This is a genomic window from Cytobacillus sp. FSL K6-0129 (assembly GCF_038007625.1).
GTDB lineage: Bacteria > Bacillota > Bacilli > Bacillales > Cytobacillaceae > Cytobacillus > Cytobacillus kochii.
On record NZ_JBBOXM010000001.1, the window covers coordinates 3,285,814 to 3,516,499 of the forward strand.

244 protein-coding genes, 1 pseudogene, 8 riboswitches and 2 other annotated features (2 of these 255 running past the window's edge) are annotated in these 230,686 nt (G+C 37.5%); of the genes and pseudogenes, 189 read left to right on the forward strand and 56 right to left on the reverse strand.

All coding sequences use genetic code 11. The features are described from left to right. From MHI57_RS16500 to MHI57_RS16510, 3 genes are all read left to right on the forward strand, one after another. Nucleotides 1-1,378 carry the 3' portion of an aminotransferase-like domain-containing protein gene (locus MHI57_RS16500; protein ID WP_322910234.1) on the forward strand. Its footprint begins 50 nt before the window's first position, so 1,378 of the gene's 1,428 nt are visible here — the last part of the coding sequence; its start codon lies beyond the left edge, outside the window; its stop codon occupies nt 1,376-1,378. Between the two features lie 36 nt (nt 1,379-1,414). After that, nucleotides 1,415-1,780, forward strand: coding sequence for a hypothetical protein (locus tag MHI57_RS16505; protein WP_307315807.1), 366 nt, complete (start codon nt 1,415-1,417; stop codon nt 1,778-1,780). A gap of 508 nt (nt 1,781-2,288) precedes the next feature. Further along, on the forward strand, nt 2,289-2,741 hold the full coding sequence (locus MHI57_RS16510; protein WP_307315870.1) for a helix-turn-helix domain-containing protein: 453 nt from the start codon (nt 2,289-2,291) through the stop codon (nt 2,739-2,741). 122 nt (nt 2,742-2,863) lie between these two features. On the opposite strand, the gene MHI57_RS16515 is transcribed toward MHI57_RS16510, so the two are convergent. Next, a complete protein-coding gene (locus MHI57_RS16515; protein WP_095371054.1) occupies nt 2,864-3,226 on the reverse strand; it encodes a winged helix-turn-helix transcriptional regulator in 363 nt (120 codons plus the stop codon). Nucleotides 3,227-3,427: 201 nt separating this feature from the next. On the opposite strand from MHI57_RS16515, the gene MHI57_RS16520 reads away from it, so the two are divergent. The 7 genes from MHI57_RS16520 (at nt 3,428) to MHI57_RS16550 (ending at nt 9,948) form a co-directional block, all read left to right on the forward strand. Further along, a complete protein-coding gene (locus tag MHI57_RS16520; protein WP_322910235.1) occupies nt 3,428-4,639 on the forward strand; it encodes an MFS transporter in 1,212 nt (403 codons plus the stop codon). Continuing rightward, nucleotides 4,639-5,481 carry an aldo/keto reductase gene (locus MHI57_RS16525; RefSeq protein ID WP_322910327.1) on the forward strand — a complete coding sequence of 281 codons (843 nt, stop codon included), beginning with the start codon at nt 4,639-4,641 and terminating at the stop codon, nt 5,479-5,481. The genes MHI57_RS16520 and MHI57_RS16525 overlap by 1 nt, the downstream gene beginning before the upstream one ends. Before the next feature lie 235 nt (nt 5,482-5,716). After that, nucleotides 5,717-6,412: a response regulator transcription factor gene (locus tag MHI57_RS16530; protein WP_307315804.1), complete on the forward strand. Its 696-nt coding sequence runs from the start codon at nt 5,717-5,719 to the stop codon at nt 6,410-6,412. Nucleotides 6,413-6,415: 3 nt separating this feature from the next. Next, a complete protein-coding gene (locus MHI57_RS16535; RefSeq protein WP_322910236.1) occupies nt 6,416-7,351 on the forward strand; it encodes a sensor histidine kinase in 936 nt (311 codons plus the stop codon). 136 nt (nt 7,352-7,487) lie between these two features. Beyond that, nucleotides 7,488-8,411, forward strand: a complete 924-nt coding sequence (locus MHI57_RS16540) for an ABC transporter ATP-binding protein (protein ID WP_340977320.1) — start codon at nt 7,488-7,490, stop codon at nt 8,409-8,411. Next, nucleotides 8,404-9,087, forward strand: a complete 684-nt coding sequence (locus MHI57_RS16545; protein ID WP_095371048.1) for an ABC transporter permease — start codon at nt 8,404-8,406, stop codon at nt 9,085-9,087. Before MHI57_RS16540 ends, MHI57_RS16545 begins: the two co-directional genes overlap by 8 nt. A 372-nt stretch (nt 9,088-9,459) precedes the next feature. Further along, on the forward strand, nt 9,460-9,948 hold the full coding sequence (locus MHI57_RS16550; protein ID WP_095371040.1) for a GNAT family N-acetyltransferase: 489 nt from the start codon (nt 9,460-9,462) through the stop codon (nt 9,946-9,948). Between the two features lie 227 nt (nt 9,949-10,175). Here MHI57_RS16550 and MHI57_RS16555 read toward each other — a convergent pair whose 3' ends face one another. Beyond that, nucleotides 10,176-11,039, reverse strand: a complete 864-nt coding sequence (locus MHI57_RS16555; RefSeq protein WP_095371038.1) for a LysR family transcriptional regulator — start codon at nt 11,037-11,039, stop codon at nt 10,176-10,178. Nucleotides 11,040-11,238: 199 nt separating this feature from the next. Here MHI57_RS16555 and MHI57_RS16560 point away from each other — a divergent pair, with 199 nt between their 5' ends. The 6 genes from MHI57_RS16560 to MHI57_RS16585 all read left to right on the forward strand — a co-directional run bounded on the left by MHI57_RS16560 (nt 11,239) and on the right by MHI57_RS16585 (nt 16,507). Next, nucleotides 11,239-12,261 carry an AbrB family transcriptional regulator gene (locus tag MHI57_RS16560; protein WP_095371037.1) on the forward strand — a complete coding sequence of 341 codons (1,023 nt, stop codon included), beginning with the start codon at nt 11,239-11,241 and terminating at the stop codon, nt 12,259-12,261. A 98-nt stretch (nt 12,262-12,359) separates the two neighbouring features. Continuing rightward, nucleotides 12,360-13,841: an FAD-dependent tricarballylate dehydrogenase TcuA gene (gene tcuA / locus MHI57_RS16565; protein WP_340977324.1), complete on the forward strand. Its 1,482-nt coding sequence runs from the start codon at nt 12,360-12,362 to the stop codon at nt 13,839-13,841. 209 nt (nt 13,842-14,050) lie between these two features. Beyond that, nucleotides 14,051-14,362, forward strand: a complete 312-nt coding sequence (locus tag MHI57_RS16570; protein ID WP_233435324.1) for a hypothetical protein — start codon at nt 14,051-14,053, stop codon at nt 14,360-14,362. A gap of 237 nt (nt 14,363-14,599) precedes the next feature. Beyond that, nucleotides 14,600-15,106 (forward strand): RNA polymerase sigma factor, encoded by a 507-nt coding sequence (locus MHI57_RS16575; protein ID WP_095371035.1) that lies wholly within the window; start codon nt 14,600-14,602, stop codon nt 15,104-15,106. Further along, on the forward strand, nt 15,093-15,956 hold the full coding sequence (locus MHI57_RS16580) for an anti sigma factor C-terminal domain-containing protein (RefSeq protein ID WP_095371034.1): 864 nt from the start codon (nt 15,093-15,095) through the stop codon (nt 15,954-15,956). The genes MHI57_RS16575 and MHI57_RS16580 overlap by 14 nt, the downstream gene beginning before the upstream one ends. Before the next feature lie 260 nt (nt 15,957-16,216). Then, nucleotides 16,217-16,507 carry a hypothetical protein gene (locus MHI57_RS16585; RefSeq protein WP_095371033.1) on the forward strand — a complete coding sequence of 97 codons (291 nt, stop codon included), beginning with the start codon at nt 16,217-16,219 and terminating at the stop codon, nt 16,505-16,507. Between the two features lie 20 nt (nt 16,508-16,527). Here the strand turns inward: MHI57_RS16585 and metE are convergent, their stop codons facing one another. Together metE and MHI57_RS16595 are read right to left on the reverse strand one after the other, a co-directional pair. Continuing rightward, complete coding sequence (gene metE / locus MHI57_RS16590) at nt 16,528-18,828, reverse strand: 5-methyltetrahydropteroyltriglutamate--homocysteine S-methyltransferase (protein ID WP_340977326.1); 2,301 nt, start codon at nt 18,826-18,828, stop codon at nt 16,528-16,530. A gap of 148 nt (nt 18,829-18,976) precedes the next feature. Further along, a riboswitch (cobalamin riboswitch) is annotated at nt 18,977-19,156 on the reverse strand. Nucleotides 19,157-19,209: 53 nt separating this feature from the next. Then, nucleotides 19,210-19,322: riboswitch (SAM riboswitch) on the reverse strand. 74 nt (nt 19,323-19,396) lie between these two features. Further along, the gene (locus MHI57_RS16595; protein ID WP_340977328.1) at nt 19,397-19,684 is read right to left on the reverse strand and encodes a DNA-binding protein; all 288 of its coding nucleotides are present in this window, start codon (nt 19,682-19,684) and stop codon (nt 19,397-19,399) included. Between the two features lie 282 nt (nt 19,685-19,966). On the opposite strand from MHI57_RS16595, the pseudogene MHI57_RS16600 reads away from it, so the two are divergent. The 5 genes and pseudogenes from MHI57_RS16600 to MHI57_RS16620 form a co-directional block, all read left to right on the forward strand. Further along, nucleotides 19,967-21,478, forward strand: a pseudogene (locus MHI57_RS16600) (glycosyltransferase family 2 protein); the annotation flags it as partial. After that, nucleotides 21,470-22,711, forward strand: coding sequence for a nucleotide sugar dehydrogenase (locus tag MHI57_RS16605; RefSeq protein ID WP_322910328.1), 1,242 nt, complete (start codon nt 21,470-21,472; stop codon nt 22,709-22,711). The pseudogene MHI57_RS16600 and the gene MHI57_RS16605, both read left to right, overlap by 9 nt. A 65-nt stretch (nt 22,712-22,776) precedes the next feature. After that, nucleotides 22,777-24,264, forward strand: coding sequence for a glycosyltransferase family 2 protein (locus MHI57_RS16610; RefSeq protein WP_307315779.1), 1,488 nt, complete (start codon nt 22,777-22,779; stop codon nt 24,262-24,264). Then, nucleotides 24,254-24,493: a hypothetical protein gene (locus MHI57_RS16615; RefSeq protein WP_095371029.1), complete on the forward strand. Its 240-nt coding sequence runs from the start codon at nt 24,254-24,256 to the stop codon at nt 24,491-24,493. The genes MHI57_RS16610 and MHI57_RS16615 overlap by 11 nt, the downstream gene beginning before the upstream one ends. Nucleotides 24,494-24,512: 19 nt before the next feature. Beyond that, nucleotides 24,513-24,752: a hypothetical protein gene (locus MHI57_RS16620; RefSeq protein WP_095371028.1), complete on the forward strand. Its 240-nt coding sequence runs from the start codon at nt 24,513-24,515 to the stop codon at nt 24,750-24,752. 1,620 nt (nt 24,753-26,372) lie between these two features. Here the strand turns inward: MHI57_RS16620 and MHI57_RS16625 are convergent. Both MHI57_RS16625 and MHI57_RS16630 read right to left on the reverse strand, forming a co-directional pair. Further along, nucleotides 26,373-27,059: a DUF1796 family putative cysteine peptidase gene (locus MHI57_RS16625; RefSeq protein ID WP_340977330.1), complete on the reverse strand. Its 687-nt coding sequence runs from the start codon at nt 27,057-27,059 to the stop codon at nt 26,373-26,375. Between the two features lie 116 nt (nt 27,060-27,175). After that, complete coding sequence (locus tag MHI57_RS16630) at nt 27,176-28,309, reverse strand: CamS family sex pheromone protein (RefSeq protein ID WP_340977331.1); 1,134 nt, start codon at nt 28,307-28,309, stop codon at nt 27,176-27,178. A 164-nt stretch (nt 28,310-28,473) separates the two neighbouring features. Here MHI57_RS16630 and MHI57_RS16635 point away from each other — a divergent pair, with 164 nt between their 5' ends. The 3 genes from MHI57_RS16635 to MHI57_RS16645 all read left to right on the forward strand — a co-directional run bounded on the left by MHI57_RS16635 (nt 28,474) and on the right by MHI57_RS16645 (nt 31,080). Beyond that, nucleotides 28,474-29,238 (forward strand): hypothetical protein, encoded by a 765-nt coding sequence (locus tag MHI57_RS16635; RefSeq protein WP_340977333.1) that lies wholly within the window; start codon nt 28,474-28,476, stop codon nt 29,236-29,238. A gap of 748 nt (nt 29,239-29,986) precedes the next feature. Next, a complete protein-coding gene (locus MHI57_RS16640; protein ID WP_340977334.1) occupies nt 29,987-30,307 on the forward strand; it encodes a hypothetical protein in 321 nt (106 codons plus the stop codon). A gap of 17 nt (nt 30,308-30,324) precedes the next feature. Next, nucleotides 30,325-31,080 carry a class I SAM-dependent methyltransferase gene (locus tag MHI57_RS16645; RefSeq protein ID WP_340977336.1) on the forward strand — a complete coding sequence of 252 codons (756 nt, stop codon included), beginning with the start codon at nt 30,325-30,327 and terminating at the stop codon, nt 31,078-31,080. 50 nt (nt 31,081-31,130) lie between these two features. On the opposite strand, the gene MHI57_RS16650 is transcribed toward MHI57_RS16645, so the two are convergent. Further along, complete coding sequence (locus MHI57_RS16650; protein ID WP_340977338.1) at nt 31,131-31,844, reverse strand: class I SAM-dependent methyltransferase; 714 nt, start codon at nt 31,842-31,844, stop codon at nt 31,131-31,133. Nucleotides 31,845-31,975: 131 nt separating this feature from the next. Between MHI57_RS16650 and MHI57_RS16655 the strand changes: the two genes are divergently transcribed. The 3 genes from MHI57_RS16655 to MHI57_RS16665 are packed head-to-tail and all read left to right on the forward strand — an operon-like array spanning nt 31,976 to nt 33,563. Then, nucleotides 31,976-32,452: an NUDIX hydrolase gene (locus tag MHI57_RS16655; protein ID WP_095371022.1), complete on the forward strand. Its 477-nt coding sequence runs from the start codon at nt 31,976-31,978 to the stop codon at nt 32,450-32,452. After that, nucleotides 32,445-32,990, forward strand: a complete 546-nt coding sequence (locus tag MHI57_RS16660) for a hypothetical protein (RefSeq protein WP_340977340.1) — start codon at nt 32,445-32,447, stop codon at nt 32,988-32,990. Before MHI57_RS16655 ends, MHI57_RS16660 begins: the two co-directional genes overlap by 8 nt. Before the next feature lie 15 nt (nt 32,991-33,005). After that, complete coding sequence (locus tag MHI57_RS16665) at nt 33,006-33,563, forward strand: DUF4256 domain-containing protein (protein WP_095371020.1); 558 nt, start codon at nt 33,006-33,008, stop codon at nt 33,561-33,563. Between the two features lie 5 nt (nt 33,564-33,568). Here the strand turns inward: MHI57_RS16665 and MHI57_RS16670 are convergent, their stop codons facing one another. Next, on the reverse strand, nt 33,569-33,757 hold the full coding sequence (locus tag MHI57_RS16670; protein WP_224938304.1) for a hypothetical protein: 189 nt from the start codon (nt 33,755-33,757) through the stop codon (nt 33,569-33,571). A 60-nt stretch (nt 33,758-33,817) separates the two neighbouring features. On the opposite strand from MHI57_RS16670, the gene MHI57_RS16675 reads away from it, so the two are divergent. From MHI57_RS16675 to MHI57_RS16745, 15 genes are all read left to right on the forward strand, one after another. After that, nucleotides 33,818-34,255, forward strand: coding sequence for an HTH domain-containing protein (locus MHI57_RS16675; protein ID WP_328199829.1), 438 nt, complete (start codon nt 33,818-33,820; stop codon nt 34,253-34,255). Between the two features lie 24 nt (nt 34,256-34,279). Continuing rightward, nucleotides 34,280-34,594: an antibiotic biosynthesis monooxygenase family protein gene (locus tag MHI57_RS16680; protein WP_322910247.1), complete on the forward strand. Its 315-nt coding sequence runs from the start codon at nt 34,280-34,282 to the stop codon at nt 34,592-34,594. A gap of 82 nt (nt 34,595-34,676) precedes the next feature. Beyond that, nucleotides 34,677-35,375 carry a hypothetical protein gene (locus tag MHI57_RS16685; protein ID WP_340977343.1) on the forward strand — a complete coding sequence of 233 codons (699 nt, stop codon included), beginning with the start codon at nt 34,677-34,679 and terminating at the stop codon, nt 35,373-35,375. Between the two features lie 249 nt (nt 35,376-35,624). Beyond that, nucleotides 35,625-36,134 carry a phosphoribosylanthranilate isomerase gene (locus MHI57_RS16690; protein WP_340977345.1) on the forward strand — a complete coding sequence of 170 codons (510 nt, stop codon included), beginning with the start codon at nt 35,625-35,627 and terminating at the stop codon, nt 36,132-36,134. After that, complete coding sequence (locus MHI57_RS16695) at nt 36,121-36,318, forward strand: hypothetical protein (RefSeq protein WP_322910250.1); 198 nt, start codon at nt 36,121-36,123, stop codon at nt 36,316-36,318. The genes MHI57_RS16690 and MHI57_RS16695 overlap by 14 nt, the downstream gene beginning before the upstream one ends. Before the next feature lie 127 nt (nt 36,319-36,445). Next, nucleotides 36,446-36,829, forward strand: a complete 384-nt coding sequence (locus MHI57_RS16700) for a MerR family transcriptional regulator (RefSeq protein ID WP_340978640.1) — start codon at nt 36,446-36,448, stop codon at nt 36,827-36,829. Beyond that, nucleotides 36,822-38,327, forward strand: coding sequence for a class I adenylate-forming enzyme family protein (locus MHI57_RS16705; RefSeq protein WP_095371012.1), 1,506 nt, complete (start codon nt 36,822-36,824; stop codon nt 38,325-38,327). Before MHI57_RS16700 ends, MHI57_RS16705 begins: the two co-directional genes overlap by 8 nt. Continuing rightward, nucleotides 38,324-40,000: an acyl-CoA dehydrogenase family protein gene (locus MHI57_RS16710; RefSeq protein ID WP_340977346.1), complete on the forward strand. Its 1,677-nt coding sequence runs from the start codon at nt 38,324-38,326 to the stop codon at nt 39,998-40,000. The genes MHI57_RS16705 and MHI57_RS16710 overlap by 4 nt, the downstream gene beginning before the upstream one ends. 292 nt (nt 40,001-40,292) lie before the next feature. Next, nucleotides 40,293-40,484, forward strand: a complete 192-nt coding sequence (locus MHI57_RS16715; RefSeq protein WP_340977348.1) for a hypothetical protein — start codon at nt 40,293-40,295, stop codon at nt 40,482-40,484. A gap of 161 nt (nt 40,485-40,645) precedes the next feature. Next, nucleotides 40,646-40,828 (forward strand): hypothetical protein, encoded by a 183-nt coding sequence (locus tag MHI57_RS16720; RefSeq protein ID WP_095371010.1) that lies wholly within the window; start codon nt 40,646-40,648, stop codon nt 40,826-40,828. Between the two features lie 10 nt (nt 40,829-40,838). Beyond that, nucleotides 40,839-41,159 carry a cytochrome C biogenesis protein gene (locus tag MHI57_RS16725; protein WP_095371009.1) on the forward strand — a complete coding sequence of 107 codons (321 nt, stop codon included), beginning with the start codon at nt 40,839-40,841 and terminating at the stop codon, nt 41,157-41,159. Between the two features lie 218 nt (nt 41,160-41,377). Next, entirely contained in the window at nt 41,378-41,623 is a 246-nt protein-coding gene (locus tag MHI57_RS16730; protein ID WP_095371008.1) for a hypothetical protein, read from the forward strand. A gap of 133 nt (nt 41,624-41,756) precedes the next feature. Next, the gene (gene aspA, locus MHI57_RS16735) at nt 41,757-43,184 is read left to right on the forward strand and encodes an aspartate ammonia-lyase (protein ID WP_095371007.1); all 1,428 of its coding nucleotides are present in this window, start codon (nt 41,757-41,759) and stop codon (nt 43,182-43,184) included. A gap of 155 nt (nt 43,185-43,339) precedes the next feature. Beyond that, a complete protein-coding gene (locus MHI57_RS16740) occupies nt 43,340-43,642 on the forward strand; it encodes a hypothetical protein (RefSeq protein ID WP_340977352.1) in 303 nt (100 codons plus the stop codon). Between the two features lies 1 nt (nt 43,643). Beyond that, on the forward strand, nt 43,644-43,835 hold the full coding sequence (locus tag MHI57_RS16745) for a helix-turn-helix transcriptional regulator (protein WP_340977354.1): 192 nt from the start codon (nt 43,644-43,646) through the stop codon (nt 43,833-43,835). A 254-nt stretch (nt 43,836-44,089) separates the two neighbouring features. Here MHI57_RS16745 and MHI57_RS16750 read toward each other — a convergent pair whose 3' ends face one another. After that, nucleotides 44,090-45,346 carry a cytochrome P450 family protein gene (locus tag MHI57_RS16750; RefSeq protein ID WP_095371004.1) on the reverse strand — a complete coding sequence of 419 codons (1,257 nt, stop codon included), beginning with the start codon at nt 45,344-45,346 and terminating at the stop codon, nt 44,090-44,092. A 181-nt stretch (nt 45,347-45,527) separates the two neighbouring features. Between MHI57_RS16750 and MHI57_RS16755 the strand changes: the two genes are divergently transcribed. Continuing rightward, a complete protein-coding gene (locus MHI57_RS16755) occupies nt 45,528-46,061 on the forward strand; it encodes a PadR family transcriptional regulator (RefSeq protein WP_095371003.1) in 534 nt (177 codons plus the stop codon). 128 nt (nt 46,062-46,189) lie between these two features. On the opposite strand, the gene MHI57_RS16760 is transcribed toward MHI57_RS16755, so the two are convergent. The 4 genes from MHI57_RS16760 to sigY are packed head-to-tail and all read right to left on the reverse strand — an operon-like array spanning nt 46,190 to nt 47,560. Further along, nucleotides 46,190-46,504 carry a YbjQ family protein gene (locus MHI57_RS16760; RefSeq protein ID WP_340977359.1) on the reverse strand — a complete coding sequence of 105 codons (315 nt, stop codon included), beginning with the start codon at nt 46,502-46,504 and terminating at the stop codon, nt 46,190-46,192. After that, complete coding sequence (locus MHI57_RS16765) at nt 46,485-46,703, reverse strand: hypothetical protein (protein WP_095371001.1); 219 nt, start codon at nt 46,701-46,703, stop codon at nt 46,485-46,487. Before MHI57_RS16765 ends, MHI57_RS16760 begins: the two co-directional genes overlap by 20 nt. Beyond that, a complete protein-coding gene (locus MHI57_RS16770) occupies nt 46,690-47,049 on the reverse strand; it encodes a YxlC family protein (protein ID WP_307315724.1) in 360 nt (119 codons plus the stop codon). The genes MHI57_RS16765 and MHI57_RS16770 overlap by 14 nt, the downstream gene beginning before the upstream one ends. Then, on the reverse strand, nt 47,003-47,560 hold the full coding sequence (gene sigY, locus MHI57_RS16775; RefSeq protein ID WP_322910257.1) for an RNA polymerase sigma factor SigY: 558 nt from the start codon (nt 47,558-47,560) through the stop codon (nt 47,003-47,005). Before sigY ends, MHI57_RS16770 begins: the two co-directional genes overlap by 47 nt. A gap of 711 nt (nt 47,561-48,271) precedes the next feature. Here sigY and MHI57_RS16780 point away from each other — a divergent pair. Next, nucleotides 48,272-48,538: a hypothetical protein gene (locus MHI57_RS16780; protein ID WP_157733826.1), complete on the forward strand. Its 267-nt coding sequence runs from the start codon at nt 48,272-48,274 to the stop codon at nt 48,536-48,538. 332 nt (nt 48,539-48,870) lie between these two features. Here the strand turns inward: MHI57_RS16780 and thiT are convergent, their stop codons facing one another. Next, entirely contained in the window at nt 48,871-49,449 is a 579-nt protein-coding gene (gene thiT / locus MHI57_RS16785; RefSeq protein ID WP_095370997.1) for an energy-coupled thiamine transporter ThiT, read from the reverse strand. Between the two features lie 104 nt (nt 49,450-49,553). Next, nucleotides 49,554-49,658: riboswitch (TPP riboswitch) on the reverse strand. A gap of 133 nt (nt 49,659-49,791) precedes the next feature. On the opposite strand from thiT, the gene MHI57_RS16790 reads away from it, so the two are divergent. Both MHI57_RS16790 and MHI57_RS16795 read left to right on the forward strand, forming a co-directional pair. Next, a complete protein-coding gene (locus tag MHI57_RS16790; RefSeq protein ID WP_340977363.1) occupies nt 49,792-50,031 on the forward strand; it encodes a hypothetical protein in 240 nt (79 codons plus the stop codon). A 23-nt stretch (nt 50,032-50,054) separates the two neighbouring features. Further along, a complete protein-coding gene (locus tag MHI57_RS16795; RefSeq protein ID WP_340977364.1) occupies nt 50,055-51,029 on the forward strand; it encodes a M23 family metallopeptidase in 975 nt (324 codons plus the stop codon). A gap of 899 nt (nt 51,030-51,928) precedes the next feature. Here MHI57_RS16795 and MHI57_RS16800 read toward each other — a convergent pair. The 4 genes from MHI57_RS16800 to MHI57_RS16815 form a co-directional block, all read right to left on the reverse strand. After that, complete coding sequence (locus MHI57_RS16800) at nt 51,929-52,900, reverse strand: phosphotransferase (RefSeq protein ID WP_095370994.1); 972 nt, start codon at nt 52,898-52,900, stop codon at nt 51,929-51,931. Nucleotides 52,901-53,244: 344 nt separating this feature from the next. Beyond that, nucleotides 53,245-55,299: a HelD family protein gene (locus MHI57_RS16805; protein WP_322910260.1), complete on the reverse strand. Its 2,055-nt coding sequence runs from the start codon at nt 55,297-55,299 to the stop codon at nt 53,245-53,247. Nucleotides 55,300-55,350: 51 nt separating this feature from the next. Then, nucleotides 55,351-56,190 (reverse strand): helix-turn-helix domain-containing protein, encoded by an 840-nt coding sequence (locus MHI57_RS16810; protein ID WP_233435361.1) that lies wholly within the window; start codon nt 56,188-56,190, stop codon nt 55,351-55,353. A 379-nt stretch (nt 56,191-56,569) separates the two neighbouring features. Continuing rightward, nucleotides 56,570-57,448: a LysR family transcriptional regulator gene (locus MHI57_RS16815; protein ID WP_095370991.1), complete on the reverse strand. Its 879-nt coding sequence runs from the start codon at nt 57,446-57,448 to the stop codon at nt 56,570-56,572. A gap of 106 nt (nt 57,449-57,554) precedes the next feature. Here MHI57_RS16815 and MHI57_RS16820 point away from each other — a divergent pair, with 106 nt between their 5' ends. From MHI57_RS16820 to MHI57_RS16865, 10 genes are all read left to right on the forward strand, one after another. After that, nucleotides 57,555-58,556: a YeiH family protein gene (locus MHI57_RS16820; protein ID WP_095370990.1), complete on the forward strand. Its 1,002-nt coding sequence runs from the start codon at nt 57,555-57,557 to the stop codon at nt 58,554-58,556. An 87-nt stretch (nt 58,557-58,643) separates the two neighbouring features. Next, the gene (locus MHI57_RS16825) at nt 58,644-59,057 is read left to right on the forward strand and encodes a hypothetical protein (RefSeq protein ID WP_095370989.1); all 414 of its coding nucleotides are present in this window, start codon (nt 58,644-58,646) and stop codon (nt 59,055-59,057) included. Then, nucleotides 59,054-60,331, forward strand: a complete 1,278-nt coding sequence (locus MHI57_RS16830) for a hypothetical protein (RefSeq protein ID WP_340977365.1) — start codon at nt 59,054-59,056, stop codon at nt 60,329-60,331. The genes MHI57_RS16825 and MHI57_RS16830 overlap by 4 nt, the downstream gene beginning before the upstream one ends. Before the next feature lie 7 nt (nt 60,332-60,338). Beyond that, nucleotides 60,339-60,785: a DUF4275 family protein gene (locus MHI57_RS16835; protein ID WP_340977366.1), complete on the forward strand. Its 447-nt coding sequence runs from the start codon at nt 60,339-60,341 to the stop codon at nt 60,783-60,785. After that, nucleotides 60,782-61,555, forward strand: coding sequence for a Cof-type HAD-IIB family hydrolase (locus MHI57_RS16840; protein WP_328200342.1), 774 nt, complete (start codon nt 60,782-60,784; stop codon nt 61,553-61,555). Before MHI57_RS16835 ends, MHI57_RS16840 begins: the two co-directional genes overlap by 4 nt. Nucleotides 61,556-61,569: 14 nt before the next feature. Next, nucleotides 61,570-62,307, forward strand: a complete 738-nt coding sequence (locus tag MHI57_RS16845; protein ID WP_328200339.1) for a class I SAM-dependent methyltransferase — start codon at nt 61,570-61,572, stop codon at nt 62,305-62,307. A gap of 24 nt (nt 62,308-62,331) precedes the next feature. Then, nucleotides 62,332-62,454, forward strand: coding sequence for a hypothetical protein (locus MHI57_RS16850; RefSeq protein WP_328200337.1), 123 nt, complete (start codon nt 62,332-62,334; stop codon nt 62,452-62,454). Continuing rightward, nucleotides 62,451-63,020, forward strand: a complete 570-nt coding sequence (locus tag MHI57_RS16855) for a nucleotidyltransferase domain-containing protein (protein WP_340977370.1) — start codon at nt 62,451-62,453, stop codon at nt 63,018-63,020. Before MHI57_RS16850 ends, MHI57_RS16855 begins: the two co-directional genes overlap by 4 nt. A 46-nt stretch (nt 63,021-63,066) precedes the next feature. Then, nucleotides 63,067-63,798 (forward strand): cytochrome c biogenesis CcdA family protein, encoded by a 732-nt coding sequence (locus MHI57_RS16860; protein ID WP_340978642.1) that lies wholly within the window; start codon nt 63,067-63,069, stop codon nt 63,796-63,798. A gap of 19 nt (nt 63,799-63,817) precedes the next feature. After that, nucleotides 63,818-64,015 carry a hypothetical protein gene (locus tag MHI57_RS16865; RefSeq protein WP_340977372.1) on the forward strand — a complete coding sequence of 66 codons (198 nt, stop codon included), beginning with the start codon at nt 63,818-63,820 and terminating at the stop codon, nt 64,013-64,015. A gap of 90 nt (nt 64,016-64,105) precedes the next feature. Here MHI57_RS16865 and MHI57_RS16870 read toward each other — a convergent pair whose 3' ends face one another. Further along, nucleotides 64,106-64,816 (reverse strand): hypothetical protein, encoded by a 711-nt coding sequence (locus MHI57_RS16870; protein WP_340977373.1) that lies wholly within the window; start codon nt 64,814-64,816, stop codon nt 64,106-64,108. Nucleotides 64,817-65,125: 309 nt separating this feature from the next. Here MHI57_RS16870 and MHI57_RS16875 point away from each other — a divergent pair, with 309 nt between their 5' ends. The 8 genes from MHI57_RS16875 to MHI57_RS16910 all read left to right on the forward strand — a co-directional run bounded on the left by MHI57_RS16875 (nt 65,126) and on the right by MHI57_RS16910 (nt 73,643). After that, nucleotides 65,126-65,665, forward strand: a complete 540-nt coding sequence (locus MHI57_RS16875; RefSeq protein ID WP_322910267.1) for a hypothetical protein — start codon at nt 65,126-65,128, stop codon at nt 65,663-65,665. Nucleotides 65,666-66,090: 425 nt separating this feature from the next. Next, nucleotides 66,091-66,366: a binding site (T-box leader), on the forward strand. Between the two features lie 80 nt (nt 66,367-66,446). Next, nucleotides 66,447-68,087, forward strand: coding sequence for a methionine--tRNA ligase (gene metG / locus MHI57_RS16880; protein WP_340977375.1), 1,641 nt, complete (start codon nt 66,447-66,449; stop codon nt 68,085-68,087). Nucleotides 68,088-68,148: 61 nt separating this feature from the next. After that, a complete protein-coding gene (locus MHI57_RS16885; protein WP_095370980.1) occupies nt 68,149-69,012 on the forward strand; it encodes an aminoglycoside 6-adenylyltransferase in 864 nt (287 codons plus the stop codon). 112 nt (nt 69,013-69,124) lie between these two features. Further along, the gene (locus MHI57_RS16890) at nt 69,125-69,373 is read left to right on the forward strand and encodes a hypothetical protein (RefSeq protein WP_322910332.1); all 249 of its coding nucleotides are present in this window, start codon (nt 69,125-69,127) and stop codon (nt 69,371-69,373) included. Nucleotides 69,374-69,398: 25 nt separating this feature from the next. After that, the gene (locus tag MHI57_RS16895; protein WP_095370978.1) at nt 69,399-69,860 is read left to right on the forward strand and encodes a helix-hairpin-helix domain-containing protein; all 462 of its coding nucleotides are present in this window, start codon (nt 69,399-69,401) and stop codon (nt 69,858-69,860) included. Between the two features lie 148 nt (nt 69,861-70,008). Beyond that, a complete protein-coding gene (locus MHI57_RS16900; protein WP_095370977.1) occupies nt 70,009-70,491 on the forward strand; it encodes a VOC family protein in 483 nt (160 codons plus the stop codon). 204 nt (nt 70,492-70,695) lie between these two features. After that, nucleotides 70,696-73,176 (forward strand): peptidase G2 autoproteolytic cleavage domain-containing protein, encoded by a 2,481-nt coding sequence (locus MHI57_RS16905; RefSeq protein WP_340977381.1) that lies wholly within the window; start codon nt 70,696-70,698, stop codon nt 73,174-73,176. A 77-nt stretch (nt 73,177-73,253) separates the two neighbouring features. Then, nucleotides 73,254-73,643 carry a DUF2283 domain-containing protein gene (locus MHI57_RS16910; RefSeq protein WP_340977383.1) on the forward strand — a complete coding sequence of 130 codons (390 nt, stop codon included), beginning with the start codon at nt 73,254-73,256 and terminating at the stop codon, nt 73,641-73,643. Between the two features lie 20 nt (nt 73,644-73,663). Here the strand turns inward: MHI57_RS16910 and MHI57_RS16915 are convergent, their stop codons facing one another. Further along, nucleotides 73,664-74,302 (reverse strand): alpha/beta family hydrolase, encoded by a 639-nt coding sequence (locus tag MHI57_RS16915; protein ID WP_322910268.1) that lies wholly within the window; start codon nt 74,300-74,302, stop codon nt 73,664-73,666. 83 nt (nt 74,303-74,385) lie between these two features. Here MHI57_RS16915 and MHI57_RS16920 point away from each other — a divergent pair, with 83 nt between their 5' ends. After that, nucleotides 74,386-75,609, forward strand: coding sequence for an MFS transporter (locus tag MHI57_RS16920; RefSeq protein WP_322910333.1), 1,224 nt, complete (start codon nt 74,386-74,388; stop codon nt 75,607-75,609). A gap of 64 nt (nt 75,610-75,673) precedes the next feature. After that, nucleotides 75,674-76,069: a VOC family protein gene (locus MHI57_RS16925; RefSeq protein ID WP_328198920.1), complete on the forward strand. Its 396-nt coding sequence runs from the start codon at nt 75,674-75,676 to the stop codon at nt 76,067-76,069. Between the two features lie 18 nt (nt 76,070-76,087). On the opposite strand, the gene MHI57_RS16930 is transcribed toward MHI57_RS16925, so the two are convergent. After that, the gene (locus tag MHI57_RS16930; protein WP_095370972.1) at nt 76,088-76,543 is read right to left on the reverse strand and encodes an SRPBCC family protein; all 456 of its coding nucleotides are present in this window, start codon (nt 76,541-76,543) and stop codon (nt 76,088-76,090) included. Nucleotides 76,544-76,904: 361 nt separating this feature from the next. Beyond that, nucleotides 76,905-77,060: riboswitch (cyclic di-AMP (ydaO/yuaA leader) on the forward strand. Between the two features lie 130 nt (nt 77,061-77,190). Between MHI57_RS16930 and MHI57_RS16935 the strand changes: the two genes are divergently transcribed. From MHI57_RS16935 to MHI57_RS17085, 31 genes are all read left to right on the forward strand, one after another. Next, the gene (locus tag MHI57_RS16935) at nt 77,191-78,453 is read left to right on the forward strand and encodes a cation:dicarboxylate symporter family transporter (protein WP_340977387.1); all 1,263 of its coding nucleotides are present in this window, start codon (nt 77,191-77,193) and stop codon (nt 78,451-78,453) included. Between the two features lie 219 nt (nt 78,454-78,672). Next, a complete protein-coding gene (locus MHI57_RS16940) occupies nt 78,673-78,864 on the forward strand; it encodes a hypothetical protein (RefSeq protein ID WP_340977388.1) in 192 nt (63 codons plus the stop codon). A 726-nt stretch (nt 78,865-79,590) separates the two neighbouring features. Continuing rightward, entirely contained in the window at nt 79,591-80,043 is a 453-nt protein-coding gene (locus MHI57_RS16945) for a GNAT family N-acetyltransferase (RefSeq protein WP_340977389.1), read from the forward strand. Nucleotides 80,044-80,058: 15 nt separating this feature from the next. Beyond that, entirely contained in the window at nt 80,059-81,060 is a 1,002-nt protein-coding gene (locus tag MHI57_RS16950) for a DUF1835 domain-containing protein (protein ID WP_340977390.1), read from the forward strand. A gap of 112 nt (nt 81,061-81,172) precedes the next feature. After that, nucleotides 81,173-81,868, forward strand: a complete 696-nt coding sequence (locus MHI57_RS16955; protein ID WP_340977392.1) for a response regulator transcription factor — start codon at nt 81,173-81,175, stop codon at nt 81,866-81,868. Continuing rightward, nucleotides 81,865-83,217 (forward strand): sensor histidine kinase, encoded by a 1,353-nt coding sequence (locus tag MHI57_RS16960; RefSeq protein WP_340977394.1) that lies wholly within the window; start codon nt 81,865-81,867, stop codon nt 83,215-83,217. Before MHI57_RS16955 ends, MHI57_RS16960 begins: the two co-directional genes overlap by 4 nt. Nucleotides 83,218-83,224: 7 nt before the next feature. Then, nucleotides 83,225-83,905: a PepSY domain-containing protein gene (locus MHI57_RS16965; protein WP_340977396.1), complete on the forward strand. Its 681-nt coding sequence runs from the start codon at nt 83,225-83,227 to the stop codon at nt 83,903-83,905. 106 nt (nt 83,906-84,011) lie between these two features. After that, on the forward strand, nt 84,012-84,575 hold the full coding sequence (locus MHI57_RS16970) for a PepSY domain-containing protein (RefSeq protein ID WP_340977398.1): 564 nt from the start codon (nt 84,012-84,014) through the stop codon (nt 84,573-84,575). 219 nt (nt 84,576-84,794) lie between these two features. Next, the gene (locus MHI57_RS16975) at nt 84,795-85,691 is read left to right on the forward strand and encodes an NAD(P)/FAD-dependent oxidoreductase (RefSeq protein WP_340977399.1); all 897 of its coding nucleotides are present in this window, start codon (nt 84,795-84,797) and stop codon (nt 85,689-85,691) included. A gap of 19 nt (nt 85,692-85,710) precedes the next feature. Then, nucleotides 85,711-86,142, forward strand: coding sequence for an RrF2 family transcriptional regulator (locus MHI57_RS16980; RefSeq protein WP_328198927.1), 432 nt, complete (start codon nt 85,711-85,713; stop codon nt 86,140-86,142). Nucleotides 86,143-86,319: 177 nt separating this feature from the next. Then, nucleotides 86,320-86,865 (forward strand): glycerol-3-phosphate acyltransferase, encoded by a 546-nt coding sequence (locus MHI57_RS16985; protein WP_340977402.1) that lies wholly within the window; start codon nt 86,320-86,322, stop codon nt 86,863-86,865. After that, a complete protein-coding gene (locus MHI57_RS16990) occupies nt 86,865-88,463 on the forward strand; it encodes a GNAT family N-acetyltransferase (RefSeq protein ID WP_340977404.1) in 1,599 nt (532 codons plus the stop codon). Before MHI57_RS16985 ends, MHI57_RS16990 begins: the two co-directional genes overlap by 1 nt. Beyond that, nucleotides 88,460-90,301 (forward strand): LTA synthase family protein, encoded by a 1,842-nt coding sequence (locus tag MHI57_RS16995; protein WP_340977405.1) that lies wholly within the window; start codon nt 88,460-88,462, stop codon nt 90,299-90,301. The genes MHI57_RS16990 and MHI57_RS16995 overlap by 4 nt, the downstream gene beginning before the upstream one ends. A gap of 10 nt (nt 90,302-90,311) precedes the next feature. Continuing rightward, entirely contained in the window at nt 90,312-90,599 is a 288-nt protein-coding gene (locus MHI57_RS17000; RefSeq protein ID WP_095370958.1) for a DUF4190 domain-containing protein, read from the forward strand. A 140-nt stretch (nt 90,600-90,739) separates the two neighbouring features. Then, nucleotides 90,740-91,555: a lipid II flippase Amj family protein gene (locus tag MHI57_RS17005; protein ID WP_340977407.1), complete on the forward strand. Its 816-nt coding sequence runs from the start codon at nt 90,740-90,742 to the stop codon at nt 91,553-91,555. A gap of 17 nt (nt 91,556-91,572) precedes the next feature. After that, complete coding sequence (locus MHI57_RS17010) at nt 91,573-92,604, forward strand: S66 family peptidase (RefSeq protein WP_340977409.1); 1,032 nt, start codon at nt 91,573-91,575, stop codon at nt 92,602-92,604. A gap of 576 nt (nt 92,605-93,180) precedes the next feature. Then, a complete protein-coding gene (locus MHI57_RS17015) occupies nt 93,181-93,450 on the forward strand; it encodes a hypothetical protein (protein ID WP_340977411.1) in 270 nt (89 codons plus the stop codon). A 1,297-nt stretch (nt 93,451-94,747) separates the two neighbouring features. Further along, complete coding sequence (locus tag MHI57_RS17020; protein WP_095370952.1) at nt 94,748-95,926, forward strand: acyl-CoA dehydrogenase family protein; 1,179 nt, start codon at nt 94,748-94,750, stop codon at nt 95,924-95,926. Nucleotides 95,927-95,943: 17 nt separating this feature from the next. After that, nucleotides 95,944-96,423, forward strand: a complete 480-nt coding sequence (locus MHI57_RS17025) for a flavin reductase family protein (RefSeq protein ID WP_095370951.1) — start codon at nt 95,944-95,946, stop codon at nt 96,421-96,423. 20 nt (nt 96,424-96,443) lie between these two features. Further along, the gene (locus tag MHI57_RS17030) at nt 96,444-97,232 is read left to right on the forward strand and encodes an FAD synthetase family protein (RefSeq protein ID WP_340977412.1); all 789 of its coding nucleotides are present in this window, start codon (nt 96,444-96,446) and stop codon (nt 97,230-97,232) included. 34 nt (nt 97,233-97,266) lie between these two features. Continuing rightward, nucleotides 97,267-98,223, forward strand: coding sequence for a 3,4-dihydroxyphenylacetate 2,3-dioxygenase (hpaD, locus tag MHI57_RS17035; RefSeq protein WP_322910278.1), 957 nt, complete (start codon nt 97,267-97,269; stop codon nt 98,221-98,223). Between the two features lie 20 nt (nt 98,224-98,243). Continuing rightward, nucleotides 98,244-99,101 carry an alpha/beta fold hydrolase gene (locus tag MHI57_RS17040; RefSeq protein WP_095370948.1) on the forward strand — a complete coding sequence of 286 codons (858 nt, stop codon included), beginning with the start codon at nt 98,244-98,246 and terminating at the stop codon, nt 99,099-99,101. Between the two features lie 60 nt (nt 99,102-99,161). After that, complete coding sequence (locus MHI57_RS17045; protein WP_445293205.1) at nt 99,162-99,956, forward strand: 2-keto-4-pentenoate hydratase; 795 nt, start codon at nt 99,162-99,164, stop codon at nt 99,954-99,956. Between the two features lie 65 nt (nt 99,957-100,021). Further along, complete coding sequence (locus MHI57_RS17050) at nt 100,022-101,311, forward strand: MFS transporter (RefSeq protein ID WP_095370946.1); 1,290 nt, start codon at nt 100,022-100,024, stop codon at nt 101,309-101,311. A 142-nt stretch (nt 101,312-101,453) separates the two neighbouring features. Further along, nucleotides 101,454-102,203 carry an IclR family transcriptional regulator gene (locus MHI57_RS17055; RefSeq protein ID WP_340977414.1) on the forward strand — a complete coding sequence of 250 codons (750 nt, stop codon included), beginning with the start codon at nt 101,454-101,456 and terminating at the stop codon, nt 102,201-102,203. A gap of 26 nt (nt 102,204-102,229) precedes the next feature. Further along, nucleotides 102,230-103,105 (forward strand): acetaldehyde dehydrogenase (acetylating), encoded by an 876-nt coding sequence (locus tag MHI57_RS17060; RefSeq protein ID WP_322910281.1) that lies wholly within the window; start codon nt 102,230-102,232, stop codon nt 103,103-103,105. 16 nt (nt 103,106-103,121) lie between these two features. Beyond that, complete coding sequence (gene dmpG, locus MHI57_RS17065; protein WP_307315616.1) at nt 103,122-104,141, forward strand: 4-hydroxy-2-oxovalerate aldolase; 1,020 nt, start codon at nt 103,122-103,124, stop codon at nt 104,139-104,141. Nucleotides 104,142-104,283: 142 nt separating this feature from the next. Then, the gene (locus MHI57_RS17070) at nt 104,284-106,164 is read left to right on the forward strand and encodes a helix-turn-helix domain-containing protein (protein WP_340977418.1); all 1,881 of its coding nucleotides are present in this window, start codon (nt 104,284-104,286) and stop codon (nt 106,162-106,164) included. 272 nt (nt 106,165-106,436) lie between these two features. After that, nucleotides 106,437-107,849, forward strand: coding sequence for a catalase (locus MHI57_RS17075; protein ID WP_328198932.1), 1,413 nt, complete (start codon nt 106,437-106,439; stop codon nt 107,847-107,849). A gap of 75 nt (nt 107,850-107,924) precedes the next feature. Then, entirely contained in the window at nt 107,925-108,194 is a 270-nt protein-coding gene (locus MHI57_RS17080) for a hypothetical protein (RefSeq protein ID WP_095370940.1), read from the forward strand. Nucleotides 108,195-108,348: 154 nt separating this feature from the next. Then, on the forward strand, nt 108,349-109,317 hold the full coding sequence (locus tag MHI57_RS17085; protein WP_322910284.1) for an LLM class flavin-dependent oxidoreductase: 969 nt from the start codon (nt 108,349-108,351) through the stop codon (nt 109,315-109,317). Between the two features lie 120 nt (nt 109,318-109,437). Here MHI57_RS17085 and MHI57_RS17090 read toward each other — a convergent pair whose 3' ends face one another. After that, nucleotides 109,438-109,746: a hypothetical protein gene (locus MHI57_RS17090; RefSeq protein WP_322910285.1), complete on the reverse strand. Its 309-nt coding sequence runs from the start codon at nt 109,744-109,746 to the stop codon at nt 109,438-109,440. A 135-nt stretch (nt 109,747-109,881) separates the two neighbouring features. Then, the gene (locus MHI57_RS17095) at nt 109,882-110,781 is read right to left on the reverse strand and encodes a 3-hydroxyacyl-CoA dehydrogenase (RefSeq protein ID WP_095370937.1); all 900 of its coding nucleotides are present in this window, start codon (nt 110,779-110,781) and stop codon (nt 109,882-109,884) included. Between the two features lie 226 nt (nt 110,782-111,007). Beyond that, nucleotides 111,008-111,159, forward strand: a riboswitch (cyclic di-AMP (ydaO/yuaA leader). A gap of 422 nt (nt 111,160-111,581) precedes the next feature. Here MHI57_RS17095 and MHI57_RS17100 point away from each other — a divergent pair. The 3 genes from MHI57_RS17100 to MHI57_RS17105 are packed head-to-tail and all read left to right on the forward strand — an operon-like array spanning nt 111,582 to nt 113,224. Then, entirely contained in the window at nt 111,582-111,812 is a 231-nt protein-coding gene (locus MHI57_RS17100) for a hypothetical protein (protein ID WP_322910286.1), read from the forward strand. Beyond that, nucleotides 111,766-111,897 (forward strand): hypothetical protein, encoded by a 132-nt coding sequence (locus MHI57_RS25075; protein ID WP_416337107.1) that lies wholly within the window; start codon nt 111,766-111,768, stop codon nt 111,895-111,897. The genes MHI57_RS17100 and MHI57_RS25075 overlap by 47 nt, the downstream gene beginning before the upstream one ends. Continuing rightward, entirely contained in the window at nt 111,878-113,224 is a 1,347-nt protein-coding gene (locus MHI57_RS17105; RefSeq protein WP_416337105.1) for a TrkH family potassium uptake protein, read from the forward strand. The genes MHI57_RS25075 and MHI57_RS17105 overlap by 20 nt, the downstream gene beginning before the upstream one ends. A gap of 11 nt (nt 113,225-113,235) precedes the next feature. Here the strand turns inward: MHI57_RS17105 and MHI57_RS17110 are convergent, their stop codons facing one another. Continuing rightward, on the reverse strand, nt 113,236-113,949 hold the full coding sequence (locus tag MHI57_RS17110) for a MerR family transcriptional regulator (RefSeq protein ID WP_340977425.1): 714 nt from the start codon (nt 113,947-113,949) through the stop codon (nt 113,236-113,238). A gap of 80 nt (nt 113,950-114,029) precedes the next feature. Between MHI57_RS17110 and MHI57_RS17115 the strand changes: the two genes are divergently transcribed. The 9 genes from MHI57_RS17115 (at nt 114,030) to MHI57_RS17155 (ending at nt 122,168) form a co-directional block, all read left to right on the forward strand. Then, on the forward strand, nt 114,030-114,725 hold the full coding sequence (locus MHI57_RS17115; protein ID WP_307315603.1) for a CPBP family intramembrane glutamic endopeptidase: 696 nt from the start codon (nt 114,030-114,032) through the stop codon (nt 114,723-114,725). A 70-nt stretch (nt 114,726-114,795) separates the two neighbouring features. After that, nucleotides 114,796-115,368: a hypothetical protein gene (locus MHI57_RS17120; RefSeq protein WP_340977429.1), complete on the forward strand. Its 573-nt coding sequence runs from the start codon at nt 114,796-114,798 to the stop codon at nt 115,366-115,368. Nucleotides 115,369-115,386: 18 nt separating this feature from the next. Beyond that, complete coding sequence (locus MHI57_RS17125; RefSeq protein WP_307315599.1) at nt 115,387-115,857, forward strand: nucleoside deaminase; 471 nt, start codon at nt 115,387-115,389, stop codon at nt 115,855-115,857. Between the two features lie 77 nt (nt 115,858-115,934). After that, nucleotides 115,935-116,621, forward strand: coding sequence for a DsbA family protein (locus tag MHI57_RS17130; protein WP_307315597.1), 687 nt, complete (start codon nt 115,935-115,937; stop codon nt 116,619-116,621). Nucleotides 116,622-116,623: 2 nt separating this feature from the next. Continuing rightward, nucleotides 116,624-117,043 carry a disulfide oxidoreductase gene (locus MHI57_RS17135; protein WP_340977437.1) on the forward strand — a complete coding sequence of 140 codons (420 nt, stop codon included), beginning with the start codon at nt 116,624-116,626 and terminating at the stop codon, nt 117,041-117,043. A 440-nt stretch (nt 117,044-117,483) separates the two neighbouring features. Next, a complete protein-coding gene (locus MHI57_RS17140; RefSeq protein ID WP_095370929.1) occupies nt 117,484-117,786 on the forward strand; it encodes a phasin family protein in 303 nt (100 codons plus the stop codon). A 29-nt stretch (nt 117,787-117,815) separates the two neighbouring features. Beyond that, on the forward strand, nt 117,816-119,480 hold the full coding sequence (locus MHI57_RS17145; RefSeq protein WP_307315593.1) for an ABC1 kinase family protein: 1,665 nt from the start codon (nt 117,816-117,818) through the stop codon (nt 119,478-119,480). Between the two features lie 117 nt (nt 119,481-119,597). Further along, on the forward strand, nt 119,598-121,133 hold the full coding sequence (locus MHI57_RS17150) for a glycosyltransferase (protein WP_095370928.1): 1,536 nt from the start codon (nt 119,598-119,600) through the stop codon (nt 121,131-121,133). Nucleotides 121,134-121,218: 85 nt separating this feature from the next. Beyond that, nucleotides 121,219-121,320: riboswitch (TPP riboswitch) on the forward strand. A gap of 92 nt (nt 121,321-121,412) precedes the next feature. Then, nucleotides 121,413-122,168, forward strand: a complete 756-nt coding sequence (locus tag MHI57_RS17155; protein WP_340977440.1) for a 3-oxoacyl-ACP reductase — start codon at nt 121,413-121,415, stop codon at nt 122,166-122,168. 223 nt (nt 122,169-122,391) lie between these two features. Here the strand turns inward: MHI57_RS17155 and MHI57_RS17160 are convergent, their stop codons facing one another. From MHI57_RS17160 to MHI57_RS17170, 3 genes are all read right to left on the reverse strand, one after another. Next, nucleotides 122,392-123,153, reverse strand: coding sequence for an IclR family transcriptional regulator (locus MHI57_RS17160; RefSeq protein WP_095370926.1), 762 nt, complete (start codon nt 123,151-123,153; stop codon nt 122,392-122,394). Between the two features lie 197 nt (nt 123,154-123,350). After that, on the reverse strand, nt 123,351-124,346 hold the full coding sequence (locus MHI57_RS17165; protein ID WP_095370925.1) for a polysaccharide biosynthesis protein: 996 nt from the start codon (nt 124,344-124,346) through the stop codon (nt 123,351-123,353). Between the two features lie 40 nt (nt 124,347-124,386). Further along, a complete protein-coding gene (locus MHI57_RS17170; RefSeq protein ID WP_322910295.1) occupies nt 124,387-124,986 on the reverse strand; it encodes a glycosyltransferase family 2 protein in 600 nt (199 codons plus the stop codon). Between the two features lie 154 nt (nt 124,987-125,140). On the opposite strand from MHI57_RS17170, the gene MHI57_RS17175 reads away from it, so the two are divergent. Then, nucleotides 125,141-125,461, forward strand: a complete 321-nt coding sequence (locus MHI57_RS17175) for a hypothetical protein (RefSeq protein ID WP_340977446.1) — start codon at nt 125,141-125,143, stop codon at nt 125,459-125,461. 336 nt (nt 125,462-125,797) lie between these two features. On the opposite strand, the gene MHI57_RS17180 is transcribed toward MHI57_RS17175, so the two are convergent. Next, nucleotides 125,798-126,142, reverse strand: a complete 345-nt coding sequence (locus tag MHI57_RS17180) for a DUF6176 family protein (protein ID WP_322910296.1) — start codon at nt 126,140-126,142, stop codon at nt 125,798-125,800. 112 nt (nt 126,143-126,254) lie between these two features. Here MHI57_RS17180 and phaZ point away from each other — a divergent pair, with 112 nt between their 5' ends. After that, nucleotides 126,255-127,118: an intracellular short-chain-length polyhydroxyalkanoate depolymerase gene (gene phaZ, locus MHI57_RS17185; protein WP_340977450.1), complete on the forward strand. Its 864-nt coding sequence runs from the start codon at nt 126,255-126,257 to the stop codon at nt 127,116-127,118. A gap of 51 nt (nt 127,119-127,169) precedes the next feature. Here the strand turns inward: phaZ and MHI57_RS17190 are convergent, their stop codons facing one another. From MHI57_RS17190 to MHI57_RS17210, 5 genes are all read right to left on the reverse strand, one after another. Continuing rightward, a complete protein-coding gene (locus MHI57_RS17190) occupies nt 127,170-128,522 on the reverse strand; it encodes an MFS transporter (RefSeq protein WP_095370919.1) in 1,353 nt (450 codons plus the stop codon). Between the two features lie 118 nt (nt 128,523-128,640). Then, nucleotides 128,641-129,852, reverse strand: coding sequence for an FAD-dependent monooxygenase (locus MHI57_RS17195; protein WP_095370918.1), 1,212 nt, complete (start codon nt 129,850-129,852; stop codon nt 128,641-128,643). A 123-nt stretch (nt 129,853-129,975) separates the two neighbouring features. Next, complete coding sequence (locus MHI57_RS17200; protein WP_322910298.1) at nt 129,976-131,085, reverse strand: cupin domain-containing protein; 1,110 nt, start codon at nt 131,083-131,085, stop codon at nt 129,976-129,978. A gap of 20 nt (nt 131,086-131,105) precedes the next feature. Next, nucleotides 131,106-131,603 carry a DinB family protein gene (locus tag MHI57_RS17205; protein WP_095370916.1) on the reverse strand — a complete coding sequence of 166 codons (498 nt, stop codon included), beginning with the start codon at nt 131,601-131,603 and terminating at the stop codon, nt 131,106-131,108. A 2-nt stretch (nt 131,604-131,605) separates the two neighbouring features. Beyond that, nucleotides 131,606-132,547 (reverse strand): fumarylacetoacetate hydrolase family protein, encoded by a 942-nt coding sequence (locus MHI57_RS17210; RefSeq protein ID WP_095370915.1) that lies wholly within the window; start codon nt 132,545-132,547, stop codon nt 131,606-131,608. A gap of 340 nt (nt 132,548-132,887) precedes the next feature. On the opposite strand from MHI57_RS17210, the gene MHI57_RS17215 reads away from it, so the two are divergent. The 11 genes from MHI57_RS17215 (at nt 132,888) to MHI57_RS17265 (ending at nt 142,405) form a co-directional block, all read left to right on the forward strand. Further along, nucleotides 132,888-133,640, forward strand: a complete 753-nt coding sequence (locus tag MHI57_RS17215; RefSeq protein WP_095370914.1) for an IclR family transcriptional regulator — start codon at nt 132,888-132,890, stop codon at nt 133,638-133,640. A 4-nt stretch (nt 133,641-133,644) separates the two neighbouring features. Next, nucleotides 133,645-133,770, forward strand: coding sequence for a hypothetical protein (locus MHI57_RS17220; protein ID WP_267892260.1), 126 nt, complete (start codon nt 133,645-133,647; stop codon nt 133,768-133,770). A 366-nt stretch (nt 133,771-134,136) separates the two neighbouring features. After that, nucleotides 134,137-134,535 carry a hypothetical protein gene (locus MHI57_RS17225; RefSeq protein ID WP_095370913.1) on the forward strand — a complete coding sequence of 133 codons (399 nt, stop codon included), beginning with the start codon at nt 134,137-134,139 and terminating at the stop codon, nt 134,533-134,535. An 87-nt stretch (nt 134,536-134,622) separates the two neighbouring features. Further along, nucleotides 134,623-134,714: riboswitch (SAM riboswitch) on the forward strand. Between the two features lie 287 nt (nt 134,715-135,001). Further along, a complete protein-coding gene (locus MHI57_RS17230; protein WP_095370911.1) occupies nt 135,002-136,279 on the forward strand; it encodes an O-acetylhomoserine aminocarboxypropyltransferase/cysteine synthase family protein in 1,278 nt (425 codons plus the stop codon). 334 nt (nt 136,280-136,613) lie between these two features. Then, entirely contained in the window at nt 136,614-137,108 is a 495-nt protein-coding gene (locus MHI57_RS17235; RefSeq protein ID WP_322910299.1) for a DUF1648 domain-containing protein, read from the forward strand. Nucleotides 137,109-137,266: 158 nt separating this feature from the next. Continuing rightward, complete coding sequence (locus tag MHI57_RS17240) at nt 137,267-137,533, forward strand: Parvovirus coat protein VP1-like protein (RefSeq protein ID WP_095370909.1); 267 nt, start codon at nt 137,267-137,269, stop codon at nt 137,531-137,533. A gap of 129 nt (nt 137,534-137,662) precedes the next feature. Further along, entirely contained in the window at nt 137,663-138,661 is a 999-nt protein-coding gene (locus tag MHI57_RS17245) for a DUF3231 family protein (RefSeq protein WP_095370908.1), read from the forward strand. Nucleotides 138,662-138,791: 130 nt separating this feature from the next. Beyond that, nucleotides 138,792-140,021: an MFS transporter gene (locus tag MHI57_RS17250; protein ID WP_328198944.1), complete on the forward strand. Its 1,230-nt coding sequence runs from the start codon at nt 138,792-138,794 to the stop codon at nt 140,019-140,021. A gap of 29 nt (nt 140,022-140,050) precedes the next feature. After that, nucleotides 140,051-140,989 (forward strand): glucosaminidase domain-containing protein, encoded by a 939-nt coding sequence (locus MHI57_RS17255; protein ID WP_340977461.1) that lies wholly within the window; start codon nt 140,051-140,053, stop codon nt 140,987-140,989. A gap of 19 nt (nt 140,990-141,008) precedes the next feature. Next, the gene (locus tag MHI57_RS17260; RefSeq protein WP_340977464.1) at nt 141,009-141,692 is read left to right on the forward strand and encodes an HAD family hydrolase; all 684 of its coding nucleotides are present in this window, start codon (nt 141,009-141,011) and stop codon (nt 141,690-141,692) included. 152 nt (nt 141,693-141,844) lie between these two features. Then, nucleotides 141,845-142,405 (forward strand): GNAT family N-acetyltransferase, encoded by a 561-nt coding sequence (locus MHI57_RS17265; protein WP_411675011.1) that lies wholly within the window; start codon nt 141,845-141,847, stop codon nt 142,403-142,405. A 266-nt stretch (nt 142,406-142,671) separates the two neighbouring features. On the opposite strand, the gene ade is transcribed toward MHI57_RS17265, so the two are convergent. Then, nucleotides 142,672-144,441: an adenine deaminase gene (gene ade, locus MHI57_RS17270; protein ID WP_340978644.1), complete on the reverse strand. Its 1,770-nt coding sequence runs from the start codon at nt 144,439-144,441 to the stop codon at nt 142,672-142,674. Between the two features lie 258 nt (nt 144,442-144,699). Here ade and MHI57_RS17275 point away from each other — a divergent pair, with 258 nt between their 5' ends. Then, nucleotides 144,700-145,269 carry a nucleotidyltransferase family protein gene (locus MHI57_RS17275; protein WP_340977467.1) on the forward strand — a complete coding sequence of 190 codons (570 nt, stop codon included), beginning with the start codon at nt 144,700-144,702 and terminating at the stop codon, nt 145,267-145,269. A 35-nt stretch (nt 145,270-145,304) separates the two neighbouring features. Here the strand turns inward: MHI57_RS17275 and MHI57_RS17280 are convergent, their stop codons facing one another. From MHI57_RS17280 to MHI57_RS17295, 4 genes are all read right to left on the reverse strand, one after another. Then, nucleotides 145,305-146,012: an ABC transporter permease gene (locus MHI57_RS17280; protein WP_307315563.1), complete on the reverse strand. Its 708-nt coding sequence runs from the start codon at nt 146,010-146,012 to the stop codon at nt 145,305-145,307. Continuing rightward, a complete protein-coding gene (locus MHI57_RS17285) occupies nt 146,009-146,857 on the reverse strand; it encodes an ABC transporter ATP-binding protein (RefSeq protein WP_095370900.1) in 849 nt (282 codons plus the stop codon). The genes MHI57_RS17280 and MHI57_RS17285 overlap by 4 nt, the downstream gene beginning before the upstream one ends. A 188-nt stretch (nt 146,858-147,045) precedes the next feature. Beyond that, the gene (locus tag MHI57_RS17290; RefSeq protein ID WP_095370899.1) at nt 147,046-148,140 is read right to left on the reverse strand and encodes a LytTR family transcriptional regulator DNA-binding domain-containing protein; all 1,095 of its coding nucleotides are present in this window, start codon (nt 148,138-148,140) and stop codon (nt 147,046-147,048) included. A gap of 242 nt (nt 148,141-148,382) precedes the next feature. After that, a complete protein-coding gene (locus tag MHI57_RS17295; RefSeq protein WP_095370898.1) occupies nt 148,383-149,945 on the reverse strand; it encodes a Vga family ABC-F type ribosomal protection protein in 1,563 nt (520 codons plus the stop codon). Nucleotides 149,946-150,443: 498 nt separating this feature from the next. Here MHI57_RS17295 and MHI57_RS17300 point away from each other — a divergent pair, with 498 nt between their 5' ends. After that, on the forward strand, nt 150,444-150,902 hold the full coding sequence (locus MHI57_RS17300) for a chemotaxis protein CheX (protein WP_095370897.1): 459 nt from the start codon (nt 150,444-150,446) through the stop codon (nt 150,900-150,902). Here MHI57_RS17300 and MHI57_RS17305 read toward each other — a convergent pair whose 3' ends face one another. Further along, nucleotides 150,903-151,250 carry a hypothetical protein gene (locus MHI57_RS17305; RefSeq protein WP_340977471.1) on the reverse strand — a complete coding sequence of 116 codons (348 nt, stop codon included), beginning with the start codon at nt 151,248-151,250 and terminating at the stop codon, nt 150,903-150,905. Nucleotides 151,251-151,418: 168 nt separating this feature from the next. Further along, the gene (locus MHI57_RS17310) at nt 151,419-152,471 is read right to left on the reverse strand and encodes a lactonase family protein (protein WP_095370895.1); all 1,053 of its coding nucleotides are present in this window, start codon (nt 152,469-152,471) and stop codon (nt 151,419-151,421) included. Nucleotides 152,472-152,716: 245 nt separating this feature from the next. On the opposite strand from MHI57_RS17310, the gene MHI57_RS17315 reads away from it, so the two are divergent. From MHI57_RS17315 to MHI57_RS17340, 6 genes are all read left to right on the forward strand, one after another. Next, entirely contained in the window at nt 152,717-153,229 is a 513-nt protein-coding gene (locus tag MHI57_RS17315; protein WP_095370894.1) for a YbaK/EbsC family protein, read from the forward strand. Between the two features lie 307 nt (nt 153,230-153,536). Next, nucleotides 153,537-154,700 (forward strand): beta-ketoacyl-[acyl-carrier-protein] synthase family protein, encoded by a 1,164-nt coding sequence (locus tag MHI57_RS17320; protein ID WP_340977477.1) that lies wholly within the window; start codon nt 153,537-153,539, stop codon nt 154,698-154,700. 1 nt (nt 154,701) lies between these two features. Beyond that, on the forward strand, nt 154,702-156,426 hold the full coding sequence (locus MHI57_RS17325; RefSeq protein ID WP_095370892.1) for an ATP-binding protein: 1,725 nt from the start codon (nt 154,702-154,704) through the stop codon (nt 156,424-156,426). Nucleotides 156,427-156,554: 128 nt separating this feature from the next. Next, entirely contained in the window at nt 156,555-157,139 is a 585-nt protein-coding gene (locus MHI57_RS17330; RefSeq protein WP_095370891.1) for a TetR family transcriptional regulator, read from the forward strand. 88 nt (nt 157,140-157,227) lie between these two features. Further along, a complete protein-coding gene (locus tag MHI57_RS17335) occupies nt 157,228-157,578 on the forward strand; it encodes a DMT family transporter (RefSeq protein ID WP_095370890.1) in 351 nt (116 codons plus the stop codon). After that, nucleotides 157,578-157,892 carry a DMT family transporter gene (locus MHI57_RS17340; protein WP_095373550.1) on the forward strand — a complete coding sequence of 105 codons (315 nt, stop codon included), beginning with the start codon at nt 157,578-157,580 and terminating at the stop codon, nt 157,890-157,892. Before MHI57_RS17335 ends, MHI57_RS17340 begins: the two co-directional genes overlap by 1 nt. A 299-nt stretch (nt 157,893-158,191) precedes the next feature. Here the strand turns inward: MHI57_RS17340 and cydS are convergent, their stop codons facing one another. From cydS to MHI57_RS17350, 3 genes are read right to left on the reverse strand one after another with little or no spacing between them, the layout of a single operon-like run. Further along, nucleotides 158,192-158,302 carry a cytochrome bd oxidase small subunit CydS gene (cydS, locus tag MHI57_RS25080; protein ID WP_370873333.1) on the reverse strand — a complete coding sequence of 37 codons (111 nt, stop codon included), beginning with the start codon at nt 158,300-158,302 and terminating at the stop codon, nt 158,192-158,194. Nucleotides 158,303-158,319: 17 nt separating this feature from the next. Further along, nucleotides 158,320-159,345 carry a cytochrome d ubiquinol oxidase subunit II gene (locus tag MHI57_RS17345; RefSeq protein WP_095370889.1) on the reverse strand — a complete coding sequence of 342 codons (1,026 nt, stop codon included), beginning with the start codon at nt 159,343-159,345 and terminating at the stop codon, nt 158,320-158,322. Beyond that, on the reverse strand, nt 159,335-160,687 hold the full coding sequence (locus MHI57_RS17350; RefSeq protein WP_095370888.1) for a cytochrome ubiquinol oxidase subunit I: 1,353 nt from the start codon (nt 160,685-160,687) through the stop codon (nt 159,335-159,337). Before MHI57_RS17350 ends, MHI57_RS17345 begins: the two co-directional genes overlap by 11 nt. Nucleotides 160,688-161,017: 330 nt before the next feature. Between MHI57_RS17350 and MHI57_RS17355 the strand changes: the two genes are divergently transcribed. The 3 genes from MHI57_RS17355 (at nt 161,018) to MHI57_RS17365 (ending at nt 165,749) form a co-directional block, all read left to right on the forward strand. Next, nucleotides 161,018-161,896: a YitT family protein gene (locus MHI57_RS17355; RefSeq protein WP_095370887.1), complete on the forward strand. Its 879-nt coding sequence runs from the start codon at nt 161,018-161,020 to the stop codon at nt 161,894-161,896. A gap of 348 nt (nt 161,897-162,244) precedes the next feature. Continuing rightward, complete coding sequence (gene fdhF, locus MHI57_RS17360; RefSeq protein ID WP_445293221.1) at nt 162,245-165,157, forward strand: formate dehydrogenase subunit alpha; 2,913 nt, start codon at nt 162,245-162,247, stop codon at nt 165,155-165,157. After that, nucleotides 165,150-165,749 carry a DUF1641 domain-containing protein gene (locus tag MHI57_RS17365; RefSeq protein ID WP_095370885.1) on the forward strand — a complete coding sequence of 200 codons (600 nt, stop codon included), beginning with the start codon at nt 165,150-165,152 and terminating at the stop codon, nt 165,747-165,749. Before fdhF ends, MHI57_RS17365 begins: the two co-directional genes overlap by 8 nt. Before the next feature lie 176 nt (nt 165,750-165,925). On the opposite strand, the gene MHI57_RS17370 is transcribed toward MHI57_RS17365, so the two are convergent. Beyond that, a complete protein-coding gene (locus MHI57_RS17370; protein WP_095370884.1) occupies nt 165,926-166,240 on the reverse strand; it encodes a winged helix-turn-helix transcriptional regulator in 315 nt (104 codons plus the stop codon). A gap of 140 nt (nt 166,241-166,380) precedes the next feature. Between MHI57_RS17370 and MHI57_RS17375 the strand changes: the two genes are divergently transcribed. Genes MHI57_RS17375 through MHI57_RS17395 form a run of 5 tightly spaced genes read left to right on the forward strand, consistent with a single transcriptional unit; the run spans nt 166,381 to nt 170,775 of the window. Then, the gene (locus tag MHI57_RS17375) at nt 166,381-167,235 is read left to right on the forward strand and encodes a VOC family protein (protein WP_095370883.1); all 855 of its coding nucleotides are present in this window, start codon (nt 166,381-166,383) and stop codon (nt 167,233-167,235) included. A gap of 13 nt (nt 167,236-167,248) precedes the next feature. Next, nucleotides 167,249-168,340 (forward strand): FAD-dependent monooxygenase, encoded by a 1,092-nt coding sequence (locus tag MHI57_RS17380; RefSeq protein ID WP_322910305.1) that lies wholly within the window; start codon nt 167,249-167,251, stop codon nt 168,338-168,340. A 19-nt stretch (nt 168,341-168,359) separates the two neighbouring features. Beyond that, nucleotides 168,360-169,115, forward strand: coding sequence for a GTP cyclohydrolase II (locus tag MHI57_RS17385; protein ID WP_095370881.1), 756 nt, complete (start codon nt 168,360-168,362; stop codon nt 169,113-169,115). Then, complete coding sequence (gene ribD, locus MHI57_RS17390; protein WP_095370880.1) at nt 169,108-170,196, forward strand: bifunctional diaminohydroxyphosphoribosylaminopyrimidine deaminase/5-amino-6-(5-phosphoribosylamino)uracil reductase RibD; 1,089 nt, start codon at nt 169,108-169,110, stop codon at nt 170,194-170,196. Before MHI57_RS17385 ends, ribD begins: the two co-directional genes overlap by 8 nt. 12 nt (nt 170,197-170,208) lie before the next feature. Next, entirely contained in the window at nt 170,209-170,775 is a 567-nt protein-coding gene (locus MHI57_RS17395; protein WP_095373549.1) for a 5' nucleotidase, NT5C type, read from the forward strand. 413 nt (nt 170,776-171,188) lie between these two features. Here the strand turns inward: MHI57_RS17395 and MHI57_RS17400 are convergent, their stop codons facing one another. Continuing rightward, a complete protein-coding gene (locus tag MHI57_RS17400; RefSeq protein ID WP_095370879.1) occupies nt 171,189-171,632 on the reverse strand; it encodes a hypothetical protein in 444 nt (147 codons plus the stop codon). A gap of 100 nt (nt 171,633-171,732) precedes the next feature. On the opposite strand from MHI57_RS17400, the gene MHI57_RS17405 reads away from it, so the two are divergent. The 17 genes from MHI57_RS17405 to MHI57_RS17485 all read left to right on the forward strand — a co-directional run bounded on the left by MHI57_RS17405 (nt 171,733) and on the right by MHI57_RS17485 (nt 189,921). Next, entirely contained in the window at nt 171,733-173,031 is a 1,299-nt protein-coding gene (locus MHI57_RS17405; protein ID WP_340977493.1) for a D-serine ammonia-lyase, read from the forward strand. 4 nt (nt 173,032-173,035) lie between these two features. Next, nucleotides 173,036-174,235, forward strand: coding sequence for an alanyl-tRNA editing protein (locus MHI57_RS17410; RefSeq protein ID WP_340977494.1), 1,200 nt, complete (start codon nt 173,036-173,038; stop codon nt 174,233-174,235). 175 nt (nt 174,236-174,410) lie between these two features. Further along, the gene (locus MHI57_RS17415; RefSeq protein ID WP_095370876.1) at nt 174,411-174,728 is read left to right on the forward strand and encodes a DUF3870 domain-containing protein; all 318 of its coding nucleotides are present in this window, start codon (nt 174,411-174,413) and stop codon (nt 174,726-174,728) included. A 157-nt stretch (nt 174,729-174,885) separates the two neighbouring features. After that, complete coding sequence (locus tag MHI57_RS17420) at nt 174,886-175,710, forward strand: M55 family metallopeptidase (protein WP_340977495.1); 825 nt, start codon at nt 174,886-174,888, stop codon at nt 175,708-175,710. 12 nt (nt 175,711-175,722) lie between these two features. Continuing rightward, nucleotides 175,723-176,655, forward strand: coding sequence for an ABC transporter permease (locus MHI57_RS17425; protein WP_095370874.1), 933 nt, complete (start codon nt 175,723-175,725; stop codon nt 176,653-176,655). After that, on the forward strand, nt 176,655-177,605 hold the full coding sequence (locus MHI57_RS17430; protein ID WP_095370873.1) for an ABC transporter permease: 951 nt from the start codon (nt 176,655-176,657) through the stop codon (nt 177,603-177,605). The genes MHI57_RS17425 and MHI57_RS17430 overlap by 1 nt, the downstream gene beginning before the upstream one ends. Before the next feature lie 5 nt (nt 177,606-177,610). Next, a complete protein-coding gene (locus MHI57_RS17435; protein WP_340977499.1) occupies nt 177,611-178,609 on the forward strand; it encodes an ABC transporter ATP-binding protein in 999 nt (332 codons plus the stop codon). A 70-nt stretch (nt 178,610-178,679) separates the two neighbouring features. Next, a complete protein-coding gene (locus tag MHI57_RS17440) occupies nt 178,680-180,308 on the forward strand; it encodes a peptide ABC transporter substrate-binding protein (RefSeq protein ID WP_340977501.1) in 1,629 nt (542 codons plus the stop codon). A 246-nt stretch (nt 180,309-180,554) separates the two neighbouring features. Continuing rightward, nucleotides 180,555-181,481, forward strand: coding sequence for a S66 peptidase family protein (locus MHI57_RS17445; protein ID WP_328198959.1), 927 nt, complete (start codon nt 180,555-180,557; stop codon nt 181,479-181,481). A gap of 15 nt (nt 181,482-181,496) precedes the next feature. Further along, on the forward strand, nt 181,497-182,600 hold the full coding sequence (locus tag MHI57_RS17450; RefSeq protein WP_095370869.1) for a dipeptide epimerase: 1,104 nt from the start codon (nt 181,497-181,499) through the stop codon (nt 182,598-182,600). Further along, nucleotides 182,590-183,519, forward strand: coding sequence for a C40 family peptidase (locus tag MHI57_RS17455; RefSeq protein WP_340977505.1), 930 nt, complete (start codon nt 182,590-182,592; stop codon nt 183,517-183,519). Before MHI57_RS17450 ends, MHI57_RS17455 begins: the two co-directional genes overlap by 11 nt. Beyond that, on the forward strand, nt 183,509-184,525 hold the full coding sequence (locus MHI57_RS17460; protein WP_251162953.1) for an ABC transporter ATP-binding protein: 1,017 nt from the start codon (nt 183,509-183,511) through the stop codon (nt 184,523-184,525). The genes MHI57_RS17455 and MHI57_RS17460 overlap by 11 nt, the downstream gene beginning before the upstream one ends. Continuing rightward, on the forward strand, nt 184,522-185,304 hold the full coding sequence (locus tag MHI57_RS17465) for a serine hydrolase (RefSeq protein WP_340977510.1): 783 nt from the start codon (nt 184,522-184,524) through the stop codon (nt 185,302-185,304). The genes MHI57_RS17460 and MHI57_RS17465 overlap by 4 nt, the downstream gene beginning before the upstream one ends. Nucleotides 185,305-185,883: 579 nt before the next feature. Further along, on the forward strand, nt 185,884-186,840 hold the full coding sequence (locus MHI57_RS17470; protein WP_095370865.1) for an ABC transporter permease: 957 nt from the start codon (nt 185,884-185,886) through the stop codon (nt 186,838-186,840). Further along, entirely contained in the window at nt 186,827-187,783 is a 957-nt protein-coding gene (locus MHI57_RS17475; protein WP_224938162.1) for an iron chelate uptake ABC transporter family permease subunit, read from the forward strand. The genes MHI57_RS17470 and MHI57_RS17475 overlap by 14 nt, the downstream gene beginning before the upstream one ends. Continuing rightward, nucleotides 187,780-188,550: an iron ABC transporter ATP-binding protein gene (locus MHI57_RS17480; protein WP_095370863.1), complete on the forward strand. Its 771-nt coding sequence runs from the start codon at nt 187,780-187,782 to the stop codon at nt 188,548-188,550. Before MHI57_RS17475 ends, MHI57_RS17480 begins: the two co-directional genes overlap by 4 nt. 348 nt (nt 188,551-188,898) lie before the next feature. Further along, a complete protein-coding gene (locus MHI57_RS17485; protein WP_095370862.1) occupies nt 188,899-189,921 on the forward strand; it encodes a siderophore ABC transporter substrate-binding protein in 1,023 nt (340 codons plus the stop codon). Nucleotides 189,922-190,287: 366 nt separating this feature from the next. Here the strand turns inward: MHI57_RS17485 and MHI57_RS17490 are convergent, their stop codons facing one another. Beyond that, nucleotides 190,288-190,866 (reverse strand): TetR/AcrR family transcriptional regulator, encoded by a 579-nt coding sequence (locus MHI57_RS17490; protein WP_095370861.1) that lies wholly within the window; start codon nt 190,864-190,866, stop codon nt 190,288-190,290. Between the two features lie 199 nt (nt 190,867-191,065). Between MHI57_RS17490 and MHI57_RS17495 the strand changes: the two genes are divergently transcribed. Beyond that, nucleotides 191,066-191,800 (forward strand): glucose 1-dehydrogenase, encoded by a 735-nt coding sequence (locus MHI57_RS17495; RefSeq protein ID WP_095370860.1) that lies wholly within the window; start codon nt 191,066-191,068, stop codon nt 191,798-191,800. Nucleotides 191,801-191,847: 47 nt separating this feature from the next. On the opposite strand, the gene MHI57_RS17500 is transcribed toward MHI57_RS17495, so the two are convergent. The 3 genes from MHI57_RS17500 to MHI57_RS17510 all read right to left on the reverse strand — a co-directional run bounded on the left by MHI57_RS17500 (nt 191,848) and on the right by MHI57_RS17510 (nt 193,107). After that, nucleotides 191,848-192,279 (reverse strand): DUF4395 domain-containing protein, encoded by a 432-nt coding sequence (locus tag MHI57_RS17500; protein WP_095370859.1) that lies wholly within the window; start codon nt 192,277-192,279, stop codon nt 191,848-191,850. Between the two features lie 85 nt (nt 192,280-192,364). Then, complete coding sequence (locus tag MHI57_RS17505) at nt 192,365-192,688, reverse strand: ArsR/SmtB family transcription factor (RefSeq protein WP_095370858.1); 324 nt, start codon at nt 192,686-192,688, stop codon at nt 192,365-192,367. Next, nucleotides 192,685-193,107, reverse strand: a complete 423-nt coding sequence (locus MHI57_RS17510; RefSeq protein ID WP_095370857.1) for an SRPBCC family protein — start codon at nt 193,105-193,107, stop codon at nt 192,685-192,687. The genes MHI57_RS17505 and MHI57_RS17510 overlap by 4 nt, the downstream gene beginning before the upstream one ends. 166 nt (nt 193,108-193,273) lie before the next feature. Here MHI57_RS17510 and MHI57_RS17515 point away from each other — a divergent pair, with 166 nt between their 5' ends. Beyond that, nucleotides 193,274-193,726, forward strand: coding sequence for a GNAT family N-acetyltransferase (locus MHI57_RS17515; RefSeq protein WP_095370856.1), 453 nt, complete (start codon nt 193,274-193,276; stop codon nt 193,724-193,726). A gap of 101 nt (nt 193,727-193,827) precedes the next feature. Here MHI57_RS17515 and MHI57_RS17520 read toward each other — a convergent pair whose 3' ends face one another. The 3 genes from MHI57_RS17520 to MHI57_RS17530 form a co-directional block, all read right to left on the reverse strand. Then, nucleotides 193,828-194,406, reverse strand: a complete 579-nt coding sequence (locus MHI57_RS17520) for a pyridoxamine 5'-phosphate oxidase family protein (RefSeq protein ID WP_340977513.1) — start codon at nt 194,404-194,406, stop codon at nt 193,828-193,830. A 138-nt stretch (nt 194,407-194,544) separates the two neighbouring features. Further along, nucleotides 194,545-194,991, reverse strand: a complete 447-nt coding sequence (locus MHI57_RS17525) for a Dps family protein (RefSeq protein WP_095370854.1) — start codon at nt 194,989-194,991, stop codon at nt 194,545-194,547. Nucleotides 194,992-195,088: 97 nt separating this feature from the next. Continuing rightward, nucleotides 195,089-195,664 (reverse strand): YqaA family protein, encoded by a 576-nt coding sequence (locus MHI57_RS17530; RefSeq protein WP_095370853.1) that lies wholly within the window; start codon nt 195,662-195,664, stop codon nt 195,089-195,091. Between the two features lie 120 nt (nt 195,665-195,784). On the opposite strand from MHI57_RS17530, the gene MHI57_RS17535 reads away from it, so the two are divergent. Continuing rightward, nucleotides 195,785-196,651: a sulfite exporter TauE/SafE family protein gene (locus tag MHI57_RS17535; RefSeq protein ID WP_322910310.1), complete on the forward strand. Its 867-nt coding sequence runs from the start codon at nt 195,785-195,787 to the stop codon at nt 196,649-196,651. A gap of 212 nt (nt 196,652-196,863) precedes the next feature. Here MHI57_RS17535 and argS read toward each other — a convergent pair whose 3' ends face one another. The 3 genes from argS to mgtE all read right to left on the reverse strand — a co-directional run bounded on the left by argS (nt 196,864) and on the right by mgtE (nt 201,573). Then, entirely contained in the window at nt 196,864-198,549 is a 1,686-nt protein-coding gene (argS, locus tag MHI57_RS17540) for an arginine--tRNA ligase (RefSeq protein ID WP_340978647.1), read from the reverse strand. A 56-nt stretch (nt 198,550-198,605) separates the two neighbouring features. Then, nucleotides 198,606-198,823 (reverse strand) — a binding site (T-box leader). A gap of 45 nt (nt 198,824-198,868) precedes the next feature. After that, nucleotides 198,869-200,056: an FtsW/RodA/SpoVE family cell cycle protein gene (locus MHI57_RS17545; protein ID WP_095370851.1), complete on the reverse strand. Its 1,188-nt coding sequence runs from the start codon at nt 200,054-200,056 to the stop codon at nt 198,869-198,871. A 158-nt stretch (nt 200,057-200,214) separates the two neighbouring features. Further along, nucleotides 200,215-201,573, reverse strand: a complete 1,359-nt coding sequence (gene mgtE, locus MHI57_RS17550) for a magnesium transporter (protein ID WP_095370850.1) — start codon at nt 201,571-201,573, stop codon at nt 200,215-200,217. 456 nt (nt 201,574-202,029) lie between these two features. Here mgtE and MHI57_RS17555 point away from each other — a divergent pair, with 456 nt between their 5' ends. The 22 genes from MHI57_RS17555 (at nt 202,030) to MHI57_RS17660 (ending at nt 223,656) form a co-directional block, all read left to right on the forward strand. Continuing rightward, on the forward strand, nt 202,030-202,809 hold the full coding sequence (locus tag MHI57_RS17555; protein ID WP_224938147.1) for a hypothetical protein: 780 nt from the start codon (nt 202,030-202,032) through the stop codon (nt 202,807-202,809). 53 nt (nt 202,810-202,862) lie between these two features. After that, nucleotides 202,863-203,042: riboswitch (cobalamin riboswitch) on the forward strand. A 107-nt stretch (nt 203,043-203,149) separates the two neighbouring features. Then, nucleotides 203,150-204,112 (forward strand): ABC transporter substrate-binding protein, encoded by a 963-nt coding sequence (locus tag MHI57_RS17560; protein WP_340977518.1) that lies wholly within the window; start codon nt 203,150-203,152, stop codon nt 204,110-204,112. After that, complete coding sequence (locus MHI57_RS17565; protein ID WP_095370847.1) at nt 204,078-205,136, forward strand: FecCD family ABC transporter permease; 1,059 nt, start codon at nt 204,078-204,080, stop codon at nt 205,134-205,136. The genes MHI57_RS17560 and MHI57_RS17565 overlap by 35 nt, the downstream gene beginning before the upstream one ends. Nucleotides 205,137-205,143: 7 nt before the next feature. Continuing rightward, nucleotides 205,144-206,619: a heme ABC transporter ATP-binding protein gene (locus MHI57_RS17570; RefSeq protein WP_095370846.1), complete on the forward strand. Its 1,476-nt coding sequence runs from the start codon at nt 205,144-205,146 to the stop codon at nt 206,617-206,619. Then, complete coding sequence (cbiB, locus tag MHI57_RS17575; protein WP_340977520.1) at nt 206,609-207,562, forward strand: adenosylcobinamide-phosphate synthase CbiB; 954 nt, start codon at nt 206,609-206,611, stop codon at nt 207,560-207,562. The genes MHI57_RS17570 and cbiB overlap by 11 nt, the downstream gene beginning before the upstream one ends. Further along, entirely contained in the window at nt 207,549-208,625 is a 1,077-nt protein-coding gene (gene cobD / locus MHI57_RS17580; RefSeq protein WP_340977522.1) for a threonine-phosphate decarboxylase CobD, read from the forward strand. Before cbiB ends, cobD begins: the two co-directional genes overlap by 14 nt. Continuing rightward, on the forward strand, nt 208,604-209,203 hold the full coding sequence (locus MHI57_RS17585; RefSeq protein ID WP_095370843.1) for a bifunctional adenosylcobinamide kinase/adenosylcobinamide-phosphate guanylyltransferase: 600 nt from the start codon (nt 208,604-208,606) through the stop codon (nt 209,201-209,203). Before cobD ends, MHI57_RS17585 begins: the two co-directional genes overlap by 22 nt. Then, complete coding sequence (locus MHI57_RS17590) at nt 209,169-210,671, forward strand: cobyric acid synthase (RefSeq protein ID WP_095370842.1); 1,503 nt, start codon at nt 209,169-209,171, stop codon at nt 210,669-210,671. Before MHI57_RS17585 ends, MHI57_RS17590 begins: the two co-directional genes overlap by 35 nt. Further along, entirely contained in the window at nt 210,668-211,465 is a 798-nt protein-coding gene (cobS, locus tag MHI57_RS17595) for an adenosylcobinamide-GDP ribazoletransferase (RefSeq protein ID WP_340977527.1), read from the forward strand. Before MHI57_RS17590 ends, cobS begins: the two co-directional genes overlap by 4 nt. Then, nucleotides 211,423-212,028: a histidine phosphatase family protein gene (locus tag MHI57_RS17600; RefSeq protein ID WP_157733816.1), complete on the forward strand. Its 606-nt coding sequence runs from the start codon at nt 211,423-211,425 to the stop codon at nt 212,026-212,028. The genes cobS and MHI57_RS17600 overlap by 43 nt, the downstream gene beginning before the upstream one ends. Then, complete coding sequence (locus MHI57_RS17605; protein ID WP_095370839.1) at nt 211,980-212,420, forward strand: bifunctional adenosylcobinamide kinase/adenosylcobinamide-phosphate guanylyltransferase; 441 nt, start codon at nt 211,980-211,982, stop codon at nt 212,418-212,420. Before MHI57_RS17600 ends, MHI57_RS17605 begins: the two co-directional genes overlap by 49 nt. 16 nt (nt 212,421-212,436) lie before the next feature. Beyond that, nucleotides 212,437-213,018 (forward strand): cob(I)yrinic acid a,c-diamide adenosyltransferase, encoded by a 582-nt coding sequence (locus MHI57_RS17610; RefSeq protein ID WP_095370838.1) that lies wholly within the window; start codon nt 212,437-212,439, stop codon nt 213,016-213,018. 3 nt (nt 213,019-213,021) lie between these two features. After that, complete coding sequence (locus MHI57_RS17615; protein ID WP_322910317.1) at nt 213,022-213,528, forward strand: ECF transporter S component; 507 nt, start codon at nt 213,022-213,024, stop codon at nt 213,526-213,528. Next, the gene (locus MHI57_RS17620) at nt 213,525-214,244 is read left to right on the forward strand and encodes an ATP-binding protein (RefSeq protein WP_095370837.1); all 720 of its coding nucleotides are present in this window, start codon (nt 213,525-213,527) and stop codon (nt 214,242-214,244) included. The genes MHI57_RS17615 and MHI57_RS17620 overlap by 4 nt, the downstream gene beginning before the upstream one ends. Further along, on the forward strand, nt 214,241-214,843 hold the full coding sequence (locus MHI57_RS17625; RefSeq protein ID WP_095370836.1) for a histidine phosphatase family protein: 603 nt from the start codon (nt 214,241-214,243) through the stop codon (nt 214,841-214,843). The genes MHI57_RS17620 and MHI57_RS17625 overlap by 4 nt, the downstream gene beginning before the upstream one ends. Before the next feature lie 735 nt (nt 214,844-215,578). Continuing rightward, a complete protein-coding gene (locus MHI57_RS17630; protein WP_307315436.1) occupies nt 215,579-216,655 on the forward strand; it encodes a D-alanine--D-alanine ligase in 1,077 nt (358 codons plus the stop codon). 96 nt (nt 216,656-216,751) lie between these two features. Continuing rightward, nucleotides 216,752-218,125, forward strand: coding sequence for a UDP-N-acetylmuramoyl-tripeptide--D-alanyl-D-alanine ligase (locus MHI57_RS17635; protein ID WP_307315433.1), 1,374 nt, complete (start codon nt 216,752-216,754; stop codon nt 218,123-218,125). A 206-nt stretch (nt 218,126-218,331) separates the two neighbouring features. Beyond that, nucleotides 218,332-219,018, forward strand: a complete 687-nt coding sequence (locus MHI57_RS17640; RefSeq protein WP_095370833.1) for an alpha/beta hydrolase — start codon at nt 218,332-218,334, stop codon at nt 219,016-219,018. A 439-nt stretch (nt 219,019-219,457) separates the two neighbouring features. Further along, nucleotides 219,458-220,939: a DEAD/DEAH box helicase gene (locus MHI57_RS17645; protein WP_095370832.1), complete on the forward strand. Its 1,482-nt coding sequence runs from the start codon at nt 219,458-219,460 to the stop codon at nt 220,937-220,939. Between the two features lie 212 nt (nt 220,940-221,151). Beyond that, nucleotides 221,152-221,571, forward strand: coding sequence for a metallothiol transferase FosB (gene fosB, locus MHI57_RS17650; RefSeq protein WP_322910321.1), 420 nt, complete (start codon nt 221,152-221,154; stop codon nt 221,569-221,571). A 176-nt stretch (nt 221,572-221,747) separates the two neighbouring features. Next, on the forward strand, nt 221,748-222,227 hold the full coding sequence (locus tag MHI57_RS17655) for a PH domain-containing protein (RefSeq protein WP_095370830.1): 480 nt from the start codon (nt 221,748-221,750) through the stop codon (nt 222,225-222,227). Beyond that, nucleotides 222,220-223,656 (forward strand): PH domain-containing protein, encoded by a 1,437-nt coding sequence (locus MHI57_RS17660; RefSeq protein WP_340977533.1) that lies wholly within the window; start codon nt 222,220-222,222, stop codon nt 223,654-223,656. Before MHI57_RS17655 ends, MHI57_RS17660 begins: the two co-directional genes overlap by 8 nt. A 57-nt stretch (nt 223,657-223,713) precedes the next feature. Here MHI57_RS17660 and MHI57_RS17665 read toward each other — a convergent pair whose 3' ends face one another. Then, nucleotides 223,714-224,439, reverse strand: a complete 726-nt coding sequence (locus MHI57_RS17665; protein ID WP_340977534.1) for a rhomboid family intramembrane serine protease — start codon at nt 224,437-224,439, stop codon at nt 223,714-223,716. A 91-nt stretch (nt 224,440-224,530) separates the two neighbouring features. Between MHI57_RS17665 and acpS the strand changes: the two genes are divergently transcribed. From acpS to MHI57_RS17710, 9 genes are all read left to right on the forward strand, one after another. Beyond that, the gene (gene acpS / locus MHI57_RS17670; RefSeq protein ID WP_095370827.1) at nt 224,531-224,887 is read left to right on the forward strand and encodes a holo-ACP synthase; all 357 of its coding nucleotides are present in this window, start codon (nt 224,531-224,533) and stop codon (nt 224,885-224,887) included. Nucleotides 224,888-225,117: 230 nt separating this feature from the next. Then, complete coding sequence (locus MHI57_RS17675; protein ID WP_095370826.1) at nt 225,118-226,137, forward strand: LolA family protein; 1,020 nt, start codon at nt 225,118-225,120, stop codon at nt 226,135-226,137. A gap of 276 nt (nt 226,138-226,413) precedes the next feature. After that, nucleotides 226,414-227,562 carry an alanine racemase gene (gene alr, locus MHI57_RS17680; RefSeq protein ID WP_340977536.1) on the forward strand — a complete coding sequence of 383 codons (1,149 nt, stop codon included), beginning with the start codon at nt 226,414-226,416 and terminating at the stop codon, nt 227,560-227,562. Nucleotides 227,563-227,779: 217 nt separating this feature from the next. After that, nucleotides 227,780-228,061, forward strand: coding sequence for a CopG family ribbon-helix-helix protein (locus MHI57_RS17685; protein WP_095373546.1), 282 nt, complete (start codon nt 227,780-227,782; stop codon nt 228,059-228,061). Nucleotides 228,062-228,065: 4 nt separating this feature from the next. Then, the gene (locus MHI57_RS17690) at nt 228,066-228,416 is read left to right on the forward strand and encodes a type II toxin-antitoxin system PemK/MazF family toxin (protein ID WP_095370824.1); all 351 of its coding nucleotides are present in this window, start codon (nt 228,066-228,068) and stop codon (nt 228,414-228,416) included. 392 nt (nt 228,417-228,808) lie between these two features. Then, nucleotides 228,809-229,627, forward strand: coding sequence for an STAS domain-containing protein (locus MHI57_RS17695; protein ID WP_095370823.1), 819 nt, complete (start codon nt 228,809-228,811; stop codon nt 229,625-229,627). Nucleotides 229,628-229,631: 4 nt separating this feature from the next. Further along, complete coding sequence (locus MHI57_RS17700) at nt 229,632-229,988, forward strand: STAS domain-containing protein (protein ID WP_066192954.1); 357 nt, start codon at nt 229,632-229,634, stop codon at nt 229,986-229,988. Between the two features lie 4 nt (nt 229,989-229,992). Then, complete coding sequence (locus MHI57_RS17705) at nt 229,993-230,394, forward strand: anti-sigma regulatory factor (RefSeq protein ID WP_095370822.1); 402 nt, start codon at nt 229,993-229,995, stop codon at nt 230,392-230,394. Nucleotides 230,395-230,406: 12 nt separating this feature from the next. Further along, nucleotides 230,407-230,686, forward strand: the start of a protein-coding gene (locus MHI57_RS17710) for a PP2C family protein-serine/threonine phosphatase (RefSeq protein ID WP_095370821.1). The gene runs 734 nt beyond the window's last position; 280 of the gene's 1,014 nt are visible here — the first part of the coding sequence; its start codon is at nt 230,407-230,409; its stop codon lies beyond the right edge, outside the window.

The window sequence follows — 230,686 nt, forward strand, 5'->3', positions numbered from 1 at the left end:
TGTAGATTGGATGAAATTTCGTATAGAAAGTGGAGATTGGGCGGTTGGAACAAAAATCCCCACACAGCGTCAACTAGCGATACAATTTAATGTCAATAGAAGTACAGTTCAACTTGCTCTTGATGAACTGAAGGCAGATGGTTTACTTCAATCAAAATTAGGATCAGGTGTATTTGTAACTAATATTTCTTGGAATGTACTTTTAAATAAAACTCAACCGAATTGGAAAAAGCATATTGATTCAAGTATCCATAGAGCAAATGACCATACCATTCAACTTATCAATGAATACGAGCAATATAATCATATCATTCGCCTTGGAACAGGTGAATTATCACCGGAACTACTCCCAACAAAACAACTTGAACAGTCCTTAAAAGAAATCACCCTTGATGCAAAATCTATCGGTTATTCATCACCAAAAGGAAATGAAAGACTTAGAAGAGTATTATGTGACTATCTGAAAATAAGAGGTATTCAATCGGAACCAGAGAACATTCTAATTGTTTCTGGAGCACTTCAGGCGCTTCAACTAATTGCCATTGGATTATTAGAAGAAGGCTCTGTGATTTTCCATGAAGAACCATCTTATTTAAGTTCTATTCATCCTTTTCAATCTGCTGGAATGCGTATGCATACGGTAATGCGTAATCATCCGAAATTAGCTGAGAACTTAAAAGTTTTTAAGAGGAAAAAACAATCTATATTTTATTGTGTTCCGACATTAAATAATCCTACTGGAGTTAATTGGTTGTTGGAGGAAAAGAAAAATCTATACAATATATGCAAAGAGTTACAGATTCCTATTATTGAAGACGATGTTTATCATGAATTACTATTTGATCATACTTTACCTACCTTAAAGTCTTTAGACAAGTCAGGACAAGTACTTTATCTTGGTAGTGTATCGAAAACATTAAGTCCTGGGTTACGTATTGGATGGATTGTAGCACCTTCACCTGTGGTTGAACGGCTAGCGGATATAAAAATGCAAACGGATTATGGTTCAAGTGCTCTTTCTCAAGAGATCGTCGCACATTGGATTTCAACTGGTTTATATGAAAATCACTTAAAAAATCTTCGTGAACAACTAAAGAACAGAGCGGCATTTATTGAAAATATACTAGAAAACCAATTTAGAAAGATTGCTACGTGGAATAAGTCAGAAGGTGGCTTTTATATTTGGTTAAGGTTTAATAAACCTATCGTAAACAAAGCACTATTTCTAAACCTTCTCAATCAAAATATTTTAATCAACCCAGGTTATATCTATCATTCAGGTGATTTTCATCATATAAGACTGTCGTATGCGTATGCTTCACTAGCAGAAATAAAAGAAGGTCTGCATGCTTTATTATTACTCTGTAATCATGAATGAATACTACTAAATAATAGAAAGTGATGAGAAGTCTACATGAAGTCAATTAACCAAGAAATACAAGAGTTATCCGTAAAATCCTTAGAGTCTACATTTAGTAAACTTTCAAATGCTTATAAAAGCATGACTGAAAAGGGGTCTAATACTACTCTAGTAAGAAAGAGACGAGATGCTATAAAAGTCGGTTTAGATAGCTTAAGGAATATTTGGAACGGTGAAGACTTCTCATATGAAGAAGAAGTTATTCTAACATCTAAAGATATTTTGCAAAGTACTATTCCACCTATTGAAAAACAGATAGCAAAAGCAAAAGATGGTAGTCCTCAAAAAACAGTAAATGAGCGACGATTAATTGCGCTTCAACTGGCGATTGAATCATTGGAGAACCGTCTTAAAAAGTAGTGACTTTCAACTTTTCTTAAGTTATTTATAATACACTTCAGATTAACTAATACTTTAAAAATCTTACTTAAGTAAATTATCCGAATGAAATAAAGTGTTAATTGATATTAAAGTTAATCAAGTGGTTTTAGTCATTTTAATTATTGCTGTGATTATGGTGCTTTATCATCTGCTCTATTGGTAAATATCAGGTGTGAGATGTTTGTAAAGATAAACTTATATAAAGCTATGATAGAAACGGTCACTTCCTTTTTTACTTTAGTGGTATAGGGGAATGGCCGTTTTCTTATACTGGAAATTTCCCCACGGGTATCTTCAAATAGAAAACAGCATAATAAGTATAAATGACAATGGGAAATGTAGGTAAAGTGATAGCTGATATAATATAACATGGTAAAATAACTACTCATTTTATCCCGCAACTATTCGTTTACATCGTTGCAACGACACGGTTCTTTACGTTTAGTTAGAGATGCAAATATACTGGAGTTGTTAGGAGATGAAGAAAATGGATTTCCCCCAAAAATTAAAAGAACAACGTTTAAAACATGAAATGTCTCAACAACAGCTCGGTGAATTACTTAAAATTAGTAGACAATCAGTATCAAAATGGGAACGTGGAGAAGGATATCCCAGCATTGAATCTCTCATTCAACTAAGTGAAATTTTTGATATTACCATTGATGAATTATTAAAAGGAGATGATCATTTGAAGGAGAGCATTATTGAAGATGGAAAGCAATTAGCGTATCCAAAGTTAAAGTTGTTTTTTGATCTTCTTCTGCTTGTTGGCTTATTTTTAGTTGTTTTCAAAATTCTTATCGCTGTGGGTAATAAATTTTTTGACTTGAATATAACGTTTTTCCAAGGTTCGATTCTTTATGCGTTTCTTCCATTCACTGCTTCAATCATTGGAGCGATTGGGAGTGAAACGTTGGCAAAAAAATATAAAACGGAGTAAGCAAATTTATTAAGAGAGGGAGAAGCTTCAGAGGGTATGCCATTGAAGCTTCCCTGCTATGTTTGGAGTTTAGCTATTACCTCTATAAAAATGTCCTGTTTTCAGCCAATTTATTACTTATCCTATTCGTTCAATATACTTTCTTCTAATACCGAGAATTTATCCCCATATAGCTTGGTCAAATGGTTCTCTCCCCAGGCACATAATGAAGTTAAGATCCCTTCTAAGCTTTGTCCGTATTCGCTGAGTTCGTATTCTACTTTTGGTGGAACTTGATTGTACACGATACGATTGATGACACCATCCTCTTCAAGCTCGCGTAGCTGTTGGGTAAGCATCTTTTGTGTGATGTTAGGCATGAGACGCTTTAATTCGCTTGTTCGCTTTTTGCCATGTGTGAGATGACAAAGGATTACACATTTCCACTTTCCTCCGATGACTTCTAAAGTTGCTTCAACAGAAATATTGTATTTCTTCTTCTCCATTCTTGTTTCCCTCCTTAGGAACTAAAAAGTACCTATATTACTTTTTTGTATCTATATTACTTTAAAGTGCGTACTTCTCTTTGTATTCTATATGTATCATAATAACATTTGCCGGCGGATTGAAACTATACTTTCCTTTAAAATTATTATGTTCGAAAAGGAAATTTTCCATTTATATAAAAGAAAAAAGGTGAAGAATATATGAATCTAAGCAGAAAGCAAAGCACAATGGCCTTGCTTACTTTGGCAGTAAGTGCCTTTGCAATCGGGACGACTGAATTTATCAGTGTTGGTTTATTACCCCTTATTGCAAATGATTTAAGTATTCCGGTAACTACTGCAGGGTTAACGGTTTCTTTATATGCCTTAGGGGTAACATTTGGTGCCCCTGTTTTGACATCTTTGACATCGCGAATGTCCCGCAAGACTTTATTACTTTGGATTATGATTGTTTTTATAATCGGGAATACGCTTGCTGCCTTTTCAACGACTATAGGTTTATTACTCGTTGCACGTGTGATCTCAGCATTTTCCCATGGGGTCTTCATGTCAATCGGGTCGACAATCGCTGCTGATTTAGTTCCTGAAAATCGAAGAGCGAGTGCGATTTCCATTATGTTTACGGGTCTGACGGTCGCTACTGTTACAGGTGTTCCATTTGGCACCTTTATCGGTCAACAATTAGGGTGGAGAGCAGCGTTTATGACGATTGTCATTATTGGTGTTATTGCTTTAATTGCTAATAGTATTCTCGTTCCATCACATTTACGAAAAGGGGTCAAAACATCCTTTCGTGATCAACTGAAACTTGTGAAAAATGGCCGGTTATTGCTCTTATTTATCATTACAGCACTAGGTTATGGTGGAACATTCGTCGTGTTTACCTTCTTATCGCCATTGCTTCAAGATATCACTGGATTTGAAGAAGGAACTGTAGCAATCATTTTATTGGTTTATGGCATAGCGATTGCAATTGGGAATATGGTTGGCGGGAAGTTATCGAATCAAAATCCTATCCGCGCATTGTTCTATATGTTTATTGTACAGGCGGTTGTGTTATTTATTTTGATGTTTACAGCACCTTTTAAAGTGGCTGGATTGATAACGATTTTTCTAATGGGATTATTAGCATTTATGAATGTGCCGGGTTTACAAGTCTATGTGGTGATGTTGGCAGAGCGCTTTGTTCCGAGTGCAGTGGATGTCGCATCTGCCATCAATATTGCAGCATTTAATGCTGGTATCGCCATTGGCTCTTACTTAGGTGGTATGATTACGGACTCGATTGGACTGATTCATACATCTTGGATTGGAGCGCTTATGGTTTTAGTGGCAGCCGTTTTAACGGGGTTTAGCAGAGCTTTGGAACGAAAAGATCAAGAAAATAATATCACTTTGGAGGTTGAAAGATGATGGTCAAACATTTACAAGATACAACTACTTTGCATAACGGTGTAAAGATGCCTTGGTTTGGATTAGGTGTTTTTAAAGTGGAAGAAGGTTCTGAATTAGTAAACGCAGTAAAGTCAGCGATTAACCATGGATACCGCAGCGTGGATACCGCAGCAATTTATGAGAATGAAGTAGGTGTAGGTGAAGGTATCCGAAAAGGTATAAGAGATGCAGGGATTTCTAGAGAAGAGCTATTTGTCACTTCTAAAGTTTGGAATGCTGATTTAGGGTATGAATCAACAATCGCTGCTTATGAAGCAAGCTTAGAGAAGCTTGGTTTAGCGTATTTAGATTTATATTTGATCCATTGGCCGGTTGAAGGGAAATATAAGGATGCTTGGAGAGCTTTAGAAACGCTTTATAAAGAAGGTCGTGTAAAAGCCATTGGAGTGAGTAACTTTCAAACTCATCATCTGGAAGAACTAATGAAGGATGCTGAAATTAAACCGATGGTCAATCAAGTAGAATGCCATCCAAGGATATCGCAAAAAGAGTTACAAGTATTTTGTCAAGACAATGGGATTCAGCTGGAAGCATGGTCACCATTAATGCAAGGACAATTACTAGATAATAAAGTGTTACAGGAGATCGCAAACAAGCATCATAAGTCTGTTGCGCAAATTATTTTGCGTTGGGATTTACAGAACGGGATTGTCACCATTCCAAAATCAACAAAAGAGCATCGAATTGTAGAAAATGCAAATGTGTTTGATTTTGAATTAACGATAGAAGAGATGCAAATCATTGATGGATTAAATCAGAATCTTCGTGTAGGGCCAGACCCAGACAATTTTGATTTTTAATAAAGAACTTGTAGTGTAGGGATGCATACTTTCCCTACACTTTTTCATGTGTCCTGAATGAGAGAGGCAATCAGCTTTTATTTCAAATGAGACTAACGAATGAAAATCATCAGTCTTTTTTTATACCATCAGTTATATATTTTAGAAGGAATTATGCCCCCTTTATAGAAATAAAGGGAGAGTTAAAGGTGATTGATTCATTGCATGGTTAGTACAAAGGATTGGATGTGGAAGTATGCAAAAGCGTATTCTTCTTGTGGAAGACGACAGGGAGATTAGTGAATTAATAACAGATATTTTGAGACAGGAGAGTTTCGAGGTATTTACCGCATTTGATGGGGAGGAAGCTTTATCCCTTTTCCATAAGGAGGACTTTGACTTAATCTTGTTGGATTTAATGCTTCCGCAGTTAAGTGGTATGGATGTTTTAAAACGCATCAGAGAAGAGAGTTTAATGCCTGTGTTGATTATTTCAGCGAAGGATAGTGACTTAGACAAGGCGTTAGGATTAGGCTTTGGTGCCGATGATTATATAAGCAAACCGATTTCAATGATCGAACTAACGGCGAGGGTCCATGCGGCTATTCGTAGGGCAACGCAATATCGTCCTGCGGGGACTCCAGCTATATCTCATAACATTCATTTTAAGGAATTATCCCTCGATTTACATACCTTTTCTGTACAAATGAAAGATAAGGTTGTGCAGCTTACTTCTAAGGAATTCCATATTTTAAAGCTGTTTATGACCAATCAAAATCGAGTGTTTACAAAGGAACAAATATACCATTTTATTTGGGAAGATGATTATTACGGCAATGAAAATGTAATCAATGTTCATATAAGAAGGTTACGAGAAAAAATAGAAGAGAATCCGTCTCATCCAAAGTATATTCGAACCATTTGGGGAATCGGATATAAATTAGGTGAATAGTCTATGATGGTTACTTTAATTGTTATCATGGCCATTTTAATTGTAATGAATGGATGGCAATATTATTCTCTTAAAAAAACAAAGCAACATATAAATGAAATCAGTGATAAGTTAACAAATATTATCGAACAACAGACAGCTGAAAAAGTGTTACTCCAAACAGATCAAGAGGCCATTCAACTTTTACTTATTCAAATCAACCGAATGCTTGATAACAATCAAAAAGTATTTGCCGATTACGCCAAAACAAAAGATAGTTTAAGGAAAATGATAGCCAATATGTCACATGATTTGAAAACACCACTAACAGTTATTTTAGGTTATGTAGAAAAAATAAAGCTGGATAAAACGATGGCTAAGGACGAAAAAGAAATCGTCATTTTACGCTTGCACGAAAAAGTAATGAGTCTCGTTTCTTTACTTAATCAATCCTTTGATCTTGTTAAACTAGAATCCGATGATTACCTCATGCCGTTGAGTAAGGTTTCACTTAATGAGATTTGTAGAAAGAATGTATTAGAGTTTTATGATTTGCTTGTATCAAAAGGATTTCAGGTAGAGATAGACATTCCAGAGCGGAATTTTTATATTCTTGGTAATGAAGAGGCAATTAACCGGGTGCTAAGTAATCTTATCTCGAATGCGATTCGATATGGAAATGATGGGGGCGTATTAGGTCTCACCCTTCGAGGAGATGGGGAAACCATTGCCGTAGAGGTTTGGGATAAGGGGAAAGGGATTGCAGAGGTACACCAGGACCGGGTGTTTGAACGACTATATACATTAGATGATGCTAGAAACCCTCAATTTCAAGGCAGTGGATTGGGTTTAAGTATTTCGAAACGATTAACAGAAGCAATGAATGGTACGCTGCACGTGAGTAGCCAACCATTTGAGAAGACGACTTTTACTTGTAGGTTTAAACAAATGACATATTAAGACTTCGCGAAAAGGGGTGTTCTGTTGGAACGGCTCTTTTTTTATTCAAACTTAAGAAATATGTAAGAAATGAGAAAGAAAAAAGATACTTTCTTTGCTTAAGCTAGAAGTAACAATCATAAAGGAGGTTAAGACAATGAATTACGTCGTGCAAACCAATGGCTTAACGAAAAAGGTCAAAGGTAAGGTGCTTGTAACTAATGTAAATCTTCATATTAAAAAAGGAGAAATATACGGATTTCTCGGACAAAATGGGGCTGGGAAAACGACGATCATGAAAATGCTCACGGGATTAATTCATCCTTCTTCAGGAGAGATTGCGTTATTTGGTGAAAGGCTTACAGAAAATAAGAAGTCTGGGTTGAAGCGTGTGGGTAGTATTATTGAATATCCGCTCTTTTATGAGCATTTAACAGCGAGAGAGAATCTACAGCTTCACTGTGAATATTTAGGGTTTTATGATCAAAAAGCCATTACGCAAGCTTTAGATATGGTTCATTTAAAAGGAATTGAAGGGAAAAAAGTGAAGGATTTTTCCCTTGGGATGAAGCAGAGATTGGGGATTGGCAGAGCCATCATAACAAAGCCGGAACTGATTGTTCTCGATGAACCTACCAATGGTCTTGATCCCATTGGTATAAAAGATATGAGAGATTTAATTCGCATGTTAAATAAAGAATATGGCATGACTTTTCTCCTTTCTAGTCATATTTTAGGGGAAATGGAACAGGTTGTTGATAGAATAGGTGTGATTAGGGATGGTCAATTAGTGAATGAAGTCACTTTGGCTGATATTAGGAAGCAGCAAACGGAATATATTGAGATTGTGACATCGAATGTAGAAAAATCAGTGTATTTGCTAGAGTACGAACTTCGTATTACTAATATGAAGATTATAGAAGACAATAGAATTCGCATATATGATTTAACCTTGTCCCCAAGTGAGATCTCAAAGGCATTAATTCTTCATCAGATTGATATAGAAGAGATACAAAAACATACGAGTACACTGGAAGATTATTTCTATCAAATTATCCATGGAGGTGAACAGCATGTTTAAATTAATGGAGCTGGAGTGGAGGAAACTAAAGCAAAAAATGGTGATGGGTGAGATCATTATTTATGCGGGTATTCTTATGTTTATGCCGATTTTCTTTATTAAAATGGTAAGCGCTGACTTCGGGCGAAGTTATGCGACAATTATTCAATTGATTTTGGCCATACAGATGGGCTGGGTGCTATTTGGAGCTTCTCTTATTAATCAGGTGGTTATAGATGAGTATAAGAACAAAACGTTCTCTCTTTCATTCGGCTATCCAATTAGTCGGAAAAAGTTAATTATCGCAAAAGTGCTTTTTATCTCACTCGCAGTTTTTCTCTGTACACTCGTATCCTTTCTGTTGTCAGGTATCGTCACGTATCTTCTTGATCATCTGTTCCATATCATTAATGGGCAACCAACCGTTGTAGATATTACTTCATATGCTAGTAAGATGATCATTCATTCTTTTTTCATTACACTAATTAGTTTAATTCCCCTCTTTTTCTTTGGGATTTGGAAAAGAGCAACGATTCCAACTGTCATTTGTGCCATGTTCCTTATGCAATTTCAAAACTTTTCTTCTCTTCTTAATATAAATCTCAATTCTGATCTTGTGAACGCAGGTCTATGTCTTTTGGGAGCGGTTAGCATTTTTCTTTCAATTAAGATGGTTGATAGAGTGGGGGATGTTTAATTTTTTTGATGGTATGGGAGATAACTAAATGATTTCAGGAAACGAACAATAACAAATGGTAATCTTTAAAACATCAGTTGCAAAAATGAGTCCGTTCCATTGCGCTCTTGTACACTCGCTTTCCGCGGGGAGGAAACCTTGAGCCTCCTCAGCATTGCTTGCGGGATCTCAGCTTTCCCTCTACTTCCCGCAAGAGTCGAGTGTCTTCCGCTCCATTACACTAGTCTTTTAATATTTGTATATAATCGATAAAGTAATCCGAATGAATAAAAGATAGATGTTCCTATTCATTCGATACAGCTTTCGCTGAAGTATATATGTCCCAGCCCTTATGGGGGCTAATAGGTAGATTAAAAAGGAGGAGCTTATATAATGCCTGTGGCGCTTAGAGAAGTATTAAAATCAGAAAAGAATATCTTAATAAACCTTTACTCCCTGTACCTTCATGACCTTTCAAGATACACATCAACACTGGATATTGGGCCAGACGGTATCTTTGAATACGAGGGGTTTGATCAGTTTTGGGAAGTAGATGGGCTATCCCCATATTTCATCTTGATAGACGAGCGTATTATAGGGTTTATCCTTTTATTAGAGCGTCCGTTTCTAAGGAAAGAGTATGATTTTGCAGTGAATGATATTTTCTTGCTTAATAAATACAGAGGGAAAGGAAATAGTACGCGGGCTATTAAAGAGATATTTCATAAGAAACAAGGAAAGTATTACGTCATTGAACTGATTGAAAATAGAACTGCAGTATCTTTCTGGAGAAAAATATATAAAGAGTTCAATATTCCATACGAAGAAAAGCAAGATATGATTGACGATGAGCTATGCTTGATTCAAACATTTAAAGTATAAATGTTAAGGTACAGACAGTTTGAAAATGAAAGATCAAACGATACAGCAGACGATAGCATTTTTCTTTAGGAAGGCGACTACTACCCTGAATTTTTATCGGACGTTAAAAAATGTGAATTCAGGCCAAAATAAATCCGTTTTTAGTGGTCAAAAAAAGATTTTAATAGTATTTATCAGACGCTTTAAAGACGAGCCAAACGCTAACGATTGGCCCCCTCCTCAGCAATTTACACATTATAATGACTCTTTAAAAAATCTATAAATAATTTAACATGACGTAAGTTTTCGACGAATGGGTTATAGAAGAGACTGGTTTCTCGGTAATAAATGTCTTCTCCAAAGTCATTTAATGAGATGGTGTATAAGTCTTCTTCACCTTCGATACTGATACCGGGTAGTACGGCGATACCAACGTTATACTTTACCATCTCTTTGCATGTAGCGGCTTGATCAGTTTCGATACTTGGATGTACAGGCTTTTGAAAATTGGTACGCCACCATTTATCAATTATGAGACTTAAGGGTGGATCTGTTTTATAAGTTATAAATGGTAGGTGAGGGATATCTTCTTTTTGAAACGGATTTTTTGATACGATAAATAATTCTTCATTACATAGTGTACATTTCTTTGCATTTAGGGAGTAATTACCGCGGATAATGGCTAAATGGATTTCTTCCGCATTGAGTGCTTCTTTCATTTCGCTGCTCCATCCCGTTTTCAGTTGTATATTTATATTAGGGTAAAGCTCTTTAAAGGCATTCAATATTCTGGGGAGGTGGTGTAGCGCGAACAAACCAGAAGCGCCGATTGAGATCGTGCCCTTTATTTCTTCAGCTAGATTAGCTAGTTGATCTACGAGTAATCTTTCGTTATGTAAGGTTTGTTCTGCATGTTCATAAAGAATCCGCCCCTCTTCTGTAAAGTCAATTCCTTTTGACCCTCGTACAATCAACTCAATTTCATATTTTTTTTCGAGCTGTTTAATACGATAGGTGAGAGCAGGCTGCGATGTATACAAATTATTAGCAGTGTGTGTAATATTCTTCGTCTTGTACAAATCAATTAATAGGTGGCAATCATTAAGGTTCATAGCAATTTCCTTCCGCATTGATATAAAAATTTTTTATCGGTGTCGCTGAAATTTATTTATTTTATTCATTGGAATATATCATATATTCTGTAAAAGGAAAAATAAATTTGAATCTGGAGAGTTTTTTTACGGCTGTTGTTTTTGATTTAGTAGGCGTAATTACTGGAGGTAGTAGTGTTTAATCTTTGGAGGGGATTTAATGCGCGCAATTCTTCCTATTGCCACAGTGGTGATTGTAGCGATAGTTGGTGTAGGCATTTTTCAATTACTCTCCTTTCCTATGCCGTGGATGCTAGGCTCGTTATTTGGCGTATTGCTCACACAACTGATATGGAAAATACCTATGAAGTGGCCCGTTATGATGCGAAATATTGGGCTACTTATAGTAGGGACGGCAATTGGTCAGCTTTTTACTCTTAATATATTAGTCTCGATGAAAGACACTTTACTTTTTATGCTCATGCTCAATATTTCTTTAAGTGTATGTTGCTTTGGATTAGCCTATCTTTTGAAAATATGGGCAAAAATACCATTTGCGACAGCGATAACAGCTAGTATTCCCGGTGGGTTATCTCAATTAGTTATTTTTGCAGAGGAACAAGAGAATATTAACGTAGCTATAGTAACGTTTTTTCATGTCATTCGTGTTCTGTTTGTTGTTGGGCTTATTCCGATTATTGTTTCCCTAACTGGAGAGGCGCCGGAATCAGTCATACAAAGTTCAAACAATGTTCTGCATAATATCGGTCTAATCCTATTGGGACTTCTGTTTTTGCCAATTGGGAAAAAATTAAGATTGCCGGTGCCACATTTTTTAACGCCTGTCCTTATGGGTTTGCTATTAAGTCTATTTAAAGTAGATTTAGCCCCAATGGATAGTCACCTGTTGCATATAGCACAGCTTTGTATCGGTGCGTACATTGGATTACTGTTACATCCGAAATCTTTACGATTACCCGTTCGCGTATTAATAGGAGGGATTAGTAGTGCAATATTACTGTTAATCATCACCTTTATAATTGCAGAGGGAATGGTTTTATTATTTGATATGGATTTTGCCACCAGCTATTTAAGCACAGCTCCAGGTGGAATGGATCAAATGGGGCTCATCGCTACCGCATTACAAGCAGATGCTACACAGGTAACGATTTTTCAATTATTCCGCATGCTATTCATTTATATAGTTATTCTACCTGTATTAAAGTGGAAGATATTCAAGTGATAAAAAATTTTTATGGATGTGTTTAAAAATTATGTATTTTATTTATTTCTAATCATTTCTTATAGTTAATCTATCAACGAATAAAGGGGATATGTTTGATGGCTAAATATGACGTAGTAATTGTTGGGGCGGGAAATGCGGCATTATGTGCAGCGATATCTGCAAAAGAGCAAGGGAGTTCGGTACTCGTATTAGAGAAAGGACCAATTGAAAAGCGTGGTGGTAATTCATTTTTTACTGACGGCGCCATTCGTGTAGCTTATCAAAACTTAGATGCTATTACGAAAGTGATTGATTTAGATCAGGACACGATTAATAAAATTGATATGCCTGAATACAGCACAGAAGATTTCTATAATGATATTATGAGAGTTTCAAAAAATCAAAGTAAACCTGAGTTGATTCATCAATTAGTTGATCAATCCTTACCAACGATTGAGTGGATGAAAACACAAGGTGTCGTATTTGAGTTGAACTATGCGAACCAATCTTTTGAAAAAGAAGGAAAGGTTCATTTCTGGGGCGGTTTACCAGTTAAAACCGTTGATAAAGGAATCGGCTTAATGCGCAGCTTATTTCATCGCTGTGAAGAGTTGGGAATTGAAATTTGGTATGAAAGTGCAGCCACGAATATTGTCACGGAAAATGAGGCAGTGGTGGCGATTGAAGTGCAAACAAAAGAGCAACTGCAAACGATTCAATGTGAAAGTGTTGTTTTAGCATGTGGAAGTATAGAAGCGGACAAAAAGAAACGTGCGGAAGCATTAGGAATGGAGTGGAACGAAGCAATCGTTAGAGGGACTGAGTTTAACACGGGTGATGGGATTGATATGGCGGTATCAATCGGTGCGCAAACGTTTGGTCAACGGAATGGCTGTCATGCCATTGGAACAGATGCCAATGCCCCACGAGTAGGTGATTTCCAAAAACCAGGTGATATTTTCAAAAAGCATTCTTACCCTTATAGCGTGATGGTCAATGTGGAAGGTCACCGTTTTGTAGACGAGGGAGCCGATTTCCGTAACTACACCTATGCAAAATATGGTAAAGAAATATTAAAGCAACCGAAAAATATAGCCTACCAAATTTATGATGCTAAAGTTCGCCCAATCTTACGTGCGGAGTATGATTTAGAAGAAGCGACCGTCATTGAAGCAGCTACACTTGAAGTGCTTGCAGATCAATTAGATATAAATAAAGAACAATTCCTACAAACCATTTTTGACTATAATGCAGCGGTTCAAGAAGGTGAATTCAATCCTTCAGAAAAGGACGGTAAATCGACAAAAGGCATTACCCCAGCCAAATCTAACTGGGCACAAACCATAAGTGAAGGCCCATTCTATGCCTATCCTGTGACTTGCGGGATTACGTTCTCATTTTGGGGATTAGCGACAACAATCGAAGGAGAAGTAGTCAATCAAGTAAATGAAAAAATCGAAGGTTTATATGCTGCTGGAGAAATGATTGGCGGTATCTTCTACGAGAATTATCCCGGTGGTTCAGGCTTGATGTCTGGCGCCGTCTTTGGTAAATTAGCTGGTGCAGCGGCTTCGCGCCATGCTCAGAAAGTAAAATAACTCCTTTCACACAAGGTATTCTCGTTACCTTGTGTGTTTTTTTGTAGTGTAGTGTGCTGACAGTTCGCTTACGCTGGTTTTGATTTTTACTTTCCTGCTCTTTAATAAATTATGTTTTTTATATAAATGTAAATAATGGTAATATAATGAAGATATCTATTTCTAGAAGTTTTATGAGTAAATTTCCTGTGAGGTGTAAATCAGATAGTATGATAGGTTTTATCGCGGTCTTATTCAGCATGCTAGGATTCTTCTTAATTATTAATATGTTCCTAGCCATTTTGTATTTTTTTAGTAGTAGAGCTGGTGGAAAATTTTACAGCTGGATAACAGAGGATTTTGTGTTTCTGATGATTTTATCCATACCTTTCTTTGCTTTAACGGAACTAACTGCTAACGAATTGTATAATCGCTTTAACGGGTTTCTTGCAAGAATCCTACTGATTTTTTATATTATTACCTTATTCATCTTAGCGATCGTTTTCTTTATATTATTTGGCTATTTTGCAGAAATGGGGTAAGGGGAGACTAATGCTGTTGATTGATATCCTGTTTTAGTCTTACTTTAGTGAACACTATATAAAATATAATTTATCACCATATAAAAGAGTGCTAATTATCGAGACCACAGTTTAAGCTCATGCTGTGGTTATTTTATTATGGTTTGAAACATTATTATGCTAGATATTAATATTAATTTTAGAATTTTGTTAACATTACTACTATCTGTTTCGTCTTATAAGCATAGGAGGAGGGATATGAGAGAAGCGTTGAATATCGATGTCTTGAATAGAGAGTTAAATATTGTTTATAAATATTTATTAAAAAAAGGGGTACCCCACATAGATGCTCAAGATGCTGTGCAAGAAACAGCGCTTAAGTATATCAAATTATCTGACACGATTCGTTCATCAAAGGTACGAAGTTGGTTAATTCGTGTGGCATTGAATTACCATTATGACCAATGTCGCAAAAATAAGAAATACCACTTTAATTTAGATGAACATAGTGGTGAGCCGGAAAGTACGGAAACCCCCGAGGCGCTAGTTATCTCAAAAGAACGTGCGAGAGAATTGTCTAGTATACTCAATCAGTTAAAACCTTTTTATGCAGAGATTCTACTATTAAAATATCAATCAAATTTCACATATGAGGAGATAGCTATCATTTTGGGGATAAGCATTGGCGCTGTGAAGATTAATTTATACCGCGCTCGAAAGAAATTATTGAAGTGTTTGGAGGAGGCACGTGATGACGAATCATAAAAAGGATGAAATGGATTTTATTAGTGATTCACTATTCCGGCGTTCAGTAAGAAAGGCAAGATGGAAGCAATTTGGCTTATATTTTTTAATTTCTACGATATCCGTTCTTATTTTAATCTTCTTAGTTTTTAGTGGTGTTCAATATCTTATCAATAAAAAAATAGAAAGTGGTATGGATGAGGATTTAAACAGTTGGTCGAAAGGAGCAGGTATTATCAGCCATAATACTACCTTTCATTATAATCTCTTTAGCGCCATTGGTGAGACGGTCTATTTTAAGGAAATTGGAGGAAGACAATTTGTTTGGAATAAAGAGACAAATGAATATCCAGCGATAGGTAGAATAAAGCTTGTTAGTCGAGAGAGCGGTTTAACTGAAGGAAATAAGGTAGATGAAGAAACTAAAAGGGTTGTTCGGTACAACCAAATGAATAATGAGCGTATTGTTGATTTTTATTACCCTCGAATCAACTACAGTTATTTACCTCAGGAAATTGATATAGCTGTAGGACTCGACAAAAACACATTAGTAGAAGTAGCAATATCATTTGATGAACCGATGACTCTTAAAGAATTGGGTAATATCATGGGTGTGGAGAATATCGACTGGTTATGGGTTAATGAGCACACACCGAAACCAACAGAAGGAGATCCTGACCTGCATCATGTGTTGAATGGTGATAACGCTTATGGATATGGTGTTTCAGAAGACGATCCTTATTATAACGATGAATCAGAAACGCTAATTAGTGGAGCCATGATAAGCGGCACACCAGAGGAGTTGGAAAGGTTTAGAGATATAAGTATCATTAGGGCATCTGTTTTAGGGGTAACGATTGATAAATATTAGGATAAAAGGGGTACTCGTATGAATAACAATTACAAATGAAAGATACAAAGGTTATATCGGAAGAAAATTAATGAAAATAAGCAAGATGAGGCCGCAAATGGTCTAGAGCTTCTCCTCGTCGTTTTGATTTTAGTGGTGTTCGTTTTTTGAGTGCGGATGTGAACTGGTTTTGACGTAGTATCATCTCTGATTTGGTAAACGAAAAGGTACAAATACCCAACCAACAGTAATGTGAATAAATAAGAGAGGATGCACCCACTATGAAAAAGCTGTTCCTAAATATGATAAGTATTATTTCTTTCGCCCCTTTTATTACACAAGTCACGCAAGCAGATGTGACGAATAATCTGCGGAAGTTAAAGGATTATAGTTGGTTTAATGCTTATTTGCAGAATGAGATTTATCGCAACTTAATCATCCATAATGTCCGGGTACGGAATGTGATTGGTGAATTTAACGAAAAGAGATTTAACCATGGTTCTTATCAGAAGAAGATGGATAAGAAACTAAACACTGTACTATTAAACGAGGAAATCCGAACGAATGTATAATCGTTCGGATTTCTGTTTGTTTATTCGCCTTTTTTTACAAGTAATTTTTCCCGCGAGAGTTTGGCAGCTTGCACCATGACTGTTAGGGCTGCGACGGTTTCGTCCATGCCTCTTGTTTTGAGGCCGCAGTCAGGGTTAATCCAGAAAAGTTGTGGGTCTAGTACTTGTAAGGCACGGTCGATGTTTTTCGTTAGTTCGTCGAGTTGTGGCACCCGAGGGCTGTGAATGTCATATACACCTAAGCCGATACCTTGTTCGTAGGTGCTTTCTTCAAATGAGTGAATGAGTTCGCCGTGGCTTCTTGATGTTTCAATGGAGATGACATCAGCGTCGAGTGCTTTAATGCTTGAGATAATGTCTTCGAAATCGGAGTAGCACATATGCGTATGAATTTGTGTTTCATTTCTGACAGAAGTGGTGGCTAGTCTAAAAGCATAAACAGCAGCGTTCAGATAATCTTCCCACTTCTCTTGTTTGAGTGGTAATCCTTCACGAATGGCTGGTTCGTCTACTTGAATCATCCGGATACCATTTGCTTCTAGTGCTTCTACTTCTTCTCGAAGGGCAAGGGCAATTTGGTTTGCGACTTCGTAACGAGGGATATCGTCGCGGACAAATGACCAGTTTAAAATCGTAATCGGACCAGTGAGCATACCTTTTACCGGGTGATCTGTTAAGGACTGGGCATAGACTGTTTCTGCAACTGTCATTGGCTGTTCAAATGAGACATCTCCATAAATGAGTGGTGGTTTGACACAACGAGAGCCATAAGACTGCACCCAACCGAATTTTGTGAATTGGAATCCGGCTAATTTTTCACCGAAGTATTCGACCATATCTGTGCGCTCGAATTCGCCATGAACAAACACATCAAGGCCTAGCTCTTCTTGAATATCAATCCACTTTTTAATTTCCGTTTTGATATATGTTTGATAGTCAGTAGCAGTTAACTCTCCTTTACGCCATTTTAAACGATTTCTTCTCACTTCCTGTGTTTGTGGGAAGCTTCCAATCGTTGTTGTAGGTAGGAGTGGTAGTTGGAAGGCTGTTTTTTGTGTTGCTTGACGAACAGAATAAGGTGCTTCGCGCTCTGCTAGTGATGATGGTAAGTTTTGAATGGCTGTTTGTACTTGTTGATTGTTTCTAATAGAAGATTGATTTAGTGCCTCGATAGCAGTTCGTCTCTCGTTTATCTCATCTTGGATTTGCTCTTTTCCTTCTCTTATTCCTTTCGTTAGCACTACGATTTCTTGTAATTTTTCATCAGCAAAGGCGAGTGCGGTCTTTAATGTATGATCTAGTGTTTCTTCAATTTTGACTGTAACGGGTACATGCAATAAGCTGGATGAAGGCTGGATGATTAAGCGATCTTTCGGAACAATTGCTGTAATTTCTTCTAGAAGAGAGAGCTTATTATCAAGTTTAGCGCCCCAGATATTACGGCCATCGATGACACCTGCAGCTAATACTTTATCACTTGGGAAGCCGAATTTTTGTAAGGAAGCGAGGTTTTGACCTGCATCATGGACAAAATCAAGGCCGATCGCTTGCACAGGTAATGAGGTAACAGCTTCATAATAAGTGATGCTTTCAAAATACGTTTGTAAAATGATATTTATCTGTGGTGCTGCCTGGTGTAATGTTTGGTAAACTGCTTGATAGAGTGAGATGTCTTCTTCTGTGAGGGTAGTTGCTAAAATAGGTTCATCGATTTGTACCCACAAGGCACCTTCTTGCTGTAATTCTTTTAAAATTTGTACATAAAGAGGAACGAATTGATTGACGATTGATTTGAATTCACTTTCTTTATAGCCTTTTGATAATTTCACAAACGTAATCGGGCCCAAGATAACCGGTTTCCCGTCGATTTCAAGCTTCTCTTTTCCTTCTTTATAAAAGGCAAGTGGCCGGTTTTCAGCAAGTGTTGGCGTGAGGTTGTTGAGTTCTGGCACGATGTAGTGATAGTTTGTATTAAACCATTTGGTCATTTCAGCTGCCACGGCATCTTTGTTCCCTCTGGCAATATCAAAATACGTTTCGATATCAACTTTCCCACCTCTGTATGTAAAACGCTCAGGAACAAGTCCAAACATCACAGCTGTATCAAGGACATGATCATACAGTGTGAAATCGCCAACCGGGATGAGATCAACGCCAAGTTGTTTTTGCTTCTCGAGAGAGGATAAACGAATGACTTCCATTTGTTGCAGAAAAGTCTCTTTATTCAACTTACCACTCCAAAATTGTTCTAGAGCTTTCTTCCACTCCCGCTTCTCGCCAATTCTTGGATAACCTACATTTGAACTTTTTACTTCAGTCAATTTAAACACTCCTTTAGATTGTATTTTCTCAACAAAAAATCTCTCTATTTATTATTAAATGAGAGATTCATACGCAATATTAACTAGAGTTGAGACCATTTGATTTGCTCAACACGTATTCATCACTCCTCTCTATGCATCCGTAGAGTCTAAGTGCAAACAACAGACAGGTCTCCTGACTTCGGATTATCGCTCGTTATCCCTTCCCATTTCTATTATGAAATAGTGGTCAATGATAAGTCGCTCTCCTTCACAGTGGCGGGACCGTGCCGGCATTCCACCGGGCTTCCCTTTTAAGCAATCATGCATCTGTTGCCTTTGTTATTAAGTTTTGAAAATACAAAAGACCTCTCTAATTAAAAATAGAGAGGTCTTTATCCTCTCTTATTTGCCAAAGCTATTACACTTTGCAGGAATTAGCACCTTTTTAACAAATAATTGTTAAAGGTTGCTGGGTTTCATCGGGCCAGTCCCTCCACCTCTCTGAATAAGAGAATTACATATTTATAATATTTTGAATTTTACAGATAGATTAGCATAATAAATGGAAGCTGTCAAAATAAATTCTTCATGAGTGATATATATCATCAGATTCAAGCCACTTGCGAAATTTATGTAGATGGTAATAATGCTTGCCATTAAGAATGACTTTTGGTGCGTGAGAATGCTTCTGTAATAGATCCTTCATGTCTGCTTCACTTAAATAAAAGTAAAGATGAAGGTGGCTTTGCTCCACAAGTAAATGATTCATATTACCTTCATTTTTACTACTAAATTGCTTCAACCCATTGCCTATGAAATAGCCAAGTAATGCTAAACCGACGGCAATCCAAATAAAATTCAACTCGAATTCCAATTTGTACTCCCCCTTAAATACATATATATCTACTTTAACATCTCCTAACGAATAGTAATAATATATTTTTTAGTGCCGAATCGGATCAATGCCCCCATAATTAAACCAATCTACCCTGTCTATCGCACCATCTTTCATAGATTGTATACTTGTCCGAGAACAAAATTGGCCAAGCTGTATATATTGATATTACTTAGTGTTTTTCTCGGGTTTGTGATGGAAAAGGCTATAGTTAGCACAAAGGAGACTATTAATTTTGCTGAAGGAGAGAAGTGAAGTGTTATGAATCTATCTGTTATTATTCCCATTCAGAATGAAGAATCTACGTTGTCAGCCGTTTTAGAAGAGTTAGTGAAGATTGAGCCATATGAAATCATCGCTGTTTTGAATGGTTCAACAGATGGATCGGAGAAAATAGCGGAAGCATTTGAATGTAGAAAGCTTGTTTATAAAGAACCTCTAGGGGTGGATATTGGACGAGCAATTGGTGCAAGGGAGGCAAAAGGGGATACGCTTCTTTTTATTGATGGTGATATTGTCGTTAGAGCTCAGGAGCTACAAGCACTGCTTGATGGCATTCGGGATGGGGCTGATATTGCCCTAAATGATTTAAGCTGGACAATGAAGCGCCCCATTAGACCACATCCGACAGCAGTATCAAAGTTCTCTCTTAATCATTTTTTAGGTAAAGGTGAGTTATCCGTTAATTCCTTAGTCGCTGTTCCTCATGTGATGAAAAAATCAGCGCTTGATACAATTGGTTGGGAGAATTTAGCTTGTCCGCCATTAGCTCATAGTATAGCTGTGATGAAAGAATTAAAGATGAGTGCACCAGTAGCCATTGATGTGATTGCTACAAATAAGATTCGACCGAAACATCAACAGAAGATTACGGGCTCCTCTTTTTCATTTTCAACAAGTTTAATAATTGGTGACCATTTACGTGCAGTGGCCCAACTGATTGAAGAGAGAGGATATCGCGGTGGTTTAAACGATGGCAGGCGAAATCGGCAATCTTTTAAGGAATATGTACAAGCCTTTTCGGTAAAGGAAGAGAAACGAGCGAAGTATAGTGCGATTATTCCTGTAGGGAAGGAGCCGGATACGATTGCTGAAGTGATTGCTGAGGTAAAGAAGGCAGGCATTGATGAAATCATTGTTGTGTTAAATGGAGCAGATGAACGAACAAAGGAAAAGGTAGAAAAGTCAGGTGTGAAAGTGATTGCGTTTGACCAGGCACTCGGACATAACATTCCAAGAGCGATTGGTGCGCTTCACAGTACAGGAGATATCTGTTTGTTCTTAGATAGTGATTTTGTTATCAAAGCAGAAGATTTAACCCCTTTTATACATGCTGTAGAAGAAGGGGCAGATATTGCTTTAAATGATTTAGAAATATTGCTCGACCGTGCCCATCCGTTGCATTCTGTGAGTGCTGCTAAGTACCTTCTGAATATGGCACTGAAAAGAGAGGACCTCACCGTTAATTCTCTCACTGCTATTCCACATGCAATGAGCAGGAAAGTGATTGACGAGATTGGTATCCTCACATTAATGTCTCCACCGTTATTTCAAGCAAAGGCAATTCTAAAAGGATTTAAAGTCGAATCCATTCATTATGTCGATGTCGTCAAGCCAAATAAAATTAGAAAACAGCATCACAGGCAAGCCGATGGTCGGGTCGAATCAACTGACCGGATTCTAGGTGACCACATTGAAGCATTTTCATATTTACTATCGTTCAATCAGAGATGCGGTTATACAGATGGCAATCGAAAATGGGACATGCTCCAAGGTCAAATAGATAGAGTTGCTGTTATTGGTCTCGGCTATGTTGGTCTCCCACTGGCTCTCCACTTAGCAAAAAAGGGCTGTCATGTAACGGGCATCGATCAAGATACTCATAAGATTGAGTTATTACAGCAAGGGAGCAGTTATATTCCTGATGTAAAAGATGAAGAGTTGCAAGCGGTTCTAAATTTCATTCCAAAACATACGGATGCAGCTATAGCTTTGCTTAAAGCCGCTGAGTATATCATCGTCACAGTTCCAACCCCAATTGACGAACATCATGAACCGGATTTAAGAGCGATGATTGCCGTTACTAACTATCTTTGCCAATATTTACAGACGGGACAAACGATTATTTATGAAAGCTCTACTTATCCGGGAACAGTAGAAGAGGTGATTGAGCCTATATTCACACGCCATCACTTTAAAGCTGGTGAAGACTACTACTTATGTTATTCACCCGAGAGAATTGATCCTGCAAATAAGCAATATACGTTAGCCTCTATCCCAAAAGTAATTAGTGGTCAAACAGAGAGCTCTCTTGCGAAAATTGATCAGTTTTATGCAAAGTATTTTGCTGAAGTTGTGCCAGTAAGCTCGCCGAAAGTTGCAGAGTTAGCTAAGTTATTTGAAAATACACAGCGATTAGTCAATATTTCACTAGTGAATGAGTTGGACGAGCTATGTGAACGATTAGACATTGATTTTTATGAAGCCCTGCAGGCAGCTGCGACAAAGCCATTTGGATTTACTCCTTATTGGCCTGGTCCGGGAATAGGTGGACATTGTATCCCTGTTGATCCGATATATTTACAATGGAAGCTCAATCAATACGGCTTAAGCAGTCAGCTCGTAGCAGCAGCAAGAGAAATTAATGATACGATGCCTCAAAAAATCGTCAAAAAAGTAGAAGCTGAATTAGCAGGGGAGACCGGGGCAATCCTTGTTGTTGGCCTAGCGTATAAAAGGGATGTGAACGATGTCCGTGAATCCCCAGCTTTAACAATTTTTAACGAACTCTTGCAAAAAGGTTATCAGGTAGACTATCACGATCCTTATGTACCAACAGTTGTTCTTGAAAATAAAAGCTATCAATCTGTTCCGTTAACAAACGAGACATTATCAAAGTATCAATTAACCCTGCTTCTTACGGACCATAGTAATTTGGATTATAAACTTTTATCGAAAGTAGAAAATATCATTGATACGAGGCATGTATTAAAAACAGGGAAATGAACAAGCGATACTATATTCCTTGTAAGGGGGTGATGCCACTTAAAGATGTAAGGAGACGATGCTTTTTGGATGGTTCGTGTTTATCTTTGATTGTTCCTATTAGTCGGGATGCGAGTAATCAGTATGTGAGTAAGTTAATCCAGACCTATCAATCTATCACAAATGTTGAGCTAATCTTTGTTGCCCATAAATTACTAAATGTTGATCCGTTTCGTCTCGTAGTAAATGATGCTTGGCAACATGTCTACGAAGCACATGTCATCGGGGCAAAAAAGGCAACAAGATCATGTATGTTATTTTTAGATCTCAACCAACATATTACGGTACCAACGCTCCAGCAATTTTTACAACCTCTGATGGACAATAGCGCGGACGCTGTTCTCAATAATATGGACTATGAATTTCAAAAAAAACACCGCCACATTCCTTCTACTATTTTCCCGCAAATAACCAATGCTTTTATCCATCGTTCGGATTTAAAAATAGACCAAATCGTGTTCGTCCCTTATGGACTCTCTAGAAAAGCAGTAGATACTATTGGTATTGATACGCTTAGCAATCCTGTTGAAGCACATGTGAAATTAGTTCAACAAGGCTATGTATTGTCACATCAGCTTCCTATTCGTAATATCTTTCAGCTGCAAAATCAAGTGTGGGATAGGAAAGATGACAGGAGAAGAATAGACGATTATTTACAAGCTTACACACAAAGATTCCCGCCTAATAGCCGATCAAAGTTTTCTGATGGTGAAAGAAGATTAGATGTACTAGATTCTGTTATCCAGGGCCATCAGCCAACTATTAGAAAAAATGACCATGCCAACAACCCCTTATCCCAGTTATCAGTTATCATCCCAGCTCAAAATGAACAAGCACGAATTAAGGCAGTAATTGAGGAGTGTATGCGATTAGGTCCGTTAGAAATCATCGTTGTAGTGAATGGGTCAAATGATCAGACAGCGGTTCATGCATATGATGCAGGGGCAACGGTTATTCAGTTTGCTGAAAAACTAGGTTTAGATACTGGTAGAGCGATAGGTGCCCACTTTGCCACCGGAGAGATTTTGTTATTTGTTGATGGCGATTTTGTCATCGCGATGGAAGACTTACAGCCATTTGTACAGGCTGTAGAGAGGGGCGTTGATGTTGCAGTAAATGACCTCAATGCTAGCTTAAAACAGCACTGGCCACTTCACTTAGTTACTGCCTGTAAATACGCAATAAATGTAGCATGTAATCGAGCTGATTTAGGTGTGGGTTCCACTGTTGCTGTCCCCCATGCCTTGAGTAGGAAAAGTATTGAAAAAGTCGGTGTTGGGTCACTAGCTAATCCTGTATTAGCTTACGTAAAGTTACTTGTTAATCATTGTGTAGTCGAAAATGTACACCATGTTGAAGTGGATAAAATCAATCGCTTTCGCCCGCATACTCATTATGCTAATCGAAAAGGATGTCTAGCCCCCACTACTTCAGTCATCGTCGGTGATCATTTAGAGGCGATGATATATTTAGGGAATTTACAAAAAAAAGGAGAGAAAAAGAATGGCTTGTAAAGATGAAAGTTGTTTTGATGTGTGTCTAAAATTGGTGGTAAATACGAATAACAGAAGGGCAGAAACGTCCGTTGAGTGCGATGATGCTTGCGGTGGTATCGAGTTCGAATTTGAAAATGGTGTCATTCAAATCACTTTACCACTTGTAGCGTGTGTGGAGACGACATTAAAAGATGATTTAAGTGCAAGTGCAGAGCTAACAAGCTTATCTTTACCAGGCTATCAATAAACACAAGGAGTGAATGGAAATGGCATGTAGTCATAAAAGTTGTTTTGATATTTGTTTGAAGATCATAGTAAATACGAGAACAGGAAGAGCAGAAACGGAAGTGCAATGCGATGAGGTCTGCCCAGGTCTTGAGTTTGAATTCGAAAATGGCATCATTATCATCACGATTCCACTAGTTGCCTGTGTGGAAACAACCTTAAGAGACTCCCTGCGTGCAGATGCACAACTCGTCAGTTTATCTTTGCCAGGTTATTCTTGAACAAATAAGGAGTACGGAACCTGATACCATTTTGGTGTGAGGTTCTTTTTATACATAAAAAAGATGGATGTGGATGTGTTTAAGAGTGAGGAGGAATAGAGAGAAACTCTTGTCTAGTCGGTCAAAGTCGGTTTAAGAACTGCGGGAAAAAAGGAAAACAGTCGCTCTTGGGATGCTAATATATGTTGATAACGGGAAAAAAGAGACACCGTCGAATAGGAGGGGATATCTCACCTTTAAGCCCTTCTCAATTGGAGAGAGATAGAAAAGGGAAAAATCAATTTTGTGCACCATCCTCAGAGATGTTGAATTTTTGCTCTTCATTCAGGCTGAAATTGGCTAACGAGAGCCAAGTATGCATAAATTACGAGTCATACAAACGGAAATGAGTTAACCAGAGGTAAGCAAACTGTGATTGCAAGTCCCTCAAGAGGGAATCTGTAAAGGAGAGGTGAGCAAACTGTGATTGCAAGTCTCTCAAGAGGGAATCTGTAAAGGAGAGGTGAGCAAACTGTGATTGCAAGTCTCTTAAGAGGGAATCTGTAAAGGAGAGGTGATCAAACTGTAATTGCGAGTCCCTCAAGAGGGAATCTGTTAAGGAGAGGTGATCAAACTGTAATTGCGAGTCCCTCAAGTAGGAATCTGTTCACGAGAGGTAAGCAAACTGTAATTGCGAGTCCCTCAAGTAGGAATCTGTTCACGAGAAGTGAGCAAACTGTGATTGCAAGTCTCTCAAGAGGGAATCTGTAAAGGAGAGGTGAGCAAACTGTGATTGCAAGTCCCTCAAGTAGGAATCTGTTCACGAGAGGTGAGCAAACAGTAATTGCGAGTCCCTCAAGTAGGAATCTGTTCACGAGAGGTAAGCAAACAGTAATTGCGAGTCCCTCAAATGGGAATCTGTAAAGGAGAGGTGATCAAACTGTGATTGCAAGTCCCTCAAGAGGGAATCTGTAAAGGAGAGGTGAGCAAACTGTGATTGCAAGTCCCTCAAGAGGGAATCTGTAAAGGAGAGGTGATCAAACTGTGATTGCAAGTCCCTCAAGTAGGAATCTGTTCACGAGAGGTGAGCAAACTGTAATTGCGAGTCCCTCAAGTAGGAATCTGTTCACGAGAGGTGAGCAAACTGTGATTGCAAGTCTCTCAAGTGGAACCCCTGTTAATGAGAGGTGAGCAAACTGTGATTGCAAGTCTCTCAAGTGGAACCCCTGTTAATGAGAGGTGATCAAACTGTGATTGCGAGTCCCTCAAGTAGGAATCTGTTCACGAGAGGTAAGCAAACTGTAATTGCGAGTCTCTCAAATGGGAATCTGTAAAGGAGAGGTTAACAAACTGATTTGCGAGTAACTCAAACAGAAATTTCCCAACGAGAGGATAGCAAAATGAAATTGCGAATCACTCAAACCCAAACCCCTCAATGAAAGCTGAGCAAACTGGATTTGCACGTCACTTAAAGGAAAACCACTCACGAAAGCCGAACAAACGGAATTTACCATCATTTATAAGAAAATCAAACCAATTGGTCTAGGGATGAGAGACGCAGTGAGCAAAATATAGCTACACACTTAATTCCTTTCGATATCTAAGTACTAAATAAAAAAGACAGTGCATTATCGACTGTCTTTACTTCCTCAAACTCACATCAGTAAGGATTTCATTCCATATTTGTTTATCATAATGATGGTTAACGGGTATTTTAACGAAGCAGATTCGTTCATGTGGCCATTCCTCATCAATGAGTGGTCGTTCTAATGGTACATTTACTTGTTGGATGATAATGAGGTTGAAGGGGCCGCGGGTAATTTTGGAGAGAGTCGTTTGCAATTCAATAATGTCTTCGTATTTTGCAATTTCCCATTCATATCGGATGAATAAGGTTTTTTTGCTAGTTTGTATTTTTGTGAGAAAGTTTTGAATGCGTTTGTTGAGTTTTTGTTTGAATGCTGGGTACTGATCTGTCCACTGTTGGTTGGCAATCATAGGGAAATCGTGGACAGAATCAATTTGATATAGACGGTCATGAACAAAATGAGCCCTTGCAGGGGTGGTTCCTCCTTCTTCATAAATGACTTGTCCTTCATGGACGAAATGTGCGGTAATATTCTTTTCCTCCATGTGATCTTTTTCCATGTAATTTTTAAACCTGTTTTTAAGTAGCTGATTGACCATGTTAAGATATGGCGACTGTACCCAATCAAAAGGGAATGAATTTTTTCTTAAGTGATGCTCTTTTGTGAAGATGGCAGGACCACACCAACAGCCTAAACTTACAACGAGATCATATACGCCTTTTGTTTCTGATAGCTTCAAGTTATCACTCCTTTACTTATAATTATTTTATTAATAAAGAAGAGGAAGTGATTGGACAAACAGTTAAATGCAGTAGAAAAGGCTCCTCCTTTTTTAAAAAAGAAGAAGCCCTACTTTTATAATATTTCCGTTAAGATCTCTTTGTTCTCTGTATCCCAAATCATGAGCCCAAGTTCTTCATCTACATTGATGATGCGAATGGAGACGGGGACATGGTCGCCTGCTATAGAATTAATTTTCGTACCGCAAAAGTTAAGGATGCTCGTTAACTCTGCCTTTGAAATACCTGGTGCATAGATTTTTAATTCTATATTTGTTAAATTATCATGCTCATAATTAATATCGCCGTTTAATCTCAAATCTAAATTTGTGAAGTAGGTAAGAAGGTCATCTGATAGATAATTGAGACTATCATGGAGACTTTTATCCACTTCATTTAATTCATCTGAAGGATAGACATATTGGTCTTTTTCAATCTCTTCCCAGCTGCCAATACCTTGTTTGCCTTTATCAATATAAGTATGAGCAAGAAATTGGCCAGGTGTAATTTCATTTTGGCCTGCCTCTTCATAGATAGATAAGATAATTGGTACGTTAGGGACATTTTCAATCCCTCTAACGGCAGAAATAACATTTTTGGCGATGTTTTTCGCATATTTTTCGTTGTAACTCTTGTCTTTATAAACATCATTCACTCTTACTTCACCTGTGTGAACTAATCCGGCATCATCCATTACCCGAATATGGTAGTAATCATTGATAGAAATAGCTAATGAAATCCCAACAACTTTACCTTTTTCATTTAAGTAATTTTGTTCGTGAATATGAGAGATGATTTTAGGGGTTTTTTCCTCATCTTCCAGTCGATCTTTTGTTGCTTTCATTTTGGGGTTCAGCCCATTAGGCGTATCATTAGACTCTCTAGCAAGTAATTCATTGAGCAAGTCACTATCTATGTATTGCCCTGATTGATAAAGGTGGTCTTCTGGTGAAAAATATTCAGAAGTGATATCCATCAACCCCAGTTCAATCTCAGTGATATCGTAGTTATTAGACACATTTGCTGTAATTGCACCTCGTGCCTTAGCTGGCTCAAACGGTTGCTTGACTTTGAATATATTATTCTCAATTTGCGTTGGAATGACGATATCTTCGGGTTGATCCGTGGTTTCTTCCTCGTCCTTATTCATACATGCTGTTAGCGTAATAAGTAGTAATGGTGTAAGTGTAAGTAGTAGAAGCCTTCTCATGGTTAACTCCTTGTTTGTATGTTTTTGAACCAATCATCTTGCAAATAAAAGGTACCATATAATGACATTATGTACAAATGATATTTTCATAGCTTGCTTGAAAAAGGAGGATAATGAAAGGTGGAATAGAAAGGGTTAGAAAAGAAAGATGGATGTGAATAATAATGAGAGCAACCGAAAGTATTCAGCGTGTTTGGGAACAATTTAATACGTTCCCGATGGAAAATCTAACGAAAATATGGCATTACCAAAAGGGGAGTGAGAGAAAGCAAAGAGAGCTATCCTTAATGAAGGAACATAGAGAGCAATATGGCCTGGCGGGTAATTGTTTTGATTTAGCCATTTGGTTGTTGGATGCCTTTCGACAAGCAAAGATTCAAGCATTTCCAATCGGTCATCATCTAGGGACAGTAAATGCCCATGTAGCAGTGATTGCACTGGACGATGATGGTGGCCGCTACTTATGTGATTTGGGGGATCAGTGGTTAAATCCGGTGTTAATAGATAAGAAACGAGAAAATTTCACAAGTGAGAAACTTGGCGGTTTTTTCCCAGGTGCTAATATACAAATGATACCGAATGAATATATGGTTGAGGTGCGCTATCATAGACCAAATGGGAAAGAATCAAAACAAATATATGATACACGCCCGATTGATTGTGATGTTTTTCTCCATGCAGCTGAACATTCGCAAAATCTCATTAAGCCCACTCCCTTACTCGAATGTAGAGTTCCCTATCAAACAGAAGTAGCACACTGGGAATTTACAAATTGGATTAGCTTTTTGAGCACGAATCATGGACTAATAAAAGACAGTCCATTAGTTGGTATCGATGAGTGGGTAATGAAAATTCATGAAAAAACGGGTTATAATAAAGAAATTCTGTTGGAGATGTTAAAGCTATATCACGCTTTTCAAAATAAATAATACGACATGAGCCGTGGTTGTCGTGCTTTGGTTCAAATACACGCCTGTAAATAGGTTTTTTATCATCCCTCTCCTTTCGAGCTTTATAAATTAGGTTATTTTGGATTGTAGTAATTTTTATTAGTCCGTATTTTGAAATGGAAGGCGCGGTTTTTCCTCTTCATAGATGGAATAACTTAAACCTCCATTTTCCATACTCGAACATTGCTTATCGCTGCAATAAAATAGGTACGTTTGTTGCTCAGTTCTAACGCTGACTTCCATATAATACGGGAAGACGCCACCTTTAAACTTGTTAATATCTGATTCGATGGCAATGATTTTTTCTCTTTCCCTTAAAGCTAAGTAATCCTCACTTTCAACCGTTTTTAGTATCATTTCACTTAAAATAATAGCTTCTTCTCTTGTTGCTGCAGACCATTGTTCTAATAAGAACCATTTGCAGAAGTAATATATGTTCAGCAGTAGACTAATAGTTAATAAGAAAACTCACAGCTTGTTTTTCAATCAAAACACCTTCTTTTTTAGTGTAATTTTACATCTTTTATACTTTATTTACAATCGTGCAATTGAAATGTTAACGGCAAATAGGGTTACCTATCTTAATAAAGACTAAAAAGGCTGAACCTAACGCGAGGGGTTCAGCCTTCTTATAATCTTTCACGAAATCAGTACTCGTTGTTTAAATTTCTAAATATTTAGTAATATAGTATAATTTGTTAAATGACTAAATGAGAGGGGTATGCGGTTGATAATAACACTTTGTGGTTCAACCAAATTTAAACAACAATTTATACATACAGAAGCGACATTGACTTACCATGGTCATATCGTTTTAAGTCTTGGTTTCTTTGAACATAGTGATGACATTTATTTATCGAATGAGAAGTTACATATGCTACAAGAGTTACATTTAAGAAAGATTGATTTGAGTGACGCCATTTATGTAATTAATGAGGATGAATACATTGGAGAGAGTACACGAAAGGAAATACAATACGCAAAGAGTAAAGGTAAAGACATTTATTATTATTCATCTAGTAAAAATAAATTAGACATGCTCCTTTAGGAAGGATGTGAGAGTCATTGTTAAGTTATTATAGTAAACTTTCTGCTGAAGTATATGATTTAGATAAAAATATAGGTTCAACATTTGGAGACATTGCCTTTTACCGAGATAGATTAGCTACTTGTAAAGGCAGGATTCTTGAACCTGGAGTGGGTACGGGGAGGACGCTTATTCCCCTTTTAGAAGCGGGTTTTACGGTTGAAGGGTTTGATGTATCAGATGAGATGCTCCGTATATGTCGGCGTCATTGTGCAGAAAGGGGGCTTGAGACCAATGTATTTAGCGGGAAAATGGAGTCGTTTAGTTTACCAACAAAATATGAAGCGATAATTATTCCAACAGGTACTTTTCTGTTGCTGCATGAACGAGAGGACTCTATAAAGGCATTAAAGAATTTCCACCACCATCTCTCGCCAGGTGGAAAGTTGATCGTAGATATTTTTTTACAACCGGACGTTACTCTAAATCAAGCATCGACTAAGACATGGAGAACAGAAAATGGCGATGTAATTACGTTGGAGAAAAAGGTGATTGAAGTCGATTATATAAAACAGTACACAGTTTCTCACCATCGTTATGAAAAATGGAGAGATGGGCAGCTGATACAAACAGAATTGGAACATTTTCCTCTCCGTTGGTATGGAGTCGAAGAGTTTAAGACCATTCTTGAGGCAACGGGTTTCCACAGCATCATTATTTCAGCCGATTATGAACAAGGGCTATATCCTACTAATGCTCATCAATCGATTACATTTGAGGCAGTAGCGAAATAGAGCAAGCATGCTAAAAAAAGCCAGTGACCACACCACTGACTTTACTCACTTTATTTCATACAGTGAAAAACAAAACTAACGGAATCATCATTCGCTTGTTTATCTTGATAATCTCCGTAACATGATTTGATCGTAAACCCGGCTCTTGTTAAAGAGCCTTCAATATCTTTGAGCGTGCGAAACCTTATTTGATGCTTTCTCCTAGTGATGAGTTCACCGCTGTCACAATACTGAACAGTCTCATAGAAGGTGAAAATATCATCTTCCATTCCTTCATAGGAAGAAATAATGGTAAGTTTCTCTCCAGTATAGGGATGATTTGTATAGTCAGGTGTCTCATCCTCCATCCAGTTTTCCCATTCTTTTGCATGAAGGTTGCGGCAATCAAAAATAAGGGAGCCATTAGGTTGTAAAGCCTGATGGATATCAGAAAGCGTTTTTGCCCAGCTTTCATCTGTTAAAAATACTTGGGCAACATTTGCTGTCATGATGACAGCATCGTATGTGTTTGCCTGCAAGAGTCGACTATCGCCTACGAGCCATTGGACATTTGTTAACCCTTTACCTTTAGCGACGTCGATCGCCTCATTATCGGGATCAATTGCTGTAATTTCATATCCCTTCGTATCTAAGTAACTCGTTAATCTCCCTGTACCACATCCTAAATCTGCTAAATGATGAGTCTGTAAATTGTTAATGATAGATAATAAAAATTTATCTCCCGGTCCAATTTTGTACATTTGGTCATATATCAAAGGTATCATCTTAGTGTCCAGTCTCCTTTGGAAGTAAATAAAGGTTTACAATTGTATATTTCAATTTCGACACTAGTAAAAGCAAACCCTTTAAAGGAAATGGCTTTATCTAATCGAATAAATAAGTGAGGTGTTTTTCTATGACGAATCTCCCCATTTACTGTAATGGCATAGCCGTAGTTTTATTAAAAAAGTATGAGAATGATACGTTGGTCCTGCATATGAAAAGGAATACAGAGCCTTTTCATGGCGAATGGTGCTATGTCGGTGGTGCTATTGAAGAGGATGAGAAGGCGTGGGAAGCAGCATTAAGAGAAGTGAGAGAAGAAACGGGCCTAACGGATATTCGTTTATATGTCAGCAATACATTTGAGCAGTACTATCATCCAAAAAGTGATTTTATCTATATGGCGCCGGTTTTTGTGGGCTTTGTTGGCGAAGAAGAGCAGGTGAAATTGAACGAAGAGCATAGCGATTATGCCTGGTTCACATTCAAGGAGGCACTTCAGCAAATAACTGTGCCTGGCAATGACTGCGTGCTTTCTTTTATTGAGAAGCATTTTGTAAAAGTAAAACCGTATACACAATTGGAGGTCAGGTGGTGGCTAGATGAATAAGGGATTCTATATCATGACTGAAGCCTGCCCTGCGTTGAATTTTTTTATCTATATTCAAAACATATATGGTAATCAGACGAAAAAGAGTGAGCACAGATTTCCATATATGATTAGAGAGTATGCTTTTAGTCAAAACTTTGAAGATAGCTATAAAGAGAAGTGGGCAGAAACGGTTCAGCTTGTGGCGGAGAATCGATTTAATGGAGAAAAATTATTTTATAATCATAAAAACTTCTTTTTTGAAGGCTTGTTTATGGATCATACAAGCTTTAATGAAGTTTATCAATCTTTTAAAGTATGGTGGCAGAGTCTAACGGGGGAACTGGCCGTCACAAAGACAGTAGATGAAGAGATAAGAAATATCTATCGTGATTTACCTGAGTCTTCCCCGAGGCAAACCTTGTTTGTGCAGGTTATATATGATGATTGCTTCCTAGGGGACTTGATGAGTCAACCATATTTTTGTATTGTAACGATGGAGCAATGCTTACATGGAAAAGAAAAACTACTACAATTCGTACGAAAAAGTATGAGATAAGGAAGGTTAAAAAGAATGACTAAAAAGTTATCAGCAGAAAACCAAGAAGAGTTATTATCCATTTTAAAATTGCGGTTTGAGAAGAATTTGGAAAGACATGAAGGTATTGAATGGGAGAACGTGCAAGAAAAACTAGTTGCACAGCCGGACAAGCTGTGGTCCCTTCATGAAATGGAGAGAACAGAAGGTGAACCTGATGTGGTGGGCTATGTTGAATCCACAGGCGAGTACCTCTTTTTCGATTGTTCAAAAGAAAGTCCAAAGGGGCGCCGCAGTGTTTGTTATGACAGAGAGGCACTTGAGGCAAGAAAAAAACATAAGCCAGAAACGAGCGCGATGGATTTAGCAAATGAGATGGGCATTACAATTCTTACTGAAGAACAGTATGAATCATTGCAGCAGCTAGGAAATTTTGACCTTAAAACATCTAGCTGGATACAGACCCCAGAGAATATTAGAAACCTCGGAGGTGCATTATTTTGTGACCGCCGCTATGATCATGTATTTGTCTACCATAACGGCGCCGATTCATACTACGGGGCTAGAGGTTTCCGTGGTGAATTAAGGGTTTGATTTTGTTAATGATTAATCGTTCGAGAAAAGCTGATATGACTCCAAACCCACGTTTGAAAAATGGCATCTACTCTGTTCTCTAGTTCTTCGGTTGACATCTGTTTATGTAGAGATAGTTCTTTAAGCGTAAAGGTTTCGGTAAGTGGTGAAGACATTCCTTTAACTTGCATGGAGAATGTAACAGTCTGATTCATAGAAAAACCTCCTCAAAATGGATAATTATAACCATTATATACAAATAGGTGGTGCTGTACTTGAAAGATCCACAAAGGCTTTTTTCCATTAATGACCCGAGGGATTTTATCACCGTGTTGATGAATGAGTTGAGAATGGATGCGCAAACACTAGAGAAAATTTCTGGCATTAATCAGATGGCTATAGAGAAGTATAGAAAAAAAGATAGTACTTGTGATTGGGGAGAGCTTCATGATGTAGATAGACGTATGGACTTCGATCACCTTTTAGCTTTATTAACTTCTGGCATGTTTGCTTGTGATGTGGATAGTCGTTTGCACGCGGTCATTGATGTTTTGCAAACAAATTATGGTATTAGTGTCAAAACGATTTCTATTTATACAAGAGTGAGCGAAGAAGACATCAAGAATTTTCTTGCTGATGGCAACTCGGTGTCTGTTGAAACGAAATATAAACTAGCTGTGCCTGTACTATTTTTACATTATATTTGTAAATAATATCTCATTTATTGGAGGTCAATCATGCAGGAGCTACCATCAACATATTATGCTGTGATCTTTACTTCCAAAAGGACAATTGGCGATAACGGGTATGAAAAAATGGCATTGGCCATGGAGGAGTTAGCGCAAAAGGAAGAAGGTTTCCTCGGGATCGAAAGTGCCAGAGACTCACAATTAGGAATTACAGTTTCATATTGGGCAACATTTGAGGATATTAAAAGGTGGAAAGACCATACGGCTCATAAAGTCGCACAGGAAAAAGGAAAATCGGACTGGTATGAGAACTATCAGGTGCGTATTTGCAAGGTGGAAGAGAGTTATGGTTTTGAACGATGAAGTCTACTTTAGAAGTAGGCTTTTTTATTTAGAATTGAAACTATTTACCATTTTTTTCGTATGTAAACGAAGGGGTGTTTGTTTGATTAAGTTAAATTTACTATTTGTTTTGCTATCGTTCATTTTGATTGTACACTTCATACTGTTTAATGCCTTTAACCTATGGCATTGGGCTACGATATTTTTATTCCCAACAACCGCGCTTATTATTTATTTAGTAAGTAAACGTATGGCTGGAAAAGAAGATAACTATCAACCTCCTGATAAAGACGGGTGGTCGTTTTATCATCTGCAACGAACATTGTTGAATAAAAAGCCGCTTTTTAAGGGTGAGGAAAAACGCGGTTTCATTCAGCAATATTTCACGCAGAGATGGCAATATGTTGTGAGTGATATCTTTGATTTACGCTGGTATTTATCTTTGCGCATATATATAGAAGAGGATTCCTTTGATGTACGTTGGAAAAGAAGTCGGGGGTTTTCTCAACAGGAGCAATGGCTGATTTACAAAAATGGTATCGTAATTGGCAAAGCTAACACAGTAATGAATGTGAAAAATATGTCCAAGCTGAAGGAAGTGATTTTTTTTGAAATAGAAGAGGAAACCTGGGCCACAAATGCATTGACGGTTACTTCATCGATCTCGCTAATGAGAGATAACAAGAAAGAAGGCTTACTGCGGCGTAATCATTTGATAAGTAATGTACAATCGATAAATGTAACCGATGATCGATCAGAGTATATCATGTCTCTCATCCTTCACTCTTATTATTTTAAGTAAGATGCTATGACAAATGAGGCAAATTGAAACTAATCGAGAGCCTGAATAAGAAATGAGTCGGGCAAAAGAGGAAATCAGGACTAATTGAGAGTCTCCACAAAATATGAGCAAAACAAAAAGAAAATCAAAGCCAACAGGAAAGAGCAAAGCGAAAGGCATACATCGCAGAAAATCGCAGCAAGATATGAGAGTAAAATGTACATAATCTAGTAATCTTAAATCATTATCAAAGGAAAAGGAGGGCCACATGTGAACAATCCTAAATTCAAAGAGTTTTTAAGAATAACAGAAGCGCTGAATCAAGTGAATATCATTCCTTTGTTAATGGGTTCGGTGGGGCTTGAGCTTTTGACAGGAGTGGATTGGCAAGCAAGAGATTTAGATATTCATGTGCCAGGTGATGACAGAGGGTGGGCAGTATCTCCGGATCAGAATGTTTTTGAGTGGCCAAAGATTGTTGATGTGATGGTATCGCTGGGATATCAATTAGTCGATTTGCATGAACATGAATTTATGAAAGAGGGTTTGTCGGTTGAGTTTGGAATTATCGATACGTTACCTAGCTTTGCTGGAATTCCCTTAGCAGAATTAATGCTACAACAAGTTGAAAATAGTAAGTATTATTTATTAAATCACGAGCAATATTTAAAGGTTTATCAAGCTTCTTCTAAAGATAGTTATCGTGCTGATCAAAATAATGATAAAGATAGGGAGAAAATAACTTATTTACATAAGGGGGGATATCATGCTAAAGAATAGCCTTTCTTTTGCGGTGATATTCTTTTTAACGGGAACGATATGGCAATTAATAAGTAGTCAGCCCATTTCTTGGTTTGAGAATATAATGGTAAGTTTGTTGGTGTTTCTTGGGTATCTATTTTTTGAATGGACCAACATTCCTTTTGATTGGAATAAAAAAAAGCATAAGAACAGAGAAGAATGATATCTAAGACAGATATCATTCTTTTTTGTTTAAATATAAGAATTTTGATAATATACAAAAAACATTTGAAGTTAACGTTAACGTCAATTGTATACTAAGAAAAAGGAGGTGCTGATGACTGAAGACAATACGTGAAGTAGCTGCAAAATTTGATGTTTCTACAAGGACGATTCGCTATTATGAAGAGCTAGGGTTAATTAGCTCGACTCGTTCTGAAGGCAATCATCGTTTGTATACAAAAAAAGAGTGTGCCAAGTTAAAGTTGATTTTTCGTGGAAAGCGGTATGGTTTTTCATTGGAAGAAATTAAAGAAATGGTGTTGCTATTTGATTATGACAGAACGGGTATGGCCCAGTTAGAACGTACGATTACTTATGGTAATCAGCGGATCCAGCAAATTGATCAAGCCATTGAAGAACTGTTGGAAATGAAAGAAGAGTTGCTGTCTTTGAAGAAGAGCTTTAGTGAAAGGCTCGAAAAACTAGTAGAAGAGAGGGATCGTCATGAATAGTTCGCAATTAGTCGCAAGAAATGCCAGGAAGTATCCTCAAGCACAGGCAGTAATCGGTTTTGAAGGAAGTCTTACTTTTCAAGAGTTAAACGATAAAGTAAATGCGCTTTCAAACGGTTTATTGGAAAGAGGAATTGATAAAGGAGACAATGTCTGTTTGTTTATGCCTAATACATTTGAATTTATCATTACCTATTTTGCTGTGCAAAGAGTGGGTGCTGTTGTTATACCGATAAATGCCAAGTTCACATTGGATGAGGTGCAGTACATTGTCGATCATTGTGAAGCGAAAGCTATTTTCGCACATGAGATTATTTTTTCAGCAGTTGAGAGTATTGAAAAAGTACCATTGAAGATTAAAACGGGAGAGCATGCGCAGAATTGGGAAAGCTTTGAGCAGTTATTGGCCCTTTCTCCTGGAAAAGAAGTTGAGTGTAATCTAACGGAAGATGACTACAGTACCATTCTTTATACATCTGGAACGACAGGTGATCCTAAGGGTGTTCTTTTTAGCTATCGCAATATTTTAACAGTGGCGCAAATGATTGCTGTTGAAATGGAAGTAAAACCAGATAGTAAAATGCTTTTAATGATGCCTTTAACGCATTCAGCCCCTCTACATTTATTCCTCATGTCAGCAACCGTTGTCGGGGCAGCAGTTGTCATTACTCCTACCTTTACGCCAGACCTTCTTTTGAAAGCGGTTGCAACACATCGCACAACACACTTTTTTGGTGCACCGGTCGCTTATTTACTGACCGCACAACACCCAGAATTAAAAAACTACGACCTATCATCGATGAAATGGTGGGTTTACGGAGGAGCGCCGCTTGCCAAGGAACAAATTGATCTTATTGCTGAAAGATTTCACACGGATCGACTAACAAGTGTGTATGGCTTAACGGAAGCAGGACCAAGTGGCGCCATCATGTTACCTGAAGAGCATGGAGAAAAGACGGGTAGCATTGGTATGCGAGCACCCCTTCATACGGAGTTAAGAATTGTTGATGAACACGGTCAAGTGATCCCGGTAGGTGAAGTTGGAGAAATTGTCTTGCGTGGAGAAGGCAACATGGTTGGTTACTACAAAAATAAGGCATTAACAAAAGAAACATTTATCGGTGACTGGTTAAAGACTGGGGATTTAGCAAGACGGGATGAAGAAGGCTATATTTGGATAGTCGATCGTAAAAAGGATGTTATTATCTCAGGTGGTGTAAATATTTATCCGAAAGAAATCGAGGACGTTATGATGAAGTATCCCACTATTCAAGAGGTTGCGATTATCGGTCTCCCACACCGTGAATGGGGAGAAACAGTAACAGCCATCTTCTCAGCAACAGAAGATGTAAATAGTGAGGAGCTCAATCGATTCCTTGTTGACCATTTAGCAAAATATAAAATCCCACGTTCCTACCATCAAGTTGACATGTTGCCAAGAAATGCGTCAGGGAAAATATTAAAAAGAGTGTTAAAAGAAGGGGTGGAGCAAGTATGAAAGTATTAAAGGAACCGGAAAAGAAGAGCGGCTATGCAACTAATTTTTTCAAAGAAGACGAGACGTTACTTCATATTTTAAAAGAAAAGCTTCCTCCTGCGTTTTTTGATTACGCAGTTGAAAAATTAACAGCGTACGGCGCGCAATGTGCTGGTCCGATTGATGAACGTGCTAAATACACTGATCGAGAAGGACAACCAGTGCTAAAACAGTATGACCGCTATGGTGAAGAAGTTTCTGAAGTGTGGGTGAATAGCGGCTACAAACAAACAGTAAAAGAATCATACGGTACGGGTATGGTGGGCTATGTGCATAAGGAAATCCCTGAGCTTGGTAGAAAAGGCAACTATATTTACAGTTATGCGCAAGGGTATCTCCTTTCTCAAACAGAGCCAGGATTTTATTGTCCAGTTACTTTATCAATGGCGACCGCCTATCTATTGGATCATTATGGAAATGAAGAAATAAAGAAACGCTTCTTACCGCATGTGTGTGCAACAAATGCTGATGAGGAATTATACGAGGGAGCGACTTTTTTAACTGAACGGCAAGGCGGGTCAGATGTAGGTGCAAATGTCGTGAGAGCAGTAAAAGAAGAGGGACAATACCGGTTGTATGGTGAGAAATACTTTGCTTCCAATGCTGGCCAATGTGGTGTAGCAATGGTGTTAGCAAGAAAGGAAGGCGCCAAAGAAGGAACGCGGGGATTAACATTGTTCGCTGTTCCGTGGAAACAAGACAATGGCGAGCTAAACCATCTTCGCATTAGAAGATTAAAAGATAAATTGGGTGTGCGTGCTGTCCCATCTGGAGAAGTAGAATTTGATGGTAGTGTTGCCTATGTAGTCGGCGATGAATCAAAAGGTTTTTACTATATGATGGAAGCATTAAACCTTTCTCGGATATGTAATGCTGTCGCATCAAGCGGCATCATGAAGCGAGCGTATGAGGAAGCAAAGCAGTATGCCATGGCAAGGGAAGCGTTCGGTCAAAAGTTGATTGATTTGCCAATGATTCAACAAACACTTTCTCAACTTAAGGCAAAGCTTGAGGTAGAGGTCGCCGCAATTTTTGATTTAGTAGAACTATACGACAAGGTTGTAGCGGGTGAGGCAAGCGATTCGGCGGTTATTCTACACCGTCTCTATATTGCCCTTTTGAAAAAAGAATCAGCAGAAAATGCGATTCATTTTGCCCATGAAGCAATAGAGTTGCATGGAGGGAACGGTTATATAGAGGATTTTATCACCCCAAGGCTTTTACGAGATGCCCAAGTGCTAACAGTATGGGAGGGCACGGCGAACATACTCGGTCAGGAATTAATCCGTCTCGTTAATAAATTCTCTGCCGACGAACTATTTATCAATCAAACGTTTGATCGATTTGCTTTACTAGCTAAAGGTGAACAGACCGCACTCGTTGAAGTAAAGTTTGCTGAAGTGAAACAACAGCTGGAACAATTCGCTAAAGCTGAGCCCCTCGTGCAGCAACTTCAAGCGAAACCATTAATGGAAAAAATGGCTCATCTTTATGAAAGTGTCATCGCATTAGAATATGCGCAGAAATTTAAGGGTAAATATGAAGCGATTGCCGAACTCTACTTAAAGCAAACTTGGGGGAATGCTGATGGAGAAGAAACAAGGGTTTTGGAGTTAAGTAAGATCGTTATATAATCAGTTGCATCCCTAGAGTGCTAGGGATGTTTTTTTATTTGGGTAGGGGGATGAGATCAGGTAGGGTTGTATATCGAGGGAGGGGATTAAAGGGTTAAATAATTCGCCAGTAAGTTTGCTCAAAAGAGAATGTCCACTCAAATGGGTGGAAGGAGGGCAAGAAGTGTTGGGAAATGGGGAATAAGAACACAAGAGTAAAGAAAAGCGCGAAGAAGTGTTGCCAAATCAGAAATAAGAACACAAGAGTAAAGAAAACCACAAGGATGTGTTTGTAATTCAGAAATAAGAACACATGAGTAAAGAAAAACGCGAAGAAGTGTTGCCAAATCAGAAATACGAGCACAAGAGTAAAGAAAAACGCGAAGAAGTGTTGTCAAATCAGAGATATGAACACAAGAGTAATGAAAACTACAAGGATGTGTTGTTAAATCAAAAATGCGAACATAGCAAGGCGGATAATACCAAGCCACCAGCGAAAAATTAAAATAACAGCTTGTTTTAACAAAAACCTTAATGCAACTCATGCTAATGCCCTAACCCTGAATCAGACTTAAGACTAATTTTTACTTTTTGAAACTAAATGTCTCACAAAATCGTATAGAATAGTAGAGAAGAGTCTAAAAAAAATCCTGGGGGGGATGAAAGATGTCTACAGGAATGCTATCAATTATTGCAATCGCATCTATCGTTATTTGGCTTGCGGTATCGAATGAAGTTTTAAAAACGGAGAATAGTCGCTCGAAGTTGATTACTTTGATGACTGCTGGCACTTTAACAACAGTGATATTGACGATTTCACTTTTTCAAAGCGTGTCATTTAAATGGTAGGTGAAACTTCATGATATTTGAATTTGTAAAAGTCGAAGTATTAATACCAGGCGAATATATTGTGAGATTAAGAGATGAATTGAATGCAATAGGAACATTAACAGTGGGGAATTATGATCAGGTTATATCCTACTCAGAGGTAAAAGGTTACTATAGACCTTTAGAAGACGCTAATCCTTACTTAGGTCAAATTGGGAACATCTCGTTTGGGACAGAATGTAAGATGGAATTTCGTTGCCTATATAGCCGGATGGAAGAAGTGAAAACAATCATCAAACGCATTCACCCATATGAAGAGCCAGTGATCTATTTTCATCCGGTGTTCGTTTAATATAGAAGGGATTTAAACAAGGCCTGATTATAACCAACCTGGGTCTATTGATGATGGCTAGGTTGGTGAAGTTTTTACCTTGTTCATTCGAATCCACAAATTGTATCGAAAACCTCTTAGAATGAACCTCTCTCATCATTTAATCCATTTTTCCGTATATAAAGACTTATTGTGTAATATGATGAACTATAAGCTTACTTTTGAAAAGAGGCGTGCATTTGTCAAAAGTTCATCTCTCTCTTATTTTAGGAATACTTTCTATCATCACACCGTATATTGGACTTGTTATAGGTATCTTTGGAAGCATCTATGCATCAAAGTTATTGTGCAATATTAATGGACCTAAAGAAAGAAAGTTAATTTCTGCTGGAAAAGTATGCAGTGTGATTGGCATTTTCCTTCATACTATTCTGCTCATTTTATTAAGTTTTTCTCTTATTATTTTTTTCTTAACCAGTGTGTAAGCAGAAAAAATCTTTGTGGCTCCCCGCCTTTATAAAAGAATTAGACTGTGCTATTATTTAGGAGGTATATCGTCTTAAAGCAAGATGATATATCTATAGTTAAATGATGAAAATAGGCGAGGCGAAAATAAAAATGTCAAATGATAAAGTAAGGATTGAAAACGATTTCTTAGGTTCGAAAGAAGTGCCAATAGATGCATATTATGGTGTTCAAACCTTACGTGCAGTTGAAAACTTTCCAATTACCGGATATCGCATTCATGAAGAGCTGATCATCGCAATTGCTATGGTTAAAAAGGCAGCCGCGTTAGCAAATATGGACACAAAAAGATTATATGAGGGGCTTGGCAATGTTATTGTACAGGCTGCTGATGAAATTATTGAAGGTAAATGGCATGATCACTTTATTGTTGACCCGATTCAAGGTGGCGCTGGGACATCCATTAATATGAATGCCAATGAAGTGATTGCCAATCGTGCGCTAGAGTTACTAGGGAAGAATAAAGGAGACTATGCACTTCACTTAAGTCCGAATAGTCATGTCAACATGTCACAATCAACAAATGATGCTTTCCCAACAGCGATTCATATTGCTACATTGAATGCATTGGAAAAACTGACACAAACGATGGAGCATATGCTTGCGGCATTTAAGGAGAAAGCAAAGCAGTTTGATCATGTGATTAAAATGGGTAGAACACATCTGCAAGATGCGGTTCCGATTCGTCTTGGACAAGAGTTTGAAGCATACAGTCGTGTAGTCACAAGAGATATTAAACGGATCCAGCAATCTCGTCAGCATTTATATGAAATCAATATGGGGGCAACGGCTGTAGGAACGGGACTAAATGCAGACCCTATTTATATTGAAAGTGTTGTTAAACATATGGCTGAGATTACGGGCTTACCACTTGTTGGCGCCGATCATCTTGTCGATGCGACTCAAAATACAGATGCTTATACAGAAGTTTCTGCAGCGTTAAAAGTCTGTATGATGAATATGTCTAAGATTGCTAATGACATTCGTTTAATGGCATCAGGCCCACGCGCTGGTCTAGGCGAAATTTCATTGCCTGCGCGTCAACCAGGTTCTTCTATCATGCCAGGTAAAGTGAATCCTGTTATGCCTGAAATGATTAACCAAGTGGCATTCCAAGTCATCGGTAATGACCATACCATTTGCCTTGCATCCGAGGCAGGACAGCTAGAATTAAACGTAATGGAGCCGGTACTTGTTTTTAACTTATTACAATCAATCAGTATTATGAACAACGCTTTCCGTGCTTTTACAGATTACTGTTTATCAGGCATTGAAGCGAATGAAACACGTTTGAAAGAATATGTAGAAAACAGTGCAGGGATCATTACAGCAGTGAATCCACATATCGGATACGAAGTCGCAGCACGCATCGCGAGAGAAGCAATCATCAATGGCAAATCCGTTCGTGAACTGTGCTTAAAATACGATGTGCTTACTGAAGAAGAATTGGATCTTATCTTGAACCCATACGAAATGACGAACCCAGGTATCGCGGGTGTGTCTTTGTTAAATAGAGATTAATTTTAATGCTTAGAGTTGATAATGACTCTAAGCATTTTTGTATTTCAGACATTAGCGTGTGTTGGTCTAAAAAATGTATAAAGTATTTTACATTTTTGGAGGGTGTTAGTATAATAAGTGTCAAATACTTTTTACATTTTGAAGGAGGAATCATTTTGAACGGGATTGTTATTATCTTTTTTTTATTGCTAGTTTTAAGTTTGATTCTCATTTTTTTTACAATCAGTACGTTACCTCAGCTCGGTGATGAAAGGAAAAAATTAATTAAAATGAAAGCACAATCTTATTCCTTTGCAGTAGTTATAGCCGTGTTAGTTTTTGAAATGGGGAAGAAGGTTTATTCAGCTTTTTGGGGAAGCAACACTTATGAAGGAATCTCACCATTCTCCTTTCTACTAAGTATTTGCATTATCTACTTGATTACATTACTTTTTTATAAGAGAAAATACGGTAATTAAGATGAAAAACCGAATACGTGAGTTAAGGAAGTCAATGAAACTATCGCAGGAGGATGTAGCGAAACGTTGCAAAGTAACGAGGCAAACGATTAATGCTATTGAAAATAATAAATATGATCCAACACTGCAGTTGGCGTTTAATTTAGCTGCAATATTGAATACAACTGTGGATGAATTGTTTATCACTGAGTAGTAGGAAATGAGAGAATACACTAGTAAAATTTTTATGGGAATTATTAAATTTAATTCTATCTATATTATTCATTTTCACCTCAACTTTCATTAAATACAATGAAGAGATTGAAGATAATAGGTGTAACTAACAATGGTACGAAGTCTTAGTGATTTAGGTATACTATTGGGATTGAATGTGGAAGTCACTGTGGTAGAGCATCACAGTGACTTTCGTAAAAACATTATCTAGATAATAATTATAGGATTTGTTGGTTAGAAAGTGACGGGTAATGAATCGATACTTTGTGAAGAAAGGTTAAATTGCCATTCCACTTTTTCTTTAGGGATTTTTAAAGATAAGTTAGGCATACGTCTTAATAGGGAAGTAAAAGCAATTTCTCCTTCCAAACGTGCGAGTGGTGACCCTAGACACATATGCATACCATGACCGAAAGCTAGATGTTGATTTATTTTTCTTGTAATATCTAAATCTTCAGAATCAGTAAAAATTTTTTCATCTCTATTCGCGGCTTTTACCATGACCAAAACCATATCGCCCTTTTTGATTTTATTACCAGATATCTCAACGTCTTCTTTTGCAAAGCGTGGTCCTACAGCAGTTGAAGGGCCGTTATATCTTAAAAGTTCCTCTACAGCAGATGGTATTAATCGAAGATCCTTTTTGAGTAACTCAAGTTGCTTAGGATTTTCAAATAACATCATACTACCTGTAGCTATTAAATTTGAGGTAGTTTCATGTCCTGCGAAAATTAATAAAGTAATCATGGAAATTAATTCTGATTCATCGAGGCGATCTCCTTCAGCCTCGATAGCAATTAACTGACTAATTAAGTCATCAGAGGGGTTCATTCGTTTTCTTTCAACTAATTGTTTCGTATATTCTCCGAATTCTTGAAGATTTTTTGCAACAGTAGCATCTTGCTTTCCCCATCCAAGCCCCGTAGCAATTGCAGAAGACCAATCTTTTAGTTTTTCACGATCTTCATAAGGAACGCCTAACATCTCAGATATTACATTAATAGGTAATGGATAGGCGTAGTCTTTTACAAGATCCATTTCACCTTTAGAGTGAACTTTATCTAGTAACTCATCTGCAATTTCTTGTACTCGAGGTCTCAACCCCTCCATGTATCGAGGAGTAAAAGCTTTTGATACCAACATACGTAATCGCCTATGATCTAATCCATCTAAAAAGAGCATTGATTTACCAGTAAAGAAGGTATCGGGAGCTGACGATTTTTCTTTACTATTAATTTTATCTCTAAAATTCTCTTTTTCTTCAATGGATGTTGGGTCTACTGTAAATTGCTTAGCGTTTTTAAGAATTTGAACAGCTTCTTCCATATGGACAACTATCCAAGTTTGATTATCTGTATCGCCAATAGGGTTAGATATTGGAATAATTGGCCCTATATCACGTGTCTTGGAAAATACGAAAAATGGATTCTCTTCACTTTTGCCACTTAATACACCTAGAACCTCGCTGGAAATATCTGATTTGTTCAGCATCTTAACTTCCTTCCGGTAATTAATTTTATACTCAAATTTGAGTATATTAATAAGCTTACTAAATATCTTTATTAATAGTAAATAAGAGTAAAGTACCTATTGGTGATAGGTCTTAAGTGGGGGAATAATTGCATTTTTCAATGTGTTATTATAAACGTATATGAGTATAAGGAGAAACAACATGTCTATTCAAATTTTTATTTTAAGTAAACTAATGAATGAAGATAATTATCCATACAACATAAAGAAATTGTTATCTGAACCCGTACCGTTAGATAAAATGCGGGCGATTACAGAAAGCAAATTATATTATCATTTCGATTCCTTAGCCAAGCAAGGCTTAATTGAGGTTGTAAAAGTGATTAAAGAAGTGCATCGACCAGATAAACAAGTTTATCGTATAACCGAAAAAGGACGTTTGGAACTTCCGAAAAAAATATATAAAGTCTTTGAAGATGCTGATACTATAAATGATATGATCTTAGGCATCGCGAATCTAAATTATGTTAATCCGGACAAGGTGATAGAGATAATAGAAAAAAAGATTATCGAAGCAAGAGAGTTACAAGAGACTAGGGCTCGTTTGGAAATATTGATAAATAATGATAAAGATCACCGCTATAATCGTTTCTTAAGTAATTATTTCTATGAAAGTATACAAAGCAATATCTATTGGTTAGAAAAACTACTGAGCGACTTAAAAAAGGATAATTAGCCCATATTGACAATATTAAAGTCTAGTTCTTGAAAATAGTAAAGAGATCTTGTTCTGCATAGGTTTAAGGTACTCAACAAAAAAGCTGTCGAGAAATCGACAGCCAACAAATATATATAACCCCTTGTTTACTCCACATACACCGCCGTACCATAAGCCAATATTTCACTGGCGTTTGCCATTATAGCTGACGTTTCTATACGTACACCGATAATCGCATTTGCCCCTTTTTCTTTGGCATGCTCTACCATTCGACCGATTGCTTTCTGGCGAGATTCCGTCATCATATCTGTATATTCCGAGACTTCTCCACCGACAATCGTACGTAATCCGGCAACGATATCTTTTCCAATATGTTTCGATTGGACTGAATTTCCCCTAACAAAACCTTTTAACTCTTTTATTTCTTTACCTGGTATTGTTTCAGTAGTCACGATAATCATTTAATTCATCCTCCTCTTTTCTACGAACGTTTCTTACGATGAAATAGAATATTAGTGGTACCGGTGCTTGAATTAAGGCGATAATACCCCAGAACCAATGATTCATTCCATTTTTCTTTGCATTAGTAAATAAAAAGATACTTTGTGATAATAAAATAATTGCTACTAAGAATAGTAAAAAGAAATCAATATTCGTCATGTCGCACCTTCTCTCTATGTTTTTGGATTTGCAGAAAGGTATAACAGATGACAAGAAGGACTGTAAGACCTTGTAATGTGATAAAGACAACTGGTATTTGGGTTAATGTTGTAAAAAATAAAACAAGAATAAGTGTTGCTATTCCGCTGAATAAGAGTAATTCTCTTCGCCATTTTTTGCTAGCTTCATCCTTTTCTGCGATGACCATTTTTTCAAACCAATCTTCACTAGGAGTAGAGATGGGGTTATTTTCCTCAAACTGTGCAAAAGAACGTTTCATTTCTTTTGAAAAATCTTCTTCATCCTTGTTTGATAGGATTTTCCATTGTTCCTGGGCCTTTCTCATCTTCACCCATCTCCTTTCGAATGGTTTTAATTCCGCGGTGAACTCTAGATTTTACTGTTCCTTCAGCAATTCCAAGCATTTTGCCAATCTCATCATACGCATAGCCATAATAATGTTTTAAAATAATCGGCACTCTTAATTCATCTTCTAATTCACCGAGAGAAGCTAATAAGAAATCCCAATCTTCATTTCGTGACTGTGCCTGCCATTTTAATTTCCGCATATGTTGTGCTTTAAAGGCATCAGCTCGCTTCTGGCGCCTTTTTTGATCGATATATAATTTTGTGCCAATGGATATGAGCCAAGTGGAGAATTTCGATTTCACCTGAAATTGATTTAGTTTTTCAATCGCTTTTGTCATTGTCTCTTGTGCCAAATCCTCAGCTTCTTCTCGATTAAGGGTGAGCTTCATTAAATAATGAACGAGAAGGGGATAACTCTCCTTAAATAAGTGAGCTAACGCCTGGTTATCGCCTTTTTTCGCTGCTTTAATCCATTTTTTCTCTTCCAAACCTTGCCCCCCTTTTCTTTGGATTTACTATTATGACGATTAGTGTTCTCCTTTCGTTCACGAAAAATAAAATTTTTTGAATGGAGATAGAGATTATATCTTGTTATTGCATAGAAGTTATGCGAGTGGATAAATATGTAAATGATTAGAATGTTCAATTATATCCTTATTTTCAATGACATGGACCCTCTGGTGGCATGACTACAGAGGAAAGAGCCAGCAGTATCTAGGCGTGTGTGCTATACAATCTCCATATAAACTTGGGCGGTGGTATCTTTTAAATATGTGTCAGCTTCATCCAATCAATACGGTAATTCTTAAATGAGCGTTTATAGTTAAGACTGAACGCAAAAGATGTTTACGCGCAAAAGAGAAAAGAGGAAGTCAGAGAACTGCGCGTAAATCGTGTATACGCGCAAAAGAGAGAAGAGGAAGTCAGGGAACTGCGCGCAAATCGTGTATACGCGCAAAAGAGAAAAGAGGAAGTCAGAGAACTGCGCGTAAATCGTGTATACGCGCAAAAGAGAAAAGAGGAAGTCAGAGAACTGCGCGCAAATCGTGTATACGCGCAAAAGAGAGCAGGGGAAGTCAGAGAACTGCGCGCAAATCGTGTATACGCGCAAAAGAGAGCAGGGGAAGTCAGAGAACTGCGCGTAAATCGTGTATACGCGCAAAAGAGAAAAGAGGAAGTCAGAGAACTGCGCGTAAATCGTGTATACGCGCAAAAGAGAGAAGAAAAAGTCAGAGAACTGCGCGCAAATCGTGTATACGCGCAAAAGAGAGCAGGGGAAGTCAGGGAACTGCACGCAAATCGTGTTTATGTGCAAAAGAGAGCAGGGGAAGTCAGAGAACTGCGCGCAAATTGTGTATACGCGCAAAAGAGAGCAGGGAAAGTCAGAGAACTGCGCACGATCGTGTTTATGTACAAAAATCACAAGAAAGAAAACAGATGATGTTGGTTTAAACTACCGTAGATAATAGTTGTTGCAAATTCATAAATAATCAAGAGTGTTCATCGTTAGATTGACATTGACGGAAGAAAAGTGCTGCTAAAAAAAGTAAGGAAAAAGATGTGTCTACTCCCCCTCTCAGAAATCCAAAAAGAAAACCTGCCGGTCTCAAGGAGAAAATAGAAGAGAAGATGTTGGTTTGTCTAGCTGCTTTTGGCGCTTTCATTTTGCATGGTTATCTTATGGATATCACGCCGATGTACATGCCACCCTGATTCCTCAGTTCCATCATCGTGCGAAAATCTCCCAAAAAGATATCTTAAAAAAAGGCCCTGAGTTTCCCCCAGAGCCTTTAGATGATTAATATGCTTTTTTCAGAAGGACCTTATTGGCTGTTGTGTAAAGCATGACAACTACTAAGGCACATACGATAAAGGTAGGTAGCATATATGTTCCGTTATATACGAGTGAGTAAAGTGCGACAGGTTGATCTGCCGGAGCATAGGCACCAAATAGGATAATGCCTGATAAATAATGGCATAAGAAGCGTAAGAAACTTCCTAAGAAAACGCCACTAATAACATACATGTTTGCTTTGGCAAATTGGCCGTCTTGATAATTTTGCACAACTTTATTCATATAGATGCCTGCGAGTCCGACAACAGCAAAGGCTACGAAATAGTCAATGATCCAAGAGGCGAAATGAAAAGGAACAGCTCCTGTTAAGATTTGAAGTCCTCCTAATAGTAAGCCCGTTAAGACGCCGCCTTTAACACCCCAACGAAAGGCCATTAAGAAAACCGGTACCATAGCAAGTGAGATGGACCCACCTTGTGGCCAAAATCTCCCCATCAGTAAGCCTGATAAGAAATCAAGTAATAATGCCAAAGCTGCAAATATAGCAATTTCCACCATAAAAAGTGTTTTATTTTGTTTCATGTTTTTCCTCCTTCTCCGAAAAGAGAAGCGAACGAGTAAACCTGTATTACTTTTTTGTCATGAAAAAAAGCAATACATAGGCGGTGATGGATGCCTAGTATTGCTCATATCCAAAACCACGATCCCTACGCTAGCATTATCTAACAGGTTCTTAGGGTCAGAACGAACTCGCTCACTCTCAGCCATATTAGGCTCCCCTTGTGGAAGTATTAAATTTATCCTCGGTTAGAATATACTATGACTTTCATCAGAATTCAAGAATCTTTTTTTGGTAGTAAAAAAACAGATTATTTGTGAAACTTATTCCCTAGATAGTCGTAGAATAATCAAGGAGTGATTGATATGAAGAAGGTTTTTGAAGTAAACCATCATGGAAATCATATATTAATCGAAAATTATTGGATTAACGGAGAAAAGTTGTATGTAAATGGTGAATTACAGGATGAAAATTTAGGTCTAGCATTAAGAGGGGATTTGAAAGGTAAGTTAGAAGATTCAAGTGAAATTAAAGTAACTATTGGCGGTTTCTTTACTGTTAATTGCAAAATATTTCTTGAGAATCGTTTAATTTTTTCATCTTAATAAAACTTACGGGGGTAGAGGGTATGGTCGGTTCAATGGATCCTGATAGGTTTATAGATTATTGGTTAAGAGCAGAGTATAAGGAAATTTACCAAGCCACTTCAAAAGTGTTTCAAGGCATGGTTTCATTATCAGAATTTATTGAGATGAGCGCAGCCTTTAATGAAGGTGTGCGTAGTTATCAACTAATGTCACGGACGAATGTCTTAGGCATTGATCAGTTCGTATGGGTAGATCACTCAAAAGCAAAAGCAGTAGTGGTTGGATTTGATGATAAAAATACAATTGTCAGTTTCTATATGAAACCTTACTTTGTCTTTCCAGAAACAGATAAGGTCTATACAAAGAATGAATACATTATGCCAGTGATGGATGAATGGTTTGTATTCTGGGGTGGTACAAATGAATTTATTAATTACCATTACGTATATGAACATCAAAGGTACGCGTATGATCTATTAAAGGTGAAGGATGGCTCTACATATAATGGTAGACCTGAAAAAAATGAGAGTTATTACGCATTTGCAGAGGAAGTTATCGCCCCTCAAAATGGCAAAGTAATAAAAGTGGTTGATGGTCTCGATGATAATATTCCAGGGCAGATGGATGAAGAACACCCCCCAGGCAACTATATTGTGATAGAGCATGCGCATAAGGAATATAGTATGATTGCTCATTTTAAAAAAGACAGTATCATTGTCCAAGAAGGAGAGGAAGTTCTTCAAAAACAATTACTTGGCAAATGTGGGAACTCGGGTAACTCTTCTGAAGCGCATATCCATTTTCAAATCATGGATTCAGAAGATCTTCATAAAGGAAAATCAGTTCGCATTCGTTTTAAAAATGGTGTAGAACCGATTCAAGGAGAAATCGTAACAAATCATTTAACAAAATACCTTAATCGATTCGAAGAGAAGTTCGACAAGGTTGAAAATACGATGACAATAGCAGACTATGTTTTTGCCGTTCCCAGAGCAATTATCCAGCTTTTTAAATAGAGAAATACAGTTAAATGGAGGTCGCTTGTGCCGGCCTCCTTGCCCACAATTCAATCAAACATTTATTTAAATCGCAAAAAAAGTGGTTTGATAATAATCGTTGCTCTTTTCGTAAGACTCAGTGCGGTTTTTTAACGTATCAACTAATAACTGGATACTGTGATTCAAGTTCGTTCCTTTGATCAACACATAAGAGAAGGAATGTTCTTCTTAAAGCCTTCCAGCTTCTATAGGCCGTATGTCAACTCCTCTTTTATAGTTACCTCGGAAAATAAGGAGCTTCTAAGCTACTTTTTACACTCCTCTTTATTCCTTGTGTAGAGCTGATGAACGTCGATTTGACGCTAATTTGATGTAATTCAATCAGGTGCCTTTTTCGTGCCCTACTCTTGGTCATATAAATCCTCTATCGAATGAAAATGCCTTTCCATATGTGGGTGAACAGAAGGTCAATAAGCAATCTTCTGCAAAGGGGTTCTGGACAAACTCTTTCGCATTGGTTTGCCTTTCCACAAGCCAATATCTACTGCTATGGTGCCTGCCACTATCAATTACTTATTCGCTATTCCCAATTGTAACATGATAAGATAATTGCTCATGAGTGGCTCGTAATTGTGCGATAACACTTGGCAAAATAGCTTTACCAATCGTAAAGCTAGCTCCGATTCGTATGAACCCTGGGGCAACTTGTTTTTTTATGCTAATTATAGAATCGATCTTTCGACACCTCAAAACTGAATAAGTGTTAAACAGAAGGAGAATAAGCTCTAGGTAATGATGATTCTAAATTTAGTCATATGAAACTAAATAAACGTGTGCCGATTGAATATCGACACACGTTCAATGTTCAGCTTTTTATGTTGTCTACGTGACAGGGACAAGACAAAAGATTACGTTTTTTAAACTAACTTCATGGCTAAAGAATCAACATTCTTATTTAGCCATGCTAACTGCTTTGTTGTCAGCCTAGCAATTTTTAAATATTCTTTTGGTAACTTTCCATATGGTTCGTAAAAATTACTGACAGCTAGCTGAAAGAAATACAGATACGGCATATGGAACAAATCGTACTTAGTCAAGGTAAACCACTTTGAATAGTTATCTATATAACGTTTAAGAGCATTAGATTCAATTTTTCCACTCTTAGCAACAGGGTCCGCATAAGCGAAAGACATCATTACTTCCCAACATGCAGGTAAATGACAGGCGTCTGTCCAATCAATTGTATATAATTTTGTTTCCTTACATATGATTTGAGAAGTATAATAATCTCCATGTGAATTAGTACATGTAAACTTAGAATAATCAAACGTATAGTTATTAATTGTATCTAGATACTCTAATCGGTTAATAATATCTTTCATAGTTGTCGTATCGTTTGACTGTTGTGCTTTTTTAAAAGTCTTGAGGTAGGATTTTTTTGCCTTAATAATTTGACCGTTAGTAAATAATTCTTTATTAATCATTCCTGTTTTTAATTTGGGGGTTTGAGATAATACATGTTGAATTTTTCCTAAATTTTGAGCGGATACATCCTTAAACCAGTCAGTTCCATTATTTAAGTCATAAATTTCCCCATCTATATATTCTTGTAAGTGGTATTTTTCCCCGTTTATGGAGAATGAATAAGTTCCTTGATTAGATTTAATAACTTGTGCTACAGGAATTTCGTTTTCGTAAAGGTACTTAACCAATTTGCCTTCTATTTCGGTATCTTGAATATAGGAAGGAATACGTTTTAGAACGTAACTTCCTTTAGATGTATTTAAATAATAGGTTGCAGATATATTATGATCGGTAAGTTGTGTCATGTGAGTAATTTTTAAATCGAACTGTTCGTTCAGTATATCTTTCATTATATAAAAGTTCATTAATTACACTCTCCTCGATGAATTATTTTTGAGAAAAGCTATGAACCAGACTTAAACATAAGTTATTCAAACAAAAATCCTCCTTCATTAATCTGATTAATATTCTATAAAGCATATAGAGTAATATCAAGTAAAACAAAACGGTAATAACTAAGTTATTTCCTCTAGATAGTTTCTTTAAACATAGTTATAGTTTTTATATTAGTCTGCTCTGGTTGGTTGATAGTTACTTTATTTCTTTAAATAAAGGGAATTCTTCTAGTTATGTTGCTAAAGGGGTAGAATAGTGACAATTGATTGATAAAAAGAGAAGACCCCAATCTTTTATAGAATGGGGTCGATTTTTACTCGTTTTTAATTAAAGGAGTTAATTCGCTTTTTTTGTGCAGTAAAGTCAACGTATGCATCGCTCTAGTTGCTGCGATATATAATAAGCCTTTGTCAAATTTAGATTTATATACATCAGCATTTGCAAAAGGAATGAGTACCTCATCAAATTCCAATCCTTTAGCTAATTGGATTGTTGTTACGGTTATCCCTTGCTCAAATGTTTCACTGGTATCACTTAGTTTATTAAGTGTAAAAAACTGTTTTAGTTCATCATAAATTTGATTTACTTGTGCTTCACTTTTACAGATGATACCTAAACGATTAAACGAGTTATTTTGGAACTGGATGATTAATCTTTGTAATTGATCAATCAAAGAATGCTGGTTTGTATACGATATAATTTCTGGTTTTTCTCCATGGCGATCAATTGCTTCGATGGAGTAATCCGGCATAAACTGCTTCGCAAAAGCGATAATTTCATAAGAGGATCGATAACTTTTTTTCAGTTCTACAAATTCCATTCTATCAAATATGTTACTGAAGGATTGATCGGAATTTAAACTAAAAGGATTCAACATTTGACCAAAATCACCTAAGATTGTTTTCTTGCACCTAAATATTTTATTGATTACAGCGTAATGAACGGGACTGTAATCTTGCATTTCATCAATAACTAAATGCTTAACTAAGTTAAACGACTCGATGCCCTCAAAATAGTAGATACAATATATATATGGAAAGACATCTTGATATTCTAGTCTTTCTTTATTCCAATTTAGTGCATCAGCATTATTTATCACATTAAAGAAATGTATATAAATAGATTGGGCATCACTAAATTTTAAATAGCTGCTAAGTCTTTTTTTTAAGTCTATTTTGGAAGGGATGTTTTTAATTTCTGCTGCTTTACTCTTCTTTAAAATGTCCAAGACATCATTAGATAACTCATCCAACCGTTGTTTTACTGGGAGGTTATTATAACTATGGAATCTTGATAAAAGGTATTCCTTTGTTATGATCGTATCACCAAAATGCATATTTTCATCCGGTTGGAAGATGTTTGAATCAATATTCTTTATATAATTGCTCAATTGCTTAAAAAAAGCTAATGAGGATTTTAGTTTTACTCGAAGCGTATAGTTAGAATGAGGTTCCTCTATGATTCTTTTGGTTTGTTCGTATAAAGATTCAGCTTTTATATTATTTGGAAGAAGAGCTGTGGCAATATCATCAAATGTCTGTTCACGAACTGGGTCTTCACCCAGTTCAGGCAAAACATTTGCTATAAAATCAGCAAATATTTTATTCGGTGATATGATTGTGATCTGATCAGACGATAGCTTTTCTTTGTGCTTGTAAAGCAAGTAGGCAATGCGATGCAGAGCAATGGCTGATTTTCCTGAACCAGCAACTCCTTGAATGACGAGAGTATGAGCAGATTCATTTCGTACAATCTTATTTTGTTCTTTCTGTATGGTTGATATAATTGTTTTCATTCGATCATCAGACGTTGTACTCAATTCTCTTTGAAGGACATCATCTTGGATAGTCATAGAGCTCTCTAATGCATACTGCAATTGCTGATCCTTAATTTTATACTGTCTTTTTCGGCTGATTTCCCCATGTATCATACCAACCTGTGCTTCATAAGCAGCTTGCCCAAGTTCGTATTCATAATACATACTCGATATCGGTGCTCGCCAATCGTAAATTAATATATCGTTATCTCGATCAGCTAGGTTGAACTTTCCAATATAAAATTCTTCTACCTCATCGCCATCCTCAAATTTAAAATCGATACGACCAAAATAAGGTGATTCTAAAAGCTTTTTTACTTTATTTAATTGACTATAGTAAAAGTCAATTGTTTTATCAATATTAGTCATAGACCGATAATTTTGGTACATCTCCATCGGATCAGCAGTAAACTCGGATAAATAATGCTTTAAATCATGATAATCTGCATCGTCTTTTTTAATTTTATGATTGATGTAATCTTTTTCTTCTTCCAAATGACTAATCATTTCTTTTAATCGTATACTTTCTTCCTGGAATATATCAGATGTCATTATAGCACTCCTTTCTTATACTTAAGTTTTCATAAATATAGTGTAACTGGCTTAATCATGTATCTCTCCTTGTTGGTATAAAACCATTTCCTGAGTAGGATAACCAAATTCAGTCAGAAGTTCTGCTTCTCTAAAACCTAGTTGAATTAATGCATTTCGGTAGCCTAGGTCAGCTTTATCTCCTTTTCTAAAAGACGTGATGTGGACTTTTTCGTAATTTGCCAAATCGGTCATCTTTATAAAAAGATGTATAATCTCTGGTTTATCATATAAAGGATGAACCCCCAGGAAATCAATTCCCCCATTTATGTGGGAAATCAACATATTTCCAATGATTAATCCATTTTCTATCATGATGAAGGCACGTCTGTCAGCAATGTATGTTTGAAGTACCTTTCTATGCTCTGCTTCTTGCAAGTGAGGAAAGCCATCAATTACGAGGCTTACAAAAGCCATCCAAGATGGTACATCATCCTTGGTAGCTTCTTTAATTATTCGTAAGTTCTCTAATTCTTTATTGTTACTCGTCTGAGTCCATTCATGATTAAATTGGAATCGTAACTGTAATGGATAATAGTCTTTTTCCTCACGGTATTGAAGGGGTGATTTCTTATACATTGCTTTAAATATAGTGGTAAATGCTTGCTGACTCTCGTAACCAGCAACCAATGCGATTTCTAGAATAGACTTATCGGAGAATACAAGCATCTTTGCTGCCTCAGTTAACTTTCTTCGCTGTACATAATCATGAATAGTCATACCTACTGTTTGTGAAAATACCCTATGCAGATAATACTTCGAATAATGCAAGGCATGTGCAACAAGTGCTAGGTTCATTTTCTCTGATAGATGAGCTTCGATATAATCAATGGTATCCATAATTAGATTCACTTTTTTCAAAGCTTGACCCTCCCTCACAAATAATAACAAGAAAACCTAAAGATCTTTTCATTATTCTTGCTCTTTTCTTACACATATACTAGCGGATGCCAGCAATATTATATTTAAATATGACAATGAAGGGAGAGTAATATACATTTAGTATTGGAAATGAGGGAATTTATACGGATAACAAACTATTTTTTTGTTGATAGCTCATACTATCATTACAATGTTAGGTGGAATTCAGAAGTTTACTTATATATTGAAATAACTATCACCTTAAAATGGACAATGCTTAAAAAGAGGTGGTTTGGTCGAGTAGAAAAGGAACGAATAGAACCTGTCACTTGTTCCATTCATCCCATTTAATCAAACGTTTGTTTAAATACTAAGCTTCAGTACCATATTTCAACGTATTGACCAATAATTGCGTATTGCGATTAAGGTTTGTCCCTTTGGTCAGGATATAAGAAAAGGCTCGTTTTGCATAAAGGCCATCTATCGGTACAATCTTCAATAGACCGTATGTTAATTCCTCTTGTATGGTTGCCTCGGATAGTAAGGCGAGTCCTAGTCCACTTTTTACGCTACTTTTTATTCCTTGGGTAGAGCTGATGATGAAGGTGGATTTGACTCTAATTTGATGAGATTCGATTAGATGGTCAAATGATTGCCTTGTCCCCGAACCTTCTTCACGGATAATCCATTCTTGATCATGCAAATCTTCTATCGAATGAAAATTTCCTTCATAGGCAGGTGAACAGACAATCACTAAACGATCTTCTGCGAAGGGTGTTTGGACCACCTCTCTTGCATAGGTTTGCCCTTCCACTAAACCGATATCTACTTCTAACCGCCTCACACTATTAATCATCTGATCTGAATTACCAATCGTCACATGGAAGGATAACTGCTCATGAGTTGCTTGTAATTGTGCGATCACGCTCGGCAAAATGTATTCACCAATTGTAAAACTAGCTCCGATTCGTATGAGTCCTGAGGCAACTTGTTTTTTCTCATATAATGTTTCTTTAAGCTGTTGATACACATCCCATATTTTTAAGCCTTGATTATAAAAAAGTTCCCCTTCTGCTGTTAAGTGGACTTTTTTTGTTGTGCGCTGAATGAGTGAGGTCGCAAATTCATTTTCCAGGTTTTTTATATGGACACTAACGGTTGGTTGAGATAACGCCCTTTGTTTAGCTGTTTTTGTAAAATTTTTCTCGCGTGCGAGGACAAGAAACGTCTCAAGTTCCTCCATATGCATGATAACCACCCCATTTATTAATAAAATGAATAAGTATTATTATATATATTTATTTCCAAAATAAAAAGGACAAAACTATACTGTAATAGAGAAAGGGGAGGCAGCAATGGATTTAAAGTCATCTTTGAGAACAGGCTCCTTTTATTTTGGAATAGGAACGACATTGATTATTGCAATTATGGCTGGCCTTCTCGCCAAACTACCTTACCTGACGATAATCGGTCATCTTGTTTTAGCCATTTTGCTAGGTATAATTTGGTCTCATACGATTGGTTGGAACCGTTCATATAAAGTCGGTGTTGATTTTTCTAGTAAAAAATTATTAAGACTAGGCATTATCTTGTTAGGTTTGCGCCTTAATTTATCCGATTTAGCTCATGCAGGTGTAAGTACTTTTCTTTATGCGGCATTCTTATTATGTGTCACCCTCATAGCAGTTTATAGCTTCGCTAGGATGCTTCGTGTGGATAAGACATTAAGTTTATTAACGGCATGTGGTACGGCGATTTGTGGTGCGGCTGCGATTGTGGCGATTGCATCTGTTGTCAGAGCGAAGGAAAGTGTGACTGCTGTCAGTGTCGGTGTGATTGCTGTGCTTGGTACGCTATTCACGTTACTTTATACATTTCTTTATCCGATTTTACCAATAACCGATTACCAATATGGTATGTTAACTGGAGGCACCTTGCATGAGATTGCGCACGTTGTTGCTGCTTCTTCTGTTGGTGGTGTGGAGGCAGAGAATATCGCCATCATCGTTAAACTAACAAGAGTCATTTTACTTGTACCAGTGGCCATTCTTATCGGCTATTATATGAAGAAGCGGGAAAGTCAAGAGAGCGCAACAAAGAACAAGTTACCTATTCCTTGGTTTATTTTCGGTTTTCTCGCAATGAGCGCCATCAATACGTTGGGGTGGTTGCCGACTGAACTTGTTCAATGGCTTATTAGTGGATCATATTTATTATTAGCAATGGCAATGGCGGGCTTAGGGCTAAATGTAGAACTCTCCGCTTTTAAGAAAATGGGCCTGCAGATTTTTTATGCGGCATTACTTGGTACGATACTGCTTGTTTTATTAGGATTTATCATTATTTTTATGATGTAAAGGGTCACATGAAGTGTGGCTCTTTTTTTTGTTCCATTGTATGATAATAAGAATATATTTCCATTTTATATGTATGAAGGAGTAAGTATGAAAAGTATATACCTCGCTATCGTTTTAAGCGTATTAGTTCTCATCGGTTGTGAAAAGGGAGAGCCGATGGTGTTATTGAACGAGCCAATTAAAGCTATTCATTTTTCACCATCAAAAGGCGTGGGTGAAATAAATGAAACCATCCTTTTTTCTATCAAAGAAGATGCAGACATAAAAACAGTGGAAAAAGTCATTTTAACAGCTGTAAAAGAGCCAACAGTAATAAATGAAAGACTGCCAGATTATGATGTAATGGTTGAGTATAAAAAGGGTTTGCCTACTCATGCCATTCATTTATGGGTAGGAGAACAAGATGAACCTAGTATTCTCATGTATATGGTTAATGATGGGGAGACGTATTTGACCACAGGCGACATGACGAATGTGTTAAGGGAGATGCTTAAGAAATGATTATAAACGAACAAGAGCAAAAAATAATAGAATGGACCAGATTCAAGTTCGGCTTAGCTCATTATGATTTATGTCGTAGTAGTTACAGTCGCCGTGTAACACTTTTTAATGAAACAGTTTACCAATATTGTATGGAGTGGTTTCCTAAAGAGGCAGGTATTGTTGAGGAAAATTTAAATCCTGAGGGAACGGCAGTAATTACGATCGATTTGCAAACAAATAAGGTAGAATCCGCTATTTTTGTGGAAGGGAAAACATATGCAAAGCATGGTGTTGTCTTTCAACAGCGGGATGTAGAAAGCATTATCAAATGGATAGAAGCGGAAACGAATTTAATATATGGTAGGCATTTTCAACTGGATTCCCATAATGAGGAGGAGTATTCTTTTAAAGGATCTTATAAAGGGATGGACGTTTCCCCGTCTGGTTATATTGAACTGAAAGTAAATAGAGATGGGGATTTGATTTTTTATAGCATTCATGGTTATTTTCCAACAGATGAATGGGTGGAAGAAGAGGAATATACATTGACCGTTGAGCAAGTGGAAAAAAACGCACAGGCGCAAATCAGGTTGATACATGATCCTTCCTTTGAAGAGGAAAAAATCCAAGCTATTTATGGTATAGAGGAAATTTATGTAACCAATGATCTTTCTAAAACGATTCCTTATGAAGGTTTTGCGACTGGGATTGGGCAGATAGAAGTGCAAGAAGTATTGAATTGGACAGAGCCGTTACAAACACCCTTTGCTAGAAAAGAAATGGAATGGATAGAAGATATCTCAGCAAAACAGGCATTCACGAATGAACCTAGTGCTGATACTGTACCGATTAATAAAAGTGAAGTAACTGCTTATATTGACGTCGTTCAAACGTTTTTAAGACAAGTATACCCAGAGTATTCAGGGGAATGGTTATTAACTTCTTTCAATCGGGATATTGGTTATATTCACGCAAATTTAAAAGGAAGTAAGAGCCACTCGTTTGTTTTCCAGCGGAAACTGAAAGTCTTTATCGATCCCCGTTCGCTCGAGGTGATTAATTATATAGACAACCAGATATTAAGTGATCAATTTAAATCGTATGATGGCCCGGAAGAGGTTGTCCTTTCAAAAGAAGAAGCCTATGAAAAAATCAAAGAATTCATTGTGTTAAAACCTTGTTATGTGTATGACTTTGATAAACGAAAATATATTTTAAGTGCAATGATTGATAGTTTGTATGGGGTTGATGCCAATACCGGTGAAGTTTTCTTGTTGGCGGATAGGAAGTGAGGGAGGGGTGGATTTAGTAACAAGATTGCGAGATCGAGGAGTAAAAGTAACCGAGATACCGAAATGGGGTCCTTATTTACAATATCGCTGGGAGCAGTCATTTGCTAGTCACTTGAATAAGAGTGAAGAAGAAGAGATTCATTTATATGATAAAGGGAGAATTTGTGGGTTTCTATGGCACGTTTTTAGTTATGAGACAGTCGCTTGTCTAGAAGGAGAACAGGCTAGAGGTAGGTTAGATCAAATGAAAAATATGTCTTGTTATATATTTTACGAGATGGAGGATACTGCGTATATCATTGATCGGGTAACATCACTCAAGGCGATTGATTTCGAGAGAGAAAGTGATATTTATGTTTTGGATGTTGATTTTACTTGGACATATATAAGGACACATGAATCCCCGTGGTACGGTCCTTATTTTTATCATCATAAAGAGGTTGAGAGAAGATGACTTATAAACTGGTATTCTTTGATGTGGATGGTACGATAACGAGTGAAAAAGATGGGAGTATACCACCAACAACTAAGGTAGCGATTAGAAGACTGATGGAGAAAGGTATACACGTTGTTGCGGCTACTGGTAGACCATTATCCATGTGTGAAGAGTTGCGGGAAATAGGAATAGAGACATTTATAACAGCTAACGGAGGGTATGCCAAGCATCAACAGACGGTCATACATAAGATTCCATTTAATAAAGAGAGATTAATAGACGTGATGAACTTTGCAGAAAAAATGAAACATGGTTTAACTTTTTATACTGAATCCCTTTATATGAATGGTGTCAAAGAAGAAGCTATTCTTACAGCACTTAATGAGACTTTATCTCTTGCTGATTATCCGAGTACACAGCCTGCTATTCTTGAGGAAGAGGTATATCTTTTATGTTTATTTGCGAATGATAGAGTAGTAGATATTTATCGGCAAACGTTTCCTTATTTAATGTTTAAGAGGTGGCACCCTTATATCTTAAATGTAGTTGAAAAAGAGGTATCTAAGTATGTAGCAATAAAAGAAGTATTAGCCTATTTCAATGTGTACCCCCATGAAACAATTGCTTTTGGCGATGGCGACAATGACATTGATATGGTGAAACTTGTTGGGCTAGGAATTGCGATGGGGAATGGTAGCCAAGGCGTTAAGACTGCTGCGGATTATGTGACTTCTAGGGCAAGTGAAGGAGGGATTTATGAGGCATTAAAGAAGTTCAATATTTTATAAGAAGGAGGTTCGTTATGAAGGAGAATATATATGATCAAGCATCCTTTTTTGAAAAATATAGCCAAATGACACGATCGGTAAAAGGCTTAGAAGGAGCTGGAGAATGGCAAACATTAAAAGGTATGCTGCCGACCTTTCAGGATAAAACCGTCTTAGATTTAGGTTGTGGTTTCGGTTGGCATTGCCGATTCGCGGCAGAGCATGGAGCTAAATCAGTTGTGGGAGTAGACATTTCTGAAAAAATGATCTCGAAAGCAAAAACAATGTCACAAGACTATGAAAATGTTACATATATTCGATCCACAATAGAGGATATGCAAATAAAGGAGAGGCATTATGATGTGATAGTAAGTTCGCTTGCCCTACACTATGTACCTGACTTTGAAGAAGTGGCTAATAATGTTCATAAGGGATTGGTAAAAGGAGGACAATTTATTTTTTCTGTAGAACATCCTATTTTTACAGCACAAGGTAGTCAAGATTGGTTCTATGATGCACAGCAAGAGGTTTCTCATTTTCCTGTCGACCATTATTTCTTTGAAGGAGAAAGACAAACAACCTTTTTGGGAGAAAAAGTAACGAAATACCATAAAACTTTGACTACTTATCTTGATGGCTTACTAAAGCAAGGTTTTCAAATCACAAGAGTAGTGGAACCAAAGCCACCAGAACATATGATGCATACAGAGGAAATGAAGAATGAAATGAGAAGACCCATGATGATCATTATTTCGGCGACTAAATACGAGTAGCTTAATATCAATGATGGTTGGTTGTTGAAGAAAGGAGTAGATGAATTGGTCGTTTCAAGAAATTATTCTCTTAACCAGTTTTATGAGATTCCGCCATATACGTACAATCCGGTAGCAGGAGCTTTATATATGGGGTTGAAATTATGACGGAGTTCCAACTTTGTCATAGAATAAAGGAACTCATGTCGGGATTTGATAAACCGTGGTTTATTGCGGGTGGTTGGGCGATTGATTTGCATATCGGTCAAAAGACTAGAGAACATAAAGATATTGAAATCGCTGTATTTCGTCATGATCAAGCGCATGTAAAAAATCACCTTAAACAATGGAGGCTTCAGAAAGTGGTGAATGGTGAACTAGTTATTTGGGAAGGAGAAAACTTACAGCGACCGATTCATGAAATTCATTGCCAGAATGTGATAAATGGTACTTCTTTAGAGGTATTGTTGAATGAAATCCAACATAACGATTGGATCTTTAGAAGAGATGAGCGTATTCGTTATTCATTTGAAAAAATGAAGTCCGTACACATAGAAGATATTCCATATTTGAGCCCCGAAGTGGTGTTGTTATATAAAGCGAAAGATACGAGAGCGAAAGATCAAGAGGACTTTCTTCGAGTCGTCGATTTCCTATCTTCTGAAGAAAAGAAATGGCTACAAACGGCGATGCAATTACATATGCCATATCATAAGTGGTTAGAATTACTGTAAGATACTGAAATACACTTACTTAAATGGATCAGGAGGATACCTAGTGATGGATATAATGAATATGACAGTAACCTTAGCATTATTAGGCGGGCTATTGGCATTTTTCTCTCCGTGTACGCTACCGTTATATCCGACTTTTATCTCTTATATTACCGGGGTATCGGTAAATGACCTGAAACAAAAGCATGGTGCACAGTCGAAGGTAATCCTTCATGCGGTTGCGTTTTGTTTCGGATTAGCATCTTTAAACTATGTATTGGGTTTTTCTGCGAGTTTTCTTGGGGAGTTTTTTAGAGAATATAATGATCTCATTCGCATGTTTGGTGGGATTTTCCTTGTTATGATGGGGATATTTTTAATGGGTTTTTTTCAGCCGAAACTTCTTATGAAGGAGATACGCCTCTTTAAATATAAACAAGCAGGAACTTTTTTGAGTTCATACTTAGTAGGCGTCATTTTTGCTGCCGCTTGGATCCCATGTATTGGCCCCATCTTAGGTGCTATTATTTACGCTAGTTTGGCTCAACCACCAGAACAAACTTTTATCCATATTACAGCTTATTCGTTAGGATTTTCTATACCGTTTATTTTACTAGGTTTTGCTATTGAGAAGGTGCGATTCTTTCATAAATATTCGAGTCATTTGATGAAAATGGGTGGTTTCATTTTGATTATTATTGGGGTAATGGTCTATTTTGATCAAGTGTATGTCATCAACATTTGGGGAGCGAAGGCGGAATTCTTTTTGAAAGGGTTGTGGGGGATGATTACTAGTTAGCACAAAGGGGGACAATTAGTTGAATCAGTTTAATATAAAGTGGCAAAACCCAATCATCCGTCTGTTTATTTTAGGCATGCTACCTTTGATCGTGCTGTCTATCATATTTTTTAGTACTTTACCGAGTGAATTGTATTGGATCCCAAACAGTTTATTAATGATTGGTACAGTCGTTATGATTCTTACTAGTGCTATACTTTACAGAAAAAGTAAGTAGGAAGAGTTGAGTACAAAACCATAAAAAAGACATGAACAAATGTTTCTGGGAATTTGCTCATGTCATTTAAATTGGGTTTTCTCTTTTTATTTACCAATTAAAGACGGTTTTAAGAGTAAAGAGAATCAATGAGTACAAAAGGGAAGCCAATAAGAAAGTGGGCAGGTGGGCATAGTCTTCCTCCGGTAACTCTTTACTGATGACATTAAAGATCATTGCGCCTGAACTGAAAGCGATGATGGAGTGGACGAATAACCCTGTAGTAGGGCCCATTGATCCGGCAAGTGCCCCTATAAGCGTAGCTATCGCAAATAGAAAGCGTCCGTATTGATGGTGAATATCCTCGTTTTCTTTTCCAATATGATAGGATATGCCGATAAAGTGAAGACCGATGGCTAATCCATAAAATAAAGCTTCACCAGAGTGAACATCAGATGAGAATACAATATAAGAAACCATAAATGTATAGATAGCGAAAAAAGTTGCTTGCACAAAATAGGCGGCGTTTTGGTTCATTTTTTGCGCTTTTGTAGATTTTGCGAATTTATACACACTATAGTAAACAATTAATCCGATCAACCCTAAGAAGTATAGTTCGGAATCGATCGCTAGTGTGCCACCTAACTTATCTTGTTCTTCATGCATGGAAGGGAGAATATATACAAATACATAAGCGATCGCCACACCGCCGGAAAGTGAAAGTATTTTCTGCTCTTTCATTGGTAGCCATTTAATAATCCTTAGTGCAAAAAGTTGAATGAATATAAGAATAACGCCAATGATGATGGATTCAATGGTCATGGTGATTCCCCTCCTATTTCTCTACCCTTCTATATACCCAAAAATCATAAATGAGTCATCCTCCGCCAATTTTTATTTGTCTGGTTATTTAACCTGACGAGACGAGATAAAAGGCCAATAGTAGTAATAAGTAAGCTATGAGAGGGAAAAGAATAATCCATGGTCAGTGGTAGATGACGCCGCGTGCCTGCCCTATGAGCCCAGGCCTTTCATTGGTAATCGAAAGATAAATCGTCGGCAAATATTGTTTTCCCGTGCCGCCGAGAAATAGATAAAGACCCGTGATTTGGCCGAAATACACAACCAACAATGGTGAAAAAAGTAAAAAAGGAAGCGTTAGCGAGTCATTCAGCACGAAAATCCGCCACGAAAGCCGAGCAAATAGCATTAGCAAGTCATTCAGCCAGAAAATCCGTCACGAAAGCCGAGCAAATAGCATTAGCGAGCCATTCAACTAGAAAACCCGCCACGAAAGCCGAGCAAATAGCATTAGCAAGTCATTCAGCCAGAAAATCCGTCACGAAAGCCGAGCAAATAGCATTAGCAAGTCATTCAGCCAGAAAATCCGTCACGAAAGCCGAGCAAATAGCATTAGCGAGTCACTCAGTCAGAAAATCCGCCACGAAAGCCGAGCAAATAGCATTAGCGAGTCACTCAGTCAGAAAATCTGCCACGAAAGCCGAGCAAATAGCATTAGCAAGTCATACAGCCAGAAAATCCGTCACGAAAGCCGAGCAAATAGTATTAGCGATTCACTCAGTCAGAAAATCCGCCACGAAAGCCGAGCAAATAGCATTAGCGAGTCATTCAGCCAGAAAATCCGTCACGAAAGCCGAGCAAATAGCATAGGCGAGTCATTCAGTTAGAAAATCCGCCACGAAAGCCGAGCAAATAGCATTAGCGAGTCATTCAGTTAGAAAATCCGCCACGAAAGCCGAGCAAATAGCATTAGCAAGTCATTCAGTTAGAAAATCCGCCACGAAAGCCGAGCAAATAGCATTAGCGAGTCATTCAGTCAGAAAATCAGCCACGAAAGCCGAGCAAATAGCATTAGCAAGTCATTCAGTCAGAAAATTCGTCACGAAAGCCGAGCAAATAGGGCATTAGCGAGTCATTCAGTTAGAAAATCAGCCACGAAAGCCGAGCAAATAGCATTAGCGAGTCACTCAGCCAGAAAATCCGCCACGAAAGCCGAGCAAAACACATTTGCCTTTCACTTCTCCCATTGACTTTCAAAACCCAGTTGATTACAATTACATTTAAATATTTTCACTCTAAAAGCAATGAAGAGAAAAAGTAGAATGTGTCGTTTTTTAAGCAGAGAGCTTCGGTAGCTGAGAAGAAGCAAAAAGCAATCATTCGAAAATGGTCTCTGAGCTGTGTACTGAACATACTTGTTTATAAGTATAAGTAGGCTACACCGAGTTTTGGCACTCGTTATCAATGTCACAGTATAAAGGCCGATTGGGACTGGCGTACTTGATGAGGCAAGTAGGGTAACCTATTTGTGAAATAAGGTGGTAACGCGTGGTGTAAACCTCGCCCTTAGCTAGAAATAGCTATGGGGCGAGGTTTTTTGTTTGCAGTCATGTCTCAATCAATCAGGCTAACAATTTAGGGGGAATAGAAGATGAGTATTTTTATTGGTGGGGCGTGGGCTTATGCAAATGGATCTTTACATCTCGGTCATGTTTCAAGTTTGCTACCTGGAGACATTTTGGCAAGATATTATCGTTTAAAAGGAGAAAAAGTGCTATATGTTTCAGGCAGTGATTGTAATGGTACACCGATTACTGTGAAGGCAAGACAGGCGGGGGTAGAGCCGCAGGCGATAGCGGATCACTATCACCAAGAGTTTGTTGATTGCTTTACGCAATTAGGTTTTTCTTATGATATTTATACAAGAACAGATACAGCTCATCATCATCATGTAGTACAAGAAATATTTTTAGCGCTTTTAGAAAAAGGCTTGATCTACAAGCGAAAGGTAGAGCAAACCTATTGTGACCATTGTCAGCAGTTCTTGCCAGACCGCTATGTGGAAGGATTATGTCCAGTTTGCAATGAACCTGCCAGAGGTGATCAATGTGATCATTGTGCAACCATCTTAGAGCCCCTTGAACTTCATGAACGCAGCTGTAAAATTTGTGGTCACACACCGACGACAAGGGAGACAGAACATTTTTATTTTGCACTAAGTGACTTACAAGCTGATTTGGAGAAATATACACAACGGGCTGAGGTGCAACATTTATGGAGAGAGAATGCACTGCATTTAACGAAAAGGTATTTAGGTGAAGGCTTGCACGACAGAGCCATTTCTCGAGATCTACCAATCGGTGTCAGTGTCCCTGTTTCTGGTTATGAAGATAAAAAGGTGTATGTATGGATTGAGGCGGTTTCAGGCTATTATTCAGCAAGTAAAAAGTGGGCCGAAGAAAACAATCAGGATGATCATCATTTTTGGTCAAATGAAACAACCTCGTATTATGTGCACGGAAAAGATAATATCCCGTTCCACACGGTCATTTGGCCCGCCATTTTACAAGGAATAGGAATTGCGGCATTGCCGACAAGGGTGATTTCCAACGAATATGTTACTTTAGAAAAAAAGAAGTTATCGACGAGTAAAAATTGGGCTGTTTGGGTGCCTGATTTCTTAGAAAGATATGAACCAGATTCGATTCGCTACTTTCTTACGATTAATGCACCGGAGAATCGCGATGCCGATTTTTCTTGGATAGAGTTTATCTATAGTCATAATAGCGAATTGCTCGGTGCATATGGGAATTTTGTGAATCGTACGTTGAAGTTTATTGAAAAATCATTTGCCGGTGTCATTACAACGACGGATATTGATGAAAAGATAAAAGGAGAAATTAACTGCTTATATCAAGAAGTTGGAAACCTCATTGAACAAGGGAGCATGAAGCAAGCCCTAGAGAATATATTCGCCTATGTGCGAAAATCTAATAAATATTTTGATGAGCAAAAGCCATGGCAACAATGGCATGAGGATCAAGGAACTTGTGAAAAAACGTTAGCTAATTGTGTTTATCTTCTTGCCAACCTCGCGCAATTACTTTCTCCTTTTTTACCGTTTTCAAGTGAAAAGGTATTTGAATTACTCAATGTCCAAGAGCGGAGATGGCAAGAGGTTGTTTTGAATGGTGTGACACTCACTGCACCAGTTGAACCATTGTTTGCGCGCATTGATGTAGAGAACATTGAAAAAGAATTAACGAGATTACAAGCACAATCACTTATCTAATAATCGCCGGAAGCAGGACTTTACTTAGCAAACAAAGAACCAATACTTGGGTGGTGAAGTGATGAGGTCAGAAACAGAAATGATGGCTACGATTATAGACTTTGCAAAAAACGAAGAGAGGATTTTTGCTGTCTATATGAACGGTTCCAGAACAAATATAAATGTCCCAAGAGACCAGTTTCAAGATTATGATATTGTTTATGTCGTTGAAGATACCGAGCCTTTTATTAAAAATCAAAATTGGATCGCATCATTCGGCGAGTTGATTATGAAGCAAGAACCAGATAAAAATGATTTTGGTAAAGAAATAGTGCAAGACTTCAAGAGTTATGGTTTTCTGATGCTATTTACAGACGGCAATCGCATCGATCTTCGCTTTCAAACGAAGGAAGTGATGCGAAAAGAATATGGGGAAGATAAACTGACTGTTCCTTTATTAGATAAAGGTGAGTACTTGCCCATTATTCCTCCTCCGACAGATGTCGATTACCACGTGCAAACACCGAGTGAAGGTGAATATGATGCTTATACAAATAACTTCTGGTGGTGTCTACAAAATGTGGCGAAAGGCATTTGGCGAGATGAATGGCCATATGCTCAAGCAATGTTTAACTCTGACATAAGAGACGCATTAAACAAAATGGTCGATTGGTGGATCGGTATTCAATATGATTTTCGTATTTCTACTGGTAAGTTAGAAAAATATTATAAGTGTTATCTCCCTCCTTCCTATTGGGAGATGTACAGAAAAACTTATAGTGATGGAGATGAGGAAAATATGTGGGAAGCAGTTATGACCACATGCGAATTGTTTCGTGCGTTAGCTCAAGAAGTGGCTAATCACCTTCGATTCTCTTATCCTATCAATGATGATCGCCGCATGTTGGCGTATTTGGAGGGGGTTAGGCAATTACCGAAAGCGTGAAGGAGATAGGCTACTTAAAGAATGAGAGGAAAAAGCGGAAAAAGGGATTGAAGACCTTTCGTATAAGGGTAAAGAATTGTACGACTTAAAAGCAAAGGGATGGATTCACACAATGAATATTCTTTCCTATTCTTATAAAAAACGGGGAGCGATTGAATTTACTTTCGATGCTTTTCCCCATTCAAAAGTAGTCTTTCACCCAATTAAAACGTATTATTTCATTCGCACTGTGCGCTGGAATGCGGCGGATCCTGTTGTGACAAGAAGAGATTTAGAGAGAATGGAAATGGTAGCTAACTTAGAGATGGGTACACTTGAACATTATAAAAAAAGAAAAGGTTATAAACCACTAACACTATAAATGTAAGCCAGTAAGGAGGAAGCCGATGCCATCTTATCAACCTAAATTACCTTTAACAGCGGATGAAAGGTCTAGACTACGAGAGGCAAGATTGAAGATCAGCCAAATACATATACTTGGGATAAAAGAAATTAGTCAGCATTTAAATATATCAGATGAAAGGGCACGGAAGATTAAGGGATGGGCAGACTTCCAATTGGTGCCCTCAATTGGTTTTGAATTAGCGGATAAACTTGTTCGATATCTGCAAATCTATCGTTTAGAAGATATAAAGAATGAAAACCCTGGACAACTATTTGATCTGCTGGAAAAGGAAATGGGTGTGAGAACGGATGGCTGTGTGGAAGATCAAATTCGCTGTGTCATTCATTTTGCTAACAATAAGCAAATGTCTAAAAAATGGTTTGACTTCACGGAGGAGAGGAAGGCGTATCGCATAACACATGGCTTTCCATCAGATCGACCAGAGAAATCGTGGAGGGACTAGGAGAAGTTGGCTATTGTGATTCAAGAGAGTAGCTTATTGCAAAGTCCGCTCTCCATCAAAAGTCGTAAGTAAGATACAGCTTTTATCGGTCGTGATGAGTTCTCTTTTGTATAAAAATATAATTAGATAAAGGAGGACTGATGATGCAATGATAGAAGGCTTATATGAAGCTCATTTACCAGTCAAAAATTTAGATGACGCGATTGAATTTTATACGAATCTAGGGTTACAGGTGGCATTAAGGGATGAAGATACAGTATTTCTCTGGATTGAAAAGGATAAAAGTTGGTTAGGTCTATGGCAAGGTGAAGAGTACAAGTTGCCTTATCATCCTTCTGTTAGACATGTTGCCTTTCGCGTTTCCTATGAAAATTTAAAGCGGTCATTAAATTGGTTAGAAACAAAGGGAATTGAAGCAGTGCCATTTGGTAACAGAAAGTCGGTGGCTCCATTTATTCGATCACATCAAAGTAATGCGTCAGTTTATTTTAAAGACCCGGACGGCAATAGTTTAGAGTTGATGTGTACGGTGGATACACCAGAGGAGTTGCAGAAAGTTTGCAAAAAGTGGTCTATCACTGAATGGGAAGAATCTTTGAAGGGACTTAAGCTACAAGATATATATAAATAGAGTAATTTTACGAAAAAATGTTGCTTCATATATCATTTTTTCGTTTTTTTTTGCCTTGTAAGAGTTGAGCGGTAATATGGTTACATTTAGAAAATGCCAAAGAGATAAAGTGATAAAAATAGGTTACTTGTCCACACGAAAATGATCTCTTCTTAATAAACTATCAGGATAAAGATTAAATTCTTGTGGAAAGGAGTGTTACATTTGGCTGATTGTAATAGAAATGCTTTAGGGACATGTTCCGATGCAGGTGGCTATAATACTACTGCAAGTGGTGTGGCTTCGCATGCGGAAGGTAGTACAACAGAAGCTGTTGGCACAGCGTCTCATGCGGAGGGCTATAATAGTATAGCAACTGGTGAGACATCACATGCCGAGGGTTATGCATCAACAGCAACAGGTGCAGCTTCTCACGTGGAAGGCTCAAGTACTAATGCGACGGAGGTCGCCGCACATAGTGAAGGGTTTAATACACTAGCGAGTGGGCAAGCCTCCCATGCGGAGGGGAATTCGACGGAAGCTTTAGGCACAGCATCCCATGTGGAAGGCTTTGAGAATATGGCGATTGCTGATAGCTCACATGCAGAAGGTTATGGAACAACAACAGATGGAATTGGTTCACATGCAGAAGGGGCTCAATCAAATGCAGGTGGAGTCGCTGCGCATGCAGAAGGTTTTAGTACAACTGCAAACGGCGATGGGTCTCATGCGGAGGGGAATTCGACAAATGCATTAGGGACAGCATCCCATGCGGAGGGATTTGAAAGTTTGGCCATCGGTGAAGTATCACACGCTGAGGGACATGGGACTGAAGCAAGTGGATATGCCTCTCATGCCGAGGGGATTAATACTTCGGCAATTGGAAATGAGGCACATGCGGAAGGAACAAATACATCGGCGATTGGAGATAATAGTCATTCAGAAGGTTATGCCACAACGGCTAGTGGGGAAACCTCTCATGCAGAAGGTTCAGAAACAAATGCAAGCGGAGATGTTTCGCATGCAGAAGGTTCAGAATCTACAGCAAGTGGAGAGGCTGCGCATGCAGAAGGGTTAGGTACAACCGCGAGTGGGGATGCCTCTCATGCGGAAGGGGATGGTACGTTAGCTTCTGGTAGTGCTGCACATGCCGAGGGTTTATCTACTACTGCTACTGCTACCGCCTCTCATGCAGAAGGTGGTTCAACAAATGCAACAGCTTATGGTGCGCATGCCGAGGGCATTCAAACAACTGCATCTAATTCTGGGGCCCATGCCGAGGGTTTTCTAAGTGTAGCAAGTAACTTTGGCACTCATGCCGAAGGGTACAATACTCTAGCGATAGGAGCCTACTCTCATGCAGAAGGGGGGAGTACACAGGCACAAGGTGTGTATACTCATGCGGAAGGATATTTAACCGTTGCAAGTGGAGATGCAGCTCATGCGGAAGGTACTTCAACAGTTGCTTCTGGTACTTGGTCTCATGCGGAGGGTGATGGATCAGAGGCATCTGGCTACAATTCCCATGCCGAAGGAAATTCCACAATCGCCTCAGGCACTTTTGCACATGCCCAAGGGCAGAGTACAGTAGCGGCAGGCTCTGCTTCCCATGCAGAGGGCTACTTATCTAGTACAACACTTGACGCCCCGTATGCTCATGCAGAAGGATTAGGTACAATTGCCAGCGGAAATGCTTCTCATGCGGAAGGAACAGAAAATACCGCAAGTGGTTTTTCAGCACACGCAGAAGGGGGTTCAGATGGTGCAAACTTACCTGCACCTAACACTGCAAGCGGCAATAGTTCCCATGTTGAAGGATTTAACAATGTGGCGAGTGGATTAGCAAGTCATGCAGAAGGCACAGATACGATAGCTTCAGGTGATTACTCTCATGCGGAGGGACTTGGAACAAGTACAAATGGTCAAGCCGGCGCACATATTATAGGTAGATACGGTGATGCCGAAGAACCTTTTTCATGGTTTATTGGTAACGGTACAGCTGCAGACACAAGAAGCCTCGGTGCTAAATGGTTAGCTAGTAATGGCGAAATGTATATTGATGGAGCCACATACAATACTGGTGGGGCAGATATAGCAGAGATGTTTGAAAGTATAGATGGCTTGGCAATTGATCCAGGATACTTTGTTACATTAGAAGGAGATAAGATGCGAAAGGCAACTGCATCTGATAGCTATATTCTTGGTGTAACAAGTGCTACTCCAAGTTTATTAGGTAATAGTGCAAGCTTGAATTGGCAGGGGAAATATGAATTAGATGAATGGGGACGTAGAATATACACCCATATTGAAGTACCTTTGCCAGCTACAAAAAATGGAGAACCTCGCTCATCGGTTACAGAAACCAAACCGATCATTAGTACGAAATGGGATCCATCGCAATCTTATGTTTCAAGACAAGATAGACAAGAGTGGTCTGCAGTAGGGTTATTGGGACAATTAAGAGTAAGAGATGATGGTAGTTGTCAAGTGAATGGCTATTGTTTACCAAATGATGAAGGAATAGCAACTACTTCACAGCAAGGGTATCGCGTGATCAAAAGAACGGCCGCTAATCAAGTCATTATTATGATAAAAGGCAATGAAAGTGAAATAATCGAGCTTTCTAACCGATATCAACAAGAGCAACAAGAAATGAAACAAATGCTTTCCCAGTTGGCTAATACAATTAATAATAAAAATAATTAAACCGTAAGAATGTAGGGTTTCTATAAAGAGGAACCCTATGTTTACATAATAAACTAAAAATCTGGGGGGGAAAACGATTGGAATCTAGAATTACATTTGATACAGAGGCGAAGGCTGGCTATATTTATTTACTGCCTGATTCAGAAACGTATACTATTCAAGCAACAGAAGATGTGGGTGATTCTCCATTACTAGTCGATATTGATGAGCATGATCGAATCGTTGGTATAGAATGTTTTGGAGAGATTGCGCAAAGATTATCCCCGATAGCAGGGGAAGAAAAAATATATCACGAAAATGGAGAAACCCTATCCTTCCGGCTATCTGGACAAGCTGTTAAGAAACATTATCTGCTAAAAGGCATCCAATTTTATTTTGCTGATGAGCAGTCTAAATACTTTATCGGCTTCGACATTATTGATCTTCACAAATATAAGAAACAGATTTTAAAAAGCATGGTAAAATAATTTTTAGTTTTTTTTCGCTTTCAAGAAATAAATCTTTTTAATTCAGCCATTACTGTTTTTAAAGTTTGAAGGGATTGTTCCGTATGATAGTTGATGTCGAGTGAGTGATTTGCGCCATCGATTATTTTTATTTGAATAGAACGTTCCTTCATTTCTTCGATTGTTTCATGATGGAAATATGGATCTTGATTACCGATGACGAGTAACACCTCTTGCGTTATAAGTACTGTTGCCTTAGCGATTGATGGGAGTTTTAATAACGGTGTTAAAAGAATAATCTGTGCCTCACGGAAAATTTCTTCTTTCGCAAGGTGTAAAGTGATCGGTATCGTACCAAGAGATTTGCCCAACAGGATGGTTTTTTGATAGATATGTTTTTGAGATAGATCCGTAATAACTAGGTGAATATCTGCCATCATTAAGGATGAAATGTCTTCTACTCTATGTGTTTTTAATAAATTTGCTTCATATTGATAATGGATATGAACAACATCAATGCCCTGTTCAATCATCATCATCGTAGCGTAGTAAAACAATGGATGATTATAGTTGTATCCCGCTCCTGAAAACATAATACATACGGACGGAGCACCTGAATTTATATGAGTATATCTAACTACTTTTTCCTCTTTTTGTAAGTTTCTTTCGTGAATTTCCATCGATTTCCCCTTGTTATTTTTTATAAGTAGTGTAACATATTTCCTGTACTGTATTTTCTGAATCTTATATTTTTTTGTAAGGGGTGATACCTATCGGGTGGAGAAATCCTGCGCTGCTTATATTGGGTATAGGCGTTTCTTATTTAGGAAATTGGATTTATTTGATTGCGTTGAACGTATATATTATTGACTTAACCGGTTCTGCAGCTGCAGTTGCGGGTCTTTATATTATTAGACCTCTAGCAATGCTTATGACCAACCTTTGGTCAGGAAGCGTGATTGATAGAGTAAATAAAAGAAGGTTAATGATTTTTATCGATATTGTACGTGGTCTTTTAGTTGTCTGTTTACCATTTTTACATTCATTATGGTTAATTTACTTTTTATTGTTACTTATTAATTTGGCTGGTAGTTTCTTTGGACCAAGCTCACAAGTATACATAACCAAATTAATTCCAGAGTCAGAACGTAAGCGAGTTAACTCTCTTATCGGAATGGCAGGTAATGGGGCAATTATGATTGGTCCAGCTATTGCAGGTGTACTAATGACGACGGTTAGTTTGGCTGTCTGCTTCTATATTAATGCGGCTACTTTTATTATTTGTGCTTTCTTTATTTTCTTACTTCCTAATGTGGATGAGCAGAATAATCATGTTAGAGAGCGAATTCGCTTAAAAACATTAATAGAAGATTGGCGAACAATTATCCGGTTTTCAAAAGGAGCCAAATATTTTATATCTGTCTATTTGTTGTTCCAAACGACGATGCTCATATGTGTCGCCCTAGATTCTCAAGAAGTTACCTTTTTAACGAGAGATCTTGGCCTATCTAATGAAGCGTATGGCTATATTGTGGCTATGACAGGTATCGGTGCTATATTTGGCGGTTTATGTTCGAGTTTATTAGCGAAAAAATTATCATTAAAACTATATATTGGTGCGGGGATGTTATTGACATCCATCGGTTACATTGTCTTCTATGCATCTTCACATTATTTGACTGCAACCATAGCCTTTGTCATATTAGGGTTCTTCTTTACGTTTGCAAATGCAGGTTACGTTACTTTTTTCCAAAAACAAGTACCTGTCGACATAATGGGGAGGTTTGCAAGTGTAGCTGATCTATTGCAAGGAATCGTCCAAATTGGTTTGACATTACTACTGGGTCTCCTAGCTGAGTGGTTTACCCTACAAGAAGTAAGTGTTGTATTTGCAGTGATTAGTGGAATTGTTTCCATTGCGTTAGTCGCAACTATCTATCGTCCATCAAAGGCAAGTTATTTTGAAGATAAGGCTGTCTCTAGCTAATGATTTGCTCCTAACTTCCGATTGAAGTATGATGAATGAAAATGAGAGATAAAGGAGATTAGCGATGAAAAGTGTCATGCCTTTTCTCATGTTTCAAGATGGCCAAGCAGAGCAAGCGATGAATTATTATACGTCAATTATTGAAGACTCAAGCATTATAAATATTGTCCGCTATGGTGAAAATGAAGCGGGTGATGAAGGAACAGTAATGAATGCCATATTCAAGCTAAAGGACCAAGAAGTGATGTGCATTGATAGTAATATCGCCCATCAGTTCAATTTCACACCAAGCTTTTCCTTTTATTTGAATTGTGATACTGAGGAAGAACTTCGTGTTGTCTACGAAAAGCTAGTAGACGGTGGTACGGAATTAATGCCTTTAGGTGATTATGGTTTTAGTCAACAATTTGCCTGGATTAATGATCGCTTCGGTGTGTCTTGGCAAATCAATCTACCTTAAGTAAAAAGATGGCGAGGGTTATGTATTCCCTTCTGCCATCTTTTTTAATGCTATCGCTCTTTTGGTTATGAATCGTTGCATATAAGCTTTTAAAAAGAGGAAGTCTGCTATCTTTCCAATCAATCCTAATGGTGAAATATAAGAAAATGAATCAATCATTTCTGTTCCTTCATCATGCTCGCGGAACTCATGAACATGGATAAATGATTGAAAAGCACCCTTTACCAATACATCTGTAAATTGATAGGGGCGTTCCATCTCCGTAACTTTTGCTGTTAGTCTCTGCTTTACACCAAAATGTATAGCTTCCCATGTTACTGTATCCCCACTCCTGAGTAAACCTGAAGTCACTCCGGCAACAGCTCGCTCCTGTGATTGCTTTGCTGTCTCCGTATGTACTTCCACATTTCTAGCTAAATCAAAACATAAGTGAATATCGGCATGAATCAACAAACGATGTTTAATGACAGGCATCTGTAAACCCCCTTATTTTAGTGATAACAAAAGCATTCGATGAAATCAACCACCATAAACAAGATCATTGAGGTAACCGTTGATTAATTATTTAGATAGTCTAAATAATTAATATTTCAGAAAAATTAGTTTTGTAAAATTTGTGTATATTTTTCTTTAATTTTTATTTAAAAAAAGAGGAATAATCGGAAGAATTAAACTGAAGAATATTATAGTAAACAGGAGAAATAATAAGTATTTGAGAGAATTATAAAGGTTTTTCTAGATAGGTGCGCTATAGTGAACGCACAGCTTTAAATATCCTCGGTAATTCTTGCTATTTACAATTTGAATGTATTAATAATATAATAGAAAAGTATTTTGTAGTATATTGCTTAATCTTTTTTCTAAGAACGGGGGACCCAATTTTTACAGCGGACATGTCCGTTTGGGGTGAATCTATGTATGTTAGAGGGGCTTACTGTTTCCCTTAGTCCTAACCCGAAAGCTAACCTCGTCAGCATTAAAGGAGACAAAAGGAGTTTATATGATTGCGGGAAAATGACTGAAAAGGCTTTTTTTTTTGGTTTATTTTCACCTTAAATTAATTAACCTTGTTTCCCTTGCCTAAGCACTAGATCAAATTTATAGAAGGTGAGGTTTTTTAAATGAAAAAAATATTTAAAATGAGTCTAGCTACTCAAATTTTGATTGGTTTGATTTTAGGTATTGCCATCGGTGGTATTTTCTACGGAAATGAAACCGCTCAAGGTATTTTACAGCCATTTGGTGATTTATTTATTCGTTTAATTAAAATGATTGTTGTACCTATCGTTCTTTCAACAATCATCGTTGCTATTGCTGGTGTTGGTGACATTAAATCAGTCGGTAAGCTCGGCGGGAAATCACTGTTTTATTTCATTGGAATGACAATGGTAGCGATTGCAGTGGGACTTATTTCTGCTAATATATTCCAACCTGGAGCGGGTTTGGATATGGAGAGCTTAGAACAGAATGATATTTCTGGATATGTTGAAACGAATGAAGAGCAAGAAGGAAAATCAATAGCCGACACACTATTGCATATTGTACCGACAAATCCGGTTCAAGCAATGGTGGAAGGTGACATGCTTGCGATTATATTCTTTGCCGTTGTATTTGGACTAGGAGTCGCAGCAATAGGTGAAAAAGGGAAACCAGTATTAAGATTTTTTGAAGGCACAGCTAAGGCCATGTTTTATGTAACAAACTTATTTATGAAGTACGCACCAATAGGGGTGTTTGCGTTAATTGGTGTGACTATTTCAAAATATGGTTTTGCTTCATTGATTCCTTTGGGGAAATTAGCGTTAACAGTGTATGGTACAATGGCATTCTTCGTTATCGTTATTTTAGGAATTATGGCTAAAATTATCGGTGTGAATATCTTTAAATTACTTGGATCCATTAAAGAAGAATTACTGCTTGCTTTCTCAACAGCGAGTTCAGAAACGGTTCTTCCAAGAATTATGGACAAGATGGAACAAGCAGGAAGCCCGAAACATATCGCTTCTTTTGTTATTCCAACTGGTTACTCATTTAACCTCGATGGTTCCGTTTTATACCAAGCCATTGCAGCATTATTTATTGCACAAATGTTTGGTATTGAGTTAAGTATTGTTGAACAAATCACACTAATGCTTGTACTAATGATTACTTCTAAAGGTATGGCAGGTGTACCAGGCGTTTCGTTTGTTGTTCTACTAGCTACTTTCAGTACAATTGGACTACCTGCAGCAGGTCTTGCTTTTATCGCAGGTATCGACCGTATCCTAGATATGGGTCGTACAGCAGTAAACGTAGTTGGTAATTCCCTTGCTGCACTTGTTATCGCAAAGTGGGAAGGCCAATTTAACCCGCCATCTGATAATAAAGTTCAAAAAGCTTCTTAAAAGTTATCATAGAATTTGTATGCCACAGAATTTAATTCTGTGGTATTTTTTTTGTTTGCGATTAATAGTCTAACTTGGCTGCATAACCTAAAATGCGAGGGAAGAGAATAAGAAACTATGTGGCAGGAATCAAATACACGCACAAGCTAAGGGAAAGCGAAGAAGAATTGCGCGCAAAAGCCGGATACGCGCAAAAGAGGTATAGAGAAGGGGGAGGAAATGCGCGCAAGAGCCAAAAACGCGCACAAGCTAAGGGAAAGAGAAAAGGAATTGCGCGCAAATGCCAGATACGCGCAAAAGAGGTATAGAGGAAGCCGAGGAAATGCGCGCAAGAGCAAAATATGCGCACAAGTTATGAGAAAGAGAAGAAGAATTGCACGCAAAAGCCAGATACGCGCAAAAGAGTCATAGAGAAGGGGGAGGAAATGCGCGAAAGAGCCAAAAACGCGCACAAGTTATGAGAGAGAGAAGAAGAATTGCGCGTAAATGCCAGATACGCGTAAAAGAGGTATAGAGAAGGGGAAGGAAATGCGCGAAAGAGCCAAATATGCGCACAAGTTATGAGAAAGCGAAGAAGAATTGCGCGCAAAAGCCAGATACGCGCAAAAGTGGTATAGAGGAAGCCGAGGAAATGCGCGAAAGAGCCAAATATGCGCACAAGTTATGAGAGAGAGAAGAAGAATTGCGCGCAAAAGCCGGATACGCGCAAAAGAGGTATAGAGAAGGGGGAGGAAATGCGCGAAAGAGCCAAATATGCGCACAAGTTATGAGAGAGAGAAGAAGAATTGCGCGCAAAAGCCAGATACGCGCAAAAGAGGTATAGAGGGAGTCGAGGAAATGCGCGCAAGAGCCAAAAACGCGCACAAGTTATGAGAAAGCGAAGAAGAATTGCGCGCAAAAGCCAGATACGCGCAAAAGAGTCATAGAGAAGGCAGAGGAAATGCGCGAAAGAGCCAAATACGCATACAAGTCTAAAAAAAGCAGGAAACACTTTACTCCAAAAGTATCGCGCTCAATGCGGACTTCGCTGTCAAAAGCAGGGCCCTGCATATTAAATGACTAGTTAGGGCCTTTGAATAGATAGGAAGTGGTATAATTTACTAAAATAAGGTGGAATCTATATGCCGATTCATTTAAATGTCGCAACAGGAAGCTGAGGGAATTGCTTTAACTTGGCAGTATGATGCCCCCTATGATTTTTATAATATTGAAGAAGATGAGGAGGATTTAGTTGCATTTTTGGATGAAAAAGAACGGGGCGAGTTTGTTTTTTCTGTAAAGGATGAAGAAGAGCTTATCGCTTTTTTGATGATTGAGCAAATGGGTGACTCAATGGATATAGGCCTTGGAATGAGACTAGACTTAACTGGTCAAGGAAAAGGTGCCACTTTCTTAAAGGCTGCGATGTGTTTTTTAAGAAAGAATTATGAACCTAAACAGATGACATTATCTGTAGCTACTTTCAATAAAAGGGCGATTAAACTATATAAACGAATGGGGTTTCGCATGAGTCGCATATATATGCAAGAAACAAACGGAAGTACTTATGAGTTTATAAATATGGTAATTGATTGTTATAAAAGTGTATAGGGAGTGGGTTAGCGGTTGCAAATTAAACAGCAAGTAGATAAATTATCGGATCATGAAGCAAGATCCTTACTGTTACAAATGTTATTACATACTGAAATGCTTCGTTCAGGAAATTACTCTGATGAGGATTATATGACTAGCATGAAGAAGTTTTATCAAGCAGTGTTAACATTTGATAAGGAAACTCCTCCTATTCAAGGAGGTAATATACATATTGTTTTTAGCGATTCGAGTGCGGGGAGTTTAAAACAAGCAATAAAGAAATTAAAAGTAAGTGATAGAGTTATTACTATTCCGATTAATTTTTCGATAGGGCCATTATGGCAATTGCATCAAATAGAGGGTCTTGAGAAGCGTAGGGACTGGTTGTTTGAACGTATTAATTTAGAAGATGAATTTATTTTTGACTATATTCCACGGATAGAAGAAAGTTGGATGAAGTTACAGGCATTACCCGAACAATGTAAAATTTTTATTTGGGGATGTGAAAATGCGCATGAACAGGCAGGAATAGCCTATGCAGTCTACCTATTACGGGAGAAAAACAATCAAGTATATATAGGTTTAGATCAGGAGCACCAGCAAAGTTTTACACGTCAAGATATTCTACATACAGGTGAGCTTGCGCCCGAGCAGTGGATGGAATATATAAAAAATGTGGAAAATTATCTCCTCTTATCAATAGATGAACGTCAAAAATGGATAGAGCTTTGGGTTACGCTTGCTCAATCGAAGGACGTCTTTTTAAGGACATGGGAAGAAGGAAGGTTGACTTCTGTCAGTGAAAATTATTTAGATGAGATGATTATTGCTAAGGCAAGGGAACTTCAAAAGGGAAAAGAATTTATGAAGTCTGCCCGCCTAATTGGTGAGGTCATTGGACATTTAGACCAACCCATTGGGGATTTGTTTATTGAATACCGTCTAAGAACGCTAGCTTTATTAGGGGTTTTTGAATTGAAGGGTGTGCCGAGGGCAATGAGATTTTATAGTGTACGCCTCAAGTCGAAAGAATAATCAATATGGTTAGGCCTCCCCCAAAAAAGGGAGGTTTATTTAATGAAAATTTTAATTTGTTTTTAATGTTCTTTTGGTAAGCTAATAATAACTGTAAAAGGAGGCCTGGTGGATGGCAGAGGAGATTTTGATTGTTGAGGATGAGGAAAAAATTGCGCGCTTATTAGAGCTTGAATTAACGTATGAAGGTTATCAAGTGACAAAGGTGTATGATGGCATGGAGGCGATGAATCATTACCGAGAAAAAGAGTGGGATCTGATCCTCTTAGATGTGATGTTGCCAGGTTTAAGTGGGATGGAAATTCTGCGTAGAATTAGAGGGAATGATACGGTTACACCGGTTATACTACTAACGGCTAAAGGTGCAGTAGAAGATAAAGTAACTGGACTTGATTTTGGGGCGAATGACTATGTCACCAAGCCTTTTCAAATAGAAGAATTACTAGCACGAGTGAGAGCAGCTTTGCGATTGAAACAAAAAGGCGGTAAGGAAGAAGGAGGAAAATGGTTAACTTGTAGCGATTTAAAAATGAATGAGCAGACGAGAGAAGTCATTCGAGGGGAACAATCCATTGAGTTGACTGCTAAGGAATTCGATTTATTGCTCTATTTAGCTGAGAATGAACGCCAAGTGCTGACAAGAGACCAAATATTGTCTAAAGTGTGGGGGTACGATTACAGCGGTGATACTAATGTGGTTGATGTGTATATTCGTTATTTAAGAAGGAAGTTAGAAATATCTGATGATGTCAAACCGCTTATTCAAACAGTAAGAGGTGTGGGCTATACCCTCAGGCAACCAACATGAAGATCAAAAATAGAATTCATTTATATACTGCGGTCTTATTTATTGTTTTACTCATTGTAATGAACTTTACAATATACTTTATTTTTCAATCCATTACGCTAGACGGTGAGAAGGAGCAGGCAAAAGAAGAATTAAATAGGGTTTTAACTGAGTTCCATCAATCCCTAGGCACTCTTCCTCAAGGAAGCTTATTAAGGGCGTATGTACCGGTTGATGGGTTTATAAGAATTATTCATGAAAATGGAGAAGCAACAACAACCACTTCGATGGATAATGAAAAGGTAGATAAGCTGGCTTTTCAATTTGGAGCAAGTGATAAGACAGAAATTATTAAGAACGACCATATAGTTATTAGTTCAACACCAATGATTTTGCCTAGTGGAGAAGTGGCAAACTTACAAATAGGAAAAGATATTGAAGCAAGTTATCGAAATTTAAATATATTAAAGACCGTTCTCTTTATCGTAACGCTAGTTGCAACGATACCTGTATTCCTTTCAAGTAGGTTTGTCGGCAACGTGATTATTACGCCGATTCTTTCTTTAACTGCAACAATGAAGGAAATTAGAAATAGTGGCCAATTTAAACAGCTGGAGCTCCATCGAAATGCAGACATCGAATTGAGGGAAATGGGTGAAACCTTCAATCATATGATTACGCTGCTTGAGGAGAATGATGAGAAACAAAAGCAATTTATTGCTAATGCTTCTCATGAATTAAAAACACCATTAACAATCATAGAAAGTTATGCTAATTTGCTTAAGAGACGCGGGTACCAAGATAAAGATTTAGTCGATGAATCTGTTGAAGCTATCCACTCAGAGGCAATAAGAATGAGAGAACTAACTGAACAATTGCTTCTTTTGGCGAAGAATAACGAAGAATGGAATGTACAAAAACAGGAGATTACGCTCTCCCCGTTCCTTTCTGAAGTTAGTCGTTCATTTGAGAGGGCGTATCAGCGCCACATTACAATAAATGGCTTAAAAGAAACGACGGTCACTTCTGATGAGCAAAAGCTTAAGCAACTATTGTTTATCTTATTAGATAACGCTAGGAAATATAGTGAAAATGAGATTGAAATTATTATCGGGAAGGCAAATGAGCAAACATTTATTGAAGTAATTGATACAGGAGTTGGTATTTCTAAAGCTGATCAGGCGAGAGTGTTTGATCGCTTTTACCAAGTAGATCCCGCAAGGAAGCGGGGGAAAAATGGTAGCGGACTCGGTTTATCTTTGGCAAAAGAAATCTCAGAAGCGATTGATGTTCAGTTAACGCTTCAAAGCGAATTAGGAATAGGAACGAAAGTGAAAATACTTTTTGATAAAGGGCAAAGTCAGGAGTGATGAGAAAATGAAGAAGAAGGTAATTAGTAGCTTAGGATTCATTCTGTTTTTTTTCATCATGATCATTATTGTCTGGCTCTTGCTCAAACAGTTTGTGTTGCCATCGGATGAATTAGCTGAGAGCGAGGTAAAGCAGATAGTTGAGGAACGATATGGAGGCGTTATCCAAGAAACAGAGAATAAAGGTAAAGAGTTTATCGTTTCTTTCGATCGCGCAGGCCAAATGTATCAACTACACATTAATCGTGCAAGTGGTGAAATTGAAGAAATGTCAAGAATAGGAGAAGAAAAACAACGTTTAACGGAACAAGAAGTCAAGGAATTAGTGCAAACTGCTTCTTTAGGGGAAATTGATTCACTAAATCTAAAAGAAAAGTCAGGCGAAGAAGTATTTGTCGCTCAAGTAGTTAAAGACGGAGAAGCGCGTGAAATTACCTTACATGCAGTAACTGGGAAAGTCCTTTCAAATGAGCTGGCCAATGAACAGCCTCCGAAAAATACGATTCTGACAGAAGAAGAAGCGATTGAAATTGCTCTCCAAGCTGTTCAAGGCGAAGTAGACGATGTTGACTTGGAAAATGAAGAGGATCATGTCTTCTATCTTATCGAAATTGAAACGGGTGATGAAAAAGAGGCTATAGTTGAAGTGAATGCCATTACAGGTGAATCAACTGTGACTTGGGATTAATGAAAAAGAAGTGAATTCTAATCTTATTTTAATCTTCCTCACAATTTTATCTCATGATAGCTGTTTATTATAACAGTATAGACATAACAAACAGGAGGAAATTAAAATGAAAAAAGTAGGAGTAGGTTTATTAGCAGGAACTATTACATTAGGAGGCGTTTTCGCTGCAACCACATTTGCCAATGATGATGCCCCAAAAGCAACGGTAACAAATGGTGAAGAAGTGAAACAAAAACAAACAAGTAATACAAATGAAGGAACCCTTTCAATTGAAGAAGCAATCAAGACAGCACAAGAGGAAGGGAAAGGAAAAGTAACTGATGTTGAATTAGAGTGGGAAAGAGGAAATCTCGTATATAATGTAGAGCTACAAGGGAATGGGACTGAAACAGATGTAGAGTTAAATGCAAATACTGGTGAAGTGCTTAAAGTGAAATCAGAGAAAGAAGATGAGCAGGACGAAGAAATTACACTGGATCAAAAGCTATTCTCTGCAAGTGAAGCCATTCAATTAGCTGAAAAAGAAGCAGGCGGAGAGTTCAGTGAACTGCAACTTGATCACGATAATGGGACACTTATTTACGATATTGAATTAGAAGGCAAACAAGAAGCAGAAATAAAAATTGATGCTTTAACGGGTAAAGTACTAAAAGTTGAATTAGATGATTAATAAAAATAATAAGAGAGTGCTCATCTTCTGGTGAGCACTTTTTATTATGAACATAAGTACAAATAATGAGAGTAATTCGCCAACTGCTGCTATTAATTTTTATCTAGAAAACGTCTTTACTCTAAAGTGCGAGTTGTTTTCCTTGTTTTTAATCGTTATACTTCTTATTATAGATATTAAAGGTCTATAATATATTTATATTGAGGAGTGAGTAATAAAATGTTAGATTGTGTGATTATTGGTGGCGGTCCAGCAGGTATGAATGCGGCGCTTGTATTAGGGAGAGCAAGAAAAAATATCATGCTTTTTGATGATGATAAACCGAGGAATAGTGTTACACATGAATCACATGGTTTTATTACACGAGATGGAATTGCACCAGTTGAATTTAAACGTTTAGCAAAAGAAGATCTTCAGAAATATCCAAGCATTTCATTAAAGAACGAAAAGGTGACGGGGCTTAAAAAAGAAAACAATATATTCCTCATTAAGACAAGCTCAGGTAATCTTATACAATCGAGAAAAGTGATTTTAGCAACGGGAGTGAAGGATCAATTACCTCCTATTAAAGGATTAAAAGAGTTATATGGCAAAAGTATCTTTCATTGTCCTTTTTGTGATGGTTGGGAGTTAAGGGAGAGAAAACTCGTGGTTGTTTCTGAGATGGAAGGTATTACCCATATGGTTAAATTACTAACGAATTGGAGTAATGATATTATTGTATGCTCTAATGGGAAAAAGATTTTAACAGGAGAAGAAAAAGAAATGTTAGCCTCGAAAGGAATCCGTGTATTGGAGGAAGAAATTGCTTATTTACATGGTGAAGAGGGACAATTACAAGAAGTTGTCTTTACAAATGGGGATAGATTAGAAAGGAATGGTGGATTTGTTGGGATGATGTCAAAGCAAGCTTCTCCTTTAGCTGATATAATAGGTTGTAAAGTAAATGAAAATGGTGGCATTATCACAGACGAATTTGGTAGAACAAATATAGAAGGTGTTTATGCTTGTGGTGACACATCAACAATGCCAATGGCTCAACTTATATTTGCGGCTAGTGACGGAAGTAGGGCGGGCATTGCTGTTGTGAGTGATTTATTAGCCGAAGATTTTTAGAAAAAAGGAGTAGTAAAAAATGAAATATTCAAGTGCGACGAATTATGGTTTACACACAATGGCTTTCTTATACTTGGCTCCAAAAGGTGAATCTGTCGGGGTGGACGTGTTAGCAAAAGTGCAAGATCTATCGCCGACTTATTTATCAAAAATATTAACAAAGCTGGTAAAAGCGGGGTTAATCGAATCTACACCCGGAGCAAAAGGTGGTTACCGTATAGTGAAGCGTAATGGAGATATTTCATTTTTACAAGTGATCCAAGCGATAGAAGGAAGTAATCAACTGTTTCACTGTTCACTTGATCACGACCACCCACATAATGAAGGCTGTTTAATTGAGCAGGCAATGCTTAGAGCAGAAGAGCAAATGGTAAGACAGCTGGAGCAAACCTTCATTAGTGACATTGCTGAACAAATGAAAGCTTCTCAAAAAGCAGTTGATTTAAATTAAGTAAATGAAAATGGAATGAAAAGGCTCGAGACTCTATATGATTGGTGGCTTGAGCCTTTTTTTATATTTTAAAACCTATGTAAAAAATGACATTTAGGGTATTCCTACACATTGGATAATAATGTTAAGATATGAGGTATGTAGTTATGTTAAAAAGAGAGGTGACCCTTCCTGAATTTGGTTTTATGGGTTCTTTTTGCGTATGCTTGTGGTTGTTTAAATGGGGCCTATTATATTGGTCATTTTTTATATGATGAGGATATAAGAGTAAAGGGAAGTGGTAATGCAGGTGCACGTAATGCCGGTAGAGTGATGGGTAGGAAAGCTTTTGTGTATACCGTGATTATTGATGCACTCAAAACCATTTTCCCTTTATTAGTAGTCATTTATTTGGGGGAAGCTAGTAATCTAGTACTCGCTTGCGTTGTGGTAGCAATCTTATGTGGTCATATCTGGCCAGTGCAATTACATTTCCATGGGGGAAAGGGAATTGTTGTCTATCTAGCTGTCTCATTGGTATTGTTGCCAATGGGTTTACTAATCGTCGGTGGACTCATTCTCCTGCTATATATCATCACAAAGAAGTTGACTATCCCTACACTAACTAGTTTTTTTATCATGCCTATTCTACTTATGATAAAAAGTAGTTGGATGTTAGCGGCGGCATACTTTTTTATGCTATTCATTATTGTAAGGCTGCATAGAAGTGGAGGAGTGGAATGATGACAGCAATTGTTTATAAACGTGCAGATCAAAGTTCTGAACTGGAGCAGATTCATCAATTAAACTATGAAACATTTGTAGAGGAAATACCGCAACATAGAGTGAATGAACAGAGAAAATTAATTGATCGCTTTCATGATGCTAATACATATATTATCGCTAAAAAAGAAGATGAAGTCGTTGGTATGATTGCTGTGAAAGGGACGAGACCATTTTCATTAGACGAAAAGCTTGATCAATTAGACGCGTACCTGCCACCAAACGAAACCTTATGTGAGATACGGTTATTATCTATCAAAGCACCTTATCGTGGGAGTCGCGTATTTTACGAGTTAAGCAAAGCTTTAGTTGATTTCTGTCTTAAAGAGCATTATACAATGGCTATCATTTCTGGAACATTAAGACAGACAAAGTTATATAGACATCTTGGATTCCGTCCCTTTGGTCCTTTAGTAGGTACAAAGGAAGCACCATACCAACCAATGTATTTAACAAAAGAAAGTTTCGAGGCAGCATCTAAGCTTTTTCAAAAAATGCTGAAGCGGAACGTGAAAGAGAAAGGACATTTTTTCCTCCCCGGTCCAGTTTCGATCGCAGATAAGGTAAAGGAGGCGTGGGGGAAAGAGCCAGTGTCCCACCGTTCTCATGAAGTAAGCTCTATGTTGAGCCAGCTAAAAAAGAAGCTTTGCGCATTAACTAATGCTAATGAAGTCGAAATAGCTGTTGGTACCGGAACAATGGCAAATGATATGGTTGCTGCCCATTTATCAATAGTAAATGAGAAGGGGCTTATTTTAGCAAACGGTGAATTTGGGTACCGGCTCATTGAGCATGGTAAGCGTTTCAAATTACCTTTTGCGACAGTTGAGAAACCATGGAACACACCTATAGATATAAGCGAAGTAGAGAACATGTTACGGGACAATAGAGATATTGGCTGGATTTGGACTGTACACTGTGAAACATCTACAGGTTATCTTTTTCCATTAGAAGAATTGGAACAGCTCTGTCTGCAGTATAATGTGAAGCTATGTGTAGATGCTTGCAGTTCGCTAGGAATTGTTCCAGTTCTTCTAAAGAATGTATATATCACGAGTGCGGTAAGTGGGAAAGGCTTAGGTTCATATCCCGGTTTAGCGCTGGTTTTTCATCAAACACAAATCAAGCCTCATCATCAATTACCGAAATATCTCGATATTGGTGTGTATCAGGCCAAGGCGAGTATTCCGTTTACACATTCATCAAATGGACTGTATGCACTATCTGTAGCGATAGAGAATCATCATTATGCAAGTCATGCTTTATATGAATTAGTACGTCAAAAATTAGTAGAGGCAGGCTTAAGAGTGTTTTATGGGGGAAATTATTCTCCGGGTATTTTGACTGTTCAATTAGAGATAGAAATTAGTTCAAGAGAGTTTGGCGATCAATTGAAGCTCGTAGGGGTTTATGTCAGTTATGAAAGCAACTATTTGCTTGAAAGAAACTGGTTTCAGATTGCACTAATGGGGGAACAGAAAAAGGCAGATGTTGAGGATGCGATGATTCGCTTGCTTAAAGTCTATGACAGCTTTCATAGTAGGAAGGTAATGGGATGAAAAACTTTATAAATTGGTTTGGTAAGCATTATCTAGCTGCACTCTTTGTCATGTTATGGGTAAAGGTAGTGGTTGTTACATGGGTAGGCTTCAATTTAACCGTCGAGACATGGCTAGACTTTCTCGTCCTTCTCGTTAATCCAATTGGTATTAGCCTGCTACTTATGGGCCTTGCTTTTATATTCAAAAAAAGATTTTCCATGATAGGCGTGTTAATTGCCTATGTGTTGCTTATTGGTTTATTATATGCGAACTTACTATATTATCGTTTCTATATTGATTTTGTAACAGTATCTGTCCTTATGCAGCTAAATAATGTTGGTGGACTTGGACCTAGTACGTTAGAGTTAATTTCGCCTTTAGATTTGCTATTATTCTTAGATATTATCTTTTTTGTTTATGTATGGCGAAAAACAAAACAAACAAAGTGGCAACCAGCTATGCCTCATAAAAAGAAGTATGTTGGCTTGACTATGGTCTTAATCATGATGACTGTTTCCCTCGCATTATTGAGAAATCCCTACGTGCTTCAAGCAAACTATGACAGGGAACAGCTTGTTGAGTCATTAGGGCTATATAATTATCAAGTGTTCAACATTATTAATAGTTTGCAATCACCAATGATGAAAGTATTAGCTAGTGATAAAAGTGTTGAGCCTGTAACTAACTATTTACAGGGGATGTCTGATACTAAATCAGACTATTTTGGTCTTGCTGAGGGAAAGAATTTAGTATTGATTAGCTTAGAGTCTACGCAGAATTTCGTCATTAACCGTAAAGTCAATGGAGAAGAAATTACCCCATTTCTTAACTCCTTAATAGAAGATAGTTATTATTTTTCAAATATATATGAGCAAGCAGCACAAGGAAAAACGTCAGATGCAGAGTTCATGATTCATACAGGCTTATACCCTTTATCCAGTGGTTCTGTCTTTGTTAGACGCCCTGAAAATGAGTTTATTTCTCTACCTAAATTATTGAAAGCAAAAAATAATTATAGCGCTGCCACTTTTCATGGTAACAGCATTAATTTTTGGAATCGAAAGCAAATGTATCCGAGCTTAGGGTATAATCAATATTTTTCTCAAGAGGACTATCATATTACAGAAGAGAATTCCGTAAACTATGGTATTAAAGATATTCCTTTTTTTGAACAATCAATCACACATCTTTCAACGCTAACGGAACCTTATATGGCTAGTTTCCTTACATTAACAAATCATTTTCCTTTTTTATTAGAAAGTGAGGACCAACGAATGCCTCCTGCTGATACGTCGGTTGACGTTGTTAATCGTTATGTGACAACGGTTAATTATGAAGATGCAGCGATTGAAAGATTCTTTGATTTGTTAAAAAAGGAAGGCATGTATGAAGACACCATTTTCGTTATCTATGGTGATCATTATGGGATTTCTCAAGAATTTGAAGAAGGCGTGCATGAGTTATTAGATCAACCGGAGACGCCGATTAATCATCTTCAATTGCAGCAAATTCCTCTTATTATTCATATACCTGGTGAAGAAGGTGCGATATTTGAAACAATCGGTGGCGAAATTGATATTCATGCGACTATCCTCGAACTAATGGGTATTGATGAGGAGCAAAGAACAAACTTTAGTGAAAACCTCTTTACGAGAGATCCTAATAAACCTGTTGTCTTTCGTGATGGCAGTATGGTAGCTAGTGAATATGCTTATCTTAACAATGCTTGTTACAGCATGAATACTGAATCACTAACTGAAGAAGAAAACTGTGAAACTTATCTAGAGACGGTACGTAAAGAACTTAAGTTATCTGATGAAATTATTTTAGGGGATTTATTTAGGTTTATAGAATAGGAGGGAAAGAATGGAACAACAAAAAACAAATACGAAAGCAGTGGTTTCCCTGACCCTAGGGATTCTCTCATTGCTCGTTCCATTTATCGGCTTCTTATTAGGGATTATTAGTATTGTATTTGGAAGGTTGTCAGCAAAAGAAATCCTGCAAACAGGAGAAAAAGGGAAATCGCTAGCAACGGCCGGCCTTATCTGCGGGATTATAGGTATCATTCTTACGGTCATATGGATATTATTTGCGTTACTTGGTTTCTTTGCTTATTCAACTTTTGAGACAGAAATACAGGAAATGCCTTAACGGAAATGCGCTTCTTCTAATGGAAGGAGCATTTTTTTTATGCCCAAATACCAAAGGAAAAGGATGGTATTTTTTATTGTTAATTTATCCCACTTGATTTATAATTGCTTTTAATATAAAGAGCTGGAGTGAACAAGTTAATGGCAGAATTGATCACAGCAAAATTACTTTTGATCGCATGTTTTCTATTAATCGTTACATTAATAGAGACTTTAGCTTACTCGACTAGGATTGCTGGAACAAGAGTAAGGTTGATTGCTACAGCAATCTCATTGTTCAGTACAATAGTGATTGTCTCGCGATTTTCGACGATGATTCAGCAACCGATGACGGCAAAGTTGATTAATGCAGCACCTGAAGGGAATGTCATGAAGTTCATTGAAGAACAGTATCGTCTGTTAATAGGTGTTACTTCAATAGGTGTATTGCTAGGCATGTTGCTCTTCCCTACATTTATTTTGATATTTTCAAAGGCAATCGTGCAAATGTCAGAACAACGGGGCTCAATCCCCGCATTAGTAAAGAAAAATATGAATTTACGAGGAATCAAGCGTTTGCTTTCATGTATTAGAATCCCACGTTTCTATTATTTAAAAGGAATTACGTTACAAACCATTCCTAAGCGCTTATTTTGCTTGAATGTAATCGTCACAGCGGTGTTTACGACAGGGGTGCTATCATCTATCTATGCTTCCATTATTGCACCAGAGTATGCGCAAGCAGCGTTAATGTCGTCGGGGATCATAAACGGTGTAGCAACAATTATTCTGACATTATTTATTGACCCAAAAGCTTCAGTACTAGCTGATAGGGTGGTAACTAACCCAAGCAAATATATTTATTTGAAAAGTTATTCATTAACAATGGTCAGTTCTAAGTTTGTTGGCACATTGGCAGCGCAAATCATATTCTTGCCTGCTGCTTACTATGTAGCTTGGTTTGCACGTTGGATATAACAGATGGGGGGATATATATGTTGAAAAAACCACAAAGATTGCAAAGAGGTGACCGAGTAGCAACGGTGAGTCCTTCATGGGGAGGTGCAGGAGAAGAAGAAATTAAATGGCGTTACGAACAAGGGGTAAGGCGGCTTGAACAAGTATTTGGACTAGAAGTCGTCGCAATGCCACACAGCCTGAAAGGGGCAGATTATTTATATCAACATCCCGAAGCGCGCGCCGAAGACTTAATGGCAGCTTTTTCTGATCATAGTATTAAAGCCATTATTGCCAATATTGGTGGAGAAGAGAGTATTCGCTTGCTGCCCTATATTGATTTTGATGTAATAAAAGAAAACCCTAAAATATTTATGGGCTATTCAGATGTCACGATTACTCATTTATTCTGTCACAAAGCAGGGCTATCGTCTTTCTATGGACCTGCGATTTTAACAGACTTTGCCGAGAATGTTGAGATGGATCCGTACACGGTTGAAAGCATCGAACGTACGCTATTTTCCTCTTCTCCAATTGGTGAACTGATGCCTGCTCCGCATTGGACGAGTGAGAGACTCGAGTGGATAGAAGTCAATAAAGAGAAGCGGCGAAAAATGAATAAGAATAACGGCTATGAGGTCCTGCAAGGAAGCGGTAAGGTACAAGGATCGTTAATTGGCGGCTGTATTGAAGTGCTGGAATTTGCTAAGCAAACCATTCTTTGGCCAGAGAAAGAGCATTGGGAAGGTAGTATTTTGTTTTTTGAAACGTCTGAAGATAAGACGGCCCCTGATTATGTGAAGTATTGGCTCAGAAATTATGCAGCGCAAGGAATATTGAAAGCAGCAAATGGAATCGTATTTGCTAAGCCTTATGATGAAGCATACTATGAAGAATACAAGATGGTGATATTAACCGTTTTACAGGAATACGGTTTAACTGATGTACCCGTTCTTTATAACTTAAATTTTGGACATACCGAACCAAAATTTATTTTGCCTTATGGGGCAACTGCTCAAATTGATGCTGATCTTGGCTCCTTTGCCATCTTAGAAAATGGTGTGGAGTAGTGTTAGTCTATAATTACTGGATGAGTTCATTCATTGGTTTTATATTATTGCAATGTATTGTAGGAATTTGGTTGTTAGCAAAAAGGGCAAATAAGACTATGAGAGGTTTGGTTTTTTCTATCCTTTTTACATTTTGGATGTTAGTGAATGCAGTGTTTTTCTATTTTTTCGCTAGTTTATCAAGGGGGGTTTGGGGCTCACTATTGTTTGTTTTTACTGGTAGTCTGCTTATTACCTTTTATTTTAAACGGCGAAGTAGGGAGAAAATCTTTGAAAGTAGATGAAAAAATGGGTTTGTTTTTTGAAAAAAGTAATGTAAAGCCAATTAAAATTTTTACTATACTTCGGTTCGTATTCATTTTCATGCTATTACTCTATTTAATTTTGGGTCTTCAAAACACTGATTTGTTATTACCGAGTAGATTATATCTCATTTTGGCCATGATGTTTCTAATGGATGCGGTAGAATCATGGATGCAAAAAAGTAAATATTTATTTCGATATTTGATGTTAAGTCTTCTCTTTTTGTTTTTATTGTTCATCTATTAATAAATGATCTAGAGGATGGTGATAGAGGTGGAGCAGTACAAAGCAGAGAAAATGCTTATTCCTTTATTGTTGTTGCTAGTAAATATCGTTCTTACTTCCTTAATTATTCAAGAGCTTTTAGACACAACCGGCAAGGTCTATGGCATCTTTGGATTACTTACCCCCATTTTAGCTATCATTTCTTTCTTTTATATTAGGAACAAAAATAGCATGAGCCCGCTCATTATCTTTTTACAAGGGTTAAATGGGTTTTTTGTTCTCTTTCCTATTATTGTTTTACTTGTTTCTTTCCTTTGATTGTAAATTTGGTATTTGGTCTCCTTGATATCAGAACCTGAGCTGTGAGCGTTGTCAAAGGAAGAATCACAAGGGGGGCAGAAAAGAAAAATCGTCTGCCTGCTTAAGAAGTTGAGTTTGCGGACAAAAACTAATAGGAAAAGAAAGAAAACTTGGGGCAAGTTGCGTATACGAGCAAAAGTCATCCAGAAAATCAAAGATAAGTAGGGTAAAAGGAGGAGTCACGACTAATCAGAGTGGAAACTGAAAGATAAGTAGTGAAAAAGAGGAAATCGCGACTAATCTGAACAAAAACACAAAGATAAGTAGTGAAAAAGGAGAAATCGCGACTGATCAGAGCAAAAACACAAAGATAAGTAGCGAAAAAGGAGAAATCGCGACTAATCAGAGACAAAAACACAAAGATAAGTAGTGAAAAAGGAGAAATCGCGACTAATCAGAGCAAAAACACAAAGATAAGTAGTGAAAAAGGAGAAATCGCGACTGATCTGAACAAAAACAAAAAGATAAGAAGCGAAAAAGAGGAAACCGCGACTGATCAGAGCAAAAACACAAAGATAAGTAGCGAAAAAGGAGAAATCGCGACTAATCTGAACAAGAACTAAAAGATAAGTAGCATAAAAGAGGAAATCGCGACTAATCTGAACAAAAACACAAAGATAAGTAGTGAAAAAGGAGAAATCGCGACTGATCTGAGCAAAAACACAAAGATAAGTAGTGAAAAAGAGGAGATCGCGACTGATCTGAACAAAAACACAAAGATAAGTAGCATAAAAGGGAAAACCTCGACTGATATGGAGGTAAAGGGTAAAGAACTGCGTGCATGTTGTGTTTACGCGCAAAATGGTACAAGAAAAGCAAGTGAAATTGTGAGTTAAAATTTATTAGCAGATATTTGTTTTTGTACATTGATTGCTGCTGCCAGGAAAGGTTCCAGAGTCGAGAGCATCACAAACAAGAATCCTCTACTATGGTGCCCAATGGAAATTAATAGTTGATTTTCACAGCAACTCCTCTCTGTATTATTAGACGATATTTTCATAAAATCACAAAAAAGAAGCGTTCTTCATTTGAACGCTTCTTTTTAATTTTACGCCAGTTATTTTGTAAAAAAGTTTTCCGGCATGAACAAATAAAGACGAAAAAATCAAAAATCATGAACAGTTTTTGTTCTAGTTTGAATTTTTATTTTTCACTACACTAACAGTAGAAACTTAATTAAAAGAAAATTTCGAATCAACAATGTAAGCGATATCAAATTAATTGTTTTTATATTTCATAAACGGGGTGAGTAACAATGAATGTTAATACGGTGGATAATATAACGGAAGAAGCGCTATTACAGGGAGCCGAGAAGATTGGTATGCTCGCTGAAGAAGAAGCACATGAGGCTGATAAGAATGCCACGGTTTCAGCAAATGTCGTGAATTTGATAAAAGAAACACAAATCTCAAGGATGATGTTACCGAGGGAATATGGTGGGCCACAAGCGAGTTTAACTACCTTTGCAAAAGTGATTCAAAAGGTGGCAAATTATAATCTTTCTGCTGCTTGGTTAACCTTCCTTTACCCTTTACACAATTCATTACCATCTTATTTACCGAAAGCAGGAAGAGATGAAGTAGTCAATCAAGGTGGATTGATTGCAGATATCTTTGCAGCATTAGGTACAGCAGAACCTGATGGAGATGGATTAAGAATTAGTGGGAAATGGAATTTTGTCAGTGGCATTCTTCATAGTGATTGGGTTGGCGTAGGGGTGAAAGTGCAATTACCAGAACGTGATAAACCAGTAGTCTGCCTACCCATTTTGAAAACATCTGAGGTTGAAATCGTTAAAAATTGGGATACTTTTGGATTAAGAGGGACGGGAAGTAACCAAATCATTGTAGATAATGTGTACGTACCGAAAGAGCGTATTCTCGATTTAGAAAAAGCGGAATCAACAAGAAGGCCACCAGAAGAAGATTATGATAAAAGTTATCCGTTTTATCATGTGCCATTTTATCCGGCATTTTATATTGGATTCCCGGCGATTGCCATCGGTGGTGCAGAGCGAGTGATTGAAGAGTTTAAAGTGTTAACGGAAAAGCGTGTTCGTTTGATGGATGGTGTGAGAGAAAGTGAGTCACCTCGAAGTCAACGTGTAATAGCAGAAATTTCTACCGATTTGCATGCAGCAAAAGGGTTGATGGCTCAATACGTTTCTTTATTAGAAAATTACGAAAAGGATGGCGAAATGACACCGCTCGGGGAGTTTTTTGCCATTAGAACTAAAATTATAAAGCTTTGTACAGATATCGCTGTTCGTGCCATGTTAACACTTGGTGGTGCTGCACTGTATAAAGGTGGAACTTTAGAAATGTTTATCCGTGATATTTTATCCGTGGCTACACATAAAACATCACTTTATGAAGATTCTGTTGCTGCTTACGGGCAAGACTTATTTGGATTTGAGAGTGGCGTCAGAGGTTAATGAAAGGAGAGGTAAAGATGGATGATCGTTTATTTAGAAATGCAATGAGTAAATTTGCCACCGGTGTAACGGTGATTGCAACCGAAACAAATGGGAATGTTCATGGGATGACGGCTAATGCCTTTATGTCGGTATCACTTGATCCTAAATTAGTCGTTATCTCTATTGGGGAGAGAGCGAATATCCTTTCGAAAATTAAAGATAGTGGGATATTCACCGTCAATATTTTGGCTGATGATCAAAAAGAGCTGTCTATGAATTTTGCTGGACAGTTAAAGGAAACAAAGGAAGTGTCATTCGCGAGATTAAATGACATGCCGGTCATTGACGGGGCAGTGGCACAAATGGCATGTGAAGTATCGGCCACACATGTAGAAGGTGATCATACGTTATTTATTGGTCGCGTGAAGGATGTGTATTTAGAAGAAAAAGATCCATTATTATTCTTTAACGGCAAATACCGTTCAATGATAGCAGTAGAAGAGCCAATTTCCTAACAATAAAGGAGGGAAGTCAGATGAAAACCATCGTCTTAAATGAGGAAGAGCTCCATGGCGTATTAGGTAAAAACATAGAATCATGTGTGATGGCGCTCGGATTTTTCGATGGCCTTCACATTGGTCATCAAGAAGTCATTCGCCAAGCAAAGGTGGAAGCAAATAAACGCAACCTGCCACTAGCAATCATGAGCTTCTTTCCTCATCCGAAAACGGTGTTAATGAAGCGATCTGACTTTCCTTATTTAATGCCATTAGAGGAAAAGAAAAAGAGAATGAGTTCTCTTGGTGTCGATCTTTTCTATATCGTTCCATTTAATCATGCATTTGCTAGCCTCTCCCCAGAAGCATTTGTTGAGCAATATTTACTCACTCTCGGCGTTAAACATGCAGTTGCTGGTTTCGACTTTCATTATGGTAACAAGGGAGTCGGACATATGGCCAGATTAGCAACTGATTCAGGCTATCAAATAACGACAACATCTGTTTCAAAATTGAGCAGAAATGGGTTGAAAATTAGTTCCTCTTATATCCGCAGCTGTTTACAGCAGGGGGAAGTAGATTTAGCAAATGCGCTTCTTGGTAGGCCGTATCAAGTGAAGTTGCAAAGGAACGGTAGCACGTACTGGGTTAAACCTTTTTATACTCTACCTGCACTTGGTGAATATGAAGTGAATTGCCAAGGGGATATGCATACAGTCAAAGTCCTTAGCAAAGAAGAAGTAGAATGGCAATCGAACAAGACCTTACCAAAAGAATTAAGCATTCATTGGTTGAAAAAAACAGATGCAAAAGAACAAATCAGTTAAATCAATATATTGATAAATAGGAGAGTGAAGAGTAATGATTCTTCGTTTAGGGCAAATCGAGCTGTTTGTAACAGATTTAAATAAGTCTAAAGACTTTTATGTAGATGTACTAGGGTTTATTGAAGTGGAAAGAACAGAGTCAAGTCTATATTTGCGTGCTATTGATGAATTTGATCGTTATTCTTTAATTTTAACGCAAAAGCCAAAAGCAGCTCTTGGTAGTTTTAGTCTACGTGTATCTAGTCCTGAGTATTTAAGAGAGTTAGAGAAGCAACATCAAGAAATGGGAGTTGCCACTCAATATGTCGAGAATAGTATCCACCCAGGAAAAGGGCCGGTACTTAAAGTAGCTGAGCCAAATGGTCATCCGGTTGAATTCTATCATGCAATGGAAGAGATTAATGTAGGGAACAAAAGTGGCGGAGTAGATGCCTTGCCAATGAGGTACTCCCATTTACATCGTGGTATACCGCCAGTAGCAATCGATCATATGAACCTGCGTGTAACAAATGTAGATAAAGCATTAGAATACTGGCAAGCAATTGGCTTTAGCATTTCAGAATATGTTCAAGGAGATGAGGGGAAATTTGCTGCATGGACAAGAGCGAAAACATCTACACATGACGTAGCCCTTGTCCAACATAAAGAAACATCTCTGCATCATATTGCTTATATTGTAGACGGTATTTCTTCCGTTGTGAAAACGGCTGACTTACTTGCAGACGCAGGCTACCGCGCAAATATCGATTATGGACCAGGTCGTCATGGGGTAACAAATGCCTTCTTCTTATATGTAAGAGACCCAGACGGTCATCGTATTGAGATTTATTCTGGTGATTATAAACGTGATACTGATTTACCACCAATTGGCTGGACCAAGGAAGAATATGATACAAAGGGTCGTTTATGGTGGGGACCATCAGTGCCGGATTCTTTCTTTGAAACAACACCAGTGAATGATGAGTGGATGAAAGAGAAAGTGACAAAATAAAGAGAATAGGAGAGGATTATATGTCTATTTGGAACGATTTAGCAGATATCGAATTTAAACTTCATTTTGTCGATGCAGATGGGGTGAAAACGAGAGTACTAGAATCGGGAACAGGAGAGCCTCTTTTACTTTTACATGGTACAGGGGGGCACATCGAGGCTTACGCAAGAAATATCAAAGGATTGGCTGAGCATTTCCGCGTGATATGTATCGATATGTTAGGTCATGGATATACAGAAAAGCCAGACTATCCGTACGGCATTGATAGTTACAGTGACCATTTATTAGCTGTAATCAAAGCGCTTGATTTAGAAAAAGTATATTTATCTGGCGAGTCTCTTGGTGGATGGGTGGCTGCCTGGTTTGCTGCTCACCATCCGTCCTATGTGGAATCCATGGTGCTCAATACTCCTGGTAATGTGAATAACAAACCTGAAGTTATGGCAGGGCTAAAAGCGTCAACATTAAAAGCTGTACTTGAAGCAAACTATGAAAATGTGAAAACGAGATTAGAATGGTTAATGTATGATAAATCACAAGTAACAGATGAGTTAATTGAATCTCGGTACAATATTTATACTCAACCTGCTTATCAGGAAGCTGTCCATCATATTGTCCATTTGCAAAACATCGAAGCAAGAAAACAATTTAGTTGGGACCCATCATGGTGTGGCAAAATCAATGTACCAACATTACTTGCTTGGACTGACCATGATCCAACTTCAACAGTAGAAGAAGCAGAACCGATCAAAGAGATGATTCCAGGGAGTGAACTGACAGTAATCAATGAGGCTGGCCACTGGCCACAATGGGAAAAACCGGAAGAATTCAATCAGGTGACTATTGATTTTTTAAAAAAACAAGTGGTATCTAAATAAATATTTATACACCCGTCTCTTAACAAAGTGGCGGGGTCTTTCCATATAGAAGGAGGTTCAATGATGACACTACAGTTAAATGATCAACTAAAAGAAGCTGCTCAAGCGCTTTTAGAAGCGGAGGAAACAAAGAAATCCCTCCAGCCATTAACAGATGAAATCGAGCAACTATCAGTTGATGAGGCGTATCAGATTCAGATGGAAAATATTGATGTGAAGTTGGCTCAAGGAGAAAAGATAGTTGGGAAGAAAATCGGTTTAACCTCTCTAGCTATGCAAAAGGCCTTAGGGGTTGATCAGCCAGACTATGGCCATTTATTAAGTAGCATGGATGTCACCATGCAAAAATCGGCCATTCCTATGGATAAATTATTTGAGCCGAAAATTGAGGGAGAAATTGCGTTTGTATTGAAGCATGATTTGCGGGGGCCCAACATAACAGAGGCCGATGTTGTAGCAGCCACTGATTATATTATCCCTGCTTTAGAAATTGTGGATAGTCGAATCGAAAATTGGCGAATTAAACTGGAAGATACTATTGCTGACAATGCCTCAAGTGCCCAATTTGTTTTAGGTGAAGAACGATATGCTGTTGATAGTGTGAAGCTAAAAGAAATGGAAATGAAGTTATACAAAAATAACAAATTGATTAATAAAGGCTATGGTGCGGATGTATTAGGTAATCCGATAACTTGTGTTGCTTGGTTAGCTAATAAGCTGTCTGACTATGGTGTTCACTTGAAGGCAGGAGAAGTCATTTTATCAGGTGCATTATCTGCAGCGATTCCTGTGGAGAGAGGCGATTCATTTAAAGCAGAATTTAGTGGACTTGTGAGTGTAGAAGTGAGATTTTAAAAACATAGCGGAGCATAGTCCTTCGCTTACTTTATCTTAAAAATCTTGAGAGTGAGGTCATCTAAATGGCGAAAAATCCTCGTACGAAAGAAGGTAAAATCTCGCGTCAGGCTATTCTAATTATTATTTTATTATTTTTACTGACAGTGATTAGTAATGCAGATAAAGCGATTATTGGATTTGCATCTGTTCCTCTGATGGAAGAATTAGGGTTGAATGCTGAACAGTGGGGGATCATTGGAAGTGCCTTTTTCTTTTTATATTCTATTTTTGCTATTATCGGGGGAACGTTAGCTGACAGATTCGGTGCAAAAATTGTTATTGCTGGTATGGCAATTGTTTGGGCGACAGTGCAGTTTTCTACCCTATTTGTATCAAGCTTTACCTTTTTATTGATAACACGCATTATACTAGGCGCAGGGGAGGGACCATCTTATTCACTCGCTATGACTGCTGCAACAAAATATCTACCAAAAGAGAAGCTTGGGATAGGTTTAACACTTGTTTCTGTAGGTGGTCCTTTAGGGGTAGCTATGTCGGCACCTATACTTATTTCATTAATCACTCAATTTGGTTGGCGTTCGGCATTTCTAGCAACTTGTATTGTCGGTTTGATTTGGGTTGTATTTTGGCTAATGATTGCAGAAAATGATCGCAAAGAAGCAATAGCAAAATACAAGGCTAATCGCCAACAAGGCCAACAAACAGCAGTAAGTAAATTTGGACCAGTGCTAAGGTCAAAAAACTTTATTCTTATTGCCATTTGTGGTTTTGCAACGTATTGGTCTTTTACCATTGGTTTAAATTGGCTTCCTAATTACTTGGAAAATGTCCGTCAATTGAGTGCAGAAACCTTATCTATAGTAGCAGCACTCCCATGGATAATGATTACCATTTCTCAAATCACCTTCTCTACTGTCTCAGATCGATTATTTAAGAAAACGAAAAGTATCGTGAAGGGTCGAGTGTTTGTACTGGGTCCGGTGATGCTAGCGGGAGCAGTTAGTTACTTTATAGGAACATTACTAAATGCGAATATGTTGGTGATTGCCTTTCTTTCTTTAGGGCTTACTTTCGGTTGTATCACACTTGTGCTTGGTCCGACTATTCTTTCGAGTATGGTCTCAAAAGAGCATATAGGTAAAGTGCAAGGGTGGTTTATGGCGTTTACCTCTTTAGGAGGAATCGTTGGTCCTTATATTACTGGTCTTCTTATTGAAAGATCTGCAACACAAGCAGCGGGCTTTCATATGGCATTTCAATTATGCGGTATAATCCTCCTTATTTGCGGTGGACTTGTCTGGTTATTTGTCCGGCCAAATAAAGATGAGAATATTCAATCAAACGTAGCATAAAGAAAATGAATGCGGTTACAATTAGTTTTTGAAAAAAATAAAAAATCAGAATAATTATATTGACAAACAAAAGGAAAACATCCTACAATTTTAATATGATATTAATGAATACCATTCGATATTATCGAACGTTGGAGGATGTATGACGATACAATCAGTTTTGCGTGCAACAGACATTTTAGAATTATTCCTTAATGGTCAAAAAGAGTTAAGTGTAAAAGAAATAGCGGAAGCCATGGAACTCTCTAAAAGCACGGTACATGGTTTAATAAAAACTTTGGCCTCGAAAGGTTATCTTTATCAAAATGAGGAAAGTGGTAAGTATCGTTTAGGTATGAAGCTTTTTCAACTAGGTCATATTGTTGAGAACCAACTCGATTACGCTGAAGTTTCGAGGCCAATCATCAATAAGCTTGTTACTACTCTAAAAGAAACGGTGCATTTAGTATCTTTTGAGCAAGGTGAAGCGATTTACATTGAAAAGAAGGAAGGTACTCATTCTTTACGAATCTATTCGCAGATTGGTAGGAGGGCACCCTTTCACTGTACGGGAGTAGGGAAAGCGATATTGGCTTTTTTACCAAAAAAAGAACAAGAAGAAATCATCGAAACCCTTACTTTAGAGTCGTTCACTGAGAATACCATTGTTACTAAGCAAGCATTAGTAAAGGAATTAGCTGTAGTGAAAGAGCAGGGATTCGCTGTTGATAACGAGGAGATTGAACTCGGTCTTATATGTACAGCAAGCCCGATCTTTAATTATCAAGGAAGGGTAGTTGGTTCCATTAGTTGTGCGGTACCAACAGTACGATTAAATGAGGGACATCAACAAGAGGTTATTACTGGAATTAAAACTGCTGCCAATGAAATTTCAACTACACTTGGATATTAGAAGGAAATTAAGGAGGGAACTGAGGTTTGAGTAAAGTAAAAGTAGCGATTTTAGGATCAGGTAATATTGGAACAGATTTGATGATTAAATTAGGTCGATCAGACATTTTAGAACTTACAACGGTGATAGGTATTGATGCAAATTCTGATGGCTTAAGACGTGCGAAGGAATTAGGGTATGTCGCCATTGATACTGGGATTGATGGGTTTTTAGAACAGCCGGAACTTGCAGATATTGTTTTTGATGCGACATCAGCAAAAGCGCATATTCGTCATGCAAAAGCTTTAAAAGCAGCAGGTAAGAAGGTCATTGATATGACACCAGCAGCTGTAGGTAAGTTGATTGTTCCCCCGGTTAATTCAAAGGAACATTTAGATGCTGCGAATATCAATTTAATTACATGTGGCGGTCAGGCAACTATACCAATGGTACATGCGGTGAACCGAGTGAGTCCAGTTGCCTATGCTGAAATCGTTGCGACAATCTCAAGTAAAAGTGCCGGACCTGGTACGAGGGCTAATATCGACGAATTTACTGAAACAACTTCAAGGGCGATTCAAGAAGTGGGTGGAGCGAAAAAAGGGAAAGCTATTATTATATTAAACCCAGCAGAACCGCCAATACTCATGAGAGACACCGTCTACACGTTAGTGGAAGAGGGGACGATGAAGGAAGAAGAGATTAAGGCATCAATTGCTGATATGGAAAAAACTGTGCAGAGCTATGTGCCAGGCTACCGATTACGGACGGAGCCAATTATTGACGGTAATCAAGTAACTATCTTTATAGAAGTGGAAGGAGCCGGCGATTATTTACCTAAATATTCAGGAAATCTAGATATTATGACAGCGGCTGGCGTAAAGGTTGCTGAAGAGTTTGCAAAGAATTTAATTACACAGTAAAAGGAGAGAGATTCATATGACCGAACGTCAAAAGGTATTATTAACGGAAGTGGCATTGCGAGATGGGAGTCATGCGCTTTCACATCAATATACTGTTCAGCAAGTAGAGAAGATTGCCAAAGGCTTGAATGAGGCTAAGGTGCCTTATATTGAAGTAGCTCATGGAGACGGCCTAGCGGGATCTTCTTTGCAATATGGCAGGTCAAAAACAAATGAGTTTGAATTAATAGAAGCAGCTGTTGCTGTAACTGACTTTTCAAAGGTTGCTGTGTTGTTAATTCCTGGTATAGGGACAGTTAAAGAATTGAAACAAGCCCAGCAACTAGGGGCGAAGATGGCGCGTATCGCTACACATGTGACAGAAGCAGATGTGTCTGCCCAACATATTTACGCTGCCAAAGAGCTTGGAATGGAAACGGTTGGATTCTTAATGATGTCTCATATGGCAGAACCGGAGAAAATCGTGGAACAAGCAAAACTAATGGAAAGTTACGGTGCCGATATTGTTTATGTCGTTGATTCAGCTGGAGCTTTATTACCAAATCAAGTAACAACAAGAATCAAAGCAATGAAAGAAACCATTGGTGTGGAAATTGGTTTCCATGCTCATAATAATCTTTCATTAGCAATGGCAAATACGTTAGCTGCCATTGAAGCAGGCGCAACAAGAATCGATGGAAGTGTACGTTGTCTCGGAGCAGGTGCGGGTAATACGCAAACAGAAGTGTTAGTAGGTGTATTAGATCGGATGGGCATTGAAACAGGTGTGGACTTTTATAAAATGATGGATCTAGCAGAAGATGTTGTGGCACCGATCTTACCTGTTCCTCAAGAAATTACTAAAAATAGTTTAGTTCTTGGATATGCAGGCGTTTATTCTAGTTTTGCTTTACATGCCCAGCGTGCAGCAGAAAAGTTCAATTTAGATGCACGAGATATTTTAATTGAACTAGGTAACCGAAAAGTTGTCGGCGGGCAAGAAGATATGATTGTTGATGTGGCGGCAGAATTAGCAAAAGTAAAAACATTCGTCTAAAGTTCAAAGCAGCGAACCTTCGTTTCAAAACTCGCGAATGTTTCAATTTTCTAATAAAATAGACTGGAAGGGGCGAAATTTCCCCTTTTTTATAAAAATAGAAATGTTTGCGCTTTCAATCTTGCGCTTTAGGAGGTTATCTATGCATATTGTTGTTGATGAAGTTTCAATCAATCCTATTACAAAAGGACATGAAAGAGTTGTTTCGACACCATCGGCATCACTAGGTATTTTGCGTCATCAACTCGTTAAGCATATAGGTTTTGAACGCCTAAAAAGTTTCTTATTTTCTTTTGGATGGGAGAATGGTGTGAAGGATGCTAAAAAGGCAATGAAAGAGCATACTTCGGTTCCTTATTTAATCAAGCACGGCCCCCTGTATCATAAGGAAAATGGACAAATTACAGGTGTGAAGCATATATGCCATTTAACAATGTGTGAAGACAATCAGCATGTGAAATCTCTCTATTCGGAGGGTATTTGGTATGGTTCTTATGAGGCTGAAGAGCATATACGACTACATGGTTATAGTGATACACCTCAATGTCATACATTAGTAGGTTATGCAAGCGGCTATATGACTACTATCACAGGTGTGTCGTTGCTAGTAAAAGAAACGTGTTGTGTGGCGAAGGGTGATGCTGAATGCAAATGGACAATCCAATCGCAAGAACAATGGGAGATGGAGGGTGAAGATGCTCATTCTCCATATGAAGAAACCCCCATCGTTAAAGAGTTAGCTTATACATATGAACAATTATTAGATCAACGTAATTTTGTAACAAAACTGGCTGAATTTCAAAGTAAATTAACTGAAGAGATTTCTGGGGGCAGTAGTTTAGAAGAAATTACTGAACTTGTCTACGATCATATGAAAATACCAATTGTGATAGAGTCTATTGATTTTTATCAAATGTCTAGTGCAGGCTTATCTCCAGATGAATGCGGTGAACTGACGGATGATATGAAGCAATATTTTTCATTTCCTATGAATGATAAGGAAGAAAAGCCCCCTACCTATCCATTGTTTTTTCAAAAGAGAATCGTCCATACTGAAAAGCAAACAAGGCTGATGGCTCCAATTTTAGTGCAAAAGAAAATTCAAGGGTACTGCTCATTTGTTTATGAACCAATGATAGATAACAGTCATGAATCTGACTATTTATTACTGGAACGATTTGCTAATGCTGCCTCCCTTATATTATTAAATGAAAAAACTCGATTTGAATCGTTAGAAAGAATGAAGGGTAGTTTCCTTGAACGTATATTAGAAGGAGAAACGTCTAAAGCAGAGATTATTAAAAGGGGTAAATATACGGGTATCGATTTAACACAGTCCTATTTCTTAGTCATGATCGATTTTAGTATTGGTACAGAATCCTTTGAAGAAGAGTTTCAGTTGCAGGAAGATATATATGAATGGATGATTCAATACTTTAGTGAAAAAAAGAAAAGTGTATTAATTAATATGCGTGATCATCATCTAATCATTCTGATCCCTGATGCGGCACTTTCATATGAGCATCATGAAACATTCTTCCGCCCATTAATGAAGACCTTACGTGCGGACTTTCCTAATGGTGATTTTACAATTGGTCTTAGCAATCAAGGAAATGAGATTACAAGTGCCCATCAACACTATGAAGAAGCCCTTGTTTCTTTAAGACTATCTTCAAAGGAAAATATGATGTCCTTTAAACAATTAGGAATCGTTGGTGTTCTGATTAATTCTAAAAATACAGCTGGGGTGAAAACAATTGCCAAGCAGGAATTAGGCTCACTATATGATTTATCGGATAGCAAGATGGTGGACTTATTGCAAACCTTATATGTGTTTTTACTAAACGGAGGAAAATTGGAACAAACGACAGCAGATCTGAATTTATCTATGAGCGGTCTTCGCCATCGCATTCGAAAGATTGAACATACATTAGATAAGGATTTGCGTAATCCTCAAGAAACACATCAACTATTCTTGATTATGCAATCTTTAATTGCTTTAGGAGAATTGAAAATGAACTAAGTAGATGATTATATTACCCCACCAGAGTTGGTTCTGGTAGTTGTTTAATGTAATTGAACGCCTGGTATTTCCATTAAACGGATAATATTAAGGGTCAAACTATTAATAAGTCATATCGAAGGCACTCCCTCCACTTTTTTTAATCTTCGTTGTAATGATCAGCTTGTATGCTTCGATAGAATTCTAAGAAAGTTGTTATAGAAAGTAACATAAAACGAAGTTGTCCTTCATATTAAATTAACAGGAAGACATAGAAGAATATGGAGGGAATTATGGACGAAAACAACGAAAAACACGAGCGACAAGCAAAGATTCATTTCAATAGTCGAGGAAGTCAAGCGCAAGAAAAAGTGGAAGAGAGGGATATAAATAAATGGAAAGGGGACGAACCTGCAAAGCTTCATTCACAAACTGTTGGCAAAAGAGGACCTATCTTAAAACAGGATAGTGTAGAACATGAAACACTGCAAGAATTTATCCATGAGAAAATCATTGAACGACCTGTTCATGTCAAAGGATTCGGTGCTTTTGGCTATTTTCAAACGGTGCATTCAATGAAAGAACATACACAGCTTAGTTTCCTACAGCGTCCTGGTCAACAAGTACCTGTAATGGTGCGGTTTTCATTAGCAGTGAGTACGAAAGGAACACCTGATACATCAAGGAATGTAAGAGGGTTTGCAACTAAGTTTTATACAGAAGAGGGGATATTTGATTTAATTTGTAATCATATTCCTGTTTTCTCTGTGCGTGATACGATTCGTTTCCCTGAGGCGATTAAAGCGTTTTTACCATCTCCAGTCAATAATTTAATTGATCCCAATCGCTTCTGGAGCTTTGTAGCACGAGCACCAGAGTCGTTAAATTTTGTTGTCCATCTATATTCAGATGCTGGAACAGTGAAAAGTTTGCGTCATATCCCAGGACATAGTGTGAATACATATGTCTGGCGTAATGCGAAGGGAGAAAGGAAATATGTGAAATATCATTGGTATCCGTTTGCAGGTATTGAATATATTACGAGGCAGGAAGCGGGCAAACTAGCCGGTGAGAATCCAGATTATGCTGGGAAAGATCTTTTTGATACCATTGCATCTGGCAAAACAGTAGAGTACGGATTATACGTTCAATTAATGGATCCCATGGATGAGGGGAAATTATCGTATGATCCGCTTGATGATACGAAAGTGTGGGATGAAAGACAGTATCCATTGGTACCAGTTGGTCGAATGGTTTTAAATAGAAACCCCAAAAATTATATGGAAGAAGTAGAGAAGGTCTCTTTTTCACCTGTTAACCTGTTAGAGGGAGCGGAGTTATCCGATGATAAGATGCTTCAAGGTCGAGCGAATATTTATAGCGATTCACAAAGAAGAAGAATCGGACCTGGGTTTAGGAAGTTGCCAGTAAATGGCCAAGCAGATTGGACACCTGCCAACCAGGTGACAAGTGGAGATGGCCGATTTGTTGAAGGGAAATTACAAAGAAGTGATTTAATAAAACAAAATGATTATGCGCAGGCTGGAGAATTTTATCACGCTTTAAGTCCACAAGAGAAAGAACATTTAGTCGATAATATTGCTGCAGATTTAAAAGGGATTGATCAAGATATAAAAGAAGTGGTATTGTCATATTTTCACCGAGCTTCTTCAGAACTTGGGGAAGCGATTGCCAAGCATGTCTAAAATTCTCAGCATAACCTCCGTTTAAAATAATCTGTTACGAGGTAATTAATACGTAAGAGATGGAGGCGATATAAAATGGCAGAATTAACAGCTGTGAAAGTCGTATTACAGGATGAGATGGAAGAATATTTTACAGACGATAATGATCAGAAGGAAGCAGCAGACGCTTTATTAAGAGTCGATACCGTTTTGTTTTACGGGAAAAATATGGAGCTTCTAAATGATTATGAGCCAGCGAAAGAATGGGACCACTTTTATGATTTTGAATTCAATTCAGCTGATGATATTAAGAAAGAAATTGCTGAGAGGTTAGAAATCAGTCCTGATATAGTGGAAGTCGAATAAACCAGCTATCAGCTGGTTTTTTTTATGGATTGGAAAAGATTAGATAGATGCATGCCTATTTGGAGTCGATTATTCAAGCAACTCCGTTTGAAGTTGGTCAACAGACTGGTATACTTTTCTTTATTAAAACGATCGTTTAGAAAGGGTATGAAGCATGCATTTAGGAATTCTTGATCAAATGCCGAGACCACGTCACTTGTCAGTTGAGGAAACGGTAGAAGAAACAATCCATAAAGTACAGATGGCAGAAGAATGGGGATATGAGCGTTATTGGTTTGCTGAGCACCACGGGACAAAAGGGATGACTTCTAGTGCACCTGAAATCCTAATGGCAACAGCAGCGGCAAAAACAAAGACCATTCATGTAGGCAGTGGCGGGATTTTATTGTCTCAGTATAGTCCGTATAAAGTGGCTACACAAATGCTACAACTTCAATCAATTTTTCCAGGTAGGATTGAGGCAGGTGTAGGACGTTCACCAGGGGGACCGGAACGAATTCGTAAAGCCTTAGCTAATGGTGTGAAGAATGAAACGGGCATTTATCCTGAAAAAATAAAACAAATGCTGCATTATTTCGCAGGGGATCAGTCGGTGCAAGCGACACCTAGGCCGAGGGTATCGCCGCAGCTTTATAGTCTGGGTCTTGGGGAGAATAGTGCCCAGCTAGCAGCAGAGCTTGGAATTGGTTATGTCTTTGGTCACTTTATTCAATCTGGAAGAGGCGTGCAGGCCCACAAACAATATCGGGAGTATTTTCAGCCGGGCTTTTTAGTAAATCCGAAGGCGATTACTGCTGTATTTGTCATTTGTGGTGCGACAGATGAAGACGCAGAGGAAATGGCCATTACACAAGATATATGGTTATTAAGGACGGAAAAAGGAATTGATAGTCGGATTCCGACACTTGAGGAAGCAAAAGCAATGCGGTTAACAACAGAAGATAAAAAAAGAATCGCATTGAATAGAAAAAGAATGATTATCGGTGGGCCAGCAAAAGTAAAAGAAGAGCTCAGCAAATGGAGCGAACTTTATGAATGTGACCACTGGTTATTATTAAATAACACCTATCATTTTGCTGATCAACGCCAATCTTATGAACGCATTGCAGAAATGTTTTTCTGAAGATGTGGTTAACTCTCAAGTAGTACACGCATTAATAGAATTTAACTAACAAAAAATGTGTTGGCAAGTGTAAAGGTGGAGAAGAAGAGGAAGGTTTTTCCGCAAATCAGAAATACCAACTCAACTGGGATTAATTGTGACGAGTTGTGCCTGCAAATAGGAAATACGAATACAAGCGGGATGAAAAGCGAGAAGAAGTGTTGGTAAATGAGAAATGCGAACATAAGTGGGAAGAAGAGCGCCGAGAAGTGTTGGTAAATTGGAAATGCGAACCCAAGTGGGATGAAAAGTGCCGAGAAGTGTTGGCAAATGAGAAATGCGACCACAAGTGGGAAGAAGAGCGCCGAGAAGTGTTGGCAAAGCGGAAATGCGAACATAAGTGGGAAGAAAAGCGCCGAAAAGTGTTGGTAAAACGGAAAATAAGACCACAAGTTCCACCAAATATACCAAGTGGGCAAAACATTTACAATAGTAAGGGCATCCAGAAAGTCTCATTGCCGACTTTTTAGACGCCCTAAAATATACTAAGGTTCTAAGGATATCAATTTTTCAATTGCGCCCTCGTTACCTTTTCAGAAACTCAGGATCAGCAAAACTTGGATTCGGATAGTTATAGAAGCCTTCTCCTGTTTCTCGTCCGAGTTTACCTTTATCTATATACTCCGTTTTTAATAGGTGAGCTAATTTTTTAAAGGCTTCATTGCCGGTTGCATCGGCTTTTGCTTGTGAGATATTGTAAGCTGTGCGGATTCCAACGACATCAAGTATAGCGAACGGGCCTAGTGGAGCACCAGTGCCAATCATCCATGTTTTATCAATGGTTTCTGGGTCAGCTACTTCATTCACTAATAACATTTGTCCTGCCTCTAATAATGGAACGAGTAAGGAATTTAAGATATACCCTGGTTGTTCTTTATGCAATTGTAGAGGGACCATCCCTATTTCTCTTGCAAATTCAACGATTTGGTTAAAAACATTCATGTCTGTACCGGGGTGTTTCATTACTTCAGCCGTATTGTTTTTCCAAATTTCATTTGCAAAATGCAATGCTAGAAATTGTGACGGTCTCCCTGTGAAAGCTACAAATTGGCTAGGAAGTAATGTGGATGAATTCGTTGCAAAGATTGTTTCTTTCGGTGCGACTGCACTTAATTTTGTATAAAAGTCTTCTTTAATGCTAACCACTTCTGGAACAGCTTCAATCACTAAATCAGCTTGCTCGACAGCTTTAGATAAATCAGTATAAAAAGACATCCGTTCGAATGCCGCATCGACTTGTTCATCGGTTGCCTGTAAATCATTTTTATAGCTTTCCTTCAGCTTCAATATTCTACCTTTTGCTGTTGCTAGTGCTTCCTCAGAAATGTCATACACACTTACTTGAAATCCACTATACGCTGTTTGGTAAGCAATCTGACTGCCAAGTACCCCACTACCTGCAACTGTGATATGTTTGAATCCCATTGTAATCCCCTCTTTATAAAAAGTTATTTTCACATTTTCATTATGGCATAGTCTTACCTTCTATGACTTTCGACTTATAGAAGGATTGTTAAGTAAAACTGAAACATCTTTATTCGTTAACATGGCTCTTCAATTAATGTAGGTAAATGGATGGTTTGGTAAACATTTTTTATTTTATCTTTACAGATAACAAAAAGGGGAGTAATATAACTTCATCAATTAAATATCATCTCAATCGCTGAATCCTTAATTGGAGCGGAGGAACCACTTTTGTAGAGGTAATCTACTTGGGGTGAATCCTTTAAAGAATGTAAAAAGGAAGGGTTATTCTTGACCCTAATCCGACAGCTAACTTCGTAAGCGTTAAGAAAAGATGGTAACTTGTGATCAAATAACGTGACCACGGGGGATCCCTCTGTGGTCTTTTTGCTGTTCCTTTTTTCTCATTGAAGTACTCACAAGTCGATAGTAAGGATGGGATAGCCTATAAAGAAAACCTTTGCTTTGTCTGGTTTGGGGCATTTTGAGCAACGATGCTACAAGAACTAAAAGAGATGAATGTTGAAGTTTTAGCAGTAGATAAGGATGAAATGAAAGTAATTAAACATCGCGACCTCTCTACAAATGTTGCTGTTTACATTCACTAGATGAGCACACGTTAAGGTAAGAAGGGGTGAATCATGTTTTTATTTCGTTTGGAGAAGATGTGCAATGAAGGATTTTAACAGCCTTTCTTCTGAAGGGTATGGGGGTAAAAGCGCATAACAATTTTCATGAGAAAGTGTTAGAAAGGATAGGTGTTGACCGAGTCATTCATTAAGAGAGATATGACTATAAGAGTTGCAGGAAATATTGTCACACTTTCAATGGTTGATTTTTTTGAATTTGCTCATGATTACACCATCGCTGAAATGCTTGTAGGAAAGAAATTTTGGGGGCGTAAATTAAAAGATTTACGAATTGCTAAGCGGTTTAATTGTCATATTGTCGGTATTCAGGCGAGAACAGAACTTTACCGTTTCTCCAAGTGAAGAAGGACCAATTCAGATGAATGATATTTTAATAGTAGTGGGTAAAAAAAGAGTCATTATACGCTTTGAAAAAGAAGGAGCATAGAAAGATGAACAACGCAATCGTTCGGTTAAATCCATCTCAGTTGTTATTGTTAGTGTTCTTGTTTTTCATTATATTAGGGACGATTTTTTTAAAACTTCCATTTGCAACGACAACACAGGTTACTTGGACAGATGCATTATTTACAGCAACTTCATCCATGACGGTAACAGGGTTAGCTGTTGTAGATACTGGTACGGTCTATACACTATTTGGGCAATTAGTCATCCTTGCATTAATACAAATTGGTGGATTAGGGATCATGTCATTTGCAGTGTTAATTTTTATGCTCCTTGGTAAAAGGATAGGGTTTAGGGAGCGGTTATTAGTTCAACAGTCATTAAACCATACATCTATTGGTGGAATCATTAAATTAGTAAAAAGTTTATTCATTTATTCCTTCACGATTGAATTAATTGCTATGTGTTTTTTAGCCATTACTTGGGTCCCTGAATTTGGTTGGGGAAGGGGTATGTACCTCAGCTTCTTTCACTCCATTTCCGCTTTCAATAATGCTGGCTTATCGCTGTTTCCTGATAATTTAATGGGATATGTGGGGGACCCTATTATTAATATTGTTATTTCATCTTTGTTCATTCTTGGCGGTATTGGTTTCACTGTTTTAGCGGATATTTGGTATAAACGTAAATTTAAGAAACTGAGCTTACATTCAAAACTGATGATTGTCGGCACTGTAGTTATCAATGCTTTTGCGATGTTAGTTATATTCGTGATGGAGTTCCATAATCCACATACATTAGGCGCTATGTCTGAAATGAGTGATAAACTTTGGGCAGCTTACTTTCAAGCGACATCACCGAGGACGGCAGGGTTCAATACAATCGATATAGGTAATATGCATGAAGCAACCATTACTTTCATGCTACTTCTCATGTTTGTTGGTGCGGGTAGCGGCTCTACTGGTGGTGGAATTAAGTTAACAACTTTTTTAGTCATCGTATTATCAGTTATCAGTTTTTTAAAGCAAAAGCAGCAAATTACCATTGCTAATAGAGCAATTAAAGAAACCATCATATTTAGATCATTGGCCATTTCTATGATTAGTTTCTTATTTATCTTCTTAGCTGTGTTTATTCTCAATATTACAGAACCAGAGCCGTTTTTAAAATTATTATTTGAAACGGTCTCAGCTTTTGGGACTGTTGGGCTTTCTATGGGGATTACGGCTGATCTATCTAACATTGGTAAGATTATTATAGTATTTATTATGTTTCTCGGAAAAATTGGGCCTTTAACATTTGCCTTTTCTCTAGCCAAACCAAGACAAGAGAAGATAAGATATCCGAGTGAAGATATCATGACAGGTTAAATATAATTGAGTCAGCTTTTATTGTTCATATAGGTAAGGGCTGACTCGAGAAACTCGATAACTTCTTGCTTAATAGGATATAAGTTTAATGATTTTGATTGCCCTTTTGATCTTCGTGCTTCCCAAAATTGTTCAGAGAGTGCTTGATTACCGTTGAACATTTCCATTGAGTAAATTTCCACATCACTCGCAATTAATTGGGCAACGTCAGAAGAAGGCGCTTCTCCGTTTTTTAAACAAAGTTCTATGCGCTTAATAATATTCATCCATTTCTTAATTTGACCATCATCATTCTCTAATTTGGGAAGTGATGTCTCCCATTCCTTTGTTAGCGGTGTATGATCCTCACTCTCTTTTAACGTTAAGGGAAGAAGTTGTTCCCAACCAATCTCTCCTTCTAAATCTACACTGTTCCTTAAAGTTTGTGTATATTTTTGCGCTTGTACGATATCGTCAATTGACGCTTTCAATGTTTGAAGGTGGATATCTAGCACTGATGATACAGTCGTCTCGTCAATGAGCTTTTGTATATCTTCTAACGACATATTCGCTTTCTTTAATAGCAATACTTTTTGCAGACGAAGTAAGTCCAGTTGTGTATAGAAACGTTTGCCATAATCATCTTTATAAGTAGGGGTGACTAATTGAATTTCATCATAATATCGTAAAGTTCTAACAGAAATGGACCAATCTTTAGCAATTTTACCCGTCGAAAAATAATCCATCTTTTCTCTCCTTTGAACTTGAAGATGACGTAACGTAACCAGGTACTCTTAATATATCAAATAAATTGGGGGTAAATGGAGTGAATACCTTATTTTCAAAAGAATCACGCTGGTCAATACAAACGTTTTTACTTATTCTGATGTTTGTCTTCATCATAGTGCCGATATTCATTGAAAATTGGGCACAAGACCTATTGCAGCGGTTATTTCAAAATGATTTATATGCGGGGACTTTGACAGGGTTAATCATGGCAATTGCCTTTACAGTGGCTCTTTATTATATTACGATTAAATCATATGGATTGAATTGGCAGTCGCTTGGCTTGAAGTCGTTTGCTAAGAGCTATTGGCTACCGATTATCGGATGGACTTTTTTTCTAATTGTGGGCAGTGGATTGCTTGTTATTCTTATGGATTTATTTGGTGTTGGCGTAGAAAATAAGAAAACCGCTTCATTAACAGCAGAACTGAATGGTTTTACGATTCTCATTGCATTTATATCTGCGGCCATTGTGTCACCCATTTATGAAGAAATTTTGTATCGTGGCTTTATTTACAAATGGTTTAGGACTAAATGTAATATTGGACTGAGTATGCTCATTAGTTCTACGATTTTTACGGTGGTACATTTACCGACTTATAACACATTACCAGTTAATTTTTTCAGTGGACTTATCTTCGCTTGGACTTATGAGAAAACAGGCTCCATCTATCCTGCGATGATTATCCATAGCGTTTTTAACGGACTGGCGATTCTATTAACTGCCTTTACTTAATTATCTTAATTTTTAGTTTTCACGAAACGTTTGAAGCGAATAATCGTAAACAATAGAGGGGGTGAATAGAATGAAATGGTTATTTGCTATTTTACTGCTTATGTTATTACTTTTTTATTATTATCGCTTATTTAATGTTTTCTTTAAGATTAAGAAAAATAAGGTATTCCTATTGCCAGATGAAGTATTAGAGGACATTCGTATTGAGCCGCAAAGGCCGATAGCAGAGCCAAAGGTAGCTAGTCAGAAGGGCAGTATCTTTACTTATATTTTTATCACATGTATGGTGTTTATCGCGATCATGTTTATTGTTTTTTCCGATCAGTTAGATGTTTCGAATTATCTGCTGTTACTTGTACCTCTTTTTCAAATGGAGTTTCTGTTTAACCAATTAGTTTTTCTTCAAAAAGGGATTGTTAAAGGGCTAAAGTATATCCCTTGGCATAAAATTGATTCTTATGAAGTTCAGTCTATTGATATTAATAACCGTCATTTTGGTTTTGATAAAAAAGTAAATGATGGTTTTGAGATGAAGCTTCATTCAGGTCGTTCGAGTCAGGTTAGTTTACTAGTTACTTCAACAGAGGCTTATGAACAGTTGCAAATCCTGTTAGAATCTCATGGTATTAAACAAAAAGCCTAAATAAATGGGAGGGACGAGATGAGTAATCATGAACAATTTTTAACAGAGGCAGTACATCTAGCAGTAGAAAACGTAGGAAATGCAGGAGGACCTTTCGGAGCAGTCATTGTAAAGGACGGGAAGGTGATTGCCAAAGGTGTGAATAGGGTAACAGCTCTTCATGACCCAACGGCGCATGCGGAAGTAATGGCTATTAGGGAAGCATGTACGAAGTTACAATCTTTCACATTAACAGGCTGTATTCTTTATACAAGCTGTGAGCCTTGTCCCATGTGTTTAGGTGCGATTTACTGGGCGCGTTTGGAAAATGTGTATTACGCAGCCGATCGGAAAGATGCAGCAAAAGCGCTTTTTGATGATGATTTTATTTACCAAGAGATTGGCATAGACCCGAAAGATAGAGGTCTTCCGTTTGTACAATTGACACTAAATCAATCACAGCTCCCTTTTGATGCTTGGAGTAAGCAAGTCAATCGAACTTCATATTGACTTCACGGAAATTCCTTACTTTCTGCATAAGGATATATTATTCTTAAAAGTGATACATCTACATAAAGGAGAGCAGTATGGGCACAAATAAAAATCAATTCCAACCGATGAAGTTATTATTTTTTATTACGATTATTGTCGTTATCGCAGTTGTTATCATGGTGTTCATAAACAATCAAGGAAATGAAAAGGATGAGTATACATCTTTTGAAAATGCACCCCCTATTGAAGGACAGCCTGTTTTAGGCAAGGCGGAATCACCTGTACAAATCGTAGAATTTGGCGACTTTAAATGTCCAGCGTGTAAACAATGGGGTGAGACTATTTATCCGCAATTAGTGGAAGATTATGTAGACACGAATCAAGTGAATTTCTCTTATATCAATGTGCTCTTCCATGGCGATGAGTCTAAATTAGGTTCAGTTGCAGCCGAAGCTGTTCATCTATTGGAACCTGATGCATACTGGGCATTCCATAAAGGTTTGTTTGATAAGCAGCCAGAGAGTGGGCAACATGATTCTGTCTGGTTAACAACGGAAGTGCTAGAGGAAGTCGTTGCAGAAACGACGTCAATTCCACTAGAAGATCTATTGGCAGAAATGAAAAAAAGCGCAACAATAGAGGCGGTTAATCATGACACTTCACTCGTAGGTGAATATGAAGTCCAGCTCACACCGACGATTATGATTAACGATAAAATGGTGACAGATCCATTTAATTATGATTCAATCAAACGTTTGATTGAAGAAGAGTTAGAGGGATAAGAATGAAGAAAAATCAAATCATGTTGTATTTTTCTTGGGTGGTTGCACTCATAGCAACATTAGGTAGTCTATACTTTAGTGAAATTAAGCAGTTTATTCCTTGTGAGCTCTGTTGGTATCAAAGAATATTCATGTATCCACTCGTTTTAATCTTGGGGATCGGTACGTTCTATCAAGATATTTCTGTGCGAAGATTTGCGCTACCAATGGCGTTTATTGGCTGGTGTATTTCTCTCTATCATTATCTTGTACAAAAAGTGCCTGGACTCGCTGAGGTCACCCCATGTTCAAGCGGTGTACCATGTAGTGGCCAATATATCAATTGGTTCGGGTTTATCACCATTCCTTTCTTGGCATTAACGGCTTTCACGCTTATTATCTTCTTTTGCCTGATGATAAAAAAAGACAATCAAGCATCATAAACATTCCTCGTACATATGATTGTACGGGGTTTTTGTTTTGTTCGTAATGGAGTAGAAATCGGTTGTGAATTTGTAAATGGAAGAAGGGGAAGCTGCTTGACATGAGACAAGCGTAAAATCTCATTATATGCACACAATTCATTTGAAAATCACGAATAGAATTGTATGTAAATCGGACATCGCCATTCATCCGCAAATTCCGTGAACACTTCCGCTTTAATCCGACTTGCCCATTCTTCATCTACTTTCTAGGGTTGGACATGAGCGTAAAAATGAAGGTCTGTGAGGCATTGCATTTTCTTCGATTAATTTTCTAACTATCTCTGAATTTCCCATCTGTTAGAACAACTTGTGATATATGTTTTTTCATGCTTAATCTACTTGAAAATGGGTAAAATAATGTTAGTGAAAATCTGCCATTTATTAAAGGAGGAAATGAGATGAAAAACCCAATAAAACAAGGGATGATGTTAGGGTTAGGTTTAGCAGCAGCAGGGAAAGACCGTGCACAAGAAATGATGGATGAGTTAGTGAAAAGAGGAGAGTTAACAAAACAGGAAGCGAAGGATTTTATGCAGGAGGTAAGGGCGAAAGGCCAAGAGAAGCAAACGCAGATAGACGACAAAGCCCATCAACGAATGACTAGTTTATTGCATGATTTGAATATCGCTACAAAGGATGATGTCTTAAGATTAGAGGAACGGATTCTAGCACTTGAGGCAAACAATCGAGAAGAGAATTAAGGGAGGTTTTTGCCATTTTCAAACCAAAGATGAGTCATATTCATCGCTATCGTGAAATTGCCGTAGCCTTCTCTCATTACGGTTTTGGTTATCTCTTAAAAGAATTAGGCTTGCATGAAGTATTGTCCCTACCTAAACGTATGTTCATGCGAAAGCAAGAGGAAATTCATGAAAAGACGACAGGTGAACGTGTTCGTCTGTTTTTAGAAGAGCTTGGACCGACGTTTATTAAAGTTGGTCAGATTGCGAGTACAAGGTCAGATATTTTTCCGGAATCAATTATTAGGGAATTGGAAAAATTGCAGGAACATGCCCCGTCATTTTCATTTGCAGAGGTAAAAAAAATTGTTGAAACCGAACTAGGGGAAGAACTACATGACCTCTTTACAGAATTTCAAGAGGAGCCATTAGGATCGGCATCTATCGGTCAAGTCCATTATGGTGTCCTCCATTCTGGTGAAAAAGTAGCTGTTAAGGTACAACGGCCTGATATTGAGAAGACCATGAGAACAGATTTAGAAATTTTGATAGAAATTGCTAAAATCGCAGAAAAACGGCTACATTGGGCATCGCAATATCAGTTAGTGGAAATGATGAAAGAATTTTCTAAAGCATTGTTAAATGAGTTGAATTATTTACTTGAAGGTCGTAATGCAGATAAAATTGCCAATCAATTTGAAGACAATAATCATTATAAAATCCCAAAAACATACTGGAAATATACGACGAAAAAAGTGTTAACTATGGAATATATTGAAGGGTGCGGCATCCTTGAAAATAAAAGTTTGGCGGAACAAGGGTTTAATAAACAACTGATCGCCGAAAGAATCGTTGAAGGCATCCTCCAGCAAATATTAGAGGAAGGTGTATTCCATGCAGATCCTCATCCAGGTAACATTTGTGTATTACCAGGAAATGTAATTGTTTTCATGGATTTTGGTATGGTTGGACGTTTAACTGAGGATATGAAAGAAAATTTAGCATCATTAATTATTGCCATGTTGCGGCAAAGTACCGATGGAGTCATTAAAGCCATCACTAAAATGGGTATTGTCCAAGATGATGTCGATGTTGAACTTTTAAAAATTGATGTTGATTTACTAAGAGAGAGATATTATGATATTCCGTTTAGTGAAATATCAATTGGCGAGGCGGTTAATGATTTGTTTTCCGTTGCCAATCAACATCATATACATATCCCAACAAACTTAACATTAGTGGGAAAAACATTGTTAACAATGGAAGGTATTGTTGAAAAACTTGACCCTAATATAAGCATATTAAAAATTGCTGAGCCTTTTGGTAGACGATTAATTATTAATAAATATCGACCTGATCATTTGGCGAAAGATTCGCTAGCTCATATCGGGGAGTATTTTGATATTCTAAAGGAAGCGCCGTATAATTTGAAAGATTTGATTGCCCTTATCAAAAAGGGAAAAATCCCGCTCGAACTGAACTTGCCAAACAGTGAAAAATTTCTAACGAGAATTGATCGTATCAGCAACCGGCTAGCATTTAGTATCGTGTTGCTAGCATTTTGCATTATAATGGTGGGTTTAATTATCGGTTCCGCCCTTGGCAGGCAATCATCTCTCCTATGGAATATACCAGCAGTAGAAATCGGCTTCGTCATTGCGATATTAATGTTCTTATTTCTTATATACACCATCATTAGAGCAGGGAGATTCTGACGACTCTCTGCTTTTTGTTTTGGGTAGAATTTTTCTGATTTCACTACACAAGCAATTCATGGTGAGAATATAGTGTAGAGAGGTGAACGGTTTTGTCAATAAACGTTAATGTTGCTTATGGTTAATACAAAAATTCTCATTGGCAGTCCAATTAATCAAGAACCCGATATTTTAAAAGAGTTTCTGCTATCCTTAGCCAATTTAAAAACGGATACAATGGAGATTCATTATCTTTTCATAGATGATAATCAGAATGAAGAATCAAGTAGACTACTACGTCATTTTGCCAAATGGAAGAAAGATGTTGCGATTTTATCCGCAAAAGAAGATAGTATCTATATTCGTACCGACTTTACCCATTTCTGGAATGATGCTCTCATCTGGAAGGTTGCTCGCTTCAAAGATATGCTTATTGAGCAGGCGAAATTTGAAGAATTTGATTATTTGTTTTTAATTGACTCTGATTTGCTTTTACACCCGAATACCCTTCATACACTTATTTCCACGAAAAAAGAAATTGTTTCAGAGGTATTTTGGACGGCTTGGCAAGAGGGGACAATTCCTTATCCGCAGGTGTGGTTAACAGATGAATATACCCACTGGAGACAGGCGGATGAAGGTGCCATAACAGACGAAGAAAAGGCCGTTCAAACCGAGGCCTTTATTCAACAATTACAAACTCCAGGTGTTTATGAAGTAGGAGGATTAGGTGCGTGCACGCTAATTAGCAGGAAAGCTTTGTTAGCAGGTATTCATTTTAGTAAAATTAAAAATCTCAGTTTTTGGGGAGAAGATCGACATTTTTGTGTGAGAGCTGTGGCATTAGGACTGGATCTACATGTAGACACACATCTGCCAGCTTATCATATTTATCGTTCTTCTGACCTTACAGGCATACCCGCATTTAAAGAAAAATGTCAGTATGCTTATAGCGAACTACCTATTTATCCAGAAAAAGCAGATAGCCATCAAATTCGCTTATCGATGATTGTGAAGAATGAAGAAGGTCGTTATTTACAAACGATGTTAAAGAAAGTAAAGCCATTTATCGATGAAGCTGTGATTATAGATGATGCTAGTACTGATCAGACTATATCGATTTTCTTGCAAGAACTAAAAGGTATGCCAATTAAATTGGTCAAGAATGCAAGCTCCCAGTTTGCCAATGAAGTGGAACTAAGAAAACAACAGTGGTTAGAAGCAACGAATGGTTTTTTAGGTTGGGTATTAAATCTTGACGCAGATGAATGGTTTGAGGAGAGTTTTATTGATTATATTGATGACTTTGTTAAACAGGATACTATCGACCTGTACTGTTTTAGACTGTATGATATGTGGGATGAAGACCATTATCGTGAAGATGAATACTGGCAAGCACATTTCTTATACCGTCCATTTCTAGCAAGAGTTAGATCAACCTTTCAGCCTGTCTGGAAAGAAACACCACAGCATTGTGGGAGATTTCCAGAAAACATCTTCCAACTTACCCACAGTTTATCCACAATACGAGTCAAGCATTTAGGCTGGGCAAAAGAAAAAGATCGATTAGAAAAATATGAGAGATATAAGCTGCTTGACCCGAATAGCCTCTACGGTAATGAGAAACAATATGAATCGATTCTAGATAAGAATCCCCGTTTAAAACAATGGTGAGAAACATAAAGCAAATGGTCAGTTTCGAAATGAACTTCGATTCATAGCTAGGAAACTATTTGTATGCTAAACTAAAAATAATTAAAAATTGTTGCAGGGGGACTCAGAAAATGAGTTGAGAAGGTTAAAACCTGACCCTTAGAACCTGTTCGTTAAGACGATCGTAGGGAGCATCTTCCAACTATATGCATATGTATGGTAGGCTCTCCATTTTCGGGGAGCCTTTTGTTTTGTTTCCCTGAACATTTTTAATTACATCTATTGAAAAGAGGGAATAGCGTGAGAGAAGAAGTCGTGTTAGTAACAGGAGCAAGTCGTGGATTAGGAGCTGCAATTGCTGAAAAGTTTGGTAAGGAGGGCTACAAAGTAGTCGTTAATTATTTTAATAATAAAGAAAAAGCAGATGCAGTAGTTGAAAAAATCGGACAAGATCGTGCATTGGCTATCCAAGCTGATGTAAGAGATCATCAAGCAGTAAAAGCAATGGTAGCAGACACAATTGCTCATTTTGGTCGCTTGGATATCGTTGTAAATAATGCATTAGTTCAATTTAAATTTGATCCTGTGGCACAGGCGAAAGTAGAGGAATTATCTTGGGCTAGCTATCAAACCCAGTTTGAAGGCGCGATAAAAGCAAGCTTAAATGTTGTTCAATCTGCTCTTCCGGCTCTAAAGGATTCACAGCAAGCCCGTGTGATTGGTATTGGCACGAATCTTTACCAGAACCCAGTCGTTGCCTACCATGAATATACAACAGCCAAAGCGGCATTAATTGGCTTTACACGCAATATGGCCAAAGAGCTCGGACAGTATGATATTAATGTGAATATGGTTTCCGGTGGATTATTAGATACAACGGATGCAAGTGCTGTTACTACCCCTGAGGTATTTGCGATTGTGGCTGATAACTCTGCTATCCGCCGTGTGACAAAACCAGAAGACGTAGCAGAAGCCGTTGTTTTCTTAGCCTCTCCAGGCGCTAGAGCGATTACGGGACAAAATCTAGTCGTTGATCATGGATTGACGATGAACTAAGATAAAAAAGGTCGTCATCTTTGTTTATGGCGGCCTTTTTCAATAAAATGGACTTATTTTGTAGGTTGATAAATCAGTAAAGAGCTTATATCAGCAAATGTGAGACTAAGTCGAAGCTAAACTCCAATTTATTCGCAGAAAAGGATATTTTTAAAATAACAACTTAATTTTCTCACTAGTATTTTATTCTACTAGATGTTAAAACGGTCGATTGAACGTTCAATCAGTATTGTTCAATTTTTCCTTGTTTATATCGATAGCCAAACATAGAAGATGCTTGTAGGTGAAACTTCAGCAGTTGCTTGCTCATCGGATCCGATGCTTCCTTAGGCATCTTATCGTTAAATCCAACAACTGTCACTGCACCGAGTAATTGATTCTGGTAGTCTAGCAAAGGGACGGAAGCCGAAGAAATCGATGGAATTAAAGGTTCGGTAGCGAAGGAGATTTTCGATTGTTGAATCATTTGCCATTCTGCGTTATCGATCGCTTCCCCGTCTCCTAGCCAATCTTTTGTCAGTACTGGGTTTAAGAAGCTTAAGAAAATCTTCCCTGCGGCAGATGTTGGTGGTAAGCTTCCGCCTAGTTGTGTACCAATATGAAGTGGTTCATTCGAATGACAAATCTTTGTCGTAATAGGTCCGTTGTTTGTCCATAATGAAAACGAAACGGTGCAGGAAGTAAGCGAAGAAAGTTCCTGCATATACGGAGTGATTGCATCGGCAATATCACGACTACCAAAGGCGGCTGTACCATATTGAATCAATTTGCTACCAAGATAATACAGGTTTGTCCCTTTTTCACGATAGAGCATGTTCAATTGCGTAAGTGTATTTAAATATTTATATAAATTACTTTTCGTAATACCGGTTTCTTCTTGAATGGTTGAGAATTTCATTGGGGTATCTTTTTGATAGATTAATTCGATGATAGAAATGCCTATTTGCAAGGATTGTATCATCGTACTACTTTTTTGTATTTCCATGTATGTAACTCCTCAATATGCTAGTCATGTTGAATCCTAATTTATCAGAAACTACATCAAACAACAACCTTCCTTTAGAGGGTTGGTAGGATATCCCTATAAATTCAGTATATATAAGAATAGTAAGTGAGTTGGCGATTATTAACTTGGTCAATGAAGGTGCTCAACTCACGAAAAATAGGGAGCGGTCAAATATATTAATTTAACCTTTTCCATTTTTTTAGCTCTTTTTGAACATAGGATAATGATTGTAGTTTTTCTTTTAGTTCAGCTACAGAGAGACGATAAGTATTATTGGAGTGATATTCTTCTACAGAGTTTGTATCAGTTTCTATTCTGGTATCTCGAGGAATGCGATAGAAGCCTTCAAGATCAATAGCTTTCGCTGCTTCTTCTTTTGTTAGTAAAACTTCATAGAGCTTTTCTCCCGGCCGTGTGCCAATTAATTCTAAAGGAAGGCTAACGTGAAAAAGTTCTTTAATCGCTTGTGCTAAATCTGTAATATAGGCAGCAGGCGATTTTTGTACCATAATATCCCCATTACAAGCATTCTCAAAAGCGTACAATACGAGTTCGACAGCCTCATCTAAACTCATCATAAAACGGGTCATTAAAGGATGCGTAACAGTTAGCGGCTTTCCTTCCTTTACTTGTTCTATGAGTAGCGGAATGATGGACCCCCTTGATGCCATGACATTTCCGTATCTTGTGCCACATATAATGGTACCACGAGCGTTAGCTTGTCTCGATTTAGCGATAAATGTCTTTTCCATTAAAGCTTTAGACATTCCCATTGCATTAATTGGATAGGCTGCTTTGTCCGTTGATAGGCAGACAATTTTCTTTACCCCTGCTTGTATTCCTGCACTTAATACATGATCGGTGCCAAGAATATTCGTTTTCACCGCCTCTAGCGGATGTGACTCACATGAGGGTACTTGTTTTAAGGCTGCTGCATGAAAAATGTAATCAACCCCGTCCACAGCTGGTAATAAAGTACTCATATCCCGAACATCGCCGAGGATATAAGAGATTCTTCCATCTGCATACTGTTTTTGCATGTCATCTTGTTTTTTTTCATCACGAGAAAAGATGCGTATTTCTTTTATTTCACTATGCAAAAAACGTTCTAACACCACATGCCCAAACGAGCCGGTTCCACCTGTAATTAATAGCGTTTTATTTTTAAACATAAGTATGGAACGCACCTTTCTGTCATTTCCCACAATGGGCTTACTTTAATCCAAAATAGTATAAATAATATTCGGAATTTATTCGTGGATAGTTATACCAGTAAGCGATAATTCCTGTTATGTGCACTGAAGGGTTTTGGTCTAAGAGCGCTTGATGAAAATCACAGTCCCCCGCCATATCCGGTCTTTCAGAAAATCTCGCTTCTCCCACACAGCTTCTCTTAATGATCCTAAATTGCCCACACCATTCACGATAATTTTCTTCCGTTGCTTGAAAGAGCTGGCCATCCTTTGTCACCATGCTGTAATAATAAATGTCGTACTCACCATCTATTTTAGCGAGTACTTCACGAATGGTTGGTAAATAAATATCATCGCTATCAATAATGGCAATATAATCTCCAGTTGCGGCTTCGATACAACGATTATACGAATAGCTAGCGCCACGATTTTCCCCATTTTCTAAGATTTTTAGTTGAGGGTACTGTTGTTGATATTCTTTTAACATCACTAATGTTTGATCGGTTGATCCGTCATCACAAACAATGATTTCATCGGCATATTCTTTAGGAATGCTATCAAGCATCGAGCGAACCCATTGTTCACTATTATAAACCGGGGATAAAAAGCTGAATCTCATGACTTTTCCTCACTTTATTATGCATGATTTTGGGGCAGGTGTTATATCGTTTAGTGTATGCGCCTAATTAAAAGTGGTGAATTTAGGACATAAAAAGAAATTATTTACAATAAATTTCTTTTGGTGTAATATTACACTCAAGAGGGGTGAGGGAATGTTTATGGTGAGTTTACCGTTATGGTTTTGGCTATTGTATTATCTCTTTTTGTTTATTTCATTTATGATGGCGTTAAGAATGTTATGGAGGAAACAAATTAGAAAAACAGCATTATTCGTCATCTTTTTTGTTCTAACAATCCCTTTTATTTCTATATTCAATGCTATTGGTCGCGGTGAAGAAATGAATGAAGGGGAGTTTTTCCTTCATGAGCTTTTTGATGGTGCACTATGGGCGTTGTATAGTGTTTTCGGTTATCTTGTTTTATTGTGGTTTTGGTGGAAGGCTATAATATTGTCTATAAATAGAAGGGGATGAACACTGACATGAAGATGTTTTTTCGAGTTTTATTTCCCTCTATATGTATTTTTATATTTACGTGGATATGTTCATTTTTTCCGTTTAGCAAAATCTTATTATTAGGGATTTATGTCCTTTTTCCGCTAGCTTTTATTATCCAAGGTATGATTTGCGCGCGCTTAAAAAAGCAGATGATCATAGGCTTTATCTGTTCATCCGCTGCGATAATAATTCCGGTTTCGTATTGGTTTGAGGTAGGTAGTATGGTGAATGCTGTTATATTATATACCGTATTAGGACTCATTTCGTTCTTCTTATATGGACGGAAGGTGAAAAGTGCTTAGCCTATTTAAGCTAAGTCATATTTGCTCTGATTTTCTCTGGGATCATAACGACTTCGGTAATTAAATTAACTGGTTTGTAGGTTTCATCTATACAATCTTGCCAATATTGGAGATGTTTTTTATCTACCCAGTGGGTGGATTCAGTCACTTCAATCCCATCCCTACCTTGTACAGAATACCAGTAAAGATATTCATTTTCGTTTTGTACTTCGCGAAAAATCGTTTCAATATACATTTTTTCTTCTTCAAGTGTGAGGAGTACTTCTTTCATATGATGATTAAGGAATTGTAACCATTCGTCTACAGCTTTTGTTTTTCCTTTTTTAACCTTAAAACGTGTGAGTTCAACGTTCATACAATCTCTCCTTTTATTAGAATGTTTATGTAATATTTTAACATAAAAAGGAATAAAGATAGCTTTAATCGAATAGTATGAGAGGTTTAAAGGAGAAAGTAGAGGTGTTTAAATGGAATACAGGTTAAGTAACGGTGAAGTGTATGATTATCTGAAAAAGGATGGGGGAGAGAAGGTTCTACTTCTCGTTCATGGCAATTATGCCTCAGCGAATCATTGGGACGTATTTTTGGAGAAAATACCTTCAAAGTATACGGTCTATGCCCCGGATTTAAGAGGTTATGGCCGATCTACTTACAATCAGCCAATAGAGGATTTTAAGACATTCGCTTATGATTTGAAATTATTTTGTGATCATTTTTCTTTAAATAAAATAACAATCATTGGTTGGTCAAATGGAGGTGGTATTGCGTTGCAATTTGCAGCAATGTATCCAAACCTTGTTGAAAAAATGGTTTTGCTCGCCTCCATGCCAGCCGGTGGATATCCAGCCTATGATGAAAACAATAAGCGCTATCAAACAAGAGAAGCAATAGAAAAAGATCCAATGTTAAATAGGTTAGTAGAAGCACAGAAGATGAAAGAGTTTGCTTTTTTTACCGAAGCGATAGAACAGTTGATGTTTGTTAAAGGCAGGCAGGCATTAGGAGAACGGTTTGAAGGATATATAGAAGCAGCAATACAACAAAGGAATATGATGGATGTTGCACACGCAGCTAATGTGTTTAATATAACTGATATTGATAATGATGCAGCTGAGGGAACAGGAGAAATAAACAATATTCAAGCAGAGACTTTTCTTTTGTGGGGAAATAAGGATGTCTTAACTACAAGGGAAATGACGACTACATTACTAGAGGATTTAAAGAGAGCTGGCGTTAATGTCATTTTTAGAGAATTAGATGCAGGCCATGCGTTCGTTATAGAAGAAGTTGATGAAGTGATAAGGGAATTAGAAAACTTTTTCCAAAGATAAGTAGGCAAAAGAAAAGAGCCAAAATATATGGCTCTTTTCTTTACATCCTCGTTAATTAGCAACTTTTATCGTTTCATTCTCTTTTACCACAGTAGCTTCAGGCTTATAGGCCCGTTTAATTGGGACGAGAGCTAAGGCAATGGCAGCAATCAACCCTGGAATTGCAAATGCGATAAAGTTCATATGAATAGGGAGAGCGGCCGTTAATAAGAATCCGCCGAGAAGTGGCCCGAGCATGCCTCCAAATCTCCCTATTCCTGAAGCCATTCCTAATGCTGTGGATCGAATATTAGGAGGATAATATTGAGAGACATAGGCTTGTACAAGGTTTTGGGCACCGATTGTACTAGCACCAGCTATAGCAACTAGTAAGTAAATGAATAATTCACTACCACCAAATCCAAGTAATGTTAGGCTCACTGCACCAAGTGCATATAAGGGCACGAGCATTTTCTTTGAACCGTATTTATCACAGAGCCAGCCAATAATGAGTGTCCCAACAATGGCTCCACCTTGAAGCGTAATAAGGAAGGCTAGGCTTGAATTTAAGGCATAACCCGCTTCAATCATTAAGTTCGGTAACCAAGTATTTAGGCCGTAAACCATTAATAAGCACATGAAAAACGCAATCCAGAACATGACGGTACTTAGACCGCGATTGTTTTTGAATAGTCCGACAACAGGAACTTTGTTTTCCTCTTGGACTTGTAGGAAGAACTCTGTTTTTTCATCCATCTTTTGTGCAGGGTTTACTTTACGTAGCACAGATAATAGTTCTTGTTTCTTATTTTTCTTAATTAAATGGGCTGAAGATTCAGGTAAAAATTTATATATGACAGGCAACAGTAATAATGGTAGACCTGCAAACCAGAAAATTGATTCCCAACCGAGTGTAGGCATAACGAAGATTCCTAGAATCGGTGCAAGCATCCCACCAAAAGAGTATCCACATAATACAATGGAAACAGCCATACTTTTCATTTTCGTTGGCGCGTAATCTGTCAATAAGGCAATAACGTTAGGCATAATTCCACCTAAACCTAAACCGGCAATAAATCGATAAATAGAGAAGGTTGTAGGTGAAGAGGCAAATCCACAAAGGAACGTAAATAAGCTAAAAAGAATCAGTGAAAGTGCAATCACATTTTTTCTTCCCATTTTATCAGCAAGAATACCAAAAAAGATGGCACCAAACATCATCCCTAATAATCCATAACTACTCATGGCTCCAGCTTGGACCGAACTTAACCCCCATTCTTCAATTAAAACTGGTACGGCGGTACCATAAACAACTAAATCATAGCCATCAAAGAGAATAATAAGGAAGCTCCAGGCAAGTAAGCCGAAATGAAACCGATTAAACTTACTATTATTAATCACTTCCGCTGCGTTTATTTTGTTCATTTGTTTCCCCCATCAATTAGAGATTGCAATCGCTTACACATATATGAAAAGAGAGAAGAAAGGATTAAGCCTTTCTTCTCCAGATGAAACCATTAATGACGACTTTGTGGAGAACGGTTTAAGCTTCAACTAGTTTTGCATTTTTATTATAGCCATGGAATTGATCGACAAATTCAAAGTCATTTGATTGTCTTTTTCCTAGGATAATGTTTCTAAGTAAAATACCTTCGTTTGTTGTATTGTGAATAATTTCACCCCATGTACGTGCAGAACCTTGGACATAGGCTGTTCTCGGTTGTCTTTCTTTTTGGAACGCTGTAAATGCTGCAGGGATATCTTCACCATGTGCACTGAGCATATCTGACATGTATGCAGCATCTTCAAGTGCTTGACAAGCACCTTGAGCAAGATATTGTAGCATTGGGTGAGCAGCATCACCAGTGAGCGTAATGTGACCTTGCGTCCAGTTTTCGATTGGTAAGCGATCGAACATTGGCCAACGTTTTTGACGTGAGATAAATGAAATCGCATTTTGCACTAATTCACATGACCCAGCGAACACAGCGTCCATTTCTTCCGGAGTGCCCCAATCTTCAGTCTTTTCAATTTCGGGACGGTAGTTTTTACTTTTGAATACAACGACTTGGTTATAAAGTTCACCACGACGAACTGGATATTGTACTAAGTGAAGGTCTGGTCCTATCCACATATATACGTCATCCATATCCCCAATAGAGGTCTTCACTTCTTCAATCGGGATTGCCCCACGGTAAGCAACATATCCGGAACAAATAGGTTGGTCATCAGAGAACATTTTACGAACATTAGACCATAGACCATCTGCACCAATTACTGCGATTCCCTTATGAACATCACCGTTTTCTGCTTTAACTGTTACACCTTGATCGTTTTCTTCTGTTGTCGTAATTTTTTGGTTTGTTGCTAGTTCAATATATGGGTTTTCCTGACAAGCTTCAAGAAGCACACGATGTAGATCAGAGCGGTGTAATACAATATAAGGAGCACCGTATCTCTCTCTGTAAACCTCTCCTAAATCAAGTGCTGATAATTCTTTACCAGAGAATGCATCCATAAGTACAAGACGTTTAGGGAATACAGCGATTTCATTGATTTTATCCATTACGCCTAAGCGTTGCAAAACATTTGTCGCATTCGCTGCAAGTTGGATACCAGCTCCAACTTCACCGAATTCAGGTGCTTGTTCAAGCACTTTTACATATTGGTTATTTTCTGCTACACCTAATGCAGTAGCTAAACCGCCGATTCCTCCACCGATTACAATAAATGGATTCTGTGCTGTGTTTGTCATTATGTTTATCCTCCTTTTGTTTTACAAAAATAAATATTCTGTTTTATAAGCGTTTTCATTTACTTTTATATTTCGAATCTTTTAAGAACAACCGAGGCACTGTGCCCGGTTGTTCTTGTGCAATTAACGGAAAGCTTTAAATTCGCCTATGATTTTTTGTTCTCCGTTGTTTTCTTCAAGGTTTTGAGATTTTTCTAAGTCAAATCGCTCCATAATGGGTAGGTCATTTACTGAGAAAAGGTAGCTATCTTCAGCAGGTACATGTTCGTGCCATGCCCAGTTTGGAATACAGAAGTAATCTCCTTTTTTCCAATCGAATCGTTCACCGTTTATTACTGTATAACCAGAACCTTGATGTACTTGGTAAATAGTAGAATGTGTGTGACGATGTGCCTTTGTACGGAAGCCTTTTGGTAATAATTGCATCCAAGCTCCCATTGTTGGATTAGCTGTTTGTCCGTTCGATGGATTGATATATTCAACAGCGTAGCCATCATATGGATCTGGCTCAAATCTAGTTAATCCTTTAATCGCATCTTCTGTACGTTTCCACTTGTAATTTGCGAGTGGTGCCACGCTTGAATAGCGGTCATTAATTGGTCTTACCATTCCGCCACTGTATCTTTGTTCAGAGAAGTTATCTGGGCGAGTCGGCGTTTCAATCTTATTAGGGAATGGTTCAAAGAATGTACCACCGATTGAATAGATGGTAGGAATATCAAGTGCATCCATCCAAATCATTGGTTTATCACCTACATGGCCATGTCCATGCCAGAGGTTCTTTGGTGTAATAAGGAAGTCGCCTTCTTGCATGAAGATACGTTCACCTTCAACAATTGTGTAAGCTCCTTCTCCATCAGTAATAAAACGCAGAGCACTTTGAGAGTGACGGTGTGAAGGTGCTACTTCACCAGGAAGTAGCAGCTGCACAGCAGCATACAATGTTTGAGTAGTTGAAGCCCATCCCCATGGTTGTCTATAAGTCAACCCGGGGTTTTGAAAGTAAATCGCGCGTCTTTCTCCACCACGGTCAGGTGTGAAGATTTTAGCAGCTTCGGATAATTTTTTCTTTAAAAGCTCATCTGACCATAAATATGGCACAGCATGTGGTTTTGGTGTATGGTTCATCAGTGCTGGGATGGCTTCCCATAATGGACCGAGATGATATTCTTGGATTTCTTTCGTAAAGTCCTTTACGTCTTGATCCTCCATATATGCATGTTTTTCAGCCATAATATTTCGCCACCTTAATATTATTTTGCTAGCTTAGACAAGTTACGTTGAATTTGGTTGTAATGACCAGCGGCATGTTCATCGATAAAGTGATCGGCAATAAAGAATACAGATTTATTACCGAATTTTGCAAAGTTACGATGAGGTGATTCCTGAGCCAATGTGTCAGCAGATAAAACAGATAATTTGGTTTGAACATCTTGTTTTATTTGCGATAATTTTTTCAATTCGTCTTCAACTGATTGGTGTTCAGTATTTTCGACTGCTGCAAGGCGAGCAGGGTCCTGTAAGCCTCGTCCCCATTGGGAACCCGGGGCTTTTACAACTGTATCTATTTCACCTAGCCAATAAGGTAGGGCCTCGTTTAAATGAGTAATAACCTGCATAATGGACCATTCTTCTTTTGATGGGTTCCAACGTATGGTTTCTTCAGATAATCCTGAAACGGTTTCAATGATTTGATTTAATGATGTTTGAATAGACTCAATAGATTGCTGAATCGTTTTCGTTTCGCTCATAATTATTTTTCCACCTTTGAAACTTTATTTTCGAGAACGCCGACTTTATCTACTTCAATGCGAACGACATCGCCATCTTTCAAGAATACTTGAGGATCACGAGCAAATCCTACGCCTCCAGGTGTCCCTGTTAATACGATATCACCAGGTTCTAAAGTCATTAAGTTAGATAAGAATTCAACAAGCGTTGGAACATCAAAGACAAAGTTGGCTGTATTCGTTTTTTGTCTTTCTTCCCCATTAACAGTTAAAAGAACACCTAAACCAGATGGATCTTGTAATTCATCAGAAGTGATTAACCAAGGACCCATTGGTGCACTACCTTCAACTGTTTTACCTTGCAACCATTGAAGTGTGCGACGTTGGATATCGCGGTAAGTGACGTCATTAGCGATTGTATATCCTGCTACATAATTGAGTGCGTCTTCTTTTGCTACGTTTCTAGCTTTTTTACCTACAACAAAAGCAAATTCAGCTTCGTAATCTAATTGTTCAGAAATTGGATAGAATGGAATATCATCTTGTGGTCCAATCACTGTGTTGGCAAATTTAGCAAATACTACTGGGTGAGGCGGTAATTCTCTTCCCATTTCTGCAATATGTTCACGGTAGTTATGACCTACACAAATAATTTTTCCGGGTTTTGTTACAGGTGCTTCGATTTTTACATCTTCAAATGCATGTACAAGTGGATGTTTGAACGATTCACGATTATTTAATGCATAATCAACCATTTCCTTTGCGATGGAAAGGCTTTCATTTCCCCCTTGTAGGAAACCTTCCATTTGTGCTGGAATGTACGCTTCAGCAATTAATTCAGAACGTAGTTTACCTTCTGCTTCAAGGAAAGCTTGGTAAGCAAAGTTTAAGTCTACTACTTCATTTCCTTCTGTAACTGCTCCGATACGTGTGTTGTTATTGTGAGTGAAAGTAACTAATTTCATATTCAAACTCCTTTATGAAAAGTTTTTTTTGTCTAGGAATTGCGTGATCAAAGAGTAAAACGCTTTGTGTGGAAGTGTTAGGCATAAAACCTTTATTAATGAGCGTTTATTAGACTCTTTCTTCATTGGTTGTTTAATATTCCATTAATAGTGAACGATGTTATCTATTAATGATAAATTTATAGTATCCTAATTTTCAGATAAACTCAAGAGAATTTGTTGTGGTTTTTTAAACTTTTTGAAAAATAACTCCTTTCAAAAGGATGCAAAACATGGCTGAAATCAGAAAATATAGTGTTTTTCTGATATACTAAAAAAAATATAAAATAGGGGTTTTTACATGAAAAATCAAAAACAAGCTACGATCCAATCGATCCAAGTTGGTATGAGAATTATTGACCTATTAGTTGCTAGCGGAGAACCATTGAGGTTATCTGATATACAGGAAAAAACAGGAATTACAAAAAGTAATCTTTATAAATACTTGAACACTTTTACGGAATTAGACATTCTATACAAGGACAAACATAATGGACAATATCAACTTGGAAGTAAATTAATTGAATATGGGGTGGCAGCTATAGGGCAGGAAGATGTGATTTCACGTGTTCTACCCTATTTGAAGGATTTAAGTCATCAACTAGACAATACGTGCCTATTAACTACGTGGACATATAATGGTCCAATTATCTCGAAAATATGGAACCCGGGACATGCCTATAATATTGGTGCACAGCTCGGTTCACTTTTACCACCGCTTTCATCGACTGGGAAAATATTCGAGAGCTTCCTTGATTCAGCAACAACTAAAGATTGGATTAAGGTTATGGGGAAAGAAGGAAAAGGGAATGCGGTAGAAGAAATCAACCGCGTAAGGCAGGAACGGATTGCCTTTGCTAAGGAGCCTTTGATTCCTACTGTATCTTCTGTGTCTATACCAATCTTTAATTACAATCAAGAATTATTAAGTGCGATAACAGTAGTTGGTTTCTCAGAGTCGATTCCAAAAGACCCCTCTGCAGATAAAAGTCAATCTATTATAAAAGTAGGAAAAGAAATCTCTGCACAATTTGGCTATCGAGCGAGGGGCTGAATGATTGAATCCTACTCTATATGAGGCGGTTGCATCGAAGGGAAAGTTATTTGCCATAGCTAAAAGAGATTTAGTTATGGTCCATGTAAAAGAGCAAAACGAAGCTAAAAAGAAGCAAATCGAAGTATGAGCCATGTAAAAGAGAGAAACGAAGCTAACAAAGAATCAAATTGAAGTATGAGCCATGTAAAAGAGAGGAACAAGGCTAACAAAGAATCAAATTGAAGTATGAGCCGGGTAAAAGGGCAAAACAAAGCTTACATAAATAGCTGGATATGCATCTAGTAGTGGAAGGGTGATTTCACCTTTCATTCAAATGCGTAAGAAAAATTAGAAATTATTGTATCCCCCTTATATCCCAGCTACTTGGTTTAATTTAGACTAAAACTACACACCACCCGACTCCTTAATTGAAAATAGTTTCATGTGATTTTATTGAATATTTAAAAGAGAAGGTCTATAATTTTATATAAATAGTAAAGGTGGTGCTCTAATAGTGAACAGCAAGGATATGTCCAATCATGTATTTTTTGATATATTAGCAGAGAAAATTAAAAGAGATAGTCATGAAGAGTACAATCAATTTGTTAATTATGTAAACGTATTAGCTGAGGATAAAGGGTGGAAGGAATTACAAGAAGAGGTTGTTCATTTACAAGCTTTTCTTTCATATTTAGATGATAAGTTAGCTATCATCGATGATTATGAAGATATTATGAATATGAAAGCAACTTTGCTTGATATGATTGTTAACGATTTAAATGATACGTCTGTTTATCTTTTAGTGGAGGCTCTTATGTATAATAAAGAGCTGAATTATTTGCAATCCTTTGTATCTCCAGTTGAATATTGGGTGTCAGTAATAAAGGCAAAAGAAAGACTTTGTGCTGCATAAAAGATTTATTATAAAAAGCTGTTGACAGCGCCGGATGATAAGGTTATTCTGATTAATAATTAATGACTCTTAAAATTTAAAAAATTCAATTTATCAAGAGAGGTGGAGGGACTGGCCCTTTGAAGCCTCAGCAACCGACCAAAACTAGGTAACGGTGCTAATTCCAAGATAGATAAGTTGAGGATATGGCGATATATCGTGAGCCCCTCTTCTTTAGCAAGAGGGGCTTTATCTATGCCGATTAGACGACTAAAGGCGGCTTTCGATGGAAGAGTACAATCTCTTTTTATTGAAAGTGGTCTTTTTTCTGCTCTTGAAAAAAGGTGTTGGACATAAAAAATTGATGTTTCAAATTCAATTTATGAAAAAACAACCATTGTGCTGGCATATTCAAAAGCTCATCACTGATAGATGGTTCCGAGTCGAGTTTGTTTATTATAAGTGAAATGTGAGAGGAGAATGAAAAATGAATCATCACCAGTTTGATACAATAGCGCTTCATGGGGGGCAAGTGCCAGATCCTGTTACAAAGTCGAGAGCCGTACCAATATACATGACTTCATCCTATGTGTTTGAAGATACCGATCATGCAGCAAGCTTATTTCAGATGCAAGAGCCTGGCTTTATTTATTCAAGGAATGCAAATCCAACCAATGCAGTGTTTGAGGAGAGAATGGCACAGTTAGAAGGTGGCGTAGCCTCATTTGCTGTTTCATCTGGGCAAGCAGCGATTTCCATTGCCCTTTTAACACTTGCAAGAGCAGGCGATGAGATAGTTTCTACACAGGCTCTTTATGGTGGTACCTACCATTTATTTGCAGAAACGTTTAGTAAATTCGGTATCAATGTTCATTTTGTTGATGGGACGGACTTTACATCTTTAGAAGGAAAAATTAATAAAAGGACAAAGGCGATTTTCACAGAGACAATTGGCAACCCGAATATGGAGGTAGCACATTTAGAAAAGTTAAGTGAGATAGCGAAACGTCACGGCCTACCATTAGTAGTAGATAATACATTTACTACGCCATTTTTACTAAAACCACTTGCATTTGGCGCGGATATAGTCGTTCATTCAGCAACTAAATTTATTGGTGGACATGGTACGGCAATCGGTGGGGTGATTGTAGATGGAGGAAGATTCGAATGGAGTAACGAAAGATTTCCTTCCTTTAATGAGAAAAAGCCTGCTATTGGTAATCGCAGCTATGTTGAAATTTCTAGGGAAAAAGCTTTTATTCTTAAAGCAAGATTTGAACTTGGCCATGACTTAGGGGCAACGCTGTCTGCCTTCAATAGCTGGTTATTTATTCAAGGTCTGGAGTCATTAAGTGTCAGAGTAGAAAAGCAAGTCGCTAATGCACAAGTTTTGGCTAAACGGTTAGGAGAGTTACCTCATATTTCTTGGGTGAACTACCCTGGGTTAGAAAGCCATCCACAATATCATCTCGGGAAAAAGTATTTTCCGAGTGGGGCAGGTGCAATCTTTACATTTGGCATCAAAGGGGGAATCAGTACAGCTAAAAGGTTTATCAACTCACTAAAGCTGGTATCACATTTAGCAAATGTTGGTGACGCGAAAACGCTCATTATTCATCCAGCGAGTACAACACATGCTCGTCTTTCACCTGGACAACAAGCGGAGGCGGGTGTGAGTCCCGAAATGATCCGCCTTTCTGTTGGCTTAGAGGATCCTGTAGATGTGATGGCTGATATCACGCAAGCGTTAAAACAATGTACGTAGGTTTATTACGATTTGCATTATAAAGGGTGAAAAGTGTGAAGTTAAACTGCTTATCAAAGAACCATTCTTTATTCCTTTACCATATACTTTGTTGATCGCATGTCTCAGGCGATTCACCTCATACAGTATGAATGACAATATTTTTCTCAAACAGAGCCATCAACACTGATATCTTACCATTACGACGCGCCTGTTTCCTTTCATGAAAAGGGGGATAGAGCCATCGCGTAATTCCCTGTATGAACTAGTTGCCTTTGATTATCTAATGGATGAAACCTTTTTATCTTTCCTTCGTATGTATTAAAAAGACGAACGGAAAGAGGAGGAATGGGGTATGGATAGACCAGTACTTAAATTGCCTCGTACTAAATGGGAATGGGGATGCGACATACTTGGTCTTATTGTATTCATTGGGTCGATTGTATTCTTAGTTGTTTCTTGGTCAGCTATACCTGAACAAGTACCGGGTCATTACAATGCTTCAGGGGAAGTTGATCGGTGGGGTTCTAAATATGAATTATTTATCTTACCAATTATCGGCGTGTTTCTATGGTTCATGATGGGGATATTTGAACGGTTTCCTCATATTCATAATTACCCTGCACGCATCAATGAATCAAATGCAGCCGCATTTTACTTAACGAGTAGAAAAATGCTAAATGTCATAAAGAATATTTGCCTCGCATTATTCGGCTTTATACTTATACAATCCATTAGAGTAGCATTAGGATGGGCGGACTCTTTAAGCATTTGGTTTCTGCCAGTGTTTTTACTTGCCACGATAGTTCCAATTATATTTACTTTGATTAAGTTTAGTCGAATTCAATAGTTGCCAACTTATCCTTTTTGGATAGGTTGGCTTTTTTATGTTATTTGACCCATAAGCACTGAAATAAATTGATAAAAATATTCCCCTATTAGGTAAGGTCACAGGCGAAATGGACTTACTGTTTGTAATATATATAAAAGGATAAGAAGGTGAAAATAGTGAACAGGTTTAATAAAAAAGGTTTTTGTTTGCCTGGAGGTTATCGGTATTGTGGCCCGGGTTGTAGCGGTCCAGGCAAGCCCATCAATTATGTGGATTCTTGTTGTCAGAAACATGATGCCTGCATTGATCGATATGGCCATTGTTATCAATGTGATCAAATGTTAATTGATTGTGTCAATCGAAAGAAGTATGCATCCAGGCATGAAGGAGCGACAGCTAGAGTAATTGATGCAGCTATGCGTTTTCGTATGCTTTGGGGATAATTTAGAAAGCTGGAGGTAAGGGAACGACTATCCCTGTCCTCTAGCTTTTTTGATATAAAGGGAATATTTAGTAGGAGAATAGCAAAACTTAGTCACAAGAATGGTTATTTTATAAAAGTAGGTGACAGAATGGTCAATCGAAGTAAAATGACATCTACAGAAATTGGTGCACTGTGGATTACTTATCAGAAGAAAACAATGATATTAAGGGTTTTAGAACATTTTATAGAAGTGTCCGAGGATAAAAAAGCGAAAAAGCTTATGCAAGGTTTATGGTCTGAGTTAGAGCCAAATGTCCACCGTATTGAACAGATATTTAATGATGAGGGTGCTGTTATACCTCAAGGCTTCACTAATGCCGATGTGAACTTGAAAGCTCCTAAAATTTTTGGAGAGGGATTTGATATTCTTTTGTGTATGGTGTTAAAGGAAATTAGCATGGGACTATACACCCTTCATATAGCAACGTCCTACCGAAATGATATTATTGATTTATATCGTGAGATGACAAATGTAACGCAGAAATATTATCAAAAGTTCTTAAATTATGCGGTTGACGAGGGGTATTACCCATTACCTAATTTGATTAATGTCCCTACAACGGTCGACTTCGTCTCAGATATAAATTATACAAAAGGTTATCGCCTGTTTGGTGACAAAAGAGATATTAATACGATTGAGTTTAGTTATTTAAACCAGTCTATTCAAACGAATACAGTTGGCATGATGCTTATGACAGGATTTGCTCAAACGGCAGTTCATACAGAAGTGAAGGACTATTTTATTAAAGGGAAAGAGCTCAGCAAGGATATTTTGGAGGGAACATATGACATCCTAATTAAGGATGATATTAGGGTGCCGACAATTCATGGGTTATCGCTTACTAAGTCTAACATTCCACCATTTTCTGATAAATTAATGATGTATCTAACCTTTTTGTTAAGTAATTTCGGTCTCGGTAGTCAAGGATTTGGTGCAGGCTTTAGCTTAAGAGATGACATCAACATCAAATTAGGTTTATTTGTAAAAGATATCATGTTGTTTATTAGAGAAAATATAAGAATTATGATCGATAATGGATGGTTAGAGGAGCCCCCAAGAATGAGTGTAAATAATTTGAGAGAATAAAAATTGATTGGAAAGTTTGTTTCGTAATGAAGCACTTTCCTTTTTTTTTTGAAATAAAGATTGCGATTATTCATATATTAGATTAACATCAAATTAGATGATTATCTAATTATATGAGGAGGGGACGAGAATGATCTCCATATTAAAAGAAGAGAAAGACTATGCGCGCTTATTCTTTGCGGGTGTTCTCAATGGAATAGGTGATCGATTTAGTCAAGTTGCGTTGTTAGCACTGTTATTGCAAGTAACAGGATCTGGCCTTGCTGTTGGTCTTGCTTTAGCGATAAGAGTCATTCCGTTTCTGTTATTTGGCCCACTAGGAGGATTGATGGCAGACCGTTTTTCACGGAGGAAAATATTAGTCTGCACAGATTTAGGACGTATCCTGTTTGCTTTGTCGTTTGTGTTTGTAAATGATGTTTCATCTGTCTGGATCGTTTATTTGTCGAGTTTTTTCTTAGCAGCAGGTGAAGCCATTTATGCACCAACAAGAAAATCTGCCATTCCGTTGATGGTGAAGGAAAAAAATATGATAAAAGTTAATAGCCTTGAACAAGTAATGGTAGGAGTTGTTCTTATTGGAGGGTCGTTTTCAGGTGGAGTGGTCACTTCTTTATTCGGTGCTAATTTTACCTTTTTCGTAAATGGTGCTTCCTTTTTAATTGCTGCTGTTTTGTTAGCTAAATTGCGCGTTCTTGATAGAGAAAGAACTGAGGAATCAATGTCCAAAAATAAGAAGAAAGGTTCATTCTTCATCGTTAAAGATGTTATTTTTCATTCGAGTTTATTATTAATCATTTTTCTATCAGAACTGTTAATTCCTCTATTTAATGGCATTGATAATGTGTTATTAAGTGTGTATGCAGTTCAAGAATTTCATTTAGGAGATGTTGGTGTCGGCATATTCTATGGTTCATTAGGAATTGGTTTAATGCTAAGCTTTCCTGTAGCAGAGAAATTGCAAAATCATCTAATGAGAATCGCCTTAATTGCACTGATGTTCGAAGGATTTTGTATTATCTTATTAAGCCAGTCACAACAAGTTTGGATGGCCATTGTTTTTTTAATAACGGCCGCGTTTTTCTCTGGATTATGTAACACCTGCTTTGATACGATGCTAATGAGAGAGACACCTAAAGATAAGAGTGGACTTATATTTGGTCTATTTACAACGATTTCTAATACAATGATAGGTATCTCTATGTTTTTAGCTGGGCTTGCCACTGTATGGATGCCTAATCGCTTGCTTGGATTATTAGGTGGGACTGGGTTTGTTATTTCTAGTATTTTCTTATTTTCTTTGTATTATTTTTTAAAATACAAGAAACAGAAAAAAAGCCCTAGCAAAGCATCTTGTTAGGAATAGAGTGTGAAAAAGAGGTGTTTATTTTGAACTTTATTGAAGCAATCGTTCCGTTAGCAAAGAAAATAGCTAAACAATATCACATACTGCCTTCACTAGTGATTGCACAAGCTATGCATGAATCTAATCATGGGAAGAGTAAATTGGCAATAGAAGGTAATAATTTGTTCGGTATAAAGGGTGAGTATAACGGACAGTCGGTAAAGATGTTGACGAAAGAATTTATAGATGGGCAAATGGTTACAACGGCAGCGGCATTTAGAAAGTACCCTTCATGGGAGGAGTCAATTGAGGACTTAGCAAAGCTTTATAAGAATGGTGTATCTTGGGATCGAAACAAATACCTTGCTATTTTAGAAGAAAAAGATTACAAAAAAGCTGCTGAGCAGGTGCAGTTATCAGGTTATGCGACAGATCCTGATTATAGCAAAAAAATCATTCGTATCATTGAGACTTATCAATTACTACAATATGATACTAATCCTAAATATCATTTATCAACAGACAAAAAAGGTTATGTAACGGTTGAAGATGCAAAGAAAGAGATACGAGAAAAGTCCCTGTACAAGGCAGGGAGTTATTATATTTTTAAAAAGGTAGGAGAAATATTTAATCTATCAAAAGTGGAAGGTATGCCAGGATCTTGGGTGAACCTAAATCAATTAGAGGAGGTAGAGTTTAGCTATACAGTCAAATCTGGCGATACGCTTTCACTAATAGCAGCTGTGCACGATACAAGTGTCAGTAGCTTGCAAAAAATCAATCATATTCATAATCCTCACTTGATTACTGTCGGACAAATAATCAAGACAGGGGAAAAACACTACTATTACACCGTTCACCAAGGTGATACAGTCACAACTATCATAAAGAGATTTAAACTAACGGCGCAAAAGTTACAAGAATGGAACCATTTGAAAGATATCAATGTGATTACAGTTGGGCAAAAGTTACGAGTGAAATAATTGGAGGTGTAATCAAGTAATGGTAAGAGCAGTGATGTTTGATTTAGACGGAACCCTTCATAATCGAAAGGCAGCTATTTTGTCGTTTATTGAGAATCAGCAAGAGAGACTCTTTCCACATTTAGATAAGAAAATATATGCAGAAAGGTTCATTAATTTAGATCAAGGCGGCTATGTTTGGAAAGATAAAGTGTATCAACAGATGGTAGGAGAGTTTTCTTTAATAAACTTTTCTTGGCAAGAATTACTGCAGGGTTATTTATCTCATTTTCCTTTACATGCCGAACTGTATCCTCAGGCAATTACATTGCTTAAAAGGTTGAAAAAGAAGGGCTTAAGGACGGCGATCATCTCGAACGGGTACAGTAAATTTCAGCGAGAAGTAATTAAGTCATTGCAGATAGAAGCATTGTTTGATGAAATTGTTATTTCAGAAGAGGTTGGTGTAAAGAAACCCCATCCTTATATCTTTGAACATACTCTTTCAAGACTTGGCGTATCTCCAGATGAGACAGTATATGTAGGTGACCATCTCAAAAATGATATAGTCGGTGCGGGTGGAGTGGGGATATATACAATATGGAAACAGCCTCGCCCTGCATTTACAACAAAAGGGGATGAGCATGTTTCTGATTTATCGGAAGTATTTGCAGCTATTATGAAAAAAGTAAATACTGAATTTTGTAAGGACCAAATCTTGTAGGATGGATGAGGTCTTTTTATTTTATTCATATTGGTATCGAATAACTTACATTTAGAGATCCTTACATGCGTTTTTCTTGTGAAGAGAAGGAGAATAGCGAAAAAAATTGAATGAGAGTAGTATCAAAATTTATTTTAAAAGAGGGGTACCTAGTGATATATCATCATAACGAAAATAAAATCGAAACGAACCAATTAATGCTTCGCTTGTTTAATGAGGCCGATGTACCAGAAGTTGTTAAACTATGTAACAATTATAATCTTTATAAAAGTACTTTAAATCTTCCCTATCCTTATTTAACTGAACATGCTCTTATTTGGATGGAAAATCATCTTAGTGATTTCAATCATAATAAGCGGTTTGAGTTGGCAATAACTGATAAAATCACTGGCAAGTTATACGGTGCAATTGCGCTCTCGCATCATCAAACGTTCAATCATGGAGAGCTTGCTTATTGGATTGGTGAGGAATATTGGGGGAATGGCTATGCTACAGAGGCTGCTAAAGCGTTAATTGAATTTGCCTTTAGCGCAAAAAATTACAATAAAGTGTTTGCACGTTCATTCGACTCGAACCCAGCTTCAATGAGGGTAATTGAAAAGACCGGTATGAAGAAAGAAGGCCTGTTGAAAAAACATGTAAGAAAAGATGGAAAATATATAGACCTCGTATGTTATGGCATTCTTAAACCAGAAGCTGATGTTTTGGGTTAAATAGGGACATGTATTAGTTACGAGTTCATATGAGAGTGAAGTTGAAACAGCTAGGGACATAGGTGGGGAAGTACCTTGCTGTTGCTTTATTTAAAACTAATGGAGGACTCTCTAAGAGAGGGTAAGCTGTTTACTGTAATATACAAAAAAATTGTCAGTTTGGCATAGATAGAAAAATTGGATAAAACACAAGAAGGAGTTCTCAAGAGAGAAACATAATATAAAAAGTAACCCGAAACGAGTTCGGGTCATTCTCATTTATTAGGTTATTTCTCTACAGATACAGAGATATGGTTAAAGGTATTGACATCAAAGAGCCCAAGGTCTGTTAGTTTTAGTGATGGAATAACAGGTAGCGCAAGGAAGCTTAATGTTAAGAATGGATTAAATGTATGGTTAGCTCCGATTTTATCCAATGCCTGATTGATTTCCACTAGCCTCTTATTCACTTTCTCATATGGTTCATGTGACATGAGACCCGCGATTGGCAAGTTTAATTGAGCAAGCACCTTTCCTTTATCGACAACTACAAGTCCACCTTGCATGTCGCGGATTGCATTGGCAGCGACAGCCATATCTTTATCAGTTGTACCCGCAAGAATTAAATTATGAGAATCATGGGCTACCGTTGTTGCGATGGCGCCAGATTGTAGTCCGAGCCCTTTTAAGACACCGAGTCCAATGTTGCCAGTATGATGATGACGCTCCATGACAGCAATTTTCAAATGATCTTTCTCGATAGAAGCGATGAAACGATCGCGTTCGTCTTTCTGAACGGTTTCAATAACATGGTCGGTTACTATGCTGTTCGGTATCACTTCAATAATATGGGCTTTTTCTCCGACGATGTCTAAGTGAAACGATTGTTCATTAATGACAGGAAGATGGACGGTATTAGTGAGATGGGAAAATTCCTTTTGCTCTAATTCTTTAGGGAAATCAGTTAATTCTCCTTCACTAAAAACACATTGTCCATTTTTATAAACAGATTGAATCTCAATTTGCTCAAGATCGTCTAATAAAACGAAATCAGCTTTATATCCTGGAGCGATGGCACCTTGTTCCTTAAGCCCGAAGCACTCAGCTGTATTGAGAGACCCCATTTGAATCGCTGTAATCGGATCAATCCCCTTCTTAATCGCTTTCCGAATCATATAGTCGATACTACCTTCGCTAATAATATCATCAAGATGGCGGTCATCTGTAACAAATAGAAATCTACGTGCATTTTTCTCATTAACAATTGGTAGGATTCGACATAATTCTTTTGCTGCTGTACCTTCGCGAATCATGACGTACATCCCTTTTTGCAATCGTTCTTTTGCTTCTTTTGCAGTAGTTGCTTCATGATCAGTTCGGATACCAGCTGTCATATACACATCTAGTTGTTTTCCTTTTAGCCCCGCCGCATGGCCATCCACTTTTTTTCCTCTTTTATGCGCTTCGTGAATTTTACTCAATAAGTCGTGATCGCCTTTCATCACACCGGGATAATTCATGACTTCGGCTAAACCAATCACCCTCTCATATTCATAAAAAGGAGATAAGTCGTTTGCTGTTAATGTAGCACCGGCATTTTCAAAAGGTGTGGCTGGCACACAAGATGGTAGCATGAAATAAGCATCAAATGGAATATCATCAGATGCGTGAAGCATAAACTCAATACCTCTTTCACCAACGACATTAGCAATCTCATGAGGATCACAAATGACAGCAGTTATCCCATGCTGCAGGAGGATTTTTGAAAACTCGACAGGGGTTACCATGGAGGATTCAATATGTACATGTCCATCAATAAAAGAAGGAGCTAAAAAACGGTTATGAGCGTCAACTGTTTCTATTCCTTTATAGTCACCAATTCCAACAATATATCCATCTGTGATGGCTACGTCTCCAGAAATAATTTCACTTGAAAACACATCAACAATTTGCGCATTTTTGATGACAAGGTCTGCAGGTGATTTACCTGAAGCTACTTCAATTCGTTTCTTCATCTTTTCCATTAAAGGTCCTCCTCCAAAAGTGGTTCCGTCAATTTCGATTTTTTGAACTTTATTGTACCATTAAGTAGTTGGTTCATTTATGACATTGTTATTGTTTCTTCCAATCATAAGTAAGAAGGCTTAAACTGTTTAGGTCATTATACTAGTGTTCTTAAACTAAGGAAAATAAAAGAGAATTTTGACTTCTCCCTAAAAATTATAATCAAGTGTGAAACCAAATAATGTAAATGTACTCTTATATAAGATATGATGTTAGTTGCTTTTTAATCAATAAAGGTGGTAGATACTACGATGATTAATTATGAAAAACAGTTAAAGGAAATGTTAGAACAAAATGAGGAAATCATTCATTTATTAAGTTGTTTATCGGATTTGGACTTACCCTTTGATTATTATGTAGCTGCGGGATGTGTGGCAAATACCGTGTGGAATCAATTATCTGGCAACGCAATCGACTATGGTATATCAGATATTGACCTTGTCTACTATGACAAGGGAAACCGATTGAGCGAAAGGGAGTTTCAGCAAATATTAAGTAGTATGCTCAAGTCGTTTCCATATCAATTAGATATAAAGAATCAAGCGAATGTCCATTTCTGGTATGAAGAAAAATTTGGTTTTGCGATTCCTGCTTATACAAGCATCAATGAGGCAATCGCGAGCTGGCCAACAACAGCTACTGCGGTAGGGGTGAAAATGGAGAAAAATGACAAGATGACTATGTATGCGCCTTATCATTTAGATGATCTGTTTAACATGAGGATAGTACCGAATAAAGTAATCGTCACGAAGGAGATATATGAGTATAAGGCAAGGAAATGGAAAGCGAAATGGCCCAATCTTGTTGTATATGATTGGTGAGGTCGGAGAGAGGGAACCTATCCGACCTCGATACCTTAATCAAATCTACGTTTCTTATATATTACGATGGTGAGTATGAATGAAACGGCTACCCACAAGAATAAAATGAACAAATTCATGAGGATTTCAGCTGCCCCCTTACCGTCACTTAAACCAAACCAAATCTGATTTAATTGTTCATTAGGCAACAACTCAATTATATTGATCAAGGTTGCATTTTCAACCATTGGTTTAAACATGGAGCTCATGCCGAATATAATTAATACAGGCATACCGATAATACTTGTCTCCATTACTGTCCGTGAAAGCAGTCCAAGAATCGTTCCTGTTGCAAGGTAAAAGACTAAGCCTAGTAAAGTGCTAAGAGAAAATAGTGGAAGGGATGGGACTGTGTATCCTGAGAAAATAATTGATCCGATAATAACAAGGATGGTCATCAGTCCAGACAATGCGCTTTTTCCAATCAATATTTCTAGTGTACTGGCAGGTGATAATAACAAGCCCCTCAAAGTATTTTTCTCTTTTTCTTCTGCAACCATCGCAGCTTGGATAAAAGCACCCGCAATAATTAGTGCGAGATTAATTGGATAAGTAGAAAGGACGTCTGTTGCTGCATTCATGCGACCTAACATCGCTGCAAAAACTAATGGGATGGCTAAAGTAAAAAGAATATATGAATTTCTCTGCAAATCTTTCCAATCTTTAATAAATATAGCGTTGACACGTTTTAATGAAAAGATCATGATAATTTCCTCCCCGTTAATTTTACAAATACATCTCCAAGTGTCGGCTCATCTGAATGAATGGTTACGATTTCTCCGTCTTTTATATAGTTATATATTTCTTTTGCACCTGCTTCGTCTTTTTGCACAACCACTTTACGATTGTTTCGCAATAATAGGGAGATGGATGAAGAACTTTGTTGTGTTTTAATATTCTCTGGTGTATCAATTAAGCTGATTTCACCATTATGTAAGAATGCCACTCGATCACAAATTGTCTCAGCTTCTTGCATATCATGAGTAGTTAAAAATATTGTTGTTCCTTCTTCGTTTAGCTTTTTAAGTCCTTGGTGGATATGCATCGTGTTTACAGGATCCAAGGCGGAAGTCGGCTCATCTAAAAAGAGTAAATCCGGTTTATGAAGCATGGCTCTAGCTAATGTCACTCGTTGCTTCATTCCTTTGGACAGTTTTTGCACGATTTTCTTACTTTCTTCTATTAAATTTACCGTTGTGAGCACTTCATTGATTCTTTTTTTATCTACTTCATATAAATCACAATATAATGCGAGATTATCGTATATACTAAGCCTTTCGTATAAGCCACTATTATCAGTTAATATACCAATTCTCTTCATATAAATGGGATCTTTTAGTTTCGCAATTGGTTCACCAAACACTTTCACTTCTCCGGCAGTTGCATGAAGTTGAGCGGTTAGGATTTTGATTGTTGTTGTTTTACCTGAACCACTCGGTCCTAAGAAACCAATTGTTTCCCCTTTTCTTACTTGAAAACTTACTTTCTTTAAAGCTAGTTGGTTTTGAAAAGACTTTTCAAGGTCTCTTACTTCAATGACATTTTCCATTTAATTGGCCCCTTTTCACGTTTTGCATTTCTTGTCTTCAATATTAACTGTGAAATGGGATGAATACAGTAATATCAAGGTGAAAAGCGTCTATATTTAGATGAATGGAAGCAATTAAGCGGTGAATGGAGCAAGGAAAGTAGGTGAAAATAGGGTGTCATTCGTTGTTAAAGTCAAGATGAAACAACTTATATGCCCATAATCTCTTTCAACTCATTTAATTTTCCTTTTGATAATGGGATTGAACTCTTTTTCGCATCATCGAGAATAAGGCTATAACTATTTCTTGTCCAAGTAATGACTTCTCTCACCTTCTGCAAATTAACAATATATGAACGATGACAGCGAAAGAATCCAAATGGATGCAGTCTCTCAAATAATGTATTTAGCGTAAGAGCACAAGGGAAACTTTCACCATTTACATGTAAATGGGAAATGCCATCATTACTCTCAACATATACAATTTCAGTCGGATCAAAAAGGATGATTTTGTCCTCCACTTTTGCAGGGATTTTTTCAAGACGCAATGGATTGTTCATGTTCTGAATCTTTTCTGAAGAAGCTGGACCGATTTCTTCGCTAGGCAACATATCTTGTTGCGGCTGTGCTTCTTCATCTTCGATATCCTGGTGACTACTCTCTTCATCCATGATCTCGATTTTTTTTAGACCGTGCTCATTTAAACGATACACTGTATCCGTCATTGATAGTGCACTTTCGTAATTATTAGTAATGATAAGGGCGACTCTTCCTTGTTGTTTATGGTCTTCTAATACTTTCTGTAGTGTAATTTTACTTTCGATATCGATGTTTTGGTCGGGTTCTTCTAATATAAGCAAATCTGGTTGATGGAGGATTGCCCTTCCTAAGTGTAGCCTTTTCTTTTCAGAAAACGTAAGTCTGCTAATCTTTGTATTTACTTTGTCTATTAAATTTATTTTTTGTATTAAAGCTTCTATTTCTATATTGACTTCATGCAGGTTCTTATAAAAAGTTAAAAATTCTCTGGGAGTTAACCGGTCGTAGAGAGCGTCGTCTAGTAGAGATAGCCCAATTCTATTAGATAGACTTTTAAAATGCTTATTTAACTCTGTATCTTCAAATAATACATTTCCATTTGAAATACTGTTCTTTCCAATCATCATCATGATGAGATGTTTGCCAACTTCGTTATTGCATTGGAGTGCAACAATTTCATTTCTATATAAAGTTAAATCGAATTTAGGGAAGATAATTGTATTTCCGATTGTTTTTTCAAGTTGATTCATCTGCAATAGCTTCATGTCGACACCTCAGGGTAGATTAATATGGTTTACATTGACTATAAGATTTTCGTTTACACAAAGGATAAATGATTGAAGAGGAAGAGGATGAATGTCGTAATTCTATGTAGTTAAATATACCTTAATTGGATTTTACAGGATTTTAAAGCTGATTAAAAGTGGAAATAATTAAAATGTTGAGGCTTTATATGAAGAAAAAAGAGGGACCCGAATGTCATGCAAGTAGGGTCCCTTTGTAGAACTTATTGCCATTTCTTTTTCTGTTGTAGTAGTTTCTGGAATTCCTTTTCCAGCTCCTCTGTTGGCTCGATACTCAATCGTGAAAGGACTTCTGTTATTTTTGTTTCGATGAGTAAACGTTCTTCCTCATGATCATTCCTCTTCACCTCGGGCTCATAGGAGTCGTAAGCTTCGTGATTGCCTCTGAATACTTCAATCTGTTTATTTTTAATAATCAATAACCTGTTTGCTACCTTATTAGTAAGACGGCGATCATGAGAGACGAAGAGAATAGTTCCCTTATATTGCATTAATAGTTCTTCTAATGCTTCTACAGCTTCAATATCGAGAAAATTTGTCGGCTCATCTAGCACTAATGTATTCACTTCACTCACAAGTATTTTGGCTAATGCGACTTTCACTCGTTCTCCGCCGCTAAGAAGTGAGACTTTTTTATATACATCTTCTCGAAAAAAGCGTAGTCTGGCTAGTATTGTACGAATAATCGTTTCTTCCTGAATAGAGGTTTCTTTAACATTTTCAATAATCGTTTTATCCTTGTGCAGAATATCTAAATTTTGACTAAAATAGCCAATTTTTAAAGATGGAGAGACAGTCAATTCTTGCCTCTGTAAAATTTTTTTAATCAAGGTTGTCTTTCCAGAGCCATTGGGACCAATAATCGCCCATTTTTCTCCTCCGCGAATTTGAAAGGAGGCGGGTTCAAAAAGCAGGTGATCAGCTATTTTTCCTTTAAGGTTTTCCGCTCTAATAATAATTCGGTTCTTCGTATTTTTTTCATTAGGTAAGGTCATTTGTAAAGACGGGAGGTCCTTAATTTTTTCAACCTTTTCAAGCTTTTCCAATCTTGTTTCAATTGATTTAGCCGTTTGTTGCAGCTTTTTTTGTTTTTTAGCAAAGTAAGGCTTTGATCCTGTGATCCGTGCTTCAGAAGAACTTAGATTTTTTGGCTTTTTAGTTGCTCTCTCTGCCTTCTTAGCCTTCAAGGTGAGGGCATTTTCTAATTGTGCTTTTTTCTGTTCATACTGTTCGTAAGCTTGCTGCTTCTCTGCTAATGCTAATTCTTTCTGCTGTTTATATTGCGAGTAATTACCAGAATATATCTTTACTTTCTCCTCATCAATTTCCCAAATTTTTGTACACACACGGTCAAGAAAAGTTCTGTCATGCGAGACAAGAATGAGGGCACCTTGCCAATGCTTAAGAATCTTTTCTAACCATTCAATATGGGAAGTGTCCAGATGGGTCGTTGGTTCATCTGCAAGTAATATTTCCGGGTTTTTAGCTAGTGCTTCTTTAATATATTGTTGCGTTGTTTCTCCACCACTTTTGTATTGATCATCATGTTTTAATTGTGGTAATAACTCCATTGTGCCATTGCGGATGATTTGTCCCTCTTCGGCAGCTATTTTTCCTACAAGTGTATCTAAAATTGTCGTCTTTCCTGTCCCGTTCCGGCCAACTAAACCAATACGATCGTTTTGTTGTACAGTTATTCTTTCTGCAGTAGCTAATAGCCGGTCACCTATAGTAATTTTCAAATCAGTGGCTTCTAATAATAGCATATTGATCATCTCCTCTCGTTTTGGGAGACAAATTCTCGAAAAAAATGCCTCCTATTTCTTCAGAATAGGAGGCATAAAGGTACACTAAAAAAGTTGGGAGAATTCCAACGGGTAACCTTATGAAGTGCAATCCTATTCTGAAAACATTGTTTGAAAGCATAGCAAAATAAAGCGTTCCTTTACTCATTACCTTCAATTGTTTGTTTTCGATAAATAGGATTCTTACTTCATTGACTTAGAGTCACCCTTTCGCATTTAATAATATTATCATACTTAAATGGATAGAAATTGTCAAAGTTATGTGTTTTAATGTTTGTTGAAAAGGGAATAAGAGAAGTTAGCGCTCTATAAAACCATTCGTGTCTGAATTTTAAAATAGTTATTTTTGCTCATTTATTTTCAGTTTTATCATGTATTTTTTTAATGAAAAATATAGCAAAAGAACCAGGTATAATATACTATGATACTATCAACTATTTTGATGTGGGGTGACCGGCAATGGAAAAGGTCTTACAGGATAAAGAAAAAATGAACCTTTTATTAAAAGGTGTCCAAACTTCAATTGGACAGCTAATTCCCATGAATCATGAATTAGTGGGTAGGACTGAGCTAGAAGGTTCATTCCTTGTTCGATATGGGGTATTCATCGGTTTCTCAGGGGACATAGCTGGTAAATTGTTCATTGGTGGTGATCGTTCACTTTTTTCATTGCTGGGGAAATCTATGTTCGGGATGGACTTAGAAGGTGAAATGTTAACATCTTTTAGTGGGGAACTAGGGAATATGATTGCTGGTGGTTCAGTATCAGCCATCGAAGGGAAGGGAATGGAAGTAGATATTACCTCCCCGACAATATTGGATGGTCATAGTTTTATATCAGGGTATACAAAAGGGTATATTCTTACTTATAATTTGCCAGATAATATAGAACTTCTTGTCCATGTTTTGATTGACTAACTATTGTTGATACGATAAGTATTCATATTCATCCAATGGAATAGCTTTAATGACTTCCTGCTCGTCATTTCTATAAACCTCGAATTGTTGATATTTTTCAACAATGACATCATCTTTGTAAACTGTGTCCACTAGTTGAAGCTCTAAAGTAGGAGCTAAACCTTCAAGGTCAGTTTCATCAACGGTTTGACTTACTTCTTCGCTGTCATTATTCTCATTAATTACTGGAAAATAGGGATATTTACTTTCTTTTTCGTTCTCATGGTGGAGGATTGAATTAGGGGATTCAGCTAATGAAACAAAGCAAATAATGATGGCTACTCCAACTAGATAAACAACTTTATTCATCATTTCTCCTCCTTAAATAGTCTCCTATTTTAGTTTATGCATGTCCTATTAGTGATAGAACGTTAATAAAGTCATCGCCTATCAATAGAGGGGATACAAAAAAGGGCTATTCATTAGCAGAACACCCCTTTTTTATTATTAGTTATGAAATTAAATTTATTTTTGTACTTATAGTTGTTGAGGTAAAAACTTCACACAAACTGGTTCAGGTACAGGAACATTTTGTTGCAATAGTTGAAGTAACCCTGATTCAGCCTCTCGTTTAAATAAAGTTAAATTATTTGACCGTTCATTGGCTGCGATTAAGTATTCTTCAGTTGGATCTAATACAAAGTCACGTGGCCAATCTCCATATGTCGATGTATGAGCAACAAAGGTTATATGCAATCGATCTTCGGCGACTGCAAATATCGCAATTGAATTATGACCTCTATTGCCAGCGTATAAAAATTTGCCGTCTTGAGAAAGATGGATGGCGCTACCTTGATTGTTTTCTAAAAAATCCTCAGGTATCGTCTTATAATAAGAAATTTCCTTCAATTCTCCTTTCTCAGTGTCATATTGAAGTGCAATAATTTCTGAGCTTAGTTCAGTCATGCAGTAGGCCCATTTCCCATTGGGGTGAAAGGTGATATGTCTTGGTCCAGAGCCTGGCTGTGTTGCCAAAGTAAAATGTTTGGTGAGTTTATCCCCATCTCTACGAAATAGAATGATTTCATCTGCCCCTAAATCGACAGCAACAACATACTTCTCATCCGGTGTGAGTCCAGCGAAATGGGTATGTGGTTTTTCTTGGCGCTCATGTGGTCCCGAACCATGAATCTCTTTTGAAGTTAGCAGGTTTTTAATCTCGCCATTTTGTAGTAGTGAATAATAGTCAACCGTTCCTTTATGGTAATTCGCACTTAATAAGTATTGACTCTTTGGATCTAGACTTACATGACAAGGCGAGGCACCTGGAGAAAGGTGTTTGTTTAATAAAGTGAGCCCACTATGTCTGCTGTCTAACTCATAAGCGGCGACACCGCCTAAATCTCCTTCTTTCATCACAGCGTATAGATGTGATTGATTCGAGCTGATCGTTAAATAAGTTGGGTTTTCAAGTTTAGCAGCAAGTTCTATATTTTTAATTTGATCATCCTCTAAATGAAATGAGTAAATTCCTTGGCTATCCTTTTTTGTATAGGTACCAACATAGCCTGTGTAAGTAGTTGATGTCATAAGTATTCCTCCAACATTTTATGTATAGCTTTACTGTATCATATTTAAAGAGGAGAATGAAAAATAGAAAGAATCGGGATAAATTTATGGTAAGCGGAGAGGAGAAGGATGGTTACAAATTTTATTTAAAGTAATTTGATTTAAAGATTTGTATGTTTTTTGAATTTTTAACAAATACATTTGCTTTTACTTATTAAAGAATGATATCCTTTTACATTATATTGACAGGAGGCCGCGAAAGAATTATGTCACTTGAAAGTGTTAAAGCTCACTTGGGGAAATATGGTCGAGATAAAGATATATTGGAGTTTGATACGACAAGTGCAACTGTTGATCAAGCTGCCGAAGCAATTGGTGTTATTCCAGCTAAAATTGCCAAAACACTCTCTTTTCGAGGTGAGGGAGAAAAAGCACTACTAGTTGTTGCTGCAGGTGATGCCAGAATAGATAATAAAAAATTTCGTCATACATTTGGAATGAAAGCGAGAATGCTCTCTGCTGAAGAAGTGCTTGATCATACAGGGCATGTGGTTGGTGGTGTCTGTCCATTTGGTTTATCAAAAGAAATGAATATCTTTCTTGATACTTCCCTACAGCGTTTTGAAATGGTATATCCAGCATGTGGTAGCAAAAACTCAGCAATTGAACTAACTTGTGAGGAATTATATCAATATGCAGGGGCAAAACAATGGGTGGATGTAACTAAAGATTGGAATGGCGAGGCTAGGGAACAAACTGCGGCTACAACGGAAAATTGATTGTATTTGATGTAATGAAAGAAGGAGAGGTACTTGCCTAACAAAGGTTGGTACCTTTTTATGTGGAGAAGAATTTGAAATACGTGGTGCTTCCTCACTTGGGAATCTTAATAACACACACTATTATTAAGAGGAAATAGCTTAATTCTTTTTTTATTAGAGAAAAAGACCTGAATCTGCGTGGTGTTCTTATGTTACTATAGTACTATTCATGTTGTGTGAAAGGGTTTAGTCATGAATGAAACGTATCTTATTTTCTAGATTAATAGTAAGATAAAGGTGTATATATGCAAAAGGGGTTGCATTTATGGGAGTTGTCGTCACTGGAATGGGATTGATTGGCCCTAACATTACATCAATCAAAGAGTTTTCAAATATATTAAAAGATAAAAAGACAACATTAAATAGAGAAGAATTTAACGGTGAGCACATTTTTACTGGAAGAGTAAATGAGAATGATATTAGCCACTCTTATTTAAAGGCGAGTAAATTACCGAAGTCAGCGCAAATGCTCCTTCATGCAACAGATCGGGCAATAGAAATGGCACAGATTCAACCGAGAGATTATGCAACTGCTATCATTGTTGGCTCTTCTGGTGGTGTAATAACGGAGGTTTTTAACCATTCAACTAAGTTAAACAAAGGAAAAAGGATGAGTCCCTATGCCATAGGGAATATGAATGGGCATACTTTGGCGAATTGTTTAAGTACTTCATTGCAAATTGAAGGACCAGCCTTTTCTTTAGCAAATAGTTGTACTTCAAGTTTAGACGCCATTCATATGGCTAAAATTCTTCTGCAAGCAAACGAGGTAGATGTGTGTATTGTCGGTGGGGTAGACTCTACCATTAATGATTTGGTATTGGCGGGATTTCTGCCACTGAGAATCTTGCAAACGGGAGAGACATTCATGGGTCCCTTTTCAACAGGTGAGGGTTTTGCTATGTCTGAAGGTGCAGGCGTATTAGTATTGGAATCAGAGCAAGGAGCGGTTAAACGAAAAAAAGAGATAATAGGGTATTTAGCGGAATCTAGCATGTTCCAATCCGCATATTCATCTTACATTGCTGATCCAGGAGGTCGGGCAATGGTTAAGGCTGTTGAAAGAACAATTAAGAAAGGGATGCCGACTTATATTAATAGTCAGGCTTTAGGTTCCGAAGCAAACGATGATATTGAGGCAATGGTTTATGGAGAGTTTTTTCTAGATAAGGGTGTGCCCATTACTTCTATTAAAGGGAATGTTGGTCACGCGATGGGAGCATCGGGCATGTTTCAAGTAATGGCCGGTTTAATTAGTATACAGGAACAGTTCATTCCGCCAACCATCAGAGTAGATGTCGGTAAGTATGAGCAGCTTCTGGTTGTTGACGAAGTGATTCATAGCCCAGTGGAACAAGTACTTGTTACTTCACAAGGCTATGGTGGGAACAATAATGCTGCCCTTTTCTCTAAGGAAAGGATGACATAAGATGGAGTTTGTTTTATTATTAACTGTTTCTTTCATCCCCTTGTTTATCTCTGTATCCATATTATTCTATTCTAAAACCTCCTTAACAAAAGCTTTGTCCATTTTCCTCTTAATGTTGTCATTTTGGCAAATGGATATTGCCTTTCTTTATGCTGACCAGATGCTTTCTTTACAAGCGATTGATTTGTTGTTCCGCATTTTACGGATGGGTCCGATTTTTATAATGCCAACGATGTATTATTTCTCATACTATTTAGTAAAAGAAAATCCTTTTTTACATCGCTTTGGGATATTGTTTAATAAACCGGGAATGTGGTTATTTACGATCATTAGTATCATAACGTATTTGATAAACTTTACTTCACTTGGAGTCGAGTCTTACAGATTTGTTGAAGCGGTAAACGTTTCACCTTCTCATTGGATTCCTATCTATGGTCCATTGAATTTTACGTTTATCATTAATGTTTTACTTGTTTTTATTAATTGGTTTTTCTTGTTTATCGTCACCTTACAGTTAAAAGGTGTTTATTATCGAAGCTTTTACTTACAATTAGTAATAGCAGCAATGATTATTTTTATTAATGGTGTTATAAGTGGTTTTTCTTTTGCGCCGCTTTATTTTTCTAGTTTTAACTCTATCATTGCAGCCTTAATCTTATTTCTAGGTTTTTTTCAAATGCAATCGCAAAGAATTCGCAATATCAATATTGAGTTAATTAAACAGAGTGAACTATTAGAAGAAATTATGGATATTAATCCTAATTATCTGCTTGTTACAGGTAGTGATCAGCGAATTGTGAAGGTGAATCGCTCCTTTTGTCAATTATTTGATGAGAAAGAACGTACTTTATTAGGTAAAAAAACATCTACACTTATTCACTTTTTGCCAATGGTTGCATACGGGTTTGAACAACCTTACCGCTATACAGATTATAAAGGAAAAAATTATTATATTCAGTGGGGCATGAAGCAACTATATCAAAATTCCGGTCAATCGTTCACCATCTATTTTGGTAATGATGTAACAGAGCAGAAAAAGAATGAGCAATTGCTTCTTTCATCAGAGAAAATGAAAGTAATTGGTGAAATGGCTGCGAGTGTAGCGCATGAAATAAGAAATCCATTAACGACGATTCGTGGTTTCATACAATTGTTAAGAGAAAGAAACCCTGACTCGGCTTACGAGAGAATTCTTATTGAAGAAATTGATCGGATTAATCAAGTATTAAAAGAATTATTAATTCTCGGGAAGCCTGAGGCTAAATCTGATGAACTGCCTTCTGTTGAGCCATTTGATGCAGTTGATGAAGTGAATAATATTAACCTCCTCTTCAATGCTATGGCGACAGAACAAGGGAAGAAGATTCAACTTACTAACAAATTAAAGCAAAAACATTATATAAATATGGATAAGTCCCATTTCAAGCAAGTTATGATTAATATTATTAAAAACAGTTTGGAAGCCATTCATGAAGGTGGGAAGGTTAAAATTGTTTTAGATGAGCATGAAGAGTATATCCGTATCCGCGTCATGGATAATGGAGAGGGAATTTCTAAAGAAAGATTAGCTAGGATTGGCGAACCGTATTTCACAAGTAAAGAAAAAGGAAATGGCATTGGCTTAACGATTTGTTTTAAATTAATGAACGAAAATAAAGGGAAAATGTTTGTGAAAAGTAAAGAAAGATATGGAACAGTTGTAACAATGCTATATAAAGCACACTAAAAACTCCGAGGGCAATTGGAGGTGGTTAAATATCCTTTGTCTTCGGGTAGAAGTTGTGTTGACATTGACATTTTCTTAAATCCATTTTAAAATGAATGATATTCAGTCATGTTTAAGGAGTTTGATAAATGGACAAAAAAGAGCGTATTGTGCATGCCGCAATTGAAGTTTTTCAAGAAAAGGGCATTGAAAAAACAAAAATTGCCGATATCGTGAAACTAGCAGGTATTGCTCAAGGGACTTATTATTTGTATTTCCCATCGAAACTTTCTGTTATGCCGGCTATTGCAGAAGTGATGGTAGAAAAATTAATTGCCAGAGTACATCATGAAGTAAATAGTGAAGCGATATTTGTTGATCGATTAAAGCAACTGGTCGACAGTATCTTTTTATATACGAGTGAGTATCGAGAAGTGCTTGCCTTAGTATATGCTGGTCTTGCTTCTAGCGAACATATTCGTCAATGGGAAACTGTTTACCAACCATTTTACGAATGGATTAGTCATTTTTTGCAGACGGCTAAAGAAGAAGGAGTCGTACGTTCCAACCTTAATATAGAAAGTACAGCAAAGATTTTGATTGGATTAGTGGAATCGACAGCGGAGCAAATTTACTTGTATGATCACACAGATGAAGACAAAGCAAAGCAACAAAAAGAAGAAGTGCTAACCTTTCTAAAATACGGTTTAGGTTATCAATCTTCTGCTATTTAGCTTATGATTTTTGTAGGTTAAATAAATCTCACCAGTGGTGGGTTTCTGATAAAAAATGACTGAAATTCAGTCATTTGGAGGGAAAAAGATGAATCGATCTTGGTTTTATGTTATATTAACGTGTTTATTTGAACTTGTTTGGGTTTTTGGCTTTAATACAGCGTATCTTTGGTGGCATTGGCTACTTGTAGTTGCAGTGATTTTATTAGATTTTCACTGTTTATCCAAAGCATGTGAGAATCTACCAACTGGCACCGTTTATGCTATCTTCGCCGGAGTAGGTACTGTAGGGACGTCTTTAATGGATGTCTTTCTCTTCAATGGAGAAATGGGGTTAGCGAAAGTAGTATTTATTATATTCATTTTAGTCGGTGTTATCGGTTTGAAGCTAGCTGATAATCAAATAGAAGAACATAGTAGGGAGGATCAAGTAGCATGATGGGCTGGATTCTTGTGATTTTAGCAGCAATAAGTGAAATTACTGGTGTTATTGGGTTAAAAAAATATAGTGAACAAAAAAACATTCAGAATGGTGTCATTTATATGGGTGGTTTTGGGATATCCTTTGCGCTCCTGTATGCTTCCTTTCAATATTTACAAGTGAGTATTGCTTATACGGTATGGATTGGTATTGGTACAGCAGGGGCTGTTTTACTTAGTATGTTCCTTTTCGGAGAGCCAAAAAGTAAAAAACGTATCATCAGCGTGTTGTTTATCATTGTCGGCGTAATTGGTTTGAAGGCGACTTCATAATATCCTTTGCAAGGAGGAGGAAGCACCATTCTGAAGTGAAAAAATGAATAATTTGGGTGCGCAAATAAAAATGCGCACCAAAGTTAATAAAAGGGAGTGATTGCCTTTTTCTGTGCTGGGAAAACTCTGTAATCAACGTTTCCCCCTTTTTACATTGTGATATTCATTTCGTACTTACTCCATTTTTTCTCTATTATACTAAACAACATTATTCCTCTTTTATTTATTCAATGTATAGTGCAGGCAGAGTGAAAGAATTAGACTAAAATATTTGCTTTCGTTGTACCTTTATAAACCCGTTATTTTTTACGGTTAACCGCTGATCGATCATATAAAGCAACTCGAAAGCCGATGATAATGGATAGTAAGATGACAATAAACGGCGCATAAAAAATAATAAATGTACTCATCTAAAATGTCTCCCTTCTTATACATGACTATCATTTCGCCCTTGTACATACTCCTTATTAAATAAGAAAAGCCGCAATAAAAGATAGAGCGATGGTAGGAGCAAACCTAAACCGGCTATAAAGGCTATAATCAAAGCGATGGCCATTGCTTCATTTGTGAAACTATCAAATATTGATAAATGGGGATACAGTAAATACGGATAATGTGAAATGCCATAAGCAAAGAAGGCAAGGTAATATTGTCCGCATAACAAAGTGAATGCGAGCCCATAGTTCATCCTCTTATATATAAGGATAAACGTCCCGATGAAAAATAGTACAGACAATGCAAACATCCACCATAAATCAACAAGTCGTTCAAAATGCTCTGGGTTGTGGAACTTTAATTCAACGATAATCCCAATTGCTGTAATGAGTGAAGGGATAGCCCATATTAGTGCATATTTCCTTAATAAAATAGTTGCCTCTTCGTCCTTGGCATAATGGGCATACCATGTTAAGAAAACAGCTGAGATATAAAGAACTGCCGTTATACTCAGTACAACAATACTCCATGTGAGTGGGCTTGTGAAAAGGGAGACTATATCAAGCACAGGTCCATTTTGTTCGATTGAAATAAATCCGCCTTCTGAGATTGTAAAAACAATTGAAAGGGAAGCTGGGATAAATAAGCCAGATAATCCATAAACATATGTATACCTCTTGGGCATACGATTTCCGTATGTTGAAAAAGCATAATAAGATCCACGAATGGCTAATAAAATAATGGCTAAGCTAATCGGCACTAACAGAGTGGTCCCATAATAATAAGCGGATTGTGGAAAAAACCCAACGATACCGACAAAGAAAAAGACGAGAAATACATTGGTGACTTCCCAGACTGGGGATAAGTAACGTTGAATGATTTTATTTAAAATATGTTGATTGCCTCTATATAAGCTGTAGGCATTAAAAAATCCTGCGCCAAAATCAATAGATGCAACGATAACGTAACCAAACAAAAACAGCCAAAGTACAAAAATACCAATTATCTCAAGACTCAAAAGTGTCACCGCCTTTTTCTATTTTTCGATCAGCTAATTCTTGTTCAACCGTGTTTCTATTGAACATACTAGTGAGTACGTAAATACTCCCTGCACCGAGCAAGAGGTATAAACAGGCAAATAGAACAAGCATCCAGCCTACATATTCATTACTAGTTGCCGCTTCAGCTGTCCGCATCAACCCATGTAGAATCCAAGGCTGTCTACCTACTTCGGTGAACCACCACCCTACCTCAATGGCGATCATTGAAAGTGGACCGGAAAGCACCATAATCCATAAAAACCATTTCGAATGAATAAATGACCACTTTCTAATAAGCCCAATAATATAAAGTAAAGCAATTAAAATAAGGAGCATACCTAAAGTCACCATAATATCGAATAAATAATGAATATATAAAGGTGGCGTAACATCTTCATCAAACTGGTCCAAACCGATGACTTCGGCAAATGGATTGCTGTGGGCAAGTATACTTAAAGCGTAAGGTATCCGAATGGCATATTTAATCTCTTCATCATCTAATACACCATAGAGAATAAGAGGCGCATTTTCTTCTGTTTCAAAATGCCACTCGGCAGCCGCAAGCTTCTCTGGTTGATATTCGGCTAAATATTTTCCAGCGAAGTCACCTAACAGGGCGGTGGAGATGGAGAAGACGAGTGCAAGTTTTAAAGTTAGATAAAGCGCTTTTTTATGATAGAGATGTGTTGAACCTCTAAGCATGCGATAAGCAGCAATACTAGCAAGTATAAACGCTGAAGTCATATAGGCCGTGCTTAAAACATGTGCTACCTTTGTCGGCATAGCTGGACTAAACATAGCAAGCAATGGAGAAATATTAACAATCTGTCCATCGACAATATCAAATCCTTGGGGTGAATTCATGAAAGCATTGACCACAGTAATAAAAACAGCCGAAAATGAAGCACCTAAAGCAACAGGGATTAACAATAGTAAATGTTTTTTTTGATTTTCAAATCGATCCCATGTATATAAGTAAATTCCAAGAAAAATTGCCTCAAAGAAGAAAGCAAATACTTCCATAAATAATGGCAGAGCAATAATATGTCCTACTAGTTCCATAAAGTGTGGCCAAAGAAGAGAAAGCTGCAAGCCGATTGCCGTTCCTGTCACAACTCCAACAGCTACGGTAATGACGAATCCTCTTGCCCAACGACGAGCAAGTAATATGTAATGGTCATCTTGCTTTTTAATTCCGATCCATTGGGCAATCATAATCATTAGTGGGATTCCTACACCAATGGTTGCATAAATGATATGGAAAGTTAATGTTAACTCTGTCAAAGCACGGCTATATAAAACGCCTTGTTCGCTAGCCAATAGAATCCCTTCTTTCGTTATTATCTTTTATAATTAGTGGAACAAGCGTCCGAGGATGGATAAGCCGAGAATAAAAGCGATTGAAAAGGCTAAGAGAATGAGCTTTTTCTCCTGTTTTTTATACATTTTGTCTCCTCCTTTATTTCAAACTAAGTTTGCCCATAATATGGGATATTATTAAGAATCAGACAGAAACTTGTTACAAAGGATGAGAATAATTGGGTTATAATAGAATTAACTGTTTTTTAGGGGTAAATTTTCGTTAGAAAGGGATGATAAGGAATTTATTCTAGCCATGTATCAATTTGAAAAAGTAAAGAGGAGATTATTATGGAAACAAAAAGTAAAAAGAAAAGTAAACAAAGTATACTAAGAATGGTGATTAGATGTCTGATTGTTATTATAGGTGGTTTTATCGCTGCTTATGGACTAGAGGCAGTCTTGATTCCTAATAATGTATCAGATGGAGGCGTTACGGGCATCAGCATTGTAGGTTCGCAACTATTTGATGTCCCATTAGGTGTTTTAATCGCAATTCTTAATATACCTTTTGTTTGGTTAGGTTATAAACAAATTGGTAAAACATTTGCCATCTATTCAATTATTGGTATTGCTTCATTAGCTGCAGGTACAAGCCTCATGCATCACATACCAGTCATTATTCAAGGTGATACACTCCTTGTCACAGTTGTAGGTGGAATTATTCTTGGTTTTGGTATGGGGTTAGCATTACGTAATGGTGGGGCACTTGATGGAATCGACATGCTTGCTGTGCTACTTTCACGAAAGCTCCCATTCGGAACAAGTGATTTAATTCTATTCTTAAATTTATTTGTCTTTATAATTGTTTCTACTGTGTTCGGCCTCCAGGGGGCGTTCTTATCTGCGATTGCTTATTTTATTGCAAGTAAAGTGATACATATCGTTGAGGAAGGGTTAAGTGGATCGAAAACATTTAAAATCATTACAACTGAACCAGTGGCTATGGTTGAAACCATTCGCGACCGTCTTGGGCGTAGTGCTACGTATAAAGAAGCTTATGGCGGTTATTCGCATGAAAAGTTCATCGAAATCACTTGTGTCATTAACCGTTTAGAAGAAAGCAAAATGAAAGAAATCATTTCTGAAATTGATGACGGCGCATTTGTCACCGTTTATGATGTAGCAGAAGTGAAAGGTGGAAGCTTTAGGAAAACGAATATTCACTAATTCAGTTTATTACTCATCCTTTCCCAAACTTGACTGTTTGGGGGGATGAGTTTTTTCGTTTTAGAAATAAAAAAAATAGATTTTTAGTGAATAACAATCCTACTTAAATGAGAATTATTAAATTTTCATATGTAGAGTATTGCGATTCATATCGTATTTAATTATTGGTTAAGAGAAGGACATTTGATTATAACCATTAAAATTAACGGAAAATTATAAAAATACAATACTGTTTATGCAGGGAATGAATGGGTAAAGGGGAAATAGTAGATAGGTAAATAAAGGGATTAAGGGGGGCTCATAGTGACAGAGAAGTTTGAGGTCACAATTAATGGAGAAACAACAAGTATGAGTAATCAAAAGTCGGTTATGCAGCTATTAAATACAATGAATATTGAGGTACCATCACTTTGTTATCATCCTAGTTTAGGAGCTATTGAAACTTGTGACACTTGTATTGTGAAAGTAAATGGGGAATATGTCCGTTCGTGCTCAACGACCATACAGCCAAATGATAAGGTTGAAACAGTAGGTGAAGATATCCATGAAGCACAGATGATCGCTATGGATCGCATATTAGGTAATCATGAATTATATTGTACAGTTTGTGACTTTAATAACGGCAATTGCGAAATACATAATACCGTCAAGGAAATGAAGATTTCCCATCAAGAGACTGATCATACATCAAAAGATGCAAAAGTACAAAGAAATGAGTTTTATCGATATGATCCTGATCAATGTATCCTTTGTGGTAGATGTGTCGAGGCATGTCAGAACTTACAAGTTAATGAAACGTTAACAATTGATTGGGATTTAAAGCGACCACGAGTAATTTGGGACAAGGATTCTCCGATTGAAGAATCGTCATGTGTAAACTGTGGTCATTGTTCAACTGTTTGCCCTTGTAATGCCATGATGGAAGTTGGGATGGAAGGAGAAGCCGGATTCTTAACCGGTGTTAAACAACAATCTCTTCGTCCGATGATTGAACTAACGAAGAATATTGAAACAGGTTATGAGTCTCTTTTAACCATTTCGGATATAGAAGCAACTATGCGAGAAGAAAGAATTAATAAGACGAAAACAGTTTGTACATATTGTGGCGTAGGCTGTTCGTTTGATGTGTGGACAAAAGGAAGGCAAATATTAAAAGTAGAACCGCAGGAGGAAGCACCAGCAAATGGTGTATCAACTTGTGTGAAAGGTAAATTCGGCTGGGATTTTGTTAATAGTGAAGAGCGCTTGACCAAGCCATTGATAAGAGATGAAGAAGGTTTCAAAGAAGTGGAGTGGGAGGAAGCGCTTACTTTTATTAGTTCAAAAATGACTGAGATAAAAACGAATCATGGACCTGATTCATTAGCTTTTGTTGCATCTTCTAAATGTACAAATGAGGAGTCCTATTTAATGCAAAAATTAGCGAGAGCTGTCATCGGGACAAATAATGTTGATAATTGTTCCCGTTATTGCCAATCTCCAGCAACAAAGGGACTATGGAGAACAGTAGGTTACGGAGGCGATTCTGGCAGCATTAGTGATATTGCTCAAGCAGAGTTAATCATTTCTATCGGCTCCAATACAGCAGAATCCCACCCTGTTTTGGCGACAAGAGTAAAACGAGCGCAGAAACTAAACGGTCAAAAAGTGATTGTGGCAGATTTACGGAAGCATGAATTAGCTGAACGAGCAGACCTTTTCGTTCAACCTGCACCGGGCAGCGATCTTGTTTGGCTTTCAGCAGTGACAAAATATATTGTCGATCAAGGCTGGCATGATGAAGCGTTCTTAGCTGCGCATGTCAATAATGTAGAAGTTTTCTTCGAAAGTTTAACGCCCTATACATTATCATACGCTTCTGAAGTGACGCACTTATCAGAAGAAGAGCTGATCTCAATCGCTGAAAGAATTCATGAAGCAAAAACAACATCTATCCTTTGGGCGATGGGTGTGACACAGCATGGTGGAGGGAGTGACACAAGTACAGCTATCTCTAATTTGCTTCTTGTAACAGGAAACTATATGAAACCAGGTGCAGGTGCTTATCCACTTAGAGGTCATAATAATGTGCAAGGAACAAGTGATTTTGGCAGTATGCCAGATCGTTTTCCTGGTTATCAATATGTAACCGATGAAAGTGTCAGACAACGTTTTGAGGAGCAGTGGGGTGTGGACCTCCCTAGTGAGCCTGGTTTAAATAATCAAGAAATGGTAGAAGCCATTCATGAAGGGAAATTAAAGGCTTTATATATAAAGGGCGAAGATATGGGGATTGTTGATACGAATATCAATCATGTACAAGCAGCTTTTGAAAAACTAGAACTGTTTATTGTGCAAGATATCTTTTTCTCGAAAACATGCCAATATGCGGATGTAGTATTACCAGCCAGCCCTAGTTTGGAGAAAGAAGGAACGTTTACCAATACTGAAAGAAGAATTCAACGTTTATATAGAGTAATGGAACCGCTGGGTGATTCTAAGCCTGATTGGGAAATTATTATGGCTATTGCTAATCAACTAGGTGGAGATTGGAACTATCAACATCCAAGTGAGATTATGGATGAAGCCGCATCTCTTACCCCGTTAATGGCTGGAGTCAATTATGATCGGTTAGAAGGCTATAAAAGTCTACAATGGCCAGTAGCAGCAGATGGCAAGGATACTCCACTCTTATTCACAGATGGATTTTCACTACCGGGTGGAAAAGCTATTCTCCATCCAGTGAAATGGACACAACCGCTTACTTTCAATGAAGAATATGATATCCATGTCAACAATGGTCGACTGCTAGAGCATTTTCATGAAGGGAATATGACTTACAAATCTAAAGCGATTTCCGGTAAAACACCTAATGTCTTTCTGGAGGTTTCAGGCGAATTGGCAGCGGAAAGAGGGATTAGAGATGGTACGAAAATTAAGTTAACATCTCCCTATGGCAGTGTAAGGGTAAGCTGCCTCGTCACTGATCGAGTAAAAGGTAAGCAGGTCTATTTACCAATGAATACATCTGGAGAGGGCGCTATTAACTATTTAACTAGTTCGCATACAGATAAGGATACAGATACGCCTGCATATAAAGAGATTTCAGCTAAGCTTGAGGTAATAGAAGAAGATGGAGAGTCTCCATTACCACGGAAGAATCATCGCTTCGGTACACCTCAACCGCAAGTAGGTGTGAATGTGGAAGGGAAATGGCAGAGGAGCGACTATATTTTCCCTGGAGATCTTGTAAGAGAGAGGAGGAGGAGGAGACATGGCTAAAGCAACAACAGTTATACGAAAAATCGAAGTGTCGCCTGAAGAGCAGAGAAATAGGGAATTAAAGGAACTGGAAGATAGTATTGTGAATAACCGCCGAGCAATTATTGATTCTATACACTTAATACAAAGAATCCACGAAAAAGGCATCCTTCATATCGTAGAAAGTATGCTGGGACAAAGTGACAAAATTCTTGATCGTGTCCTGTTATCAATGGAGCATCCTGAAGTTACAGGATCAATTAAAAATTCGTTCCTTCTCCTTGAAGTCTTAGGAAAAATAGATTTAAAGGAATGGGAACCGATGATTGATAAAATAAATACTGCACTTACCCGCATGGTAGAGGTTCAACAATCAGATAAGGAAAAAAAGGAAGTGACCATGCTATCTATGCTAAGGGATTCAGAGGTAAGGGAAGGAATGAGTATTCTACTTGCTTTTGTGAAAGGACTTGGATCAAGTGAGGGTAAGGAAAAGGAAGAGATAGTAAAACAAAATTTGGGCACCAGAAAGTTTAATAAGAATTGGCTCTTTTTTATAGGTGGAGCAGCAGTTATGTCTATCCCGTTATTTTTAAAGAGAAAAAAAGAATGAATTTCCGGCCAATGTGCCGGAAATTTTTTTTGGGGAGGGGAGAAAAGAGGGAGGTGCCTCTGATAAGAATAAAATGCGCATATAAGCGGCTATGGAAGTAGCGAGAAGTGTGGGCAAAAGACCTCACTCATAAAAAAGGTCCCCATAGTACGTATATGGGGATTTATTGTCGTTCTTTATTCGGCTTGCAACCATTCTTGAGACCACTTCTCTATTTCGCGTAAAACGGGCTCTAGGGCCATTCCTTTGTCTGTAAGCGAATACTCTATTCTTACGGGCGTTTCCGGATACACCTCGCGTTTAACAATACCTTGTTGTTCAAGGTCCTTTAATCTTTCGGACAAGACTCTACCGCTAATGCTCATTGAAGATTCTAATGTACAAAAGCGTTTAGGTCCTGCTAATAGTTGATAGATTACTAGACCAGTCCAACGTTGGCTCATGATACTCATGGCTTTTTCGAATCGAGGACATATCAGTGCTTGATTCAAAATGGTCACCCCTATTCGATGATTTCCTTATATCTTAACAATACATGATTATTGTACTTGACACAAGTAGTTAACAAAAATATAATTACTTACATAAAGTAACTAACATAACTAAAAGACAATTAAAGGGGTTAATGCAAATGAATACGTTTCATGCAGAGCCAAATATCTACGCACAGAAAATAGATCTTAAAGTAACAAATTTACAAACATCACTAAGATTCTATCAAGATATATTAGGTTTCCAAGTATTGCATCAAAGCAAGCATGAAGTGTCATTATCAGCTGATGGGAATCAAACTTTAGTGCAATTACATGCGCCAGAAGGTTTGCAGAAAAAAGAGCTGAGAAGAACAGGGCTATATCATTTTGCCATCCTGCTTCCAACGAGAAATGACTTAGCTAAGATCATTCGCCACTTTATTAAAGTGAATTATCCTTTACAAGGAGCGTCTGATCATGATGTGAGTGAAGCCCTTTATTTAGCAGACCCAGACGGAAATGGGATTGAAATTTATGCTGATCGCCCAAAAACGTCTTGGGATTGGAAGGGTGAAGAAGTTGTCATGGGCACCAATGCCTTAGATGTTCAAAGTATTATGAGTGAATGGGACGGTAATGAGTGGAATGGTATGCCGAATGAAACAATTATGGGACATATTCATTTACATGTAAATAATATAGAAGAAGCAAAAACTTTTTATTGTGAGGGTCTAGGCTTTGAAGTAGTTACTCATTATGGTAATCAAGCATTGTTTATTTCTACTGGGAAGTACCATCATCATATTGGCTTAAATATTTGGAACGGAACCATGGCTGTAGCGCCTTCAGCTAATAGTGTTGGGATGGCTTTCTATACGCTCGTTTTCCCGAAAAACAAGCTTGAACAGGCTGTTGAAAGACTTCAAGCGATGAATATAGAGGTCGAAAGGCAAGCGGACAGTTATATGGTGAGTGACCCCGCTGGAAACAATATTAAGTTAGTCGTTGAATAGAAAGGTGAGCCTTATGGATGTTAACTACGATGTATGTATTGTTGGTGCCGGACCTGGCGGCGCATTATTGGGATATTTATTAGCGAAAAATGGCATCAATGTCATCGTGCTAGAACGTAATGAAAATATGGATAAAGAATTCAGAGGAGAACATTTAAATCACTTAGGTGAAAATGTACTTAAAAAATATCATTTGTTTGATCAGGTCAAACAATTAGGTGTATTGCCGATGGAAGGAATAGAGTACTGGCAGAACGGGAGAATTCTTAGAACTGTCTCACCTGCTCCAGATGAAAGACATGTTGGCATCCATGTACCGCAAAAGCATTTATTATCAGTTCTATTAAAAGAATCTTTACAGTTCTCCGCCTATCGCCTATTAACAGGTACAAGGGCTACTGAATTGATGCTCTCAGATGGGAAAGTAAAAGGGGTAAAAGCGAAAAGGAAAAATGGAGAAGAAATAATGATTCACTCCTCCATTGTTATTGGTTCAGATGGTAGGCATTCAACGATTAGAAAGCTAGCTAAAATTCCATTTGAAAAAATTGAACACGATTACGATTTACTTTGGGCAAAATTCCCTGCACCACAAAATTGGCAACCTGTTATACGACAAGGCTTAGTAAACGATCATCAACTAGCGCTTTTTACACAAACGAATTCTTATATTCAAGTGGGATGGAATATAGATAAAGGTGCTTTTGCAGAGATTAGGAAACAACCAGTGGAAACATATATAGAAAAGTTAATTCAGGCATTTCCAGATTTACAACAATCTGTGTTAAAGTATATTCAATCGTGGCAGGATTTTATTTTACTAAATGTACAAAGTTGTCGTTGCCAAACTTGGGTTAAGGATGGCTTAGTACTAATGGGAGACGCAGCTCATACGATGAGTCCAACAGGCGCATTTGGCTTAAATAGTGCCTTGATTGATGCAGAAACTTTATATCCAACGATAGTTAAAGCTTTAGCTGCAAACGATACAAGTGCTGCATGCTTAAATGAGTTTGAAAGATATAGAAGAACAGATATTGAATCTTTACAATTAGAGCAACAAAAGATGGAGGCTTCATACAGAGAGCAGTTTGTCTCTGCCTGAGTCTTAGGGGGAGAAATAAATGAATCAAATAAACATAGAAACAAAAGCAATTGAAATATTAGAAAAAAAGATTCAGAGAATTGATCGAGGTGATCGTTCTGTTTATTTAGTAGGGCCGATTCGCTTACCTGTAAACCTAGATGGAGAAACTGTGCATTTTAAATGGTATTGCTGGTTAGATAGTGCTGAAGTGATGGAAGATACGAGCAAGATTGTCGCTCATTTATCTTCTGCTAATCTTGCTGATTCACAGCAATCAAGTGTCCTTGTTTACGGTGATTTTGAGGATAGTGAAGATGCATTGGTGCGTTTCCACTCGATTTGTCATACCGGGGATATTTTTGGCAGCAAGCGTTGTGATTGCGGATACCAACTTAAGCAATCTATGAAAATGATGGTGGCAAATGGTTCGGGCGCATTGTTTTACTTAGCTAATCATGAGGGAAGAGGCATTGGGTTATTTAGTAAAGCGATGGCTTATGTACTGCAGGAAAATGGTTATGATACCGTCGAGGCAAATGAAGAGCTTGGCTTTGTGGATGACTCTCGAAAATATGATGAAGCAATCACTGTATTACAACAATTGAGGAAAAAGCCTATTACATTAATCACGAATAATCCCAAGAAATTAGATGCTTTAACAGATGCAGGAGCCTTATTAGTAGGTCGGACACCACTATGGGGGGATATCTCTGATTTTAATGAAAAGTATCTGCAAACAAAGGTGTTAAAATCCGGACATCTTCAGGCAGAAGGGGTGTCGAGAGATGAGTAATGATCAATTTTACATGGAGTTAGCATTGCAAAATGCCAAAGCGATGAAGGGACAAACAGATCCCAATCCGCTTGTAGGTGCCGTAATTGTAAATAACCAGCGGATTGTGGGTATCGGCGCGCATATGAAAGCAGGTGAACCACATGCAGAAATTCATGCTCTCAATATGGCAGGGGATCAAGCGAAAGGGGCAACGATTTATGTTACCTTGGAACCTTGTTCCCATCATGGACGAACGGGTCCCTGTGCGGAGGCCCTTGTTCAAGCGGGGATAAAAAAATGCGTTATCGCTTCATTAGACCCCAATCCTATTGTTAGTGGGAATGGAGTAAGGATATTAGAAAAAGCAGGTATCGAAGTAATTATTGGTATTTGTGAACAAGAAGCAATAGAGATGAATGAGGTATTTAATCATTATATAACTGCTGATCGTCCTTTCATTACACTGAAATCTGGTATTTCACTGGATGGTAAAATTGCTACACATACAGCTAGCAGTAAGTGGATTACTTCAGAAGAAGCAAGATTAGATGTACACCAGTTAAGAAGTAACCATCAAGCGATTTTAGTTGGAATTGGAACAGTGCTTCATGATGACCCAGCTCTAACGTCTAGAATACAAAATGGTAGAAATCCCATTAGACTTGTGTTAGATTCAACTTTACGTATCCCTATGGAAAGTCAGCTTGTTAATGATGGATTAGCACCAACATGGGTTTTTACTGGTTCCTACTATGATCAAGAGAAGAAAGCCCAGCTAGAAGAGAAGGGCATTCGTCTCTTTCATACAGCAACAGAAAAAGTAACTATCGCTGAAGTAATGACTATGTTAAAAGAAGAGCAAATTTCTTCTGTTCTGATTGAAGGCGGCGGCAATGTCAGTGCGTCCTTTTTAGAGGACGGTTATATTGATAAAGTAGTAATTTATTTAGCGCCTAAGTTAGTTGGTGGAAAAGAAGCACCAACCTTTTTAGAAGGTACAGGGGTTGCTCTTATGAGTGAAGCGGTAGAATTAGAGCATGTAACGGTGACTCCGATTGGCAAAGACTTTAAGTTTGTTGGATATCCTACTAACAAATAAAGGACTGAAATGATGAGGTTTGGTTTTGATATTGATGATACTTTAATCGATTTAAGAGGACATGCATTAAGTATTTATAATCGGAAATTAAAGAAGGAGATTGAAGCATCTGCACTTCAACAATTAAACACACTTGAAATCCATTCTTTATATGATTTGACTGATGATGAAGGTTTCAAAATGTGGAATCAACATCAAGAGGAAATCTTTTTTACGAACTGCAAAGCTTTTCCTGGCGCACTTGAGCTTTTACAGAAGCTGGCGGCAATGGGGCATGAGATCTTTTATATTACCGCAAGAGATGCGGACTATTGCCAGCAAACGAAAGCTTGGATGAAGCAATTCGGTTTTCCAATTGAAGAAGGTCACTTTTTCTGTGGAATGAAGGATCACGAAAAAGTGAATATCATTAAAGATCTTCAGCTAGATTATTATGTTGATGATAAACCACAAATATTGCACACACTCAAAGAGACAAAGGTCACATGTTTTTTAAAGGATCAATCATATAATCAAGAGGCTTGTGATTGGGAAAGAATAAAAGACTGGCAAGTGTATTTAAGAAATATCGACCAATAAAAAAACTGACTCAGATTGTCGTATGCGTACGACAATATAGAGTCAGTTTTTTTAGCATCTCGTGGAAATAGTAAAAGTGAAGGAATCTAATGAAATGAAATACGAAATACAATTATTGCTTGATGTATACACTTCCAAAAGGTTGATAGAAGTGCTCCATATCGTTAAAATATCATGACTCAATTCCGATAGACTCTCGATTTTTTTAAAATTGGCTAAGAAGTGATATGTTTGTTGAAAAAGTGGAGGGAGAGTTTTGAGTAATTGAAAAAGATATTCACTGTTTGGAACAGCCGCCAGCTCCCCATGGAGAGGCTAGTTTTAAGTGGAGTAAAATCAATCACAAAAGGCTGTAACACAAGATGTGTACAACTCTTTGTGAATAAATTTACTTAAATTGTAGTGAATTAGCTTTACTTCATTTTATCTACTAAAGGTTGTTCAGATGATTGAGTCATGGCTATGAATCCATTAACAATTAATATGTAAATAGGATAGAGAATAACACAAATAAGAATAATGATACTGGTGACTGGGTTAGGTGATTCGATTGTCATTGAAAACGGTAAGAATATTGCAGTGATAAGCATCATGATGGAAAAGAAAGGAATCCAAGTAATGCTAGTAAAATATCTTATTCTTTTATGGTGTAGCCATTTTGTAGTTAAATGAAAAATATAGGCAGTACCTAAGAGAAGGATGATCAGAATAAGTGTATTACTAATAATGATAACCATACTGACATTTATGCCTGTCCAGCGACTGATTCTATTAACATTGCTTGAAAGTTGTACGGGGAAATAAGCGATGAGTGCATAAAATAGGCTCAGCAGATTCATTTTTTTAAATGTAGTCATGGGGGTTCTTCCTTTCTCAATTTTACAATTACACTCGACAAAACCAATGTAGTTCGGCCAAAATAAGGATAAAGCGTAATGATAAGAAGGTGTATAGGATATGATAAATAATCAAATACAACAGTTATTAGCAGATGATTCACTTATTAAAAAGCTAGTTAAATATGAACCAGTACTATGGTTGAATCAACAATATGATTCTACGATTCGTGGTCCTTTATCTAGTGTACATGTTGAAGACGCTATAAGACGTTTAGAAAGATTTGCTCCATATATTGCTAAAGCTTTTCCTGAAACAAGCAAGCAGAAGGGTATCATTGAATCTCCTCTACTCACATTGTTCAATATGAAGGAAAAACATGTAAATGTCAAAGGAGACTTACTGCTAAAGGCAGATAATGAACTTCCTATATCGGGATCTATTAAAGCTAGAGGTGGGATATATGAAGTATTAAAGCATGCAGAACACCTTGCTTTATCTGAAGGGATTCTTAACCTTACTGATGATTATAGCAAATTATTTAATCAGCAGGCATTTTTTTCACAGTATAGTATAGCTGTTGGTTCTACAGGTAATCTTGGTTTAAGTATCGGTATAATGGGTGCAAAACTTGGATTTCGCGTATATGTACATATGTCGAGTGAGGCAAAGAAGTGGAAGAAGGAATTATTGAAGCAAAAAGGTGTACAGGTCATCGAGCATACTTCAGATTTTAGCGCGGCGGTAGCTGAAGGTAGAAGACAAGCAGAGAGCGATCGGACTATGTATTTTATAGATGATGAGCATTCTGAACACCTTTTTCTTGGGTATGCAGTTGCTGCCTTTCGTCTAAAGAAACAGCTAGAAGAAAAGCAAATTAGCATCTCTCAAGAGTATCCATTATTTGTCTACTTACCTTGTGGGGTAGGAGGGGGACCAGGGGGCATTACCTTTGGTTTAAAACAAGTTTTTGGTGAGCATGTACATTGTTTCTTTGCTGAACCGACACACGCACCGGCCATGTTATTAGGTTTGCGAACAGGCCTGCATGAGAAGATTTCGGTACAGGATATTGGAATAGAGCTGAAGACAGAGGCGGATGGACTCGCTGTTGGACGCCCCTCTCAATTAGTTGGTCATATGCTAGAAAAAGCGATAAGTGGTGTATATACTGTTTCGGACCGTGAGTTGTATGAAATGATGCATTTTCTGAAAAACGAGGAGGGTATTTTCTTGGAGCCTTCAGCTTTAGCAGGGTTCTTAGGTCCGAAAAAAATCCTTCAATCAATGTATTCTGAGCAGGTTGGTATCACTAATATGAGTAAGGTAACTCATCTCGTATGGGGAACAGGTGGCAGTATGGTCCCTGATGAAATACAGCAACAATATTTACATTTGGCAAAAAAGGCGGGGGAATAAAGAGATGAATTTCACAAAAAAGCTATTTTATAATGATGCTTATACACAAACATTTACAACAAATATCTCTAAGGTAGGTAAAGATACAGAAGGCAGCTACGTCGTATTAGAAGAAACTGCGTTTTACCCGACCGGTGGTGGACAACCTGCTGATAAGGGATGGCTAAATGGTGTAGAGGTAATGAATGTTGAAGAAAAGGAGGGTGAGATTAGGCATTATTTGGCGCAGTTGTTAGACGAAGGGGAGAAAGTCGATGGTAAAATTAACTGGGACCGTCGCTTTGATCATATGCAGCAGCATGCTGGTCAGCATATTCTTTCAGCTGCCTTTGCTGAAACGTTTCAATATCAAACGATTAGCTTTCATTTAGGCAAAGAAATTGTTTCAATAGATTTAGACATTGAAGACGTAACGGATGAAGAACTCGAAAGGGTGGAAAATGTAGCGAATCAAATCATTCTTGAAAATAGAGAAATAGAGACAGTATGGGTAGAGAAAGAGGATCTTTATAAGTATCCACTTCGAAAAGAAACAACGGTCTCTCATCATATTCGTTTAGTGATTATTCCATCATTTGACTATAATGGATGTGGTGGTACACACCCTTCTTCAACTGGTGAAGTAAGTGCGATTAAAATTCTCGGAACAGAGAGACATAAAAAGAAAACGCGAATTTACTTTGTTTGTGGTGCAAGGGTATTGCAGCAATTGCATCAAAAAAATAAAGTTTTGAATGAAGCAACCAAGTTATTAAGTGCACCTGAGGAAGATGTAGCACAAACAATTAAAAAGCTTTTAGTGGATATGAAAAGCTTGCAAAAGCAATTAGAGGTAAATGGAGAACAACTTTTGCAATTTGAAGCACGTCAATTAATGACTACAGCAAAGACAAACGATAACTGCTTGGTTGTCGGTAAGGTTTTTCTTAATCGTTCAATCAGTGAATTGCAATGGATGGCCAAATGGATGACAGCAGAGAAAGAGAATAATCTTATTGTGTTTATTAATGAAACGGAAGACAAGCTTCAATGTATTTGTGCAAGTGGAACACAAGTAGACTTTAGCATGAAGGAAATTTGTAGCAAGTTACTCCTTGAGATAAAAGGTAAGGGTGGAGGCAACCAAACTTTCGCTCAAGGTGGCGGAGAGCGCAGTGTAGAGGGGAAAGTCCTGCTAGACAAGGCGCTTTCATATGTTATATAATCTAACATAAATAAGACAAAATTAAAAAAATATTACGAAAAATATTGAAAATTGATTGTCAAAGCTAGGACGAATGGTTTACAATTCTAAGTAAGGGTCTTATGCATTACAATGAATGTTTATGTTTTTACATAAGCACCTCTTGTAATATCCATACTGGCTAGGAGGAAGAAAAATGTTTCCGCCAAATACCCTCTATATTATTGGAGAGAGTAAAACCTCTTCTAACAATGCGATCATGCAACAATACAATGGTTTTTTCATTGCCTTTGTGGTTGAGAAAGATTCTGGGAAGATTATCGATGCTGAATGCTCTTCAACCATAGGTTTAACATCAGCTTTCATCCAATCTATTTTCGTTGGGCAAAGTTTGTTGGAGTCGGATTTCTTATTAAATGAAATCGAAACGAGATATTTTGGATCATCGCAGAAAGCCATAATGGTAGCGTATCGCAATGCACTTATTAAATATAACCAAATTAAAATGAAATAGCTGCTTTTTCTGTTTATCGCAGATAAAATCCAGCGACTAAAGGTTTATTTCACTATGCCTTGGTCGTTGGATTTTTTTGATTTCTAATGATGAAGGTATGATATTTATTTGTAAAATATTTTAAATTTTCTGAGAATCATAAGCTGGAGGGGACAAAATGAAATTATATGTGTCAGTCGATATGGAAGGAATTACAGGGCTTGCTGATTATACTCAAGTAGATTCAGCTAAAAACAACTATGAACGTGGTCGGAGAATTATGACTGATGAAGCGAACTATGTAATCACAGAGGCCTTCAATCAAGGTTGTGAAGAGGTGCTTGTGAATGATAGTCATTCGAAAATGAATAATTTAATGATTGAATATCTCCATCCAGATACAAGTTTGATTACTGGGGATGTAAAGCCCTTTTCAATGGTAGAAGGCTTAGATGAATCTTATGCTGGAGCAATTTTTGTCGGATATCATGCCCGCGCTTCCATGAAGGGCGTAATGTCGCATTCTATGTTTTTTAATGTGAGAAATATGTTTATTAACGATGTTGTTGTTGGTGAGTTGGGGTTCAATGCATATGTAGCTGGATACTATGGTGTCCCTGTCATCATGGTGGCTGGTGATGACCAAGCAGCGAAAGAAGCAGAAAGCTTAATTCCTCATATAACGACAGCGATAGTGAAAGAAACGATTACCCGTTCAGCAGTGAAGTCACTTACGCCAGCAAAAGCAGAGATTTTATTGAAAGAAAAGACAGTGCAAGCAATAGAGAATAAAGAAAGAGTTAAGCCGCTTGTGCCTCCAGATAAGCCGCTCCTTAAAATTGAGTTTGCTAATTATGGTCAAGCAGAGTGGGCAGCATTAATGCCCGGAACTCATTTGGAAGAGGGAACAACAACGGTGCAATTTCAAGCGAAAGACATCTTAGAGGCTTATCGTGCCATGCTTGTCATGACTGAATTAGCTTCGAGAACATCATATTGCTAAGGAGGTGTGTCTATGCTTAAGTACATTGGAAAACGACTCGGGGCGATGGTCATCACCTTATGGGTAATCATCACACTTACATTCTTTCTTATGCATGCTATACCAGGTTCGCCATTTAATAATGAACGTGCAACAAGTGAAGCTGTTCAAAGGAACTTAGAAGCATTCTATCATTTAGATGAACCACTATATGTCCAGTATTTTTCTTATATCCAATCTGTCGTTACCTTTGATTTTGGACCTTCGATTAAAAAGCCGGCGCAGTCGGTTAATGATATGCTCGGTCGGGGCTTTCCTGTTTCTTTTGAATTAGGGATGGTAACCCTCATAGTGGCCGTTATATCCGGGATTACCCTCGGCGTGATCGCCGCCCTTAGACATAATGGCTTTATAGATTATTTAGCTATGACTGTAGCTGTTTTAGGTATTTCCATTCCGAATTTTGTCATGGCAACCATGCTAATTCAGCAACTTGCAGTTAACCTTCCAATTTTTCCTGTAGCAACATGGTCGAGTCCAATGCATATGGTGCTACCGACTCTAGCGCTTGCGACTGGACCGATGGCAATTATTGCTAGGCTTACAAGATCCAGCATGCTAGAAGTGTTAACTCAGGACTATATTCGCACAGCGAAAGCGAAAGGTTTGAAGCCTGTAACAATCGTTTTTAGACATGCACTGCGCAATGCGCTTTTACCGGTAGTAACCGTGCTAGGTACATTAGCTGCCAGTATTCTTACAGGTACATTTGTGATTGAGAAAATATTTGCTATCCCGGGCATGGGGAAGTATTTCGTTGAGAGTATCAATACGCGTGACTATCCAGTCATTATGGGGACTACGGTGTTTTACAGCTCGATATTAATCGTCATGTTATTCCTTGTCGACATTGCTTACGGCATATTAGACCCTAGAATTAAGCTTCATAAAAAGGAGGGGAACTGATGGAGATACAAAAGCAAACGAACGATACATATACAGATATTCCAGATGATTGGTTTTCCCCGAAAGAAAAAGATGAAAGAAAAGCGGAAGCGGTAGTTAGACCAAGTCTTTCTTATTGGCAAGATGCATGGAAAAGGCTATTGAAGAATAAATTGGCTATGTCAGGGCTCGTTTTTCTTGTTCTTTTAACCATTATGTCTTTTGTAGGACCGTTGATTTCCCCTCATAATGGATCGGAACAAATGCTGGCGAATCAAAACTTAGCGCCATCTTCAGAATTTTGGTTTGGCACAGATGAACTAGGTAGAGATGTCTTTACTCGAGTGTGGGAAGGGGCCCAAGTTTCCTTATTTGTTGGTCTTGCTGCAGCACTTATTGACTTTGCCATTGGTGTTGCTTATGGAGGCATTGCCGGTTATAAGGGTGGACGCACAGATAATGTAATGATGCGGATTGTAGAGGTATTATACGGTCTTCCTTATCTTTTAGTTGTGATTTTAATAAGTGTGGTCATGGGACCAGGATTATTCACCATTATTTTTGCCCTGTCGATCACAGGCTGGGTAGGAATGGCAAGGATTGTCCGTGGGCAAGTTCTTCAGGTGAAAAACTATGAATTTGTAATGGCATCGAAAACCTTTGGTACGAAAACGGGGAGAATCATTCGTAAAAACTTACTTCCGAATACGATGGGACCGATAATCGTTCAGATGACTTTAACAGTACCATCAGCCATTTTCGCTGAAGCCTTTCTTAGTTTCTTAGGGTTAGGGATTCAACCCCCACTAGCTAGTTGGGGATCGATGGCTAATGATGCACTCACTTCCATATTAACTGGAGATTGGTGGAGACTATTCTTCCCAGCGTTATTTATTAGTTTAACGATGTTCTCATTTAATGTGTTAGGTGACGGTTTACAAGACGCATTGGATCCTAAGTTAAGGAGGTAACAATCATGGAGAAAATACTTGAAGTGGAAGATCTGCATGTAACGTTTAAGACGTATGGCGGAGAAGTAAAAGCAGTAAGAGGTGTTACCTTCGACTTAAATAAGGGAGAAACATTAGCCATTGTTGGCGAGTCGGGTTGTGGGAAAAGTGTGACCTCACAAAGTATTATGAGGCTCATCCCCTCACCACCAGGAAAGATTGCGTCTGGTGCGATTCGATTTAAAAATAAAGACCTCGTGAATATTTCTGAAAAAGAAATGAGAACTGTACGCGGGAAGGATATTTCAATGATTTTCCAAGATCCAATGACGGCATTAAACCCGACATTGACTGTAGGAAAGCAGCTCATAGAAGGCATTATACAACATGATGGTTCAACAAAAGAAAAGGCAAGAAAACGGTCACTTGATATGTTAAATCTTGTCGGTATTCCTGATGCAGATATGCGTATGAAAAACTACCCTCATGAATTTAGTGGGGGGATGAGACAAAGGCTGATGATTGCCATCGCCCTGGTGTGTGAGCCGGAAATTCTTATTGCTGATGAACCAACAACAGCTTTGGATGTAACAATCCAAGCGCAAATACTTGATTTATTTAAAGAAATACAAAAGAAGACTGATGTATCCATTATTTTGATCACACATGATTTAGGTGTGGTCGCCCAAGTAGCTGACCGCATTGCCGTTATGTACGCTGGTAAAATCGTTGAGGAAGGCACGAGGAGAGAAATTTTTTATCAGCCCCAGCATCCTTATACGAAAGGGTTGTTGCAATCTGTACCGAGACTCGATCTAATTGGCGGGGAACTGGTTCCTATTTTAGGTTCACCCCCTGATTTATTTTCACCACCAATTGGTTGTCCATTTACAGCAAGATGTGATTTTGCTATGGAAGTATGTGATAAGATCATTCCTCGTGAAAAGAAACTTTCCAATACACATAAAGTGGATTGTTGGTTGCAAGATGAAAGGGCGCAAAAATTAAAAATGATGGTCAAGTAAGCAGTCTTAATATTTATCAGCTGAAATAGCTGAAAATATAAAATTTTATAAAGATGAAGGGGGAAATATGATGAAGAAGCTATTCTCACTTGTATTATTACTAGTTTTCGCTCTTGTTCTATCTGCTTGTACAGCGAATGAGGAGGCAGGGAAGGAAACAGATGGTGAAACTGGAGGAGGAGAAGAGGCGGCAGAAAAAGTATTGTATATGAATAATGCCCAAGAACCGACCTCTTTTGACCCGCCAATCGGTTTTGATAGTGTCTCTTGGTCGGCATTGAATAACTTGATGGAAGGCTTAACAAGATTAGGAGAGGATCACCAACCAGCTCCAGCAATTGCTGAGAAATGGGATGTTTCTGAGGATGGTAAAGTTTATACATTCCATTTAAGAGACGATGCGAAATGGTCTAATGGCGATGATGTAACAGCGGGCGATTTCGTTTATGCGTGGAAAAGGCTACTAAACCCAGATACTGGTTCGGCTGCCGCGTTTTTAGGTTATTTCATTGAAGGTGGAGAAGCTTTTAATAACGGCGATGGTTCTGCAGATGATGTTCAAGTAAAGGCTGTCGATGAAAAAACATTTGAAGTAACATTAACAAGTCCACAAGCTTACTTCTTAAGCGTTATCACGAATCCGGCGTTCTTCCCGATTAATGAAAAAGTGGCTGAAGAAAACCCAGAATGGTTCGCAGAAGCTGATTCATATGTTTCAAATGGACCTTTCAAATTAACAGAATGGCAGCATGATAGCCACTTTGTAATGGAGAAAAATGAGAACTATTGGGATGCAACTAATGTGAAGTTAGACAAGGTTCACTGGGCGATGGTGGATGATGAAACAACAGAATATCAAATGTATAAAACTGGTGAACTTGATACATCAGCTGTTCCAGCGGAGTTGAGCGAAGAATTATTTGCTGATGGTTCTGCACAAATGGTCGAACAGGCGGGAGATTATTTCTACCGTTTTAATGTAACGATGGAACCATTCCAAAATGTGAATATTCGTAAGGCGTTTGTCATGGCAATCAATCAACAAGAGATTGTTGATTACGTTACAAAAAATGGTGAAGAGCCAGCATATGGATTTGTTTCCCCAGGGTTTAAAGATCCATCAGGTAAGGATTTCCGTGAAGCTAGTGGTAATCTGGTAGAAACTAATCTTGAGGAAGCGAAGGCTCTTTTAGCAAAAGGAATGGAAGAAGAAGGATATGAAACACTTCCTGAAGTCACGTTAACTTATAGCACAAGTGAGAATCACAAAAAAATGGCAGAAGCGATCCAACAAATGCTTAAAGAAAACTTAGATGTTAGTGTGAAATTGGCGAATATGGAATGGAATGTCTTTTCAGAAGAACAAACAGCTCTTAAGTTCCAATTCTCTAGAAGTTCTTTCTTAGCTGACTATGCTGATCCAATTAACTTCCTAGAAAATTTCCAAACAGGACATTCAATGAACCGTACAGGTTGGTCTAATGAAGAATATGACAAATTGATTAAAGATGCTAAGAACGAAGCAAACGAAGAAAAGCGTTTTGAAATGATGTATGAAGCCGAGAAAATCCTTTTTGAAGAAATGCCGATCATGCCGATTCACTTCTACAATCAAGTGTATTTACAGAATGAAGATATAACTGGTATTGTTCGCCATCCAGTTGGCTATATCGAATTGAAGTGGGCAGATAAAAAATAATTTTATTAAGATATGAGGTTTGAATGGTGAGGTGAGCCCTTTCGAGGGTTCACTCTTCACATATAGTAAGAAATGATAGCTGAACAGCTCTTATATTTCGACAATATTTCCTGAGAAATAAATAGATTGATGTCTAGATTTGCCTAATCGCGCTTAAAAGATTGCTTGTGATGTTAGGTAGTGATGAAATAACAGAATACACATACGCATATATTGAAGTAATGACAATGAAAAGGATGTGGGGAAATGATCATCAAACCGGCTAGATTACGCATGGGGGATACAGTCGGGGTAATCGCACCTGCAAGCCCACCAAATCAAGAAAACTTAAAACGTTCATTTGCTTTTTTGGAGAAAGAATTAGGATTGAAAATAAAGCTCGGCCAGTCTCTCTTTGAACAATACGGTTATTTAGCTGGGCCGAATGAGAATAGATTAAAAGATTTACATATGATGTTTGCTGATAAGGAAGTCAAAGCCATTATCTGTGCAGGAGGTGGCTATGGAACAGCTAGAATTGCTGATGATATTGATTATAAAATGATTGCTGAAAATCCAAAGGTTTTTTGGGGCTATAGTGATATTACTTTTCTACATACAGCTATTCGACAACAGACGGGGTTAGTTACTTTTCATGGACCGATGCTAGCTTCAGATATCGGCTCAGTGCAAGAGGATCAAACGTTATCGAAGACTTTTATGAAGCAAATAATGGAACCAGAAGGTAGGGTATATCCTAAAACATTAGGGAATCTTGAGACAATTGTTTCAGGAGTAGCAGAAGGTGACATTGTCGGAGGTAATCTGTGTTTGCTCACTAGCACAATAGGAACTGCATTTGAGATTGATACGAAGGATAAAATTATCTTAATCGAAGATGTTCATGAGGAGCCGAGATCGATTGACCGCATGTTGAATCAACTATATATGGCTGGGAAGCTCCAACAAGCAGCAGGGTTCGTCATTGGGAATTTTAAGAATTGTAAGCCTGAAAGAGAACAATCATTATCACTAGATGAAGTGTTAGATTACTATTTTAAACTTATCGGAAAGCCAGCTGTGAAAGGCTTCATGATTGGTCATTGTACACCGCATTTTTCTTTACCACTTGGTGTACCTGCAAAGCTTAATGCCGAGACACAAGATTTAACGATTGAACATGGAGTCTTATAAAGGTGGATGTCAAATATGAAAATCAAAAGAATTGAGACACATCGCGTAGCTATACCACTCATAAAGCCATTTAAAACCGCGCTGCGCACAGTAAATACAGCGGATAGTGTCATTATCAAAATAATTTGTGATAACGGAATTGTTGGTTGGGGAGAAGCGCCGCCTACAGCTGTCATTACAGGTGATACGATGGGGAGTATTGAAGCGGCTATTAACGAAGTGATGGCTCCGAATCTAATGCATACGGATTTTTCCCAATATGAACAAATGCTTTCAATAGTTCAAACGGCAATAGTTGGTAATGCAAGTGCGAAGGCAGCAATCGATATGGCTATTTATGATTGCTTATCACAATTATGTAAGCTACCACTCTATCAATTTTTAGGTGGATATACGCATGAAATAGAAACCGATTATACAGTAAGTGTAAATGGCCCCGAAGAAATGGGGGAAGATGCGGTAAACTATGTGCAACAAGGGTTTGATGTATTAAAAATCAAGGTAGGGAAAGATAGTATTGCAACTGATATCGAGCGTATTAAAGAGGTACGCCGTAGAATTGGTAATAAAATTAAGTTAAGACTAGATGCTAATCAAGGATGGGGCAAGAAGGAAGCCATTTTTGCGATACGAAAATTGGAAGATTTAGATTTAGGCATTGAGTTAGTTGAGCAGCCAGTGAAAGCTTGGGATATCGACGGCCTAAAACAAGTAACGGATCATGTTGATACATTAATCATGGCCGATGAAAGTATTTTTACACCGAAGCAGGCGTTGGAAGTCGTTAAAAACCGTAGCGCAGATCTCATTAATATTAAGCTGATGAAGGCTGGTGGGATTTATCAGGCCCAGATGATCAATCAATTGGCAGAAGCAAGCGGAATAGAATGTATGGTTGGTAGCATGATCGAAACGAAAGTAGGTATTACTGCTGCCGCTCATTTTGCTGCAAGTAAAAGAAATATTACGCGATTTGACTTTGATGCTCCTTTAATGATGGCGAAAGATATCGTTGATGGTGGTATTCAATATAGAAGCAAAAAGATCACATTTCCGAACGAATCGGGGTTAGGCATAATAGATGTAGATATTAAAGGAGGGGTTTCTCTTGGTAAATAAATGGATTACGAATGTCCCTGTTGCTACGTTATGGACGTCTGCCCAATCTCCTAGAGCAATAGATGAGCAAGGCATCAAGCAAAATCCTGACCTTAATGCTTGGATTGCATCACTAGATTATGAGAAAGCTTTAGAACTATGTAATGCCAATCTCGTACAATCACAACTTTTATATGGTGAAGAAGTCGTCGTGATAGAAGAGACAAATGAATGGTTTCATGTGGTTGTACCTACTCAACCTTCTTCCAAAAATAGTGTTGGTTACCCTGGTTGGGTACCGAAATGTCAAATGACGGCTTGTGAAAGCTGGGATGTCATGCAAGGACCGATTGCTGTGGTCACTGCGAAAAAAGCCAATTTAACTAAAACAAATGAAATCCTCACTCTAAGTTACTTAACGGTCTTACCATTAATTTCAGAAAAAGGTGAGTTGGTTACTGTACAAACACCTGACGGAGAAGGTGCTTTACAGCGGAGTGACGTTGAGATTTTTTCATCTAGATCCGATTGGTCGGTGAAAGATGGTGAGAAAGTGGTTGAATCAGCTGAACAATTTCTTGATTTACCATATTTTTGGGGTGGGATGAGTAGCTACGGTTATGATTGCTCTGGATTAAGTTATACTGCGTGTAAAGCGAATGGTGTCATCATACCAAGAGATGCACATGATCAGTCTGTTGAAGGAGAAGAAGTTTCACTTGATTCCCTACAACGAGGGGATCTTTTATTCTTCGCTTATGAAGAAGGTAAAGGAGCGCTGCATCATGTCGGTATTTATTATGGGGATGGTAAATTACTGCATTCACCAAAGACGGGAAAGAATGTTGAGATAATCCCACTCGCTGGGACGGTATACGAGAAAGAACTAATGGCAGCAAGGCGTTTCTGGAAAAAAGGGGAAGATTCACATGCAAGCTGAAACGATTTTATCAGTCCAACAATTAAAGAAGCATTTTCATTTAGGGAAAGACCGCGTTTTAAAAGCTGTTGATGGGGTTTCTTTTGACATTAAAAAAGGAGAAACTTTTGGGATTGTAGGCGAGTCAGGTTGCGGTAAATCGACTGCAGGCAGAACAATCATTGGCTTATATGATCGTACGGCTGGAGATGTTTTATATGATGGTAAAAATATTCATGAAATGAATGAAAAAGAAAAATTTCAATTCCATCGCAAAATGCAAATGATTTTCCAAGATCCATATGCTTCATTAAATCCTCGCTCAACTGTACAAGAGATTATTTCTGAACCGATGGAAGTCCAAGGACTTTATCAAAATAAAAAAGAACGTCTAGAACGGGTATATCAATTACTGGAGGATGTCGGGTTAAATCGGGATCATGCAAACCGCTACCCTCATGAATTTAGCGGGGGGCAAAGACAAAGGATTGGTATTGCTAGAGCACTCTCGTTGGATCCAGAATTTATTATTGCTGATGAACCTATCTCTGCATTAGATGTATCTGTTCAAGCGCAAGTTGTGAATCTATTAAAAGATTTACAAAAGAAAAAAGGCTTAACCTACCTTTTTATCGCCCATGATTTGTCCATGGTTAAGCATATTAGTGACCGAATAGGCGTTATGTATTTAGGACATTTAGTAGAGTTAACTTCAAGTGAAAACCTTTATCAGAAACCCTTACACCCATATACACAAGCACTACTATCAGCAATCCCCATACCTGATCCTGATGTAGAAGATAGACGGGAACGAATTATTTTAAAAGGAGAGTTGCCAAGTCCAGTCAATCCACCAAGTGGCTGTGTGTTTCGGACGAGGTGTCCACATGCTATGGAAGTGTGCGCGACACAAGCTCCTGTTTGGCAAGAGGTTGATGATAAACATTTTGTTGCTTGCCACTTATATAATGAAGACCTGCAAGACGGTAAGAATGGTAAGCAAGCAGCTGCATCGAGGGAATCATGAGTAAATTGGAGGTAATGAAACAAGCTGTTAATGAGTTGTTGCAGCAACATTGTCTAGATGCAGCTGTACATATAGAAACCGACGAAGGTATTTTATCAGTCAATTCCCATCAAGTGTTTTCGTCAGCAAGCCTAATAAAAGTGCCCATTTTATTAACAGCATTACGTGAAGTGGAAAAAGGTCGTTTACACTTAGAAGAAGAAGTAAAGGGTGGTCTTTCTGTTGGAGGGGCAGGGGTTTTATCAGCTCTATCTCCCAATCCTTCCTTTACATGGAAAGATATCCTTACATTAATGATGATTGTCTCTGATAATAGTGCAACAAATTGGATCATTGATCGCTTGGAGATGGATACAATCAATCGTTTGATTAAAAGCTTAAATTTAGAACAAACATGTTTAAACAGAAAAATGATGGACTTTCAAGCGATTGAAAGAGGAGTGAATAATCTAACAAATGCTTACGATATGGTGCAATTGCTAAGAGTAATGAAAGACAAAGGGCGATGGATAAAAGATAGCTACATGCTCATGGAGAGTATAATGGCGAAACAACAATTCACATTATTAACGGCAGAATTAGAGGAAGAGAGCCATCCAAATATTAGTTACGGAAGTAAAAGTGGCTCGCTACAAGGTGTTCAACATGATTGTGCTTACTTCTGTCATGAAAGTAAGTATGTTCTTGCCGCTGTTTTAACAGCTAATTTACCTAATCAAATGATTGGTAAACAACTTATTAGTGAAATAGGAATGGCGATTAAGAGGTATATAATATAGTTGTTATAGCAAATTAGGCTCTGAATAACCATTGTGTTCAGAGCTTTTTTTGTTTAAGTCGGCGATATCAGTATTGCTGTACGATTTGAGGATGGGAGCAGGCAATTACTGCATTCTTCGCATATAGAAACGTGAAGAAATGTGAGTCGATGACAAGGATACGGTAAAACCGTCTTTGCTGAGAAATAGCCAATTCGGATTTGCAAAAGCGGTTGAATTAGCTCCGAAATGAAAGTGAGGAATCAGGTCAAGCATGAAGAGAAAATCGAAAGTCTACCTCTAAAGTATAAGAATCCCCTGAGTCAAAGTGCACACTTCCCCATGCCCCATAAGACCGGAGCCTTTACCGCAATCAATCCATCTTTTGTAAAACATAATGGTACTAAAGATGCCAACAAGTAACTTTGATGGCACAAAATATATTCTCCTTTTTAGATTGAAATTGTCTAACTTTTCTTTCTATCTAGAGGAATTCGCTGTTGTTTTAGGGTTTTTTATACTATATAATGATAAATGGACTTAGATTGATAATCATTTTCAGTTGTCATGATGAGAATAAACAGATAATGAGGTTTACATATGAGAATATGGATGTTAATCTGTGCAGCTATAGTCCTGTCATTTATATCACTATTTATCGGTGCGATTGATATTAAACCAATGGATTTGCTAGATTGGGAGTCTGATGAAACACAAATTTTCCTGATTAGTCGTGTACCTAGATTAATAGCGATTATTTTAGCTGGTGCAGGAATGAGTATTGCTGGTTTGATTATGCAAAGTTTGAGCAGGAATAAATTTGTTTCTCCGACAACCGCGGGAACGTTAGATGCTGCTAAGCTAGGTATTATGATTTCCATGCTATTTTTTACAAACGTAACGTATACCCAGCAAGTTCTTTTTAGTTTTGCCTTTGCGCTTGTCGGTACGATGGTATTTATGCAAATACTTGATCGTATCAAATTTAAAGATGTTATATTTGTTCCTCTTATTGGAATAATGTACGGGAATATTTTGTCTTCTATTACCACTTTCTTTGCGTATGAAGCTGATATCCTGCAAAATATATCTTCATGGTTAATGGGGAGTTTTACTTTAGTAATCTCGGGCCGATATGAACTTTTATATGTAAGTATCCCAGTATTCATTTTGGCTTATTTATATGCTAATAAATTTACCGTTGCAGGTATGGGAGAAGAATTTGCGAAAAATTTAGGATTGAGCTATAAGTGGGTTTTAAATATTGGTCTCATCCTTGTTGCTATCATTGCTACGACTGTTGTACTAACCGTCGGTGTCATTCCGTTCTTAGGCTTAATTGTACCTAATATCGTGTCTCTGTATATGGGAGATAATCTCCGAAAAACGATTCCACATACGGCTCTTTTAGGCGTTGTGTTCTTATTAATTTGTGATATTATTGGGCGCATTGTGATCCACCCTTATGAGATACCGGTGAACGTAACAGTTGCGGTAATCGGTAGTGTCATCTTCTTAATTATGTTATTTAGGGGGAGAGCATATGCGAAAAAATAGTACCAAATTAATCGTTTTGGCGGTCATATCTATCGTTTGTATAGTACTGTATGGTTTTTACGATATAAAAGGTGGGTTTGATTATGCTTTCCCAAGGCGTATGATTCGTGTGGCAGCTATGGTGGTTACCGGAGTTGCGATTGCTTATTCTACAGTTGTATTCCAAACAATTACTAACAATAGAATCTTAACACCTTCTGTGATGGGGATCGATTCTATGTATGAAGTAGTTCAGACGATGATTTACTTCTTCGCGGGTTCGATGTCGATATGGGTATTAAACAAATATTTAAATTTTGGTGCAGCTATATGTGCCATGGTCATTTTTGCATTGTTGTTATACCGCTTCTTATTCAGAGCAGATAAACACCCGATTTACTTACTTTTATTAATTGGGATGATTATTGGTACGCTGCTTGGCAGCTTGGTGACATTCTTACAAGTAATGATCGATCCCGTTGAATATTTAAGTTTACAAAGCAAGTTATTTGCAAGTTTTACAAATGTAAAAGCTGATTTACTAATGATTGCTTTTGGCATATTGTTACTTGCTTTTATATACGGATATTTCATCATGGATAAATTGGATGTTATGTCGCTTGGGCGTGAAAATGCGATTAACCTGGGGATTAACTATGATCGTATGGTTATGAATGTACTAATTCTATCATCAGTCTTGATTGCCACTTCTACTGCGTTAGTTGGGCCAATTACATTCTTTGGGCTGATTGTTGCTAACCTGTCCTATCAATTTCTCTCGTCATATAAGCACTCTACGCTCATTCTTGGTGCTAGTTTAATTAGTATCATAGCTTTAGTCGGTGGACAATTCCTAGTTGAGCATGTATTTGAATTAAAAACAACATTAAGTGTTATCATTAACTTTATTGGTGGTATTTACTTCATCTATCTATTATTAAAAGAAAGTAGGTCAGCCGGATGATTGAAATAAAAGGATTAACGAAGCGTTTTAATAAAAAGCCTGTTGTTGAAGACGTTACAGTCGCAATTGAGCCAGGGACCATTACTTCTTTTATCGGACCAAATGGTGCAGGGAAATCTACACTTCTATCGATGGTTAGTAGATTGTTAGAAGCAGATACAGGAGAGGTATTGCTTGATCAAAATGATGTAACGAAATGGAAGTCCAATGAATTTGCGAAACGCGTATCGATTTTAAAACAAGCGAATCACATTAATGTCAGGTTAACAGTGAGAGATCTTGTAGAGTTTGGAAGGTATCCATACTCTAAGGGTAGATTAAATGACGCTGATAAGAAATTTGTTGATCAGGCAATTGAATATATGAACCTTTCAGATATGGAAGATAAGTTTTTAGACGAGTTATCAGGGGGACAAAAGCAGCGAGCTTTTATTGCTATGGTTATTGCACAAGATACCGATTATGTCTTACTTGATGAACCGTTAAATAACTTGGATATGAAGCACTCCGTCCAAATTATGAAGATTCTCCGTAAATTAGTTGACGATCTTGGAAAAACCGTCGTCATTGTATTGCATGATATTAATTTTGCTTCTGTTTATTCCGATCGGATTGTCGCATTAAAAGACGGCAAAGTAGTAAAGAATGGACCGACTGAAGAGATTATTAATTCGGTCGCATTGCGAGAAATTTATGATATGGATATTCCTATTCAAGAGCAAGATGGTTGCCGTATATGTGTATATTTTAATTCGCAAATTTCTTAAAGAGATTCCTTATAGGAAGGGTTACTATCACCCCTTTTTATAAGGAATTATCATAACTTTAAATGCATATTTATTCATTTTTATGCTTCTTTTATTAAAACATCTTAATTTATGCTTCTTTTTTAGCAAACGTTAAAAATCTAAATTTGGCAAGTGTTTCGATAGGTGAAATAAACAGTCAGTAAAATAATTAATTTCCAATTATAGAATATTTTTCTAAAAAAATTCAAAATAATTATGCAAATGGTATTGACGATTTGTCTAAATCAATCTATAATGATTATTGTTATCAGTGATAATGATTATCATTGCTAATAAGAGATTATACAATAGGGAGAGGTCATACATATGAAGAAATGGAAGTTAGCTAGTCTTTTTCTAGCGCTTGTTTTAATGCTTGCTGCATGTGGTTCCAATGACGATACTGCTGAAGATGCAGGCAACTCAGAAGATAAACAAACAGAAAATAATGCAGCGGAAGGTTCTGCTTATCCAATGACTGTGTCTCCGACTGTTGCTTCAACTGAAAGTCGTGATGCCGGAACAACAGTTAACTTTGAAGATGTAGAATTTGAAAGCATGCCTGAAAAAATTGTTGTTTTTGACTACGGTTTCTTAGATACACTAGATGCACTTGGAGTTGAAGGGGTAGTTGGTTTACCTCAAGAGTCTACTTTGCCATCTCACTTAGAGGCATATGCATCTGATGAGTATACAAATGTTGGTTCTTTAAAAGGTCCTCTTTTAGAAGATATTGCTGAACTTGATCCAGACGTTATCTTTATTTCTGGTCGTCAATCAGCATTTTATGAAGAATTAAAAGAAATTGCACCAGTTGTATTTGTAGGTACTAGCGAAGATGCTTATTGGGATACATTCCAAAATTCTGTTGACGTAGCTGCAAAAATGTTTGATAAAGAAAAAGAAGCAGAAGAATATCTTGCAAAATACGATACAGCACTTGAAGAAATTAACGAGTTAGCTGGCAACTATGAAACTTCATTAGTGACTATGTATAATGAAGGAAAACTTTCTGGATTTGCTGAAAACTCTCGTTTTGGTTATATCTATGATGTTTACGGCTTCAAACCAGTTACACAAGATATCGAATCTTCATCTCACGGTTCAAACTTCGGTTTTGAAGCGATTCTAGAATTTGATCCAGAAGTATTATTTGTTATCGACCGTACAGCGGCTGTAGATGGCAATTCTAATATCGAAAAAGATCTTGAAAACGATATTATTAAGAAAACACAAGCGTACCAAAATGATCGTGTGATCTACCTTGATGGTGCTCTTTGGTACTTAAGTGGTGGCGGCTTACAATCTGAGCTTGCTAAAATCGAAGAAGTATTAGCTGAATTAAAATAATCTGCTGTTAGAGTAAGCGATTATCCTATAGAAAAAGAAGCATTCTTAAAAAGATGCTTCTTTTTTGTTTTAAGTATATCCTTTTTGATGGGATTTGCTGTTACAACGATAGCGGAAATACCAAGGATAGCAGAGCAAAAAGGTTTTGTTCGTACATTAAGAGTAGAAAGACTCTAAAAGGTCTTGTATTAAAAAATCCCTATTTTCACAGTTTGTTAAACAGTCACAACTAAAGAAAGATAGGGTGGGCAACAATTGTTGCATCACCCAAAGCTTAATTAACGAGAAATATAGTTGGTATGAACATATCAATGTAGAATGATTTCAATTTAATAGACAAATCTATGTATAGCTTAAGTGTTCATTTTATTTAACAATGGCCTCTCCCAAGCTGGTTGAGTGAAGGAAAGAAAGTCTTTGAGCCATTTCCTCGGGAGTTGTTTGAAAGTCTTCTTTTATCCAAAAGATAAATAGTCCTAAAAGGGCGTAGGTTTCATAGAAATTAATCGCTTCTATATCAAACCATACTTCTTCTTTTAATTGTAACTCACTGCGACTAATGCTAGTAATGGTTTCACAAAAATGGTTTTGTGAACCTGGTATCACTTCGCCAATCAACATTAGGGAGAAGACGAATTGATTTTTTTGTACGTATTCGAAGATGGGGACATTACGTGTTGGGTCAGATAATAAGAAGCTTTTTTTTCCTTTAAAGCTATCACGGAAATATTGAGCGAGTTGTTCTAGGTAGTCTTGAAATATATCTTCTAATAAATGAGAGCTATCTTTATAATGCGAGTAAAATGTCACACGATTACAATTGGCCACTTTAGATATTTCTGTTATTGAGATCTCTTTAAAGTCTTTTTCGGATAACAGCTTTAACATGGCACTTTTTAAATTCGTACGTGTTCGCACGACTCGACGGTCTTCTTTTACCACCATGACTACCACCTTTCATACTGTGTCTTAATAAAGAGTATAACATGAAAAATAGAGCGTTAAGCAAATATTATTTTCATACTCGAAACATTTATTTTGACAACTGATTAGAATTCTGTTAATTTACATATGTAGTATAAAAATGGTGACAATTATCCTGGTTTCATGAATAACTTTTGATAGATTAGAGGAGGAATTATACATGGCAAGATTAGAAGGAAAAGTAGCAATTATTACTGGTGCGGCTCAAGGGATGGGTGCGGCTCATGCGCGTCTATTTATTGAAGAAGGGGCAAAAGTAGTAATTACTGATTTAAACACAGAAAAAGGTGAGGCTGTTGCAAAGGAATTAGGTGAAAATGCTTTATTCGTTAAACAAAACGTAACAACCGAAAAAGACTGGGCAACAGTTGTAGCTAAAGCTGAGGAAGTATTCGGTCCTGTTAATGTGTTAGTAAATAATGCGGGTATTACAATGTCTAAGTCTTTACTTGAAACAACGGAAGAAGAATATCGTCGTATTGTAGATATTAACCAAGTATCTGTTTTCTTAGGGATGAAAGCGGTTATTCCTTCCATGCAAAAAGCAGAAGGTGGCTCGATCGTTAACATTTCATCTATGAATGGTATTGTTGCCGGGGCAGTCGGTTATACAGATACGAAATTCGCTGTTCGTGGGATTACAAAAGCCGCAGCAATGGAATGCTCTCACTATGGCATTCGTGTAAACTCTGTACATCCTGGAGTAATTGAAACACCAATGATTATTCAAGAGGATACGAAAGCACAAGTAGAAGAATTCTCTAAACATATTCCACTTAAACGCATGGCAAAACCTGAAGAGGTTTCTAACCTAGTATTATATTTAGCATCAGATGAATCAAGCTATTCAACAGGTTCTGAATTCATCGTTGATGGTGGATTAACTGCAATGTAATCAATATAGAAAAAAAGCGGGGTCTCATATTGACCTCGCTTTTTATTTTACGAACGCAAAGAGCGTCTATATTTATACTGATTGTACTGAAAGTGAATAAAACAGCCAATACAAAAGCCACAAAGAGCAATGGTTGCTGCTAATCCGACAATAATGGCGAAAGAGTAAGATAGTATTGTCCACCCAATGATAGAGCTAATGAATGCAATACTTAAACATACTACAGCAATTAACTGATTAAATTGTTGTTGCGCTTTATCTTCAGGTATATAAGAGGATAAAGGTTTTTTGAGAAACTTTTTAGCTATCACCATCACTGGATTATTCCCTGTTAGTAAGCCAATCAATCCAGCAAGTAAGGGAATAAGTAAAATGAAGAATTGCCCAGTTATCAGTGTCGCAATTACACTTAGGACGATAACCCATTGATTCGTTTTAACGAGAGGACGCGGAATAGAAGCGATTTGTTGGTTGTTCATTTTAAAAACCAACCTTTCCAATGTGTTTGGTTCATTATATCATGAAATTTAGTTGATTATACCTATTTTCGCTTCGTTAACACGACTACTCTTCTTTATCATTCTCGACAATAAACTTTAATTTAGTGAGTTTGTTATTCCAGAATTGTTCATAATAATGCAGCCACTGGCTTACTTCTGTTAAAGGTTCTGGATTAATATGATAGATGTTTTCTCTGCCTTTCCTGTGGCTCTTCACTAAGTTGGCATCAGAGAGAATATGCAGATGTTTGACTACCGCCGTGCGACTGATTGGAAAATAAGCACTGATTGCAGCGATAGATAGTTCTTCTTTTGAAAGTAGCTGGAGAACATGTCTTCTAGTAGGGTCAGCAATTGCCTGAAAAACGTCGTGCTTAATTGCTGTCATGATTGCTCTATTGCCATCATTAAACGTTTTTGCACGATGGCTTCCCATCCATTATTCATACGTTCACGAATAATTTCGCTTTTTTCATTTGGTTTAGTAAGAATTGTATTCGCTTCTTTCCAACCACTATGAATGAGTGTGAATTTTGTTCTATTGTCTACTTCTTCTAATAAAAAGGTGACAACCCATCCGTCAGTATCCCAAGAGAAAGATAATTTATTTGGCTCATCGATTTCTAGTACTTGGCAAGGAGAAGGGCCAAACGGAGACTGTATTTCAAATGTGAATCCCTCTGTTGCTTGAAAGTTATTAGGCATAAACCATTCTGCGATTCCCTCACTAGTTGCAACATGTTGCCATACTTTATTTATTGGTGCATTTAAAATGATAGATTGTTGAATATCCTTTATTGTATTCATTTCATATCCCCCTTAGTTATATGACACCTTATGGTTCTATAATTTTGATAATATAACACCAAAAGGTTTTATGTCAATTGATAATCAAATTGAATGGTAAGTCTTAGATTATTTGTCATTTTAAAGCGAAGGTGAGGAAAGTAAGATAAGAGAGGAGGTGATGGTTATGATGATCTTTAGAGAGGCAAAAAGAGAGGATTTAGAAAGGATTGTTCAATTATTAGCAGATGATGTGTTAGGAACAAGTCGAGAAGATGTGTCCAGCCCCCTACATCAGGATTATGAAGAAGCGTTTGAAGCTATTAGTGGAGATAGCCATAATGAATTAATTGTAGCAGAATGGGATGAGAATGTTGTAGGTGTTTGTCAACTGACTTATATCCCTTATTTAACTCATCGTGGTGCTTGGAGAGCAATCATTGAAGGTGTGCGGATAGCAAGTGAATGTAGGGGAGAAGGTTTTGGTGAAGCCCTAATAAAAGAAGCGATAGTGAGAGCGAAAGCAAAAGGGGTGCGACTTGTACAGTTAACAACAGATAAGCAACGATCTCAGGCGAAACATTTTTATGAGAAAATAGGGTTTAAAGCAACGCATGAGGGGATGAAGTTGAAATTGTAAATATACACTTGGGATGAAGTTGAAAAGGTTTGAGATTCCTCCTAAAAGATCTTTCAGAAGGAACCTATAAGCCTATTAAAACAATCGTGAGTCATAGGGATCTATACTTTTTCTATGACATTTGTAGCAATATGTGCAGCGAACATTTTCGCGGGTGAAGGAAGGGACTCTTTTTCGAGCCAAGTTTCAGGCTTCCAAATTCCCGCTCGGTTAAATGAGTTAGCGCAATGGAGGAAACATTCTTCAACTTCAACAGCGATCCCTAAGAGAGGTGCCTTTCCTTTATCGGCCATTTTAGCTAGGATGTCTTCATCTTGAATAATCGAAGCTTTTCCGTTAATTCTTAATGTTTCATTTAGACCAGGAATGATAAATAATAGACCAACTTGTGGGTTGCTTAAGATGTTGTGCATACTGTCTAATCTCCTGTTACCTGGTCTATCAGGTATAACTAGATGCTTCTCATCTACCACTTGTACGAACCCAGGATAATCTCCACGTGGTGAGTTATCACATTGCCCGTCTTTATTGGTTGTTGCTAAAAAAAGAAACGGTGAACGAGCAAGAAAGTCTTTGCAATGTTCATCGATTATAGATATGACCTTATTAGCAGCTCCTTTACTTGGGGGAGTGAATAGAGCTTCTAATTCTTCTTCTGATTGAATGACATTGTTGAACATTTGTTGCCTCCTTTAAACAGTCGTTGATTGTCTTATGTTTATTATAAGGGGGAACAGCTAAATAAAAAAGAAGCGATTGTGAATAGACTGAAAAACTATTAGTCTATTTCGCTCGCTTCTTTTTTATTTCTATTGTACTTAGCCTAGATAGGCATTAAGCATCCAAATATGTTTATCTAAAGAATTAATTAAGCCAACTGCATAATCTTCAACTGCTGGTTCCTCTTCTTCATCTGCCAGCTTTGTAATCTCTTTTAATTCAGCACGTAACTGTTGATAATCACTGATTAAGTTCTCAACCATTTTTTCTGCTGATTTTTCATCAAGGTTTTCTTTTAGTGTAGCTACCTCAAGATATTCTTTCATTGACGCAACTGGTTTGCCACCGATTGTAAGAATGCGTTCAGCCATTTCATCGACTACCTCAGCTGCCTCATTATATAACTCTTCAAATTTTTCATGTAGTGTAAAAAAGTGTGGACCTGTTACATACCAGTGATAGCGATGCAACTTCGTATAAAGTAGGCTCCAGTTAGCAACTTGTGTATTTAGGGCAGCGTTTAATTTCGTATCTAATGTAATCATTATTTAGTCATCTCCTCAAGAATGTTTTGTCTTAACTATATTATAACTGATTTAAAATTAAAATCAATACTTAATTATAATAATTATAATTAAGGAATTAATTTAATCTGTTTTTGATATAGTGTGTTGTGATGAAGATAATAATAATGAATATAGCCATATAAATGGTCAATGCCGTAAAGTGGTCTTTTATGAAAGGTACAGCTTTATTGCCTAATTGATGGATGAGAAAAGCTTCAAAATAAAACCTTGCGCCTCTTCCAATCGTTGCCCATAATACAACGGTCTGTATTTTCATTTTTGAGATGCCAGATAAAATCGTAAATATCTTAAACGGTAAGGGTGTAAAGGCAGATATCAGAATGGCCAATGGACCAAGCTTTTGAAAGTACAGTTCTACTTTCATGATTTGTTGCTCTTTAAAAAGTGCTCGTAGGACAGGCCTGCCAACTCGTAATCCGATATACCAGCCAAAGATTGCACCGATAACAGAAGCGAAAGTAGTGAGAAAAGCGTACCAATACACATGATCACTGTCTGCTAGTCCCATTGGAATCAAAAGTAAATCAGGAGGAATGGGGAAGAAAGAAGAGTCAGCGAACGAAACGAAAAAAAGTCCAAACACACCATATTCCAATAACCATTCTTTAAGTAAATGTAAAATTTCTTGCATATATGAAAACCCCTTTTTAAGATTACGTGGTTTGTCCTTTAGAAATTATATGTGCACTTTTTCTTTTCATTACTATGGGGTATGATGGGGATGGTTGTTTGATAGAAAGGTGATGGAATTGTGGAATTGATATTGTTTTTTCTACTAGGTGCCTTAATTAGTGTGTTGTCAGGTTTTTTTGGCATCGGTGGAGGGTTTATATTAACACCATTATTAATGCTCATTGGACTTGCCCCTATTGAGGCAATTGCGACAAGTTTGTTATTTACAATTGGGAGTTCATCTTCTGGGATTATCGGTCATATAAAATTAAAAAATATTAATTGGAAAGCAGGGATTATTTTAGGGGTGAGTGGGATCATTGCTACCCAAATTGCCCATCCTTTTGTTGTCTTTTTAGATGCTCATCAGTTAGATGAATGGGCGATTCCTGTTATGTATATTGTGTTGCTTTCTTTCTTTTCTGTCCAAATGTTTAAGAAGAAAAGTGCGCAGCAAGGAGTGAGCGGGTTAGTTCAACCTTCCATATTAAAAATGGTTTTAATCGGCTTGTTTGCAGGGTTTGTTTCCACTTCTTTAGGTGTAGGTGGAGGGTTTATTATTGTACCAATGTCGATTGCCTTTCTAGGTATGTTACCTAAGAAGGCGGTAGGAACGAGCTTATTTGCAGTCCTATTTATTGTTTCAGCAGGTTTCTTATCCTACGCATTCACTGTAGAAATTAATTATTTTATGGGGATATTCTTACTTGCTGGTGGGCTACTAGGTTCTCAATTCGGAGCTAGATCAACCGATGTTTTTGAAAACAAAGAAATTACTACATTACTATCATTTCTATACTTAACGACGATTTTGAGTGTGGCACTTAAGGCATTTGAACAAAATGTTTTTGGATTAATCATCGTTGTTCTTTATCTTCTCTACTTTTTCACTGTTCTAGGGAAAAGACATATTGCTCATTGGCGAGAAGAAAAAGGGTACTCTTAAACAGGGACATACAGGGTAGGCTTTGGTTTAGTGTGGATTAGAAATATGACGAAGTAAGCCTGTTTCTAGCTCTTTCCTGGTAGATTGCATTTTTTAAAAAGGCTACATATTGTAGCCGCCGGATATATAGTGGTAACTAACTGTAGACTTTTGTTTCATTCAATCATATAGCTCCCAATTGGCTAAAGAGGGAGCTGATGTACAAGGTGAAATTACATCTCCTGAGGTGCCTTCATACCAAGTAAATGCAGGCCGTCAGTTAAGATGATTGTTACTGCTTTGACAAGACCGAGTCTCGAAGATAAATGTTCATCTTTATGAAGTATTTTTTCGTTAGCATAGTATTTGTTAAAGCTTTGCGCTAGACTAATTAAATATTTGGCAATGATGGACGGTGCTGATTTTTCATGGGCAAGGACGAGCTTATCTGGATAAAGGGATAAAAGTTTAGCTACTTGCCAAGCGTATTCACTTGATAGACCTTCTATTTTATAAGTCTGTTGCTGACTTTTGTGTAAAATAGATTGCGCTCTAGCTTGGGTATACTGTACATACGGACCGGTTTCCCCTTCGAATGTTAACATGTCTTCTAAAGAAAATTCTATTTGTTTCATTCGTTCGTTCTTTAAATCATGGAAAATGATTGCTCCTACACCAACAGCTTTAGCTACCTCATCTTTGTTCTTTAGATGAGGATTTTTTTGTTCAATATTCTCTGAAGCTAATTGTATGGCATCTTGTAATACTTCCTCTAATAATATGACACGACCTTTTCTTGTCGACATCTTCTTACCTTCTTGTAAATACAACCCAAATGGGATGTGATGGATATGTGTCGCCCAGGAATGCCCCATTTTAGATAATACGGCTTTGACTTGTTGGAAGTGGATGGACTGCTCTGGACCAACGATATAGAGAGCCTCATCAAATTGGTATGTTTGTTTACGATAAATGGCTGCCGTAATATCGCGTGTAGCATAAAGAGTCGCTCCATCTGATTTCTTAATTAAGCAAGGAGGTAGATTTTCATCTGATAAGGGTACGATTTCTGCTCCATCAGAGGTAGATAGCAAGTCAGATTGTTGCAGTGTATCGACAACCGCGTTCATTTGATTGTTATAAAAGGCCTCCCCATAATTAGAGTCAAAAGAGACACCGAGCAGTTGATAGGTTTTCTCGAATTCTTTTAAAGATTCGTCTCTAAACCAAGACCAAAGTTGCTTTGCCTCCGCATCATCAAGTTCAAGTTTTCTGAACCAAGCTCTTGCTTCTTCATGCAAGTGGGGATGTTCCTCAGCTTTCTGGTGAAATTTTACGTATAATTGGAGTAATTCCTTAATTGGCTCCTTTTTAATTAAAGCTTCACTTCCCCAATGCTTATAGGCGGTAATGAGTTTGCCAAATTGTGTGCCCCAGTCGCCTAAATGATTAATCTTAACTGTATCATATCCATGCTTTTCTGCTATAAGTGCAAGGGAATGACCAATGACTGTCGAACGTAGATGCCCCATTGAGAATGGTTTGGCGATATTTGGGCTAGAGTAGTCTAATACGATTGTCTTACCTTTACCGCTTCCTGATTGTCCGTAATTCTCTCCTTGATGTAGTACGGCTTGAATAATGAGTTGACTGATTGCTTTTTTATTAAAAAATATATTTACATATGGCCCAACTGCTTCAACATGATCTATCCATTCATGAGTTAGCTTTCCTGTTAAGTCTTTTGCTAATAGATTTGGGTTTTCTTTATAAATCTTTGCTAGTGCAAAACATGGGAAAGAGAGATCGCCATGTTCGGATGTTTTAGGCGTTTCTAACAAGCGACGAATCTCACCTTCACTTAAGGCGTTATCTATTGCAACTTGAATACATGAACTGATTGTCTTTTTCAAATCTATCACCTTTTTCACCTCCAAAAATATAGGAAAACATAAAAAAGCCCGTCTCTCATAATTTGAGAGACGAGCCTTAAACCCGCGGTACCACTCTAATTGTTCGTGACGAACCCCTTTACTACTTGCCTGTAACGGGGCGAACAACCGACATGACCTACTTGGATTCTGCCATGCTTCTATCGAAGTGCGCTTCAATGTGGCTTTTCTTGCAGGCTCTCACCATCCCTGCTTCGCTTTAGAATTCACCTACATCTACTCTCTTCGTCACTGAATTTCCGTTTGATTTTCCATTATTATACGCTAGATTTTTAAAAAAGCAACCTTAAGATGCACGATAATATTTAGAGCTGTCTTGGAACATATAACTCTTCTGGTGAAATCTAATGCTAAAAATAAGCCCCATAGCCATCATATTTCCGATTAAGGAGCTACCCCCATAACTAATGAAAGGAAGAGGAATACCTGTAATCGGTAATACTTGAATGGTCATCCCGATATTTTGAAATACATGGAACGTTATATAACTAATAACGCCAACGCAGACATAAGTATTAAATGGGTCATTGACTGATAAGGCAATTTTCGTTAAGTGGAAAATAAGTATAAAATATAAGCATATCACGACACTTGCACCAATAAAGCCGTATTCTTCGCCAATGACACTGAAAATAAAGTCTGTGTGAACATCGGGGATATAAACTTGTCTCTCATAAAAACCTTTACCACCCAATTCTCCCGAGCCGATAGCATGAAGAGAATTGTACAGTTGTAAGCCAGCTCCTTGTTTATGTGTATACGGATCTAACCAAGCATAAATTCGCATCAATTGGTAGTTATCCACTGATAGATACTTTAATAATGTTTCAGGAGCCCAAATAATGTAATAGATGATGGTTCCACCTACAGCTGCAACTGTTCCGTAAACAGGGAGGATAATTTTCCAAGTAATACCAGACACAAGTAGAATCCCCGTGAAAATAGCGATAATAACGAGCGCCGTACCCAAATCTTCTAAAATGATTAGTCCTAGCGGAACACAAGTAACGAGCCCAAGCTTAATAAACAGTATAAGGTCATTTTTTACCGTTTTCATGGTGTATTTTGCATAATGATCTACAATTACTTTACTTAGTGCGAGGATAAGAAATATTTTAAAGAACTCGGATGGCTGCAAAGAAGGTCCTGGTAGACCGTTGTACCAGAGCTTAGCTCCTTTTACTTCATAGGCAAGGGACTCTGGTGCGATAAAAAGTCCTGCTTGAAGTATTGTGCCGATACCGAATAAGATCCAGGTCATTCGCTTTATCTGATCAGAATCAAAGTACATAATGGCGGCGATCACAATCATACCTACACTATAAAAGATTATTTGTTGTAGCACGAAGTTATCTGGATACTGTGCTGTTGTTTGGCCGCTATAAATAGCAGTGCAACTAATGATGCAGAACAAAAATAATATCAGGGCTAATGTCCAATCAAAGCGATCATTCTTTTTTTGTATACGATCCATATATAAACACCTATCTTTATTTTATACATTCAGGTAATGCTACGAACAGAAAAAAACCATTAGGGATCTTCTGCAAAGGAATATGTTTAAACGTATATATAGACGTACCGAATTGAGAAAGAGTTTCCTTATTTACAATATAAAATAAAAAAGTAATGTTAAGTTAAGTAGGAAATAAACATTGTGGCAATACCAAAATACGTAACAAGTGAGAAAATGTCATTTAATGTTGTAATAAGAGGCCCGGAAGCTATGGCTGGGTCTATCCCGAATTTGTATAATAGTAAAGGAATAGTTGCTCCCGAAAGTGTCCCGATAATTAAAGTAAGAAGTAGGGAAACTCCGACAACTAAGCCTAAATAAATATTTCCTTGCCAAAAAAATGCAATCAGTGCGATTAAAATACCACAAGTGACACCAATAATCACGCCTACCCCTAATTCCCTAAGGATCAGTTTCGTAACCACTTTTTTATTTAAATCATTGGATACAAGCCCTCGGACAACTACAGCTAATGATTGCGTACCTGTGTTACCTGTCATACCAGAAATCATGGGCATGAAAAAGGCGAGGGCTACGACTTGCGATAAAGTAGCCTCATACCCGCTTATGATACTGCCTGAAATAATGCCGATGAATAATAAAAGGATGAGCCACGGTAACCTTCGATAAGCGGCCACGAAAGCTTTCGTATCAAAGTCAATTGCCTTACCGGAAGCGGATAGTTTTTCAATATCTTCATTCGCTTCTTGGACAACAACATCCATCAAGTCATCAACAGTGGCAATACCCATTAGCACATTTTCTTCATTCACAATTGGAATAGCAAGAAAATCATATTTTAAGACCATGTTTGCAACTTCTTCTTGGTCTGTCGTCACTGCAGCTGAGATGACCCGTTCATACATAATGTCTTGGATAACCTCGAGGGGCTCTGCGATTAGTAAGTCACGGTGAGAGACAACCCCAACTAATTTTCTGTCTTGATCTATCACGTATAAATAATTAATCGTTTCAGCATATTCTGCAAAGGATTTTAACTTCTCTACTGCTTCTCGGACTGTGTAATAATCACGAATCCATACAAAACGGTTAGTCATTAAGCGCCCGGCAGTTTCTGGTGGATAGGTCATCATATTCTGAATGATGCGAGATTCACTTTGTTTCATACCGGCAAGGAGACCTTCTATTTTCTCAGCTGACATATCATGAAGTAAAAGGGCGAGGTCGTCATTGTCCATTAGATCCAAGACTTTTCCTGTTTTCTCATTTTCTAATTTATTTAAAACCTCAAGCTGCATGTCTTTATTCAATTCCTCTAGCAACTGGGCAAGGCGGTCAGCAGTCATAAATAATAAGAAGCGCTTCTTATGCTTTTCAGGAAGATGATCATAAGCTTGAGCAATATCATACGGTTGCAGTTCATCTAAAATCCTGTTAAATTCTTTTTGTTTATTATCTTTTAATGCTTTGATGATCAATAAAGCGATTTGGTTTTCTGTCATCGTCTGAATCATAAAGCTCAAGTCCTTTCAACCGAGGATATACCTTAAATTGTAAACGGAGATTATATGCTTATCTTACCATTCTTTTACTGGGAAAATCATGATTTCTTAAAGTAATGTATGATTTAAAAGTTAAGATTGTATGCTAATCCATTAGTTATTTTCATAGTATGTGTTAGAAGTGGATTGTTATCATTGGTTTGATATAAAAAGGTTTTTTAAGGTATGAACAAAACTCAGGAATTGAAATAGTTATTTTGTAATGTTTTTTTAATAATCGTATTTCCTTATCTTTGCTAAAATGAAATGGATGAAATGACGCATTGTATCGGTTGTTTATGATTTACGTGTAGTTAGTATAAATTATTGCAGTAAAACGAAATAGTTGTGTGGTATGACGGTAATAACAAAGGTGGTACAATTTAATTTGCTCTTCGTCTTTCTATTTTCAGTTCGGAGGTTTCTAAATTGCGAAAGAAAAATCATAGTGTTCGAGATCTCATCTATATCTTATTAAACGAAAAGGACCAGTCCGTTATTTCTTATGGAATTGAATTTTCTGAGTTTATGCAATCATTACAGAACAGGACAGGGCATCTTCTATTAGTGAAGCATCAGTATGATAATGGGGAACTGAATGTACATACCATGTTTGATTGGGTGGCTCATGAAGACCTGCCAGCACTAATAAACGAAGATGTTTATAGTTATGGTGATTTTTGCTGGATAGATTTCGAGGAGGAAGAATCGTTAAATGAATTGCCTGCTCAAGCAATTGCTGAGCTCCTATATCTTAGTCATGTAAAGGAGCATTTAAAGAAACCTTTCTATAACCATTTAAGCAATCGTTATTGTTATTTAGCGCATGATGACGGTTGGTTAAATAAGGTCTATTACCGAGACTGGCAGGACTTTTACAAAATGCTTGGCGACGTTGCTGCTATGAAGATGGAGCATTTAAAAGTAGAAAAATCTTTATTAGGCCTAAAAAAGAAAAAAACATATCCGCAAGTTCCAGAAGGCGCGTTAAGGGCATTAAGAAATTTAATGAAGGAAGGCCTGGTAATTTCTTTTGAACAGAGTGAGCAGACACGTACAAAAATTAATATACCGCTCTGGACAGTTGGAGATTTCGCTAATATGGATGATATGTATGATGAGTTCGAAGCAATGAGGAAGGAAGCCACTCCAGACGCGAGATTGGTTTTTGATAAAAAACTGAAAGAATGGCAAGTAACTGATTCATAAAAATAATAATGCACCACAAAATATGATAAGGTATAATAAAATCGACAGAAAATTGTAGATTTAAGGAAATAGGTGTCAATTTTTGACTTAATAGGGGAAATTGGTGTAAAACCAATGCGGTCCCGCCACTGTAACTGGTTAATAAACAAAGAAAACTGCTATATATGTTGTATAGGAGGAGCCTTTGATTATAAACCATAAGCCAGGAAACCTGCCTATCTTCCATAAACACTGTAACCTACGAGGATAGGGGGTGTTTGGTAAGGCTTCTTTGTCGTGATTATTCCTTCCAAACATCTCCTACTAATGGGGATGTTTTATATTTTAAGGAGGGTCAATCATGAAGAAATGGTATTTATTTTTAGTCTCGATTCTACTATCAGCAGGTATTCTTGCTGGATGTGGGAATGACACAGCTGAACCGAAAAAAGATGGAGAAGAGAAGTTTGAAGAGAGTACTGAAACTAGCGATTTTCCTGTAACATTAACGGATGCTGCGGATCAAGAAGTGGTGATTGAAGAGGAACCAGAAGCGATTGTTTCATTAATCCCGAGTAATACTGAAATCGCTTTCGAATTAGGGTTAGGTGAGAAGGTAGTCGGTGTATCTGATTTTGATAATTATCCAGAAGAAGTAGCTGATATAGAAAAAATCGGTGGACAAGAATTTAATGTAGAAGCAATTATTGCTTTAAATCCAGATGTTGTATTAGCACATAATTCAGGAGCGCATAATAGTACTGAAGGCTTAGATCAATTAAGAGATGCTGGTATTCCTGTTCTAATTGTCAATGATGCACAGAATTTTGAAGAAGTATATGATTCCATTGAAATGATTGGTAAAGCAACAGGAGCAACAGAAGAAGCAAGTCAAACAGTTGAGGAAATGAAAACCCGTTTGGCAGAAATCGAAGAAAAAGCTAAGTCTGTTGAAGAGAAAAAATCTGTCTTTGTAGAAATCTCTGCAGCTCCTTCTTTATATACTGCCGGTCAAAAAACATTTATTGATGATATGCTCAATTTGATCCAAGCGGAAAATGTAATTGAAGAAGAAGGTTGGCCACAAATTGACGAGGAAGCTGTCATCGAAAAAAATCCTGATGTGATTATCACTACATACGGGTATTATACGGAAAATGCGGTAGAAACCCTTTTAAGTCGAGAAGGTTGGCAAGATGTAACAGCCGTTAAAGAGAAGCAAGTCTATGATGTGCACTCTGATAAGGTAACTCGTACAGGTCCTAGACTTGTAGAAGGAGTAGAGGAGCTTGCAAAAGCGATTTACCCAGAAGTATTTAAATAATAGAGGTGTTGCTTATCTCTGTGCGTTCGTTTTCTTATGTGTAGCAATGATGATGGGGATTTCTATAGGGACTGTTTCAGTGCTACCGTTAGATATATTCAATATCATTGGAGCGGAAATCTTACGTTTACCGATAAGTAATGATGTTAATCCAATGCATAGTAATATTGTTATGAATATTCGCTTGCCTAGAGTCGTATTGGCGGGCTTCGTCGGGGCATCACTTGCAATAGCAGGTGCTGCCTTTCAAGGTTTATTAAGGAACCCTTTAGCAGACCCTTATACATTGGGGGTGTCTTCAGGAGCTTCTGTTGGTGCTGTATTAACGATCTTTCTCGGTTTATCCATTCCGTTTGTTGGCACCTTTACTTTACCGTTATTTAGTATTACAACAGCTTTTCTAACGATAATTGTTGTCCTTTTCTTTGCGCGACAAATTGATCGTGGCATGAGAGTAGAGACAATCATTTTAACCGGTATTATCTTCAGTTCTTTTCTAGGTGCATTTATTTCCTTAATGATTGCTTTAACCGGGGATGAACTGAGACAGATTATTGGGTGGTTGTTAGGAAGCGTATCGATGAGAGGTTGGGACTATGTTCAAATCATCCTTCCTTTCTTTATCATTGGTTCTGCGATGCTCATTGCTAATAGCAAGGAATTAAATGCGATGTCATTCGGCGAAGAAAGAGCTCGTCATATCGGGGTGAATGTACAGAAACGTAAGATGATGGTCTTAATTGCCGGATCGATTTTAACTGGTGCCGCTGTAGCAGTGTCAGGTACAATCGGATTTGTCGGCTTAGTCATTCCGCATCTGACCAGATTGCTATGGGGACCAGACCATAGACACTTGCTTCCTTTATCGATGATGACAGGTGCGGGGTTTTTAATACTTGCTGATTTATTTGCAAGAACAGTCATTTCACCTACTGAGTTACCTATTGGTGTCATTACTGCGTTAATTGGTGCACCAGTTTTTGCTATCATTCTAATTAAAAGAAGAGCGGAAGGCAGAGGATAATGTGATGATGTATAGCTTACGAAAAATTAACGGTGGTTATGGAGGCAAGCAGGTCATTCATGATGTTTCCTTTGAAGTAGAGAAAGGACAGTTATTCGGCATACTTGGACCGAATGGGAGCGGCAAGTCGACAGTTTTAAAGATGCTAAGTGGTCTTATACCGGTCACATCTGGTGAAGTTTATTTAAAAGATCAACCAGTACAAAATTATAACACGAAGGAAATAGCGAAAATCGTTGCTGTCCTACCTCAACATGCCGAACATAGTTTTTCTTATACAGTAAAGGAAATTGTATCACTTGGTCGCTATGCTCATCAAAGTGGCTGGTTCCAAACATGGTCTGAAGATGATGAAGAAGTGGTTCAACGATCGATGAAACAAACAGGCGTACAGCATTTTGCACATAAAAATATTACTGAGCTATCAGGTGGAGAGAGACAACGTGTGTTTTTGGCACAAAGTCTCGCACAAGAACCAGAAATATTATTACTTGATGAGCCAACCAATCATTTAGACTTATCCTATCAAAAAGAATTGCTAGATATGTTAAAAGAATGGACTGAGAAAAAGGGTTTAACGGTCATATCCATTTTTCATGATTTAAATTTAGCCGGTTTATATTGTGATCAAATCGTTTTATTAAATGATGGAAAAATAGTCTGCAATGATAAACCTAATGAAGTATTGCAAGAAGCACGTATTATAGAAGTTTATGAGACTGAAGTGAAGAAGCACGGCCACCCGAAAGTACCAGCACCTCAAGTAGTCCTAATACCTGAGGAGAAATGGCATAATGAAGAGATTATTACACCTGCTATATTAATGGTGAATGAAGAATATATTACACTTCAGTCTGCCCAACCTCTAAGGGTAATGTCATCAGGAGTTGTTGGTTCTGGTATTGGCTGGTATCAAACATTTGTTAATCGCCATGTTGATAAAAGTTATAACTGTGATGATTTTTATGAGGAGATGGTAGATTTTCTTATAGAAAAAGGGTTTGAGCCTTCGGAAACGGTTGGTATGATGACAGCGGTATATACGGATGATGTGATCTACGAATTTTACGAAATGGATCTGTTCTCTGTGTTGATCGTGGTCACAGCAGGTGTAGGAAACGCTGTCGATGCTTCGATGGCAAGCAAACATAGAGAGGTAGTAACCCCAGGCACTATAAATAGTTGGATATTTGTCAATGGTCATCTTTCTGAAGAGGCATTTATTCAAGCAATGATGACGGCAACTGAAGCGAAAGCAAAAGTATTAATGGATTTAGAAGTAAGAGACAAAGAAACGGGGACAGTTGCCACGGGCACATCTACGGATAGTATATTAGTTGCTGCAACACAAAGTGGAGAGAAAATAGATTTCGCTGGAACAGTTACACCCCTAGGAAAAATAATTGGAAAAGGTATTTACGAATGTACACAAAAAGCGATTCACAAGAGTCGTAAAAGAAAAAAGGAAACAGATGATGATTGAACATTTAATCGCATTAACAGTAGCAGAGGTCATTGACCGATTCATAGGTGACCCACCGCAATGGCCGCATCCTGTAAAGTGGATGGGTTCTTTAATAGGATTTTTAAGGAATAAATGGAATATAGGGGAGCATAGAAAATGGAAAGGTGTAGCTATGATAACAACAGTCTTATTGATTGTATTAGTTATATCGATAAGTATTGTGGTGATTGCTTATGCTGTCCACCCTATCGTTGGAATATTATTTGAGGCGGTGTTAATCGCAACTACCATCGCCCAAAAGAGTTTAAAGGAAGCGGCAATAGAAGTGTACGAGCCTTTAAAGAAGGAACAAATAAGTGAAGCAAGGCAAAAGCTTTCATATATTGTTGGTAGGGATACAGAAGAGCTAGATGAAGCGGAGATTGTTAGGGGAACAGTTGAAACAGTAGCAGAAAATACAAGTGATGGGATTACTGCCCCGTTGTTCTTTGCATTAATTGGTGGTGCACCATTTGCATTAGTTTATCGCGCTATTAACACTTGTGACTCAATGGTCGGTTATCAAAATGAGAAATACATTGATTTTGGCTGGGCGTCTGCAAAGCTTGATGATGTGGTGAACTGGGTACCGAGTAGACTGACAGCATTTTGTATGCTTCTCGTGAATAAGCCGAGATTTATTCGAAAGAAAGAGAGCTTCCGATTAGTGATGAGCGATGCGAAAAAACATCCAAGCCCCAATAGTGGCTGGGGAGAAGCAGCTGTGGCTTATTTATTAGGAGTTCAATTAGGTGGTAAAAATACATATGAAGGGCATGTTTCTTATCGTGCCACGATGGGGGAAGCTAATATGCCATTATCAAGGAATCATATTGTAGAGGCGAATACTATTATTACTAAGACCATTCCACTGTATCTCTTTATCTTATGGCTAGGGGGTGTTTTGATTGCAATGGCCTAAGCATGGTGCGAATCCACAATATTTATACGAAGTATTAAAGTTAGATATGCCCGCAAAGATAATTGACTTTAGCGCGAATATTAACCCATTAGGGCCTCCACAAGCTGTAAAAAGGCAATGGTCAAGCTTACTTTCATCATTATACGAATACCCCGATCCGTTTGCCACACGATTAACAGAGCGTATCAGTAAAACCACATTACTTCCAAAAGAAAATGTTCTCATTGCCAACGGTGGAGCCGAAATCATCTCAATGATTGGACAGTTATTTGCAAGAAAGCGTGTAATGATTGTCCAACCTGCTTTTTCCGAATATGAGACAGCTTGCCGAGCGAATGCGTGTGAAATTGACTATTTTTTCTTAAATAAGAACTGGCATTTAGATATTGAAGGTTTGATAGCTACTTTTAAGGAGATTGATGTAGTTTTTTTGACGAACCCGAATAATCCGACGGGTAAATACTTCTCGAAAGCTTCAATCAAACGTTTGATTGAAGCTGCAGAATGTCTAGGTGTTTACCTCATTGTCGATGAAGCTTTTTATGATTTTGTGGATGAATATGAACCGATCTCACCGTTATTACTGCAGTACGATCAGTTAGTTATTATTCGCTCTATGACTAAAATGTTTGCCATTCCTGGGATTCGCTTAGGATATGTGCTCGCGAATGAACAATTTATAACTGACTTAAGGGCAATACAACCGCATTGGAGTGTCAATAGTGTAGCGCAGGAAATAGGGTTACTGTGTATAGAGGATAATAACTTTCAGAAGGAAACACGTGAGTTGATGAAGGTAGAACGGAAGAGAATCTTTTCTTTTTTAACACATAATGATTACCTACATTCAGATTCATCTACCAATTTTTACTTATTAAAAGATCCATTTTCCAAAGAAAGCGAGAGACTTTTTCTTTTTTTATTAGAAAAGGGACTGATTCCAAGGCATACATACAACTTCCCCGGATTGGAAGGAAATTGGCTTAGACTAGCAATAAAATCACCGGATGAAAACAGTCGATTGATGGAGGCATTAAAGCGATGGCGCGAATCATCTTTATAAGCGGTGGAGTGAGAAGTGGTAAGAGTCGGCTTGCTGAGAAATTGGCCATTGATAGGGCTTACTACCATGGGAAGCATTTACATTACATCGCGACAGCTCAACCAAGTGATAAGGAAATGATGTTGCGCATTCAGCATCATCAAAAGCAGAGGCAAGAGAGTGGTAAGAAGTGGATGACATGGGAACAACCAAGAAAGGTTCACCAACTAGCTACTCACTTCTCTTCAAACGATATTATTCTTCTAGATTGCCTAACAACTCTGCTTAATAATGAGTTTTTTTATGAGAATCGCTGGTCTGATTACGAATTTCAACAACAAATTTATGCAAATCTTGTCCAAGGAATAAAAGAGCTTTCGAGTAAAGTCGATACGTTAATTCTCGTAAGTAACGAAATATTCCATGATGTGATAAGTGATGAACCACTTGTACTGGTGTATGGAAAGATGTTAGGACGACTCCATCAAAAAATCGTGAAACTTGCAGATGAAGCTTATCTAGTAGATGCTGGCTGTCTCATTCAGATGAAAGGAGGAGAAGAATATGAAAGGCTTAATGGTCGTTGGAACCGCCTCTGATGTGGGGAAAAGTATGATTGCCACAGCTATATGCCGAGCCTTAGTAGAAGAGGGTGTGCGTGTTGCTCCGTTTAAATCACAAAATATGTCTAATAATTCTTATGTAACGAAAGATGGCAAAGAAATTGGACGGGCACAAGGTGTACAGGCAGAAGCTGCGAAAATAGAGGCAACCGTCTATATGAATCCAATTCTCTTAAAACCAACATCAGACTCGACTTCTGAAGTCGTTTTGTTTGGGAAAGCTGAGACGATTCAGTCTGGTCGTGACTATAGAGCCTCTTTCTATGAAAAGGGACTAGAGGCGATTAAGATAGCACTTAATAAACTAGAAAACACTTATGATGCGATCGTGATGGAAGGTGCTGGGTCTCCTGTAGAAATTAATTTAAAAGATCGTGAGCTAGTCAATATGAAAGTGGCTGAAATGGCAGATGTGCCTGTGTTGTTAGTAGCTGATATCGATCGAGGAGGCGTGTTTGCAAGTATCGTTGGGACGTTATCATTACTAGAAGAAAGCGAAAGAAGTCGAGTGAAAGCCATTATTATTAATAAATTTAGAGGAGATCTGTCTCTATTTGCGGACGGTAAGAAGTGGATAGAAGATCACTGTGGTATCCCAGTTATCGGTGTGATGCCATATTTACATCATCATATGATCGATGCAGAGGATTCCTTATCTATACAAGTTTCTAAAAAGGATAACCCAATAGATATTGCTATATTTAAACCACCGTATCTTTCCAATTTTACCGATATGGATCCGTTTTTATATGAAGATGATGTATCTTTCCGCTGGGTTAATCATAGTGATGAAATGGGCATGCCTGATGCTGTCATTTTACCAGGAACGAAAAGCACGATCCATGATTGGCAATATTTCTGTGATAGAAAGCTCGATAAATGGTTAAAGCATTATATAGAAAATGGCGGCAGAGTCATCGGAATTTGCGGTGGTTTTCAAATGTTAGGCAGGCGATTAGCCGACCCTTATGGTGCGGATACGGGAATTAAAGGGAAGGAGATAAATGGTCTCGGGGTAATTCCAGCTGACACCACTTTTATCACTGAAAAAACAACCATTCAAGTGGAAGGAACGCTTCACCCCAAGTTAAAAGGCTCATTTGTACAATCATTAAAAGGATATGAAATCCATTTAGGCGAAACAGTAGTAGAGAATCATGATAGGCATTATTTTCTGAAAAAAGCTGATGGCCATTATGATGGATATACAAGTAAAGGTGGCAAGGTTATTGGTACATATATGCATCATGTTTTTCATCACGATGAATGGCGTGCACATTGGTTAAATCAGATTCGCGTAGATAAAGGTTTGCCTTTAAAAGACCCGGTTTATATCAGTACCAAGAAGGACAAAAAGTATGCAGAACTAGCAGCACACTTTAAATCAAATGTTGACTTTAATCTTCTTAAAGAAATCATCGGTATAGAGGATCACACCTTATGAAATTATGGCTAAAAGGATTATTAATTAATTTACAATTTTTCACTGCTATTCCGATTCCTCTCCAATTACCGATGGATAATAAGCATTTAAATGGCGCGATTAAAACGTTTCCATTGTTAGGTATCATACAAGGTGTCATCTATGCGCTTATATTTTATTTGTTTTTAATGATTTCTCCTTTTTCGCCATTAGCATCTGCCATTTTTCTTTGGGTGACATTAATCGTTGTCACAGGAGGGATTCATTTAGACGGTTGGATGGATGCAAGTGATGCATACTTTTCCTATGGTGATCGACAAAAGCGATTAGAAGTGATGAAGGATCCAAGAGTGGGTGCTTTTGGTGTGCTATCGGTCATTCTCTTATTAGGTACAAAACTATTTTTTATTTATGAAATTGCTATTAAGTTAGAAAGCACATCTGTTTTCTTTTTTATTGCTTGTATTCCTTTTTTTAGTCGTATGGTCATGGGCATGATGCTAGTGAAGGTGAAGACAGCTAAAAATAGTGGGTTAGGTAAAATGTTTCAGGATGCAGCTACTTCGAGAAGTGTTGTGATATATGGTGTATATATTTTACTAGTTGCTATATGGCTGTTCTTCTTTTTTCCTTCCCTTTTATTCGGATTTACTTGCATGTTAATCATTTCATTATGCTTATTTATGATCATGAAACAAAAAAGCGTAGGTTGGTTTGGGGGCACAACAGGTGATGTCATTGGTGCATGTGTGGAAGGAGTGGAATGGAGTTTATGGATGGTTCTTTGGTTATCACATTATTTCGTCATGGGATGACAGAGGCCAATAGGAGGAAAGCCTATCTAGGTTGGAGTGATTCTCCGCTTGTTTCGGCGAAAGCTATCGTCCCAATCGTCCCACCTTGCGATATCATTGTAACAAGTGATTTAGGTAGATGTATTGAAACGAGTAAGCAATTATTTCCTGATGAACCACTTGTCTTGATGAGTGATTTGAGAGAACTTAACTTCGGTGAATGGGAAGGCTGTACGTATGAGCAATTAAAGAATCATCAACCATATCGAAAGTGGTTAAATCATTGGCAAACATTATCACCCCCTAATGGTGAAAGTTATAGTGAATTTAGTCAACGACTTGATCACGCGTGGGACTCGTTAGTAGCAGAAGCGCTGAGGAAAGCAATTTCAACAATGGCGATTGTCACGCACGGTGGAGTGATCCGCCATATATTACATACGAAAGTGAAAAATAAAAAAGCTTTTTGGGACTGGAAGATTCCTTATAGTGGAGGCTATCAAATCGATGTTAAATTGAAAGGAGGAGAGATTATATGCACTTTGTTACAGGAGGAGCCTATAACGGAAAGGGAGAATGGGTAGAAAAACAATATGGTATTCACCGAGCAAGCCATTTCTGGTATTCCGCCTACCGTAGTTCATCACCACCTGAAGTAGAAAAATTTACAGATATTGATGGTGTAATTGTATGGGAAGGAATAGAATATTGGGTAAAGGATGTATTAACTTACAGTGGTGAAGAGGAGATACAACAAAGAGTACAGCAACTCCTCGTTGATTTTGCAGCATGGGAAAACAGCAGACGTACACGCAAGGTCATCTTAATTGGTACGGATATAACAAAGGGCATTGTACCAGTAGAAGAAAAAGATCGACTTTTACGGGATGTTTGCGGACGAGTGTATCAAAAAATGGCAAAACAGGCAACGCAAATGGATATTATTTGGTATGGTATAGCACAGAAAATTAAATAAGGGAGTGGGCGATTAGATGAGAATTTATACGAGAACAGGAGATAAAGGAAAAACGAGCATTATTGGCGGCAGAGTAGAAAAGGACGATATACGTGTTGAAGCCTATGGTACAGTTGATGAAGTCAATTGTTTTGTCGGTCAGGCTGTAACTGAGTTGGATCAAGCAAAATTCGCAGACGTCTTGGATGATTTAGAGAAGATACAACATGAACTTTTTGACTGTGGTGGAGACTTAGCAAACGTAACAAAGACACGTGAACTGAAGCTAAAACAAGAGTCCATTGATTATTTAGAAGAGAGAATTGATGTGTTTATTGCAGAAGCACCGGAATTAGAACGTTTCATCTTACCAGGTGGTGCCAAGGCATCTGCTTCTATCCACATAGCAAGAACCGTCACAAGAAGAGCAGAAAGATTAGTCGTATCACTTAAGAAAACAGATGATACTGTTCCAGATGTAGCTGTTATGTTTTTAAATCGCTTATCTGATTACTTTTTTGCATTAGCCCGCGTCATCAACTTTCGCTTAGGGAATCCGGATGTAGAATATGTACGTAGTGCGAAAGTATTCCGTGGGGGTAAAAGAAAAGGGGAATAAGTGATGGGTCTTTTGAAAGGAATTAAAATAACATGGCTAAGTGTTTTTGTTGCCCTATCGGTGATTGGTGCAGCAATTAAGATTCCAGCTGGGATTGTCACTAGTGTGGCACTAGATTCATTTCCTGCGCTACTTGCTAGTGCCTTATTAGGAGGTCCGGCTGGTGCAATCGTTGGAGGGACGGGTCATTTATTGTCAGCACTATTAGGTGGGTTGCCAATGGGGCCCTTTCATTTGGTAGTAGCGATTGAAATGGCCATTCTAAGTTATATATTTGCATTATTTTACCGCAATGGACATAGATGGATTGCTTCTATTCTCTTTGTACTTGGAAACTCGTTTGCTGCCCCACTTCCATTTCTTTTTATTATGGGGGAAGCGTTTTATTTGGCACTCGTACCTTCGCTTTTAGTTGGTTCTATTTTTAACGTAGCTATAGCGCTTATCCTCATTCCAAGATTGGCAAAAATCATACAACCTGTAAAAACATCCATGGAAAATACCAAATGAGAGATGTGCTAGTGATTCCATATAACAAGGAAGAATCACTTGTCATAGCAAGTGATAATAGCGGTGGTATTGGATTAAAGCATGAGGATTTAATTAAAGTTTCTTATGAGGATGTCGCTTATTATGCTTTAAGGGTATCGATGATGGAATGTATAGCTATAGGTGCAACGCCCTTAGCGATAATTTTACAGAATTTTTCTGGAGATCAAGTGTGGCAATCATTAGTAACAGGAATTGAAAAGGGCTTGCTGGAACTAGGCCTAACCGATTTATCTATAACAGGAAGTACAGAAAGTAACTTTGAGTTGAAGCAATCTGCAACAGCTGTATCTGTTATGGGAAAAATACATGCGAGTAAAGATATTCATACGATAGAGTTTACAGAAGAAAATCAGATAGCAGTTATCGGTAGACCGTTAGTAGGAGAAGCCGTCATTCATGATGCTCTACATATAGCTCCGCTAGCGCTATGTTCAAAACTCGCCAATATGGAAAAAGTGACAGTCATGCCTGTTGGCTCTAAAGGGATATTAGCTGAGTTAAATCAATTATTTGAGGATCGTGTCTTTGCCCTAACTGATATCACTTGCGAATTAGACTTACTCGCTTCTTCAGGTCCTGCAACCTGTTTCATTATTAGTTACACACTTGCGAATGAACAGAAAATAAAAGAAATGGCTACTGGTTATTTTTATCCTGTAAAGGTGAAGGAATGAGTTTAACTGTTTTTATAACAAGGCACGGGCAAACGGAATGGAATATAGAGAAGAGAATGCAAGGTCGATTAAACTCTCCTTTAACTGACAAAGGTAAGCAAGATGCTTTAAAACTTGGCCAGAGATTAGCGCAAACAAAATTTACAAAGGTTTTCTCCTCTCCAAGTGGTCGAGCATTAGAAACAGCACAAATCATTACAAATGGGGAAGCGATTGTTAAAGATGAGCGATTGATGGAGATTATGCTTGGGGAGTGGCAAGGGAAAACTGAAGAGGAAATTTGGGAGAATGATCCTTTATTATTTGCGCAATATTGGCAACACCCTAATGAATATGACAACCCATACGGTGAAAGCTTTCAAAATGTGATTGATCGCTTGCGTGCCTTTCTAGCAGAATTAACTTTAACAAGTGGGAATGTGTTAGTGGTCACTCATGGTGTCGCATTGAGAGCTATTTACTCTATTTGTCGCATGCTGCCAGTTCATCAATTTTGGAACGGCGCGCCAGATATTGAGGGAACAAGTTTAACAATCCTTACCTATGAATCACAGCGTTTTCAAATTGTGAAAGAAGCATGTACGGCACATTGCCAATAACTGGCGTGCGGATGCTTCTTTTTACTTTGACAGTAGTCAATGTGGCATGGTTAGAAAGTGAATATACATAAAGGTGGTAGGTCTTTTGGTTGATTTTATTTACCTAATGGCAAATCGTACGATTGTAATCGAAACGATGCGATGATTAATCTTGCCATTTATTTTAGCTAGTATAAAATATATAAATGAGGTAAAATGGGCTGGCAATCATTTGTCCTATTTAGTGAATGATACCTAATGTCAGTTCGTTAAAAAAGAAAATTTTTTATTATATATAGATAACGATTACAGATATTAATCTTTTTGTAATAGAAAACTAGAGCTTTTGTAACATAATGTTAACAGAGAAGTAAGTGAAAAAAAGTATAATAGTGGTATATCAGTAGGTAGAACAACTTCAAAGAACTTAGCATCTATATTGATGCTATCTATAGGTTGTAGCAGGAATGAAGGATATATTATTAAATATTTCAGGATAATGGGAATTAGGTCTTTATATCCTGACATGAGTTCATCTCATTGCCATTAATAGTCGATATGAGGACAATCTCCAATGACGATATCACTTTTTTTAAAGAGAGAAATGGCTATTTTTTAATTGAAGTAAGCTCCTTTTCCCATGGTTATACATACATATACTTTTATAGGCATTTATCTTGTTGAAACATTTACTCTCTTATTTTATAAAGTGGTAAAATAAATATAAGTTACTTGTTAAAATTGGAGGTTTTATTGATGACAATTAAGATCGGACTTTTGTACGGTGGGAAATCTGCTGAACATCATGTTTCTATGCAGACAGCGCTTGCCGTGATTAAAGCATTAAACACAAATAAATTTGATATTTATCCTATTTATATTTCGGAAGAAGGTCAATGGATCAAGGGGCAACAACTTACTGGGCCCGTGGAGACAGTGAAAGAATTATCTTTTTCAGAAGGCCAACAGCTATCACCTTTAGCGTTAGCACCAACCCTTTTTGAGTCACAAGAAAGTCGACCTTTTGATGTGATTTTTCCTTTATTGCATGGTCCAAATGGGGAAGATGGAACGGTTCAAGGAATGCTTGAGCTTTTGAATTTACCATATGTCGGAAATGGCGTCCTTTCTTCTTCAGCAGGAATGGATAAAGTGATCATGAAAAATATCTTTGCTCAAGCTGGATTAAACCAAGTTGATTATGTTTGGTACCTTCGAGGGGAATGGGAAACTGCGGAAGAGGATGCTTATCGCAAAGTAGAAGATACCATCGGATACCCGTGCTTTGTTAAGCCAGCAAATTTAGGCTCAAGTGTAGGGATTAGCAAATGTACGAATCGTAGTGAGCTCCATGAGGCATTCGTTGAAGCATTTAAATACGACCGTAAAATTATTATCGAACAAGGTGTAGATGCAAGAGAGATTGAACTAGGTGTAGTGGGAAATGATTATCCTGAGTGCTCTGTTGCCGGTGAAATTATTCCGAAAGATAAAAACTTCTACGATTATACGGCAAAATATGAAGATGGGAATACAATTTTAATGATTCCTGCTGATGTTACTGAAGCTGAATATAGCGAATTAGAAGCGATGGCAATTAAAGCCTTTAAAGCATTAGATTGTTCGGGACTTGTTAGAGCGGATTTCTTCTTAACAAAGGAAGGAAAAGTCTATATAAATGAAGTGAACACAATGCCAGGCTTTACACCATACAGTATGTTCCCATTACTTTGGAAGCATTCAGGTGTTGAATATCCAGCCCTTATTGAACGTCTTGTCAACTTAGCAATTGAAAGACATCAAGAAAAACAAAAAATTAAGCATACAAAGTAACTGTAAGCGGAACAGCTAAGCTGTAACGTATACAGTTACATAGAAAGATAGGCTTTGCACCCCGCAGTGCACCTGTCAAAAAGGAGGCAGGAAAAGTTGATTAAGAGAACCTTGAATGATATAGCAGAAATGATTCAAATAGAGAATGATCTTTCACCATACGGAAAAAAAGAAATTCAAGGTGTAAGTATAAATTCTCGTGAGATTACTCCAGGACAACTATTTATACCCTTTAAAGGAGAGCGAACAGATGGGCATCAGTATGTGTCGGATGCTATCGAAAAAGGAGCTGCGGCTGCTTTTTGGCAAGAGGATGTACCAAATCCACCGACTCACTTACCCATTATCATCGTTAAAGATACGTTAACTGCATTACAAGAGCTGGCAAGAGCCTATCGTAATCAGTTAAGTATAAAAGTGGTAGGGATTACTGGTAGCAATGGTAAAACGACGACAAAGGATATGATGGCGAATCTTTTAGCGTTGAAATATAAAGTCCAAAAAACCGAAGGCAATTATAATAATCATATCGGTCTTCCGCTTACCATCTTAGCGCTAGAAGAAACAACAGAGGTAGCTGTATTAGAGATGGGTATGAGTGGTAAAGGTGAAATTGACTTTCTAACTAAGCTAGCACGCCCTGATGCAACGATTATTACCAATATCGGTGAATCACATCTACAAGATTTAGGCTCAAGAGAAGGAATTGCTGAAGCAAAGCTTGAGATTATAAATGGCTTAAAGTCAGATGGATTGATGGTATACATGGGGGATGAACCCCTTTTAAGAAATTACTTTGATTCATATGAAGGGCAAGCTACGGTTAAAACCTTTGGAAGAACCGAACAAAATGACCTATATCCTGTGAATATCCAACAATTAGACAACGGTAGTAAGTTTCAGGTCAATGCGAGCGAAGTAGAATTCACTTTACCTATTTTAGGTATGCATAATGTCTTAAATGCTCTATCAGCTATGATTGTTGCACAACATTTTAATGTGTCATTTGCGGAAATGGAAGCAGGATTAGTGAAAGTGAGACTGACAAATATGAGGATGGAAATACTACAGGGTCAAAATGGCGAGAAAATAATTAACGATGCATACAATGCAAGCCCTACTTCAACACAAGCTTCAATAGAATTATTAGCGAATTTACCAGGATATAAGAAGAAAATACTTGTTCTAGGTGATATGTTGGAATTAGGGGCAGATGAAGAGAGATTTCATGAAGAAATTGGGTTATCCATCTGTGCGGAAAACATCGATGCCGTATTTACCTATGGTCGATTAGGACACTTAATTGCAAAGGGAGCCAAGGAAGTATTGTCTGAAGACCGTGTATTTGCTTTTGATGAAAAGGCGCCATTAATTGAAGAACTAAAAAAACATGTCAATGATGAAACAATTGTACTCGTTAAGGCTTCTAGAGGAATGAAGTTAGAAGAAGTCGTTGAGGGATTGCAATAATACTATACTAAAATTCAAAAAACCTTATTGTTTCACATGGAACATAAGGTTTTTTCTATCTTTTGAATTATATTATAATAATTAACATTTTTTGCGTTGTGAGGATTTAATTTTCCGTATAGAGGGTAAAAAATAAACTAGATGTTTATGTTAAAGTTGATAAGCTGTTCAATAGCCTGATAAATTTACCATTGGCGGTGTAAAAGATGATTGGATGTTTATGCATACATGGATTTACAGGTGCACCTTATGAAGTCGCCCCATTGGCGAATTATATAAAGGAACATACGGATTGGGAAATAGCGGTTCCAACATTACCTGGCCATGGAGAAAAGCAGTCCTTAAAGGGGATTGTATTTCAAAAATGGATCAATCATGCAGAGGAAGAATTAAAAAACTTACTAGAAAAATGCGAAGTTGTTTATATAATTGGATTCTCCATGGGAGGCATGATTGCTAGTGAATTAGCGGTAAAATACCCGGTAGCGAAACTGGTTTTACTTAGTGCAGCTGCCTACTATTTAAATCCTAGACAAATTTTCCTTGATATTAAAGGGTTATTAAGAGAAGGACTTCAAGGCACAAGAATAACGCAAAATCCATTATTTATACATTACAAACAAAAGATCAGCTCCACGCCGTTTGCTGCAGCTAGGCAGTTCCAAAAGCTAGTAGCGACGGTTCGCCCACGATTAAAAGAAGTGAAGGTTCCAACTTTCATCGCTCAAGGAGAAGATGATGGCATCGTTCCTGTACGCAGTGCAGATTATCTTTATAAACACATCACCTCAGAACAGAAACACAAAATTATTATTAAACGGTCAAAACATTTAATTTGTCATTGTGATGAAAGTGAGCACCTGTTTAAAGAAGTACTTCAATTTCTTTCATAACCTTTTAGTTAAGGCGATTTTCTTCAAATGAACTCTCTTTTGTCAATTGTTTATTTTTATACTACTGTCATACTATGTCCTGCTAAAGCATTGCAAATCATGCGTTGAGATGGTAATATATACAACAAAGTGTCAACAGGAACTCCATTGAAACCCGGACATACTCCACTGGTAGGAGAATGTCTTTTTTCATTACATGTCTGAATAAAAATTTCTATTTGTAATTGTTCGTTAGATTTAGGATGCGGAAGTCATCATACATTTATTTTTTTATACAAATAAGCATAGCAATTCATGCATTGGTAATAAATTCTCCCTCATCCTCTCTATAGTGGGTTTCTCTTAAATCGTTGTAATTATAACAACTTTGATTGGGGAAATTTCCTGCCTACTTGATGAAATAAAATATTTTTCAAAGAACAGAAGGAGATTGGATACATTGACTAAGTTTCAAGATTTGGGTATAAGCCCTGAAACAATGAAGTCTCTTAAGAGAATGGGGTTTGAAGAGGCAACTCCGATTCAAGCAGAGACGATTCCTTTAAGCTTGCAGAATAAGGACTTAATTGGACAAGCACAAACAGGTACAGGTAAAACAGCTGCTTTTGGTATTCCTATGATTGACCATATTGACTATAATGATAGTTTTATTCAAGGTTTAGTCATCGCGCCGACAAGAGAATTAGCCATTCAAGTGTCAGAGGAATTATACAAACTCGGTTTTGGGAAAAGAACGAGAGTGTTATCGATTTATGGTGGCCAAGATATTAACCGTCAAATACGAGCGTTAAAAAATCGTCCTCATATTATTGTCGGTACACCTGGAAGAATTCTTGATCATATTAATCGAAAAACACTAAAATTAGATCATGTCAAAAAAGTGATTTTAGACGAAGCTGATGAAATGTTAAATATGGGCTTTATTGATGATATTGAAAAAATCTTATCAAGTGTCCCAGAAGAGAAGCATACTTTACTCTTCTCTGCGACGATGCCACCAGCCATTCAACGTATTGCTGAACGGTTTATGAAAGAGCCACAAATCGTTCGAGTAAAAGCGAAGGAAATGACTGTACCACTCATTGAGCAATATTATATTGAAGTACAAGAAAAAAATAAATTTGATGTGTTAACAAGACTGCTTGATATTCAATCACCAGAACTTGCGATTGTTTTCGGACGTACGAAAAGAAGGGTTGATGAACTTTCTGAAGCCTTAAGTTTAAGAGGTTACAATGCAGAAGGAATACATGGTGACTTGAGCCAGGCTAAACGTATGTCTGTCCTTCGTAAGTTTAAAGAAGGGTCCATTGATGTCCTTGTCGCAACAGATGTAGCAGCTCGTGGATTAGATATTTCTGGTGTTACACATGTGTATAACTTTGATATACCACAAGATCCGGAAAGTTATGTTCACCGTATTGGTCGAACAGGTCGTGCTGGTAAAGAAGGAATGGCCATGACATTTATTAACCCACGTGAGAAATCATACTTACGTATCGTTGAAAAAACAACGAAAAAGAAAATGGAAAGAATGGCTGCTCCGACGTTAGATCAAGCATTAGAGGGGCAACAAAAGGCTGTTGCAGAAAAAGTCGAGCAAATCATTGAGGATAATCATCTTCAATATTATCAACAATCTGCACAACAATTACTTGAACACCACGACGCAACAACGGTAGTTCAAGCATTGTTGAAGCTCATGATCAAAGAACCGGACACGACTCCGGTAAAACTAACAGAAGAGAAACCTTTACCGGCTAAACGAGACAGAAGATCCACAGATAGAAGTAACCGTCCTAGAGGTGGGTATAGCCCGAAAGGAAGACAAAGTAACTCCTATCGCTCCCGTGATGGTAAACCTTCAGGTAAAAGGAATTATCAAGGAAATAAGAAAACAAATGCAAATAGCTATAGATAATATATTGGGAGAACCGAGCATTGAAATGAAGCTCGGTTCTTTTGTGTTATGTAGACATGTAGCAAAAGGGGTCTGTGGTGGAAGAAAATGAAAAGTCCATATAAAACTTATAGACGTTAAACTAGATGTGTTTTTATCTATAGTATTTGCTGCTGCTTCAGTATAATGGTTAATAGGATGCCAGATAAATTTAAGATGAGGTGAACGGCAGTATGATTAAAGGTTTGAACCATATGTTATTCTCTGTTTCTGATTTAGACCGTTCTATTGCTTTTTATGAGAAGGTTTTTGTAGCTAAGTTGCTTGTAAAAGGGAGAACGACAGCATATTTTGATTGTCAAGGCATGTGGATTGCCCTTAATGAAGAAAAAGACATACCTCGTCAGGAGATTGCCCAATCTTATACTCATATTGCGTTTTCTATTGATGAAGATGATTTTGAAAGTAGTTATCAACGCTTACAAGACTTAAAAGTGAATATTTTATCAGGCCGCATAAGGGACAAAAAAGATAAGCGCTCGATTTATTTTACTGACCCGGATGGTCATAAATTTGAGTTCCATACGGGTAACTTACAAGATCGATTAGCCTACTACCGACAAGATAAAGATCATATGACATTTTATAAGTAAATGAAGTAGATAGGTAAGGGATTAATCAACTTCACTCTAATTGAAACCTTTTCTTTAGATTATCGTATAGAAATAATAAATAAGAATGAAAAAATATCCAAGTTTTTACTGAGAAATAGTATGGCTTTCATGTATACTATAGTTGTTCAATAAGGAATTTTAGGGGGTTTACATATATGTTATCGAAGCCGCAAAAGCGTATTTCTAAACGGGGTCTGACTGTTTGGAAAATATCTGGTGCACTACATTCCCTTATCCCATTTGTATTGGCAATTGGCGCTATTGTTTTAACATTCATTTTTGATTGGCCGATGTGGATAATTGGTGTTGCATTAATTATATTTGCTCTTTATGCCTATTTAGCGATTAAAGTTTTTCCGACTGTGCGGTGGAAAAGGTGGCGCTATGAAGTGAGAGAGAATGAAATAGAACTACAGCATGGAATATTTATCATTAAACGTACACTCGTCCCAATGATTAGAGTACAGCATGTAGATACTCACCAAGGACCTATTCTTCGAAAATATAAACTAGCTACCGTGACGGTTTCAACTGCGGCAACTGTTCATGAAATACCCGCATTAGATCTAGAAGAAGCAGAAGAACTGCGATTTTTTATATCTAACTTAGCAAGGGTGGCTGTAGATGATGTCTGAGCCGAGAAGACTTCATCCGATTGCAGCCGTATCAAATGTACTGAAAACATTAAAGGACTCCATTATTCCCATTTTAATTATTGTCGTATTTGGTAATAGTGAAGGGAAGATTCAGCTTTTTATTACAATAGGTATTATTGCTCTTATTCTTATATCCGGTATTCTTACTTGGCTTCGTTTTACCTACAGAATAGAAGAGGGAGAATTACGAATTGAATCAGGGTTAATTATTCGGAAAAAAAGATATATCCCTTTCGAAAGAATCCAAAGTCTTGATTTATCAGAAGGTATTTTACAAAGACCTTTTGGTTTAGTGAAAATGACCATTGAAACAGCTGGTTCAGGACTAGAGGCAGAAGCTATATTGACTGCTATTTCTAAAAATGAGGCACAGCAGATTCAAGATATCCTATCACAATCTAAAAATGCACATATAGAGTTAGATGAGCAAATCAAAACAGAACAAAAAGAGGAACAAATACTTTACCAAATTAAACCTGGAGAGTTGATTTTACTTTCTTCGACCTCTGGGGGAGTAGGTGTTGTGATATCAGCTGTCTTTGCCTTTTTATCACAATTTGCTGAAGTCATTCCTTATGAGAAGGTATTTGATGAATTGAGTGTCTTTATTACAGGTGGTGTTATGCTCATCAGTTTAATGGTTTTCCTTGGTTTCGTTCTTGCTTGGCTTATTGCTCTCATTGGATCAGTGTTAAAGTATGCTAATTTCACTGTAAGAAAAGTGGGAGAAGAATTAGTTATTACCCGCGGTCTATTGGAGAAGAAGCAACTAACGATTCCCTTACATCGGATTCAAGCATTAAGGATAAATGAGAATCCAGTTCGACAAGCGATTGGCTATGCATCTGTTTACCTTGAGAGTGCAGGTGGGTCATTAAAGGATGCGGATAGCTCGAAAGTGATGCTGTTACCGATTATTAAGAAAAACCGAATCCGCGAGAAGATAGAAACTGGATTAAATGATTACCAATTGACAGATATGTTTGTTCCAGCACCAAAAAGGGCTTTACGAAGATACATATTGAGAGGATTATTTATCTCTGTTCCAGTCGCAGTTATCCTTCTTTATTTCTTCTCTGTGTGGGGTTTATTTAGTTTAGTGTTCGTTGGATTGATGCTTATTTTATCTTATTACCGTTATAAAGCAGCTGGTTGGACGATTATAGGAAATCAACTCGTTCTTCGTTCACGATTTATTTCTAAAACAACTGTTTATTTGAGGAAGAATAGAACACAATCAATTTCAATGAAAGAAACGTATTTTCAGAAGCAAAATCAGTTAGCTACTATTTCTGCTAAGGCTATGTCTGGTTCAGGTGCAACTGGAGGAGATGTGGTTGACCTAGAAGTAGAAGATGTATTATCTATATACAAGTGGTATTCTTATACTCCTGAGAATACAGAATGAGAAATAGCAAATCCGAACATAAATTGTTCGGATTTGCTGTTTGTTTGAACGATTTCATTAACGTGACAATAGACCGATAATGGCAAGAAGAATAATGCCCCCAAAGATAAGAATGGTTGATAGGGGAACGCCTTTTAATCGTCTAGCTGAAGATTTCCATTGGTTTGTTGGTCTCGTTGCATTATATCCAGATTTTAATTTCGTCTTAATCATTGCTGAACCAGTGAGGAAACCTGCTAATAGACCAAATAGATGGGCAATCACATTTACATTTGCTTGCAAGAAGGTCATAATCACACCAATAACTGTGATGGCAAGAATGAGCTGTGTATTTTGCTGTGAAAGTAAATCTCTGCGGTACACAATAATAGCAATAAAGAAACCGAAGATACCATAAATCGCCCCGCTCGCGCCAACGTGAATATATGTTAACGGTTCAAGGATGAGTGTTGCGATATTCGCGCCAATACCAGCTAGGAAGTAAACAAGGAGGAAACGCCCCTTGCCAATTGCTCTCTCAAGTGGGGGTCCAAATAACACAAGCGAGAAGCAATTAAATAAAAGGTGAGCAAATCCGCTATGCATGAAGATAGGTGTAACAAGTCGCCATAACTCCCCTTGCATAATATAAATATTAATACCTGCAAAATGCGCCATTAACCAATTGGTTGGTAGGATGGGCAAAACAGTAAGTAAATACAATACAATATTAATAGCGATAATAGAAGTAACGATGGGATAGAAGCGAATAAATTCTCTAAAGCTTTCTGTCCTGATAAACAATAATTGACTCCTCCTAAAATGTTCTCATACATTAAATATACTATAGTTTGTTTTATGCAGCATTTATTTTATTTAGAAGATGGTGATTAGAATGATTAAAGGCATTGGTATCGATATGATTGAAATACAGAGAATTAAACAATTAGTAAAAAGAAAAGAACGGTTTGTCGAACGTATTTTAACAACAAGCGAAAAAAAGAAATATGAGACTCTAACTGGGCATAGAAAAATAGAATATTTAGCAGGGAGATTTGCTGCGAAAGAAGCCTTTGCTAAAGCGAAAGGAACAGGCATCGGACAATCACTTTCGTTTCTAGATATTGAAACAGCTAACCATACGACTGGACAACCGATAATTGTTCGTCCGGTTGATGGCTGTCTTGTACACTTATCTATTTCCCATAGTAGAGAGTATGCCATTGCTCAAGTGATAATTGAAAAAGAGTAGTATTCATTAGGACAGGAAGTAAAGTTGATTATAGCTACTATTCCTTCAAATAAACGCCTGTAATTAATTACATACAAATCATCCCCAGGCTCGAAAAAATATTCTTGATCTATTAGAAGGTCTGGAATAATCTTTGAGGTTGTCTCATATATTCAATAGTGCAATGGAGGAGACAAGGCCACGGAAGCGTTTGATTGCACTGTTGATTATAAGAAAAAGGGGTTGAAGGAATGAAGAAGAAGTTTTTCTGGCTACTCATGGGACTGGCCATAACTGTCACACTAGCTGCATGTGGGACAAAATCCCAGGAGGATGTGACAAAAGATTTATCGAGCAAACTAGAATCATTAAAAAGCTATAAGGCGGAAGCGAAAATGACGCTGCAAACAGGTTCCGAGCCGCAATCCTATGATATAGAAATATGGCATAAGAACCCGGAATTTTACCGTGTGGCACTTAAAAACACTGAAAAAGATCAAAGTCAAATGATCTTAAAGAACAAAGAAGGTGTGTTTGTTCTTACGCCAGCTTTGAATAAAAGTTTTCGCTTCCAAAGTGACTGGCCAAACAATAGTAGTCAAGCGTACCTTTATGAGTCATTAATTGAAGATATTCAAAATGATAAGGAAGCAAAATTTAAAGCAACGGAAGATCATTATGTTTATGAAACAAAAACGAGTTATCAAAACAATCAAATGCTACCTCTCCAAGAGATTACCTTGAATAAATCGGATCTATCTCCAGTTAGTGTAAAGGTAATGGATGCAGAAAGAACACCAGTTGTGACGGTAGATTTCTCCAATGTGAAATTTAATGAAGAACTAGATAATAAAGATTTCGATACGAAGAAAAATATGACAGGTGCGCAGTTAGAATTCCCAGTCATGGCTGAAGTAGCAGAAGAAGAAGATTTCACTGTCTTCTATCCAGAATCGCTACCTGAAGTTGAACTTGTTTCTGAAAAAGAAGTAGAAACAGAAGAAGGTAAACGTGTCATTCTAACCTATGAAGGTGAAGACAAATCATTCACAATGATTCAAGAGAAGGCTGTTATTGTTCAAACCTCTGGTGGTGAAGAGGCGATGATGAATGGTGACCCTGTTGACCTTGGCTTCACGGTAGGAGCCGTATCAGATAATATGGTATCCTGGACGCAAAATGGCGTGGATTATATGATTGCATCGACAAACCTATCGAAAGAAGAAATGATCCAAATTGCACAGTCTGTACAAGGGGAAGTTGTAAAATAAATATAGATAAGATAAACCCGAGGTAGATTCCTCGGGTTTCTTTGCGTTGTTTGCGGTTTCTACGGATGATAATTTTGCCAATATTAACGCCATATCATCTAGATTAATTGGTAATCAAAGGTAACTTTAAGTTACCATGTTTAACATACTTCTTAAATTACATCTTACACTGCTTTTACTTCACTCGGTCTAAGAAGAAAGTTTGTCTTTTCTGTTATACGTTAATGTGACATAATCAAATAATAGAAGGAAAAGTATAAAGAGGAAGTGGACGGTATGAATCAACAGGTCCCATATTTTCGTGATACTTGGGCAGAGATAAATTTGGATTATATCACATATAATGTAGAGTCAATGATTAAACATATTGAAGAAGAAGCAGAGTTGTTTGCAGTTGTGAAGGCAAATGCATATGGCCATGGAGATATAGAGGTAGCCAAGACAGCTCTAAAGGCTGGTGCCACATACTTAGCGGTGGCGACATTGGATGAGGCTTTTGCTCTTAGAAATAAAGGGATTGACGCTCCGATATTAGTTTTAGGGCTCACACGACCAGAGGATGCTGGGTTAGCCGAACAAGCAGCAATTACTTTAACTGTTTGCCAAGCTGAGTGGCTGAAGAAAGCTGCACCATTCATAAGTAAAGAAGTAAAAGTTCATGTGAAAATGGACTCGGGGATGGGTAGATTAGGGATTAAATCAAAAGAAGAATGGGGAATATTTCAATACCAACTACAGCAAGGAAAGTTCCATGTTGAAGGAGTTTTCACGCATTTTGCGACAGCAGATGAACTTGAGACATCCTATTTTAATGAACAGTTAAGCACCTTTAATGAAATGATAAGCTGGATGGATGAACAACCAAGATATATTCATGCTAGTAATAGTGCAGCTGGCATGAGACATCCTGAGGCGAAATTTAATGCAGTTAGATTTGGGATTTCAATGTATGGCATGTCACCATCTTCTGAAATTAAAAATCATTTACCTTTTAAATTAAAAGAGGCGTTTTCACTTCACACGAAAATTGTTCATGTGAAAAAATTGCAACCGGGCGAGAAAGTGAGTTACGGAGCAACGTACGAAGCTGAAAAAGAGGAATCAATTGGTACCTTGCCAATCGGATATGCGGACGGGTGGATTAGGAGGTTAGCAACACAAGAGGTCCTTGTTAATGGAAGAAGAGTAAGTATTGTCGGCAGAATTTGTATGGACCAATGCATGATTCGTATTAGTGAGGAAGAGCAAATTGGAGATGTCGTTACGTTAATCGGGACTCAAAATAATCAGACCATCTCTGTAGATGACATAGCTAACACACTTGAAACAATTAATTATGAGGTAACTTGCCAAATAGGTATGCGCATACCAAGAATCTATATTCAGGATCAAACAAAAATTTCTACAAGAAATGGGATTCTTTAATGCATATCAATGAACATGTTGGTAGATAATAGTTATTAATAATTTGGGAAATTATCACTGAAATTCCTAGGAAGACATTGAAAGAAAATGCAACTGTTTTTATGGATAATTTCTTACTAAATAAAAAACCCCCTTTGCAGCCTAAGAGAATAATGGTAATATGAAAATTGGTAGATATAAAAAATATGGTGTGTAGTGATGGTGGAGGTGTATGTTTGTGTCTGAATCCAGCGCAACAACAGAAATAGTGGTGAAGCTGCCGCAACATCTATTAACGGAATTAGATGGTTATGCGAAGCAAGAGAACGTAAACAGAAGTGAGTTTATTTATCAAGCAACGAAAATGTATTTGCGTGAACGGAAGAAAAGACATATTCGTGAGTCCATGAGACGTGGTTACATGGAAATGGCAAAATTAAACTTGACGATAGCATCTGAAGCATTTCAAGCGGAATACGAGGCAGAAAACGCAGTTGAACGTCTTGTAAGCGGAGGCTGATCCTTTGATTGTTAAACGTGGTGACGTTTATTTTGCAGACCTATCCCCAGTTGTTGGCTCAGAACAAGGCGGTGTCCGTCCAGTACTTGTTATACAAAACGACATCGGGAATCGGTTTAGTCCCACAGTAATCATCGCAGCAATTACCGCTCAGATTCAAAAAGCAAAGCTGCCTACTCACGTTGAAATTGATGCGAAGCGATATGCTTTTGAAAGAGATTCAGTAATATTGTTAGAACAAATTCGTACAATTGATAAGCAGAGATTAACCGATAAAATCACCCATCTTGATGACGAAATGATGGATAAGGTAAATGAAGCCTTACAAGTCAGTTTAGGTCTTATAGAATTTTAGAAAACGCTCAAAAAAGTTGGGGCGTTTTTTTATATGCTTCCTAATCTTAAACAAGTCCATTTATTGTAATGATAGGACTTATTAATATATGTAATACACTTATTGAAACGGGCTTAAACTTTAAATCCCCCAATTTTATATTTGAGATATTATTCTGAACAAAAAGAAATAAAAAGAATTTAATGTTTTAGGTTTGATAATAAGCAAAAAAGGGTACACACTTAATTTGGATATATTGTTAAAGACGTTTAAAATAGAAAGCGTTATAATATAAGGCAATAGTTGTAGATTTTTGCTGGATTTTTTACAATCATGTAGATTTTTTTACAATCAATGATAATAAGGAAAAACTAACCAATAGATGTGCTAGTATAGGAGGTAAGGGAAGACAAATGACTTTGAAATATATTCAACACAATAAAGAAGATATTTTTAAAGAATGGTTGAACCGATTAAAAGAGGATTCTGACGAAACAATTACCAATGTCATCCTAGATCAAAACTTCGAGACATATGGAAGAGAGTTAGTGGAGCTCGCTATCTTGAAAATTTCTGGCAAAAAGGACGAGTATGAGCGTCAATCAGAGAATTTTTCAGATAGAATTGTCAGTTTAGGCTGGCCTCTACGTTTTGTCGTAAATGCTCTAGATGTACTGGGCGATGTTGTATTTGATGAAATGGTCAAAGATAAGTATATTCGTCCAGAGAATGAAGCGAAAGTGATGCATGATTTGAATCATTGGTTAAAAGCGATGAATAGTGAAATAATTAATGATTACACTGTTTCTTGGGAAAGAACGATCGCTAATCAAAAGATTGCATTGCAAGAACTATCGGCACCTTTAATTCCTGTATTTGAAGGCATTACAGTTATGCCATTAATTGGGATGATTGATACAGAACGAGCGAAGCAAATTATGGAAAACCTTCTTCAAGGTGTGGTAAAACATCGTTCAGAAGTTGTCTTGATTGATATTACAGGTGTCCCTGTTGTTGATACAATGGTTGCTCACCATATTATCCAAGCAGCAGATGCAGTCCACTTAGTAGGAGCAAAATGCATGCTTGTAGGTATTCGTTCGGAAATTGCGCAAACGATTGTGAGCCTTGGTATCGACTTAAACCGAATTATTACGAAAAATACAATGAAATCAGGCGTAGAAGCAGCATTGGAAATGACTAAACGTAAAATTGTGCCATTGGAGGGGTGACGTTTTGAGAATTCCGATTTTAAAACTACATGATTGTTTACTTGTTTCTATTCAATGGGAACTAGATGACCAGACGGCACTTCAATTTCAAGAAGACTTGTTAAAGAAAATACATGATACGAGTGCAAATGGTGTTGTAATCGATTTAACATCAATAGATTTTATTGATTCTTTTATCGCTAAAGTATTAGGTGATGTGATTGAAATGTCCCATTTAATGGGTGCTAAAGTTGTCATTACAGGCATTCAACCAGCAGTAGCAATTACGTTAACTGAATTAGGAATCGGTCTGAATAATGTATTGACCGCCCTAGATTTAGAAAAAGGTTTGGAGAAATTACAACAGGAATTGGGGGAATAGCCGAATGGACAACCAATCCTGCGTTAAAATAATCAATGAATGGGATATCGTTTCAGCGCGTCAGCTTGGTAGAAATGTTGCAAAAGAGCTGGGCTTTGGGACGGTTGACCAAGCAAGAATTACAACAGCAATAAGTGAACTTGCGAGAAACATATTCTTATATGCAGGTCAAGGTCAAATTTGTATAGAGAAGCTCTATGAGAATGGCAAAACGGGACTAAGACTATTATCGATTGATAGTGGTCCAGGTATTAAAGATTTGCGCCAAGTAATGGAGGATGGATATTCGACATCGGGCGGACTAGGAGCAGGTCTCCCAGGGGTAAAAAGACTGATGGATGATTTTCAAATAGATTCAAGCCCGGGTGAAGGTACAGATATAAGGGCGATTAAATGGCTCCGTTAGGGGGAACTTGAGATGGATTTCAGACAGAAATTGGAGTCCAAATATAGAGAGATATTAACGAATTATTTAGCTGACCGCTCAGAGCAGGCATTATATCAAGGACAAAAGTTAAGTAGGAATGCAATTGAACGGAACATTCCTCCAGAGGAAATTGTCAGCATCCATAGAAATATTATGGCTGAGATGTTTCCAGAAAAATTTAACGATAGAATGCAGGAGTCTTTTGATATACTGCTTGAAGTGATGGTGGCATATGGTTTTGCTTACCGCGAACACCAAAATTTAAAGCATA

Coding starts and splice junctions, on each gene's coding strand:
- MHI57_RS16925 (WP_328198920.1), top strand. CDS start 75,674: ATGAAAAGTGTCATGCCTTTTCTCATGTTTCAAGATGGCCAAGCAGAG.
- MHI57_RS17005 (WP_340977407.1), top strand. CDS start 90,740: ATGGCAGAATTGATCACAGCAAAATTACTTTTGATCGCATGTTTTCTA.
- MHI57_RS16795 (WP_340977364.1), top strand. CDS start 50,055: ATGGTCGGTTCAATGGATCCTGATAGGTTTATAGATTATTGGTTAAGA.
- MHI57_RS17520 (WP_340977513.1), bottom strand. CDS start 194,406: ATGTTCAACAATGTCATTCAATCAGAAGAAGAATTAGAAGCTCTATTC.
- MHI57_RS17425 (WP_095370874.1), top strand. CDS start 175,723: ATGCTTAAGTACATTGGAAAACGACTCGGGGCGATGGTCATCACCTTA.
- MHI57_RS16505 (WP_307315807.1), top strand. CDS start 1,415: ATGAAGTCAATTAACCAAGAAATACAAGAGTTATCCGTAAAATCCTTA.
- MHI57_RS16555 (WP_095371038.1), bottom strand. CDS start 11,039: ATGAACCTTAATGATTGCCACCTATTAATTGATTTGTACAAGACGAAG.
- MHI57_RS17695 (WP_095370823.1), top strand. CDS start 228,809: ATGACTTTGAAATATATTCAACACAATAAAGAAGATATTTTTAAAGAA.
- fosB (WP_322910321.1), top strand. CDS start 221,152: ATGATTAAAGGTTTGAACCATATGTTATTCTCTGTTTCTGATTTAGAC.
- MHI57_RS17525 (WP_095370854.1), bottom strand. CDS start 194,991: ATGATTACATTAGATACGAAATTAAACGCTGCCCTAAATACACAAGTT.
- MHI57_RS17445 (WP_328198959.1), top strand. CDS start 180,555: ATGATCATCAAACCGGCTAGATTACGCATGGGGGATACAGTCGGGGTA.
- MHI57_RS17415 (WP_095370876.1), top strand. CDS start 174,411: ATGTTTCCGCCAAATACCCTCTATATTATTGGAGAGAGTAAAACCTCT.
- MHI57_RS16830 (WP_340977365.1), top strand. CDS start 59,054: ATGATTATAAACGAACAAGAGCAAAAAATAATAGAATGGACCAGATTC.
- MHI57_RS16975 (WP_340977399.1), top strand. CDS start 84,795: ATGTTAGATTGTGTGATTATTGGTGGCGGTCCAGCAGGTATGAATGCG.
- MHI57_RS17320 (WP_340977477.1), top strand. CDS start 153,537: ATGGGAGTTGTCGTCACTGGAATGGGATTGATTGGCCCTAACATTACA.
- MHI57_RS16970 (WP_340977398.1), top strand. CDS start 84,012: ATGAAAAAAGTAGGAGTAGGTTTATTAGCAGGAACTATTACATTAGGA.
- MHI57_RS16860 (WP_340978642.1), top strand. CDS start 63,067: ATGGATATAATGAATATGACAGTAACCTTAGCATTATTAGGCGGGCTA.
- mgtE (WP_095370850.1), bottom strand. CDS start 201,573: ATGATTCAGACGATGACAGAAAACCAAATCGCTTTATTGATCATCAAA.
- MHI57_RS17470 (WP_095370865.1), top strand. CDS start 185,884: ATGAGAATATGGATGTTAATCTGTGCAGCTATAGTCCTGTCATTTATA.
- MHI57_RS16855 (WP_340977370.1), top strand. CDS start 62,451: ATGACGGAGTTCCAACTTTGTCATAGAATAAAGGAACTCATGTCGGGA.
- MHI57_RS17440 (WP_340977501.1), top strand. CDS start 178,680: ATGAAGAAGCTATTCTCACTTGTATTATTACTAGTTTTCGCTCTTGTT.
- MHI57_RS17335 (WP_095370890.1), top strand. CDS start 157,228: ATGAATCGATCTTGGTTTTATGTTATATTAACGTGTTTATTTGAACTT.
- MHI57_RS16540 (WP_340977320.1), top strand. CDS start 7,488: ATGAATTACGTCGTGCAAACCAATGGCTTAACGAAAAAGGTCAAAGGT.
- MHI57_RS16890 (WP_322910332.1), top strand. CDS start 69,125: ATGAATATTCTTTCCTATTCTTATAAAAAACGGGGAGCGATTGAATTT.
- MHI57_RS17615 (WP_322910317.1), top strand. CDS start 213,022: ATGGGTCTTTTGAAAGGAATTAAAATAACATGGCTAAGTGTTTTTGTT.
- MHI57_RS17430 (WP_095370873.1), top strand. CDS start 176,655: ATGGAGATACAAAAGCAAACGAACGATACATATACAGATATTCCAGAT.
- MHI57_RS16805 (WP_322910260.1), bottom strand. CDS start 55,299: ATGACATCTGATATATTCCAGGAAGAAAGTATACGATTAAAAGAAATG.
- MHI57_RS17275 (WP_340977467.1), top strand. CDS start 144,700: ATGATTAATTATGAAAAACAGTTAAAGGAAATGTTAGAACAAAATGAG.
- MHI57_RS17040 (WP_095370948.1), top strand. CDS start 98,244: ATGTCTATTTGGAACGATTTAGCAGATATCGAATTTAAACTTCATTTT.
- MHI57_RS16545 (WP_095371048.1), top strand. CDS start 8,404: ATGTTTAAATTAATGGAGCTGGAGTGGAGGAAACTAAAGCAAAAAATG.
- MHI57_RS16885 (WP_095370980.1), top strand. CDS start 68,149: ATGAGGTCAGAAACAGAAATGATGGCTACGATTATAGACTTTGCAAAA.
- ribD (WP_095370880.1), top strand. CDS start 169,108: ATGAGTAATGATCAATTTTACATGGAGTTAGCATTGCAAAATGCCAAA.
- MHI57_RS17045 (WP_445293205.1), top strand. CDS start 99,162: ATGATGACACTACAGTTAAATGATCAACTAAAAGAAGCTGCTCAAGCG.
- MHI57_RS17135 (WP_340977437.1), top strand. CDS start 116,624: ATGAAGAAAAATCAAATCATGTTGTATTTTTCTTGGGTGGTTGCACTC.
- MHI57_RS16980 (WP_328198927.1), top strand. CDS start 85,711: ATGAAATATTCAAGTGCGACGAATTATGGTTTACACACAATGGCTTTC.
- MHI57_RS16630 (WP_340977331.1), bottom strand. CDS start 28,309: ATGAGAAGGCTTCTACTACTTACACTTACACCATTACTACTTATTACG.
- tcuA (WP_340977324.1), top strand. CDS start 12,360: ATGGCTAAATATGACGTAGTAATTGTTGGGGCGGGAAATGCGGCATTA.
- MHI57_RS16665 (WP_095371020.1), top strand. CDS start 33,006: ATGACTAAAAAGTTATCAGCAGAAAACCAAGAAGAGTTATTATCCATT.
- MHI57_RS16705 (WP_095371012.1), top strand. CDS start 36,822: ATGAATAGTTCGCAATTAGTCGCAAGAAATGCCAGGAAGTATCCTCAA.
- MHI57_RS17140 (WP_095370929.1), top strand. CDS start 117,484: ATGAAAAACCCAATAAAACAAGGGATGATGTTAGGGTTAGGTTTAGCA.
- MHI57_RS17375 (WP_095370883.1), top strand. CDS start 166,381: ATGAATACGTTTCATGCAGAGCCAAATATCTACGCACAGAAAATAGAT.
- thiT (WP_095370997.1), bottom strand. CDS start 49,449: ATGAAACAAAATAAAACACTTTTTATGGTGGAAATTGCTATATTTGCA.
- MHI57_RS16720 (WP_095371010.1), top strand. CDS start 40,646: ATGTCTACAGGAATGCTATCAATTATTGCAATCGCATCTATCGTTATT.
- MHI57_RS16515 (WP_095371054.1), bottom strand. CDS start 3,226: ATGGAGAAGAAGAAATACAATATTTCTGTTGAAGCAACTTTAGAAGTC.
- MHI57_RS17705 (WP_095370822.1), top strand. CDS start 229,993: ATGGACAACCAATCCTGCGTTAAAATAATCAATGAATGGGATATCGTT.
- MHI57_RS16615 (WP_095371029.1), top strand. CDS start 24,254: ATGGCTTGTAAAGATGAAAGTTGTTTTGATGTGTGTCTAAAATTGGTG.
- MHI57_RS16695 (WP_322910250.1), top strand. CDS start 36,121: ATGCTAAAGAATAGCCTTTCTTTTGCGGTGATATTCTTTTTAACGGGA.
- MHI57_RS17245 (WP_095370908.1), top strand. CDS start 137,663: ATGGTCAATCGAAGTAAAATGACATCTACAGAAATTGGTGCACTGTGG.
- MHI57_RS17605 (WP_095370839.1), top strand. CDS start 211,980: ATGCACTTTGTTACAGGAGGAGCCTATAACGGAAAGGGAGAATGGGTA.
- MHI57_RS16725 (WP_095371009.1), top strand. CDS start 40,839: ATGATATTTGAATTTGTAAAAGTCGAAGTATTAATACCAGGCGAATAT.
- MHI57_RS17230 (WP_095370911.1), top strand. CDS start 135,002: ATGAATCATCACCAGTTTGATACAATAGCGCTTCATGGGGGGCAAGTG.
- MHI57_RS17340 (WP_095373550.1), top strand. CDS start 157,578: ATGGGCTGGATTCTTGTGATTTTAGCAGCAATAAGTGAAATTACTGGT.
- hpaD (WP_322910278.1), top strand. CDS start 97,267: ATGATTCTTCGTTTAGGGCAAATCGAGCTGTTTGTAACAGATTTAAAT.
- MHI57_RS17405 (WP_340977493.1), top strand. CDS start 171,733: ATGATAAATAATCAAATACAACAGTTATTAGCAGATGATTCACTTATT.
- MHI57_RS17285 (WP_095370900.1), bottom strand. CDS start 146,857: ATGGAAAATGTCATTGAAGTAAGAGACCTTGAAAAGTCTTTTCAAAAC.
- metG (WP_340977375.1), top strand. CDS start 66,447: ATGAGTATTTTTATTGGTGGGGCGTGGGCTTATGCAAATGGATCTTTA.
- MHI57_RS17260 (WP_340977464.1), top strand. CDS start 141,009: ATGGTAAGAGCAGTGATGTTTGATTTAGACGGAACCCTTCATAATCGA.
- MHI57_RS16575 (WP_095371035.1), top strand. CDS start 14,600: ATGAGAGAAGCGTTGAATATCGATGTCTTGAATAGAGAGTTAAATATT.
- MHI57_RS16900 (WP_095370977.1), top strand. CDS start 70,009: ATGATAGAAGGCTTATATGAAGCTCATTTACCAGTCAAAAATTTAGAT.
- MHI57_RS17175 (WP_340977446.1), top strand. CDS start 125,141: ATGTTTATGGTGAGTTTACCGTTATGGTTTTGGCTATTGTATTATCTC.
- MHI57_RS17160 (WP_095370926.1), bottom strand. CDS start 123,153: ATGGAAATACAAAAAAGTAGTACGATGATACAATCCTTGCAAATAGGC.
- MHI57_RS17120 (WP_340977429.1), top strand. CDS start 114,796: ATGAAATGGTTATTTGCTATTTTACTGCTTATGTTATTACTTTTTTAT.
- MHI57_RS16995 (WP_340977405.1), top strand. CDS start 88,460: ATGAAAAACTTTATAAATTGGTTTGGTAAGCATTATCTAGCTGCACTC.
- MHI57_RS16650 (WP_340977338.1), bottom strand. CDS start 31,844: ATGATACCTTTGATATATGACCAAATGTACAAAATTGGACCGGGAGAT.
- MHI57_RS16525 (WP_322910327.1), top strand. CDS start 4,639: ATGGTCAAACATTTACAAGATACAACTACTTTGCATAACGGTGTAAAG.
- MHI57_RS16580 (WP_095371034.1), top strand. CDS start 15,093: ATGACGAATCATAAAAAGGATGAAATGGATTTTATTAGTGATTCACTA.
- MHI57_RS17585 (WP_095370843.1), top strand. CDS start 208,604: ATGGCGCGAATCATCTTTATAAGCGGTGGAGTGAGAAGTGGTAAGAGT.
- MHI57_RS16765 (WP_095371001.1), bottom strand. CDS start 46,703: ATGACGAATATTGATTTCTTTTTACTATTCTTAGTAGCAATTATTTTA.
- MHI57_RS16930 (WP_095370972.1), bottom strand. CDS start 76,543: ATGCCTGTCATTAAACATCGTTTGTTGATTCATGCCGATATTCACTTA.
- MHI57_RS17620 (WP_095370837.1), top strand. CDS start 213,525: ATGAGAGATGTGCTAGTGATTCCATATAACAAGGAAGAATCACTTGTC.
- MHI57_RS17200 (WP_322910298.1), bottom strand. CDS start 131,085: ATGGCTGAAAAACATGCATATATGGAGGATCAAGACGTAAAGGACTTT.
- MHI57_RS17515 (WP_095370856.1), top strand. CDS start 193,274: ATGATGATCTTTAGAGAGGCAAAAAGAGAGGATTTAGAAAGGATTGTT.
- MHI57_RS17055 (WP_340977414.1), top strand. CDS start 101,454: ATGACGATACAATCAGTTTTGCGTGCAACAGACATTTTAGAATTATTC.
- MHI57_RS16965 (WP_340977396.1), top strand. CDS start 83,225: ATGAAGAAGAAGGTAATTAGTAGCTTAGGATTCATTCTGTTTTTTTTC.
- acpS (WP_095370827.1), top strand. CDS start 224,531: ATGATTAAAGGCATTGGTATCGATATGATTGAAATACAGAGAATTAAA.
- MHI57_RS16990 (WP_340977404.1), top strand. CDS start 86,865: ATGACAGCAATTGTTTATAAACGTGCAGATCAAAGTTCTGAACTGGAG.
- MHI57_RS17180 (WP_322910296.1), bottom strand. CDS start 126,142: ATGAACGTTGAACTCACACGTTTTAAGGTTAAAAAAGGAAAAACAAAA.
- MHI57_RS17490 (WP_095370861.1), bottom strand. CDS start 190,866: ATGGTGGTAAAAGAAGACCGTCGAGTCGTGCGAACACGTACGAATTTA.
- MHI57_RS17050 (WP_095370946.1), top strand. CDS start 100,022: ATGGCGAAAAATCCTCGTACGAAAGAAGGTAAAATCTCGCGTCAGGCT.
- MHI57_RS16875 (WP_322910267.1), top strand. CDS start 65,126: ATGGTGAAAAAAGTAAAAAAGGAAGCGTTAGCGAGTCATTCAGCACGA.
- MHI57_RS17195 (WP_095370918.1), bottom strand. CDS start 129,852: ATGACAAACACAGCACAGAATCCATTTATTGTAATCGGTGGAGGAATC.
- MHI57_RS16535 (WP_322910236.1), top strand. CDS start 6,416: ATGATGGTTACTTTAATTGTTATCATGGCCATTTTAATTGTAATGAAT.
- MHI57_RS16520 (WP_322910235.1), top strand. CDS start 3,428: ATGAATCTAAGCAGAAAGCAAAGCACAATGGCCTTGCTTACTTTGGCA.
- MHI57_RS17420 (WP_340977495.1), top strand. CDS start 174,886: ATGAAATTATATGTGTCAGTCGATATGGAAGGAATTACAGGGCTTGCT.
- MHI57_RS17290 (WP_095370899.1), bottom strand. CDS start 148,140: ATGAAGCTATTGCAGATGAATCAACTTGAAAAAACAATCGGAAATACA.
- phaZ (WP_340977450.1), top strand. CDS start 126,255: ATGGAATACAGGTTAAGTAACGGTGAAGTGTATGATTATCTGAAAAAG.
- MHI57_RS16915 (WP_322910268.1), bottom strand. CDS start 74,302: ATGGAAATTCACGAAAGAAACTTACAAAAAGAGGAAAAAGTAGTTAGA.
- MHI57_RS16755 (WP_095371003.1), top strand. CDS start 45,528: ATGTCTATTCAAATTTTTATTTTAAGTAAACTAATGAATGAAGATAAT.
- MHI57_RS17210 (WP_095370915.1), bottom strand. CDS start 132,547: ATGAAATTAGTTACTTTCACTCACAATAACAACACACGTATCGGAGCA.
- MHI57_RS16550 (WP_095371040.1), top strand. CDS start 9,460: ATGCCTGTGGCGCTTAGAGAAGTATTAAAATCAGAAAAGAATATCTTA.
- MHI57_RS16935 (WP_340977387.1), top strand. CDS start 77,191: ATGAAAAAAATATTTAAAATGAGTCTAGCTACTCAAATTTTGATTGGT.
- MHI57_RS17095 (WP_095370937.1), bottom strand. CDS start 110,781: ATGGGATTCAAACATATCACAGTTGCAGGTAGTGGGGTACTTGGCAGT.
- MHI57_RS17310 (WP_095370895.1), bottom strand. CDS start 152,471: ATGACATCAACTACTTACACAGGCTATGTTGGTACCTATACAAAAAAG.
- MHI57_RS16770 (WP_307315724.1), bottom strand. CDS start 47,049: ATGAGAAAGGCCCAGGAACAATGGAAAATCCTATCAAACAAGGATGAA.
- fdhF (WP_445293221.1), top strand. CDS start 162,245: ATGAGTAATCAAAAGTCGGTTATGCAGCTATTAAATACAATGAATATT.
- MHI57_RS17295 (WP_095370898.1), bottom strand. CDS start 149,945: ATGCTATTATTAGAAGCCACTGATTTGAAAATTACTATAGGTGACCGG.
- MHI57_RS16710 (WP_340977346.1), top strand. CDS start 38,324: ATGAAAGTATTAAAGGAACCGGAAAAGAAGAGCGGCTATGCAACTAAT.
- MHI57_RS17560 (WP_340977518.1), top strand. CDS start 203,150: ATGAAGAAATGGTATTTATTTTTAGTCTCGATTCTACTATCAGCAGGT.
- MHI57_RS17395 (WP_095373549.1), top strand. CDS start 170,209: ATGAGGTTTGGTTTTGATATTGATGATACTTTAATCGATTTAAGAGGA.
- MHI57_RS17450 (WP_095370869.1), top strand. CDS start 181,497: ATGAAAATCAAAAGAATTGAGACACATCGCGTAGCTATACCACTCATA.
- MHI57_RS17075 (WP_328198932.1), top strand. CDS start 106,437: ATGGACGAAAACAACGAAAAACACGAGCGACAAGCAAAGATTCATTTC.
- MHI57_RS17325 (WP_095370892.1), top strand. CDS start 154,702: ATGGAGTTTGTTTTATTATTAACTGTTTCTTTCATCCCCTTGTTTATC.
- aspA (WP_095371007.1), top strand. CDS start 41,757: ATGTCAAATGATAAAGTAAGGATTGAAAACGATTTCTTAGGTTCGAAA.
- MHI57_RS17570 (WP_095370846.1), top strand. CDS start 205,144: ATGTATAGCTTACGAAAAATTAACGGTGGTTATGGAGGCAAGCAGGTC.
- MHI57_RS16670 (WP_224938304.1), bottom strand. CDS start 33,757: ATGAATCAGACTGTTACATTCTCCATGCAAGTTAAAGGAATGTCTTCA.
- MHI57_RS17630 (WP_307315436.1), top strand. CDS start 215,579: ATGACAATTAAGATCGGACTTTTGTACGGTGGGAAATCTGCTGAACAT.
- MHI57_RS17500 (WP_095370859.1), bottom strand. CDS start 192,279: ATGAACAACCAACAAATCGCTTCTATTCCGCGTCCTCTCGTTAAAACG.
- cydS (WP_370873333.1), bottom strand. CDS start 158,302: ATGAGTACATTTATTATTTTTTATGCGCCGTTTATTGTCATCTTACTA.
- MHI57_RS17380 (WP_322910305.1), top strand. CDS start 167,249: ATGGATGTTAACTACGATGTATGTATTGTTGGTGCCGGACCTGGCGGC.
- MHI57_RS17485 (WP_095370862.1), top strand. CDS start 188,899: ATGAAGAAATGGAAGTTAGCTAGTCTTTTTCTAGCGCTTGTTTTAATG.
- MHI57_RS17600 (WP_157733816.1), top strand. CDS start 211,423: ATGGATGGTTCTTTGGTTATCACATTATTTCGTCATGGGATGACAGAG.
- MHI57_RS17625 (WP_095370836.1), top strand. CDS start 214,241: ATGAGTTTAACTGTTTTTATAACAAGGCACGGGCAAACGGAATGGAAT.
- cobS (WP_340977527.1), top strand. CDS start 210,668: ATGAAATTATGGCTAAAAGGATTATTAATTAATTTACAATTTTTCACT.
- MHI57_RS16955 (WP_340977392.1), top strand. CDS start 81,173: ATGGCAGAGGAGATTTTGATTGTTGAGGATGAGGAAAAAATTGCGCGC.
- MHI57_RS17235 (WP_322910299.1), top strand. CDS start 136,614: ATGGATAGACCAGTACTTAAATTGCCTCGTACTAAATGGGAATGGGGA.
- MHI57_RS17460 (WP_251162953.1), top strand. CDS start 183,509: ATGCAAGCTGAAACGATTTTATCAGTCCAACAATTAAAGAAGCATTTT.
- MHI57_RS16825 (WP_095370989.1), top strand. CDS start 58,644: ATGAAAAGTATATACCTCGCTATCGTTTTAAGCGTATTAGTTCTCATC.
- MHI57_RS17355 (WP_095370887.1), top strand. CDS start 161,018: ATGGAAACAAAAAGTAAAAAGAAAAGTAAACAAAGTATACTAAGAATG.
- MHI57_RS17475 (WP_224938162.1), top strand. CDS start 186,827: ATGCGAAAAAATAGTACCAAATTAATCGTTTTGGCGGTCATATCTATC.
- MHI57_RS16745 (WP_340977354.1), top strand. CDS start 43,644: ATGAAAAACCGAATACGTGAGTTAAGGAAGTCAATGAAACTATCGCAG.
- MHI57_RS16870 (WP_340977373.1), bottom strand. CDS start 64,816: ATGACCATTGAATCCATCATCATTGGCGTTATTCTTATATTCATTCAA.
- MHI57_RS17010 (WP_340977409.1), top strand. CDS start 91,573: ATGTTGAAAAAACCACAAAGATTGCAAAGAGGTGACCGAGTAGCAACG.
- MHI57_RS17020 (WP_095370952.1), top strand. CDS start 94,748: ATGAATGTTAATACGGTGGATAATATAACGGAAGAAGCGCTATTACAG.
- MHI57_RS17410 (WP_340977494.1), top strand. CDS start 173,036: ATGAATTTCACAAAAAAGCTATTTTATAATGATGCTTATACACAAACA.
- MHI57_RS17030 (WP_340977412.1), top strand. CDS start 96,444: ATGAAAACCATCGTCTTAAATGAGGAAGAGCTCCATGGCGTATTAGGT.
- MHI57_RS16620 (WP_095371028.1), top strand. CDS start 24,513: ATGGCATGTAGTCATAAAAGTTGTTTTGATATTTGTTTGAAGATCATA.
- MHI57_RS17205 (WP_095370916.1), bottom strand. CDS start 131,603: ATGAGCGAAACGAAAACGATTCAGCAATCTATTGAGTCTATTCAAACA.
- cbiB (WP_340977520.1), top strand. CDS start 206,609: ATGATGATTGAACATTTAATCGCATTAACAGTAGCAGAGGTCATTGAC.
- MHI57_RS17085 (WP_322910284.1), top strand. CDS start 108,349: ATGCATTTAGGAATTCTTGATCAAATGCCGAGACCACGTCACTTGTCA.
- MHI57_RS17465 (WP_340977510.1), top strand. CDS start 184,522: ATGAGTAAATTGGAGGTAATGAAACAAGCTGTTAATGAGTTGTTGCAG.
- MHI57_RS17170 (WP_322910295.1), bottom strand. CDS start 124,986: ATGAGATTCAGCTTTTTATCCCCGGTTTATAATAGTGAACAATGGGTT.
- MHI57_RS17330 (WP_095370891.1), top strand. CDS start 156,555: ATGGACAAAAAAGAGCGTATTGTGCATGCCGCAATTGAAGTTTTTCAA.
- MHI57_RS16760 (WP_340977359.1), bottom strand. CDS start 46,504: ATGATTATCGTGACTACTGAAACAATACCAGGTAAAGAAATAAAAGAG.
- MHI57_RS16790 (WP_340977363.1), top strand. CDS start 49,792: ATGAAGAAGGTTTTTGAAGTAAACCATCATGGAAATCATATATTAATC.
- MHI57_RS17510 (WP_095370857.1), bottom strand. CDS start 193,107: ATGAATACAATAAAGGATATTCAACAATCTATCATTTTAAATGCACCA.
- MHI57_RS17125 (WP_307315599.1), top strand. CDS start 115,387: ATGAGTAATCATGAACAATTTTTAACAGAGGCAGTACATCTAGCAGTA.
- MHI57_RS16800 (WP_095370994.1), bottom strand. CDS start 52,900: ATGAACTTTTATATAATGAAAGATATACTGAACGAACAGTTCGATTTA.
- MHI57_RS17660 (WP_340977533.1), top strand. CDS start 222,220: ATGTCTGAGCCGAGAAGACTTCATCCGATTGCAGCCGTATCAAATGTA.
- MHI57_RS16530 (WP_307315804.1), top strand. CDS start 5,717: ATGCAAAAGCGTATTCTTCTTGTGGAAGACGACAGGGAGATTAGTGAA.
- MHI57_RS16635 (WP_340977333.1), top strand. CDS start 28,474: ATGAGAGCAACCGAAAGTATTCAGCGTGTTTGGGAACAATTTAATACG.
- MHI57_RS17215 (WP_095370914.1), top strand. CDS start 132,888: ATGAAAAATCAAAAACAAGCTACGATCCAATCGATCCAAGTTGGTATG.
- MHI57_RS16560 (WP_095371037.1), top strand. CDS start 11,239: ATGCGCGCAATTCTTCCTATTGCCACAGTGGTGATTGTAGCGATAGTT.
- MHI57_RS17655 (WP_095370830.1), top strand. CDS start 221,748: ATGTTATCGAAGCCGCAAAAGCGTATTTCTAAACGGGGTCTGACTGTT.
- MHI57_RS16840 (WP_328200342.1), top strand. CDS start 60,782: ATGACTTATAAACTGGTATTCTTTGATGTGGATGGTACGATAACGAGT.
- MHI57_RS17385 (WP_095370881.1), top strand. CDS start 168,360: ATGAATCAAATAAACATAGAAACAAAAGCAATTGAAATATTAGAAAAA.
- MHI57_RS17110 (WP_340977425.1), bottom strand. CDS start 113,949: ATGGATTATTTTTCGACGGGTAAAATTGCTAAAGATTGGTCCATTTCT.
- MHI57_RS17675 (WP_095370826.1), top strand. CDS start 225,118: ATGAAGAAGAAGTTTTTCTGGCTACTCATGGGACTGGCCATAACTGTC.
- MHI57_RS16815 (WP_095370991.1), bottom strand. CDS start 57,448: ATGCATATGGAGGAACTTGAGACGTTTCTTGTCCTCGCACGCGAGAAA.
- MHI57_RS17530 (WP_095370853.1), bottom strand. CDS start 195,664: ATGCAAGAAATTTTACATTTACTTAAAGAATGGTTATTGGAATATGGT.
- MHI57_RS16510 (WP_307315870.1), top strand. CDS start 2,289: ATGGATTTCCCCCAAAAATTAAAAGAACAACGTTTAAAACATGAAATG.
- MHI57_RS16585 (WP_095371033.1), top strand. CDS start 16,217: ATGAAAAAGCTGTTCCTAAATATGATAAGTATTATTTCTTTCGCCCCT.
- MHI57_RS16750 (WP_095371004.1), bottom strand. CDS start 45,346: ATGCTGAACAAATCAGATATTTCCAGCGAGGTTCTAGGTGTATTAAGT.
- MHI57_RS17000 (WP_095370958.1), top strand. CDS start 90,312: ATGGAACAACAAAAAACAAATACGAAAGCAGTGGTTTCCCTGACCCTA.
- dmpG (WP_307315616.1), top strand. CDS start 103,122: ATGACCGAACGTCAAAAGGTATTATTAACGGAAGTGGCATTGCGAGAT.
- MHI57_RS16960 (WP_340977394.1), top strand. CDS start 81,865: ATGAAGATCAAAAATAGAATTCATTTATATACTGCGGTCTTATTTATT.
- MHI57_RS16655 (WP_095371022.1), top strand. CDS start 31,976: ATGACGAATCTCCCCATTTACTGTAATGGCATAGCCGTAGTTTTATTA.
- MHI57_RS17365 (WP_095370885.1), top strand. CDS start 165,150: ATGGCTAAAGCAACAACAGTTATACGAAAAATCGAAGTGTCGCCTGAA.
- MHI57_RS17505 (WP_095370858.1), bottom strand. CDS start 192,688: ATGACAGCAATTAAGCACGACGTTTTTCAGGCAATTGCTGACCCTACT.
- MHI57_RS17435 (WP_340977499.1), top strand. CDS start 177,611: ATGGAGAAAATACTTGAAGTGGAAGATCTGCATGTAACGTTTAAGACG.
- MHI57_RS17640 (WP_095370833.1), top strand. CDS start 218,332: ATGATTGGATGTTTATGCATACATGGATTTACAGGTGCACCTTATGAA.
- MHI57_RS17165 (WP_095370925.1), bottom strand. CDS start 124,346: ATGTTTAAAAATAAAACGCTATTAATTACAGGTGGAACCGGCTCGTTT.
- MHI57_RS16570 (WP_233435324.1), top strand. CDS start 14,051: ATGATAGGTTTTATCGCGGTCTTATTCAGCATGCTAGGATTCTTCTTA.
- MHI57_RS17480 (WP_095370863.1), top strand. CDS start 187,780: ATGATTGAAATAAAAGGATTAACGAAGCGTTTTAATAAAAAGCCTGTT.
- MHI57_RS16715 (WP_340977348.1), top strand. CDS start 40,293: ATGAGTAAAGAAAAACGCGAAGAAGTGTTGCCAAATCAGAAATACGAG.
- MHI57_RS16945 (WP_340977389.1), top strand. CDS start 79,591: ATGTCGCAACAGGAAGCTGAGGGAATTGCTTTAACTTGGCAGTATGAT.
- MHI57_RS17250 (WP_328198944.1), top strand. CDS start 138,792: ATGATCTCCATATTAAAAGAAGAGAAAGACTATGCGCGCTTATTCTTT.
- MHI57_RS17080 (WP_095370940.1), top strand. CDS start 107,925: ATGGCAGAATTAACAGCTGTGAAAGTCGTATTACAGGATGAGATGGAA.
- MHI57_RS17305 (WP_340977471.1), bottom strand. CDS start 151,250: ATGAATAAAGTTGTTTATCTAGTTGGAGTAGCCATCATTATTTGCTTT.
- MHI57_RS17545 (WP_095370851.1), bottom strand. CDS start 200,056: ATGGATCGTATACAAAAAAAGAATGATCGCTTTGATTGGACATTAGCC.
- MHI57_RS16895 (WP_095370978.1), top strand. CDS start 69,399: ATGCCATCTTATCAACCTAAATTACCTTTAACAGCGGATGAAAGGTCT.
- MHI57_RS17300 (WP_095370897.1), top strand. CDS start 150,444: ATGGAAAAGGTCTTACAGGATAAAGAAAAAATGAACCTTTTATTAAAA.
- MHI57_RS17150 (WP_095370928.1), top strand. CDS start 119,598: ATGGTTAATACAAAAATTCTCATTGGCAGTCCAATTAATCAAGAACCC.
- MHI57_RS16605 (WP_322910328.1), top strand. CDS start 21,470: ATGCTCCAAGGTCAAATAGATAGAGTTGCTGTTATTGGTCTCGGCTAT.
- MHI57_RS17070 (WP_340977418.1), top strand. CDS start 104,284: ATGCATATTGTTGTTGATGAAGTTTCAATCAATCCTATTACAAAAGGA.
- MHI57_RS16680 (WP_322910247.1), top strand. CDS start 34,280: ATGCAGGAGCTACCATCAACATATTATGCTGTGATCTTTACTTCCAAA.
- MHI57_RS17025 (WP_095370951.1), top strand. CDS start 95,944: ATGGATGATCGTTTATTTAGAAATGCAATGAGTAAATTTGCCACCGGT.
- MHI57_RS17495 (WP_095370860.1), top strand. CDS start 191,066: ATGGCAAGATTAGAAGGAAAAGTAGCAATTATTACTGGTGCGGCTCAA.
- MHI57_RS16845 (WP_328200339.1), top strand. CDS start 61,570: ATGAAGGAGAATATATATGATCAAGCATCCTTTTTTGAAAAATATAGC.
- MHI57_RS17610 (WP_095370838.1), top strand. CDS start 212,437: ATGAGAATTTATACGAGAACAGGAGATAAAGGAAAAACGAGCATTATT.
- MHI57_RS17590 (WP_095370842.1), top strand. CDS start 209,169: ATGAAAGGCTTAATGGTCGTTGGAACCGCCTCTGATGTGGGGAAAAGT.
- alr (WP_340977536.1), top strand. CDS start 226,414: ATGAATCAACAGGTCCCATATTTTCGTGATACTTGGGCAGAGATAAAT.
- MHI57_RS16820 (WP_095370990.1), top strand. CDS start 57,555: ATGGATTTAAAGTCATCTTTGAGAACAGGCTCCTTTTATTTTGGAATA.
- MHI57_RS17190 (WP_095370919.1), bottom strand. CDS start 128,522: ATGAACAAAATAAACGCAGCGGAAGTGATTAATAATAGTAAGTTTAAT.
- MHI57_RS17280 (WP_307315563.1), bottom strand. CDS start 146,012: ATGATCTTTTCATTAAAACGTGTCAACGCTATATTTATTAAAGATTGG.
- MHI57_RS16660 (WP_340977340.1), top strand. CDS start 32,445: ATGAATAAGGGATTCTATATCATGACTGAAGCCTGCCCTGCGTTGAAT.
- MHI57_RS17400 (WP_095370879.1), bottom strand. CDS start 171,632: ATGACTACATTTAAAAAAATGAATCTGCTGAGCCTATTTTATGCACTC.
- MHI57_RS17145 (WP_307315593.1), top strand. CDS start 117,816: ATGAGTCATATTCATCGCTATCGTGAAATTGCCGTAGCCTTCTCTCAT.
- MHI57_RS17315 (WP_095370894.1), top strand. CDS start 152,717: ATGTCACTTGAAAGTGTTAAAGCTCACTTGGGGAAATATGGTCGAGAT.
- MHI57_RS17130 (WP_307315597.1), top strand. CDS start 115,935: ATGGGCACAAATAAAAATCAATTCCAACCGATGAAGTTATTATTTTTT.
- MHI57_RS16940 (WP_340977388.1), top strand. CDS start 78,673: ATGCGCGCAAGAGCCAAAAACGCGCACAAGCTAAGGGAAAGAGAAAAG.